Origin of the sequence: Rhizobium sp. CG5, from assembly GCF_023701945.1 — a bacterium.
GTDB lineage: Bacteria > Pseudomonadota > Alphaproteobacteria > Rhizobiales > Rhizobiaceae > Allorhizobium.
Genome location: NZ_JABAEF010000004.1, coordinates 57,672 through 282,123, shown reverse-complemented (window position 1 = coordinate 282,123; position 224,452 = coordinate 57,672). Strand labels below are relative to the sequence as shown.

The window sequence follows — 224,452 nt, the reverse complement described above, 5'->3', positions numbered from 1 at the left end:
GGCGGGTGCCAAGAATTGCATCGAATCGATCAAGAAGAACGCGCCGGATGCCGCGACGGTCGATGTCAGCAAGGACGAGGTTGGGTCGGGCTATCGTTTCGAAATCGTAGAAAGCAAGGACGGTCAGCATTTCGTCCGCTTCAAGGCGTCCAACGGCGAGACCATGGTGCGTTCGGAAACCTATGCGTCGAAGGCCAGCGCCAAGAACTGCATTGAATCGGTTAAGAAGAATGGACCAAGTGCGCCCGTCGATGACGAGACCGCTGTCGCAAGCTGACTGAACTGCGCGGTACCGGCAGGCGCCGTCCGTTCACAGGCGATTTACCAAACCTGCCCCATAAAAAAGCCGCCCGCCTTGATGGCGAGCGGCTGTTCTTATTGTCAAGATCAGCCGTTTACGGCTGCGTCGTGCCGGAGTTTGGCGTGGCCGGAGCCGGGGTCGTCGCGGCTGGTGGCGTTGCCGGAGCCGGAGTGGTCGGCTCTACGGCCGGCGCGGTCTCTGTCGCCGCCGGCGGCGTGGCGGACGTTGCTGCCGGATCAGTCGACGGACCGCTCATCAGGGACCATGCGACGAGACCAACAACCACCACGGCTGCAACAACAAACCACGGGGTCATGTTCTTGCGCGGCGGGGGCGGGGTCGGCGTTTTCAGATCGGGTCGATTGAGATTGGGGTTCGGATTGGAATTCGGATCATAAGCCATGGGTAATTTCCTCCTTGGTATGATGCGAAAACGTGCTGAACGCCGGATTGTTCCATGACCGCGCTGCGGCTCGCTTAGATCAACCCCAGCGAACTGCCCGCCAGCATCGTCGAAAAGCCGAGCAGGATGGTGGCGGCGCAACGATAGACCAATGTTGGATGACTATGGCGGGCGGCGCGCAGCAGGGTGGCGCCCGCCGTCAGCCAGAAGCTGGCGACCAGCACCACGATCGCCGAAAACAGCGCGAGATAGGGCAGCACGATCTGGGGTGCGCCATGGGGCATGAAGACCAGACCGATGATCAGCGCCTTCGGATTGAGCACGGTGGTCACAAACACGCGACGGAAGGTAACGAAGCCCGCAGAGCCCTGCGCCAGCAATCCATCGGCCGGCAAGCCCCAGAGCTGGACCGCCAGAAACAGCACCCAGGCCGCAGAGCCGAGTTTCAAGGCGCTGCCGACCAAAGGCTGATCCGACAAAAGGGTCGCGGCAAACAGCGCCACCGGTGTGATCGTCATGAGATAGCCGCCGATTTCGGCAGCGATCAACGGCGATGATGCCTTGAACCCTCGCGCGCCGCCAGCGATCGCCAGAAGCGTATTGGTCGGTCCGGGGGTGAGCAATAGCAGCAGGGCAGCAAGGGTGAAGCCGGCAATATCCACGCGTAGTCTCCGTTCGTCCGTCGCGGGCCACCATAACGGCTGAGGGGCGGCCCGTCTTGATCTCGGTCAAGCATTCAGCGACAGGATTACCCTTTCAGGGGCCGCCGCTCGGTCAGAAAATAGAGCAGAGCCACGACCGGCAGGGCAAGGCCGAGCGAAGAGGCAAGCCACCAGCCACCTTCGGCAAAGGCCCAGGCACCCACCGCCGAACCAATGGCGCCGCCGAGAAAGAAGGTCGCCATGTAGAGACCGTTCAGTCGGCTGCGCAACTCGGCGCCAAGGCCGTAGATCGCCCGCTGGCCAATCACCAGCGTGGTGGTCACGCCGAAATCCAGCAGGATACCGGCAAAGACCAGCAGGCCGAGCGCCAGCGTCGAGCCATGGTCGGCCAGATGGGTGATCAGGAAGGCGACGGCAACGCTCAGAATGCCCAGCACCGTTGCGGGGCGCGACAGGTTGCGGTCGGCGAGCCGCCCGGCAATCGGCGAAGCGATGGCACCCGCCACGCCGGCAAGCGCAAAAAGCGCAATGCCGCGCTGCGTCAGTTCGTAGCCTGGGCCAGCCAGCAACAATGGCGTGACGGTCCAGAACAGGCTGAAGGCGGCGAACTGACAGGCCTGGTAGGCGGCGCGACGGCGCAGGACCGGCTCCGTGACCACCAGGCGCCCCATGGAGGCGAGCAGGGCGCCATAGCTGAGCCTGGCTGCCGGTCGCCGCTCAGGCAGCGTGCGGGCCAGCAGCAGCCCGAGCAGGACCATGAGGGCGGCGGAGAGGAAGAAGACGAGATGCCAGGAGGACAGACCAGCCAGGAAACTCGCCGCCGGCCGGGCCAGCATGATGCCGAGCATCAGGCCGCTCATGACATTGCCGACCACGCGGCCGCGGGTCACGTCCGGCGCCAGGTTGGCGGCAAACGGGACGATGATCTGCACCGCGACAGAACCGATGCCGATCAGCAGGCAGAAGCCCAGGAATGGCGCCGGAGACCCCGACAGACCGGCACCGATCAGCGCCAGGGTGACGATGCCGATCATCGTCAGGATCAAGCGCCGGTTTTCGAGCAGATCGCCCAGTGGCACCAGCAACAGGAGACCGAGGCCATAGCCGATCTGGGTCAGTGTGACGATCAGGCCCGTCGCCTGAGGCGGCAGACCGATCTCCACCCCGATCGGCCCGGCCAGCGGCTGCGCATAATAAAGGTTGGCGGCAATCAGGCCGCAGGCGGCCGCCATGATGAAGGTCAGGCCGGCTGATATCCCCGCAGGCTTGGCGGACGTCTGGGGTGGGACGGTGGTGTTCGACAATGACATGCAAATCTCCGTATTTTGGAAATAATCATTTCCTATTTTTCAAACTCAATCGACCAGTTTCATGGCAACATCGACGACGGACAGTGTCAGCGCACGGTCGCAGCCGGTCTTGCCGATGATCCGCAGACCCTGCATCAGGCAGAGCAGCGCACGCGCCGTCGCAGCGCTGTCCAGATCGGCCTTAACCGAGCCGTCGACCTGTCCTTCACGGATCATCCCGACAATGCAGGCCTCATTGCGCAAGGTGGCCGCGGAAACCAGCGCTGCCATGTCGGCGTCGAAAATTGCCAGTTCCGTGGCGCTGCCGACCACCAGGCAACCGCGCCGCCCGCTGACGCCATGGGAGGCCTCGGCATAGAAGGATACCATGATGCGCAGCCTGTCGCGGCCGCAGGTGCCGCATTCAAGCTGTTGCGTCAGCAATGCGTCGCGCACCGTCTTGTAGCGATCGAAGGCCGCCAGGAAGATGGCGCGCTTGTCCTTGAAGGCCTTGTAGAGGCTACCCGAGGTGAGTTGCATCGCCGCCTTCAGTTCGGCAATGGAGGCGGCCTGATAGCCGCGCAAGGCAAAAACCTCGATGGCTCTGTCGAGAGCTTCGTCTATGTCGAATTCGCGAGGGCGGCCAGGTCCGCGGACGGACGGATCGGCATCAAGGTGGTGTATTTTCATGCGTACGCTATAGGGAACGATCGTTTCCTAATCAAGCGAAAATTTGACGCCTGAATTCGAACGGCCCACAAACCGTGCCGGATTGCCGACCACCGTCGTGCCCGCCGGTACGTCGCGCGTCACGACTGACCCGGCGCCGACGATCGCACCATCGCCGATCGTCACACCGGCGAGAAGGATGGCAGAGCCGCCGATCCAGACGTCCCTGCCAATCACCACCGGTTTGGCGATTTCCAGGCCCGCCCGACGCAGGGCGCGATCCTTGTGATGTTCGGCACAGTAGATCTGCACGCCGGGACCGAGCATGCTGTGATCGCCGATCGTCACCGCGGCCGAATCGAGAATGATGCAGCCGGCATTCAGATAGACGCAAGCCCCCAGGTTTATGTTGAAGCCATAGCCGCAATGAAACGGTGCTTCCACGAACGCGCCATCGGCGAAATGCGCCAACAGCCCGCGCAGCAGAGGCGCCGCTGCACCGCGCTCGCCTGGTGGCATGGTATTGTGCTGGTGCACCGCGTTGCGCGCCGCGCTCCGCAGACCGTCCAGTTCCGGATCGAGACAGGTATACCAGTGCCCAGCCGCCATTTTTTGCCGCTCGGTTGGCTTCCTATCGGTCATTTTCTAGATCTGCCGGACCCAGGCGCGGGCGATGGCGAGACCCGCCGCATCGGCAAGCGGGCCGTGGACGGCAGCCAGTTCCGGGTGTTTTGCCTGCCAGCCCGGATGTTTGCGTTCGGCATGGGCGGCAAATTGCCGATTCCATTGCTCGATGACGCCACGATGGGCTTCGAAATGGAATTGCGTGCCATAGGCGGCCCGCCCGACGCGAAAGGCCTGGTTGGCCGCGGTGGCATTCTTCGCCAGCCGCACGGCCCCATTGGGCAGGGTGAAGGTATCGTCGTGCCACTGGAAGGACAGGAAACCATCCTCGACGGCGGACAGGACCGGATCACCAGCGCCCTCCTCCGTCACGCCGATCACCTGCCAGCCGAATTCCGGCGCCTGGCCGATCAGGTTCTCGGCGCCATAGCCGCGCGCCAGGATCTGGCTTCCAAGGCAAATGCCGAGCACCGCCTTGTCGGCGTCGCCAAAGGCGCGCATCAACGCCGCCAGCTGCGGCAGATAGGGATGCCTGTCGTCGTCGCGGGCATTCTGTTCGCCACCGAACACCACAAGGGCGTCATGGCCGTCCACGGCCTCCGGCAGCGGCTCGCCGGCAAAAGCCCGGACCACATCAACCTTGGCGCCGACTTCCGCCAGTGCCACGCCCACCTGGCCGTGATGGGTCATGTCCATATTCTCGACGATCGCGACGCGCATGCCTTAATCCCTGCCCCTTCATCGTATCGGAAAATGGCAGATGATCACGATGCAGCGCAGCATTCAAGATGGATCATGACAAGAGCAAAGGCGGCAAACAGCCAAGCCTGCCGCCGCCGGATTTTTTTGTCGGATCAGAAAACCCTGTTCAGTCTGGCGTCTACCGACTGGGCATTGCCGCCCCGAAACGCAAAGAACAGGAAGATCGCCGTCCAGAGGATCGACTTTTCCGCGCCGGCAAGGCCCTGCGCCTGCACGACGCCATGAAAATAGACGGTGACCAGCAGCACGATGGTTGCGGCAAAAGCCGCAGGACGGGTGAACAGGCCGATAGCAACAAGAATGCCGCCGAAGAACTCGGTGGCGGCCAGCAGCGGCGACCAGAAGACGCCGGGATAAAATCCCAGCCCCTCGACCATGCCAACGGCCCCCATCGGATCGAGGATCTTGCCATAGCCATGGGTCACGAGCAGCAGGCCGGCAACGACACGCAGAATGGTCTCGACGGTGACATAGCCGCTGCCATAGACCGGCGCGAGGGCCGGGATGATCAGTCGGCTGCGGTCGGGGGGATTGGACATCGGGCATTCCTTCTGGTGAATTATCGTATGCCCCTGTTTGCGCATCGCCTCGCACGAACTCAAGCTCGACGGCGGTCAATATATGAGTAAAACAGTTGACATTTTCGTGACCAACAACCTGCCGGGAGATTTAGCAATGCACGACAAACCGCGTATCACCATTCTCTATTGCACCCAGTGCAACTGGCTTTTACGGGCCGGCTGGATGGCGCAGGAGCTTTTGCAGACGTTCGGCAGCGATCTGAACGAAGTGGCGCTTATTCCCGGCACCGGCGGCAATTTCGAAATCCGCCTGGATGACGCGCTGATCTGGGAGCGCAAGCGCGACGGCGGCTTTCCCGGGCCAAAGGAGTTGAAGCAGCGGGTGCGCGACGTCCTCGATCCCGAGCGGAATCTCGGCCATACCGACAGGGTTCACACGGAGACCGACCTGCCTTCATGAGCGAGGCTGGCCTCATGAAAAAGGCGGGAACTTGCGTTCCCGCCTTGTCAATTGATGAGAGACTGTCTCAACGATAGGGCGACCGGCAAGCCTTGTAGTAGCCGTCATAGGCCAGATACTGGTTGGTCTGCGGATTGTAGGACCGATACCGCTCAAGGCACCAGCGGACATGGCTGGACCAGCCACCGCTCGGCGGGCGATAGGCGGGGCGATAGACCGGAGGCGGATAATAGATCGGCGGCGGCGGTGGCGGACGGTAGATCGGCGGGGGATAGTAGATCGGTGGCGGCGGCCGATAGATCGGACGCGGCGGCGGCGGGCGGTAACCCGGACGATCGTAGCAGCCACTTCGGTCGCAGACGACCCGCACATCGACTATGTCGGATGCAGCGGACGGCGCAGACACCGAAGGCGCCACCGGCATAGCAGCGAGCACCGACTGCGGCAAAACGCAGGTCAGGCCCATCACCGCGCCGATGAGAGCATTGCGGATCCTAAACATTCACACTCTCCTCAAGAGATCCCGAACGAGGTCCGGGATCATTACGGCTCCTTGTTCGATCGCTCCATCGGGTATGGAAATCCCGTGAAACGACCAGCATGTCGACAGATCGGCCAGCAAGTCTTGCCCCTTGCCGTCCCAAGCAAAGATCCTATGACCAAATCCGTGTCCAGCCAATCACTTTGTCCAATGGGATCATGTCTTTTCGGAGACATGACAAGCCTCTCTATTTGTGAAGACTCACTCTGTCCGAGCACCACAACTTAGTGCTACTTTCCAGGTCGCGTAACGGCGGGGTTGTTGTTGGTGCCGGGGGCGTGACGGACCCGTGCCGGCGTTTGCCGCCATGCGTATGGCGCCGTCCAATGCGGTGGCCCGATACAAGCTTTTTTCACATTCGACACGAAAAGTTCAAAAAGCCAGTTGACAGGCAGAGGCCCCACCCTTACATGCCTGACCGTCGCCCAGATGGCGGAATTGGTAGACGCGCCAGCTTCAGGTGCTGGTACTCGAAAGGGTGTGGAGGTTCGAGTCCTCTTCTGGGCACCATTCCATTCTAAGTCCTTGATCTTAACAAGGATTTTGCTGCATTGCAGAGATGCCCCGGCTGTAACGGTTTTGTTCAGCCGGGGCATTTTTGCATGATAAGCTCCCCGAACGACTGATGGTGCGCAAGGCTAACGGTATTGCGATCAGCCCGGCATCGATCGTGCGCTTTTCGGGCGCTGAGCGCAGATCCAGCACGCATATCATCGAGCACGGCCTGTACTTTCTAGGCCCTTCGGGAACCCAACCCGTCAGGTCAAGGCATTCGCCTATCTGCCGCTGCTCATCTGAATCGGCCGAGGTTCGATTGCGCTAGAGCGTTTCCTGGTTAGATTGAAACATTCTGTTGGCTCAAACGGAGTCGATTGGTCGCCCGGCTGGCGCGTGTCGTAGCCACGCCCTACGGCCAAGCCGGCCGGGCGATCAGGCGGCCCGTTTCAGCCAACCCGAAGGGCCGGGCATCTTTCCGCCAGGATCAAAGGCGATCGGCTCGGACGTACCTTCGGGTATGCCCTTCGCCAATCGCCTTTGCCCTGACGAAAACCTGCACCGGCAGAATGCTTCAATCTAACCAGGAAACGCTCTAGACACTGGCTGGCTGCCCCTGGTCGCCGCCGGGCCCTCGTCCCCTAGGCAACAGCTGACCGCGACCAGCTTTTGCGCGTTTTTCCGCAATACTGTGGCCCTTCAACCGCGCGGCACAAAAAACTGTCGAAAATGACGGTTTTCTGTGCTTGCGTCATTATTTGGTAAAAACTATTTAGTTTGTGGACATATGATTGCGTTTCAATCGAAGCGCGATGGATCGCATTTATGCATCCACACCTGCTTCGACGTCCCACGACACGAGATTTGAAAATGCTAACCAACAAAGGCAAATACGGATTGAAGGCGCTGGTCGATCTCGCGCGGCTCGACAGTGGCGAAACTGCCTTCGTCAACGACATCGCGACCCGCAACAATATTCCGAAGAAATTCCTCGACACGATCCTGCTGGAACTGCGCAATACCGGCATTCTGCGCTCGAAGAAGGGCCCCAATGGCGGCTATTCGCTGTCCAAGCCGGCCTCGGACATCATGATCGGCCAGGTCATCCGGACGCTGGACGGGCCGCTGGCGCCGATTCGCTGCGCAAGCCGCACGGCGTTTGAGGCCTGCGAGGACTGCCGCGATCCCGAGACCTGCCAGGTGCGTCGCTCGATGACAGAGGTGCGCGATGCGATCGCGATGATCCTCGACAACATGACGCTGGCGCAGTTCGTCAAGGACGACACGGCAATAGATGTCGTGAGCAGCGAAAAACAGGCTGGCTGAACGCCGGCCTTCGCGCGCAGAAAATCACCTGTCCACGGTCCCGTCCGTTTCCTGTGACTGGGCAGGGTCAGGCGTGTCCTTGGCCAAATCGGACCCGAGTTCGACAAGTGCATCCTCAGAGGTGCCGTCTGCCGCGTGCAAAAACGTCTGTGTCGCCGCGATGGCAAGCGCCTTGGCCATCTGACTGGCCCGGGTGATGGTACGAGGGCCGGGTGTGACCTGGGCGATGTCGATCTCGGTGCCGCAGCGATTGATGAGCGCTGCGAGGGACTCCATTTTGACATAGGCCCTGGCGATCTCGAGCTTTATCAGCCGCAGATCGCTGTCGGCAGCGTCGTGACGACGGTCGCGCAGTTTCCGGATCGAAGACAGAAACGTTTGCGTGGACTGGCCCAGAGCAAGCGCCCCCTGGAGCAGGTCGCTGGTTGCGCCCGACATGAGGCGCGCATCCGAACTGACCTTTAGCACCGCGTCTGCGGCAACATGGAGCTTTTGGAAAGACAGCCGGTGCTGTCCGGCCCCTCCCTGTGCAAAAGCCGTTTCGCGCGCATGGCGCGGCACGATGACGAAACGCGGCTCGCCGCGCTCATCGGCCAGCAACAATGCCAGCCAGTCGGCCAACAGCGGCTCACTGCTGGAAATCTCACCGTCCAGACAGTATCCGATGCCCTCGGTCGTCAGGCGCAGCGCCCACTCACTGACGGGATCATCGCCACGCACCAGACCGCTGAAACATTCCCCGCAGGCGACACGGGCAAAAATAGCGCGCCGCTGCTCTTGGCTGCCGGTATTGCGGATGGCTTCAAGCGTCGAGAAATGTCCGGCAAGCGCGGTCGCGGATTCGGGCGACGTGGCCGCAATGATCGACACGGCTTCCGCCATCAGGGCGTTGGAGATATCCAATCCCCCAAAATCCACCGGAATGGATATGGCAAACAGGCCGGACTGAACCAGGTCGTCCCAAGACGGAACAGTCCGTACGCCCGCCTGTCCACCATTGGCCAGGCTGCGCGCAATGCCCAGCACTTCGTCCTCGGCGCCAATGCGCGTGGGAACGCTGCGCAGACGCTCATGGAGATGCGTTACTGTTCCCATCGCTTGCTCCTCAGGACCGATATGCAGACTGCGCAGAACCAGCCGTTAACCACAAGCCGTTTACGTCCCGTCTGAACGCCCTCCAGGTGACGCTTCACGCCATGATCTGCCAACTAGAGCAGGAACAAGGTCGCTACGATGAACAAAAATGCTGCGGCAACGCAAGATGCCTGCAGGCAATCGGACAGACTGATCTGCCGTTGTTTTACCAGACGGCGCCTGGGTGCGGAACCACTAAAGGCATAGGACATGATCTGATATCCTCTTGCGGTTCAAAGGACCGGAAACATGCCCCAGAAGACATGTTCGTAGTCTCGGTGCGGTGGCGCGTCCTTTGCTTCGGCGCTTGCTGCGGACTTATTGGCGACCTTGGCCTGTTGCTCGCCCCTGTCCGGCGGCTGTAGTCCTGCACCCGCTTCGCGGCGGGTAAGCCCGAACAGATCGAAGGAAAAACTCGCTATCCCCATGGGCATCATGCATGTCTCCCGTTTTGAACGATCGAAGTTGCGACGTTAACAATTTCGCCGCTACCGGGTTCCAAGTCAATATATTCCATAAAATTGGTATTCTAATTTTCGAGCACTTCGGAGCAGGATTCTCTCCCATGCCGACGCTGTACGAAAAGCGCCACACCATGAGCCGATCCCGCCTTGGCTATTCAATGCCGGAGGCTTGCATGCACGAAAGGTGCGGCCGCCCCATGAAGGCTAGGGCTGGGAAAGGCCGTCGCGACGCCGCCGGCACGAGCCGCATCAGATCTTATACCAAGGCTCGATGATGATGCTCACACGCCGGCCAGATTGCGCAGTTCCCCTTTGTAAAAAGTGCATGGCCTTCACTGTAGCCGCGTAGAACCTCGACAAGTTTGCGTTCGCGGCAACACACCATCTGCATCACTCAGCTCTCGAACAGCTTCCATCTCGTCGGCCGGAAGCGGATCTCGCTGCCAATGTTTGCCACGGCATCGAGCGGGATTTCGATCTCGATATGATGGGATTGACCTGGTGTGCCGACGTCGAGTTCAGCGATGCGGGTGCCGGCCAGCCGTCGGCTTGCGGTCACCGTTCCGGAAAGGCCGACCCCCTCTGAGACGAGGGCCACGTCTTGTGGCCGAAAGAACAGGATCGCCTCGCCAGCTCCGTCCGCGGCAACACCAATCGGCGTGCCCTCGTAGAGTGCCTGACCGCCGGCGAGCGTCACCGGTATATGGGCGCTGTCGCCAATGAACGAAAAGACGAAAGACGAGTTCGGCCGGTCATAGACATCGTCCGAGGACCCGACCTGCTCGATGCGACCCTGGCTCATCACCACGACGCGGTCGGCCAGTTCCAGGGCTTCTTCCTGGTCATGGGTGACGAAGACGGTGGTGTGGCCGGTGCGCTCATGGAAATCGCGCAGCCAGCGGCGCAATTCCTTGCGCACCTTTGCGTCAAGCGCGCCGAAGGGTTCGTCGAGAAGCAGAACTTTCGGCTCGATCGCCATCGCACGGGCAAGGGCCACGCGCTGGCGCTGGCCCCCGGAAAGCTGGTTCGGATAGCGCTTTTCCAGGCCTGAGAGTTGCACCATGTCGAGCAGTTCCAGGGCACGGCGGCGGATCTCCGCCTTTGACGGGCGATCGCCGCGCGGCCGGACCGTCAGTCCGAAGGCGATGTTGTCGGCCACCGTCATATGGCGGAACAGCGCATAGTGCTGGAACACGAAGCCGACATGACGCTCCTGAACGCTTTTCAGCGAGGCGTCCTCGTCGCCGAAGAAGATTTGGCCGCGGGTCGGCTGCTCAAGGCCGGCGATCAGCCGCAGCAGTGTCGTCTTGCCGGAGCCCGAGGGGCCGAGAAGGGCGATCAACTCACCGGAGCGGATGTCGAGCGAGACATCGTGCAGGGCCGGATATCGGTCGAATTCCTTGCGGATGTTGGAAACTCTCACTTCCATGGGAGGCAGTGCCTTTCAATGCTTGCGGCCAGCGGCGATTTCCGCGCCGAACCGCAATTCGAGAACTGTCTTGATGATCAGGGTGACAAGGGCCAGCGCCGCCAGCAGCGAGGCGACCGCGAAGGCACCGACGAAATTATATTCGTTGTAGAGAATCTCGACATGCAGCGGCATGGTGTTGGTCAGACCGCGGATATGGCCTGACACCACCGAGACGGCGCCGAACTCACCCATGGCGCGGGCATTGCACAGCAACACGCCGTAAAGCAGGCCCCATTTGATATTGGGCAAGGTCACATACCAAAAGGCTTGCCAGCCGGATGCCCCGAGCGACAATGCCGCTTCCTCGTCGCCATTGCCCTGCTCCTGCATCAGCGGGATCAGTTCGCGGGCGACGAAGGGGAAGGTGACGAAGATGGTGGCCAGCACGATGCCCGGCACGGCGAAGAGGATTTCGATACCGTAGCTCTTCAGCCAGGGGCCGAGCGCACTGCCCGCACCGAACAGCAGAACATAGACCAGGCCCGAAATGACCGGAGAGACTGAGAAGGGCAGGTCGATCAGCGTGGTCAGGAAGGCCTTGCCCTTGAATTCGAACTTGGCGATCGCCCAGGCGGCGGCCACGCCGAACACCAGATTAAGCGGCACGGCAATGACCGCCACCAGCAAGGTCAGCCGGATCGCCGCCACCGTATCGGGCTCGACAAATGCCTCCAAAAACACGGCGGGTCCCTTGCGGAAGGCCTCGATGAAGACGGCCACAAGCGGAAGCAGCAGGAACAAAGTCAAAAACAGGAAGGCCAGCGCCATCAGCGCGTAGCGAGCCAGCGGTGCCTCGGTGGTTGGTGATCGAAAACGCCGGTGGTCATGCGCCATAACCATACCTCCTGCGGCTCCAGGCCTGGATGAGATTGATGACCAGCAACATTACGAAGGAGAGTGACAGCATAATCGTGGCGACCGCCGTTGCCGCCGCATAGTTGAACTCCTCCAGCCGGATGACGATGAGCAGCGGGGCGATCTCGGAGACATAGGGAATGTTGCCGGCGATGAAGATGACCGAACCATATTCGCCAACGCCGCGCGCGAAAGCCAGGGCAAAACCCGTCAGGATGGCTGGCGCGAGACCGGGCAGCAGCACGCGAAACACCGTCTGGAAGCGGTTGGCCCCCAGCGTGGCGGCAGCCTCTTCCACCTCGCGGTCGATCTCCTCCATCACAGGCTGGACGGTGCGCACCACGAAAGGCAGGCCAATAAAGATCAGCGCGATGACGATGCCGGTCGGATTGAAGGCAGCCTTGATGCCGACCAGTCCCAGAATGCTGCCGACCCAGCCATTATGGGCATAGAGAGCCGCCAGCGCGATACCGGCGACGGCGGTCGGCAAGGCAAAGGGCAGGTCGACCACCGCGTCGATGATCCGGCGGCCAGGGAACTCGTAACGCACGATGACCCAGGCGACAATGACGCCGAAGACGACATTGACGATGGCCGCCACCAGCGCCGTCCCGAAACTGACTTCGAGCGCCTTGACCGTGCGCTCGTCCGTCAGGATCGCCAGGAACTGTGCGCCGCTCAGCGACGCGGTGCGCCAGACAAGGCCCGCCAACGGAATAAGAATGATCAGCGTCAGGTAGGCGAGCGAAAAACCAAGCGTCAAACCGAAACCCGGTATGACGCTTGGCCTTTTGATCCGCCATCCCGCCGAGGCAGCAGGAATGGATGATGTCAACGTTTTAGTTTCCCGGCTTGTAGATCTGGTCGAACACTCCGCCGTCACCGAAATGCTCAGGCTGGGCTTTGGCCCATCCGCCGAAGATCGGGTCGTCGATTGTCACCAGCTTAATGTCGGGAAGCTGCTTGAGCAACTCGGCCTTCACGACTTCAGGCTTGGACGGCCGGTAGAAATGCTTGGCGGCGATATTCTGCCCCTCGTCGGAATAGAGATATTGCAGATAGGCCTCGGCCTGCTTGCGCGTGCCCTTGGCATCGACATTGGCATCGACCACGGCCACCGGCGGTTCCGCCAGGATGGAAATCGGCGGCACGACGATGTCGAAGGAATCAGCACCGAATTCGGTGCCCGCCAGATAGGCCTCGTTTTCCCAGGCCAGCAGCACGTCGCCGATTTGCCGCTGGGCGAATGTGGTCAGCGCGCCGCGCGCACCGGTATCGAGAACCGGAGCCCGCTTGTAGAGGTCACCGATATAGGCCTTGATCTTGTCCTGGTCGCCGGCAAATTCCTGGTTGGCCCAGGCCCAGGCCGCCAGATAGTTCCAGCGCGCCCCGCCTGATGTCTTCGGGTTCGGCGTGACGATCTGCACGTCGCCCTTGACCAGGTCGCCCCAGTTCTGGATGCCCTTGGGATTGCCCTTGCGCACCAGAAAAACGATTGTCGAGGTGTAAGGCGAGGAATTGTTGGGCAGGCGATTGCGCCAGTCCTTGGCGATCTTGCCGCCGTTGTCGACGATCGCGTTGATGTCGCTTTCCAGTGCCAGCGTCACGACGTCGGCTTCCAGCCCGTCGATCACGCCGCGCGCCTGCTTGCCGGAGCCGCCATGCGACTGCTGGATGGTGACATCCTCGCCAGTCTCAGCCTTCCAGTGGGCGGCGAAGGCGTCGTTGTATTCCTTGTAGAGTTCGCGGGTGGGATCATAGGACACGTTGAGCAAAGTCGTCTGTGCCACGGCGCCTGAGACCGATCCGAGCGCAAGGCTAACCCCAAGTGCTGCAACCCCTAACCCCTTGAAAGAAAGAAACATCACCTTCACTCCCACTCTCGTTTCATTGTGCGTCTAGTCTATTAAGTTACTAGAGATAGTCAACAACAGCGGGCGCAGAAGGAAAAATCATTCCCCTGCGTCCCATGCAGCGCAAAACGGTTTTGATCTGGAAGGCTGACGTAAAAAGAACCGGGGCACCTCAAGGCGAATCCTAGTTTTGCCGCCGCGGCTATCCGGGTCCAAAATCAAGCTCAGCATTGCTTGCCGACCGCATGGTATCGGCAAGGGTCGCTAAAGCTTGGCGGACGTCGCATAAGCGCTCATCGCGACGATCGTCGCACTTATGTTCTGAGTATGGATTGTCCCGGTGACATCGCGGCTCACCGCACCGCGCAGAGAATGAACCGGCGGTAGACCAGTGTCCGCAGCCGGTTGCGCAGATTGGTGCTGCGGCGTTGGGCGGCAGCGATCGGCCCGTGCGAGAGGCGCAGCGTATGGGCGAAGCCCGCCTGCTTCAGCAGGGGCTCCAGCCGGTCGTATGTCAGCCCCTCGCCGAACGGCAGTTGCCGCATGATCTCGGCATGCCGGGAGCTGAGCGCACCGTCATAGTGCGTGTCCGGACCGATGAGCCGGTCGATCTGGCGGATCACGAAGGAGGACAGACGGCCAAGGCGGGTGGGCTTGGCCCAATCGCCATCAAAGACCAGCAGCTTGCCGCCGGGCTTCAAGAGCCGGTGCCATTCCCGAAAGGCCGCCTCCGGCGCCGTCAGGGTCCAGACGAGATGGCGGCAGACGATGGCATCGTAGAGACCGTCCGGCTCCCGCGTGTCCTCGGCATCCGCCAGGATGAACCGCAGGCGATCCTTGCCTGCATGCTTGTGGCGGGCGACCGCCAGCATGGCTTCGGGAAAATCGATGGCGGTCACGTCATGGCCGAGCTCGTGGGTCAGCCGCGTCACCTCGCCCGTGCCGCAGGCAAGCTCCAGAACCTTCAGAGGTGCCGTGCCCAATTGCTCGCGGATCGGCTGCTGCCAGGCGTGGAATTCCGGTCCCGGCGGAATGCGATGGCCGAAGGCAAGGTCGAAGGTCTCGGACCGCTTCGACCAGTAGTCGCGGATCTCCTCCTTCAAGTGGAAATTCGGGCGGGAAAGGGAAGCGTCATTCATCGGTATCGGTCTTTCAGGCGATTGCATGCAATGCGGTGGACGGGCGCGCTTCGCCCGGCCGCTGGTATCGGATATGGCAGCGGCCGTCCGCCTCAAGCTCGACACTGGCCGTCACGCCGAACACGGATCTGATGCGCTCCGGCGTCAGCATGTCGCGCGGCGTTCCAAGGCCGACCAGACGGCCGGCCTGCAACACGACAAGACGATCGCAGAAGATTGCCGCGTGATTGAGGTCATGCAGGGCCGCGACCACCGTCAGGGGCTGAGAGCGCACCAGATCGAGAAGGCCGATCTGGTGATGGATGTCGAGATGGTTGGTCGGCTCGTCCAAAAGCAGGATCTGCGGCTCCTGGGCCAGCGCCCGGGCGATGTGCAGCCTTTGTCGCTCGCCGCCCGACAGGGTGTGCCAGTGGCGGGCGGCAAAGCCGGACATGTCGACCTCGTCGAGTGCGGCCGCCACGATCTCCTCGTCGCGGCTCGACCAGGGCGCGAGAGCGCTCAGATGCGGCGTGCGGCCAAGCTCGACGGCCTGGCGGGCGGTGATGCGGTCCGTGGTTTCCGCCTGCTGTTCGACAAAGGCGACCTGCCTTGCGATGTCGCGACGCGACAGCGACGGCAGGGGGTGACCGCCGAGCATGACCGCGCCCGACTGCGGCGACCGGAGGCCGGCCAGCAGCGACATCAGGCTGGTCTTGCCGGAGCCGTTGGGGCCGATGATGCCGAGGAATTCGCCGGCGCGGATGTCGAGCGAGACATCGTCGACGATGCGCCGGCCGCCGGCTGACCAGACGAGATTGCGGGCCGAGAGGATCATGAGGCAGCCCTCCCCCGGGCCAGGATGAGGGCAAAGGCCGGTGCGCCGACCAGCGCGGTGATCACGCCGATCGGCAGGACCTGACCGGGAATGATGATGCGCGACAGGATGTCGGCGACGATCATGAAGATTGCTCCGATAAAGGCCGCCGCCGGCAGCAGCGCGCCATGGCGCACGCCGGCGAAATAGCGCGCCGCATGGGGAATGACCAGGCCGACGAAGCCGATCGAGCCGACGATCGACACCATCACCGCGGTCATCAGCGCGGCCACGGCGATCAGCACGCCGTAGACCCGGCGCACGGGGATGCCGAGCGAGGCGGCGGAATCGGCGCCGAAGGTGAAGGCGTCGAGCGCCCGGGAATGCCAGAGGCAGACCAGCAGGCCGACCAGCGTCACCGGCACCGCCAGAAGGGCGTCGGGCCAGCGAACACCCGACAGGTTGCCCAGCAGCCAGAACATGATGCCGCGGGCCTGCTCGGCGCTCGCCGATTTGGTGACGATGAAGGAGGTCAGCGCGTTGAACAGCTGCGACCCGGCAATGCCGGCCAGGATGATGGCGCCGGTGCCGCGGCCGGCTTTCAGCGCCAGCAGGGAGACCAGGCCAAAGGCGATGAGAGCGCCAAGGAAGGCGCCGACCGACAGGGACAGGGCGCCGGCACCCAGACCCAGGATGGCAACGCTGACGGCGCCGCTGGAGGCGCCGGCCGATATGCCGAGGATATAGGGATCGGCCAGTGCATTGCGCAGCAGCGATTGCAGCACGACGCCGCACAGCGACAGGCCGGCGCCGCAGCAGGCCGCCACCACGGCCCGGCTGAGCCGATAGTTCCAGATGACGCCCTCGTCGATCGCATCGAGCGGATAGCCGGCCGACCAGAGGCGATTGGCGACCGTCTGAAGGACGGTGCTGAAGGGAATGGCGGTCTCGCCGATGGCGGCACCGAGACCGAGTGCCACCATCAGCACCACGAGCGCCGCGATACCGGCGCCCGTGCGATTGACCGTTGCGAGAGATCCCCTCACCGTGCCAGACCGAAACCGGCCACGGCCGTGGCCAAGGCCTCGATGCCGTCAATGGTGCGGATCGTCGGGTTCATCGCCTGGGCATCCATGACGACGATATGGCCCGCCTTGACCGCCGGCATCAGGCTGACCACCGGATCGGACTTCAGATATTCCATCTTCACGGTCCAGTCGTCGGCCGGGTAGCGGCGGCGATCCATCTTTCCGATGACGATGATGGCGGGGTCCGCCTTGGCGACGGTTTCCCAGCCAACCGTCGGCCATTCCTCATCGGATTCGATGATGTTGCGGATACCAAGCGTCGAGAGGATGTAACCCGGCGCGCCGTTGCGGCCGGCGACATAGGGATCGATGGCCAGTTCAGCGCTGGAGAACCAAAAAACGGCAGAAAGCTTGCCATCGCCGGCCCCGACCTTGGCGCGGGCGGCGGCTTCGCGCTGCTTGAGGGTCGCAATCACCTCAGCACCTTTGTCTGCAACGTCGAAGATCTGCGCCATGTCGCGGATCTCCTGGTAGATCAGGTCCATCGAGAAGGCATTGTGGCGCACGCCATCGCCGCCGCCGGAATTGTCCTTGGCCGTGCAATCGGCAGGCGACGTATAGACCGGGATGGAGAGTTCGGCGAACTGTTCCGGCGTTCCGACAATGCCTTCGGGACCGACATGCCACTGGAATTGCGTCGTCACCAGATCGGGCTTCTTCGCCACGACGCTTTCGAAACTCGGGTCGTTGTCGGCCAGGCGTTCGACCTTGGCATTGGCCTCTTCATAGCCCGCGAGGACAGGGCTCAGCCAGACGGCGGTGCCGACCATCCGGTCTGAAAGACCAAGCAGATATAGGATTTCCGTACTGCTCTGGCCGATCGACACGGTGCGCGACGGCGCCTTGTCGAAGGTGATCGAACGCCCGCAATTTTCAAGGGTCAAGGGATAGGTGGTGGATGCGGCAATGGCGGCTGAGTTGCCCAGGGATGAAAAAGCCGCGGCGGTGGCAAGCGCGGCGGCAGCAGCGCCGCGACGGATGGGGCGGAAAATAATGGTCTGCATCGGAGATTCGCTTCTGATTTGATATGGGAGATAGCCCGGCGCACAGGTCTGGCGCGACCGGTCTCGGGACGAGCAACCGTCTGAAGCGCGCACCAGGGCCACGGGCGACGAGCGCCCGCAGCGATCCTTGCGAACCGCAAACGGAACATGCCGATCAGGTCAAAATGCGCCCTGACAGTCCCGGTCGATGAAATGAAAAGCAAAAGAGGCCGATGCCAGCTGGGGCATGTGTCATGTCAACTCCTGTTCAGGGCTCCCCGCCCGTGACGTTGGATCTGTGGCTTGACGGCAGGTCTCCTGGCTTGCGGATTGTCGCTTTCCATCTGCCTTCCCACGTCGGCCCTTCCGGCTTTCGCAGTGGCATGGCACTTTGTCTGTGCCACAAGGATGGTCTGCTCCGCTTACAGTTGCGGGGGCAGCCACGGTCTTGGCCCCTTTCGGGTCGTCCGCACCGTGTTCCCTATTAATCCCCTGGGAGTCATCCTTCAGGGAACCGTCCCCCCTACCATTAGCGCCGGGCGGGCAATCCCGTCAAGATTGCCGCCCGGTCCAAATGTCGAGTCGCGCTACCGTTCGATCCCATTCCATCAAGTAATGTAATATCATTACATTTACCAATGGGCTCCGGTCTTGTCCAGCCCCCTTATTGGATGATTATGGATCGGAACGGGACTCCTCACTGTTGGCGCCGTGATGTAGGGATGCTGCGATATCGGACGATCCGCAGGGGGAAACATGCGCAAACTGCCGGCACTTTCGGCCATGAAGATCTTTGAGGTCGTCGGCCAGACGCGCAGCTTCACCCGCGCTGCCGAACGGCTGAACCTGACCCAGAGCGCCGTCAGCCGGCAGGTGCGCAATCTCGAGGAGCAGCTGGGCGAACCGTTGCTGATCCGCCATCATCATCATCTGGAGCTGACAGCCTCGGGTGCCGAACTGCTGGCAGTGCTGCATCAGGCGTTCCACAACGTGGAACTGGCGGTGCGCGGCATCATGGAGAAGAGCAACCGCCATCGGCTGCGTCTCAACGTACCACCGACCTTTGCCAAGCGCTGGCTGATGCCGCGGCTCGGTCGCCTGCGCCGCGCGCTGCCCGATATGGAGATCAGCATCAGCACCGATCTGCAGGACAGCCTGACCGAGCGCAGCCTGCTCGACTGCGCCATCCGCTTCGGTGACGGCGAATGGCCGATGCTGAAATCCAGCCTGCTGATGACCGAGCGCCATATCGCCGTCTGCGCGCCCGGCCTTCTGAAACGGGACAGTGGCAGCGGCTCGGTGGATCTGGCGGGATTGACCTTCCTGCATGTTCTGTCGTCGGCCGACCAGCGTTACCTGACCTGGCAGCACTGGCTGGATGCAGCAGGCCTGCATGACACGGACACCAGCGGCGGACTGGAATTCGACCTTCTCGACCTTGCCATAGAGGCTGCCTGCAACGGCCTCGGCGTGACCATTGCCGACCGGTTCATGGTGGCCGAGCATTTGCAGGACGGGCGCCTGGTGCAGGTGCTGGATGTCGAGGTCGAGGGCCACGAATCCTATTGGCTGGCGACACGCGCCGATCAGCCGGAAGGCGCCAATGTGACCGCCTTTCGCGCCTGGCTCGACGAAGAGATCGGGGCACAAGAGGCGCAACCCTGAAGCATTCCATTTTGGAATGCTGAACCTCAGAATTACTCGCTTGCGAAGCTCACTCCTCCGCGTTCCAAATTGCCAACCGGCAAGAGCGAGCTGACTCGACAGATGCTCCGCCGCCGGCGCAAGGAGCAGGCCGCGCATCATGACACCTCATCGCAATTTCATTGCCGGCGCCTTTGAGCCGGCGTCAAGCAGCCAGAGCATCGAGGTTCGTAATCCGGCCACTGGCGCGGTGTTTGCGAGCGTGCCGGCTGCCGGCGAAGCCGATGTGCTGCGAGCCGTTGCCGCTGCAAGCGAAGCGCAGAAGACCTGGCGCAAGCTGACCGCCATCGAGCGCGGCAACGCGCTGCGCCGGCTGGCGGATGCGCTGGAAACCCATGCCGGCAGGATCGGTGCGGCGCTGGCGCTGGAATCCGGCAAGAGCCTTGCGGATGCGACAGCCGAGGCGATCTATGGCGTCGAGCTGATGCGCTACCATGCCGAATGGGCGCGGCGCATCGAAGGCGAGGTCATTGAAAGCGATACGCCGAACGAGACGCTGCTGCTGAAGCGCGAGCCGATCGGCGTCGTCGCCTGCCTGATCCCGTTCAACTTCCCGATCTACACGCTGGTGCGCAAGATCGCCCCGGCGTTGATCACCGGCAATGCCGTGGTGGTGCGGCCAAGCAATACCACGCCGACCTCAGCCTTCGCCTTTGCGCAGGCCCTGCTGGATGCCGACCTGCCGGCCGGGTTGATCAATATCATGACCATGACCCACGACGTGGCCCGCGTCATGTGCACGGCGCCGAACGTCGGCATGATCACGCTGACCGGCAGCGTGGCGGCCGGCCAGACGGTCCTCGACTATTGCCGGACCAATATCGCCAAGCCGTCGCTGGAACTCGGTGGCAAGTCGCCTGTGATCATCGAGCCGGATGCCGATCTCGATGCCGTGGCCCGCATGGTCGTGGCCGCCAAAACAGCCCATTGCGGCCAGGTCTGTACATCAGTCGAACGGCTCTATGTGCAGGAAAGCGTGCATGACGCCTTGCTTGAACGGTTGCGCTTGGGCTTTGCGGGCCGCGCTTTTGGCGATCGGTCCGCCAACCCTGACCGGATGGGACCGCTGGCGAGCGAGGCTGCACGCCAACGCATCCATGCCATGGTCGAGCGGGCGAAAGCCGAGGGCGCCGTGGTCGAGGCAGGCGGCATCCTGCCGGATGGTCCGGGCTATTTCTATCCGCCGACCCTGCTGTCGGCCTGCCGCCAGGACATGGAGATCGTGCGCGAAGAGGTGTTCGGGCCGGTGCTGGCCGTCATCCCCTATGGCCAATTCGACGAGGCGCTGGCGCTCGCCAGCGATCACCAGTTCGGCCTTGCCTCTGTGCTGTTTACCGAAAACTACCGCAAGGCCCTGCAGGCGGCCCACGAGATCGAGGCGGGTGAACTCTACATCAACCGTTTCCCGGCCGACCCCTACCAGGGCTACCACGCCGGCTGGAAGAAATCCGGCCTTGGCGGCGACGACGGCAAACACGGCATGCTGGAATTCACCCAGACCCGGCTGGTGGTGATGAATTACTAGAACGCTATCGATCGGAGCAGGATTAGAGCCCCTCATCCGGCCTGCCGGCCACCTTCTCCCCGTGAACGGGAAGAAGGGACAAGCGGCAAACACTGAGCCAAGTCCCCTCTCCCCGCATGCGGGGAGAGGGTTAGGGTGAGGGGCAAGACCCGCGCCACGCCAAAAATATCGACCCACGACCCGCAAACGGAGGCACCCATGAAGATCGCAGAGCTCAAGACCCATGTTGTCGCCGTTCCGCCGCCGCATGTGGGCGGCATGTACTGGGTCTTCGTGCAACTGAAGACAGATTGTGGCATCGAGGGGGTGGGCGAGATCTATGCGACGGCCTTTCATCCCGGCGCCATGGTGCCGCTGATCGAGGATGTCTTCCAGCGTTATCTGGAGGGTCACGATCCGCACAATATCGAGCGCTTCTGGAGGGCCGCCTATTCGAGCGGCTTCACGCAGCGCCCCGACCCGACCATGATGGGCATCGTCTCCGGCCTGGAGATCGCCTGCTGGGATATCATCGGCAAAGCGGCCGGCCGGCCGGTCTCCGATCTGCTCGGCGGCACGGTGCATGAGAAGCTTCGGGCCTATACCTATCTCTACCCGAAGAATTCAGCCGGCGACTACGATTACGGCGATCCGGATCTGGCGGCCGAAGAGGCAATCCGCATGGTCGACATGGGCTTCACGGCGCTGAAGTTCGACCCGGCCGGGCCTTATACCAACTATTCCGGGCACCAGCTGTCACTCGGCGTGATGGATCGCTGCGAAGAGTTCTGCACCAAGATCCGCGCCGCCATCGGCAGCAGCGCCGATATCCTGTTCGGCACCCACGGCCAGATGGTGCCGTCCTCGGCCATCCGGCTTGCCAAGCGGCTGGAGAAATACGATCCGATGTGGTTCGAGGAGCCGGTGCCGCCCGGCCAGGAGGCCGCCATGGCGGAGGTCGCGCGGGCCACCTCGATCCCGATCTCGACGGGCGAGCGGCTGACCACCAAGTATGAATTCCAGCGGGTGCTGCAGCTCGGAGCCGCCTCGATCCTGCAGATGAATGTGGCGCGGGTCGGCGGGCTGCTGGAAGCCAAGAAGATTGCCGGCATGGCAGAAGCCTTCTACGCGCAGATCGCCCCGCATCTCTATAACGGCCCGGTGGGCGCTGCCGCCAGCATCCAGCTGGCCGCGGCAAGCCCCAATTTCCTGATCCATGAGGCGATCATCGATTTCGGCGGGTTCCATGCCGAGGTGCTGAAGACCAAGCTTGGATTCGACGACGGCTATCTGATCCCGTCGCGCGAACCGGGGCTCGGCATCGAACTCAACCTCGACGTGGTGGCCGCCCATTCGCCCTATACCGGCAACCGGCTGCACCTGCAGATGGCGTCCGAGCCTGCCGACATCAAGGAATTCGCACCCGCCCGCGGCTAAGGTCGAGACCCCATGATTTACGATTTCGTCATTGTCGGCGCAGGCTCGGCTGGCTGCATTCTTGCCAGCCGGCTCAGCGAAAGCGGCCGCTACAGCGTGCTTTTGCTGGAGGCCGGCGGCCGGGATAGCTCGTTCTGGTTCAAGATCCCGGTCGGCTATGCCAAGAGCTACTATAATCCGGCGGTCAACTGGATGTATTCCACCGAACCGGAAGCGCAGTTGAACGACCGGCGGATCTATGTGCCGCGCGGCAAGGTGCAGGGCGGTTCCGGCTCGATCAATGCCATGGTGTTCGTGCGGGGCGCCGCCGCCGATTTCGACGACTGGAAGAGCGCCGGCAATCCGGGCTGGGGGGCAAGCGATGTGCTGCCCACTTTCAAGACGCTGGAAACCCATGAGACAGGCGCCTCGCACTGGCATGGCGACAGAGGGCCGATCCATGTGACGCCGATGCGCGGCATGACCCATGCGGTCACAGATGCGTTCCTATCCGCCTGCGGCGAACTGCAATTGCCGCTCAACGCCGATTTCAACGGTGCGGACATCGAAGGAGCCGGGGTCTATGACATCAACGTGCGCCGCGGCATTCGTTCGCATTCGAGCGCCGAATATCTGCGCCCGGCGCTGAATCGGCCGAACCTCTCGATCGAGCATTTTGCCCTGGCGCAGAGGTTGACCTATGCGCCGGACGGTCGCGTCGATGGCGTCGAGGTGCTGCAGCGCGGCAGGCTCCGGACCTTCAAGGCGCGGCGCGAGGTGATCCTTTCAGCTGGCGTCGTAGACACGCCGAAACTGATGCAGCTTTCCGGCCTCGGCGAAGCGATCCATCTCTCCAGTCTCGGCATCGAGGTGAAACGGCATCTGCCCGCGGTCGGCGAGAACCTGCAGGATCATCTCTGCGCCAGCTTCTATTACCGCGCCAACCGGCCGACGCTGAACGGACTGTTCGGCAGCCTCTTCGGCCAGGCTTCGCTCGGCCTGCAATATGTGCTGACCCGCAAGGGACCGTTTGCCATGAGCGTCAACCAGGCAGGCGGCTTCTTTCGCGGTGGACCTGGCGAAGAGCGGCCGAATATCCAGCTCTATTTCAACCCGCTGTCCTACCGCATCCCGGTCAACCGCCGCGCCTCGATGCTGCCGGAGCCCTATCCGGGCTTTCTGATCGCCTTCAATTCCTGCCGGCCGACCAGCCGCGGCCGCATCGCCATCGGCTCCAGTGACGCCCAGGCCGCCGCCCTGATCCAGCCCAACTATCTCTCCACCGAGCGGGATGTCGCCGAAGTGCTGCAGGGCAGCCGGCTGGTGCGACGGATTGCCGGAGCCCCTGCCCTGCAAAGCCTGATCGAGGAAGAGGTTTCGCCCTCGCTGACCGCCACAAGCGACGAGCAGCTGCTCGACTATTTCCGCGCCAATAGCAGCTCGATCTACCACCTTTGCGGCAGCTGCGCGATGGGGCCGGATCCGGCAACGTCGGTGGTCGATGCACGGCTGCGGGTGCATGGGGTGGAGGGGCTGCGCGTGGTCGACGCGTCGATCTTCCCGAACGTGACGGCCGGCAATATCAATGCCCCTGTGATGATGGTGGCGGAAAAGGGTGCTGCAATGATCCTTGAGGACGCGGCCTGACGAGCGAATTTCTAAAGCAGACGGACCAATCCCTGAATGGAGAGAACGGCATGCGCTACGGTTTTATCGGACTTGGACATCTCGGCGGTTTTCTGGCCGGCAGCCTGTTGCGCGAGGGGTTTGCCCTGACGGTTCATGATACGGACCGCTCGAAGGCGGCAGACCTGATAGCGCGCGGTGCGCGCTGGGCCGATGATCCGCACCTGCTGGCCCAGGACGTCGACGCCGTGATCACCTGCCTGCCCTCGCCCGCCATCTCGGAAAAGGTTCTGACGGCGCCGAACGGCATTCTTGCCGGGCTGAAGCCGGGATCGACCTGGATCGAGATGAGCACGCTGGATCACGCCGCCGTCGAACGGCTGGCGGCGGTGACGGCGGAAAAGGGCGTGCGGATGATGGAGGCGCCGGTCACCGGCGGCGTTCACCGGGCGGCGGCCGGCGACATCACCGTGATTGCCGGTGGCGACCGCGATCTCTACGATCAACATCTGCCGGCCCTGCAGGCCATGGGCGGCGAGATCTTTCACGCAGGACCGCTCGGCAAGGCCGCAGTGATCAAGGTCATCACCAACATGCTGGCCTTCATCCACCTGCTGGCGACCGGCGAGGCGCTGATGCTGGCCAAGAAGGGCGGCATCGACCTCACCGATGCCTTCAACATCATCAAGGCCAGTTCCGGCAACAGTTTCGTGCACGAGACCGAGGGCCAGGTGATCCTCAACGGCAGCTACAACATCAATTTCACCATGGATCTGGCGGTCAAGGACCTGGGTTTCGCACTCGGTTTCGGCAGGGAATTCGGCGTGCCACTCGACCTTGCCTCGCAGGCGCTGCAGACCTTCATCCGCGCGCGTTCCACCTATGGCGGCAGCGCCTGGTCGTCGCAGGTCGTCAAGCTGCTTGAGGATGCCGTCGGCACGGATCTGCGCGCGCCAGGCTTTCCCGCAGAGCTCTAGAATGCTTCCTGGCTAGGGACGGTCCGCCGCCGCGGGCTCGACACTGCCGGGCTCGTGCCCCGCTTCAAACGCCTGCCGCGGGCCTGTCAGGCTCCAGCGCAGCCCCTCCGGCTCGAAGGTCACGGTCGCCTTGCCGCGGAACGCTGCGGCGGCGTGGCGCTCGATCACCGTGGAGCCGAAACCGCGCCGGACAGGCGGGATGACCGGCGGTCCGCCGGTCTCCGTCCAGGTGACCGTCAGCATAGGCTGCTCGCCGGCCTCGTCCGTCGCGGTCTGCCACTCCACCACGACCTGCCCCTCAGGCACGGAAAGCGCGCCGTATTTGACCGAGTTGGTGGTCAGCTCATGAAAGACCATGCCGAGATTCTGCACGGCATTGGCATTCAACGTCAGGTCCGCGCCGCGCCGCGCGACGCGTTCGCCGGACCCGAGCACGGTTGCGATCTGCAGGTCGACAACCTCAGACAGCGGAATGCCGCCCCATTGCTGCCGGGCCAGCGCCTCGATGGAGCCGGCAAGGCCGGACAGGCGGCCGCTGACATCCTTCTGGTACTGGTCGACACTGGTTGCTTCACGGGCCAGCTGGCGCATCATCGCCTGGACCAGGGTGAGGATATTCTTGGTGCGGTGAACCAGTTCGTGCAGGATGAAATGCACCCGTTCCTCGGCCTGGCTGCGATCAAAGGAGGCATTGGACAGGGCGATGGCCACCTGGTTTGCCTCGCTCACACGGGTCATCACCGGCGAAACGATCTCGCCTTCACCGATCCGCTCGGCCATGTCGGCGATCTGCCTGATGGATCTGCGCAATTGCTGGGCGGCGGCCCAGGCGACCGCTATTCCCAGCCCCAGCAGCAGCAGGCTGCCGAGAACCAATTGCCGCCATGTGCTGACCAGCGGCGCCTGGGCCGAGGAGGTCGGGCCCCAGACGGCGATAGTCCACGACCAGCCCGGCAGCTTGGCATAGCCCAGCATCAATTCCGGCCCGTCGCCAGGCACCACGGCGCTGTCGTTTGAGCCGGTCATCAGCGACAGCATGTCCGGGGGGAACTCGGCCCCGGAGCTGCGGTTGTCCGGGCCGCTCGACACCACGACATGGCCAAAGGCGTCCAGGACCGCCGCCGACCAGCCGATCGGCAAACCATCGGTTGCCGTCAGGCTGGCAAGATCGCCCGCCCCTTGCGTCAGCACCAGGGCCGCGCCGGCCGAAGACAGCGCCGGCGGCAAAGGCATGGTGACGTTGAAAACCCATTGCTTGCTGGTCGCGCCGAAGAAAATATCCGACACCTCGATATTGCCGGAGGCCAGTGCCGATCGAAGTGCCGGAAGATTGGCCATCGGGCCGAGTGCGGTGCCGAAGGGCACCCGCGTATTCAGGGTCTGCGCGCCGTCCGCCTGGACAAGCAGCATATAGAGCGAGTCCGCTTTCAGCCCCGGCGCAGTGCGGTCATGAAACGCCATCAAATCGCCGGTCTTCAGCTCCGGCGAGGTTGAAAGAAGCCGCAGGGTCGTCGCCATATCCTGTAGCTTGCGTTCCACACTGCGGCCAATGGTCTGCGCGTCCTGGGCGGTCTCGCGCCGCAATGTCTGGTTTTCATTGCTCTCCAGCTCGGCGAGCAGGAAGACGACGAAGCCGAGCAGCGGCAAGGTCGTCAGCACCGCCATGGCCATCAGATAGACGCCGATGGAGGTGGTCGGAAAAAAGCGGATCCACCTAGTCATCGGCCATCATCGAAACTTTGATGCACCACGCCGTCCGACTGCCCTTCACACATGCCATGGAATGCACTCCCGTTCCGCCCCGCCCGGTCCGTCTTTCATATCGAACCTGCCGCGCAATGCAAAGGCTTCGCCTTATTCGCGCCGCTACCGACCACAGCACGGCTATTCCGCAATGATCCGCGGATTGACGCCGGGCATCCATTCCTTCGAGATCGGCGGCCGAGTGCCCTGATAGGTGATGCCGCCCTGGGTACATTGATAGACCTGGACCGGCATTCCATCGGCGAAGAATTCCGAGCCACGGTAGCTGCGGACGAATGCCGTAGTCGTCGTGCATTTATAGCTGGTGTCCGGCAACTGGTCCGGCGGCACGACGCCTGGAAGATCCTTGTAGGCAAAAGTCGGCTGGTCCTTGGCTGCCGATCCGGCATAGGCACTGCCCGTCACAGCCAGCGACAGGGCGATAAGCGTCAATAGTCGTCGTCCCGTCATGACAGGCCCTTTCGTGACAGGTTCATAGGGCAAGCGAAACGTCTTCCGTTTCTACCCGTTGCCCTCGATATAACTCGATATAATAAGGCGGATGGCGGGATTAAAGATCGCGGTCCACCTAGATCGGTCTGCGATACCCCGTTGGCTGCTCGTAGAGCCAGCCGATGCGCTGCACCGCCGCCTCGAAATTCTCACGGGCCACGGTCATGGTATGGCCGTTGGCATGCAGCAGTGTCTGCTCATCCTCCATGATGCCGGCGTGGCCCTTCCAGAACACCAGATCGCCGCGGCGAAGCTCGTCGCGGTCGATCGCGATGCCCAGTCGCTCAGCCTGCATGTCGGAATCGCGCGGTGCGGCCTTGTCCACCATCATCAGTGCCAGTTGTACAAGGCCGGAACAGTCTATGCCGAATCCCGACCGCCCGCCCCATAGATAGGGCGTTTCGAGAAAACGGGCGGCCACCGCCACATAGTCGCCGACAACCGGCTCACCCACCGGCCGGCAATGGCCGGCGATCACCGCTCCGCCGCCGGCCAGCAGATAGTAGCCGGTACCGCGGGTCTCCGCCTCGCCGACAACCGCGACACGGCTGCCCATGGAAAGGGCTGCCGATATGGGAAACCGCAGGTCCGGCCCGGGATAGACGAAGGTTCTGGGCACCGTGACGCGGTGTGTCGGCGTCGGCGCATCTTCTGTCAGCGCGGTTTCGGGGACATAGCCGACATAGCCATCAGCCGCGGCCTGAACCCAGGTCCAGCCGTCGGCCCTGTCGAACACCATGACATCTTCGCCGAGCAGCATCTCGGTATCGATTCCCGCGGTCATATCAGGGCGGCGGCGAAGGCCCGCGACGGGCACGGCGATGCGCGCCGGCGTGCCGCACACATAGCGCTCGGCCGCGATCACGCCTTCAAGGGCAGCATCGGCGAGATCCGGTCTGAAGGCATTCAGCCTGCGGTCGAGGGTCATGGTCATCTCACGTCTTCATCTTGCGGCCTTGATCGATGATCAGATCGCCGAGCTTTTCGAGATAGAGGGCGCCGCCGACCGTGCGCTTGATGATGACATTGCGCCGGTCGCGCTCGTCGCGCACCCGGTCGACCAGACCCATCTCGCCCATCGTATTGAGCGCCCGGGTAATCACCGGCTTGGTGACATCCAGCGTGGCGGCAAGACCGCGCACCGTGTGGGGCGGCGGCACCAGATAGATATGCAACAGGATCGCCAATTGCCGCAGGGTGAGATCGCGGCCGTCCTGCTGCACTTGGCGCAGCGTCACATGATGCCAAAGCCCCAGCGCCGCTGTGGCCGTCAGTTCCACGCTCATCCGAAGCTCCGATGTCGTTACGTCGCCGTTTCATTTACGGCCAACGCCACCCGCTTTGCAAGGCTAGAGGATGCCGCGGATATGGCGATAGAGCGCGCGGATGCCTTGCGCCTCGCCGCCGATCTGGCTGTGCGGACGCTCGGCGGACGCCCAACCGTAGATGTCGAAATGCGCCCAGGTCGGCGTCTTCATCACGAAGCGCTTGAGGAACAGGGCGGCAGTGATGGCGCCCGCCATGCCGCCGGCGGGGGCATTGGTCAGATCGGCAATCTGCGAGCGGATCAGCCTGTCGTAGCCCATGTGGAGCGGCAGGCGCCAAAGCGGATCGTCCACCTCCAGGCTCGCTTCGGCCAGATCGAGCGCGAAATGATCGTCATTGGTGAAGAAGGGCGGCAGATCGGGTCCAAGTGCGACGCGGGCTGCACCGGTCAGGGTCGCCATGTCGATCAGCAGGTCTGGCTGATCCTCATCGGCATAGCTCAGCGCATCGGCCAGGATCAGGCGGCCTTCCGCATCGGTATTGTCGATCTGCACGGTCAGGCCCTTGCGGCTGCGATAGACATCGCCGGGGCGGAAGGCGTTGCCGGCAATGGAATTCTCGACCGCCGGAACGATGACCCGCAGGTCCACCTTCAGCTTGGCATCCATGATCATCAGGGCCAGACCCAGCACGTTGGCAGCGCCCCCCATGTCCTTCTTCATCAGCAGCATGCCAGCACTCGGCTTGATATCGAGGCCGCCGGTATCGAAGCACACGCCCTTGCCGACCAGGGTGATCTTCTTATGGCCCTTCTTGCCCCAGCGCATGTCGAGCAGGCGCGGTGCCTGGGCGCTGGCGCGGCCGACGGTGTGGACGAGCGGAAAGTTCTGCTCGAGCAGATCGTCGCCGGTGATGACCGAGACCTCCGCCTTGTAGTGGGTCGCCAACGCGCGGAATGCCGCTTCGAGTTCGGCCGGTCCCATGTCATTGGTCGGCGTATTGATCAGGTCGCGCGCCAGGAAGACGCCGGCGAGCTGACGCTTGATATCGGCCGCATCGGCATCCTGGGGGATCATCAGTTTCGGCGCGGTCGGCCGCTCCGACCGGTAGCGGTCGAAACTGTAGCTTCCGAGACCGTAGCCGAGAAGCAGGCGATTGGCGGTCAGCGGGGCGGTCTCTATGTGCCAATCGCCGGCCGGCAGTGCTCTCGCCAGCTTGCCGGTGATGAAGGGATTTTCGGACGGATTGGTGCCAAGCCCCAGCAAGGCGCCGCCCAGGTGGCCGTCGTCCGTCGGAATCAGCAGAACCGTGCCGGCTTCGGCCCGAAATCCGGCCTTCTTGGCCCAGTCCAGCGCGATCGGATCGATCGATCCGGTCTCGACATGGGCCGGGGTGACCGCGAAAATCGGAAGCGTTTTTCCGGCCTTGGTGGTGAATGGGGTCTGTCGTTCGATATATTGATAGGGGACCATGTCCTGCCTTCCCGGAATTGCGCTGCGAACGCGGGTATTAACACTCCGTTAGGGTTAACAGATTATTGCTTGAGTGGAGATTGCGCCGCGTCCTTCGACCCCTATTTTTTCCGCGGCCATGAACCGGAACCAGGATGATCTGCATGGCCGCTCGGGAAACCTCACCTCGTTACAGACGCAATCTGCTAACTTGCCTGTGCACGACACTGGTCGCCCTGTCCGTTACCGGCTGCGCGTCGACCCGCAATCACGACAATATCAAGACCGGCTCGGTGCCGAACATGAGTCGCGCTTACGACCAGATGAACGCCACCCAGCTTGCCAGTGCTTCAGCCAGTCTCGGAAAGGCCTACGAGGCCAATCCGAAGGATCGCAGCACCGGCCTTGCCTATGCCAATATCCTGCAAATGACCGGCCGCCAGGCCCAGTCTCTGGCCGTCATGCAACAGGTGGCGATCGCCCATCCCTCCGACCGGGAAGTGCTGGCCGCCTATGGCAAGGCGCAGGCCGCCGCCGGTCAGCTGGAACAGGCACTCGGCACCATCGGCCGCGCCCAGACACCGGACCGGCCGGACTGGCGCCTCTTTTCCGCCGAGGGTGCGGTGCTCGACCAGCTTGGCCGCTCCGCAGACGCCAGAAACCGCTACCGTATGGCGCTCGACCTACAACCGAACGATCCTTCGGTCCTGTCCAATCTCGGCATGTCCTATGTGCTGTCAGGCGACCTCAGGACCGCTGAAACCTATCTGCGCACGGCCTCCGAACAGCCGGCAGCCGACAGCCGGGTCCGCCAGAACCTGGCGCTCGTGGTTGGTCTGCAGGGACGCTTCCCGGAAGCCGAACAGATCGCCCGCCGGGAGCTTGCACCGCAACAGGCGGACGCCAATGTCGCCTACCTGCGCTCCATGCTGGCCCAGCAGAACTCCTGGAAGCAGCTGGCAGCCAAGGACACGGATACCAAGAACACCAACTGAAGGCCCGGACCGCCGGCGCCCTGCGGGAGCGCGCCTGGCTCAGGCCAGCCGGACACGCACACTTTCCAGGATCAGCCTTGCGCCAAGCCCGGCCATCACCAGCGCGGCAGCACGATCGATCCAGGCTTTCGCCTTGCCATAGACCGTGCGGGCCAGGCTTGCTGAAAAGACCAGCGCCACCAGCGCATACCATCCCGCTTCCACGACGAACACGGCTGGCGGAAGGATCGCCAGCACCGACAGATCCGGATCGGCCGGCAGGAACGCCACGAAAATGCTGGCATAGACCACGGCGGTCTTCGGATTGCCGAGCTGGGTCGTCAAGCCGAGCAGGAAGCTGCGCAACAGGGAGGGCTCACGGCCCTGCTCCGGCATGTCCACCGGCAGCGGGTCGGCCGCTCCCCGCCACAAACGGCTGGCGAGATAGAGGAGATAGAGGCCGCCCAGGAGCTTCAGTATCAGATGAAGCCACTCGACCCGCGCTAACAGCGCGCCCAGGCCCGCCAGGGCAAGGGCTGCAAAGATCGCGCCGCCGGCGCCCATGCCGAGAGCCGCGGCAAGGCCAGCGGCGCGTGACCGCCCAAGGGCTGTGTGGGAGACGAGTACGAAGCTCGGGCCGGGGCTCATCGCCCCGATCAATATGGCTGTCAGAATTCCCAGGATGACAATCGACGACGACATGCAGGACCTCCGGTCGGATTTGGCGTTGACAGCCCAGGCGAGCGGCATTTGCTTGCCCGCGCTTCCCGATGGTCGTCCATCTCATTCGCCAGTCACGCGGGCGATGAGCTTAAAACGATTCCTGGCCAGATTGAAGCTGTAGCGTTTCGCGATCTTTCAGATTCGCTCATCGCGCTTTGTCTTTTTGTTTTGTCGCATGTCGTCATGCCGAAACCGGCGCCCACTGTCGGGCAGCATGCTTTAGAAGCGGTCGGAAACCTGGATGCCGGCCGGTCCGAGGATGACGGCCACCAGGACGGGCAGGAAGAACAGGATCATCGGCACGGTCAGCTTCGGCGGCAGGGCGGCCGCCTTCTTCTCGGCCTCGTTCATGCGCTCGTCGCGGCCTTCCTGGGCCAGAACGCGCAGCGCCTGGGCGACCGGCGTGCCGTAGCGCTCGGCCTGGATGAGCGCCTGCGTGACGCTCTTCACCCCTTCGAGCTGGGTGCGGGTTCCGAGATTTTCAAGCGCCGTACGGCGGTCCTGCAGGAAGGAGAGCTCGGCGGTCGTCAGCACCATTTCCTCGGCCAGTTCCGCCGACTGGCTGGCGATTTCCTCGGCCACCCGGCGCATGGCGGCCTCGATGGAAATACCGGATTCGACGCAGATCAGCATCAGGTCGAGCGCGTCGGGCCAGGCCCGCTTGATCGACAGCTGACGCTTGGCCATGCGGTTCGAAATGTAGATATTCGGCATGTAGAAGCCGATATAGGCGGCAACGACGGCGGCCAGGATGCGAATGCCGAATGGTTTTTCGGCAAGATTGCCGAGGACGAAGATCCAGACCACGGCCCCCGCCAGGCACAGGAACGGCAGAAGGAAGCGGGCCACCAGGAAGATGTTCAGGGCGTTCTGGGTCCGGAAACCGGCAGCCCGCAGCTTGTCCATGGTGCCATCATCCACCAACGCCTTGCGCAGGTTGAAGCGCTCGACGATCTGGCGGACCGATCGGTTGTTGTTGGCCCGCAGCGAGGTCTTGCTGTTGGAACTGTCAGCGTTCATGCGAGCCCGCTCCCGCGCGCGGATCAGGTCCCGCTCGGTCGAAACGGCTTTCATGCGTTTGTTGAGGTCGCCTCGCTCGAAATAGGGGATGGCGAAAGTGTAGAGCGTCGCAAACACGGCGATGGCCACAAGAACCGCCAGGATCATGCTGGGATCGGTCAGCCGGGATGCAAGTTCCTGGGACATGGCTTTGTCGCTTCCTCAGATGTCGAAGTTGATCATGTTGCGCATCACCAGAATACCGATGCTCATCCAGACCAGCGATGCGCCGAGGATCATATGACCGCGCGAGTCGGTGAACAGGATCATGATGTAGGAGGGCGAGGTCAGATAGACGAGAAGCGTCACCACGAAAGGCAAGGAACCAATGATGGCCGCCGAAGCCTTGGCCTCCATCGACAGGGCGCTGACCTTGGCCTTCATTTTCTTGCGCTCGCGCAGGACGCGGGACAGATTGGACAGGGCCTCGGAGAGGTTGCCGCCGGCCTGGGACTGGATGGCAATGACGATCGAGAAGAAGTTGACCTCCTGCAGCGGCATGGTGATCATCATGCGGGTGCAGGCCTCGGGCACGCTCAAACCCACCTGCTGGGATTCCACGACGCGGCGAAATTCACCTTTGACCGGCTCCTGGCCATCCACTGCGATCAGGCGCAAAGCATCGTTGAGGGGCAGGCCCGACTTGATCGACCGGACCATGACATCAAGGGCGTTGGGAAATTCCGACAGGAACTTATTCTGGCGGCGCTTGATGAGAAAACCGACCAGCCAGCGCGGCAGGCCGGCCGCGGCGACAAAGGCGAGCCCGACCGTGGCAAGAAGTGGCAATCCGCCGATGAAGGATCCGACGAAGACCAAAACGCCGAAGATCGCGCTGAACACATAGAACTTGGCCGCCGAGATGGAGAGCCCGGCCTGCACGAGGCGCGACTTCAGGCTGAGCGTCGCCGCCGTCTTGGTCTTTTCGGCCTGTTTGCGCTCCATGTCCTTCAGGGTGTCCTGCACCGACTTGCGGCGCTTGGACAGTTCCTGAACCCGATCGCGCGCCGCCTTGACCTTGTTGAGGTCGGTCTCGGCGGCTTTGACCCGGTTCAGGCGGGCCGAGGTCTTCTTGTCGGCTTCTATACTGGAAAACTGGACACCATAGGCAACGGCGCCCGCTGCAATCGCGACAAGGGCGACGATGGCCAAGACAATCGGGTCCATTCCGAACATCGCCGTCATACTCCGCTGGATTTGAGTTCCATGGCGTCAAGCGCCGCCGCCAGCCGCCGCTCTTCGTTGTAGTAGCGGGCGCGATCCCAGAAATGCGGCTTGCCGATGCCTGTCGACATATGCCGGCCGATGATCTTGCCGTTCATGTCTTCGCCTTCCATTTCGTAGCGCATCAGATCCTGGGTGACGATCACATCACCCTCCATGCCGATCACCTCGGTGATATGGGTGATGCGGCGCGAGCCATCGCGCAGGCGGGCGGCCTGGATGATGACGTCGACGGAGCCGGAGATGATTTCGCGCACGGTCTTGGCCGGCAGGGTAAACCCACCCATGGCGATCATCGATTCCATGCGGCTCAGGCATTCGCGCGGCGTGTTGGCATGGATCGTACCCATCGAGCCATCGTGGCCGGTGTTCATCGCCTGCAGCAGGTCGAAGACTTCCGGTCCGCGCACTTCGCCGACGATGATGCGTTCGGGGCGCATACGCAGGCAGTTCTTGACGAGATCGCGCATGGTGATCTCGCCTTCGCCTTCGATATTCGGCGGACGGGTTTCGAGCCGCACCACATGGGGCTGCTGCAGCTGCAGTTCGGCGGTGTCTTCGCAGGTAATGATGCGTTCGTCGCCATCGATATAGCGGGTCAGGCAGTTGAGCAGCGTGGTCTTGCCGGAGCCGGTACCGCCGGAAATAACCACGTTGCAGCGAACGCGCCCGATGATCTGCAGGACATCGGCGCCTTCCGGCGTGATCGCCCCGAATTTCACCAGCTGGTCGAGATTGAGCTTGTCCTTCTTGAACTTACGAATCGTCAGCGCCGGGCCATCGATAGCAAGCGGCGGCGCGATAACGTTGACACGAGAACCATCCGGCAGACGCGCGTCGCAGATCGGGCTCGATTCATCGACGCGACGGCCGACCTGGCTGACGATGCGTTGGCAAATGGAGAGAAGCTGGCTGTTGTCGCGAAAGCGGATATCGGATTCAATCGTCTTGCCGGCGACTTCGATGAAGGTCTGTCCGGAGCCGTTGACCATGATGTCGGAGATATCGTCGCGGGCCAGAAGCGGCTCGAGAGGTCCGTAGCCGAGAACGTCGTTGCAGATGTCTTCGAGCAGTTCCTCCTGCTCGGAGATCGACATGGCGAAGTTCTTGATCGTGATGATGTCGTTGACGATATCACGGATTTCTTCGCGGGCGCTTTCCCCGTCGAGCTTGGCGAGCTGCGACAGGTCGATGGTGTCGATCAGCGCCGAAAACACCTGGCTCTTGGTATCGTAATACTCCTGGGTACGGGCCTGACGTTTGCGGGCCGGCGTCTGCATGGATGGCGGCTGCATCTGCTGGCGCGCCGCTCCCTCCTCGCGAACGATCTCGGAGACACTTTCCGTTCTTTGAGGGGCGGGAGCAACAGGCGCCGACAGGGTCGGCGGGACCGCTGTCCCACCACCCGCTTTGCCGAAACCATCACTTCCACGTTTACCGAACATAACAATCCACTTTGTCTTAAGACCCTCTGGTCTATTTCTTGCTCAAAAGCCCGAGCATCTTTCCAAGTCCGCTTTTCTTGGCCTTCTTGGCCGCCGCCCGGCCGGTCACGATGTGCGCGATCTGGGCAAAGGTCTCGGCGGTCGGTGATTTCGCGTCGATTTCGGAGATCATGCGGCCGCTGTTGGCGGCGTTGCCGAACAGCTGGGTATCGAATGGAATGATGGCGATCGGCTCGATTTCCAACGGCTCGAAGAAATCAGCCGGGGCGATTTCCGGACGCTTGGGCATGCCGACCTGATTGAGAATGAAGTGGGGGGCCTTGTCGTTCGGCCGCAGCTTCTTCAACGCATCCACCAGGTTCTTGGCATTTCGCAGATTGGCCAGATCTGGAACGCAGGTGATGACCACTTCGTCGGCATCCGACAGCACCGCCCTCGTCCAGTCCGACCATAGATGAGGCACGTCGAGCACCGTGACCGGCGCGCTGCGCTGCAGCACGTCGAGCACCGGCTGGAAGGCGCCACGATCGAAATCATAGGCACGGTCGAGCAGGGATGGGGCTGCCAGAAGCGACAGGTGCTGGGAGCAGGTCGTCAGCAGGCGATCCAGAAAGACCTCGTCCAGACGTTCCGGCGCAAACACCGCTTCGGCAATGCCGGTGGCCGGGTCCTGGTCGAAATCGATATTCGCCGTGCCATAGGGCAGGTCGAGATCGGCGAGAATGGTTTCGGAGGCAAACAGGCTGGAGATACCAAACGCGCAATTGTGGGCGATGGTGGACGAGCCGACGCCGCCCTTGGCGCCGATGAAGGCGATGCTGCGGCCCAGCGGCTCTGCATCCGGATCGACGAAGATCGTCGAAACGGCCGCCATGACATCCGCCATGGACACCGGCGCGACCATATATTCGGAAATGCCGCTGCGGATCAGGTCGCGATAGAGAGGGATGTCGTTGTAGCGGCCAAGCACGATGACGCGTGTCGTCGGATCGCAGACTTCGGCAAGCGGCGCGAGTTCCTGCAGCAGGCCTGCCGGTTCGCAATCGGTTTCGAGGATGATCAGATTGGGTGTCGGTGCCGAGGAAAACATATTGGCGGCGGCCGCGGTGCTGCCGGTGGTGATCCTGAGACTGACTTTTGCCATCCGGCGGTCATGGGCGCACTGCTCCATGACGCGGTGCACCGATTCGGAGACACAGAAGGCATGAACGGAAATACGCGGAAGCGGGCGCAGGCTGTCGAGATCGCCGGTTTTCACCGGCTCTTCCGCACGACCGCCCTGGCTGGCCCCGGTCTCTATGTCGTATTCGATCGCACTCATGGTTCCATCCTGACGTCAAAATTCCCGAACAAGCCCGAGTGAATCAACCTAGTCCGTTGATGTATCGGTGCCTTCGCGATAGAGCCCGATTACAGTTGACCGTCGCGTTGCATCGATCGGGGTCATGCCACGGGGCGCCACGAGATCCATCGGGTTGGCAATCTGGGCGGCGAGATTGTTCTGGCTGGCACAGCCGAAGTTGTGCCAGTTGCGGTTCATCATCGTGTCATTGGCGATATCCTCCGGCCACTCGCCGCACTGGCTGGTCACGGCGGTCGTCGCCACATAGCTCAGACGTACGGGAGCCGCGTCGCCGGTGGCGCCCGCGGCATAGCCGGTTTCGACGATCCGGGCGGCAGAGACACCCTTGCCGGCCAGCAGTGTCCTGATTTCGCCGCTTATATGGGTCGCGGCACCGGCATTGGCGGAGCCATGCGGCACCATGATCTGCACATTGCCGGAGGAACTGGCGACATAATCCTGCGCAAAGCCGGCTATCGCGTCGCGCGTGCCGGTTGTCAGCTTGCGGTCGCCGGCTGCCAGGGGAATATCCAGCGTATGCTCGACTTCGGTCAGCACGATGGGATGGCGGGTGCGATAATCGTCCGGGATCGAGTTGGTCGACATGCGGTCCTTGGTTCCGCAGCCGGACAGAACAGCGACGGCCGCAAGCGCCGCGCCGGCCAGAAAGGCCTGCCTGAGGTTCGATGTGCGGAACGTCGCTTTTGTGACACGCATGGAACGATGACCTTCTGCCGGATCGGGCGCGATTTTATGAGTATTCATCTTCGTGCCCCGGCTCATTTGTAGATAAACCCGACGGCGCCGTGATACTCGCCGGCTACCGCTTCCTTGCGGCCATAGACCTTGTTGACGCGGTTGAGGAAGTACATCGCGGCATCGTTTTCCGGATTAAAATTGTCGTCCGGACGGGCCAGCTTGTTGCGCGCGACAGGACGGACCAGATACGGCGTGGCGATGATGACCAGTTCGGTCTCGTTGCGGACGAAATCCTTGCTGCGGAACAGGGTCCCGAGGATCGGAATCTTCGACAGACCCGGCAGACCCGACATGGCCTGGCGAATATTGTCCTGGACCAGGCCGGCGATGACGATGGAGCCGCCGGACGGCAATTCGACGGTTGTCGAGGCTTCGCGCTTGCGGATCGACAAATAGGTCGAGCCGGGGACATCCGATGAGGAGTTGCCGGTGACCACCGATCCTTCATAGGTTGGCTCAGAGACGTTCGTTTCGATCTGCAGGCTGATACGACCCTCCGAGAGCACGACGGGCCGGAAGTTGAGCTCGATCCCATAATCCACGCTATCTATGCTTCTGGACACGGTTTTCTCGCCGGTCTCGTCGTCGATAGTGACCTCCTGTTCGGCAGCCAGCCTGTACTCGCCGCCGACATAGAACTTCGCCTGTTCGCCCGAAATGGCCGTCAGGCTTGGTTCGGCAAGGGTCTTCATGACGCCTGCCTGCTCCATGGCGTTGACATAGGCGCTGATTCCGAAATTTCCGATGGTTTTCGAGATCGTCGCGGTTCCACCGACATCGACGGAATTGCCGAGGTTCGACGGATTGGCGTAACTAATGCCGCTCGTGCCATCGGAGGCGCTGGCACTGACGCCCAATTGCTTCAGAACCTGGCGGCTGACCTCGGCCACGGTGACCTTCAGCGTCACCTGGTCTTCGCCTTGGATGGTCAGCAGATTGACGATCTGCGACGTCTGACGATCTTCGGCGAAGATTGCCACGTCGCTGCCGTCGCTGCCGGATGCCGTCTCGTTACGGGTTGTTGCCTCACCGCCCTGCAGGAAGGCGTTTGCAAGACTTTCGGCGCGGGTGGCATCCTGCGGCGTGCGGACGGTTCCGGTCAGCACGATGTTGTCGGAAATGATCTCGACCTTGATGTCCGACTCAGGCAGAAAGCGGCCCAGATTGGCTTCCAGACCTGCAATGTCCCGCTCGATCTGAATGTCGAGGCTGACAATTTCGCTGCCGTCCGCTCCGAAGATGAAAATATTGGTCTGGCCGACCGTCTTGCCGAAAAGGTAGATGCGGCGCGACGTCCGGGTCACGGCATCGGCCATTTCCGGATCGGCGACCAGGATGTCGTGGGCGTCCTCCGGAAGATCGATCACCAAGGCCTTGTTGAGACCGAGCTTGACGGTGCGGCGCGCACCGGGACCCGACTGGTTGATCCGGATGACGGCCTGCGATTCGGCATTCGCCGAGCGAATGCCTGTGAAGGTTTGAAACCGCTCGCCGGGCAGACCGCAGAACGCCAGGCTGAACGCCAGGGTTCCGGCCACCGACGCGCGAATTTTCCGGCCATGGCCGCTCATCTGTGTCCGCCCGCTCATTGTTGCTCAGCTCCCGAATTCTTCACGATCTCGCCGGATTTGATCACCTGGATCATCGGCGCGCCCGATCCACCGCTCAGCAGGTAATCGGCGGCCGTCGTGTCTTCCTCCTGCGCATCGGCAACCGAGCGCAGCGTCAGCGACAGGCGCTCGGCCATCTGCTGGGCAACCGTGATGACCTTGGCCTGATCCGGCGTGAGCTCGAGTGTCGCTGTCGTCCCGACAACGGTCTTTGAACCGTCATCCTTTTCCTGGATCTGCTGGTCGACAGCCAGGACACGGACATTGGACAGCACCTGCTCGGTCAGAAAATTATTGTCGTCGCCCTTGCGCACCATGATGACATCGACGCGATCGTTGGGCAGGATGAAACCGCCGGCGCCTGTGGCAACCGAGATCTCGGTGGCGACCGCGCGCTTGCCGGATGGCAGGAGCGACGACATGATGCGGCTTGAGGAGTCGGCGATCTTCTCGCGGCGTAGCGGTTCGCCTTCGAACAGCGGCAGGCGCACGACGACGCCACTCAGTTCCTTGACTGCGTCCGGTCGGGTGTTTTCTGTAATGAAGCCTTCGACAAGGCTTCCCTCCGGCCAAGGCATCCAGCGCATGGATTTATCATTCAGGCGCGATCCGACTGGCAGATTGGCAGCCGCCACCAGCACGTTGATCGTCGGCTCTTTCTTGATCACCGCATCGGCCTGCTGCACAATCACCGATGTCGTGCCAGTCAGGCGCATGGCCAGCAGACCGGCAAGTCCTGCCGCCACGATGGCTACTGCGAGAATGATGATACGAGCGGGTTTCATGATCTGTCCTTGCGAGAGACAACGGGTCCTCTGCGCGCAGAATGATCAGGAATTGGTATAATTATAGTTAATAAGGCGCTTACAATTTTGGTTAATGTAAGCTTACCACGCCGCGATCTGGATCAAAGTTGCATGGCCCACAGGACCAGGGGCGATTGGGGATAGGTCAGAAGGCCCGCGATACCGATGGCGATGCCGTATGGGATCTTCTTCGCCTCCAGGATCGAACCCGGCAGCGGCAGGCCGATGGCCATCATCGTGTTGGAACGGGCTCGCAACAGCAGGATCAACAGGGTCAAAGCCCCGCCGATATAGGCGACATGGGTCAGGAACGACACCAAAGATAGGTTGAGGCCGAACCAGACGGCCGCCGCGGTCAACAGTTTGGCGTCGCCGCCGCCCATGACATTGAAGGCAAATAGCGTGAAGCACACCGCGAAAACAGCCAGACCGGCGAGAAGGTGAAGTCCGATATCGGCAAGCCCGAGGCCGGCCAGGGGCGCGGCAAGGGCGAAAGCGCTCAGAAGCACCACAGGGATCCGATTTGGGATCGTCATTTCGAGAAAGTCAGTAAAGGCCGCCAATGTCAGGCAGAGCGGGAAAATCAAGAAAATGATGGCTTCTACCATGGCTAAGCTCCCGACCAAGACCCGCCGACTCTAGTGGGTTTCGCTTAAGGAATTGCAAATCGTCGAGGCTGTCGTCTCAGCTTCATCGCGAAGATGCTTGCAACCCGCACGCTTTTACGCATTGCAGAACGATAAAGACCGCCCCCTTGATGAGAGCGGTCTTGGATTGCCGATGCCGAGCAAATCGGCAGGGACTGTATCAGTTGTCGTCCAGCTTGTCGGCCAGGTCAGCGAACTGGTTGTTCAGCGAGTTGCCGAGCGTCGAAGCGCCGGTGATGAGGGCGACGGAAATCAGGGCGGCGATCAGGCCGTACTCGATTGCAGTTGCACCAGACTCGTCCTTCATGAAACGTGCGAAAATCTTGGTCATGTTACTCTCCTACTCCACAATGTTGTTCAGCACCGCCGTCAACTGTTTCCGTTGATCGGATGACTGCAAATTACCGAACGCCCATTGCCATCGGCTTAAGAAAAAGAGTTACCAAGCTGTTAAGAGCACACTGCTGAAGCTTTTGGTAAATGGCTTGCAAAGGGGGTCATTAAGAAGCGAGCCATTGCCGGTTGCCGGCAGTACTCCAATCATTTTTTGCTTTGCATTCAATATCTTGTAGAGATCCCTGATCGAGGGGCCGACAGATTCTGGGGCCCTGACAACCACCTTGAACGCTCTCCCATCGGTCTGCGGCCTGCGATTTTGGCGGCGCTTAACGGTTCATTCACCAATCCCCATCATCCTCACCTCAGTATTAAGCACAGACATACGCTTCAAAAGGCTGACCTGATGTTGTCTCGCGGCGGCTTCGCACACTTATCCCTCGGCGTCATCATTGCCACGGTAGCTTTTAGCGCGCCTGTGCGGGCCGAGGACGACCTGTTGCGCGTCTATATGGATCACGCACGCGTCCTCAAACTCGACCGCCCGGTCAGCAAGGTGATCGTGGGCAACTCGAAAGTCGCCGATGCGACGGTCGCCGATTCCAAGACGATCGTGCTCACCGGCCGCAGTTTCGGGACGACGAACCTGGTTCTGCTGGACAGCGAAGGCAATGCGATTGTCGACGAACGCATTCTTGTTTCCATCGACGAGGGAAATTCCGTGCGCGTGTTCAAGCAGACCCAACGCACCGTTTTGTCCTGCACGCCGAATTGCGAACAGCATTCCGATACCGGCAGCACCACATCCACGGCTGCATCCACTTCGGAATAACAGGCCCATGCCGAAACGATCGGTGCTGAGGCCTGCTTAGCACGGAGATTGACAGTTTCATTCCGGTAAATTGCGCCTGTCCGTTGAAACGGAAAATAAACACTTGGCACCTAGCATTGGCCAAATTCGACGAAATCGGCCTAATGCGATGACTTCATATCATGACGATACGAAAAACGACGCGCGCAAACCAGGCTCCCGGCGCGGCGCCTGGGCGGCCTTGCTGAGATCCAGGGACGGCGCTGCCGCGATCGAATTCGCAATCCTGTCCCTGCCCTATTTCCTGATCGTGTTCGCCATTCTCGAGACGTTTGCCGCCTTTGCAGCCGAGCAGCTTGTGGCGAACGCGGCAGATACCATGGCCCGGCAGCTTCGGACCGGCACCGTTACGGTGGGGCTCGGGAAAACGACCGATCTGTCCGAGACGGAATTCCGGGAAGCCTTCTGCGACGAGATCTCGATCATGATCACCTGCAGCGCGGAAGAGATTGCAACGCCAACCAAGCTCTATCTCGATGTCCGCGAATTCACGACCTTTGCTCTTATTCCCAGCGACATTCCCGTGGTGTCCGATGTGCTTGACGTTTCGACCTTCGACTATTCGCCAGGTGGCGCCGAAAGCATCAATATGCTTCGCGCCTATTACCACTGGACGGTCATCACCGACCTCGTCCGCCCCTATATCACCAATATTCGCTTGCCCGGCGAATCGGAGAATACCGGCTATCTGATCGTGGCAACCTCTGCATTTCAGAACGAGGACTATCCGTGACGATATCCGCAGAGAAGCAAACTCTTCGCACACCAAGCGACCGTGTTAAATCGCTGGCCGCTGCCGGCTACGCTCTCCTCAAACGGCTGAAGGACAATCGCGACGGGATCGGCGGGGTGGAATTCGCCCTGATCGTGCCGCTGCTGCTGGTGGTCTACATCTGCGCGTTCGAACTGACGCTGGGCTTCAGCGTTGCCAAGCGCGCCACCCGGGCGACCGGGACGATCGCCGATCTGGTGGCGCAGCAGAGTTCCGTGACCACGACCTTTCTCGCCACAATGCCCGACGTCGCCGCCGCGATCTTTACCCCTTATGACACGGCTGCCGATGGCGAGACGATCGACCTGAAGATCACCGGCATCGCCGTCGATAGCTCGGCAAACCCAACGGTTGCCTGGTCCTGGGCCGCCGACGGTACGACACCCTACGTGGCCGGCACCACAGTCAGCGTTCCGTCCGACATGGTGACAGCCGACGTGTTCATGGTCCGTGCCGAGCTAAGCGTTCCGCATACGCTGGTGATGTATCTGCCCGGTGCTGCCGCCAAGGAGACTCGCTCGATCACCATAGAACGCGAATATTTCTTCCAGCAGCGCACCGGCGAGACCATTGACTGCAGCGACTGCTGAAACCTGCCAAGAAAGCTGACGCCGCCACCGGGCAATTTGCCAACCCCGACCTGACGGGATATTCATGCGCCTGAAGGCGGATGATGAACCCGGCCCGCGGATCAGCCGCCGGCCTCGCCTTCCAGGTGAACAATGGCACGTGCATTTCTCTTCGTACTGGATTCCTTTGGCGTCGGCGGCGCTTCCGACGCGCCGCAATATGGCGATGACGGGTCGAATACCTTCGGCCATATCGCGGAATTCTGCGCGGCGGGCGCTGCCGACCGGGCGGGCCTGCGAGCCGGCCCCTTACATCTGCCCAACATGTCGGCACTCGGTCTTGTGCATATTGCCAAGATGGCCAGCGGCGATTTTCCGGCCGGCATGCCGGTGCCGGAGCGCATTTTCGGCCTGCATGGCGCGGCCAGCGAGATATCCCACGGCAAGGACACGCCGTCCGGCCATTGGGAAATCGCCGGCACGCCTGTGATGTTCGACTGGGGGTATTTCTCCAACGAAGAGGAGGCCTTTCCGGCCGACCTCATCGAGGCGATCTGCGAACAGGCCTCCCTGCCCGGCATTCTGGGCAATTGCCATGCCTCTGGAACCGACATCATGGCCCGGCTTGGCGAAGAGCATATCCGCACCGGCAAGCCGATCTGCTACACATCTTCGGATTCGGTCTTCCAGATCGCCGCCCATGAGCGCCATTTTGGGTTAGAGCGGCTGATCGCGCTCTGTCAGATCGCCCGCAAGCTCGTCGATCCGCTGAATATCGGCCGGGTCATCGCCCGTCCGTTCCTCGGCGAGACACCGGCCACATTCGAGCGCACCGGCAACCGCCGCGACTTTTCCGTTCTACCCCCTGAACCGACGCTGCTCGACCGGCTGACCGGGGCCGGCCGAAAGGTGCATGCGGTCGGCAAGATCGGCGACATCTTCGCCCATCAGGGCATCTCCCGCGTGATCAAGGCCAATGGCAACATGGCGCTGATGGATGCCACGCTGAAAACCATGGAAGAGGCGCAGGACGGCGACCTGGTCTTCACCAATTTCGTCGATTTCGACATGCTGTTCGGCCACCGACGCGACGTGCCCGGATATGCGGCAGCTCTTGAGGCTTTCGACCTGCGGCTTCCGGAAGTTCACCGCAAACTGAAGCCGGGCGACATGGTCATCCTGACAGCCGACCATGGCTGTGATCCGACCTGGCGCGGCACCGAACACACCCGCGAACGCGTGCCGATCATCGCCTTCGGTCCGGGCATCCGCTCGCGGTCGATCGGCGTTCGCGACACCTATGCCGATATCGGCGCCACGGTTGCAGCCCATCTGGGCATCGAGCCCGGTCCGCACGGCAGGAGTTTCCTTTGACGGCCCATCTGAAGAAAGCCGAGTTGCATTGCCATGTCGAGGGTGCGGCGCCGCCGGCACTGACCTTGCGGCAGGCGGAGATCTACGGCGTCGATACGTCGACGTTCATCCGCGACGGCGCCTATGTCTGGGAGGATTTTACCAGTTTCATAGCCTGCTATGATGCCGTGGCCTCGGTGTTTCGCACGGCTGAGGACTACGCTGCTCTTGCCGAGGCCTATCTTCTGGAACTGGCGGCGGCCAACACGATCTATAGCGAGCTGTTCATTTCGCCCGATCACGGCGAGGCCGTCGGATTGCCGGCCGAGGACTATATCGCCGGATTGGCCAGCGGTATCCTTTCGGCCCGTGACAAGACTGGCATCGAATGCCGCATGGTGATTATCGGCGAGCGGCATCTGGGACCGGAGAATGTCATTCGCCGGGCGGACTATACCGCGAAACTCGATCATCCGCTGGTCACCGGCTTCAACATGGCCGGCGAGGAGCGCATGGGCCGCGTCGCCGACTATGCCCGCGCCTTCGACATCGTGCGGGAGGCGGGCCTTGGCATCACCATTCATGCCGGCGAACTCTGCGGCGCCTTCAGCGTGGCGGACGCGCTGGACCTGGTCAGACCGTCGCGCATCGGCCACGGTGTGCGGGCCATCGAGGATGCCGACCTGGTCAAGCGGCTGGCCGATCTCGGCACGGTGCTGGAGGTCTGCCCCGGTTCCAACATCGCTCTCAAGGTGTTTGCGAATTACCAGAGCCATCCGCTTCGGGCCTTTGTCGATGCCGGCGTCCGCGTGACGATCAGTTCCGACGATCCGCCTTTCTTTCACACCTCGCTTGCCAACGAATACAGCATCGCCTCGCAGGAGATGGGCTTTTCCGATGCAGAGATCAACGCCATGACGCGGACCGCCATAGAAGCGGCGTTCGTGGACGAACCGACGCGACAATCCCTGCTCTCCAGGCTGTGAAGGGGCCGAGGCTGGGGATGGCATGAGAATAAAGCGGCCGGGTTCTTGCGAGCCTATGCGCTGCAGTGAATAAACAGAGTCAACTCAGAGATTTAACGGAAGGCTTTCTCATGGACGGCGTCACAGTCATCGACCACCCCCTCGTTCAGCACAAGCTGACCATCATGCGCCGCAAGGAAACCTCGACGGCAAGTTTCCGGCGCCTGCTGCGGGAAATTTCGACTTTACTCTGCTATGAAATCACCCGCGATCTCGAACTGACCATGGAGACCATCGAGACACCGCTGATGGAAATGCAGGCGCCGGTTCTCGAAGGCAAGAAGCTGGTATTCGCCTCCATCCTGCGGGCCGGCAACGGCCTGCTGGAAGGCATGCTGGAACTGGTTCCTTCGGCCCGCGTCTCGCATATCGGCGTGTACCGCGACCACGAGACGCTGCAGCCGGTCGAATATTACTTCAAGGCTCCCGAAGACGTCGCCGAACGCCTTATCATCGTCGTCGACCCGATGCTGGCGACCGGCAATTCGTCGATTGCTGCCATCGACAAGCTGAAGGAACGCGGCGCCCACAATATCCGCTTCCTCTGCCTGCTGGCGGCCCCCGAAGGTCTGAAGAACTTCTGCGAGGCCCATCCCGACGTTCCGGTCTATACAGCCTCGATCGACAGCCATTTGAACGAGAAGGGCTATATCGTGCCCGGTCTCGGCGACGCCGGCGACCGGATGTACGGCACAAAATAATCCCGAAGCGGCTCGCGCCCGGATCCGCTGTGTAAGGGCAGACGGTGTGAAGCACTCAAATTGGGCGCAAAACGCTCCGGCTTCCTTAACCAAACCTTCATGAAACGGCCCGCAATTCCACCACTGCGGGCCGTTTTGTTTGCCCCGTTAGCGGTATTTTGAAACTGTCGGCGACAGGATCGGATCTTACCGAACCTTAAGCGAGGGAGTGTCGACACCATGCTGATGCGCAGTCTTGTCATCCTGGCCGTCGTCAGCGTCGTTGCCCTGCAGGTTCCCTCCGTCTTCGATATGATGGAAAGCGGCAGGGGCGGGTCCGATGGCACAGGTGGTGCGGCCGGCGGGTCGTCCGATCAGACGGTTCTGGTCAGCACGCCTTCCGGCGGCAGCGTGGTGCTCGACGCCGATCGACAGGGGCATTATCGCGGCGATTTCCGGATCAATGGCAAAGCCGTCGAGGGCATGATCGATACCGGCGCCTCGCTGGTGGCGCTTAACGAGACGACCGCGCGACGGCTCGGCTACGGCGCCACCGCACTGGACTTCAAATATGCCGTCAACACGGCCAATGGAAAGACGGAAGCCGCCCATGTGACGCTGCGGCGCGTCGAAATCGGTGGCATCAGGGTCGATGAGGTCGATGCCATGGTGCTGCGCGACAAGGCGCTGTCGACAACGCTGATCGGCATGAGCTTCCTGAAGCAGATCGGCAGCTATTCCGTCGAGAACGACGCGCTGCGGCTTAACCGCTGACCTCAGTCATATGCGCTTGAGAATGACGTCCGACACCGGCGGCTGTTGCTGGCCGATCTGGTAGCTCGCCGTCAGGGTCTGCGCGGCGCGTTCGCCGCTGTCCGGATCGACGGCATGCACCAAGCCAATCAGATCTCCCTTCGACACCTCGGTTCCCAGGGGCAACAGCCGGCTGAAGCCGACGCGATGGTCTATGCTGTCCGTCGGCCGGCGACGACCACCGCCCAGATCCACCACCGCCATGCCGATCGCGCGGGTGCTGCAGGCCGAAAGCCAGCCGTCGCGGGCGGCCAGCACGGGGATCTCCACCGGTGGGCTGTCAAGGTAATGGGCGGGGTCCTCGATGAAATCGATCGGGCCGCCGAGACTGTGCACCATGCGTCCGAAAATTTCGGCGGCGCGACCCGACGACAGCGCCTCACGGCAGCGGGCTTCGGCCAGATTCCGGTCGGCCACGACACCGGCATTGACCAGCATCTCGGCGCCGAGCGCCAGGGTTACCGCTTCAAGCCGCGTTCCAGCCTTGCGCCCAGCCAGAAAATCCACGCAGTTGATCACTTCCAGCGCATTGCCTGCAGCATCGGCCAGCGGCTGGTTCATGTCCGTCAGCACGGCCGAGGTCTTCATGCCGGCGCCGTTGGCCACCTCAACGAGCGAGCGAGCCAGCGTTTCGGCCTCCTCCAGACTGGTCATGAAGGCCCCGTTGCCGACCTTGACGTCGAGCACCAGTGTCTGCAGGCCGGCGGCCAGCTTTTTCGACAGGATGGAGGCGGTGATCAGCGGCACAGATTCCACCGTCGCGGTCACATCACGGATGGCATAGAGCTGGCGATCGGCCGGGGCCAGGTCCCCCGTCTGACCGATGATGGCGCAGCCGACCTGCTCGACAGTCCGATGGAAGGTGGCATTGTCCGGCATGACGTCGTAGCCGGGGATCGACTGCAGCTTGTCGAGCGTGCCGCCGGTGTGGCCAAGGCCGCGGCCTGATATCATCGGCACGGCCAGCCCGCAGGCCGCGGCGATCGGCGCCAGCATCAACGATACATTGTCGCCGACGCCGCCGGTCGAATGCTTGTCGGCGATCGGCCGGGCAATATCGGACCAGGACAGCACGGTGCCGGAATCGCGCATGGCCACGGTCAGCGCCACGGTTTCCTCGCGGCTCATGCCGCGGAAGAACACGGCCATGGCGAAAGCGGCGATCTGTCCTTCAGACAGGGTCTCGCTTTTCATTCCACCAATAAACGCGGCAATCTCTGTGGCGCTCAACACGGCGCCGTCGCGTTTCCGCCGGATTATTTCCTGGGGGATCATCATCAATATCCTGTGGCCTTTGCGACGGACGGACCGCCGCTGAGGATCGAGAGAATATCATCGAGCAGCCCGGAGGCCCCGAAGCGGAAGGTGGAGGGCATGACCCAGTCCTCGCCCATGATGGTATCGGCGAGCCGAAGATAGAGGGCGGCATCGGCAACGCTCGAAATGCCGCCGGCCGGCTTGAAGCCAACATTGCGGCGGCTGTCGCGGATCGCCCGCAGCATGATGTCCGTCGCCTCAAGCGTCGCATTGACGGCAACCTTGCCGGTCGAGGTCTTGATGAAATCGGCACCGGCGGCAATGGCGAGTTCCGAGGCGCGGCGCATCAGTGTGCTATCCTTCAACTCACCGGTTTCCAGAATGGTCTTCAGCAGGACCGGTGCCGGGCAGACCTGGCGCACCGCCGTCACCATCGATGTGACCGCCGCCTCGTCGCCGGCCATCAGCGCCCGATAGGGGATGACCAGATCGATCTCGTCGGCACCATCGGCCACGGCACGTTCCGTCTCGTCGACGACCGTTGCCAATTCGAGTTCGCCGGAGGGAAAATTGACGACCGTCGCGATGCGGACCAGGGAATCGCTGCCAAGAATGCCGCGGGCCTGGGCCACAAAACGGGGCCAGATGCAGACGGCCGCCGTGTGACCGAACGGCGTTCTGGCACGGGCGCAGAGTTGCTCGATGGCGGCCGGCGTGCAGTCATCCTTCAGATTGGTGAGGTCGAGAAGCGACAGCGCGACAGACGCGGTCTCGCGCAATTCGTGGTTATCCAAGGTGTTGTCCTCCGCCCGAGATCATCGTTTTCAGGATCGCGGCAAGTCTTTTTCCGCCAATCGGGGCCATGTCCTTGGTTTCGGTGTGGCTAAGTTCGGCGCCCGTCATTCCAGCCCCATAATTGGTGATAACTGAGGCTGCGGCAACCCGGAGGCCGAAAAAACGTGCGAGGATGACTTCCGGCACTGTCGACATGCCGACCGCATCGGCGCCCAGAATGCGCGCCATGCGGATCTCCGCCGGCGTTTCAAAGCTCGGCCCGGAGAACCACATATAGACGCCGGAGGCCAGCGGAATCCCGGCGATCGCTGCGGCCTTGCGCATGGATGCCGACAGATCCGCGTCATAGGCGCTGGTCATGCCGACGAAGCGATTGTCGCTCTCCTCGCCGATCAGCGGATTAAAGCCTGAAAAATTGATGTGGTCGGCAATCTGCATGACAGAGCCCGGCGGCAGATCCTCGCGCAGCGAACCGGCCGAATTGGTGAGGATCAGCGACTGCACGCCAAGGCCCTTCAGCACCTCGATCGGCAGGCGCATGGCATTGGCATCGCCCTTTTCATAGTAATGAACGCGGCCGGACAACATGATCACCGGAACGCCACCGATCGTTCCGGCCACCAGTTCGCCGGCATGGCCGGAGACGCCGCTGACCGGGAAACCCGGCAATTGCTCGTAGGGGATACGAACCGGATCTGCGACCTCCTCGACGAGCGATCCGAGACCAGAGCCCAGCACCACGGCGTGACGCGGCATCAGGCCATTCAGCCTGTCCACCAGTAGGTCGATCACATCCCTCATCCGAGCAGGTCCGTCTTGAAGCTCAAGGGCAGGAGCTCTTCCATGGTCAGGGTCTTTTTGACGCCCGTCTCGTCGCAGAGATAGATGCGGGTATCGGCGGCGGCGAATTCGGCGATCTTCTGCCGGCAGCCGCCGCAGGGCGGGCAGAGCGCCAATTTCTCGGCAATCACCGCCATCTCGACGATCTTCTTGGCACCGCCCATGACCATGCAGCCGATCGCGGTCGGCTCCGCACACCACCCCTGAGGGAAGGACAGGTTCTCGATATTGGCGCCGGTATAGATCTTTCCGTCATCGGCACGGATGGCAGCCCCTACCGGGAATTTCGAATAGGGCGCATGGGCAAAGGCCATGGCATCCCGGGCGGCCTCGAAAAGGTCCTGCGACATCAGTTCAGCGCTCCTTGACATAGGGGACACCGCCGGCCTTCGGCGGGTTGGCGGCACCGATGAAACCGGCCAGCAGGATGCAGGTCAGCACATAGGGCAAAGCCTGGAAGATCTGCACCGGCACTTCGCCGATCAGCGGCACGGACTTGCCCTGCATGAAGTTGGCCAGCGCATCGAGGAAGCCGAACAACAGGCAGGCGAGCATCACCGGCACCGGCTTCCATTTGGCGAAGATCAGCGCGGCGAGCGCGATATAGCCCTTGCCGGCCGACATGTTGTTGATGAAGGCGGCCGACTGGGCGATCGCCAGATAGGTGCCGGAAAAGCCGCAGAGGAAGCCGGCGACGATGACGGCGCGATAGCGCAGCCAGACGACCGATATGCCGGCCGTGTCGACGGCGCCCGGGTTCTCGCCGACGGCGCGCAGGCGAAGGCCGAAACGCGTGCGGTACAGCACCCACCAGGACAGGGGCACAGCGAGGAAGGCCAGATAGGTCAGGAGATTGTTGCCGGAGATGACATTGGCATACAGCGGGCCGATGATCGGCACGTCGCGCATCATCTCGACGCCCGGCAGGGTGATCGGCGAAAAGCGGCCTTCGGGCGGCAATTGCGGTGTGCGGCCGCCCTGGCGGAACCAGGCCTGCCCCAGAACGATGGTGAGCCCGGCGGCGACGAAATTGATGGCGACGCCCGAGACGATCTGGTTGCCGCGATTGGTGATCGAGGCAAAACCATGCACCAGCGACAGGGCGATCGACACGCCGATGCCGGTGGCAAGGCCGATGAAGGCGGAGCCCGTCATATAGGCGGCAACCGCCGAGGCGAAGGCGGCGGCCAGCATCTTGCCTTCCAGGCCGATGTCGAAAATGCCGGCCCGCTCGGAGAATAGACCGGCCAGAGCGGTGAAGATCAGCGGGATCGACAGGCGGATGGTGGAGCCGAGGATGCTGATGAAGATATCGAAATTGTCCATGGTCCTGCCCTCACGCCTTTCCGACGAATTGCTGGTAGACCCGGACGATGGCCGGGCGGAACATGTATTCGAGCGCGCCGGCAAACAGGATGACCAGACCCTGGATGACGACGATCATGTCGCGGGTGATATTCGGCATGTCGAAGGAGAGCTCGGCGCCGCCCTGGTAGAGAATGCCAAACAGGATGGCGGCGAGGATGATGCCGATCGGATGGTTGCGACCCATCAGCGAGACCGCAATGCCGACGAAGCCGGCACCGCCGACGAATTCCACCTGCAGGCGCGCCGAGGCGCCCATCACGGAGTTGAGCGCCATCATGCCGGCAAGGCCGCCGGAGATCAGCATGGTGACGATGACGGTGCGGACATAGGGAATGCCGGCATAGGCCGCAGCCGAGCGGCTGACGCCCATGGTGCGCATTTCATAGCCGAACTTGGTGCGCCAGATCAGGAACCAGATGACGACGCACATGACCAGCGCGATCAGGAAGGAGACGTTGAACGGTGCCGGCCCGAGCTTCATGCCGAACATCGCCATCAGCCAGTCGAGCTTCGGCAATTGGCCGCCGGGCAGGAAGGTCCGGGTTTCCGGCGCCATCTTGCCGGGCACGATCAGCACGTTGACGAGAAGATAGACCATCAGCGCGGCGCCGATGAAATTGAACATGATGGTGGTGATGACGATATGGCTGCCGCGCTTGGCCTGCAGCCAGGCCGGGATCAGCGCCCAGGCAGCGCCGAACAGCGCCGCACCGATCACCGCGAAGGGCATGGTCACATACCAGGGTACGTAATGGTCGAGCGCCAGCGCCACCAGGGCCGCGCCCAGGCCGCCGATATAGGCCTGGCCTTCCGAGCCGATATTAAACAGGCCGGCATGGATGGCGACCGCCACCGACAGGCCGGTGAAGATGAAGTTGGTGGCGTAATAAAGGGTGAATCCAACGCCCTCGCCGCGGCCGAGTGCACCCTGCAGCATCAGCTTGAGTGCCTCATAGGGGCTCTCACCGATGATCCAGACCACCAGGCCGGAGACGAGGAAGGCCAGGATGAGGTTGATGACCGGCAGGAGTGCGTAATTGATCCAGTTTGGAAGCGGTACGGAAGCGGTGCTCATCAAGTCCTCACGCGGCAATGCCGGCCATCATCAGGCCCAGCGTCTGTTCGCCGGCATCCGGCATTTTCTCTCCGACGATCTTTCCGGCGAACATCACCAGGATACGGTCCGAGAGCGAGCGGATCTCGTCCAGTTCGACCGAGACCAGCAGAATGGCCTTGCCGCTGTCGCGCGTCTCGATGATCCGCTTGTGAATGAATTCGATCGCGCCGATATCGACGCCGCGGGTCGGCTGACCGACGATCAACAGTTTCGGATCACGCTCGATCTCGCGGGCGACGACGATCTTCTGCTGGTTGCCGCCCGAAAAATTCGCCGTCTTCAGGCGCGGATTGGGCGGACGGATGTCGTATTTCTCGATCTCTTCGACGGCGGCCTTGCGGATGGCGTCCGGGTCCAGCATCAGGCCCTTGCCGTATTTCTCATCGCGGTGGTAACCGAGAATGGCGTTCTCGCTTTCCTCGAAGCTGAGCACCAGGCCCATATGGTGGCGGTCTTCTGGAATATGGGCAAGTCCGATCGACCGCAGGGCGGCCGGGTCGAGGCCCGCAACGTTGCGGCCACCGATGAAGATCTCCCCGGAGGTCGGCTTGCGGATGCCGGTAATGGCTTCCAGCAATTCGCTCTGGCCGTTGCCGGCGACGCCCGCAATGCCGACGATCTCGCCGTGGCGCACATCGAAGGAGACGTTGTCGACCATGGTGACGCCGCGACTGTCCTTGACTGTCAGATTGTGCACCGACAGGAAAACCTCGCCGGGCTTGGCATCGCCCTTGTCGACATGCAGCAGGACGCGGCGGCCGACCATCAGTTCGGCCAGTTCCTCGACCGTGGTCTCAGACGTTTTGCGGGTCGCGACCATCTCGCCGCGGCGCATGACCGACACCGTATCGGTGATCGCCATGATCTCGCGCAGCTTGTGGGTGATCAGCACGATGGTCTTGCCCTGGTCGCGCAGCACGCCCAGGATCTTGAAGAGGTGATCGGCCTCCGATGGCGTCAGCACGCCGGTCGGCTCGTCGAGGATCAGGATCTCGGCGCCGCGATACATGGCTTTGAGGATCTCGACGCGCTGCTGCAGGCCGACGGCCAGCTCTTCGACCACCGCATCGGGATCGACCTCCAGGCCGTAATCGTCGGCCAGGCGCTTCAGGGAGGCGCGCGCCGCGGCCGTTCCCTTGGCCAGAAAGGCCCCGCCTTCGGCGCCCAGCATCAGGTTTTCGACCACGGTGAAATTTTCGACCAGCATGAAATGCTGGTGGACCATGCCGATGCCGGCAGCGATCGCCGCCTGGCTGTCGCGAATGAGGGTCGGCTTACCGTCGATCTTGATGGTTCCACCATCGGCTTGATAGAAGCCGTAGAGGATCGACATCAGGGTCGACTTGCCCGCACCGTTTTCGCCGATAATGCCATGGATGGAACCCTTGGCGACGGTCAGGTTAATGTTCTTGTTGGCATGAACTGCGCCGAACCGCTTTTCGATGCCGATGAGTTCGATGGCAGGCGCTTGGCTCACGTCGATTAAGCTCCAGATGGCAGACATGAAAAGGGCGCAAAGCGGAATTTATCCCACCTTGCGCCCTCGGATTAAATCACTTCGGGCAGGAATTGTCCGACATATAATCGTGAACCTTGACGGTTCCGGCGATAATGTCGGCCTTGGCCTTTTCGACAGCGGTCTTCATCTCTTCCGTCACGAGCTTGGCATTGTATTCGTCCAGCGCGTAGCCGACGCCGTCTTCCTTGACGCCGAGCGACTGGACACCACCGGTGAACTTGTCAGCCTTGGTATCGGCATAGGCATTGTAGACGGCCAGGTCGACGCGCTTGACCATCGAGGTCAGAACGGAACCCGGATGAACGTAGTTCTGGTTGCTGTCGACGCCGATCGAGAACTTGCCATTGTCGGCCGCCGTCTGGAGAACGCCGAGGCCCGTGGCGCCGGCTGCCGCGTAAACCACATCAGCGCCCTGATCGATCTGGTTCTTGGTGAGTTCGCCGCCGCGGACCGGGTCGTTCCAGGCAGCGCCGGTCGTGCCGGTCATGTTCTGGAACACTTCGATCTTGGCATTGGCAGCGCGGGCGCCCTGCTCGTAACCACAGGCAAACTTGCGGATCAGCGGAATGTCCATGCCGCCGACGAAGCCGACCTTGCCGGACTTCGACGCCATGCCGGCGAGGACGCCGACCAGGAACGAGCCTTCTTCTTCCTTGTAGACGACCGAACGGACGTTCGGCAGTTCCACGACGGAATCGACCAGCACGAACTTGGTTTCGGGGAATTCGGCCGCGACCTTCTCGATGGCCGAGGTCCAGGCGAAGGACACGGCGACGACAGGGTTATACCCCTTGGAGGCGAAGTTGCGGATCGCCTGCTCGCCCTGCGTATCGCCGGTCGGCTCGAAATCGCGATAGTCGGTGCCGGTTTCGGCCTTGAACTTTTCAGCGCCGGCATAGGCTGCTTCGTTGAACGACTTGTCGAATTTACCGCCGGTGCCGTAGACAAGCGCCGGCTTAATGTCTGCGGCGAGCGCCGTTGCCGACATCGCGGCCAAAGCAAAGAGACTCAAGACGGTTTTTTTCATTGTGCAGCCCTGTTGTTGCTATTGATCTTTTTTAAGGTCCTCCCGCACGTCTTGAACAGACATGTCTGCGACCCCGCCCGACAGCCCCTCGGCAGCCGGACTTGGGTCATCCTTGCATGGCTCCAGAAAAAATTCACCAGATTTTTTTCATCCGGTAAAGATTTGTAGAATCGACCGATTTTTCATCAATCCCGCTCGAAATTAGCGCATTTCGAGTGGGTTTTTGATCAAAACCTAGCCAATCGGGCAGGACACGCCGGTGCCGCGCAACCCGCAATAGCCATTGGGATTTTTCGCCAGGTACTGCTGGTGATAGTCCTCGGCATAGAAGAATTCCGGCGCCGGAATGATCTCGGTGGTCACCTTGGAGGTGCGCCCCGCACCGCCCAGCGCCGCCTGGAAAGCATCGCGAACGCGGTTTGCGGTCTGCAGATCCGCATCGTTCTCCACATAGATCGCGGACCGGTAGGTTGTGCCGATATCATTGCCCTGGCGCATGCCCTGGGTCGGATCATGGGCTTCGAAAAACACCTTCAGCAGCGCCTCGAGCGATACGATGGCCGGATCGAAGACGACCTTGACGACTTCAGTATGGCCGGTCAGGCCGGTCACGGTTTCCTGATAGGTCGGGTTCGGCGTATAGCCGCCGGCATAGCCGGCCACCGTCACCCAGACACCCGGGATCTGCCACAGCAGGCGCTCAGCGCCCCAGAAGCAACCCATGCCGAGATAAACCGTCGCCATTCCGTCGGGGTAAGGGCCTTTCAATGGCCGGCCGGACACGAAATGGGTCTCGGCGGTGGCGATCGGCTCGACCCGACCGGGAAGGGCCGTTGCCACGGTCGGCATGGTGGTCTTCTTGTTGAACATATCGATGACATACATCTGCGCCTCCTAAGCGTTTGTCGCACAGCGAAATTTCCAGAACCGGCCCATCGCGCTCAGGCGGCAAAGCGTCCTGCCAGGGACGGCTTTTTGTAGCCGCACATCCAGAGAAGAAGCGCCAAGAGCAGGAACACGGCAAAAGCCGGCTGGCCCAGCACCCATGCGACAGCGTTCCGCCAGATCCAGTCTCCCATATAGTGTTCGACTGCGGCCTGAACCAGAGGAAGCGTCGAGGAACTGACATCCACCCAAGCCGCACCAAGCGAGGTCATGACGACCTCGGAAGAGGCAACAGATTCGATCGAATCGATCGCTCCGGCCAGAACCGCGATGGCGAGGGCGACCAGACTGAGAAGCCGGAAGAAAAATCTGATCACCATCGCTCCGTTTGCTGGCTGCATGAACCGTTCCTACCGCCAATATGAACAGCCCTGGCGGCAGCGCAACACCGAACGGCCACATGTTTTCTCCAGGACCGTCAGAAAACTGTTAGATTCCGGTTGATCCCACGGAATTCATCGGTATATATCGCGGCCGTTCCAACGGTTTGTTTCTCACGCGAAGCAACCGGCTCTACGGACAGGTGGCCGAGTGGTTTAAGGCGCACGCCTGGAACGCGTGTGTGCGTGAAAGCGTACCGTGGGTTCGAATCCCACCCTGTCCGCCAGTCGGCATATGTCCGACCTGACGCTCTCCATTTTGGGATCTTACGGTCTACCGGGCGGCATTGCGCAGCGGTGATTTCACGCGATAGCCCGATATCTCGCTCACTTGACTCTCGCTCGACGAGCAATGGTTCAAACAGACACTGTCCCGACGACAGACTGAAGAATTGCAGTCATGGGGGTGGCTATGGCCGGATCGCCATAGTCGCCAGCGGTGGCAACGACGGCGAGGTCGAGGTCCGGCACCAGGAAAAGGCGCTGTCCGCCGTTGCCGATGGCCGCCGTTACGGGCAGGTCCAGGTCCTTCCAGCGCGTTGTCATCGACCACCACTGAAAGCCATAGCCGCCGACGGGCGCAGTCTGGATGCTCGGCTTGGTCGATCGGGCGATCCAGTCAGCAGGAACGACCCGCCGCCCCTGCCACCGGCCGCCCGCGAGCATCGTTGCTCCGAGCTTCATCAGATCACGAGGCCTCAGCCGCAGCCCTATGGGAGCCAATGGCTTGCCATAGATGTCTCCAATCCATTGCCAGTCGGTGATGCCAAGAGGAACAAACAGGCGTTCTTCGGCGATTTGGCGAAGGGAACGCCTGGTGGAGCGTTCCATGATCTCGGCGAGGACAGCCGTGAGGCCACCGCTGTAGGTGAACAGCGTTCCGGGAGAGGCGAACACGTCGCGCTGGAACACGTAGTTAAAGGCACAGGGACTGAGGGCGAGGCCAATCTCGTCTGTCGACGAGGCGCGGTGAACCGGCGAAGGTTCGGTCCATTCCAACCCCGCCGTCATGGTCAGCAGGTGGCGAACGCGGATGGCGCGGCGGGCGCTGTCTTGCAAGGTGCCGCACTCCGGATAGAGCGCCGATACCGAAGTTTCGATCCCCGGCACCTCACCGCTATCCAGGAGAATACCGTATAGAAGCCCGACGATGCCCTTGCTGACCGAGCGCAGGTCATGAAGGTCCGCTGGAGCAAATTGCCGTCGCGAGGCCCACGGACTGTAGATGGAGCGGTCGACCCCTGAGCGATACAGTTCAGCCGCCAACTGTCCATGCCTTAGAACAAGCACGCTATGGATATTGGTCGTACTTCTCTGAACTCCGGCCAGCATTGCCTGCAGAGCCTTGGCGTCCATGCCCAAGGCTGACGGCGCACCGATGGCGAGGTTGTCGGCGGCAGGTGCGGGCGTAAAATCGCCTTTCGGAAAGGATGAGCCTGCGGCCCGGGCCATGTCGCCTGTGGCAAATCTCGGCGCTGCCACAACGAGTGGCGCGGCCAGCAGGGTTTTCAGCAGGCTGCGGCGTGGTATTTGTCGCTCGCACCGGGTGTCCCGATTTTCATCGCCGTTCATGCTCATTCTCTCCTCTTGTGCAGTTGCGCCTGACCGAAGCGCCGGCGACATGATGCGAGGAAAAGCCGTCTTCTCCTACTCGGCTTGTCCGATGCGGACACAACAGATCTAAGGCGTTGAATCCAATGAAACATTGCCGGTTCTAGAAGACTTCAAACGGAGAGTTGCTCGCATTGCCGGGCTCAGCAAAGCCAAGGAGATAGGCGCGGACGAACCCGACCATTTCGTTTTCCAGTGGTTCAAGCGGCAGGTCGCTCGCTTCTCCCTGTTCGGTCAAGGCACGGGCAACGCCGAAGACCGCCCGCGACACGATGAACAAGCGGATCGGGTCAATCGCCGGCACCTCGGGTCCGAGCAGATGGCCCGATTTTCTGGCAAGCGACCCGACGACATCATCGAGCAACCGGTCGTGCTCGGCGCCGAAACCGGATGAGACATAGAAACTCATGACCGCGCGCCGCACCTCCCGGTCGGTCCGGTGGCGAGCCAACAGCGTATGGATCAGAACGCGTAGCGCATCTTCGCTCCCTGCACCGTCGACAGCCGCCATCAGCGTCCTGCGATCCTCATGAAGGATCTGTCTCGCCAGCGCGATGCAGATCGAATCCTTGTCCGGAAAATATCCATAGAGCGTGCCGATGCTGACGCCTGCGACTTCGGCGACCCTGTTGGTGTTGAAAGCCGCCCGCCCCTCTGTCCGCAAGATGCGAACGGATGCTTCGAGGATTGCAGCCACGGTAGCCTGTGCCCGTGCCTGTGCCGGCTTGCGCCGGGGTTCGAAGCCTGGTCGACGTCTGGAATTCATCATCGTGCTCGTGCGGAAAGCTGGTCTGACACATAATGCCCTGATGCCACGCCTGGAAGAGGCGACGCCAGCAGGGGACAGGGATTGCCATTCGGTTGCGATGGCCCTCTGACCCGAGAGCCATGCCGACACAGCGCCAAAGGTCCGCCGCACCGTATCCGCATGACCCGCGCTCCTCAATTTCAAGCGAGATAGATCATTGTAGACACGAATGCGGCGATGGCCATTGCGAAAGATAGCCGGATTGGACTTAGATCGCGGCCGGTTCGCCTGCGGCAAGGGTGCCTAATTTGGCGAAGAATTCACCGGCCAGTTTCTTGGCGGTGGAATCGATCAGCCGGCTGCCGAGCTGGGCGATCTTACCGCCGACCTCCGCCTTGACCGTGTAAGACAGAATGGTAGCCGAGGGGCCATCTTCGACCAAGGACACTTCGGCGCCGCCCTTGGCAAAGCCGGCCAGGCCACCCTTGCCCTCGCCGACGATGGTATAGGAATGGGGCGGATTGAGATCCTTCAGCTCGACCGAGCCCTCGAACTTCGCCTTGATCGGCCCGACCTTCAGCACGACCTTGGCGGTCATGGCATTGTCGGCGGTCTTTTCCAGGCTCTCGCAGCCGGGGATGGCCTGCCGCAGACATTCGGGATCGTTCAGGGCCCGCCACACGTCCTCGATAGGCGCCTCGATCCGTTCACTGCCATTCATATCCATTGACTGTTCCTCCCTTTGTTCCTCGTCCGGCCACCGCCGCGCTGGCGACGTGCTCTGCGGATCCATGCCGCCGCCCAATAGCTTATCCCGCAAAGCGCCCATTCTGCGACGACTGCCGACAAAGCCGCCGTGGCCGGCTCGGGCCTATGCCGTCGCCGTCAAGGCAGCCTCGTTTCCTCTTCCCTGAAGGAGACTACTATAAATCGCGGTAGCGTTGCATCTTTTTCAGATCCCGAGCCATCCATGGGTCCGCAGCCGTCGGTGTGGAACGATCGGCGGCAGGGCTAGACCCGGACCGCCTGTTCGACACGATCTTCGGAGCCGAAGAATTTCAGGTAGCGCTCGACCTCGGCTGTATCGCCGGTCGCTTTTTTCGGATTGTCGGAGAGCTTCACGGCCGGGCGGCCGTTGGCGTCGTTGACCTTGCAGACGATGGAAATCGGCATCAGGCCGGCGATTTCCTGGGGCGCGCAGCCGGCGAAATCATTGGTGAGGTTTGTGCCCCAGCCAAAGCTCATGCGCACCTTGCCCTCGAAATGGCGATACGTGTCGATGATCGCATCGACATCCAGCCCGTCGGAGAAGATCAGCAGCTTCTGCCGGGGATCACGGCCCATCTTTTTCCACCAGGCAATGATCTTCTCGCCGCCTTCGATCGGCGGCGCGCTGTCGGGGCGAAAGCCTGTCCAGTCGGCCACCCATTCCGGCGCATCGCGCAGGAAGGCCGCCGTGCCGAAGGCATCCGGCAGGACGATCAAGAGGTTGCCGCCATAGAGCCGGTTCCAGTCCCGCAGCACCTTGTAGGGGGCCGCGGCCAGCTCGGCATCGGTCTCGGCCAGGGCTGCCGCCACCATCGGCAGTTCATGGGCATTGGTGCCGACCGCTTCGAGATCGGAATCCATGGCGAGCAGGACGTTGCTGGTGCCGGTGAAGGCCGGGCCGACGCCTTCCTTCAAGGCTTCGACGCACCAGCGCTGCCAGAGGAAACTGTGCCGGCGGCGTGTCCCGAAATCGGAAATGCGCAAGCCTTCCAGCTCGCGCAGGCGCTCGACCTTGGACCACATCTTGGCCTTGGCACGCGCATAGAGCACATCCAGGGTGAAATAACCGAGATTGCGCATGGCGCGGCGGGTGCGAAGCTCGTTGATGATGGCAAGGGCCGGGATTTCCCAAAGCGTCGTTTCCATCCACGAGCCAAAGAACGTCAGCTCGTATTGTCCATCCTTTTTCGACAGCTCGTATTCGGGCAGTTGCAGATTGGCGAGCCAGGTCAGGAACTCCGGCTCGAAGATCTGCGCCCGACCATAAAAGGTATTGCCGGCCAGCCAGATCATCTCCTTCTTGGAGAGTTTCAGGGTCCGGACATGATCGAGCTGAGCCCGCAATTCGCCTTCGTCGATCTCATCGGCGAGACGAACGGATGTGGTGCGATTGATCAGAGTAAAGGTCGCGTTGACGTCCGGATAAAGCTTCCAGATCATCTGCAGCATCAGCAGCTTGTAGAAATCCGTATCGATCAGACTGCGGATGATCGGATCGAGCTTCCAGGCATGGTTGAAGACGCGGGTGGCAATATCGGTTTTCGTCATCGGTCCTCGCCACGCCTTGACCCGGCTCGATTTCGGCCGGCTGCTGTCGGTCATCCCAGGAGGACAACTGCTTCGACAGCAACCTTATCGAAAAATATCCGCCTAAAGTCCAGAGGCAGGACTGCCCTCGCAGGCTTATGGATTGGAGTTCGGCTGACCGCCGTTGTTGCCGTTCGTATTGTCGGCCGGGCTCGGGGCGGGCGTGACCTGCTCGCTGCCCGGCTGTTCGGGCGCCATGCCATTGCCCCACCATTCGACCGGAATCCAGACCACCATGGCCAGCAACAGTCCCGCCAGCAAGACCACCAGAACCGGCCGACCGGGAAAGCCCTGCCGCGCATCCGTCGCTGGCAGGGGCTGCTCATGGACATCCGTGTTTGCGGGGCGACTGGTTTGCTGATCGGAACCATTGGGGGTCGTCATGGGCTTCTCCTTGAGGATTTTGTCGCCGACGGTCGATGCCGGACGGGTATCACTTGGGGAGTGAACGAACGGTACGCCGCAAAGGTTCCGAAATCGGGCTGTTGCGGCGGCATCGCTTATTCAATGGATTGCAAGCTGGCTCGTCGCGCTACTGATGGATGCCGGCGCCATCGACCGACTTCAGGTCGAAGGCGGCGGCCATCAGGGCGCGGGTGTAATCCGCCTTCGGCGCCTTGAAGATGTCGACCGCCGGCCCCTGCTCGACCACCTTGCCCATGCGCATGACGATAACGTCATTGGCAAGCGCCTTCACGACGCGCAGATCGTGGCTGATGAACAGATAGGCCAGATCGTGCTTCTTCTGCAGGTCGCGCAGCAGATCGACCACCTGGGCCTGGACGCTCATGTCGAGGGCCGATGTCGGCTCGTCGAGCATGACGAAACGGGGCTTCAGCACCATGGCGCGGGCAATGGCGATGCGCTGGCGCTGGCCACCGGAAAATTCGTGCGGATAGCGCCAGCGGGTGGCCGTATCGAGGCCTACCTCTTCCAGCGCCCAGCAGACGCGGGCATCGCGCTGATCGGCCGACAATCCGCGCTCATGCACCCGCAGCCCTTCGGCAACGATGTCGCCCACCGACATGCGGGGGCTGAGAGATCCGAACGGATCCTGGAAGACGATCTGCAGGCGATCGCGCAGGGGTAGCATCTGCCGGTAGCTGAATCCCCCGATCTCCGAGCCGATAAAGCTGATGCGGCCGGTCGACGAAATCAGCCGCGCCAGCGCCAGGCCAAGCGTGGTCTTGCCGGAACCGGACTCACCGACAACCCCGAGCGTCTGGCCGGCGCGCAACGTCAGGTCGACGCCATCGACCGCCTTGACGTAGTCGACGACCTTGCGCAGGAAGCCCGCCTTGATCGGGAACCAGACTTTCACATCCTCTCCCTGCATGACCACAGGCTTGTCGAGATTCGACAGCGGCGGCTCGCCGCGCGGCTCCGAGGCCAGGAGATGGCGGGTATAGGCGTGCTGCGGATTGGAGAAGATCTCCTCGACCGGGCCACTCTCGACGATGCGGCCCTTGGTCATCACGCAGACGCGATCGGCAAATTTGCGCACGATGCCGAGATCGTGAGTGATGAACAGCATGGACATGCCGTGATCGTTCTTCAGGCTGCGCAGCAGTTCGAGGATCTGCGCCTGCACGGTGACGTCGAGTGCCGTGGTCGGCTCGTCGGCAATCAGCAGCTTCGGCCGGTTGGCAAGGGCCATGGCGATCATCACGCGCTGGCGCTGGCCGCCGGACAATTCATGGGGATAGGCCGTCAGCCGCTTTTCCGGCTCGCGAATGCCGACCTGGTTCAAGAGTTCAAGCGTCTTGGCGCGGGCCGATGGACCGCCAATCGCCTGGTGCAAAGCGAGAATCTCGCCGATCTGCTTCTCGATCGTGTGCAGCGGATTGAGCGAGGTCATCGGCTCCTGGAAGATCATGGTGATCTCGTTGCCGCGCACGGCACGCAGAGCCTTTTCCGGCAGGGTCATCAGATCCTGGCCATCGAACAGGATCTGGCCGGAAGGGTGGCTGGCCGAAGGATAGGGCAGCAGTTTCAGCACGGAGGCGGCCGAGACCGATTTGCCGGATCCGGATTCGCCGACCAGCGCCACCACCTCGCCGCGCGCGATGTCGAAGGAAATCCGGTCGACGGCAAGGGTTTCCTTGTCACCCTGATGGAAGGCGACGGAGAGATCCCGGACGGAGAGAAGCGGTTCGGTCATGCGGCCAGACTTTGCAGGAGGGAGGTCAGGGTGGGCTCGTCGGGGCGCAACACGACCAGTGCCCTCGCATCCGGCCAAGATCTTGCTACATGCGGTCCGGCAACATATTCGCCTTTGAGACCCCGGTCGTCGGTGAGGATATGAGAACATCCAGCAGCGAAAGCCGTCGAGAGGTGAATGGCGTCCGGCAGTTTCACAGCGGAATTCTCTGTCCGCAGCATCGCGGCTACCACCAACACATCTCTGACAACCTGCCGCACGTCCAGCCAAGCGCTTGATCGAATCAGAGCCCCATACTGAGCAACGGCGCCCTCATCCTTTGCTCGAAGAGGTTTGACGATCAGCTCCGATAAAGTGAGTTCGCTGGTCGCAAATACTTGAGCACTAGACATCGCAACAGCCGCAAAAATATCTGAAATCAGACCGCTCTCGCGCCCGCGATTTTCAAAGGCCATGATAAAGAGGTTGGTATCAAGATAGATCTTTCCAAATGTCTCCATCAGTCCTCCCATTCGTCCCGCAATTCTCGAATTCTGGCCACAGCCTCTTCGGAGGATACGGACGGTCGTCCTTCCGCCTTGAACCGGCGAATCGCTTCGACCACTTCCAGTGCTGTCATAGGCTTGGAACTCTCAACCGACAGGGAGCCGGCTAAGTTTAACTGCCTGTCATCGAATGCTTCCGCCTCGATCACGACGCGGACGGTGCCATCGCGGCTCAAGCCCTCCCGCAAATCGTCGGGCAGATTGGCAACCGGATAATGCTCAAAAACGATCTTGTTCATCGCAGCGGGACCTCAGAAGTTGCAGACGAGGCAAGTTTACCCCCAACCACGAGGATTGGCGAGCCGCCGCTCATCTGAACGTCTTTCTCGGGTCGAAGGCATCGCGCACCGCCTCGCCGACGAAGATCAGCAGCGACAGCATGATCGACATGGTGAAGAAGGCGGTGAGGCCGAGCCAGGGGGCCTGCAGGTTTCGCTTGCCCTGGGCGATCAGTTCACCGAGCGACGGCGAGCCGGGCGGCATGCCGAGGCCGAGGAAATCGAGCGATGTCAGGGTGGTGATCGATCCCGACAGGATGAACGGCAGGAAGGTCAGCGTCGCCACCATGGCATTGGGCAGGAGGTGGCGATACATGATCGTCCAGTTGCCAACGCCGAGGGCGCGGGCCGCATTCACATATTCGAAATTGCGGGCGCGCAGGAATTCGGCACGGACAATGCCGACGAAACTCACCCAGGAAAACAGCAGCATGATGCCGAGCAGGATGAAGAAGCCCGGCGGCAGGATCGAGGAAATGATCAGCAGCACATAGAGCACGGGCATGGACGACCAGATCTCGATGAGCCTTTGCATCAGGAGATCGGTCCAGCCTCCAAAATAGCCCTGGATGGCACCGGTCGTCACGCCGATCAGGGCCGAGACGATCGTCAGCGCCAGGCCGAACAGCACGGAAATTCGGAAGCCATAGATCATCCGCGCCATGACGTCGCGCGCCTGGTCATCGGTGCCGAGCCAGTTGAGATTGCCGAGCACGCAGCCGGGATCCTGCGTGCCGAGCGGATAGGCCGAGCAGCGCTCCTGCTTGTCCATCAGCCAGAACGGCGCGGTTGGAGCCGAATGGGGAATGTTGGAATTAACCGTGCCGTAGGAATAGCGGATCGGCGGCCAGACCACCCAGCCATTGGCCTTGATCTCCTCATCGATGAAGGAGGACCGATAGTCCGTTACCGCCAGGAAGCCGCCGAATTTTTCCTCGGGATAATCGACCAGGACGGGAAACAGGATCTCGCCCTTGTAGGAGGCGACCAGCGGCCGGTCATTGGCAATCAGCTCGGCACAGAGGCTGAGGACGAAGAGCAGCATGAAGATCCAGAAGGACCAGTAACCGCGCTTGTTGGCCTTGAAGTTTTCAAGGCGCCGGCGGTTGGTGGGCGTCAGCCAGGGTCTTTTGACCTCGACGTTTGCAGTGCGCGTGTCAACCATATCGGGCGAGGCCATGTCAGACATCCCTCCGGTCGAAGTCGATGCGCGGGTCGATCCAGGTATAGATAAGGTCGGACAGCAGACCGACGACCAGGCCCATCAGCGAGAAGATGTAGAGCGTGGCAAAGACGATCGGATAGTCGCGGTTGACGATCGAGAGATAGCCAAGCCGGCCGAGGCCATCCAGCGAGAAGATATTCTCGATCAGCAGCGAACCGGTGAAGAAGGCCGAAATGAAGGCGCCGGGAATGCCGGCAATGACGATCAGCATGGCATTGCGGAACACATGGCCGTAGAGAACCTGGCGCTCGCCCAGACCCTTGGCGCGGGCCGTCACCACATATTGCTTCTTGATCTCGTCAATGAAGGAATTCTTGGTGAGCAGCGTCGTGGTGGCAAAGGCCGACAGCAGAAGTGCCGTCAGCGGCAGGGTCAGGTGCCAGAAGTAATCCAGGATCTTCTGCCACCAGGACAGGTCGGCGAAATTGTCGGAGGTCAGCCCGCGCAAGGGGAACCAGTCGAAGAAGGATCCGCCGGCAAACAGAACGATCAACAGGATGCCGAACAGGAAGCTCGGCACCGCATAGCCCACCACGATGACGCCGGAGGTCCAGACATCGAAGGTCGAACCGTCCTGCACGGCCTTGCGGATGCCGAGCGGAATGGAAATGGCATAGGACAGCAACAGCACCCAGACGCCGAGCGAAATGGACACCGGCATCTTCTCGATGATCAGATCGATGACGGAGGTGTTGCGGAAGAAGCTCTCGCCGAAATCGAAACGGATGTAATTCCACATCATTTCGCCGAAGCGGGTCAGTGGCGGCTTGTCGAAGCCGAACTGTTTTTCCAGCTTGGCGATCAGTTCGGGATCCAGCCCCTGCGCACCGCGATAGCGCGAGTTCATCTCGTCGGCGCCGGCCTGGCTCAGCATATCGCCGCCGCCGCCCGACAGGCGCTGGTCTGCGCTGTCGCCCTGGCCGGACAATTGCGCGATGACCTGCTCGACCGGGCCGCCGGGCGCAAACTGGATGACAAGGAAGGAAATGCCCATGATGCCGACAATGGTCGGGATCATCAGCAGGAGGCGGCGCAGGATATAGGCGCCCATCAGCAATGAACTCCGCTCAATAGGCTGCGAATATTGTCCATTACCCTGCTGTCCAAGCCGTTTTCTCCCTGTTTATCTGCACGCGCGGTCCAGATGCGCTGATTCGTGAGGCCCATTGGTAGCGGCTCGATGAGGAGACGCAAGGCCCCTGCTATTTGGCCACAGATTTGGACCACCATATGTTCGGGAAGCCGATACCATAGGTCGGCAGCTCCGCCGGATGGGCGAGCCTGTTCCAGTAGGCAATCTTGGCCTCCCCGGAGTAAAACAGCGGCACGACGAAATGATTGGCCAGGAGAACGCGGTCGAGCGCCTTGACCGCTGCCACCTGCTCTTCGCGGCTGGGCGCCGTGTTGACCATGGCGATCAGCTGATCGATCGCCGGATCGGCAATGCCGGCGTAGTTGCGCGAGCCGGCGACATCCACCGACTGCGATCCCCAGTAGTTGGCCTGTTCATTGCCGGGATTCATCGTCTGGCCCCAAACCACCCAGATGACATCATAGTCGAAGCTGCGGATGCGGTTGATGTACTGGGACGAATCCACCGTGCGGACGCGAGCGTCGATGCCGATCTTCTTGAGACTCGCGACATAGGGAAGGACCGATCGCTCCAAAGACGGACTGTTTAGCAGGATCTCGAAGCTCATCGGCTGGCCGGTCTTGCCATTGACCATGCGATTGCCCTTGAGCTCCCATCCGGCGTCCTTGAACAAGGCAATGGCCTTGCGGAAATTGTCCCGGACCTTCTGGGGATCGCCGCCAACCGGATTGGTATAGGGCGTGGTGAACACGGCCGGCGGCACCTTATCCTTCAAACCTTCGAGGATCTCCAACTCGCGACCCTGAGGCAGGCCGGAGGATGCCAGTTCCGTGCCCCAGAAATAGCTGTCGACCCGCTTCAATCCGCCATAGGCCAGGTTCTTGTTCAAGTCCTCGAAGTCAAAAGCGTAGTTCAAAGCCTCGCGCACTCGGGCATCCTTGAAGATGTCGCGGCGCATGTTCGGCACCATGGCCTGCATGATGCCGGTGGCCCGGAACGGATTGGGCAGGGCCTCGCGGATCACCTGGCCATCCTTGACGGCGGAAAAGTCGTAGCGGGTGGCCCAGCGGCTGGAACTTTGCTCCTGGTAATAGTCGAGCGTGCCGGCGCGGAAGGCTTCGAACTCGACGTCGGAATCGGTGAAATAGGTGTGGGTGATCACCTTGAAATTATTCTGGCCGCGGTTGATCGGCAGATCTTTGCCCCAATAGTCATCCCGCAACTCGTAGCGGACCGTCGAACCGGCCTGGAAGGCGGCGATCTTGTACGGGCCGGAACCCATCAACGGTTCGAGGGTGGTGCGCGAGATGTCGCGCTGATTACCCTGCGCATCCTTGCCCTCCCACCAGTGCTTCGGCAGGATTGAAAAGTCACCGACGATGGATGGCAGTTCGCGATTGTTCTTTTCGTCAAAGCGGAAGGTGACCTCGCGCTCCCCGGTCTTCTCGGCGCTGGTCACGTGGCGGTAATAGCTGGCATAGAGCGTGCTATGCTCTTTCGCACTGTTGAAGCTGAAGATGACGTCTTCCGGCGACACGGGCTGGCCATCGGCCCATTTGGCTTCCGGTCGCAGCCTGAACGTGACCGATGAGAGATCTTCCGGATAGGACAGTGCTTCTGCCAGCAGACCGTATGTAACGGAGACTTCGTCTTCCGACTGCACCATCAGCGTGTCGAAGACGGCGGCGATGCCGGCCACGGGACTGCCCTTGTCGATGATCGGGTTGAAGCTGTCGAACGTGCCTTCATCGGAAAGACGCAATTCGCCACCCTTCGGCGCATCGACGTTGACGTAGGGAAGGTGCTTGAAATCCGGCGGCAGTTCCGGCTCGCCGAGCACCGCGATCGCATGGCGCCATTGCGGTTCGCTGGCCGACAGCTGAAGCGGCGCGGCGACCGAAAGCAATAGAGCGGCAACCCTAAATCCAACACGTGCCAAATTCATCCAAATCACCCTTCTTGTCTTGCTGACAGCAAGAATAGGCAAATGCAGCAAAAAAGACAGGCGCCCGCAAGGCAAAAGCAGATTGCCTGATGTCACGACATCGAGAGTAACTCTCTCGCTGCAAAAACACGGATTCACCAAAATCTCGTTTCACGATATGCTCGACAGCAAATCACCGGCATTACGTCCGGTCTGACAGGGATTGTGAATTTGCCGAGATTCGTGAAGACCATGGCCACCGCGCTTGCCGCCAGCCTTTTGCTGGGAGCAGCCGTGGAGACCAGCGCTGCAGCCGAAGCGGCCAAGCAGTTGTTCGGGGGCGTGACCCTGCCGACCAGGGCCGAGCCCGGCGCCGTCGGATTCTATTCCAAGGGCTGCCTGGCGGGCGGCGTTGCCATTCCGACCGATGGTCCAACATGGCAGGCGATGCGCCTGTCGCGCAACAGGCGCTGGGGCCATCCGCAGATGATCAGCCTGATCGAGCAATTCTCGCAGGATGCCACCAAAATTGGTTGGCCCGGCCTGCTGCTGGGGGATATTTCGCAGCCGCGCGGCGGGCCGATGCTGAACGGCCATGCGTCGCACCAGATCGGGCTTGACGCCGATATCTGGTTCACGCCGATGCCAAACCGGCAGCTATCGGTCAAGGAGCGTGAGGACCAGCCTTTCATCTCCATGCTGCAGGAGGACAAGTTCCTGACGGTCGATCCGAAGCGCTGGACGTCCAAGCATGCTGAGCTGGTGATGCTGGCCGCCAGTTATCCGCAGGTCGAGCGGGTGTTTGTCAATCCCGCCATCAAGAAGAAGCTCTGCGAAACCTGGAAGGGCGATCGCTCGGACCTCGGCAAGGTCCGGCCGATCTACGGGCATGATGCGCATTTCCATATCCGTATCAAATGCCCGAAAGGCGCCACCGACTGCAAGCCACAGGCAGCGGTGACGGCCGGCGACGGCTGCGACAAGTCGCTGGCCTGGTGGTTTACGGACGAGCCGTGGGCCAAGCCGAAGAAGGATCCGAACGCCCCGCCGCCCAAGCCGCCGCGCCAGATGCAGCTCTCCGACATGCCGAAGGCCTGTGCGGCTATTCTGAAGGCGCCCGGCCCGGCCAACGAGCAGGTGGTCACCTATGGCGGCGGTGCAGCATCCGTTTCGGCCTTGCAGCAGACCCCGCAAACACCGGCCAGCGTCGAGGCGATTATTGCCACGCAGCCGGGCGTGATGCCGGACACGATCCCTGTTCCACTCCCCAGGCCCGCCGGCAATTGAAAAGTCGCGGGAGGATAGCGCCGGTGACTTTCCAGCGTCACGGATCCTGGTGTATGAGGAGTTCAAATCGATTTAAATGCCTGGGGATCAGGAATGTCCGAGAGAAAAACCATTGCGCTGATCGCCCACGACCAGATGAAGGACGAGATGGCGGCCTTCGCCCTCCGGCATCAGGCAATTCTGTCTCAGTGGCGGATCGTCGCGACAGGCACGACGGGCGGCCGCGTGCAGGAAGCCTGTCCGTCGCTCGACGTCACGCGACTGAAGAGCGGACCGCTTGGCGGCGACCAGCAGATCGGCGCGATGATCGCCCAGGAAGAGATCGGCATCCTGATCTTCTTCGTCGACCCTTTGACATCCATGCCGCATGATGTCGATGTAAAGGCACTGATGCGCTTGGCGATCGTCTATGACACGCCGATGGCACTCAATCGGGCGACGGCCGAAATCGTGTTGCAGGCCCAATTGCAGTGAATGACAGAACCGCGACACCTCGGCTTACAACGGAAACCGCCATGTCCAAGACCCTCGAAAACGATCAGCTGACCTTTCCGATCCTGATCGGCGACATTGGTGGCACCAATGCGCGGTTCTCGATCCTCACCGATGCCTATGGCGAGCCGAAACAGTTCCCGAATGTGCACACGGCCGATTTCGAGACGATCGACGAGGCGATCCAGAAGGGCGTGCTCGACAAGACGTCGGTGCAGCCGCGCTCCGCGATCCTGGCGGTGGCCGGGCCGATCAAGAGCGACGAGATCCCGCTCACCAATTGCGCCTGGGTGGTGCGACCGAAGACGATGATCGCCGATCTCGGCTTCACAGACGTGCTGGTGGTCAACGACTTCGAAGCGCAGGCGCTGGCCGTGGCGTCGCTGTCGGCGGACAATCGCGAGCCTATCGGCCCCTTAAGCCAGACGACGATCGCGTCACGCGTCGTTCTCGGACCCGGCACCGGGCTCGGGGTTGCGGGCCTGATCCATGCCCAGCATGCCTGGTTTCCGGTGCCCGGCGAAGGGGGGCATGTCGATATCGGGCCGCGCAGCATGCGCGACTTCGAGATTTTTCCGCATCTGACACCCATTGAGGGGCGGATCTCCGCCGAACAGTTGCTGTGCGGGCGCGGCATCGTCAACATCTACCAGGCGGTCTGTACGGCTGACGGCAAAACCCCGGAATGGCACGATCCAGCCGATGTCACCGCCCATGCGCTGGCCGGCACGGATGCGGCGGCGATCGAGACGATATCCTTGTTTTCCACCTATCTCGGCCGGGTGGCTGGCGACCTCGCCTTGATTTTCATGGCGCGCGGCGGGGTTTTCCTGTCGGGCGGCATTTCCCAGAAGATCCTGCCCGCCCTCAAGGCGTCGGATTTCCGGCAGGCATTCGAGGACAAGGCGCCCCATTCGGCGCTGATGCGGACGATCCCGACCTTTGTCGTCACCCATCCGCTGGCAGCCCTTGCCGGTCTTGCCGCCTATGCCCGCACCCCGACCAACTACGGCGTCGCCACCGAGGGGCGCCGCTGGCGGGCTTAGCGCCTGGCAATGGCTCAGGCGTTTGGCTATGGCCAAACCCTGTGCAAATGGCTATAGAGCCGGCATATCGGCGCCCGAAGGCGGGCGCTTTCAGCCGCTTCATCGGGAAATCCGCTTTTGAACGCCAAAAGGACAATAGCACTGCCGGTCAGTTCAGAGAGCATCACCGCAGTCCTCAAACGCATCATCGCGGAAAATGGCCGGGATCATGTGCGGGGCTATGCTTTTGCAATCCTTTGCCTGGTCACCGTGGCACTCACCACGGCGTTCACAGCCTGGATCATGGAAGCCGTCGTCAACGAGGCCTTTGCCAATCGGCGCGCCGACATCGTCTGGCTGATCTGCGGTTCGATCTTCCTGGCCTTCGTGCTGCGCGGGCTTGCCACCTACGGCCAGGCCGTGGCGCTGTCGAAGATCGGCAACAATATCGTGGCGCGCTACCAGCGACGGCTTTTCTCCCATCTGATGTCCCTGTCGCTCGGCTATTTCAACGAGGCGCGTTCCGCGCATCTGGCGGCCCAGATCAGCCAGAACGTCAATGGCGTGCGCGACGTGCTGAACCTCACCGTGACCTCGACGGCACGGGATCTGCTGACGCTCATAGCCTTGATCGGCGTGATGCTGGCAAAGGACTGGCTGCTGACGCTGATCGTCTTCTTCGTCGCGCCGCCCGTGCTGATGGCCCTGCGCTATATTTCGAAGCGGTTGCGCAAGGCGACGACCGAATCCATCGTTCTCAACAGCCGCGTGCTCGGCGCCATGCAGGAAACCGTGCAAGGCATTGCCGTCGTTAAGGCCTTCACGATGGAAGCCGAGTTGAACCGCAAGGTCGACGGCATCATCGGAGCCGCCGAGAACCGCGCCAATCGCATCGCCCGGCTCAGCGAGCGTACCTCGCCAATCACCGAAACCTTTGCAGGCCTGGCGATTTCCAGCGTGATTGCCTATTCGGCATTCCGCAGCATCTACGGCGATGTCCTGCCCGGGGCCTTCTTCTCCTTCGTGGCGGCCCTGCTGATGGCCTACGAGCCGGCCAAGAGGCTGGCCAAGCTGCAGATGCAGATGGAACGCGCCGTGGTCAATGCGCGGATGATCTATGACATCCTCGACAGCAAGCCGAACCAACAGGACACCGACGGCGCCCGCGACCTTGTCGTCAGCGCGGCAAAGATCGAGTTCCGCAACGTCCGCTTCGCCTATAGCAGCAGTGCAGACATCCTGAAGGGCGTCAGCTTTGTGGCCGATGGCGGCAAGACGACAGCCCTCGTCGGGCCGTCGGGGGCCGGCAAATCCACGGTAATCAGCCTGATCCCGCGGTTCTACGATCCGCTCGAAGGCCAGATCCTGATCGACGGTCAAGATATCGCCGAGGTCACCAAATCGTCGCTGCGCAAGCATATCGCCTATGTTTCGCAGCAGCCCTATCTGTTTGAAGGGACGATCCGCGACAATATCCGCTATGGCCGCCCCGATGCGACCGATGAAGAGGTCGAGACCGCGGCCCGGCTGGCGCATGCCCATGATTTCATTCTGGCGCAGCCGGTCGGCTACGAGACGCCGGTCGGCGAAAACGGGCTGACGCTGTCCGGCGGCCAGCGCCAGCGGATTTCGATCGCCCGCGCCCTGGTGCGCAATGCGCCGATCCTGCTGCTCGACGAGGCAACGTCGGCGCTCGATACGGAATCCGAGGCGGCCGTGCAGAAAGCCCTGGAACAGGCCATGAGCGGACGCACCGTCGTGGTCATCGCGCATCGTCTGTCCACCGTCGTCAAAGCCGATAAGATCATCGTGATGCAGGACGGCGCCATTGGCGAGCAAGGCACGCATGAGACGCTTGCACAGCGCGTGGACGGTCTTTACGCTCGACTGAACAATTTGCAGACAACCACGCTAAAAGACTGATTTTCGGCAGGGACCGGGATTTTATGACGGATCGCATGAAGCTTGTTGTTGCCGGAGCCGGCGGTCGGATGGGCCAGGCGCTGATCCGGATCATTGCATCCACCGAAGGCGCCGTGCTGCATGGGGCGATCGTCCGACCCGGTTCGGCCGCACTCGGCAAAGACGCAGGCGAACTGGCCGGCCTGGGTCCGATCGGTGTTACGGTCACCGACGATCCGCTCGCCGCCTTCCTGCACGCCGATGGTGTCATCGACTTTACCTCACCCACAACGTCCGTGGAATTTGCCGGCCTCGCCGCCCAGGCGCGCATCGTGCATGTCATCGGCACGACAGGCTGCTCGCCGGCCGACGAAGCCCGCATCGAGGCGGCAGCGCGCCACGCGCGGATCGTCAAATCGGGCAATATGAGCCTCGGGGTCAATCTGCTCGGCGTCCTGGTCGAGCAGGCGGCGCGGGCGCTTGAAGCCTCCGGCTGGGATATCGAGGTGCTGGAAATGCACCACAGGCACAAGGTGGACGCGCCGTCCGGCACTGCCCTGCTGCTCGGCGATGCCGCCGCCCGTGGACGCGGTATCGATCTCTCCGCCCATTCGGTTCGGGTGCGCGATGGCCATACCGGCCCGCGCGAGCCGGGCTCGATCGGCTTTGCGACGCTGCGCGGTGGCTCGGTGATCGGCGAACATTCCGTGATCCTGGCCGGCGAAGGCGAAATCATCACCCTGTCGCACAGTGCGGGGGATCGCACCATCTTTGCCCGCGGCGCCGTCAAGGCGGCGCTCTGGGCCCGCTCGGCCAAGCCGGGCCTCTATTCCATGCTCGATGTTCTCGGGCTTTCTTCCCATCCTTAACCGACACCCGGAGGATTTACGATGACCGGTACCCTCGTGCTTGTTCGCCATGGCCAGAGCGAATGGAACCTCAAGAACCTGTTCACCGGCTGGCGGGATCCGGGCCTGACGGAGCTCGGCGTTCAGGAGGCCAATGCCGGCGGCAAGGCGCTTGCCGACTACGGAATCAAGTTCGACATCGCCTTTACGTCCGTCCTGTCGCGCGCCCAGCGGACCTGCGAGATCGTGCTGCAGAATGTCGGCCAGCCGACGCTTGAAACCATCCGCGACGAGGCCCTGAACGAGCGTGACTACGGCGACCTTTCCGGCCTGAACAAGGATGACGCCCGCGCCAAATGGGGCGAGGAGCAGGTGCATATCTGGCGCCGTTCCTACGACATCCCGCCACCGGGCGGCGAGAGCCTGCGCGACACCGGCGCCCGCGTCTGGCCCTATTACATGACGGAAATCCTGCCGCGCGTGCTGCGCGGCGAAAAGGTGCTGGTGGCCGCCCACGGCAATTCGCTGCGCGCCCTGGTGATGGTTCTCGACCGGCTCACCAAAGCGGAGATCCTGGAGCTCAACCTGGCGACCGGCGTACCGATGGTCTATAAGCTGAAGGCCGATTCCACCGTCGCCAGCAAGGACGTGCTGGGCGACATGTCGGCCGCCCACTAAGCATGACAGACGAGACGGCGAGCAAGCCTACTCGCCGTCGCCATCGCTGATGGTGAACTGCACCCGGTCGGCCGGAAAGCGCGTCACGGCATATTGCACCGGCGCGCCGTCCGGATCGGCATTCAGTGCCTTGGTGACCAGCACGATGGCGCCCGGAGAAAGCTCCAGCCGTTGCATATCCTCCGGCTCGGCATGGACGGCGCTGACCTCGGTGCGGACCCGCAGGTAATCCGCCAGGCCGCAGGCCGCAAAGGCCCGGGTGATCGACCCGCTTAGCCGATAGGCCTCATCGATGCCGGCGAAGCGATCGGCGGGAAACCAGCTGGTCGATACCGACACGGGACGCTGATCGGCCTTTCGAAGCGCCTCAAGGCGGATAACCTCCGCGCCTGGCGGCAGCCGAAGCTGAGCTGCGATGTCTGTGCTGGCCGTTTCCCGCTTGGACGACAGCAGCAGCCCCTCCACGTCCCGCGCCTGAGCGCCGATGCCGGTCGTGAAGCGGGTGCGCCGCGAGATCGGAAAGTTGAGCCGGTCGCGGCGCTCGATCAGCGTTCCGCGCCCCTGGATGGAGCGCACGATACCCTCCTGCCCCAGTGCCGCCAGGGCACTTCGCACGGTATGGCGATTGACGCCAAACTGCTCGGCCAACAGGGTTTCCGGCGGCACCATGCCGGTGGCATCATAATCGCCCTCGGCAATGGACATGCGGATGCGGTCAGCGATCTGCCGCCATAAAGCCACGCCGTTCTGTCTCTGAACCGCTTTCACCTGCCCCATTTCCTTCAATCGCTTCCCCTGCCATTTCCGCAGCCTGTCGCCGGCCATGTCACACGCTTGTCATGGCCGTTCGATAAATATACAGTAACTTGTATGGTTGTCTATATTATTAGACAAATTTGGATTTGGCAATGGCAACAGCACCTCACATTCCCGACGAAACGATCCCTGCCCGCAAGCGGGTGGCCGATCTGCTTGCGCAGGCGCTGCCGCAGGAACTGGCCGACGCCTGGGAAGCGCTTGAGGACAAGCCGCAAGCGCAGTTCCTGCGAGGCCCGGAAACCGGGCTGGTCATGATCCGCGGCAGGATTGGCGGTGGCGGCGCGCCGTTCAATCTGGGCGAGGCGACCGTCTGCCGGGCCACGGTTCGCCTTGCAAGCGGTGCCATCGGACATGCCCATGCACTCGGGACCCATAAGGAAAAGGCAAGGCTGTCGGCAATCTTCGACGCGCTGTGGCAGGACGAGGCGACACAGCGCTTCGTCGAGACCCAGCTGCTCGTGCAAATCGCGCAGCGTATTGCCGCCGCTGACCACCAGTCGGCAGACGAGACGGCGGCGACGCGGGTGGATTTCTTCACAATGGTGCGGGGAGAGAACTGATGGACCCGAAGACCGACGCCCTGACCGGCGGCTTTGCCGAACCGGTTTTCCACGCCCAGAGCGTGTTCAGGATGCTGATGGATGGCATGGCGAGACCGGGCACGGTCAACGCCATCCTTCCGGAGGTCGAGCCGCCGGCGCCGCTCGGAATGGCGGCGGGCGCCCTGGCACTGACGCTCTGCGACCATGACACGCCGGTCTGGATGACCCAGGGCCTGGCCAAATCGGCCCTCGGCGATTGGCTGCGCTTTCACACCGGCGCACCGCTGACGCGGGAAAAAGCCGAGGCGCGGTTTGCCTTTGCCGAGTCCAATGCGCCGCTTTCGTCCTTTGGCCTGTTTGCCACCGGCACCCAGGAATACCCGGATCGCTCCACGACCCTGATCCTGGAGGTCGCCGCTCTCGACAAGGGGCGGGCGCTGACGCTGACCGGTCCCGGCATCAAGGATCGTGCGACCATCGCGCCGCTCGGGCTTCCCGAGACATTCCTGCGGCAATGGACGGAAAACCGCAGTCTTTTTCCACGCGGCATCGACTTGGTGCTGACCTCGGGCCGGCAGATGCTCTGCCTGCCCAGAACATGCCAGATCATGGCCAGGGAGATTTGAAGAGATGTATGTTGCCGTGAAAGGCGGCGAGGCGGCGATCGACAACGCCCATCGCCTGCTCGCCGATCGACGCCGTGGTGACCGGTCCCTGCCCTCCATCACCATCGAACAGGTCGTGCAGCAGTTGGGGCTGGCCGTCGACCGGGTGATGGCCGAGGCCTCGCTCTATGACCGGGCGCTGGCGGCGCTCGCCGTGCGCCAATCGCGTGGCGACATGATCGAGGCGATCTTCCTGCTGCGCGCCTACCGTACCACCTTGCCGCGCTTTGGCGCTTCCCAGCCGATCGATACCGCGGACATGCGGATCGAGCGGCGCATATCGGCCACCTACAAGGATCTGCCCGGCGGCCAGTTGCTCGGCCCGACCTTCGACTATACCCACCGGCTGCTCGACCCGTCTCTTCTCGAAGAGACCCCCGTCGAGGAACCGGCCCGCAAGGCGAGCAGCGGCGAGCGGGCCATGCGCGTCTCGGAGATCCTGAAAGAAGAAGGCCTGATCGAGGCCGATGGCGAGATGCCGGAGGATCACGTGGCAGGCGACATCACCCGCGAACCGATCGATTATCCGATGACCCGCGACCTCAGGCTGCAGGCCCTTGCCCGCGGCGATGAGGGCTTTCTGCTGGCGCTCGGCTATTCCACGCAACGCGGCTATGGACGAACCCATCCGTTTGCCGGCGAAATCCGGATTGGCGAAGTCGAGGTCGAGTTGGAGGTGGCGGAATTGGGCTTTGCGGTATCGCTGGGCCGGGTGCGGGTGACCGAATGCCAGATGGTCAACCAGTTCAAGGGATCGGCGAAGGCGCCACCGCAGTTTACCCGCGGTTATGGTCTGGTGTTCGGACAGAGCGAGCGCAAGGCCATGGCCATGGCACTGGTCGACCGGGCGCTACGCGCCAGCGAATTCGGTGAGGACGTGGTGGCGCCTGCCCAGGACGAGGAATTCGTGATTTCCCATTGTGATAATGTGCAGGCGACAGGTTTCGTCGAGCACCTGAAACTGCCGCATTACGTCGATTTCCAAGCCGAACTCGATCTGGTGCGGCGCATGCGCGCCGATCATGACAAGGCGCGTGAGAAAGGCTTCGACCTCAACGAGGCGGCCGAATGAACAGCCTTCACTCAGTCGCGTGGCTGCTCGGCATACCAGTAGGCCGACAGCATGGTCATGGTGACCAGGACCGAAACGAAGACAATCAAGACTGTACCGATATCCATATCCGAAATCTCCTATTGAGACGGGATAACGCCTGATGAACGCAGAAGTTTCACCCAAGGCAGATCTGGCCACCTATAACTTTGCCTATCTCGACGAGCAGACCAAGCGGATGATCCGCCGCGCCATCCTCAAGGCCATTGCCATTCCCGGTTACCAGGTGCCGTTCGCATCGCGCGAAATGCCGATGCCCTACGGCTGGGGCACCGGCGGCGTGCAGGTGACGGCGGCCATTCTCGGACCGCAGGACGTGCTGAAGGTGATCGACCAGGGGGCCGACGACACCACCAATGCCGTCTCCATCCGCGCCTTCTTCCAGAAGGTCGCCCATGTGGCGGTGACGACCCATACGAAGGACGCCACCGTTATCCAGACCCGTCACCGCATTCCGGAGGAAAAGCTGCAGGAGGGTCAGGTGCTGGTTTACCAGGTGCCGATCCCCGAACCACTGCGCTTTCTCGAGCCGCGCGAAACCGAGACACGCAAGATGCATGCGCTGGAAGAATACGGCCTGATGCATGTGAAGCTCTACGAGGACATCGCCCGCAACGGCCGCATTGCCACGACCTATGCCTATCCGGTCAAGGTCGCCGGCCGCTATGTCATGGACCCTTCGCCGACCCCGAAATTCGACAATCCGAAAATGCACATGTCGGAGGCGCTGCAGCTGTTTGGCGCCGGACGCGAAAAGCGCATCTATGCCGTGCCGCCTTACACCGAGGTGGTCAGCCTTGACTTCGAGGACCATCCCTTCGAGATCCAGCATTTCGACAAGCCCTGCGCGCTGTGCGGCGCGGAGAACGTCTATCTCGACGAAGTGGTGCTCGACGACAAGGGCGGCCGCATGTTCGTCTGTTCGGACACCGACCATTGCGAAGACCGCCGCGAGCACGGCCATGTCGGAGAGATGCTGGCCCCGAGCAAGGAGGCGGCGGAATGACTGCGGCGCAGAAGTACCCCCCTCTGCCCTGCCGGGCATCTCCCCCTCAAGGGGGGAGATCGACTCGTGGCACCCGCTCGACGCTCACCAAGGTCGAGCCGGTGTCCTCCGACCTGTCAGTCTTGGACCGTGTCGTCCTGGCCCTCAGGCGCGCCCAGCCGATCTCCCCCCTTGAGGGGGAGATGGTCGGCAGACCAGAGGGGGGTATGGCGCGGCGAAACCTTATCTGGAGCATCGCACAATGACCGACCACCCGCTTCTCAAAGTTCGCGATGTCTCGAAATTCTATGGCAGCCGGATCGGCTGTACCAATGTGTCCTTCGATCTCTGGCCCGGCGAAGTGCTGGCCATTGTCGGCGAAAGCGGATCGGGAAAGACGACACTGCTCAACTGCCTGTCGACCCGGCTGATGCCGACGACCGGCAGCGTCGAATATCACATGCGCGACGGCGGCTACCGCGATCTCTATCACATGAGCGAGGCTGAGCGGCGCTTCCTGATGCGCACCGACTGGGGCTTCGTGCACCAGAATCCGGCGGATGGCCTGCGCATGACGGTGTCGGCCGGGGCCAATGTCGGCGAGCGGCTTATGGCGGTCGGCGACCGGCATTATGGCAAGATCCGGGCCGCCGCCAGCGACTGGCTGGAACGGGTGGAAATCAGCACGGACCGCATCGACGACCAGCCGCGCGCCTTTTCCGGCGGCATGCGGCAGCGCCTGCAGATCGCCCGCAATCTGGTGACTGGTCCGCGGCTGGTGTTCATGGACGAACCGACGGGTGGCCTCGACGTCTCCGTGCAGGCCCGCCTGCTCGATCTGGTGCGCGGTCTCGTCAACGATCTGGGTCTCGCAGCCATCGTCGTCACCCACGACCTGGCGGTGGCGCGGCTTCTCTCCCATCGCATGATGGTGATGAAGGATGGGCTAGTGATCGAACACGGCCTGACCGACCGGGTGCTGGACGATCCGCAGCAACCCTATACGCAATTGCTTGTCTCCTCGATCCTGCAGGTTTGAGCCCGCAGGTCCGGCACCAGGAAGGTACCCGATGGCCACGCCCCTCGTCGTTTCCGAAGTTTTCAAGAGCTTCACCATGCATCTGCGCGACGGCCTCAAGCTGCCGGTTGTCGCCAATGTCTCGTTCTCGGTGGCCGGCGGCCAGTGCGTCGTCCTCGGCGGGCCGTCCGGCATCGGCAAGAGCTCGATCCTGAAGATGCTCTACGGCAATTACGCCGTCGACAGCGGCCAGATCCTGGTCGATCACAAGGGCCGTATCATCGATATCGCCAGTGCCGACCCGCGCAGCGTGCTGGAAGTCCGGCGCGATACGATCGGCTATGTGAGCCAGTTCCTGCGCACAGTGCCGCGGGTCGCGGCGATCGACGTGGTGGCAGAACCGTTGGTCGCCCGCGGCACGCCCGCTGATACGGCACGGGCTGCCGCCGCAGACCTGCTGGCCCTCTTGAACCTGCCGAAGGAACTCTGGCAATTGCCGCCGGCGACCTTTTCGGGTGGCGAGCAGCAGCGCGTCAACATTGCCCGCGGCTTCATCACCGACCACCGCATCCTTCTTCTGGATGAGCCGACCGCCTCGCTCGATGCCGTCAATCGCGCCGTGGTGGTCGATCTGATCCGCGCCAAGAAAAAGGCCGGCGTGGCGCTGCTCGGCATTTTCCACGATGCCGAGGTGCGCGAGGCCGTGGCCGACGACATTCTCGACGTGTCACGCTTTTCGCCGCGAAAGATCGCCGCATGAGCCAGAAACTGCGACCCGAGCCGACCATTCACCCGACCGCCACCGTCAACGCATCGACGCTGGGGCGCTATACCGAAGTGGCGGAACGCTGCCGCATCGACGAGGTGGAGTTCGGCGATTATTCCTATATCGAGCGCGACGGCTCGATCTGGTGTGCGACGATCGGCAAGTTTGCCAACATTGCTGCCAGCGTCCGCATCAACGCCACCAACCATCCGATGTGGCGTGCCACCCTGCATCATTTCACGTACCGCGCTCCCAACTATTGGGACGATGCCGATCTCGATGAGGATTTCTTCGCCTGGCGGCGGCAGAACCGCATCCGTATCGGCCACGACGTGTGGATCGGCCATGGCGCCACCGTGCTGCCCGGCGTGACCGTCGGCAATGGCGCGGTGATCGGTGCCGGCGCCGTCGTTTCCAAGGATGTGGCGCCCTATACGATCATCGGCGGCGTTCCGGCCAAGCTCATTCGCGAGCGTTTTGCGCCCACTCTTGGCCAGCGGATGGATGCGCTTGCCTGGTGGGACTGGGACCATGACCGGCTGCATGCGGCGCTTGCCGATTTCCGGCATCTGCCGGCCGAGGATTTCGTCGCGAAATATAGCTGATTGTCGTTTTTTCCCAAATGCTTAGCGATTGTAATCTTCCCGACACAAAACTGACATTCGCACTTCATGAAGAACAGCTAAAGCCAGAGACGATTTTGTCGTCTGATGGGAATAGCGAAAATGAACTTTCAGCTGAAAAACGTGTCGCGGCGCTTTGGACAGACCACGGCCGTCGACAATGTGACGATCGCTATTCCGCAGGGCCAGATGGTCGGCATCATCGGCCGGTCCGGTGCCGGAAAGTCGACCCTGCTGCGCATGATCAACCGGCTGGCGGACCCGACATCCGGCTCCATCCATTTCGGCGATACGGAAGTCTCGTCGCTGCGCGGTTCTGCCCTGCGCAACTGGCAGCGCGACTGCGCGATGATCTTCCAGCAGTTCAACCTGGTGCCGCGTCTCGACGTGCTGACCAATGTGCTGCTCGGCCGGCTCAATCATCGCTCAACAGTGTCGAGCATTCTCAACATGTTCACCCGCGACGAGCGCATCATGGCGATCGCCGCGCTGGAGCGCCTCGGCATCGAGCAGACGGCGCTGCAGCCGGCCGGCACCCTGTCGGGCGGCCAGCAGCAGCGCGTGGCGATTGCCCGCGCCCTGATGCAGGCGCCGAAAATGGTCCTGGCCGACGAGCCGATTGCCTCGCTCGATCCCTTGAATGCCAAGATCGTCATGGATGCGCTGAAGGACATCAACGAGCGTGAAGGCATCACCGTCATCACCAATCTGCATACGCTGGATACGGCGCGCGCCTATTGCGAACGCATTGTCGGCATGGCCAAGGGCCGCGTCGTCTTCGACGGCACCCCGCAGGAGCTGACAGCCGAAGCCGTGCAGGAGATCTACGGTTCCGACAGCCATGGCGCCGGCATCGACGAGAGCATGACCTCCACCAGCATCAATATTCCAGGCGTCAAGGCCAAGGCCACCGCCATGCAATCCGTCGGTCATCCGTCCCTGGCAGCTGCCGAGGCCTGATCGCCCGCATCGATCGTCGCCCGCGTAAAGGGCACCCCATTATCCATGACGCATTCCGGACATCCGGGACAACAGGAGATGAACGCATGTTGAAGAAGATCCTTCTTGCCACCGCCGCCCTCGTATCGCTGGCCGGTGTGGTTCACGCCGAAGACCTCAAGGAATTCCGCATCGGCATTCTGGGCGGCGAAAACGAAGCCGACCGGCTGCGCAACTACCAGTGCATGACCGACAAGCTCAAGACCGTTCTCGGCGTCGAAAAGGTTTCGCTCTTCCCGGCCGCCGACTATGACGGCGTCATCCAGGGCCTGCTCGGCGGCACGCTCGATTACGCCGAACTCGGCGCTTCGGGCTTTGCGAAGATCTATCTGGCCGATGCCAAGGCTGTCGAACCGATCCTGACCACCGTTCAGACCGATGGCTCGATGGGCTATTACTCGATCATGGTCGCCCGCAAGGATAGCGGCATGACCAAGGTCACCGACATCAAGGGCAAGAAGCTCGGCTTCGCCGACCCGGATTCCACGTCCGGCTACCTGATCCCGACCGTCACCCTGCCGGAAGCCATCGGCGGCCCGGTCAAGGGCTATGTGGCAGAAACCGGTTTCGGCGGCGGCCATGAAAACCTCGTCCTCGAAGTTCTCAAGGGCACGTTCGATGCCGGCACGACCTTCGGTTCCGGCGTTGGAGAATTCAAGGACGGCTACACATCGGGCAACCTGAAGAAGATGGTCGACAAGGGCATCCTCAACATGGACGACCTGGTCGAACTGTGGAAGTCGCCGCTGATCCCGAACGGCCCGATCGTTATTCGCACGTCGATGAACGAAGACATGAAGTCCAAGTTCAAGACCTTCATGATGGACCTGCCGAAGACCGATGCGGCCTGCTTCTCGGCCATCCAGGGCGGCGACTTCAAGGGCTTCACGGAAGTCAATGTTGACTTCTACAAGCCGATCATCGACGCCCGCAAGGCCACCATCGGCGGCTGATCCTGCCTGACGACACCCAGAACCGCCGGACGGCAACGTCCGGCGGTTTTTTACGGCGGGTATGAGATGCGCCGCAAACGGATACATCCTGAAAAAGGACTTGGGTCATGACACTCTCGATGGCGCGGCATCCCTTGGGCGACGGGGGAATGCAGGTCGAACGGCACTGGCAGGAACTGGCGGCCAAACGGCGCCTCTATTCAGTCGTCGGGATCGGGCTGCTGCTGATCGTGGTCAGCGGTTCGCTGTGGTTCGCCAACGAGACGAACTCGGGCAAGTTCTTCGATCGCATCCCGCATGTCTTCGATTTCGTCGGCGACTTGGTGCCGCGCGACAGCATGGAAATCGTGCGGGCCATGTTCGATCTTCCCTCGCCCTATTACGATGGCAGCCTGCAGTATGAATATCCGGAAGGCCGCTACTACGTCACCGAGACGTTTTACATTCCCGAGTATTTCTACAAAATGGCGGAGACGGTGAACATCGCCATCCTCTCGACACTGATCGGTTTCATTTTCGGCGGCGTGTTGTCGTTCTTCGCGGCGAAGAACATGACCCGCAATCCGCTGTTGCGCGGTACGGTTCGCCGCTTCATGGAAATTCTGCGCGCCTTTCCGGAAATCGTGCTGGCCGGTTTCTTTCTGGCCATCCTGTCGCTCGGTCCCATCCCGGCCATCATCGCCGTGTCGATCCACACGATCGGCGCGCTCGGAAAGCTCTTCTTCGAGGTCATCGAGAATGCCGACATGAAGCCCGACGAGGGGCTGAAGGCCGTCGGTGCCAGCTGGGTGGAGCGCGCATGGTTCGGCATGGTGCCGCAGGTCCTGCCGAATTTCGTCAGTTACTTCCTGTTGCGGCTGGAGATCAACGTGCGCGCCTCGACCATTATCGGCGCCGTTGGCGGCGGCGGCATCGGCGAGCAATTGCGGCTCTCCATCAGCCGCGGCCACGAGGCGAAGACGCTGGCGATCGTTCTGCTGCTGTTTGCCACCATCATCGCCGTCGACCAATTGTCGGCCTGGCTGAGGCGCAAGCTGGTGGGCGATCAGGCCTTCCAGGCTGTCATGTGAGGGACCCGTTATGAAAACGCTCAGCGCCGCCGACATGGATGCCGTTGCCCACCGAAACGGTCATCTGCTGCAGCCGTCCTTCTGGATGCGCTTCCGCTTCCTCATGATTGGCGGGTCCGTCATTCTCTATTTCCTGTTCTGCTGGTGGTTCTTTGCCATCGGGCAGGTGCTGGGAACAGCCAATTGGGGAATGGCCGGCACCTATCTGGCCGATTGGGTCTCCTATGAAATCCGCCCCGATATCGAAATCGAAGCGGACGGCAGCATGCAGATCGTCTATCCGCGCTTCGACCCGATTGGCCCCAATCCCAACCCGGATTGGCTTGTCTCCGAGCGGAAAACGATCGCGCGCACCATCGAGGTGCCGGCCGGCGGCCAGGGGTCTGCACCGAAGGCCAGCTCCTCCTTTTCCTTCATGGCACCGAACACAGCCGTCGACAGCGCGACCCAGGCCCGCACCGAACAGCGGACCGAGGAGGTCGTGACCCGGGCCACCGTGACGATGAATGGCACTGATCGGATCGTCATCGCGCCGGATCGCGTCGATGTCACGCGGGGAGACGAGACGATTTCCATCGCGATCGGCGTTGGAAGCGAGGTCAATGCCGACAAGCCACTTCCCGCCTGGGCGGAGCAGCGCCGGCCCGGCGACAAGATCGTGCTGTCCTTCGGCTTTTCCGGCTGGGCGGAAATCCGCGACGATGTGGTGAAGATCCACAAGCGCTTCCTTGGCTGGGCCAATTTTGTCTTCGACACCGATTCCCGTTTCTTTGGAAAGTCGGCCTCCGAAGTCGGCGCGCTGGTCTGGAGCGGTGAACGGCTCGATCCGGCGCAGAGCAATCTGTCGCTGGCCTGGAACGATATTCTCTACAATCCGTCCTGGCAGCATCTCGATGTCTGGACCAAGATGCTGCAGACCATCGTCATGGCCTTCATCGGCACGCTGTTTGCCATGATCGTCGCCTTTCCGCTGTCTTTCCTCGCGGCGCGCAACATCCTGCGCAACAAGCCGGTCAACCAGTTGGTCAAGCGCTTCTTCGATTTCCAGCGGTCGGTGGACATGTTCATCTGGGCGCTGTTCTTCACCCGCGCCTTCGGCCCCGGACCGCTGGCCGGCATTTCGGCGATCTTCTTCACCGATACCGGCACGCTCGGCAAGCTCTATGCCGAGGCGCTGGAGAATATCGACGACAAGCAGCGCGAAGGTGTGAAATCGGTTGGCGCCTCGCCGGTCGCGGTGCAGCGCTTCGGTGTCCTGCCGCAGGTCATGCCGTTGTTTGCTTCCCAGGCGCTCTATTTCTGGGAATCCAACACCCGGTCGGCGACGATCATCGGCGCGGTCGGCGCCGGCGGTATAGGCCTGAAACTCTGGGAAGCGATGCGCACCAATTCGGACTGGGAAAATGTCGCCTATATGGTGGTGCTGATCCTGATCGTGGTCTTCATCTTTGACTCGATCTCCAACGCGCTACGCTCGCGGCTGATGGGAAAAAGACCCTGAATCGGCGCCTGATCGGCGCCGATCATCATCATTTTGTTACGAAGCTGCGATAGCGCAGGTCCAGCTTGCCTTTGGGCAGGGATCCGGACCATTGTGGCCGCTTCGATCACCGATTCCAGGACTTTCCTTTGCGTTACGCGCTTTATTTCACGCCGCCCCAACAGGACCCGCTGACCCAAGCGGCCGCCCGCTGGCTCGGCCGCGATGCCTTTTCCGACATGCCGATCGCCCGCGATCCGGTGGAGGGACTGCCGGACGGCGCGTTGCAAGACCTGCTCGCCGACCCCCGCCGCTACGGGTTCCATGCGACGATCAAGGCGCCGTTCGACTTGGCCGAAGGCGCGAGCGAAGCGGACCTTGTCCGGGCCTTCGAGGCCTTTTGCAGCAGGACGGCAGCCTTCGACATTCCCAAGGTTGTGGTCGGCCAGTTGGGGCCGTTCTTCGCGATCATACCCGACCGGATCTATCCGGTCCTCCAGGATTTTGCCGCATCGGTGGTCGAGGAATTCGAACCCTTCCGGGCGCCGCTGAGCGAGGCCGATATTGCCCGGCGCCGGCCAGAGCGGCTGAGCGACAGCCAGCGCGCCAACCTGATGCGCTGGGGCTATCACCATGTCATGGACGATTTCCGCTTCCATATGACCCTGACCGGACCGACCGAACCGGACATCGCGCCGCTTCTCGCCAACGTCCTGAACCAACGCTTTGCCGGGTTTGTCGACCGGCCGCTCACCGTGTCGGGCCTCGGCCTTTTCATCGAGGATAGCCGTGGCGCGCCCTTTACCGTCAAATCCTGGCTGCCGCTCGGCAGTGCCTGAACCAAACCGAAAGCACAAAACCCCATGTCCGCCGAAACCGTCTTTTCCAATGCCCGCATCGTCCTTGAGGACAGCATCGTCTCCGGCTCGCTCATTATCCGCGACGGGCACATTGCCGAGATCCATGAAGGCAGCAGCCAGGCCGGCGAGGATTTCGACGGCGATTATCTGATCGCCGGGCTGGTCGAACTGCACACCGACCATCTCGAATCCCATTACTCGCCGCGGCCGGGCGTGCGCTGGAACAAGACATCGGCCATCCAGGCCCATGACGCCCAGGTAGCCGCATCGGGCATCACGACCGTGTTCGACTGCCTGCGCATGGGCGCCGACGAGGACGATGGCTTCAAGGTCGGCGAAATGCGGGACATGGCCGATGCCATCCAGGCGGCGGAGAAGGATGACCGGTTGCGCGCCGAACATCTGCTGCATCTACGCTGCGAGGTCTCGGCCGGCGACGTGCTGGAGCATTTTGCCGATTTCGAGAATGATCCCTATGTGCGCCTTGTCTCGCTGATGGATCATGCGCCCGGCCAGCGCCAGTTCCAGACCATGGACCAGTACACGCTCTATTACAAAACCAAGCGCGGCCTGTCCGACGAGGCCTTTGCCCATTTCGTCGCCCGCCGGCTGGAGGCTTCGGCAAGCAATTCCGCAAAGCATCGCGATGTGCTGGCCAGGATCTGTGCGGCGCGCAGCATCACGGTGGCAAGCCATGACGACGCGACGCTGGAGCATGTGGAAGAGGCCAAGGGCCACGGCGTCAAGCTCGCCGAATTCCCGACCAGCCTGGACGCCGCCGATGCGTCACACCGGGCCGGCATGAGCGTCTTGATGGGCGCACCAAACGTGGTGCGCGGCGCCTCCCATTCCGGCAATATTGCCGCCAAGGATCTGGCCGAGCGGGGCGTGCTGGACGTTCTCTCGTCGGATTATGTGCCGCTCAGCCTGCTGCATGCGCCCTTCGTGCTGGCCGAGGAGATCGACGGTATGAGCCTGCCCCAGGCGCTGGCCATGGTGACCTCGACGCCGGCCCGCACGGTCGGGCTTGCGGATCGCGGCCGGATTGCGGCCGGCCTTCGCGCCGATCTGGTGCGGGTGCGCCGGCATGATGGTGTGCCGGTGGTGCGCGGTGTGTGGCGGCAGGGCAGAAGGGTGGCCTGATGGAAGCCGAGGCCGATCGCGGGCGGGTCACAGCGCCCGGAACGCTGGTTGCGGTCGTCGGTCCGAGCGGCGCCGGCAAGGACAGCCTGATGGCGATCGCCGCCCGGCATTTTCTCGGTGTGCCGCAGGTGCATTTCGTCCAGCGGGTGATCACCCGGCCGGCCGATGCCGGCGGCGAGGACCACGTCTGCGTCAGCGAGAGTGACTTCGAGGCGCAGAGGCAGGCCGGCGGCTTTGCCGTCGACTGGGATGCCCATGGCCTGCGCTACGGCATTCCGGCGGCGGTCCACGAGAAGCTGGCGCAGGGCCATGTGGTGGTTGCCAATGGCTCGCGCTCGACACTGCCGCGCTTTGCCAAGGCCTTTTCGCCCTTGCTGGTAGTCAATGTGACGGCGAGCCCCGACGTTCTGGCAACCCGGCTGGAGGCGCGTGGGCGCGAGAGCCGCGACGAGATCCTGCGCCGGCTGGCGCGCAGTTCGCTGGAAATCCGCGGCGACTACGACGTGGTAACCATCGACAACAGCGGTGCCTTGGAAGATGCAGGCACGCAATTCATTCAGACGCTTTCCGGGCTCTTGCCCGTCACCGCCGAGATCTAAGCGGGATCGCCGATCCGCTCGACATGATCGAGCAGGAAGATGGCGTGGGTGAGTGCTGCCCCGGTCGCTTCCAGCATCTGCGGCAGGACAAGCCATTCCAGCGTCCAGGCGGCACCGGAGCGCTCCTGCTCATGGACCAGGGACTGATGCAGGGACGACAGCTGCACGGCATTGAAGCGCGCCAGGGCCACCAGCACTTCGGCCCGCACCGGGTTCTGTTTGTGCGGCATGGCCGAGGAGCCGCCACCACCCGACAGCGTGATCGTGCCGATACCGTTCTGCGCCATCAGGGCCACGTCCTGGCCGAGTTTGCCAAGCGCCCCTGTGATGCGCGACAAGGCATTACCGACATCGGCGATACGGCCGCGATCGGCATGGGGCCCATAGGTGGGCACGGCCAGGCCAAGCTCAATTGCCATGCTCTGGCGGATCTCGGCAATCTTGTCGCCGAATTTTTCCGAGGTTCCGACGGCACCGGCAAGACTGAGAATGAGGCTGTGCGGCTTTTGGGCCGCCAGTGCCGCACCGGCATTTACCACGGCATCGCGCCAGACCGCGATGCGGTCTCCGGCGGTCATGGCGATCGCCGCCTGCATGCGCGAGCGGCCCATCAGAGGTGTCGAGCCGAAACGCTGCAAGAGTGCCTCGAACGCCCTGTCGATGATCATTAGCCGGCTTTCGAAGCATTCGAACACCGCCTTGAGCTTCAGCGCCAGCGCCGTATCGACAACATCCTGGCTGGTGGCACCGAGATGCAGCGCCTTGGCCGCCTCGCCGCCGATCGTCTCGCGCAACTGCTGCACGAGGCCCGGAACCGGCACGCCGTCTTTGAGCGTCGAGACGGTCAGCCGCTCCATGTCCGGCTCGAAGGCGTCGAGTGCAGCGCGGATCGCCGCGGCATCCGCCGCCGTGATCATGCCCGCCTCGGCTTGGGCTCGTGCCAGCGCCATCTCAAAACGCAGCAGGGCGGCGACATCGGCCTTTGGGCCGAGCAGCGCCGCGACCTCGGCATCACCGAGCAGGGCATCGAAATAGGGCTGGCCGGTCAACGCCATGGGTCAGACACGCTCCAGCGCGATGGCAATGCCCTGGCCGACGCCGATGCACATGGTGGAGAGCGAATAGCGGCCACCGGAAAGCGACAGCTCCAGCGCCGCGGTGCCGGTGATGCGGGCGCCGGACATGCCCAGCGGATGGCCGAGCGCGATGGCGCCGCCGTTTTTGTTGACGCGCGGATCGTCGTCGGCGATGCCGAGCTGGCGCAGGGTAGCGAGGCCTTGGCTTGCGAAGGCCTCGTTGAGCTCGATCACATCGAACTGGTCCTGGGTCATGCCGAGACGGGCCATCAGCTTCTGCGAGGCCGGTGCCGGGCCGATGCCCATGACGCGCGGCGGCACGCCGGCGGTGGCACCGCCGAGAATGCGGGCGATCGGCGTCAGTCCATATTTTCTGGCAGCAGCTTCAGAGGCGATGATCAGGGCGGCGGCACCGTCATTGACGCCGGACGCATTGCCGGCGGTGACCGTGCCGCCTTCCTTCTTGAAGGGGGTACCGAGTTTGGCCAAGGTCTCGACGGTGGTGGCGCGCGGGTGTTCATCCCTGGAGACGACGATCGGCTCGCCCTTGCGCTGCGGGATCACCACATCGGTGATCTCCTTGCCCAACCGACCATTTTCCTGGGCGGCGGCGGCCTTGGCCTGGGAGCGCACGGCGAAGGCGTCCTGGTCCTCGCGGCTGACCTTATAATCCTCCGCGACATTCTCGCCGGTTTCCGGCATGGAATCGACGCCGTATTGCTTCTTCATCAGCGGATTGACGAAGCGCCATCCGATGGTGGTGTCGTGGATTTCGGCCTGACGCGAAAAGGCGGTCTCCGCCTTGGGCATCACGAAGGGCGCGCGGCTCATGCTCTCGACGCCGCCGGCGATCATCAATTCAGTCTCGCCCGCCTTGATCGAGCGGGCTGCCATGATGACGGCATCCATGCCGGAGCCGCAGAGCCGGTTGATGGTGGTGCCGGTGACGGAGACCGGTAGGCCGGCCAGAAGCAGCGACATGCGAGCAACATTGCGATTGTCCTCGCCGGCCTGGTTGGCACAGCCGAAGACCACATCCTCGACCGCCGTCCAATCGACGCCAGGGTTGCGGGCCATCAGGGCCTTCAGCGGAATGGCGCCGAGATCGTCAGCGCGGACCGAGGACAGGGATCCGCCGAAGCGGCCGATCGGGGTGCGGATATAGTCGCAGATAAAAGCTTCGGTCATGGGACAGTCCTTACAGTTTCGGCACCACGAGATCGGCCACGGGACCATCGGTATGCAGCGGCGCGCCGGTCATCGCCTGGAGTTCCTCCATCGACATGGGGCCAAGCTTTTCGCGCAGCACGAAACGCTTGTCGACGATATCGATGACGGCATGGCTCGTATAGATCCGCGTGATACAACCAACGCCGGTCAGCGGGAAGGTACAAGCCTCCACCAGTTTCGGTTCACCTGTCTTGGTGACGTGTTCCGTGATGACGCAGACCTGCTTGGCGCCATGCACCAGGTCCATCGCGCCGCCAACCGCCGGCACGCCCTTGGTGCCGACGCGCCAGTTGGCGAGATCGCCGTTCTGGGCGACCTGCAGCGCGCCGAGGATGGCGACATCGAGATGGCCGCCGCGCACCATGGCAAAACTGTCGGCGTGGTGGAAGAAGGCAGCCCCCGGCTTCAGCGTCACGGCCTTCTTGCCGGCATTGATGAGGTCCCAGTCCTCTTCGCCAGCGGCGGGAGCTTCACCGAAATTCAGGATGCCGTTTTCCGTGTGGAAAATCGCCTCGCGACCCGGAGGCTGATAGCGGGCGACCATTTCCGGAAAGCCGATGCCGAGGTTCACATAGGCGCCGTCCTTGATGTCCTGGGCGGCGCGCCAGGCGATCTGGGCGTTGGACAGCTTGATGTCGTCGCGGGTGTTGACGGTCATGCCTCTGCTCCTTGTGCGTAGGCCACTCCGGCGCGAATGAGATCTTCTTCCTGTTTCGGATCGGCGATTTCCACGACGCCGTCGACGAAGATGCCGGGCGTCACCACATGTTCTGGATCGATTCCGCCTGCGGGTACAAGTTTCGACACCTGGGCGATGGTGGTGGCCGCCGCCATGCACATCAGCGGGTTGAAGTTCCGGCCGGCCTTGTTGTAGGTCAGGTTGCCATGAACGTCGCCCAGTTGCGCCTTGACGATGGCGAAATCGGCCTTCAGCCAGCGTTCCTGGACGTAAGGCCGCCCATCGAACTCGGCAATCACCTTGCCATCGGCAAGCTCGGTGCCATAGGCGGTCGGCGTATAGAAGGCCGGAATGCCCGCGCCACCGGCGCGGATGCGCTCGGCCAGCGTGCCCTGCGGCACCAGTTCGAGTTCGATTTCGCCCGCCAGATAGCGATCGGTGAAGGCACGCGGATCGGACGATTTGGGGAAGGAGCAGATCATCTTCCTGACCATGCCGGCGTCGATCATCGCGGCGATGCCGATGCGACCGTTACCGGCATTGTTGTTGATGACCGTCAGGTTCTTCGGTCCCTTGTCGATCAGCGCGTGGATCAGTTCGATCGGGGCGCCCGATCCGCCGAAGCCGCCGATCATCACGACGGCGCCATCGCCGATCCCGGCGACGGCTTCGGCCGCGTTCGCGATTGTCTTGTCCATTAAAAATCCTCCATCCCGGCGTTAGCCGATGATCTCTACCCGAAGAGGTAAGCCGATCGCGGCTCGACGGCAACGAATTTGTGCGTTATATGATTTTTGTTCGTATATCGCACATTTTGGAATGATGGAGACGGGCGTGGTCGGAGAGCGCGACATCATGGGCGGCCTGATGAAAGGCCTGACTGTCATCGAAGCCTTCAGCGCGGATCGACCGCGGCTGTCGATCGCCGAGGCGGCCGCCGCGGCCGGCCTTGACCGCGCCACGACGCGGCGCTGTCTGCTGACGCTCTCGGAGATGGGCTATGCCGCCTATGACGGAAAGTTCTTCACGCTGACGCCCCGGGTCCTGCGCCTGGGAACGGGGTGCTTGGCCGCCATGCCTTTGCCGCGCATCGTGCAACCGGTGATCGACAAGCTTTCGCTGGAGATCGGCGAGAGCACGTCCGTGTCGATCCTCGACGAAACGGAAATTGTCTATGTCGCCCGCGCCGCCCAGCGGCGGGTGATGTCGATCTCGCTGATGCCCGGTTCGCGACTGCCGGCCTATTGCACCTCGATGGGCCGTGTCCTGCTGGCGGCGCTGGAGCCGGACCGTGCCCGGCATGTTCTGGAAAGCGCGCCGCGACCGCAGCGCACGGAGCGCACGGTCACCGACATCGATGCACTGATGACGATCCTGACGCAAACGCGCGCCCAGGGCTATTCGCTGATCGACCAGGAGGTGGAAGTCGGGCTGCGATCGATCGCCGTGCCACTGACGACCGCACGCGGACAGACGGTGGCGGCACTGAATGTCGGGCTGGCTGCCAGCGCCGAGACAATGGAAGCGCTGGCAGAACGCTATCTGCCAGCGCTGCGGCGCGTGAAGGCTGAATTGGTGCAGGTGCTAGTGTAGGGGCGCGAATCGGATACGGCAGCCAAGTCCGTCGTCATTGTCGGGCCCGACCCACGCTACCACTGCCGCATACCGCAAGCCCCGCCCCAGACGGGCTGCTGGCAGCAGATCCTCGGGCCAAGCCCGAGGATGACGTCGAGAGCGTTGTGCTCGTCGTGGCCATAACCACCACCAGCCTCAGATGTCGAAGAACACCGTCTCGTTTTCGCCCTGCAGAACGATGTCGAACGTGTAGGTATCGCCATCGCGCTTGGCGATCAGGGTCGGCACGCGCGTCTTGTGTTCGATGCGGGCCAGCACCGGATCTTCGGCATTGGCCTGTTCCTCATCGCCGAAATACATGCGGGTCTGAAGGCCGATGTTGATGCCGCGGGCGACGATCCAGAAGGTGATGTGCGGCGCCATCAGACGGCCGTCAGGATAGGGCACACGGCCCGGCTTGATCGTCTCGAAAACGAATTCGCCGGTCGCCATATCGCCGGGGCAGCGGCCCCAACCGAAGAAGTTCGGATCGGATTTGCCGCGGGTTTCCGAAGGACTGCTATAAAGCCCGTCGGCATCGGCCTGCCAGATCTCAACCAGCGCATCTTTCAGCACCATGCCGCCGCCATCGATCACATGGCCGCGGATGGTGATCCGTTCGCCCTTGGTCTTGTCGTTGGTCAGCGGTCCGGAGCCGAGATCCTGCTCGAAAATGCCGTGAATGCCGGTGAAATTCGGCGTGCAGCCGATATGGACATAGGGCCCTGCCGTCTGAGACGGAGATTCCTTGAGGTAGCCGAGCGATTGCACCATGTCAGTTGCCCTCCTTGCGGTTTTCGAACAGCGTCGAGCGGCGACCGCGCAACACGATGTCGAATTTGTAAGCCCGCATGTCCATGGGGATGCCGGCATTCATGTCGAGCGGCGCGATCAGCTGCTTGATGGCGTCTTCGTCGGGAATCGTCCGGACAATGGGACAAATCCAGATGAGCGGATCGCCCTCGAAATACATCTGAGTGATCAGGCGCTGGGCAAAACCATGACCGAACACCGAGAAATGAATATGGGCCGGTCGCCAGTCATTGACGCCGTTCGGCCAGGGATAGGCGCCGGGCTTGATGGTCTTGAACCAGTAATAGCCGTTCTCGTCGGTGATGGTACGACCCACGCCGCCGAAATTCGGATCGATGGCGGCCAGATAGGTTTCCTTCTTGTGGCGGTAACGGCCACTGGCATTGGCCTGCCAGAATTCCACCAGTGCGCCATCGACGCCACGCCCGCGTTCGTCAAGGACGCGGCCGTGCACGAGAATGCGCTGGCCGATCGGGCTTTCGCCGGGCTTGGCATAGTTGGCGATCAGGTCATTGTCCAAATCGTTCAGCATGCCGTGGCCGAAGACCGGACCGTTGATCTCGCTTCGTGTGCCGTCAAGCGAAATGAGCGCGCGCTGCGGCGAGCGCAGAACGGACGTCTTGTAGCCGGGCGCATAGGCCGGCGGATGGATGCTGCGGTCGCGCGCAAAGAACGCGCCTGTCTCCGGCATGGTATTTTTCATTGGGTCTCCTCCGCTTGGTTCTCTTCCCGATCCTTCAATGCGTCCTTGGCAATCTTGATGGCATGATTTGCCGCCGGCACGCCGGCATAGATCGCCACATGGAGCATTGCCTCCATCAGGTCCTCTTTCGTCGCACCGGTATTGGCCGTCGCACGAACATGCATTGCAACCTCTTCGTCGTGGCCAAGGGCTGCCAGGAGCGCGATGGTCACGATCGACCGCTCGCGCTTCGTCCAGTTCGGCCGCGACCAGACATGCCCCCAGGCCGCTTCGGTGATCAGGTCCTGGAACGGCTCATCAAACGGAGTCTTGGCCAATTCGGCCTGATCGACATAGGAGCCCCCCAGGACGCTGCGCCGCGTGGCCATGCCCTGATGATAACGGGATGATTTGTCCTGGGGTGCGGTCATGTCTGCTCTTTCACGCTTTCTTCAAGAAGGATTGCAGGAGGCTCGCCAACTCTTCCGGCTGCTCGACGCAGGGAATGTGGCCGCAGCCTTCGATCAGTTCGAAGCGGGCTCCGGGGATCATGCCCGCCGCCGCGCGCACCAGTTCGGGTGGGGTCGAGCCGTCCTGATCGCCGCCGACCACCAAGGTCGGCACGGTGACGGTCGGCAGGATGGCGGTGAAATCCGTGTCGCGAATGGCTTCGCAGGTGCGGATATATCCCTCCGCCGACTGGCGCTCCATCATCAGGCGATAGCCGCCCAGTTCTTCGGCGCGCTGCTCGTGGAAATCCGGCGTGAACCAGCGCTCCATGACATTGTCTGATATGCTCGACAGGCCGCCGGCCTTGATCGCATCGATGCGGGCGTTCCAGATCTCCGGCGTGCCGATCTTCGGGGCCGTGTCGCACAGCGCCATCCTGCGGAACAGGTCCGGACGCTTCTTCCACAGGCCCTGGACGACGATGCCGCCGACCGACAGGCCGCAGAACGTGGCCTTCTTGATCTCGAGATGATCGACCAGTGCTTCCAGATCGTCGACCAGCGTGTCCATGCCGAAGTCGCTGTCGGCGCCGCCGGACAGGCCATGTCCGCGCGAATCGTAGAGAAGCACGGAAACGTCTTCGCCGAGTTCGTCGAAGACCGGCAGCCAGATGCGGAAATCGGTTCCAAGCGAATTGGAAAAGACAATCAGGTTGCGCGCGTCGGCATCGCCGAGCAGCTCATGATGGACCGTAATGCCGTTGATGGTGGCAAATGCCATGGGGGTTCTCCTCACCGTGTTGAGAAATTAAGCGATGATTTTCTATGGGTAAAATGATATTTTGGGCATTATTCATAACCATATGAGCATGAATCATGGATGCCCGGATCAAGTTTCGCCATTTGCAGACCTTTCTAGAGGTGGCACGGCAACGCAGCGTCGGCAAGGCGGCCGAGGCGCTTTCGATCACCCAGCCGGCGGTGACCCGCACGATCCGGGAGCTGGAAGAGGTGCTCGAGGTGGCGCTGTTCGAGAAGGACGGACGCGGCATCAAGATCACCCATTTCGGCGAAGTGTTCCTGAAACATGCCGGCGAAAGCCTTGCCGCCGTGCAGCGCGGCATGGCCTCGCTTGCCCAGGCCCGCAAGTCGGAGGGGCCGCCGGTACGCATCGGCACGCTGCCAACCGCATCGGCCACGTTCATGCCGGATGCCGTGGCGCAATTCCTGACCAGTGGAACGGGCAGCGCGGTGACCATCATCTCCGGCGAGAACCGGGCGCTGCTCGATTCGCTGCGGCTCGGCGCGCTCGATCTGGTGGTCGGACGGCTTGGCGCAGCGGACCTGATGACGGGGCTGTTTTTTGAGCCGCTCTACAGCGAGGAAGTGGCGATCGTCGTCAGAGCTTCCCATCCGCTTCTGGCGCGCAAGAGCTTTGCCCTCAACGAACTCGCCCCGCTGACGGTTCTGATGCCGACGCGCGGCTCGGTGATCCGGCCGCTCGTCGACCGGCTGCTTCTGACCAACGGCATCGCCGAATTGCCGAACACCATCGAGACCGTGTCGGACTCGTTCGGACGGGCCTATATCGCCCGGCATGACGCCGTCTGGATCATTTCGCGCGGCATCGTTTCTGACGATATTGCCAGCGGCCGGTTTGTCGAGCTGAAGATCGACATGAGCGAAACACGCGGCGCCGTCGGCCTGACGACGCAGGCGGGCGTCGAGCCGAGCGCGGCGCTATCCCTGATGAAGCAGACGATCCGCGACCATGTAAAGGCCGCGGCCAGACGTTTCTGATCGCGACGAAAACCGCTTTGTCAACAGGATCAGTGCGCTTCGTCCCAGTTGTGGGCGGCGCGGGCATCGACCTTCAGCGGCACGCGCATGGCAATGGCCGGCATCGCGGCATGCTCCATGACATTGACCACCACCGGCAGCACCGCCTCGATCGCCTCGTCTTCCACCTCGAAGATCAGTTCGTCATGCACCTGCAGCAGCATGCGGGCCTTTTCCGACAGGCCGGCTGCCACCAGCGCCGGTTCGATCTTGATCATGGCGCGGCGGATGACGTCGGCGGCCGAGCCCTGGATCGGTGCGTTGATGGCGGCCCGCTCGTTGAAGGCGCGCATCGACGGATTGGATGACTTGATCTCGGGGTAATGGGCACGACGGCCGAAGATGGTTTCGACATAGCCATGCTCGCGGGCAAAGGCCTTGGTTTGCTCCATATAGTCCTTGATGCCCGGGAAGCGCTCGAAATACTTCTTGATGTATTCGCCGGCTTCCGAGCGTTCGATCGACAGCTGGTTGGCCAGCCCGAAGGCGGAGATGCCGTAGATAATCCCGAAATTGATCGCCTTGGCGCGTCTGCGAACCTCGGAGGGCATGCCCTCGACCGGAACGCCGAACATTTCAGACGCGGTCATCGCATGGATGTCGATGCCATCGGCGAAGGCCTGGCGCAGCTGCGGAATGTCGGCGACATGGGCCAGCACACGAAGCTCGATCTGGCTGTAGTCGGCCGAGAGCAGCTTGTGGCCGGGCGTCGAGATGAAGGCCGTACGGATCTTGCGGCCCTCGGCGGTGCGCACCGGAATATTCTGCAGATTGGGTTCGGACGAGGATAGGCGTCCCGTCGTGGTCGAGGCCAGCGAATAGGAGGTGTGCACCCGCTTGGTTTCCGGATGGACATAGCCCGGCAGCGCATCCGTATAAGTGGATTTCAGCTTGGTCAGCTGGCGCCAGTCGACGATCTTGCGCGGCAGCGGCGCCCCTTCGGCGGCGAGATCCTCCAGGACCTGGGCCGAGGTCGACCATTGACCGGTCTTGGTCTTGGAGCCGCCCGGCAGACCCATCCTGCCGAACAGGATATCGCCCAGCTGCTTGGGAGAACCGATGTTGAAGCGTTCGCCGGCCAGTTCGTAGATCTCGTCCTCAAAGGCTGCGGCCTTCTGGGCGAGCTCGCCCGACAGGCGCGACAGGATCTGCCGGTCGACGGTGATGCCGCGCTCTTCCATGCGGGCAAGAACCGGCACCAGGGGCCGCTCCAGCCGCTCATAGACCGTGGTCAGGCGATTGGCGGCAAGCCTCGGCTTCAGCACCATCCACAGCCGCAGCGTGACATCGGCGTCTTCCGCCGCATAGGCCGTGGCTTTTGCGATATCGACACGATCGAAGGTCACCGACGACTTGCCGGAGCCCGCAACATCCTTGTAGGCAATCGGCACATGGCCGAGCCAGCGCTCCGACAGGCCATCCATGCCATGATTGCCGGCGCCGGCATCGAGCGCATAGGACATCAGCATGGTATCGTCGAAATTCTCGATGACGATGCCGTAGCGCTTCATCAGCAGGTAATCGTATTTGAGGTTCTGGGCGATCTTGAGGACGGACGTGTCCTCCAGCAGAACTTTCAGCGCGGCGAGCGCCTCAGCCATCGGGATCTGGTTTTCGGCAAGCTTCAGCCCGTCGCTGAACAGGTCTTCGCCACCGGTTCTATGACCAATCGGCACATAGGCGGCGCGGATCACCGGAGAGCCGGGTTGCTTGGTATTGTCGGCGATTGCCAGCGAGAAGCCGACCAGTTCGGCCTGCATCGGATCCAGCGACGTGGTTTCGGTATCGAATGCAACGGTGCCGGTTTCACGGGCCGCCGCGATCCAGAGCCGCAGGGTGTCGATATCGCCGATGGTCACGTAGCTCGTCGTATCGATCGGCTGGCCATGGAAAGCTTGCGCCCGTGACCTGACCAGGTCTGACGGCGTGAAGTCGTCCGTCACCGCAGGTGTCGCGGCCGTCGATGAACCAGACGAAACCGGCCCGCTGGCGTTCTCACTCCCGGTCTCGGCGATGTCGAGATCCGGTCCGTGAGCGGCAGAACCCCATTCGACCTTGACGAAAGCCGGCTCGATAGCGCCGGCATCGCAATCGCAGATCTCGGCGACGCGGCGGGTCAGCGAGGTGAATTCCATGGTCTTCAAAAAGCCGATCAGCTTCGGCCCGTCCTGAGGCTCCAGGCCCAGCGCATCGAGCGGCATGTCGATCGGTACATCGGTGCGAAGCGTCACCAACTGCCTCGACAGGCGGGCAAGCTCGGCATTGGCGACGATGCTTTCGCGGCGCTTGACCTGCTTGATCTCCTCGGCTCGGGCCAAAAGCGTGTCGAGATCGCCATATTCGGCAAGCAGCTGGGCCGCCGTCTTCGGGCCGATGCCCGGGATGCCCGGAATATTGTCGGTGCTGTCGCCGGTCAGCGACTGCAGGTCGATCATCTTTTCCGGCGGCACGCCCCATTTCTCGATGACATCCGGAATGCCGATCTGCTTGTCCTTCATGGCGTCGTACATGTGGACGTTCGGACTAACCAGCTGCATCAGGTCCTTGTCGGACGAGATGATCGTGACATCGGCACCGATCGCTTCGGCGGCGCGGGCGTATGTTGCGATGATGTCGTCGGCCTCGAAACCTTCCGTCTCGATACAGGGCAGATTGAAGGCACGGGTTGCCTCGCGAATCAGGCCGAACTGCGGCACCAGATCCTCCGGCGGCGCAGACCGGTTGGCCTTGTAGGCGTCGTACAATTCCTTGCGGAAGGTCTTCGACGAATAGTCGAAGATCACCGCGAAATGCGTCGGCGTCACACCGACATCGGTGTTGCGGGCATCGCGCAGCAGCTTCCACAGCATGTTGCAGAAACCGGACACGGCGCCGATCGGCAGGCCGTCCGATTTACGGGTCAGCGCCGGAAGAGCGTGGAAGGCGCGGAAAATGAATCCGGAGCCGTCAACGAGGAAGAGATGATCGCCTTTTTTCATGGCAGCATGGATAGCGCGAGGGATTGGCATCGTCCATAGGAACTTGTCCCGGCCCACCGTTTCCAGATCACGGCAACGTTACGAATTTGTAATCCCGGCTTCCCTTGAAAAACCACATTCCGCCACTCATTTCATTGTCACCGGCGCTTGATCACGCCGCAGTCTGAAAGCCGGCTCGTCCCCCGCCGCTTCGGGCTTGGACAAAGGCCTTATCCCCCCTCTCCGGGCCTTTGTCCCTCATTTGAAAAGCCGCCATGGTCCTGCCTCCACGCCATGGCGGCTTTTTCGTGCCCGGAGACCAATTCGACACCGAAAAAGCCGCGTCTGCCGATGCATCGCCTGCAATTCAATATTGTCGGAGGCCGTAAACAGGCCTAACCATGGGTCATGAAGTTCAACCGAACGGATTCGCCGACCTATCTCGCGAGCCAGTTGGCCCGAGGCTTTTCCCGAGCCCTGCAGCTCCGGGCGGCAAAACTCGGCTTTTCGGCTGGCCAGTTTCCGATCCTCCTGGAACTCTGGGACGAAGAGGGCCTGACCCAGACCCGGCTTCTGGAAAAGATCGACATCGAGCAGGCCACCATGGCCAATACGCTGTCGCGCATGGAGCGCGACGGGCTGATCGAGCGGCGCCCTCACCCGGCCGACAAACGCGCCCAGCTGATATTCCTGACCGACAAGGCGCGCGCCATGAAAGCAGACGCGCTGGCTGCCGCCTCGGCCGCCGATGATGAGCTGTTTGCCGGCTTTCGCCGCTTCGAGAAGGAACTGATGCTCGAATATATCCGCTGGGCGATCGACAATTCCCGCAAGATCTGAGCGGTCCGCCCCCCTGCCGCGGTCCGGCCCCTGTCTCAGACAAAATTTTGCGTGCGACCTCGCAACGGTCATCCTGTTGGTCTATCGTCCGGGCGATTTGAAAAAGCCGCAAGGACAATGCCATGACTGATATCGCCGCCGTGCTCGAGAGCGCCGACAAAACCCTTCCCGAAAGCCTCGACCGATTGTTCGACCTGGTGCGGATCAAGTCGATCTCGACCGATCCGGCCTTCAAGGCGGAGTGCCGCAAGGCCGCAGAATGGCTGGTCAAGGAATTGACGGGCCTTGGGTTTACGGCTTCCGTGCGCGACACGCCCGGTCACCCGATGGTCGTTGCCCATCACGCCGCCGCCAAGGCCGATGCGCCGCATGTGCTGTTCTACGGCCATTACGACGTGCAGCCGGTCGATCCGCTGAACCTTTGGGAAAACGATCCCTTCGAGCCGGCGATCAAGGAGCTGGACGGTGGTCGCAAGGTGATTACCGGACGTGGCACCTCCGACGACAAGGGCCAGTTGCTGACTTTCGTGGAAGCCTGCCGCGCCTACAAGGCCGTGCATGGCGGTCTGCCGGTCAGCATCACCATCCTGTTCGAGGGCGAAGAGGAATCCGGCTCGCCGTCGCTAAAGCCCTTCCTGTCCGCCAATGCGCAAGAGCTGACGGCCGATTACGCGCTGGTCTGCGACACCAGCATGTGGAACACCGAAACGCCGGCGATTGCCGCTGCCCTGCGCGGCCTGGTTGGCGAAGAGATCACCATCACGGCGGCCGACCGCGACCTGCATTCCGGCCTGTTCGGCGGGGCTGCTGCCAATCCGATCCATATCCTGGTCGAGGTCCTGGCCGGCCTGCATGACGAGACCGGCCGCATCACCCTGCCCGGCTTCTACGAAGGCGTTGAAGAAACGCCCGCCAATATCAAGGCGTCCTGGGAGACGCTGGGCCGGACCGCGGAGAGCTTCCTTGGCGAAGTGGGCCTGTCGATTCCCTCGGGCGAGAAAGGCCGCTCCGTGCTGGAACTGACCTGGGCGCGGCCGACTGCCGAAGTGAACGGCATTACCGGCGGCTATACTGGTGAAGGCTTCAAGACGGTGATCGCCGCCCAGGCCTCGGCCAAGGTGTCGTTTCGCCTCGTCGGCGACCAGGATCCGGCAAAGATCCGCGCCAGCTTCCGCGCCTATGTAACTTCGAAAATTCCGGCCGATTGCAAGGTCGATTTCCACGAGCATGGCGGCTCGCCGGCCATCCAGCTTTCCTATGATTCGCCGGTGCTGACCAAGGCCAAGAACGCGCTGTCCGACGAATGGCCGAAGCCGGCCGTGGTGATCGGCATGGGAGGCTCGATCCCGATCGTCGGCGATTTCCAGAAAATGCTCGGCATGGATTCGCTGCTGGTCGGCTTCGGGCTGACGGACGACCGCATCCATTCGCCCAATGAGAAATACGACCTCAACTCGTTCCACAAGGGCATTCGCTCCTGGGTCCGCATTCTCGACGCTCTGGCCGCCTCTTAAAAGGCGGCCACGGCCTGCTCAGGTCGCCATCCTTCAGGTTTTGTCGGAATGATTGACCCAGAAAAGCAAAAAGGCCGGGGTGACCCGACCTTTCCAACCTCGTTTCAACGTCAATGCCAGTACATCCGTGGTCAAAGACGGAAACAAGAATTCCGATTGCTTCAGGCTTGGACAAGTTCTTTTTATCGAGACCGTGTCGTTTGCCGTTTCATCAGGATGTACTTAAGTGTTTAACATAACGTTAATCACAAAGCTCTCCCTCTGACTGCGGCATCTTGCCTTAATCGCGGCAGCGCGGACGCCGCCTTGGTTGATAATGAGATGGGGTGCCAGGTCACTCGGTTCAAGAGCAAGATGTGCGGTTCTCCCGAAAAAAGACGGTTGTCGCCGCATCGTTCCTTGTCCTAGATTGCCGTCATGAGCCTCTTATCCGTCAAAGCCTTTTTCGCCGCCCACGCTGCCGATATCAACGTCATCGAGACCGAAGCCAGTTCCGCGACCGTGCCGCTGGCCGCTGCGGCCCATGGGGTCGAGCCCGATCAGATCGCCAAGACGATTTGCCTTCGCATCGGCGACACGGTCATGCTGGTGGTGACCGCCGGCACCAAACGTTTGGATAACCGCAAGTTCAAGGACCAGTTCGGCGCCAAGCCGCGCATGCTGGCGGCAGAGGAGGTTCTGGAACTGACCAGCCATCCGGTCGGCGGCGTCTGCCCGTTTGGGCTTGCCACCGAGATGCCGGTCTATTGCGACATGTCGCTGAAAGTCTTCGATGAAGTGGTTCCGGCCGCTGGCGCGACCAATGCAGCGGTCAGGATCGCGCCCGATCGCATGGCAGCTTTGGTTTCCGCCAACTGGGTTGACGTCTGCCAGTAGGGACAATCTCAACGAAAAATGGCATCCCGATCAGGATGCCATTATCGTCAGTATCTCAATCGGCCTGAAGACCGATCAGCACTTAGTACCAGCGACGACGCTGCGTCTCGGCCTGGGAAGAGGTCGCCAGGAAATAGCCGACCAATCCGCCGAGCAGACCGATGGTCAAAAGGGCGGTCGACGTGGCGGTCGGATGTTCGCGTACGATACCGGCAACAGAGGCCGCTTCGTTCTTGGCATAATTTGCTGCCTGACCGACACGGCGCGATGCGCCATTCAGCGCGACAGACGTGCCTTCGCGCAACTGGTCGGCAACATCGTGACCCTGCTTGTTCATCAGGTCCTTGAGATTGGCGATCTGGTTCTGAAGTTCTCTAACTTCGGCCTGCATTGAATTCTCAGCCATGACAGCTCCTTTCGGTTTCGTTGAATAGAAAACGGGCGAGCCGCGGAAAAGTTCCCGCCGGGACGCCCAAGGTGGGCCTTAGCGGAAGGCGGGTTTGCGATGCGCGTTCATCAGAAGCTCGTGCTCGCGGGCGAAATCGCCGAGCAGCGTCCGCAATCGGCGCTCCTCTGTCGTATCGAGACGGAAGCGTCGGCAGAAGTCGGCGACAGCCCAGACCCGGACATTCTGTTGCGCTTCGATTTTCTTTTGTTCCACCGTCTGCATGACACGCCTCCACACTTGACCTTGCCTGCAAGAACGGCGGCGGGGCGGAAAGGTTCCGAAGGCGCGGGCGATTTATGGAGCGGCAATACCGGGCGCAAGAGGCCCTTAACGCCCCTCAACTCAAGCCGTCGATTTGGTCTGGACCGGATCAGGTATGATAGTGTCGGGTCTTGTCCGCGAGATCGTCAAGGACATGGCGATAAACGAGAAAAAGCCACTCCGCAAAACGGAATGGCTTTTTATTCGGTTGTCGCAATTCAACGGAGGCCGAAAAAGGACAGGACCGCAATGACGACAACCACCAGTCCCACGATGTAAATAATATTATTCATAGACGGGTTCCTTTCAATCTGAACGCTTTAAAAACGCACAGCAAAGTGATTGGTTCCCCTATGAGGCTCGTCGATCAAGCCGCAATGCGGCGTGCAGCCTTGTCGGCGGATTTGCGATCGTCACCGAATTCCGCAAGGATCTTCTGCGCATCTTCAATTTCGATACGGTGTTTGTTTGCAAAGGATTTCACGTCTTTTGGAGCCGAGACCGGCTTTTCATCTGTCATCTGTATCTCCTGGGTTTCCGGCTGCGCGCGCATCGACGCGCCTTGCCAGCCGGTCTCATATGGGAACCATTAGCCCGAATTACCAGTCATAAGTGGCAACTCCGTCTTCAGGAGGCCGACGGACCCCATACCGGTCGGGGTCGAGAACACACAGATCGGCAAGATATGACCCCGCTCAAAGCCATTCATGGCCCTTAACGCCCCCTTAAATCGCCGCATTTAAACTTAATGTCACCGGCGGATGTTTTGGACCGGACAGCGGCCTTCAGTCTGGCTTGGTTTTTTAGCGTCGGCACGGACCGTCTGGTCGCAGGCGGCCGCATATTGGAAGAGAGTTCGACCGCTCCACGATGGCAGGCAAAGGCAAATCAGGACAGCGGGTCGAGCCGACTTTCGAGACTTCTCGCGGGCATGGCGACCTGCGGCTGGATGCCAGCGACCGGGTCAGCGGCAATGGCAGCAGTGCCAAGCGTACAAAGGCCCAATCGGGCTCGGGAAAGCGTGGCTCTTCGAAATCCCGCAAAAAACAGCGATCCGGCGGGCTGACAGGCATGATCCGCAGTCTGTTCTACTGGTGCCTGGTGTTCAGCTTGTGGGGCGGCATCGCCGTTGCCGGCATCGTGCTCTATTATGGCGCCCGCATGCCGAGCGCCAGCAGCTGGACAATCCCCGAGCGCCCGCCCAACGTCAAGATCACGGCCCTGGACGGCTCGGTCATCGCCAATCGCGGCGCCACGGGTGGCGAGGCCCTGTCGCTGGAGGACATGTCGCCTTTCATTCCCGAGGCTGTGATCGCCATCGAGGATCGGCGCTTCTATTCGCATTTCGGCGTCGACCCCTTTGGACTTGCCCGGGCGGTTCTCAACAATCTCACCGGCCAGGCGCTTCAGGGCGGCTCGACATTGACCCAGCAGCTGGCAAAGAACCTGTTTCTCTCGCCGGACCGCACGCTGGAGCGCAAGGTCCAGGAAGTGCTGCTGGCCTTCTGGCTGGAACACCGCTTCAACAAGGACCAGATCCTCGCCATGTATCTGAACCGGGTCTATTTCGGTTCGAATGCCTATGGCGTCGAGGCAGCGTCGAGGCGCTATTTCAACAAATCGGCCCGCGACGTGAACCTTGGCGAGGCGGCTCTACTGGCGGGACTGCTGAAGGCACCGTCGCGGCTTTCGCCAGCCCGCGATCCCGATGCGGCAGAGGCCCGCGCCCAGGTGGTGCTAACCTCCATGCGCGATGTCGGGTTCATCTCCGACAGCGATATCACCACCGCCATGTCGCAATCGCCGACGCGGGCGCGCAGCTACTGGTCGGGCGCCGGCCAATACGTCGCCGATATGGTGATGGACGATCTGAAGGCCATGCTCGGCACCGTGACCGAGGACCTGGTGGTCGAGACGACCATCGATGCGAAGCTCGAACGGCAAGCCGAAGCCGCGATTGTCGAGGCGCTGGCGACCGACGGCGTCAAGCTGGATGCGACGCAGGCGGCCCTGGTTGCGATAGACGGGACCGGTGCGATCCGCGCGCTGGTGGGCGGCGGCGACTACGCTACCAGCCAGTTCAACCGCGCCGTCAAGGCAAAGCGGCAGCCAGGTTCCGCCTTCAAGCCGTTCGTCTATGCCGCAGCCCTTGAGATCGGCAACCGCCCCTCGTCGATCCGCCATGACGGGCCGGTGCGGATCGGCAAATGGACGCCGGAAAACTACGACCAGAAATATCGTGGCGACGTGACGCTTTCTTCGGCACTCGCCCAGTCGCTCAACACCATCGCTGCGCAACTGGTCATGGAAGTGGGTCCCGACCAGGTGATCAAGGTCGCCCATCGGCTCGGGATCGAATCGGACCTGCAGAGCAATGCCTCGATCGCGCTTGGCACGTCGGAAGTCTCGCTGCTGGAGCTGACATCGGCCTATGCGCCGTTCATGAATGGCGGCTACAAGGCGACCTCCCATGTCATCCGCAGGGTTTCCACGGCCAAGGGCGAACTGCTTTATGAAAATGCCTATGAGAACCCACCGCGGGTGCTCAGCGAGCAGGTTTCCGCGAGCATGAACATGATGATGGAAAAGGTGATCACCGAAGGAACGGGCAAGAAAGCGCAGTTGGCCGGCTGGCCGGCGGCCGGCAAGACCGGAACGACGCAATCCTTCCGCGACGCCCTGTTCGTCGGATACACCAGCAATCTGACGACCGGCGTCTGGTTCGGCAATGACGACGGCCATTCGATGAAGAAGGTGACCGGCGGCGGCCTGCCGGCCAAGACCTGGCAGACTTTTATGTCGTCAGCCCATTCCGGTCTGAAGCCTGCGCCGCTGATCGGCGATGCCATTCTCCCTGAACCGGCAACGCCCTCGATCGGCGACATCATTACCGGCGTGTTCTCCAGCAACCAGGCCTATCCGCCGGCCCCCGAAGCGCCGGGAACGGATGACCAGCAAACCGGCTCTACGGCATCCCTGCCGCCCGCCGACGTGGGCGGTCCGGCACCGCCATCATCGGCTAGACGCGGCACGACCTTGCTCGACATCATCATGGGCAACTGACGCCAGTTTCGACCGGCGTGTTCGGCCCGGCCGCGCTGCGCAAAGAGGCTTGCATTCGCCTTGCATGCCCGGCACAAGGGAGGACTGTTAGGGCGAAACACGAAACAAGGGTTTCGCGTCGTCTGCCGGTCCTGCCATCCCGCTGCAATCTCTTCGTTTTACGGGATTTCGGTGGATTTCATGCCTTGCAGTCGGAAATAGCCCTTCTTATATACGCGACATAACAGCAGCACAGCTGCGCAAACCCGTAAGACCATCTATGTCGAGGGGCTGTCAGTGGAATGCCTGTCAGGGGTTCCGACGGCCTGCTTCAAGGAGAGAATAACATGGCAAAAGTAATCGGCATCGACCTTGGAACGACCAATTCCTGCGTCTCCGTCATGGACGGCAAGGATGCAAAGGTCATAGAGAATTCGGAAGGCGCGCGCACCACGCCGTCGATGGTGGCATTTTCCGATGATGGCGAACGCCTCGTCGGCCAGCCGGCCAAGCGTCAGGCCGTCACCAACCCGACCAACACGCTCTTCGCCGTCAAGCGCCTGATCGGCCGCCGCTACGAAGATCCGACCGTTGAAAAGGACAAGGGCCTGGTGCCGTTCAATATCGTCAAGGGCGATAATGGCGACGCCTGGGTCGAAGCCCAGGGCAAGGGTTATTCTCCTGCACAGATCTCGGCGATGATTCTTCAGAAGATGAAGGAAACTGCCGAAGCCTATCTCGGCGAAAAGGTCGAAAAGGCCGTTATCACCGTTCCGGCCTATTTTAACGACGCCCAGCGTCAGGCTACCAAGGATGCCGGCCGCATCGCCGGTCTCGAAGTGCTGCGCATCATCAACGAGCCGACGGCAGCAGCGCTTGCCTATGGTCTCGACAAGAAGGAAGGCAAGACCATTGCCGTCTACGACTTGGGTGGTGGTACCTTCGATATCTCGATCCTGGAAATCGGCGACGGCGTCTTCGAAGTGAAGTCGACCAACGGCGACACCTTCCTCGGCGGTGAAGACTTCGACATGCGTCTCGTCGAATATCTTGCCAACGAGTTCAAGAAGGACAACGGCATCGACCTGAAGAATGACAAGCTCGCTCTGCAGCGCCTGAAGGAAGCTGCCGAAAAGGCCAAGATCGAACTGTCCTCGTCGCAGCAGACCGAAATCAACCTGCCGTTCATCACCGCCGATGCCTCCGGTCCGAAGCATCTGACGATGAAGCTGACCCGCGCCAAGTTCGAAAGCCTGGTCGATGATCTGGTTCAGCGCACCGTGGCGCCTTGCAAGGCGGCCCTCAAGGATGCCGGCCTGACCGCGTCGGAAATCGAGGAAGTGGTTCTGGTTGGCGGCATGAGCCGCATGCCGAAGGTCCAGGAAATCGTCAAGCAGCTGTTCGGCAAGGAGCCGCACAAGGGCGTCAACCCGGATGAAGTGGTCGCCATGGGCGCTGCCATCCAGGCCGGCGTTCTGCAGGGCGACGTCAAGGACGTTCTGCTGCTCGACGTGACCCCGCTGTCGCTCGGCATCGAAACGCTTGGTGGCGTCTTCACCCGCCTGATCGACCGCAACACGACGATCCCGACCAAGAAGAGCCAGACCTTCTCGACCGCCGAAGACAGCCAGTCGGCCGTAACCATCCGCGTCAGCCAGGGCGAGCGCGAAATGGCCCAGGACAACAAGCTGCTTGGCCAGTTCGACCTCGTCGGCTTGCCGCCAGCACCGCGCGGCATTCCGCAGATCGAAGTGACCTTCGACATCGATGCCAACGGCATTGTCCAGGTTTCGGCCAAGGACAAGGGCACCGGCAAGGAACAGCAGATCCGTATCCAGGCATCTGGTGGTCTGTCCGATGCCGACATCGAGAAGATGGTCAAGGATGCCGAAGCGCATGCCGACGAAGACAAGAAGCGTCGTGCCGGCGTTGAAGCCCGCAACCATGGCGAAAGCCTGATACACTCGACGGAAAAGTCACTGAAGGAATATGGCGATAAGGTTTCCGAGACCGACCGCAAGGCGATCGAAGATGCCATCGCGTCCCTGAAGACCGCCGTCGAAGCATCTGAGCCGGACGCCGACGACATCCAGGCCAAGACCCAGACCCTCATGGAAGTGTCCATGAAGCTCGGCCAGGCGATCTACGAATCCCAGCAGGCCGAGGGCGGTGAAGACGCCGCGTCTGGCAAGGATACGGACGATGATGTCGTTGACGCCGACTATGAAGAGGTCAAGGACGAAGACACGAAGAAGTCGGCTTAATGCGGTTGTCGAACCGTAGCGTCATCGTCAAGGGGCTGGCCTTCGGGCCAGCCGCATTTGTGTTAGCCTTTGGCGCTGCAACCGCCGCATCGGCTGCCAGCGACGTCTACAGGAGCGTCACCACAGCCGAAGCCGGCGTCGTCAAGGCGATTACAGCCAGCGACGGCAAGGCGCTCGGTCGCACGACCGCCTCGCTCGGCAAGCTGATCGAGGACGCGCTCAAGCGGCATCAGGGCGGCCAGGGAGCCACGGCCTGCGATGTCGCAGCGCACTCGCTGGCTTTCGTTGCCGCTTCGGCTGCCGAGGCTCTTGCCAATAGCGGCGAGGCCAAGCGCCTTCTGCTGGATGACGCAAAAGCGGCAGCAGCCGATTTCGCCAAGGATATGCAGGCCTGCGACAAGCAGTCCGGCCAGAAGATGGGTAGCCACACGAGTGTGGAGAAAGCTTTGAGAGCTTTGTAAGACCATGGCAAAAGCAGATTTCTACGAGACCCTTGGGGTCAGCAAGACGGCCGACGAGAAGGAGCTGAAGAGCGCCTTCCGCAAGATGGCCATGAAATTTCATCCTGACAAAAATCCCGGTGATGCCGAGGCCGAAGCGAAGTTCAAGGAACTGAACGAAGCCTACGAGACCCTGAAGGACCCGCAGAAGCGGGCGGCCTACGACCGTTTCGGTCATGCGGCTTTCGAGCAGGGCGGCATGGGCGGCGGCGGTGGCGGCTTCCAGAGCGGTGGCTTCTCCGATATTTTCGAAGATATTTTCGGCGAGATGATGGGCGGCGCCAGGGGTGGCGGCGGCGGTCGAGCCCGTTCGACCAACGGACGCGAACGCGGCGCGGACCTGCGCTACAATATGGAAATCTCGCTGGAGGAATCCTTCTCCGGCAAGACAGCGCAGATCCGGGTTCCGACTTCGATCACCTGCGAAGTCTGCTCCGGCTCCGGCGCCAAGCCCGGCACCAAGCCGACCACCTGCGCGACCTGCCAGGGAAGCGGGCGTATCCGCGCGGCACAGGGTTTCTTTTCGATCGAGCGGACCTGCCCGACCTGTCACGGGCGTGGCCAGACCATTGCCGATCCCTGCGGCAAGTGCCACGGCCAGGGCCGCGTCACCGAAGAGCGCTCGCTGTCGGTCAGCATTCCGTCCGGCATCGAGGATGGCACCCGCATCCGCCTGCAGGGCGAAGGCGAGGCAGGCCTGCGCGGCGGGCCGTCCGGCGACCTCTATATTTTCCTGTCGGTCAAGCCGCATGAGTTCTTCCAGCGGGAGGGCGCCGATCTGTTCTGTTCGGTTCCGATCTCGATGACGACGGCAGCCCTTGGCGGCACGTTCGATGTCGTGACGCTCGACGGCACCAAGTCGCGCGTCACCGTTCCGGAGGGCACCCAGCCGGGCAAGCAGTTCCGGCTGAAGGGCAAGGGCATGCCGGTGCTGCGCTCGGCGCAGACAGGCGATCTCTACATCCAGATCCAGATCGAAACGCCGCAGAAGCTGACCAAGCGCCAGCGCGAGCTTCTGCAGGAGTTCGACCAGCTGTCGTCGAAGGACAACAATCCGGAATCGACGGGCTTCTTTGCGCGGATGAAAGAGTTTTTCGAGGGCTGAGGCGCCGGGATTTTCATCGATTCGGCGTGCAAGGCCTATACAGTTCAATGAAACATAAGCCGGGAACATCTGTTTCCGGCTTTTTTCATGTTCAATAGTGCGGCGGCCGGGTGATGGGCGATGGTTCGCCGGATTGCTCTTCAATCGCCATGAAGCGCTCGGTCAGCCGGTCAAGCTTGGCCCTTGTCTGCTCGACCACCCGCCATTGCTCGGTCAACTGATCGGACAGTTCGTCGATGATGCGCGCCTGATGGGCCACCGTTTCTTCAAGACGGGTGATACGATCGTCATCCTCGGCCATTTCACTCTCCACGACGCCCTGCTGCCTGACTTGCAGTTCCATCGGCCTCCGGCCCAGCCAAGTCAACTGTCGCAATCGCGAAACGAGCCAGGAGGTCTGATTAGCGCTGCTTCTTCTTTTTATAGGGCATGAGCATGATCGCGGATGCGGCAACCGCCGCACCAAAGGTCAGGGAGAGCGGCACAGCGATCAGCACGGCCGGCAGGACGGGATTCTGAGCTCGCCCCAGATGGGTTCCAAGACCGCCGATATCAAGCCAGATCAGCACAACGGTCACCACAAGACCAAGACCAACGCCGAAGCCGGCATTGATGGCCAAGAAGCGCATCATGTCCCAATGATCCTGGCGGGCTTCCTCAGGGGTCAGGTCGTCACGCTGTGGATCCATCGGGCGCACTTCTCTCGGCAAGGTCTGTTCCTTCTCCAGATTACACCTGCTGCCTCCAACCGTCCATGACCGCTGTCCCAGGGTGCAAACCGAACATCCGCATCCAGGATGGAAAAATGCCGCCGCGGCTTGCCTTGGCCCGCCTTCCGGCCTAGGCCTTAACGCAACATTGCCGTTGCGCCGAGGCTGCCGGCGAACCGCAGCTGCTTGGGCAAGGCACTCGATACCGGACGGAAATGACGCACAAGGTTTTTCTCAGCAGGCTGAAGCTCACCGACTTTCGCAACTATGCCACGGCATCCCTCGGCTTAAGCGAGCGGCACATCGTGCTGACGGGCGAGAACGGTGCCGGCAAGACCAATCTGATGGAGGCCGTGTCCTTCCTGTCGCCGGGTCGCGGCCTGCGGCGGGCCGTGCTGGCCGATGTCGTCAGAGCCGGAGCACCCGGCGGCTTTTCGGTTTTTGCTGAGCTTGACGGCATGGAAGGCCCGGTGGAGATCGGCACCGGATCCGAAGCCGTGGAAGACGGGCAGGTTCGGCGGCTGCGAATCAACGGCATGCCGGCGCGCGCTGTCGACGAATTGACCGACCATCTGCGGATCCTCTGGCTGACGCCGGCCATGGACGGGCTTTTCACCGGATCCTCGTCCGACCGGCGTCGTTTTCTCGATCGCCTCGTGCTGTCGCTCGATCCGGAGCATGGCCGACGGGCCAGCGATTTCGAGCGGGCGATGCGCAGCCGCAACCGGCTTTTGAGCGAAGGGCGCTTCGATCCGGCCTGGCTTTCGGGCATCGAGCAGCAGATGGCAGCACTCGGCATTGCCATGGCGCTGGCCCGCCAGGAGATCATGGCCCTGCTGATCAGCCTGATCGAGCAGCAGCGCGACGAATCCGTCTTTCCCGCCGCGTCGCTTGCCCTTTCCGGCTTTCTCGACGACGAGTTGCATCATCCGGCGATCGATCTCGAAGATCGCTATGCCGCCATGCTGGCCCAAAACCGGCCACGGGATGCCGCCGCCGGGCGGACCCTTGACGGACCGCATCGCAGCGACCTGCTGGTGCGCCATGTCGACAAGAACATGGAGGCCGAGCGCTGTTCGACGGGCGAGCAGAAGGCGCTGCTGGTCGGGCTGATCCTTGCCCATGCCCGCCTCGTCGCCAATATGACCGGCCACGCGCCGATCCTGCTGCTCGACGAAATTGCCGCACATCTCGACGAGGGCCGGCGGGCCGCCCTTTTCGACCGGATCGACGCGCTGGGCGGCCAGGCCTTCATGACCGGCACGGACCGATCGATGTTTGAAGCCCTTCAGGATCGCGCCCAGTTCGTTACGGTCGAGGATGGCCGGTTTTCTTTGTAACCGAGGCATGCCAACATGGTGATCATGGACCCGCTTAGCCAAGACGAAATCGCGCGCTACCAGCGCCACATCCTGCTTCCCGAGATCGGGGGCGCCGGCCAGCAAAAGCTGAAGACATCGCGCGTGCTGGTGATCGGCGCCGGCGGCCTTGGATCGCCCGTTCTGCAGTATCTGGCCGCCGCCGGGGTCGGCACGGTGGGGATCGCCGATGATGACCATGTGTCACTGTCCAATCTGCAGCGCCAGGTGATCCACGACAGCGGTACGATCGGCGAGATGAAGACGCAGAGTGCTGCGGATGCGATAGCAAGGCTCAATCCGCATGTGCGGGTGGTGCGTTTCGAGGAGCGTTTTTCGGCTGAGATGGCAGCCCTCCACCTGCCACGCTTCGATCTGCTGATCGACGGCTCGGACAATTTCGACACGCGCTATGCCGCCGCCGATGCGGCCGAACTTGCGCGCCTGCCGCTGGTGACCGGGGCTGTCGGCCGGTTCGACGGATCGCTGACCGTCTTGAAGCCTTACGAGACCGGCGCCGACGGAAACCCTTTGCCGCGCTATCGCGATCTTTTTCCCGCCGCCCCGCCGCCGGGCCTCGTGCCGTCCTGCGCGGAAGCGGGTATTGTCGGGGCGCTGACCGGGGTCATCGGGACGCTGATGGCCATGGAAGCGATCAAGCTGCTGACCGGTATCGGCGAACCGCTTGTCGGACGACTGCTGCTCTATGATTCGCTCTCGGCACGCTTTGACACCGTGAAATATAAACGTCGCGCCACGGAGAAGACGGGCTGATGGTCGATATCCTTCCCATTACCGGCACTTTCGAGCGCTGGGACGATCTTTTGGCGCTGATCACGACAGCCTTCGCACCAATGAACGGCGTTATCGATCCGCCCTCTTCCGCCCTCAGGTTGACGCCGCGGTCGCTGAAGGACAAGGCAGCGGACGAGATCGCCTACATGGCGGTGCAGGATGGCATTCTGCTGGGCTGCCTTTTCTGTCGGCTGGAGCCGCCCGACGGCCTTTACATCGGCAAGCTCGCGGTGGATCCGGCAGCCCAGGGCAAAGGTATCGGCCGCGCCCTGCTGGCGCGTGCCGAGGCGCTGGCCCGCAGCGAAGGTCTCAAAAAGCTGCGGCTCGAAACCCGGATCGAGCTTGCCGGAAATCACCGCACCTTCAAAAGCTGGGGCTTTGAGAAAACCGCCGACCGCTGTCATCCCGGTTACGACCGGGTGACCTTCATCGAAATGGCCAAGTCGCTGTCCTGACCGATCAGGTGCGGCCCGGCAGCACGCGATTGGGCGGCCGATGGCCGTCGAAAAAGGTGCGGATGTTGACGATGACCTTGTCGCCCATGTCGATCCGCCCCTCCATGGTGGCCGAGCCCATATGCGGCAGCAGCACGGCCTTGCCGTCCTTGGCAAGCTTGAGGAGCTTGGGATTGACGGCCGGCTCGTTCTCAAACACATCCAGTCCGGCACCGGCAATCCGGCCATCGCGTAGACACTGGATGAGCGCTGATTCGTCGATAATATCGCCGCGGGCCGTATTGACGATGTAGCTGGTCGGCTGCATCAGCGCCAGGCGGCGGGCGGACAGAAGGTGAAAGGTGGCCGGCGTCGAAGGGCAGTTGACCGAGACGATATCGACGCGGGCCAGCATCTGGTCGAGGCTGTCCCAGTAGGTTGCTTCCAGCTCGTCTTCTGTCGCCGGGTTGACCTTCTTGCGGTTGTGATAATGGATCGACAGGCCGAAGGCCTTGGCGCGGCGCGCCACCGCCGTGCCGATCCGCCCCATGCCGACGATGCCGATGCGCTTGCCCCAGATCCGCCGTCCGAGCATCCAGGTCGGCGACCAGCCAGGCCATTCCCCCGGCTTGTCGGTCAGGACACGCGATCCCTCCGCCAGCCGTCGCGGCACGGCCAGGATCAGCGCCATGGTCATGTCGGCGGTGTCTTCGGTCAAAACATTCGGCGTGTTGGTGACGGTGATGCCCTTTTTGGCAGCGGCATCGACGTCGATATGGTCGAAGCCGTTGGAAAAGCTGGCAATCAGCTTCAGTTGCGGGCCGGCCTGCTCGATCAGGGCCGAATCGATTCGGTCCGTGACGGTGGGCACCAGGACGTCGGCCGACTTGACGGCTGCCACCAGCTCCGGCTGGGTGCGGGGGCTGTCGTCGATGTTCAACTCGGCATCGAAAAGCTCGCGCATGCGCGTTTCCACCGCATCAGGCAGCTTGCGGGTGATATAGACCTTGGGTTTTTTCCTGTTCGTCATGGGGACTTTCGGCGCCTTATTCAGAGGTCCTTAACCAGGACGGGCGATAATTTACCCGTTCAGGGCCTTTTTTCTACCAAACCCGCAGGCGAAGACAAACAAATCTCGCAGCCCGGCGGGCGGATTCATCTCCGCGGAATTGGCCGGTGGCGAGCGATCGGAACAAGCCGCTGAAATCGATCACAAACGGAACAGCCATGCCTAGCATTCTCATTCGCTATTGTCTCGTCTTCTGTCTGGCGTTGGGCGGCCTGTCCGGAACGGAACCGGCCTTGGCACAGGGTGTCTCGAAGGGCTCAAGCGGGCTGCCGCTGCCGCGATTCGTCAGTCTTAAATCCGCCAGGGTCAACCTGCGGATCGGCCCCAGCACGGATTATGCCGTGTCCTGGCTCTATCTGAAATCGGGTCTTCCGGTGGAGATCATCCAGGAATACGAGAACTGGCGCCGCGTTCGCGATGCGGATGGCACGGAGGGCTGGGTCAGCCAGACGCTTCTGTCGGGAGAGCGCACCGCGGTCGCCGCTCCGTGGATGAAGGCCAAGGGCGAAGACGTCTATGTCAACATGCGCCGCGATTCGCAATCGACGGCGGCCATCGTCGCCAAGCTTCAGCCCGGTGTCGTGCTGAAGCTCGATGAGTGCAACGGCAATTGGTGCCGCGCCGAAACGGACGGCACGGAAGGCTGGGTCGCCCAGGCCGAAATCTGGGGCGCCTACCCCGGCGAAGCGTTCAAATAAGGCCGGCCTTCCTTGCTGCCTTTTCTAGCGAGCCCGACGGGCGCGGGCCGATCTGCTGGATGACGATGCCGGCTGCAAGGCAGCCGAGCTGTCCGCAATCAAACAGCGACCGGCCTTGCGTGTAGCCAAACAGGAAGCCGGCGGCAAAAAGGTCGCCTGCCCCTGTCGTGTCGACGAGATTGTCCACCCGGGTCGCCTGAACGCGGACGCGTTCATCGCCGCGCAGGATAATGGCACCCTCTTCGCTCATCGTCACGGCCGCAAGCTTGCAATCCTTGGCGATCAGCGTCAGCGCCTCTTCGAAATCGTCGGTCTGGTAGAGCGCCAGCGCTTCCTGCCGATTGGCGAAGACGATGTCGACCGTGCCGGAGCGCATCAGATCGAGAAACTCATCACGGTAGCGATCGACGCAGAAACTGTCGGACAGGGTCATCGACGTCTCCCGGCCATTGTCATGGGCGATGCGGGCGCAATCGAGAATGGCCTGTTTGGCCAGCGGCGGATCCCACAGATAGCCCTCGAAATAGGTGACCTTGGACTGGGCGACGACCTCCGCCTCGACATCGTCCGGACCCAGTTCGACGCAGGCGCCGAGATAGGTGTTCATCGAGCGCTCGCCGTCTTCGGTGACGAAGATCATGCTGCGCGCCGTCGGAGGCTGCTTGCCCTTCGGCTTGGTCTCGTAATGTACGCCCTGGGCGCGGATGTCGTGAATAAAAATCTCGCCGAGCTGGTCGTCGGCAACCTTGCCGAAATAGGCGGCCTTGCCACCCAGATTGGCGATGCCGGCCGCGGTATTGCCGGCGCTGCCGCCCGAGGCCTCAACCGCCGGGCCCATCAGGGCATAGAGTTTTTCGGCCCGTTCCGCGTCGATGAGGTTCATCGCGCCTTTGGTAATGGCATTGTCGATCAGGAACTGGTCCTCACAACGGGAAATGATATCGACAATAGCATTGCCAATGGTGAGCACGTCGAATTTCGTCATAAAGGCCGGATCCTTGTCGTTAGAAGTCCGTGTTCGGTCATACTGGTTTTTCACCAGTTGGAAAGAACAAACCGTCAGTAAAACCCTACAGCAAAGCGATAAACGGACTGGTAACGACAGGCCGCACGCCGTCCCGTGACAAACCGTCGGCACGCACCGCCATGGCAGCGCGCCTTCGTCATGCCCTTGTCACCTTCCCTGGCTATGAAAGCTCTCATTAGATGCCGCGGTTGGGACAAGCGATTGTCCCGGTGGCGCAGGAAGCCATGATCGGCTTTCGACATTGCGGGATGTGCGCCGACCACGGATGGACTGGCGGCGGCGTCTCAAGTCCCGGTTTTGCCGGGCACAGGAAAGCGGGCATGGCCCGCTTTTTTTGTTGGTCATCGTCGATCGGATCGTACCGAACAGCCTGGTATAGCAATTGCCAGGCCTCTCGATAGGCTGTTAAACGGACGGGCGCGCCGCGATTGATGAAAGCCAGCCCTCCATGTCCGCCATTGCCCTGAACGTCTTTCCGATCTTCATTCTGATTCTGCTGGGGTGGATCATCGTCAAGACCGGCGTGCTGAACGCGGATGTCGGCGATGCGCTGGGTGATTTCGTCTTCAAGATCGCCGTGCCCTTCCTGCTGTTCAACACCATCTACCAGGCCGATTTTCATGGCGCCTCGCCCTTTCGGCTGTGGATCGCCTATTTCTCCGGTGTTGCCATCACCTGGACCCTTGGCCACCTGATCGCCACGACCTTTTTCGGCCGCGACGCGCGCGTCGGGGTGCTGGCCGGGGTTTCGTCCGCCTTTGCCAACAACGTGTTCATCGGCCTGCCTCTGGTCGGCCGCACGGTCGGCGACGAAGGCATCGTCGCGCTTTCCATCCTGTTGGCCGTGCATCTGCCATTGATGATGGTGATCGGCACAGTGTTGATGGAGAATGCCGAGCGAAAGGTCGGCGGCGGTCCGTCGCGTGGGCTCGGCACCATACTGCGCCAGATTGCGGCCAATCTCGTCAAGAACCCTTTGATCATCGGTCTTGCCGCGGGGCTGCTCGTGCATGTGTCCGGCGTGCCGCTGCCGCAGGTGGTCTCCGGTGTCGTTGAGCAGATCGCCGGCATTGCCGCGCCTGCCGCTCTGATCTCGCTCGGCATGGCGCTCAACAAATATGGAATTTCCGGCAATCTGGGGATTGCGAGCGCGACATCCTTCCTGAAGCTGTTCGTGCTTCCGGCCTGTGTCTGGGCGGCCTGCCAATTGCTCGAGCTCAGCCCGTCATGGACCAGCGCCCTGGTTTTGACATCGGCCGTGCCGACCGGCATCAACGCCTGGCTGATCGCCAACCGCTTCGGCGTCGGTCACGGACTGGCGGCTTCGACCATTACGCTGACGACAGCGGCCGGGGTGTTTTCGGTGACCTTCTGGGCCTGGCTGCTCGGCTGACAGCGACGACGGTCAGGAGACCTGGGTCAGGACCAGCCGGCCATGCGCCAATAGAGGTCGTTGGCGCGGTCGGCATCCGCATTTTCCTGGACTGCAACCTCGATCCTTGCCTCGTCATCGGCTGTTTCGCCGGAAGCGCTCAGAATCTCTTCCTCGTCGGCATCGCCACCCTCGTCGGACATGGTGCCATCGTCGGCCATCTGCTGGTCAGCGGCTTCCTCTTCGGCACTCTCGTCATCCTGATCGGACTTCTGCTTGGACCCGGTCGGCTCGGTGGGCTCTTCGAATTCCTGCATGGCCAGATAATTGACGATCGGCAAGGGAATGCCTTCGCGCGGCATGGCAGTGCGCAAGGCGGCCAGTTCCTCGTCGCGGGATGTCGGCTCAACGGACCCCTGGTGGTCCGCGTGCTCATCCTCGGCGGCAGCGGCCTCATCCTCCTCCGCCTCTACTGTTGCGTCGGAGGGCGCTGCGGTCTGGTTCGCGGGGCGGCTCTCGATGTTCTCTGGCCCATCGGCAGAGGGCATATCGGCCGACATGTCTGCGATTTCGGTAGCGGTCGACTGGGAAGGCTCGGTCTTTCTATCCACTGCTTCGGCATGCGAGGCAGCATGATCGCTGAGCGCCGCCTCGATCGCCGCTGCGGTGGAACTGATCACTTCCTTCCAGCCCTTGAGAACGAACATTGTCTGTACCGGATCCGAGGTGCGCGACGAGCGGTCGGCCCGTTCGGTCAGCGTGGCGGTGGCCCCCCGCTTTTCGGCCTCGGTCGCCGACACGTCGGTCTGGCGAGCCGTGGCCGCGCTGTCTTCCCCGCCATCTCCAGGCGCAGAGGATGGAAGCGCCGCTCCCCGAGCAGCCGCCATAGCGCCGTCCCCAGCCACACGGACCTGGTCTGGAGCAACGGAACGCGCTCCTGCCTCGAAGGTCTGGCGCAATCGCTCCTGCAGGGCACGGGCACCCTTTTCAAGCGGCAGCGGATCAGCACTCTTGCGGGCCACGGCATCGATAAGATCAGCTCCGGCTTCCATATTGGCGCCATGGGCCTGTTCAGGCGGACCGGGTAGCGCGGTATCCGGCGCCGTACCGTCGTCAGAGGACGCGGATATTGCGTCCGGCATCGCACGGAATGGCTTGGCGTCGTCTGCCCTATCCTGACCGCCGACAGCCTGCTCGACATTCGATCCGCCGGCGTTCGGCGCCAGGTCCAGCGCTTCGTCGGCTGCCGGCAGCCCATCGCCAGAGCGGGGCGCAGTGCTGGCGCGAACTTCCCAGGTTGACGCGGAGCCTGCGGACAGACCGGGCTGCTCGGACAGACTGGCCGACGTCATCTGAGCGGACGGCTGGGGTTGGGCAGGTTGGGGCCGGCTCGACGGCATCTGCTGGCCTGGTGCGACGGACTTCGGATCGCCGCCATTCTGCCGATAGGAGGTCACCACCGAGCGCGTGGCCAGGTCCCGTTCCTTGTGGCGGGCGATTTCGAGGTAGACGGCAAGCTTTGCCGCCTCGGGGCCGGCCGGATTGCGGAACGCGTCGGTCAGCAGGCGCAGTTTGACGCCGGTCATGGTCTGGGTCAGCAGACGCTCAAGGACGACCCGCTCCTGCGGCGTCAGCTTTGCCAAAGCCTCGACGAATCGCTGCGCAAAGGCGCCATTGGTCTCACCGCTTTTGCGGACCACCCCAATCGCCTGACCGACCATGTCGGCAAGGACGGCGACGTTCTCAGCCATCTGCTCGTGGCCGCTGAGCATTAGAATGTTGAGCCTTGCGGCGATTGCCGGATTGAGGTCCTGGCCGCTTCTGACAACCGGATTGACGGCAGGCACTTGCGCGTCGGCGCCTTTCGCCGGCAGGATATCGGACCGATGGTCCTGAAAGGCGATCGAGGTACTCGAGACTGTTTGAACCGGAGGCAGCATCGCGCACCCCTTTTCGTTGATGGCTAAACAGGCAGGGTCATGAAACAGGCCGCTCATGCGACTGGCGCGCTCCCTTCGGGAAATCTGCGCAAACGGCCGACAGACTGGTGTCGGCTTACCGATATCAAGCCCGATTATGAATCAAATGCGTTAACAAATCGCTAACCATAATCCCAAGGCTGCAGCTTGCCGGCCATGGAAGGCTCGCCTACATAGATCGATGTCTCCGTGAAGAATCACTCGAACTCAGCCGTCTGTATCGGTCCGGTGGATGCGCCCCATGAATATCCTGAATCCAATCTTGAATACGGACAGCTACAAGCTCGGGCATTTTCTGCAATATCCGCCGGGAACCGGCGCGATCAGCAGCTACATCACCACCCGCGGCGCTTCGCATAAACCAGAAGTGGTGTTTTTCGGCCTGCAGATGTTCCTGAAGGAATATCTTTCCCGCGCCGTCACCGCTGCCGATATCGATGAGGCCGAGGAGATTGCAACGCTGCATGGCCAGCCTTTCGATCGCGCCGGTTGGGAACATATCTTGACCGTCCATGGCGGCCTGCTGCCGCTGCGGATCGAAGCACTTGCCGAAGGCAGCATCATCAGGCGTGACCTGCCCATGGTTCAGGTGGTCAATACGGATCCACGGGTTGCATGGTTGACTTCCTATATGGAAACGGCGCTGCTGCGGGCCGTCTGGTATCCCTCGACCGTGGCCAGCATGGTGCGCCGCATTCGCGAGACGCTGGCGCCGTTCCTGGAGCGCAGCTGCGATCAGCCTGATCAGGTGATGCCGACCCGGCTTAGCGATTTCGGCGCACGCGGCACGACCAGCCTTGAGCAATCCGGCATTGGCGGCGCGGCGCATCTGCTGCAGTTCCGCAATACCGACACACTGCCGGCCGTTCTCTATGCCCGCAAATATTACGGCGCCAGGATGGCCGGACTGTCCGTGCCGGCGTCCGAGCACACCACAATGGTTGCCTGGGGACAGCCGGGCGAAGCAGAGGCCTATTCCAACATGGTGGGTCGGTTCGGACACTATCCGGCCTATTCGGTGGTGTCCGACAGCTACGATATCCAGAATGCGGTCTCAGAAATCTGGGGCAAGCAATTGCAGGCCAAGGTGCGAGCGGCGGGCGGCACGCTGATTGTCCGTCCCGACAGCGGCGATCCGATCGATACCTCGGTGCAGGTCGTCGCGCAGCTGGCATATGCATTCGGCACCCGGTTGAACGGCAAGGGCTACAAGGTGCTCGACGATGCCGTGCGGGTCCTGCAGGCGGATGGGCTCTCCCTCCAGGATATGACGATGATTCTCGGCCGGCTTGAAAGCATGGGTTTCTCGGCGGAGAACATCGCCTTTGGCATCGGCGCATCGCAGCTCCAAAAGGTCAGCCGCGACACGTACTCCTTCACGGTAAAATGCAGCGCCCGGCAGGATACGGACGGATCCTGGCACGACATGTCGCGCCGCCCGATCAATAGGCATGACAAACTGCCGCGACCCGGCCGCCAATCGGTGATTGTCGAGGATGGCGAGTTGCTGGCCATTCGCCGGGAGGAACTGGGCGGACGCCCGGATCAATTGGCGCCCGTCTGGGAAAACGGCAAGCTGCTCAAGGACTGGTCATTCGAAGAGATCCGCGAGCGGGCCCGCGGCTGAACAGGCCCAAGCGTCATGGCGACAGGCTGCGAAACATCCGGTAAAGGCCGTTATCATCGGAATTGACGGCAGAGATCTCGCCTTTGGCAGGCGTGGCGCGATCGTATTTGTCCGCAGGCATGGCATCGAGCCATGTGGCGGCGACGCGGCGAACGGATCCTGAGCCATCGCCGTGAGAGGCCGGATCCGGCTGTTCCCAGACAGCAGCACCGGTGCCGACCAGACCTGGCGCCTCCGGCAGAAACATGTCGAACAGATCGGCCTCGTCGCTTTGGCTGGAATCACGATTGGCGCGATTTCCAGTCGGAGATACGCCATTCATCGGCTTGGTCGCTGCATCCATCATGGTCGCATTCGGTCTGTCATCGACGGCACGCAGCAGAAAGCTCCGCCTTCCGTCGCCGGTTACATTTTGTCAAATGCTAATGTAACCGATAGCCGTTAATGAACCTTCACCGATTTACCGAGAATTCTACCGGCCCACCCCTTAGCTATGGGCAAAGATATCCGTCTCATCCCAGCCGAGCAGATCGAGCTTGGCCCGGGTCGGCAGGAATTGGAAGCAGGCATTGGCGTGCTCCAGGCGACCATCGCGGACAAGACGGTCGGTCAGCCGGTCGCGCAATGCATGCAGGTAAAGCACATCGGACGCCGCATATTCGAGTTGGGCCGGGGAAAGCTTTTCTGCCGCCCAGTCAGACGATTGCTGCGCCTTGGAGATATCCACCTCCAACATTTCCTTGAGGTTGTCCTTCAATCCATGGCGATCGGTATAGGTCCGGCAGAGGCGCGAAGCGATCTTGGTGCAGAATACAGGACCGCAGGTCACGCCGAAGGTATGGAACAGAACAGCAATGTCAAAACGGCCGAAATGGAAGATCTTCTGGCGTGCCGGATCGGCGAGCATGGCGACGAGATTGGGAGCCTGCTTCTGGCCGGCGGCAATGCGGATGACATCTGCCGTGCCGTCGCCGGGCGACAATTGTACCAGGCACAGGCGATCACGCCTCGGGACAAGACCCAGCGTCTCGGTATCGATGGCGATCGCGTCGGTGTAGCGCGCCGCATCAACCGCCGAGATATCCCCTTCGTGGTAGCGAATCTTAGAAGCCATCGTCGTCTCCTGGTCAGCACGTTGCCGATCTTGGGCGGGGCTATAGCCCAAAGCAGAACGTGGCGATACCGGTTTTGCGGTAAGGCGGCTCTGTTGGCCTGCCGCGCAACACAGCCAGCGGCCCGCGGCGAGCGGAAGCACGATCCGAGCTATGCGCAGAAACGCGCGTCAAATACGGTTAATGCCGCGAATTTGACCACTTTCGCGCTGGTCGCCCGATAGTCAAGCCATGTCCATTGGGCTTTCCGACGCCTTCATGCGGAGCCGATCCAAAGCTATGCATAAATTGCATTACTGCGTTGCAGCAATGATGCTGTTCATTTCAATCGATAAGGATATATTCATAATTATCGAAGCGGTGCACTCCTCCTCCCAGTACCGTTAGATGGGATCGGCATACTCCTCCTCCCAATTGCCGATCAAGTTTAAGAGCCTGGCGCACCTCCTCCCGCGCCGGGCTCTTTCCATTTTTGGCCTCCCCTTTTTGTCGCAGAGTTCCGTTTGTGGTGGCGACCGACCCGTAAGGTCCCTGCCGCTCCTGAGAGCGCCACGGGCTTGTCCGGCAAATCGGTCCTGCCCGGCCGATTTCTTGAGGCCGGTGCCGAATTGGCTATATAACTCTCCGCAAACACTGAGATTTTCATCGCTTCAAGGAGAACGTCGCCATGGCACCCAAATTCGGAACGAGCGGTTTACGCGGATTGTCCATAGAACTGGTCGGCAGCGTTTCCGCTCTTTACGCTACGGCCTTTGCCCATGTCCTGCTGTCGAAAGGCATGGCGAAACCGGGCAGTCCGGTTCTGGTCGGCCGGGATTTTCGCCCGTCCAGCCCGGAGATTTCGACGACCGCGATGGCCGCTTTGCGCCGGGCCGGGCTGGAGCCGATCGATTGCGGCGAGTTGCCGACGCCGGCGCTTGCCCTTTACGGCATGAAACTCAATGCCGGGTCGCTGATGATTACCGGGTCGCATATTCCAGCCGACCGCAACGGCATCAAGTTCTATCGGCCCGACGGGGAAATCGACAAGGATGACGAGACCGCGATCACCGGCAAGGCCACCGAGCTTGCCGGCGACCGCTCAGCCAATCTGGTGGAGGTCGGCAGCGGCCCGGACCATGCTGAGCGCGCGGCACAACTGTTCATGGAGCGCAACCAGCAGATCCTGCCGGCCGGCAGCCTCAGGGGCCTGAAGATCGGCGTCTATCAGCACAGCAGCGTGGCGCGCGACATGATGGTGACGCTGCTTGAGGGCTATGGCGCCGATGTAATGCCGCTCGGCCGTTCCGACATCTTCATCCCCGTCGATACCGAAGCGGTCTCCGAGGAGACATTGGAAAAACTCGCAGCCTGGGCGAGCGAGCACCAGCTGGATGCCATCGTCTCGACCGATGGCGATGCCGACCGGCCGCTGGTGGCCGACGAGCATGGATCGCCCTTGCGTGGCGACCTGCTCGGCCTCATTGCCGCGCGCTTCCTGAAGGCCGGTGTTCTGGTGACGCCGGTTACCTCCAATTCGGGGATCGAGGCGGCCTGCGGCGGCATTGTGAAGCGGACACGGGTCGGCTCTCCCTATGTGATCGCCGCGATGAACGAAGCGCTTGTCCAGGGCGAAACGGGCGTGATGGGCTTCGAAGCCAATGGCGGGTTGATGCTTGGCTCGGACTTTACGGTCGAGGGCCGAACCCTTGCCGCGCTGCCAACCCGCGACTGCATCCTGCCGCTGCTGGCGACGCTCTATGCTTCCGCCAGCGCCAAGGCGCCACTGTCAGGGGTTGCCGCGGGCTTTTCCCTGCCGATCGCGCTCAGCGACCGGATCGAGAACTATCCGCTGGACAAGAGCGGCGCGCTGATGGCCTTCCTGCGGGCAGCACCTGCCAACCTCGCCACCTTCCTGGCGCCGATCGGCACGGTCAAGTCGACCACCGATATCGACGGCCTGCGGGTCACGCTCGATGACGACAGCGTCATCCATTTCCGTCCCTCCGGCAATGCGCCGGAAATGCGCTGCTATGTCGAGGCCAGCTCTCACGATGCGGCCGATACCCTGATGGGCAAGGGGCTGGCACTGCTGGACGGCTGGCAGCCGGCCTGACCCGGTCCCATCTCTTCGACTGAACATACCCCTGAAACGAAAGAACCCGCCGGACGATCTGTCCGGCGGGTTCTCGATTCATGCCTTGCGGCGGTGAATTAGTCGTTGTTGCGGTTCTTCAGAGCCGCACCCAGGATGTCGCCGAGCGAAGCGCCGCTGTCGGACGAACCGAACTGAGCAACAGCTTCCTTCTCTTCGGCGATTTCCAGCGCCTTGATCGACAGCATGACCTTGCGATCCTTCTTGGAGAAGTTCAGCACGCGGGCATCAACGATCTGGCCAACCGAGAAACGCTCGGGGCGCTGCTCGTCACGGTCACGCGACAGGTCGTTGCGACGGATGAACGATGTGATGTCCTCGTGGTTGACGAGCTTCACTTCGATGCCACCGTCGTTGACGGCCAGAACTTCGCAGGAAACGACAGCGTTCTTGCGCAGGTCGCCGGACGACGCGGCTTCGCCGACGGCGTCCTTGCCGAGCTGCTTGATGCCGAGCGAGATGCGTTCCTTGTCGACGTCTACATCGAGAACGACGGCCTTGACCATGTCGCCCTTGTTGTATTCCTCGATGACCTGCTCGCCCGGACGGTTCCAGTCGAGGTCGGACAGGTGCACCATGCCGTCAACATCGCCGTCGAGGCCGATGAACAGGCCGAATTCGGTCTTGTTCTTGACTTCGCCTTCGACTTCAGTGCCAGCCGGATGACCGAAGGCAAATGCCTGCCACGGATTTTCGAGCGTCTGCTTGAGGCCGAGCGAAATACGACGCTTGGACGGATCGACTTCGAGAACGACGACGTCAACATCCTGCGTAGTGGACAGGATCTTGCCGGGATGCACGTTCTTCTTGGTCCAGGACATTTCCGAGATGTGGATCAGGCCTTCGATGCCCGGCTCCAGCTCGACGAATGCACCGTAGTCGGTGATGTTGGTCACGGTACCGGAGATCTTCTTGCCAACCGGGTACTTGGCAGCGATGCCATCCCACGGATCCGACTCGAGCTGCTTCATGCCGAGCGAGATGCGGTGGGTTTCCTGGTTGATGCGGATGATCTGAACCTTGACCTGCTGACCGATCGTCAGGATCTCGGACGGATGGTTGACGCGACGCCATGCCATGTCGGTGACATGCAGCAGGCCGTCGATGCCGCCGAGGTCAACGAACGCACCGTAATCGGTGATGTTCTTGACGACGCCGTCAACAACCTGGCCTTCTTCGAGGTTCTGGACGATTTCCGAACGCTGTTCAGCGCGGGATTCTTCAAGAACGGTACGACGCGAAACGACGATGTTGCCGCGACGCTTGTCCATCTTGAGGATTTCGAAGGGCTGCGGGTTGTGCATCAGCGGGGTCACGTCGCGGATCGGACGGATGTCGACCTGCGAACGCGGAAGGAAGGCAACGGCACCATCCAGATCGACGGTGAAACCACCCTTGACCTGGTTGAAGATGACGCCTTCGACGCGCTCGCCGGCTTCGAACTTGGCTTCGAGCTTGATCCAGCTTTCTTCGCGGCGAGCCTTTTCGCGCGACAGAACAGCTTCGCCGAGAGCATTTTCGATGCGCTCGACATAGACTTCGACTTCGTCGCCGACCTTCAGCGAACCGTCCTTGGCACGGGCGCCGAATTCCTTCAGCGCGATGCGGCCTTCGACCTTGAGGCCGACGTCAACGATTGCGACGTCCTTTTCGATGGCCGTTACGATGCCCTTGGCAACATAGCCTTCGGCCAGGTCGTTGGTGGCAAAGGATTCTTCGAGGAGGGCCGCAAAGTCCTCCCGGGTTGGGGTAGCTACTGACATTAAGACTCCTAATCGCGTCCCATGGAACGCGGGTCTGCGCCGGTGGTTCGAGTTGCACAGGCCATACACTCATCCGCCTCTTTGATCCAAGAGACTATCCGGCGCGGGGATGATTGTGTCGGCGATTTTATCGAAACAGAAAGCCGGCGAACCGGCATCCTGTCCTTCATTCTTTTTTCAAGGCAGCATCGATGATATCGCGCGCTGCCCGAAACGCCGCCTCTATACTCATTTCCGACGTGTCAAGCAAGTGCGCATCGTCCGCAGGTTTCAAAGGGCTGTCGTCGCGGCCCATATCGCGCTCGTCGCGCTTCTTCACGTCGGCAAAGATCGCATCATACTCGGCCGATGCGCCGCCTGCGACGATCTCCTCGTACCGCCGCCTGGCGCGCACCTCGGTGGAGGCCGTCACATAGAATTTCACCGGGGCCTTGGGGCAGACCACCGTGCCGATGTCGCGCCCGTCCAGCACCGTTCCGGGCGCGCGTTTCGAAAAGGATCGCTGCGCCTCGACCAGCGCGCGGCGAACCGCCGGCATCACGGCGATTTTCGAGGCTGCCTCGCCGATCTCGTGTTTCGACAGGACCGTGCGGTCGAGCCCGGCCAGTTCGACCTCGCTTGCAACCTTCTGTGCAACGTCCTCGTCGTCCAGCGGCAGACCGGCGTCGATCAGCGCCTTGGCCGCGGCGCGATAGGTCAGTCCGGTATCCAGGTGGTGAAAGCCGTAATGCTCGGCGATCAACCGAGAAAGGGTTCCCTTGCCGGCCGCGGCTGGCCCGTCAATGGCGATGATCATCAATTGTCCTGCCGTCTCTTCAACTTCATGCTGCGGCACTGTTAGCGGAAAACAACACAGGCTGCAAAGTGCCGCCAGGCCGACATCCTTCGGCAGGCGGGCCGGTTCCGTCCGCAATGGGCCGGCGGAAGCGGCGATTCGATCCGCTGGACACGCCTCCAATCGTGCAGGCGGCAGGGCCTCTTTGCAAGTTTGCCTTTGACAGGAGAGATGGCAACGATTAAGGGGACCGGCTATCCATTCAACCGGCCTGTGCCGGATCAACGGCAAATCCCGATATTACTCGGCACTTCAAGAGGCTTTGACTGTGGCAAAAGCAGGACTTGGAACCAAACGTACCTGCCCGGATACGGGCAAGAAATTCTACGATCTGAACAAGGATCCGATCGTCTCTCCCTATACCAACAAATCTTGGCCGCTCTCCTATTTCGAGGAGTCCTCCGTGGCTGCGATCATGGAAAAGGCTGAGGAAGAAGATGTAGCGGAAGTCGATACCGAAAACACGGAAGTCGAACTCGTCTCGCTCGAAGATGCGGATGACAACGGCGGTGCTGACGATATTCCGGATATCGGCGACGACGATGTCGAGATCGACGATGAAGAAGACGACACCTTCCTCGAAGCCGACGAAGACGATGAGGACGACGACATGTCGGGCATCATCGGCGTGACCGGCGACGACGACGACGTTTAAGCGACCATTGCGGCCCGGAGAGCGAAAAGTTTTCCGGGCCTGCACTTTTCGGCTTGTAATCTTCTAAACAGGGAAGTAATAAGCCGCCACCCGACGAGCTGAAACGCTCCGACGGCTTCCCGGAACCGGCACTGCCGGACCCATGGTTTGGGGCTATAGCTCAGCTGGGAGAGCGCTTGCATGGCATGCAAGAGGTCAGCGGTTCGATCCCGCTTAGCTCCACCAAAACTCTTTTCCTTTGAACCCATTGAGATAAATTGCCGGCTGTCTGGCTGTTCAGTCTTGTGTCCTTGGTGATGGCGGGCGATCTACAGCGATGCGGCGATTCGCTGTCGCGACCTGGAGATCGACCAGCCTATGTTCACCCTGTCCAAACTGTTCTGGATCGTCGCGCAGCCGTTGTCGCTGGCCTTCTTTGCCATCGTGATCAGCTTCGTTGCCACCCTGCTCGGCTGGCGCCGAATCGGGTTGGTGTTCTCCAGCCTTGGCGCCGCCGTTCTGTTCGTCACGCTCTTCACCACCGCTGGTTCGTTCTTTCTGCAGGTGCTGGAGGAGCGGTTTCCCAGGCCGCAGGCCGATCCCTCGTCGGTTTCCTGCCTGATCGTGCTCGGCGGCGCCTTCGAAACCGAGGTGACGACGGCACGCGGCGGCATCGAGCTGAACCAGTCCGCCGACCGGTTCGTCGAGGCTCTCAGGCTGGCGCGGGCATTTCCCGACGCGCAGATCCTGGTATCGGGCGGCGACGGCTCGTTGAGCGGCACCTATGAGGGCGATGCGGCGGCCTCGCAGCGGTTCTTTTCAACCTTCGGCATTCCGGTCGAGCGCCTGGTGCGCGAGACGACCTCCCGCACGACGTTCGAGAATGTGCAGAACAGCAAGAGCCTGCTGGAGAGTGCCGGTCTCGACAATTGCCTGCTGATCACCTCGGCCTTCCATATGCCGCGATCCGTGGGGCTGATGCGCAAGGCCGGCATTGCCGTCGTTCCCTGGCCGACGGATTACCGCACCAGCGGCGAAGTTCGCCTCGGGCTTGATTTCACCCAGCCGACGCTGAACGCCCAGCAGACGGCGACAGCGGTGCGCGAATGGATAGGCCTGGCATCCTACTTTGCAAGCGGACGCACAAGCGCGCTCTTTCCAGCGCCGTAACGGGCAGCCGGTCAGATCAGAGCTATTTCCTTGAGATGGTCGTGAACTTGGCGCCACGCACCCGCACGGTCATTTCGCAGGGAGCCTCGTCGGTACGATCACAGAAACGCGGGTGCATCTTCAAAACGAACACCATGTTGCCGAAACGCTGGATGAAATCGTAGCTGTAGATCTGCGCGGTGGCGATCATGAAATAGCCGCCTTCCTTGACCTGCAGGTAAAAATTGTGCGGACAGCCATCCTCGGTGCAATCGGGACCGCGCTTGCCGTCGCAGGCCAGGGCGCCTTCGTTGACCACTGCGTCGATGATGCCATCATTGTTGATGTCGAGGCGATTGACGAACTCCGCGTCGAATTCGACGGCTTTGCAGCGCTCGCGAAAATGATCCTTCTCGTAGATTTCCGGGTCGCTCAGCAATTGCTGCTGGGCAAGCGCCATGGGCGCTGCGAGCAAAAGCAGGATATTGCACACCAGGACGAGCACGGTTCTCAAGACATAAATCTCCATCAGCCGGCGTGTGAAACACCGGTTGTCGGAGCATAGCGCAACCGTGTTGCGCGTCCCTTAACGACATCTGGACGTTTGGTGCAATCGCCGTCTATTCGACGGCGGGCCTCAGGCGGATGACCACGTCGACATGGGAGATGACCATGCCTTCGGGTGGTTCCGGCAGATTGCCGATCTCGATATTGCTGACCGGAATGTCGAGCACCTCGTTGCGACCTTCGACAAAGAAATGGTGATGGTCGGAAACATTGGTGTCGAAATAGGTCCGGGCGCTTTCCACGGCGAGAACCCGGATCAGGCCGGCCTCGGTGAACTGGTGCAGCGTGTTGTACACAGTCGCAAGCGATACCGGTACACGAGCTGCGACAGCTTCCTCGTGAAGCTCCTCGACCGTCAGATGGCGATCTCCCTTGGCGAAGAGCAGGGCTGCAAGCGCGATACGTTGTCGCGTCGGGCGCAGGCCGAACCTGCGCAATTTCGCTTCCGTATCCCTGTTGGCTTCAGCCATCATCGTGACGACCTCCGGTTCGCCTTCTGGAAATTCCATATCATTGTTCAGCCATATATCTTTTAAGCGCCTGGCTTTCAATAGTATCCACAGAACCATCGGTCACAAAGGGCCTGAAGATGCTGATTTTCGTGCATTTACCTCTGGTCGTTGCGGATCGGTTCCTGTATGCGACGGCGACCAACAGCAGACAAAGCTGGCAGGAAACGTGCGCCCGCAAGTTAGGGGTCTTATATGGGCTTCATTTTATCCCTATCTTGCTCTAAATCTCCGGCGACTGAAAAAGCCTGAAGGGGGGAAGAAGAATTACAATGGAAACGCGACAGTCCAGTTACAACTACGATGAAATCCTCACCTGCGGCCGCGGCGAGATGTTCGGGCCGGGCAATGCGCAATTGCCGCTGCCGCCCATGCTGATGTTCAACCGCATCACGGAAATTTCCGAGACCGGCGGCCCGAACGATAAGGGTTTCGTGCGCGCCGAATTCGACATCACGCCCGATCTGTGGTTCTTTCCCTGCCATTTCCAGGGTGATCCCGTCATGCCGGGTTGCCTGGGGCTGGATGCGATGTGGCAGTTGACCGGATTTTTCCTCGGCTGGCTGGGCGAGCCCGGCAAGGGCCGGGCGATCTCCACCGGCGAAGTCAAATTCACCGGCATGGTGACCCCCGAGACGAAGCTCGTGGAATACGGAATCGATTTCAAACGGGTGATGCGCGGCCGTCTCGTGCTGGGGATCGCCGATGGATGGATGAAGGCCGATGGCGAAGTCATCTACAAGGCGACGGATCTGAAGGTCGGCCTTTTCCAGCAAAAGGCGGCCTGAGAGGCCGTGCCCCTATTCAAAGCTAAAAAAGGTCTGATCATATGAGACGGGTAGTTGTTACGGGTCTGGGCATCGTGTCCTCCATCGGAAGCGATGCGGCCGAGGTCACCTCCTCGCTGCGCGATGCGAAGTCCGGAATTTCCTTCTCCCCCGATTTCGCCGAATATGGCTTTCGTTGCCAGGTCTGGGGCAAGCCAACGCTTGATCCCACCGACCTGGTCGATCGCCGTGCCATGCGCTTCCTGTCGCAGGGCGGGGCGTGGAACCATGTGGCGATGAAGCAGGCGATCGCCGATTCGGGCCTTGAAGACAAGGACATCGGCGAGAACGAGCGCACCGGCATCATCATGGGCTCCGGCGGCCCCTCGACCCGCACACTGATCGAGGCCGCCGATATCACCCGCAAGAACATGAGCCCGAAGCGCATCGGTCCGTTCGCCGTGCCGAAGGCGATGTCTTCGACGGCGTCGGCGACCCTTGCGACCTGGTTCAAGATCCACGGCGTCAACTATTCGATCTCGTCGGCCTGCTCGACCTCGGCCCATTGCATCGGCAATGCGGCGGAGATGATCCAGTGGGGCAAGCAGGACGTGATGTTTGCCGGCGGCCATGAGGATCTCGACTGGACCATGTCGAACCTGTTCGACGCCATGGGCGCCATGTCCTCGAAGTTCAACGACACGCCGGAGACCGCCTCGCGCGCCTACGATGCGAGCCGCGACGGTTTCGTGATTGCGGGCGGTGCCGGCGTTCTGGTTCTCGAAGAACTGGAGCATGCCAAGGCACGCGGCGCCAAGATCTATGCCGAAATCACCGGCTATGGCGCCACTTCGGATGGCTACGACATGGTTGCTCCGTCCGGCGAAGGCGCCATCCGCTGCATGCGACAGGCCCTGTCGACCGTTCGCGGCGAGGTCGACTATATCAACACGCACGGCACCTCGACGCCGGTTGGCGACAGCAAGGAAATCGGTGCCATCCGCGAGGTGTTCGGCGCCAAGATCCCGCCGATCCAGTCGACGAAGTCGCTGACCGGCCATTCGCTCGGCGCTGCCGGTGTCCAGGAATCGATCTACGCTCTGCTGATGATGCAGGAACGCTTTATCGGCGAGAGCGCGCATATCACCGAACTCGATCCCGAATTCGCTGGCGTCCCGATCGTGCGCAGCCGCATCGACAATGCCAAGATGGATACCGTGCTCTCCAATTCCTTCGGCTTTGGCGGAACGAACGCGACCCTGGTGTTCCAGCGCCACAATGGTTGAGGTCATCGGGGGTCATCACATGGGCGGTATCATGCAGGGCAAGCGCGGCCTGATCATGGGCGTTGCCAACAGTCATTCGATCGCCTGGGGCATTGCCAAGGCCCTGGCCGGCGCCGGTGCTGAGCTTGCCTTCACCTACCAGGGCGAAGCGCTGGGCAAGCGCGTCAAGCCGCTGGCCGCCGAAGTCGGATCGGATATCGTGCTGGCCTGCGACGTCGAGGACATTGCCTCGGTCGACGCAACCGTGGAGGCCCTGAAGGACCGCTGGGGCGGATTGGACTTCATCGTTCACGCCATCGGCTTTTCCGACAAGAACGAGCTGAAGGGCCTCTATGCCGACACCACGCGGGACAATTTCACCCGTACCATGGTGATCTCCTGCTTCTCCTTCACCGAGATCGCCAAGCGGGCAGCATCGCTGATGAACGACGGCGGCTCCATGCTGACGCTGACCTATGGCGGTTCCATGCGCATCATGCCGAACTACAATGTCATGGGCGTGGCCAAGGCGGCGCTGGAGGCGTCGGTGCGTTATCTGGCCTCCGACTACGGCCCGCGCGGCATTCGGGTGAATGCGATCTCGGCCGGTCCGATCCGCACATTGGCCGGCGCCGGCATCTCGGATGCCAGGGCCATGCTGTCGTGGCAGCAGAAAAACTCGCCGCTGCGGCGCACGGTGTCGATCGAGGATGTCGGCAATTCTGCCCTCTATCTTCTCTCCGACATGTCGCGCGGCGTGACCGGCGAGATCCATTATGTGGATTCCGGCTACAACATCACCTCGATGCCGGTGCTCGACGTGCTGGCCAAAGCCGATTCGGAATAAAGAAAGGCCTGGCGCGACGATCATGTCGCGCCAGGCATAAACTCGGAGTGGTCCGCCAACCGGGGGTCGAGACCCCGCTTACTCCGGTTTAAGGATTGCTCCGATATCAAGGATTCCGTAGAGCATCGCGAGACTGACCGCGTGCAGCCTGTTGTTGGCGCCAAGCTTTTCTTCGGCACGCAACAGGATGACCTCGGCATGGGGTACAGGAACGCCCAGCGCCGCAGCAATATCCAGCAAACCCTTGCCATTGGCCGTCATGCTCAAACATATCGTCTCGGACACATCGAGCGTTGGCGGACTGGCGCCCGCCGCCGCTTTTCTAAATCTGCTCTGCATGTAAACTCTCAAATCGTTCGGGAAGCATAATCCCCTGAATGCAGGGGGCATCGGCCGGTCGCACGCGAACAGTGCCGGACCGCTTCCGTCAACAGGTGGCGGACGTATACGACGCATCCTGTGAAAGGTATTTTACGGGCGGCGCCAATTAGTTTACCGACAGCTCATAATTGCCGCCGCGCCATCCGATTCAATTGTGTGATGAAACCTATTCATTGGCAATTCGAAAGGTGTTGTCAAGCCATGGAGATCGCCCGTCGGGATAGACCCGGACCGCGACGGCCGGCGATCACCTCAATCAGGCGCTCCTGCGATCACGCAGATTGCGCGGCGTATCGCCGAACCAGCGCGTCACAGAGCGGGTAAAGGCGCTCGGCGCCGAATAACCCAGGCGATAGCAAATCTCCGATATGGACAGATCGCTTTCGGTCAGGAGACTGAGGCTCAAATCACGCCGGACATCGTCGCGAAGCGTGTTCAGGCTGGTGTCGTGTTCGGCCAGACGTCGCTGGAAGGTGCGCTCCGAGACACCGAAATACGGCGCGATCTCGGCCAATGCGAAATTTGGCTCGGCAATCCGCAGGGTGAGATATCGACGAACCTGATCGACGAAATCCACGTCCGGTGAGGCCGTGGAGGGCCGCATCGTGCGGCATTGCATGTCCATCAGGTCAAACAGCCTGGCATCGCCCTTCGGATTGGCCAATTCCAACAAAAACGCCGGGACGCGGATCGAATTCATCCTGCAGCCGAATGCGACCCGTCTGGAGAGCAGATCCCGGAAGACCACCGGCTGCCGGGGCTTTGGCCGTTCCAGTTCGATCTCGATCTGATCCGCCTGCGGACCGACGATGTCCCGGAGCCGCTGCACCACCAGCGCAACCGACATATCCACATACTGGTCGCGCTTGACGATGATCGGCGCAAATGTCCAGGTCAGCCTGGCACCGCGGGCATCGACCTCATGGCTGAAGTAGCTGGTATAGGTGGCATACTGGACGTGCGCCTCCAGAAACTGCAGGAAGTCGCGGACGGTCGGGGCCGCCATCAGGCCGTAGCCGAACGGGCCGGTCGAACCGGCGACAAAGCGCCCGGCACATTTCAGGCCGAAGGCGTCGTCATTGGACAGCAGCGCACAGGCCTCCAGCAGCCTGCACAGTCGGTCAATGCTGATGCGGCCGGTGAGGGACTGGAAAATTCCAGGATCGATCCCCAGCGACTTGCAGATCGGCTCAATATCAATGCCGTAGGTCATCGCATGCTGCGCAACAGCCGATGCAATTCCCGCGACAGTGGTGAGTTCGTCAGTTACACTCTTATTAGACATTGATCACATGGCGCCTAATGTAAATTAACTGTCGCCAGAAGATAAGCCTGCCCAAGGCCAATGTCGAGTGAGTTGCGTCACATGCCAGGTCATACGCGCAAAGATCCAGCCTGCCGGGGCAGATATCCCGGCAGGCTGGCTATAGCGGTCTTTTGCATCCAAGAATTACGAAGGACGTGTGATTACTTCTTGGCCCACAGCACCTTGAAACGGGAATTCCGGCACGTTTCGCCATGGGTCTTGAAGTGGGCGCCGAGCGCTGGCTCATAGGACAGGCCGCGATTGGCCACCATAAGCAGTTCGCCGCCACTGCGAATAGCATCGGCTGCCGCCTTGATCATCGCTTCGCCAAGGCCGGGCTCCGTGGCATGGCCTTCGTGAAAGGGCGGGTTCATGATCACCAGATCGTATTTTTCCTTGGCCGGCTCCTGGGCCAGATCCTGCCAGAAGAAGCGTGCCGTCAGATCTGGGCAATTGCGGGCAAGGTTCTTTTTCGCGGATTCCAGGGCCTCGAAATCGGCTTCGAACAGATCGATGCGGTTCACGCGCGGCGCCTTTTCTGCCAGCATGACCGAGAGATAACCCCAGCCGGCGCCGAAATCGGCGGCATTGCCGTTGAAATCGGCCGGCAGGCGCGAGGCCAGCAGCTCCGAGCCCGGATCGACATGATTGTGAGAAAACTGACCCGGCGCCGTCTCGAAGCGGGCGTCGATCACCACGCGCTGGGCTTCCAGCTTGGCAACCAGAGCCTCGATATCGTCGGGGCGGCGGAACCATAGGGCGACGCCGTGATATTTCGGCATGGATTCTGTCTCCAGACCGAGCTTTCCAAGCGCCTTGCGCAGCGACTGGATGCCGTCTTCCTTGCCGCCGGCGATCACCACCAGGCCGCCGGCCTTGACGCGCTTCAGGGCTTCGGCGACGCGGTTCTCGTTGACGCCGCGATGCTTGCCGCAGAGGATCAGGGCGCCGTCGAAATCGTCGCCCTCGACCACCGATTGAGGCTCTAGACCGGCCGCTTGCAGGCGGCGGTATTCCGGGCGAAAGCCCTGGACCGGCACCAGCGAGGCCGCGAACTCTTCCGGACGCGCCGATCCCGCTTCAGCTCCCAGAAACAGATAACGCTCGCCGGCTTCGGTGGCGGGCACCGTTGCGGATGCGAAGGGATGAAAGAGGGTCTTCAGGGTGTCGCGGCTCATGGGCCTCAGCCTTTCCAAGGGGAACAAAAAAGGCGCGGAAAACCATCCGCGCCTCTATATCAGACGGGGAAGCGCTTATTCAGCGGCTTCGCCACCTTCGCTCTTCTTCTCGACGATTTCCTTGCCGGTCGCCTGGTCGACGGCCTTCATGGAGAGGCGAACCTTGCCGCGTTCGTCAAAGCCCATCAGCTTGACCCAGACCTTGTCGCCTTCCTTGACGACGTCCGAGGTCTTGGCAACACGCTCGGAAGCAAGCTGCGAGATGTGCACGAGACCGTCACGCGAACCGAAGAAGTTGACGAAGGCGCCGAAATCGGCGGTCTTCACAACGGTACCTTCGTAGACGACGCCGATTTCCGGCTCAGCAACGATCGAATGGATCCACTTGCGGGCCGCTTCGATTTCCTTGCCGGAGGACGAGGCGATCTTGACGGTACCATCGTCTTCGATGTTGATCTTGGCGCCGGTCTTTTCAACGATTTCGCGGATGACCTTGCCGCCCGAACCGATGACTTCACGGATCTTGTCGACCGGGATGTTCATCACTTCGATGCGCGGTGCGAATTCGCCGAGCTGCGAGCGGCCCTCGGTGATGGCATTGGCCATCTCGCCGAGGATGTGCTTGCGGCCGCCCTGAGCCTGCTCCAGAGCAACCTTCATGATCTCTTCGGTGATACCAGCGATCTTGATGTCCATCTGCAGCGAGGTGATGCCGTCGGCAGTACCTGCAACCTTGAAGTCCATGTCGCCGAGATGGTCTTCGTCGCCAAGGATGTCGGAGAGAACGGCGAATCGTTCACCTTCGAGGATCAGGCCCATGGCGATACCGGCCACCGGCTTTGCCAGCGGTACGCCGGCATCCATCAGAGCAAGCGAAGTGCCGCAGACCGTTGCCATCGAGGACGAGCCGTTCGACTCGGTGATCTCGGAGACGACGCGCAGCGTGTAGGGGAACTGGTCAGCCGACGGCAGCATCGGACGGATGGCGCGCCAAGCGAGCTTGCCATGGCCGATTTCGCGACGGCCCGGGGAGCCCATGCGACCGGTTTCGCCAACCGAGTAGGGAGGGAAGTTGTAATGCAGAAGGAAGCGCTCCTTGTACATGCCGGTCAGGCTGTCGACATACTGCTCGTCTTCGCCGGTGCCGAGCGTGGCGACAACGATCGCCTGGGTCTCGCCGCGGGTGAAGAGGGCCGAACCGTGGGTGCGCGGCAGGATGCCGACTTCCGAGACGATCGGGCGAACGGTCGACAGGTCGCGACCGTCGATACGGCTCTTGGTGTCGAGGATGTTCCAGCGGACGATCTTGGCCTGCAGGTGCTTGAAGACGGCGCCGATGACTTCGGCTGTGTACTTCGGCTCAACACCTTCCGGGAGGAAATGGGCCTTCACCTTCGCCTTGACGGCGTCGACGGCTGCGTAACGTTCAGCCTTCTGGGTGTTCTTGTAGGCGACGCGCAGTTCAGCTTCGGCGATCGACAGCATTTCGGCTTCGAGCGCGGAGTGATCGTCCGGCGTGAAATCGCGCGGTTCCTTGGCGGCCACTTCGGCGAGCTTGATGATCGCGTCGATGACCGGCTGGAAGCCCTTGTGGCCGAACATCACGGCGCCGAGCATGACGTCTTCGTTCAGTTCCTTGGCTTCGGATTCGACCATCAGGACGGCGTCCTGGGTGCCGGCAACGACGAGGTCGAGAGTTGACTCGTCCATCTCGTCGAGATGCGGGTTCAAAACGTATTCGCCGTTGATGTAGCCAACGCGGGCACCACCGACCGGGCCCATGAAGGGAACGCCGGAGAGCGTGAGGGCTGCGGACGCTGCGACCATCGACAGGACGTCCGGATCGTTTTCAAGGTCGTGCTGGACGACGGTGACGACGACCTGCGTCTCGTTCTTGTAGCCGTCCGGGAAGAGCGGGCGGATCGGCCGGTCGATCAGGCGGGAAACCAGCGTTTCCTTTTCCGACGGGCGACCTTCGCGCTTGAAATAGCCACCCGGGATCTTGCCGGCGGCATAGGTCTTTTCCTGGTAGTTGACGGTCAGTGGGAAGAAATCCTGGCCCGGCTTGGCCGACTTGGCCGAAACGACGGTGGCCAGAACAACGGTTTCGCCGTAGGTGGCGAGAACGGCGCCGTCAGCCTGACGGGCGATCTTGCCGGTTTCAAGCTTAAGCGGGCGGCCTGCCCACTCGATTTCAACGCTATGGGTATCAAACATATATCTTGTCCTTCGTCGGCGGCCTGCAGGCGCTATCCCTTGTGCAGGGAGCTTCCCATCGGCTGCGACATTGCTGACGCATCACGGGCAAGACAGCGGGAGGCTTTGTTGAGGTGGCTCTCGGCGTCCGTTCTGGCGCCGCGGCAACGATCTTTCGCAAACCAAGCGGCCATCCGGCCATCCTTGTGTCTGCGCGCCAAATCTCTTCGGCTAAAGCATCCGGCAATCCTGCCCCATGACAGGTCATCGGTTGTCTTTGGCAGCTCCGGCCCATCCGGTCTGCCTTTCCTTAAATTCTCTAGGGCTCTTGTGCCCTGGCAGTCTATCCGGGATCAGCGACCCCGAAAGCAAACCGGCGGACTTTCCGAAACGAAAAGCCCGCCGAATTTCTATTAGCGGCGGATGCCGAGGCTGGTGATCAGCTTGGTGTAACGATCGACATTCTTCTTCTTGACGTAGTCGAGAAGCGAACGACGGGTCGAAACCATCGTCAAGAGTCCACGGCGGGAATGGGTATCCTTCTTGTGGCCCTTGAAATGTTCGGTCAGGTTGTTGATCCGCTCGGTCAGGATTGCGACCTGAACTTCCGGCGAACCGGTGTCGCCTTCAACCGTTGCGTATTCCTTGATCAGCGCAGCCTTGCGCTCTGCAGTAATCGACATCGGGTAACCTTTCTGTAAACAGGAAAAACAAGTCGCCATATGCCGGGATGTCGTCCAGCATCGGCCGTGAAAGCAAACGGAAAACCGCTATGCTGGCGAGCCTATAGCTTATCCGGCCTTGAATTGGAAGAGCCGAATGGAATCCGGTCCGGATCAGTTAAAGACACGCTTCGGACGAAACTCGCCAGCCGCGATCTCGCCGATCGCCACCAGCTTGCCGCCTGCGGTGGCAAAGGCATCTTCTTCTGCAACCGGCGCATCGCGGCCGCGCAGCAGGATCGGATTGCCCATGCGCAGGCGATGAGCCTGGTCATCGCTGATCTTGATCTGCGGCAGAGCCGACAGAGCCTCCCCTGTATCGACCAGGAAGGCATCCAGAGCCGCCAGGCGTTCGTCCCGGTTTTCGATGGCTTCCAGCGCCACCAGATCGGCCAGCGGCACCATGGCGTCTTCCGGGAAGGGCGCCACATAGGTGCGCCGCAGCGACGACACATGGCCGAAGCAGCCAAGGTCGCGGCCGAAATCCCGGGCCAGCGAGCGCACATAGGTGCCCTTGCCGCATTCGACCTCGAAGCAGGCGGTGTCGGCGGTCGGGCAGCCGAGCAGGGTCAGCCGGAAAATCTCGACCTCGCGGGACGGGATATCGACGATCTCGCCCTCGCGCGCCAGGTCATAGGCACGCTCACCGGCAATCTTGATGGCGGAGAACTGCGGCGGCACCTGGTTGATGACGCCGGTATAGTTCGGCAGCAATGCCTGGATCGCCTCCTGGCTCGGACGGGTCGGCGAGGTCTGCGTCGCTTCGCCTTCCAGGTCGTCGGTGGCGCGTTCTTCGCCCCAGGTCACGGTGAATTCGTAGATCTTGCGACCATCCATGACATAGGGAACGGTCTTGGTGGCATCGCCCAGCGCGATCGGCAGCATGCCGGAGGCCAGCGGATCGAGCGTACCTGCATGGCCGGCCTTCTGGGCATTCAGCAGCCACTTGATCTTGGAGACGGCCTCGGTCGAGCCGAAATCCACCGGCTTGTCGAGGATCAGCCAGCCGGAAATGGCGCGGCCCTTGGGTTTTCTCGGTTTGGACATAATGGTCTATTCTTGCTTGTCGTCTTCAACCGGCCCGAGATCGCGGGCCACTTCGGGTGACCGCAGAAGCGCATCGATTTTCTGGTAGTTGTCGAAACTGGTGTCGTCGCGGAAGCGCACTTCCGGCATGTATTTCATCTGCCGCAACTGCGGCCCGATACGGCCGCGGATATAGCGGGCGTTGCGGTTCAGCGCTTCGATGATGTCTGTATGGTCGCTGACGCCGAGCGGCGCCACATAGGCGGTGGCGACTTTCAAGTCGGTCGACATGCGCACTTCGGAAATCGAGATCACCGTCTTCTCGATCAACTCGTCGCGCACTTCGCCGCGCTGCAGGACCTGGGTGATCGCAGCACGCACCTGTTCGCCAACGCGCAGCATGCGCTGGTTCGGCGCAGAGGATGATGGTTTGGTCATGGTCGTTCAGCCTTAAAAAAAGCGAGCGCCGGATATCCGGCGCCCGCAGCAATTTCGATGCGAAGAAACGCCAGCCTTAGAGCGTACGCGTGATGTGTTCGACGCGGAAGCACTCGATCGTGTCGCCGGCGCGGATGTCTTCGTAGTTCTCGAAGGCCATACCGCATTCCTGACCCATCGGCACTTCGGCCACTTCGTCCTTGAAGCGCTTGAGTGTCTTGAGCTTGCCTTCGTGAATGACGACATTGTCGCGCACCAGGCGGACGCCGGCACCCCGTTCGACCTTGCCTTCGATGACGCGGCAACCCGCGACCTTGCCGGTCTTGGTAATGTTGAACACTTCCAGGATTTCGGCATTGCCGAGGAAGGTTTCGCGACGCTCCGGAGAGAGCAGACCCGACATGGCCGCCTTCACGTCATCCACCAGATCGTAGATGATGTTGTAGTAGCGGATCTCGGTGCCGGCCCGTTCGGCCGCCGTGCGTGCCTGGGAATTGGCACGAACGTTGAAGCCGATGATGGCAGCGTCCGATGCTTCGGCAAGCGCGATATCGGACTCGGTGATACCACCGGCACCCGAATGCACGATGCGGGCGCGCACTTCGTCGGTGCCGAGCTTGTCGAGAGCACCGATGATGGCTTCGATCGAGCCCTGCACGTCGCCCTTGATGACCAGCGGGAATTCCTTGAACCCGGTATTCTGCAGCTGGGTCATCATCTGTTCCAGCGAACCGCGCTGACCGGACTGACGGGCAGCAGCCTTGTCGCGGGCCAGACGCTGGCGATATTCGGAAATCTCGCGCGCACGGGCTTCGTTTTCGACGACGGCAAACCGGTCACCGGCAGCCGGCGTGCCCGACAGGCCGAGGATCTCGACCGGCATTGCAGGCCCTGCTTCCTTGACATGGGCGCCCTGGTCATTGACCAGCGCGCGAACACGGCCCCACTGGTCGCCGGCGACGATGATCTGGCCCGGGCGAAGCGTGCCCTTCTGGACGAGAACCGTTGCCACCGAACCGCGACCGCGGTCGAGCTGGGCTTCGATGACGATGCCTTCGGCCGTCCGGCTCGGATCGGCCTTCAGGTCGAGGATTTCGGCCTGCAGAAGGACTGCTTCCAGGAGCTTGTCGAGGTTCAGCTTGTTCTTGGCCGAGACTTCGACGTCGAGCACTTCACCGCCCATAGATTCCACGAAGACTTCATGCTGCAGCAGCTGCTGGCGCACCTTGTCCGGATTGGCTTCATGCTTGTCGATCTTGTTGATCGCCACGATGATCGGCACGCCGGCCGCCTTGGCATGATTGATCGATTCGATCGTCTGCGGCATGACCGCGTCGTCGGCGGCCACCACCAGGATGGCGATGTCGGTGGCCTGCGCACCACGGGCACGCATGGCCGTGAAGGCGGCGTGGCCGGGGGTGTCGATGAAGGTGATCTTGTGACCGTTCTGCTCGACCTGGTAGGCGCCGATATGCTGGGTGATGCCACCAGCTTCGCCTGAGACGACGCTGGTCTTGCGGATGGCGTCGAGCAGCGAGGTCTTGCCGTGGTCGACGTGACCCATGATGGTGACCACAGGCGGACGCGATACCATTTCGCCCGCATCGTCGGCCACATTGAAGATACCTTCTTCCACGTCGGACTCGGAGACACGCTTGACGGTATGGCCGAATTCGCCGGCAATGATTTCCGCAAGGTCGGCGTCGATGACGTCACCCGGCTTCATCATCTGGCCTTCCTTCATCAGGTACTTGATGACATCGACAGCCCGTTCGGACATACGCTGCGACAGTTCCTGAATGGTGATGGTTTCCGGCAGGACCACTTCGCGCATGACCTTTTCGCGGGTTTCCTGCATCTGACTGCGGCGGAATTTTTCCTGACGGCGACGCATGGCCGACAGCGAACGGCCACGGGCATTGCCGTCGTCGTCGACATTGGCGGTGCTGATGGTCAGCTTGCCGCGACGACGTTCCTCTTCGGTCTTCGGACGGGCCGGAGCCTTGGCAGGCTCGGGACGGACAACCTTGCCACGGGCAGGCGCACCGCGGGGTGCATTGCGCGCTTCCTCTTCTTCGGCCGCCGTCTTGCGACCGCGCACGAAGCCGGGAGCCGCCGGCGTGCCGAGCTTGGCAGTGGTCGGCGCAGCGGCAGCCGCAGCCGGGGCTGCGGCAGTGACGATTTCGGCAGGCTCCGGCTCGGGTTCTGCAACCGGCTCGACAGGCGCTGGTTCGGCCGCCTTGCGGATCGCTTCTTCCTCGGCAAGCCGCTGACGCTCGGCGTCTTCGACCTTGCGCCGCGCATCGTCGATGACGCGCTGCTTGGCTTCCTCGATGTCGCGAGCCTGGGCTTCCTGCAGCGCCCTGCGGCGTGCTTCCATTTCACCGGCAGACAGATCGTGCAGGACGGCGCCACGGGGACGCTCCTGGCGAACCGGCTGCTGGGGCTGCGGCGGACGCTGCGTATGCTGATTGTGGGTCGTCTGCTGGACGCGCGGCGGTGGCGGCGCGGCCGGACGCGGCGGCTGCGGTTGTGGGGCAGCCGCGACCGGAGCGACCGGCTCAGGCGCACGAACGGGTGTGATGGGTGGTTTCTCGTCCTGCGGACGCGTCGGGCGCCGCTTGACTGTCTCGACGACGACCGACTTCGTGCGGCCGCGCCCCATGTCCTGGCGTACGGTGCCCTGGCTCATCCCTGATGGCTTCAGAGTGAGCGTCTTCTTCACGCCGATGGTCTTATCGTCTTTGTTGTCGGTCATTCCGTTCCCGTTCCTTCGAGCGGGGCCAGATGACATCCATCAGACCACGCCGTTCAATTCCTGTTCCAAACCGCAGCGGCCGGCAGATGCCGGTGACCGCGTCATAGTGTTTTCGGGCCCGAGCCGGCCTTCGGCCGCAGCTCACCGCCACGATACGTCTCGAGCAGGTTTGCGCGTTTCACTACACCTTCACCCGCCTGCCCTGCAAGCGCTGCGGCATGGATAAACGCATTCTGCCCCATCAGCTCGTCCATTTCGCTTCCCGAGAGCAGATGGAAGGCGGGAATCTCCGCCTCCGTTTCCATTCCCAGGTGCCAGGCCTTGCGAGCCTGGTCGATTTTTCGCACTCCATCCGCCGCCGCTTCCTTCGAATGGAAGACGGCGATCGCGTCGCCGCTGCGGATGGCGAGATCGACCTTGGCCGATCCCGTAACCAGCTGACCCGCCTTGCGCGCCAGGTTCATCATTCCGGCCAGCTGCGTGAGCAGCAACCGATCGACGACGACGCCGAGCTCCGGGTCCGCCTTGACGTCCGCCTTCAGGGCGCGGGCAAAGAGCTTCTTTGCCACCGCCTTGTCGACCGCCTCGCGGCTCACCGACACCCAGCATCCCCGGCCCGGAAGTTGCCGCTTGATATCCGGCACGATGCTTCCGTCCGGCGCCGCCACGAAACGGATCAACGTTTCCGGCGTGCCGCTCTGCCGCGTCACAATGCACATCCGACCGTTCACGTCGTCACCGCTGATATCGGCGTCGTCCGAGATCTCGTCAGCCGCACCGGCGGTCATCATTCGCTCCGTTCGACTTCTTCGCCTTCGGCCGCGACCGGTTCTTCAACCACCAGGTCTTCTTGCGTGATCCAGCCGGCCGCCAGACGGGCCTGAACGATCATGTTCTCGGCTTCGGCACGCGACACTTCGAACTTGCCGAACAGACCTTCAAACTTCTTGGTCTCGCCATCCTTGCGTTCGCTCCAGCCGACGAGATCGTCGGCGGCGCAGCCGGCAAAGTCCTCGATCGTCTTGATGCCGTCCTGACCGAGCGCGACCATCATCTGCGAGGTCATGCCGTCGATCGACCGCAGTTCATCGGCCACGCCGAGTTCCTTGCGCTTGGCATCCATTTCCGCCTCGATCTTCTCGAGATATTCGCGGGCGCGGGTCTGGATTTCTTCCGCCGTATCGTCGTCGAAACCGTCGATCGAGGCAATTTCGTCCAGCGCGACATAGGCCAGCTCTTCGACGGCCGCAAAGCCTTCGGAGGCCAGAACCTGGCCGACCATTTCGTCGACGTCGAGAGCGTCCATGAACAGGTTGGTGCGCTCGTTGAATTCCTTCTGGCGGCGCTCCGATTCCTCGGCTTCCGTCATGATGTCGATGTCCCAGCCGGTCAGCTGCGAGGCGAGCCGCACGTTCTGGCCGCGGCGGCCGATGGCCAGCGACAGCTGCTCATCCGGAACCACGACCTCGATGCGCTCAGCATCCTCGTCCAGAACCACCTTGGCGACTTCGGCCGGCTGCAGGGCGTTGACGATGAAAGACGCCGGATCCTGGCTCCACGGAATGATGTCGATCTTCTCGCCCTGAAGTTCGCCGACGACGGCCTGGACGCGGCTACCGCGCATACCGACGCAGGCACCGACCGGATCGATCGAGCTATCGTTCGAGATGACGGCGATCTTGGCGCGCGAACCCGGATCGCGGGCCACCGACTTGATCTGGATGATGCCGTCGTAGATTTCCGGCACTTCCATGGTGAAGAGCTTGACCATAAACTGCGGATGGGTGCGCGACAGGAAGATCTGCGGACCGCGCTGTTCGCGACGTACGTCATAGACATAGGCGCGCACACGGTCGCCGTAGCGGAAAGCTTCGCGCGGGATCATCTCGTCGCGACGGATAATGCCTTCGCCGCGGCCGAGATCGACAATCACATTGCCGTATTCGACGCGCTTGACGGTGCCGTTGACGATTTCGCCGACACGATCCTTGAATTCGTCGAACTGGCGGTCCCGCTCGGCTTCGCGCACCTTCTGCACGATGACCTGCTTGGCCGACTGGGCCGCGATACGGCCGAAATCCATCGGCGGCAGCGGATCGGCGATGAAGTCGCCGAGCTTGGCGTCGACATTGCGGTCGCGCGCCAGTTCCAGGGCGATCTGGGTGGAATAGTCTTCAACCTTCTCGACGACTTCGAGCAGGCGCTGCAGACGGATTTCACCGGTCTTGGAATTGATGTCGGCGCGAATGTTGGTTTCGGTACCATACCGCGACCGAGCCGCCTTCTGGATCGCGTCGGCCATTGCGGCGAGCACGATTTCGCGGTCGATGACCTTTTCGCGTGCGACCGCATCCGCGATCTGCAAAAGCTCAAGCCGGTTAGCACTGACTGCCATTGTCTTAAGTCTCCGTCTTCCTGCCGGGGCGCCGTGCCCGCGAGGCGATTAGTCTATCGATTGTTCTTCGTCTTCTTCGCCGTTCTGATTGGCGGCTTCAGCCCTTGCCAGCTTATCGGCCTTCAAAGCGTCGCGGATCAGATCGTCCGTCAGAATGAGCTTGGCTTCGGCCAGGGCCGTGAACGGAATGACCGTCACCGGCTCTTCGCCGTAGGCGACCTGGTCGCGCTCAAGCGTGAAACCCTCGGCGTCGACATGCACGATCTTGCCGCGGAAGCGCTTGCGGTTGTCGACCAGAATGGACGTCTCGCACTTGACGATATGGCCCTGCCAGCGGACGAAATCCGATACGCGAACCATCGGCCGGTCGATACCGGGCGACGACACTTCCAGATGATACGCCTTGTCGACCGGATCCTCAACGTCAAGCGCGGGCGAAATCGCCATCGACACTTCTTCGCAGTCGACGACGGTCATGGTGCCGTCAAGACGCTCCGCCATGACCTGAAGGGTCAGGCCGTTCTGGTTCATCAACCGGACACGAACGAGCTTGAAACCCATCGAGACCAGAACCGGCTCGATGATGTCAGCAAGGCGGCGATCAAGGCCTGTTTCAACGACAAGGCGCGGCTCGAGGTCTGGCTGCGTCGGAATATTTTCGGACAATCCTGTTCCTCCTGGAACATCCAGTGCTGATCTCGATCCAACAAAAAAGAGCGGGTCCTTGCGGGCCCACTCTTCATCTGCCGATCAAGAATTTACGGGTCATATACGCGTGCCCTGGCGAAATTGCAAGCTTTTCGCGACCCTTTGACAATTGCCGGGCATTTTGTCGGTTTGGGTGTTTCTCCGTAGGCAAGGCGCCTCCCTTCCGCCTATAGTCTAACCATTGAGAATCGCGGAATGGGTGTCAGGACGTGCCGGATCGCAGATCGCCTTTGGCGCCGCTGAAGAATGAATTTTATCGGACCATATGGTTTGCCAGCATTTCGTCCAATCTTGGCGGATTGATCCAGGGTGTCGGAGCTGCCTGGATGATGGCCTCCATTTCGACCTCCGAGAATATGGTGGCGCTGGTGCAGGCCTCCAACACCCTGCCGGTCATGCTGTTCTCCCTGCTTTCGGGCGCCATCGCCGACGGCTTTGACCGCCGCCGGGTCATGCTGACCTCGCAATTCTTCATGCTCACGGTTTCGGCAACGCTGGCCATCTGTGCCTATCTCGGCCTGATGACGCCGTGGCTGCTGCTGACCTTCACCTTCCTGATCGGCTGCGGCACGGCGCTCAACAATCCCTCCTGGCAGGCATCGGTCGGCGACATGGTGCCGCGCGAGGACCTGCCGGCGGCCGTGTCGCTCAACAGCATGGGCTTTAACATCACCCGCAGCGTCGGCCCGGCCATCGGGGGGGCGATCGTCGCTGCCGCTGGCGCAGCGTCGGCCTTTGCGGTCAACACGTTAAGCTATCTGGCCTTGATCTATGCCCTGCTGCGCTGGAAGCCGGACTATCCCAAGGCCGGCCTGCCGCGCGAAGAGCTTGGTCAGGCGATTTCCGCAGGACTGCGCTATGTCGCGATGTCGCCGAATATCGGCAAGGTGCTGTTCCGGGGTTTCGTTTTCGGCTTGACCGCAACGGCCGTGCTAGCCCTGCTGCCGATCGTGGCACGCGACGTGATCGGTGGCGGCCCTTTGACCTATGGCGTGCTGCTCGGCGCCTTCGGCGCGGGTGCGATCGGCGGGGCGCTGATGAGCGCCAGGCTTCGCGAACGGCTGTCGAGCGAAGACATCGTGCGCTGTGCCTTTGCCGGGTTTGCGGTCGGATCCGCGATCACCGGGGTCAGTTCGTCGACTCTGCTGACCAGCGCCGCCCTGTTTATCGCCGGTGCCTGCTGGGTTCTGGCGCTGTCGCTGTTCAACACCGTGGTGCAACTATCTGCGCCGCGCTGGGTGCTCGGGCGGGCATTGTCGCTCTACCAGACAGCCACCTTCGGCGGCATGGCGACCGGCAGCTGGTTTTGGGGTCTGATTGCCGAGAACTACGGGGTCGGCAATGCCCTTTTGTCCTCCAGCGTGTTGATGATCGTCGGCGTTGCCATCGGCTTCTGGCTTGCGATGCCGGCCTTCGCCACGCTGGATCTCGATCCACTCAACCATTTCAACGAACCGTCGCTCGGGCTGGATATCCGGCCACGCAGCGGTCCGATCGTCATCCAGATCGACTATGAGATCGCCGATGAAGACCTGGCCGAGTTTCTCGCCGCGATGGTCGAACGACGGCGTATCCGCATTCGCGATGGGGCGCGCAATTGGGCGCTGATGCGGGACCTCGAAATACCTGAGATCTGGACCGAGACCTATCACACGCCGACCTGGGTGGAATATGTCCGCCATAACCAGCGCCGCACCAAAGCCGATGCGGAGACGACCGACCGGCTGCTGGCGCTGCATCGCGGAGATGCCAAGCCGCGGGTGCACAGGATGATCGAACGGCAGGCCATCCCGCCGGCCGGCGATGTCTTTCACAAAGGGCATATCGATCCGCATTGACACCGCATCAGCGGCCCATCGGGGACCTTGACGAGCGCAGCAGCACTGACCCGCTGATCAAGCGACCGCTCAGCTATCTGAGCTTAGCCTTCAGGGATGAATCGGGATAACAGGTCGGCGCCATGCCGCTTTTCTGCTGCCAGTCGCCGAGCGAGCGCCGGGTCTTGAAGCCCGGCAGGCCATCGACCGTGCCGACATCGTAGCCCTTGGCGACCAGCGCCTTCTGCATGGCCAGCACGTCGGAGCGCAGCATCTTGCCGACATCGCCCCAGGCTCCGGCAAAGGCGCCGCTGCCATGGGCGATGCGGTCGGCCAGATTGCCGATGAACAGAGCGTAGAGGTCGGAATTGTTATATTCCTTGATCACATAGAAATTCGGGCTGACGAGAAATTCCGGGCCATGGGTGCCGGCCGGCATGAGCATCATGGTGCGCTCGCCAAGTTCCGCCTTCGGGAAGGCCTTGCCGGAGATGCGCTTGATGCCGGTCGCGGCCCATTTCGACAGGGGCTGGGCCTTGTCCGGCCCTTCCTGCGCGCAGCTGACGCCGGCTGGAATGCTCACCTCGAAACCCCAGTCGCGGCCCCTCTGCCAGCCGCTCTTGGCCAGATAGTTGGCGATCGAGGCAAGGCTGTCGGGCACGGAATTCCAGATGTCGCGATGGCCGTCGCCATCGAAATCGACGGCATATTTCAGATAGCTGGTCGGCAGGAATTGCGGCTGGCCGAGCGCACCGGCCCAGGACCCCATCATCCGGGAGGCGGCAATATCGCCGCCTTCGACGATATGCAAAGCCGAGATCAGTTCACGGGTGAAAAGATCCTTGCGGGTCGACATGAAGGCCTTGGTGGCCAGCACCTCGATGGCCGGATGCGGCAGTTTCGCCTGGCCGAAGCCGGATTCGCGACCCCAGATGGCGACGATCACCGATCCCGGCACGCCATAAGTCGCCTCGATGCGGCGCAGGGTGCCGGCATGTTTGGCGGCCAGGCTGCGGCCGGTGCCGGCCAGGCCCTGCAGACGCTTCTCGCTGAAATAGGCGCCGGGCGACGAAAATTCGGCCTGGCTCTGGCTGCGATCCTTCGGCGGGGCCGATCCCGGCGGCACCAGATCCGGCAGGTCCCAGTCGAGTTTAAGGTCGGCCGTTGCCGCATCGAACACCTTGCGGGAGACGCCGGATTTTTCTGCCTGCGGCCAGAGGTCTGCCTTCAGCCAGGACTGGAACTGCTCTTCGACCTCGGCCTTGGAGGCGGCTTGGACCGGAGCGGATGGTATGGCCAGCAAAAGGCTCAGAACCGAGAAAACCGCTCCATGGATATAGCTCTTCATGCCGCATCTCCCTTAGGTCGGCCAAAAATCAGATCACGGTGCGGGCCCGGATAGCGGCCGACAGCGTGCCCTCGTCCAGATAATCGAGTTCGCCGCCGACCGGCACGCCATGGGCGAGCCGGGTGATGCGCACGTCCAGCCCGGTCAGGTGATCCGTTATATAGTGGGCTGTGGTTTGCCCCTCGACGGTCGCGTTGACCGCGATGATGATCTCGCGAATGCCGCCCTTGGCGACGCGGTCGATCAGCCCCTTGATGTTGAGGTCATCCGGCCCGACACCGTCGAGCGGCGACAGGGTGCCGCCGAGAACATGGTAGGCAGCGTTCAGCACGCCGGCCCGCTCCAGCGCCCAGAGATCGGAAACGTCTTCGACGACGATGATCACCGACTGGTCGCGACGGTCGTCGGTGCAGACCGTGCAGGGGTCGATCGTATCGACATTGCCGCAATGGGAGCAGATCTTGACCTTGTCATAGGCCTCGCCCATGGCGTGGCCGAGAGGCCCCAGCAGCTGGTCCTTCTTCTTGATCAGATGCAGCGCAGCGCGGCGCGCCGATCGCGGCCCAAGGCCCGGCACTTTCGCCAGGAGCTGGATCAGTTTTTCGATTTCGGGACCGGTGACTCGCTTTGCCATTGGCCGCTTCTAGCGCATATCTAGGCAAAGCGGAATCGTCTAATGGAGTGCCTCCGATGAAAATCCTTGCCGTCTGCATAGGTTCGGCAGAGACCCTGACGGGCAAGTCGTACAAGACAGGCATCTTCAAAATACCGGTTTCAGGGCCGGTCCAGGTCGATGGGGAAGGCCTGCTCGGCGATAGGATCTGCAATCGCAAGCACCATGGCGGTCCGGATCAGGCCGTCTATATCGAGGGTGGCACGACGCTCGACTGGTGGGCCGAGCAACTCGGCCAACCCATTGCTCCCGGCACGTTCGGCGAAAACCTGGTGATATCCGATCTCGACAATCGCGATGTAGCCGTCGGCGACCGGTTCGTGATCGGCCCTTTGATCCTGGAGGCGACCGCACCCCGCACCCCTTGCGCCACGTTCGCCGCCCGGATGAACGATCCGATGCTCGTCAAACGCTACACGGCGGCGGGCCGGCCGGGGATCTATTGCCGGGTCCTGGCGCCGGGCTTGGTGGAGGCCGGCCAGGCAGTACGGCACGAACTTTTTGCCGGCGACCGTGTGACCATGCCCGAGCTCTTGGCGGCCTATGGCAGCAAGCGGGACAATCCCGATATCGCCCGCTATCTGGCAGCGCCGCTGGCGATCCGGATCCGAGCTTATTTTACGCAGAAACTGTAGCCCCGGCCAACGACTGCGCATGACGGATGAGCGATTTGGCGGCAAGACCTGCCGAGTTCATGTAGCTCGGGTCGCGATGCAGCATCGCCACCGAAAAGCAGCCGTCCAGCAGCAGCATGATTTGCCGGGCAAGATCGCCGGAACCGGCAATTCCTGCCGCCTCGATCTTCTGCATCAGCCAGCATTCGAAGGCCTTCTTGTGCGCTCGTCCGATCTGCAACGCCGGATGGCCCGGCAGGTTGGCAAGCTCGGCCGAGGTTCTGAGGAAACCGCAACCCTTCCAGTCCGCACGCGCAGCCGCAATCGCGAGATGGTCGAAAATCGCCGAGACGCGATCGCCGACATCGCCTTCGGCCGCGTCGAACCAGCGGCGATAGGCGGCCAGGTTCGGTTGGTCGCGATGGGACAGATAGGCCGCGATCAGGTCGTCCTTGCTCTTGAAGTGGCAGTAAAGCGACTTCTTGGTGATACCGGCCTCGTGCGCCACCGCGTCCACGCTGACAGCCCGGATGCCTTCGCGGTAGAACAGCCGGTTGGCGGCGGAAATGATCCGCTCTCGGGTCGATATTTCTTCCATAATGAAAAGGTATACTGACCAGTGAGTATACACAAGCGCGGCAATGGGGAATGCTCCAATCGTCTGGTCTGGAGGGACGGCGATGGAGCGGGAAGCGGTTCGGATCATCTGCAGCGACGCCATCCCGCTGCGCGGTCATTGGTGGTCACCTCGGTCCAAGGCCGGTCAGATTGTCGTCATCAATCCGGCGACCGGGGTCGCCGCCCGCTACTACCACCGCTATGCCGCATTTCTCGCCGACCACGGTTTCGAGGTCCTGACATATGACTACCGCGGCATAGGCCTGTCACGGCCCGAACGATTGTCGGGCTCCGGCTTCGATTGGACCCAGTGGGGCGAGCGGGACGTGGAGGCCGCGCTGACATTCGCCATGGACCGTTCCGGACGAGACAGCGTTACGGTCGTCGGCCACAGCATCGGCGGCGTGCTGCCCGGTTACGCCGCGAGCGCCTTTACCATAGACCGGATGCTGACGGTCGGCGCTCAATATGCCTATTGGCCTGATTACAAAGCCGGCGATCGTCTTCAGCTATTTTTGAAATGGCATCTGGCGATGCCGTTGCTCACCGTGCTGTTCGGCTATTTTCCAGGCCGTCGTCTGGGTTGGCTGGAAGACCTGCCGGCAGGGGTCGCCTACGAGTGGGGCTTTCGCGGCAAGCGCCTCGAAGCGCGTCTCGACCCGGCAAGAACCGAGCGGATACTGTCCAGCTTTGCCGCCGTCACGGCGCCGATCCTGGCGATCAGCACGTCGGATGATCCCTTCGCCACGGCCGAAGCCGTGTCCCGCGGACTGGACTATTACAGCGGTGCGGAGCCGCAAAAGGTCATGCTTGAGCCGCAGGATCTCGGGCAGGAGCAGGTCGGCCATTTCGGCCTGTTCCACGATCGCCACGCATCCGGCTTCTGGCTGGATACGATCTTATGGCTGCGGGACGGGATCAATCCCTGGCCGCAGCGGCTGTATCCCTGATCAGAACGGCAGCTTCATGCCGGGCGGGATGGGAAGGCCGGCGGTCATTTCCTTGGTCTTTTCGGCCATCACCGCTTCGGCTTTGTCCTTGGCATCCTTGTGGGCCGCGACAATCAGGTCCTCGAGGATCTCGACATCGTCTTCCTTGAACAGCGACGGGTCGATCTTCAGACCCTTCAGATCGCCCTTGCCGGTCATGGTGACCACGACAAGACCGCCGCCCGACTGACCCTGGACTTCGAGCGCGGCGATTTCCGCCTGCATCTGTTCCATCTTGGCCTGCATTTCCTTGACCTTGCCCATCATGCCCATGATGTCGCGCATCGTCATATCTCCTTGGGTTTATCGTCGAGCTTAAAATTCGATGTCGTCGCCCGGAAGGATGTCGCCTTCGACCGATTCGGCGGCGGCCGGCAGGCTTGGCATCTCGTCCTCGACGGCTGCGGCACGGATGCGAACGTCGGTGACCTTGGCGCCTGGAAAGCGGGCGAGGATGGCCGCCACATCGGGATCCTGCATGGCATCGGTCAGGCGCGCCTGGCGCTGCGAGGTCTCGGTTTCGGCAAGGGTGGCATCGCCTTCTTCGCGGCTGAGGATGACCATCCAGCGGATCTCGGTCCATTCCTCGAGCCGCTTCTGCAGATCGCTGACGATGGCGCGCGGCGCGTCTGCCGGCAGGTTGATCTCCAGCCGTCCGGGCTCCAGCTTGACCAGCCGCACGAAACTCCTGAGCAGTGCGCGCAGGCGCGGATCGCGGTTTTTCGAGCAAAGCTCGGCGATATCATCGAGCGAATTGACCGGCACCTTCGGCACAGGGGCTTCGGCCGGCTGAATGTCGCGCCTTTCGGCTGGCTGTGGCGCGTTCTGGCTGGTCGGCACGGCCTGCAGATGCGCAACAGGCGCGTGACTTGCAGGCCGCGGCGCCATGTCGGGCGCGGCCTGATGGGCAACGGCCTGGGTGCGATAGGACGCTTGTGGTGCTGCCCCGCCGCCGCGCGGCGGCGATGGTGCGCGGTCGACGGCGCCACCCTCCTGGCTCATCTCGAGAAGCCGGCGGGCCGCATCTTCCGGCGACGGGAGATGGGCGGCATGGGTCAGGCGGATCAGCACCATTTCGGCAGCGCCGGCCGGCCGCGACGAGTTCTCGGCCTCGGGAATGCCCTTCAGCAGCATCTGCCAGATGCGCGACAGGGCCGTGACCGCCACGCTTTCGGCAAATTCGCCGCCGCGCAACCGTTCGACTTCGCTCAGCGACGGATCGTTCAGCGCACCGGGAATATATTTGAGGCGGGTGACCAGATGGGTGAAATCGGCAAGATCGGTCAGCACCACGGTCGGGTTGGCGCCGGCCTCGTACTGGCTGCCGAATTCGTCGAGGGCGGCGGCCACTTCGCCGTTGACGATATGGGCGAAGAGATCGACGATGCGGGCGCGATCGGCAAGGCCGAGCATGGCCCGCACGGCATCCGCCTTCACTTCGCCGACACCATGGGCGATCGCCTGGTCGAGCAGCGACAGACCGTCGCGCGCCGACCCTTCGGCAGCGCGGGCGATCATCGCCAGGGCATCCTCTTCGGCGACGATCCCCTCTTTCGAGGCAATGGTCGAAAACAGGCCGACCAGATCGCCGGCGCTGATGCGCCTCAGATCGAAACGCTGGCAGCGCGACAGGACGGTGATCGGAACCTTGCGGATTTCCGTGGTGGCAAAGATGAATTTCACATGTTCCGGCGGCTCTTCGAGCGTCTTCAACAGGCCGTTGAAGGCCTGGGTCGAGAGCATGTGCACTTCGTCGATGATATAGACCTTGTAGCGCGCCGAAACCGGCCGGTAGCGCACCTGCTCGATGATCTCGCGGATATCGTCGATGCCGGTATGGGAGGCGGCGTCCATCTCGATGACGTCGACATGCCGGCCTTCCATGATCGCCTGGCAGTGTTCGCCGGGCACGCGCAGGTCGATGGTCGGCCGGTCGATCTCGGATGTCTTGTAGTTCAGCGCCCGCGCCAGGATGCGCGCCGTCGTGGTCTTGCCCACCCCGCGCACGCCGGTCAGCATATAGGCCTGCGCAATGCGACCCGTCTCGAAGGCGTTGGTGAGGGTGCGGACCATCGGCTCCTGGCCGACCATGAGGTCCGTGAAATCTTTCGGCCGGTATTTGCGGGCGAGAACCCGGTAGCCGGCGCCGGCGTTTTTCTCACCTGCTGCTGTCGGCTCCAAATCGCTCATCGCCCTGCCAGCCTTTATACTCCGCCCGGTGGGTGGGCATGGTCCGGCCCCGCTTTGATCGCCGGCCGGAAAGAACGAAAGGTGGGAGGCTGGCGCGATGACCCGCGCCGTGCTCGTTAGGGCTGCTTCCTTCCGGACCTGACCCGGTTGGCGAGTGGCTCGTCCACCACCAACCTCCCAAGCGCACATATCGGCAATAACGACAGCAAATGCAAGCCAAGGCTCCAAAAAACTGTTATGGGAAAGAAAAATCAGGGAGGACTGCCGTGGGAACATTCACGCTGGATGAAAGATTGGCGCGTGACAGCGAGCTGTTGATGCGCATGGGCCTGTGTGAATTGCGGCTCATGGGCGATAGTCGCTGGCCCTGGCTGCTGCTGGTGCCGCAGCGGCCTGGGATCACCGAGCTGTTCGAACTGACGCCTCTCGACCAGGCCATGCTGACCTTCGAGCAGATCACCGTGGCCGCCGCGCTGAAAACCGCAACGGGAGCGACCAAGATCAATGTCGGCGCCCTTGGCAATATCGTTCGCCAGCTCCATGTTCATGTGATCGCCCGCAGCGAAGGCGATGCCAACTGGCCCGGTCCGGTCTGGGGCCACGGCACGGCCATCGCTTACGACGACGGCGACAGACAAGCATTCAAAACGAGACTTCTCGAAGCCCTGCAATGATCAAGACATCCATTTTCGACATTTCCGCCCCCCATCCCGAACCCAGCGCATTGACCGCCTTCGCCCAGAACGGTCTCGATCGGGATGCCGAGCACCGCGACGAGACCTGTCTGGAAAAGGCCCTTTCGGTGGAAGGTGCCCATATTCTCGCCTTTGCCGGCAATGCGCTGGTGCTGAAACATGACGGCCAGGTGCTCGATCCGCTGTTTGCGCCTTACGAGCTGCCGGGGCTTGACCCCGACCTCGAGAACGCCGTTCTTCTCGGCTATCAGCCCAGCGGCGAACCGCGGATCGCGCTGCCGGTCAGGTCAAGCGCCGAGGCGCTTGCCAACGACTACAAGATCGCCGACGGGCGGGCGCTGTTTCGCGATGCACTGATCGGCGAAGAGCTTTTGGGCGAAGTGGCGCAGGCCCTGAGCTTGCTGCACTGGAACGCCGACAATCGCTTCTGCGGCAAATGCGGAAGCCGCACCGAAAGCCGTGTCGGCGGCTACAAGCGCGTCTGCAGCGCCTGCGAACACACGAGTTTTCCCCGCACCGATCCGGTGGTCATCATGATGGCGATCGACGAAGCGCGTGACCTCTGCCTGCTTGGCCGCAGCCATCGCTTCCCAGCGGGCATGTACTCCTGCCTTGCCGGTTTCGTCGAGCCCGGGGAAACCATTGAAAATGCCGTGCGCCGCGAGACCCAGGAGGAATCCGGCATCGATATCGGCCGGGTTCGCTACCACGCCTCGCAGCCATGGCCGATGCCGCATCAGTTGATGATCGGCTGCTATGCCGAAGCCTTGAGCACCGAGATCATCCGCGACGAAACCGAGCTTGAGGATTGCCGCTGGTTCACCCGCGACGAGGTTGCGGCCATGCTGGAGGAGCGCTCGACCGACGGCCGCGCGGCTCCCATCGATGGCACAATCGCCAACCGGCTGATGGCCGATTGGCTGGAATGGCCGGCCTGACCGGTCACGATCAAGCCCCGATCCGTCGTTGATCAGAGCCTGGCGCGCATGGGATGGCCCTTGTAGACGCCAAGGATGCGGACCTTTTCGGAGAAGAAGCGCAGCTCTTCCAGGGCCTGGCGGACCGGCACATCGTCGGGATGGCCTTCGATATCGGCGTAGAACTGGGTCGCCACGAAGGTGCCGCCGATCTGGTAGCTTTCGAGCTTCGTCATGTTGATGCCGTTTGTCGCAAAGCCACCCATGGCCTTGTAGAGGGCTGCCGGAATATTGCGAACGTTGAACACGAAGGTGGTCACGAACAGTTCGTCGGGGCTGACGCGCTCTGCCAGCTTTTCCTCGCCGGACAGCACCACGAAACGGGTGACGTTGTTTTCCGTGTCCTCGACATTCTCCGCAATGATCTCAAGGCCATAGAGGTCGGCCGCCAATCGAGGCGCAAGGGCTGCCATCGACCGGTCACCGGTTTCCGATACCAGCTTGGCGGCTCCGGCCGTATCGCCGGCCACGACCGGCTTCCAGCCGCTGCCGCGGATGATCTTGCGGCACTGGCCCAGCGCATGGATATGGCTGTGAACGGTCTTGATCTCGTCGCGCTTGACACCCGGCAGCACCATCAGCTGGAAGCGGATCGGCATGAAATATTCGCCGATGATATGCAGGCGCGATTCGGGCAGGAGATAATGGATATCCGCGACGCGGCCGGCGATGGTGTTTTCGATCGGGATCATCGCCAGATCCGCATCGCCGTTTTCGACCGCCACGAAGGCATCCTCGAAGGTCGGGCACGGAAGCGGCGCCATATCGGGGAACATGTCACGGCAGGCCATGTCCGAATTGGCGCCATAATCGCCCTGGAAGGCGATGTTATTTGTTACGCTCGTCATCATTGTCATCCGTTACTGGGATTTCCGGCCAAGGATCTGGCGGGCTTTCTCAAGATCCTCCGGTGTATCGACACCGAGCGGCACGGAGTTGACGATTTCCACGTCGATCCGCAGCCCCGCCTCCAGCGCCCGCAACTGCTCCAGCGATTCGCGCCGTTCCAGAACGGAAGGCGAGAGGCTGACAAACTTCTCCAGGGCTGCGCGACGATAGGCATAGAGGCCGATGTGGTGATAAAGCGGGCCAGCGCCGTAAGGGGCGGTGGCGCGGGTGAAATAGAGTGCGCGCAAGCGGCTGTCGGACAGCGGCGAGCCGACCACCTTCACCACATTGGGATTGGTCTTTTCGTGCTCGTCGGTGATCTCGACGGTCAGCGTGGCAATATCGGTTGAGGGATTGTCCAGGGGCCTAAGGGCAGCGCGGATCGTCTCCGGCTCGACCGTCGGCAAATCGCCCTGGACATTGATGATCGTCTCGAAACGACCGTCCGGATCGGCCTTCGTCAGGGCTTCGTATATGCGGTCCGAACCGGACTGGTGGTCGGCACGGGTCATGACGACCTCGAAGCCGGCGGCCGATACGGCCTCGACGATCCTCTGATCATCGACGGCCACAATGATTCGTCCGACATCGGCTTCACGGGCTCGCATGGCGACCTGAACGATCATCGGCAGGCCGCCAATTTCCGCAAGTGGCTTGCCCGGAAGGCGGGTGGAAGACATTCTGGCCGGGATCAGCACCAGCACTTTGTCAAATCGGCTATTATTCATTGTCGGCCCTTCTATTCCCACACGAAAAGTGTCAAAAAGTCTCAGTCTCGGGATCACAATCGTATTGCAACTGTCAAGCAAAAGTCATAGGTTCCGCGCGATTTCAAGGTCTACCGGTCCGTGATCCGCCGGTTGCAAGGGGAGCGTCTGTAGATGAATTCATATGTGAACATGGGCGTCGGTGCTTTGCTCGGCACAGTTTTCGTCCTGATGTCCGTGTCCATAGCCTCCGAAGGGATTTTCCATGCGGAAGTTCCCGAGAAGGAAGGCTACGCCATCGTGGCGGAGGTTTCGAGTGAAGCTGGAGCGGGCGCCGAAACGGCAGCCGCAGCAACGCCGATCGCGGTGCTGCTGGCCAGCGCTGATGCCACGGCTGGCGAAGCGGTTTTCAAGAAATGTGTCAGCTGTCACACCGGCGAAAAGGGTGGAGCCAACAAGGTCGGCCCCAATCTTTTCGGCCTGGTCGAGCGCCCGATCGCAACCCATGAAGGCTTCGGCTATTCGGCTGCCATCAAGGATTTTTCGAAGGGCGGCACGGTCACCTGGACCTATGACAACCTCAACCACTTCCTGACGGCCCCGAAGAAGTTCATTGCCGGTACGGCCATGGGTTTTGCCGGCCTCAAGAAGGACGACGAGCGCGCCAACCTGATCGCCTATCTGCGCACGCTGTCGGATGCGCCGGTTGCCCTGCCCGATCCGGCCGCAGCCCCGGCGCCGGCCACGAACTGAGTTCAGGCAAACCATTTTCGCTATGACGATGCCCGGCCAAAAGCCGGGCATTTTTTGTTGGCATGGATCAATGGATCTGCCGGGTGGCCCTTGGAGCGCTGCTGACTCGACCCGTCGACCGCATGAAAAAGGCGCCCGGGTTGCCCCGGGCGCCTCCTTGTCATTCAGCCCGTGGCAATTACTGCCAGCTCTTGACGAGCTCGTCGTAATTGACCGTGACCGGCTTTTCCTTCTCGTTCTCGACCTTCAGCTGCGGTGCCAGATTGCCAGCCTTGACGGCGTCAGCATTCCAGTAGGCCAGGTCATGCTCTTCGGCGAGCTTCGGACCGATATCGCCCTGAACGCCAGCGCGTTCCAGGCGCTGCATCACCTTTTCCTGTTCGGCGCACAGCGAATCCATCGCTTCCTGGGCGGATTTTGCCCCGGACGATGCATCGCCGATCGCCTGCCACCACAACTGGGCCAGCTTCGGATAGTCAGGAACATTGGTGCCGGTCGGCGACCACTGCACGCGGGCCGGCGAGCGGTAGAACTCGATCAGACCGCCGAGTTCCGGCGCCCGCTTGGTGAAGCTTTCATGCCGGATCGACGATTCGCGGATCAGCGTCAGGCCGACATGGCTCTTCTTCACATCCACGGTCTTCGAGGTGACGAACTGAGCATAGAGCCAGGCCGCCTTGGCGCGATCGTCCGGTGTCGACTTCATCAGCGTCCAAGACCCGACGTCCTGATAGCCGAGCTTCATGCCGTCCTTCCAGTAAACGCCGTGCGGCGACGGGGCGAAACGCCATTTCGGCGTGCCGTCTTCGTTGACCACCGGCAGGCCGGGCTTGACCATGTCGGCGGTAAACGCCGTGTACATGAACATCTGCTGGGCGACTTCACCCTGGGCCGGAACCGGGCCGGATTCCGAGAAGGTCATGCCCTGGGCGGAGGCCGGTGCATAGGCCTTCATCCAGTCCAGATATTTCTGGATGGCATAGACCGAGGCCGGGCCGTTGGTATCGCCGCCGCGGGCAACGCAAGAGCCGACAGGCTGCGACTTGTCATTGACCTTGATGCCCCATTCGTCGACCGGCAGGCCGTTGGGCAGGCCCTTGTCGCCATTGCCGGCCATGGAGAGCCAGGCATCGGTGAAGCGCCAGCCGAGCGACGGGTCCTTCTTGCCATAGTCCATGTGACCATAGACCTTCTTGCCGTCGATCTCCCGTCCGGTGAAGAATTCGGCGATATCCTCATAGGCCGACCAGTTGACCGGAACACCAAGATCATAGCCGTATTTCGCCTTGAAATCGGCCTTGTTCTTCTCGTCGTTGAACCAATCGTAGCGGAACCAGTAGAGGTTGGCGAACTGCTGGTCGGGCAGCTGATACAAATCGCCATCCGGTGCCGTGGTGAATTTCAGGCCGATGAAATCGTTCAGGTCCAGGCCGGGATTGGTAACGTCCTTGCCTTCGTTGGCCATCCAGTCGGTCAAGGAGCGAGCCTGCTGATAGCGCCAATGGGTGCCGATCAGGTCGCTGTCGTTGACAAAGGCGTCGTAGATATTCTCGCCGGACTGCATCTGCGTCTGCAGCTTTTCGACCACGTCGCCTTCGCCGATCAGGTCATGGGTGATCTTGATGCCGGTGATGTCGGTAAACGCCTTGGCGAGCGTCTTCGATTCATATTCGTGCGTGGTGATGGTTTCCGAGACCACCTTGATGTCCATGCCGACAAAAGGCTTGGCCGCATCGATGAACCACTGCATTTCCTTTTCCTGCTCGGCCCGGGACAGCGATGACATGTCGCCGATTTCCGCGTCGAGGAATGACTTGGCTTCATCCATGCCGGCATAGGCTACGCCGGTGAATGCCAGCAGAATGCCTGCTGTTGTCGTCAGAAGTTGCCGTCGCATGATAATCCTCCCAAAGGTTTGCGATTGCATTTCAAACAGTCCGGACGGCCGTTTACTTCCGGCCAACCGTCTTGGCTTGCCCTAGACGAAGCGGAAAACGCCGATCGCGTAGACCACCGACAGGGCGAGAGCCCACCACAGGCTGGGGCCTCCCAGGCCCAACCATGCGAGATGAATAAAGGCCGAGCCGAGCAGCGACACGAAGAGCCGGTCGCCGCGAGTCGTCTCAAAGCGCAGCACGCCGACCCGCGGATTTCCGCCGGGCGACAGATATTCCCAAACCGCCATGCCGATCAGCAGAGCGAGAATGGTGACGAAAAACAGGGCCGTCGGCAGCGTCCAGGCCATCCAGGAAAAATTCATGACCGTCCTCCCTTAGACGCGACCCAGGGCAAAGCCCTTGGCGATGTAGTTGCGGACGAAATAGATGACGAGGGCGCCCGGGATGATGGTCAGCACGCCGGCCGCCGCCAGCACGCCCCAATCCATGCCCGAGGCCGACACCGTGCGGGTCATGGTGGCGGCGATCGGCTTGGCGTCCGTGGTCGTCAGCGTGCGGGCAATCAGCAGCTCCACCCAGGAAAACATGAAGCAGAAGAAGGCCGCCACCCCGATGCCGCTGGCGATCAGCGGTATGAAGATCTTCACGAAGAAGCGTGGGAACGAATAGCCGTCGATATAGGCAGTTTCGTCGATTTCCTTCGGCACGCCGGACATGAAGCCTTCGAGGATCCACACCGCCAGCGGCACATTGAACAGGCAATGGGCGATGGCGACCGCGATATGGGTGTCGATCAGCCCGAAGGCCGAATAAAGCTGGAAGAACGGCAATGCAAAGACGGCCGGCGGCGCCATACGGTTGGTCAGCAGCCAGAAGAACAGGTGCTTGTCGCCGAGGAAGCGGTAGCGCGAGAAGGCATAGGCTGCCGGCAGGGCCGCCGACACCGAGATCACCATGTTCATCACGACATAGATGATCGAGTTGATATAGCCGTTATACCAGGACGGATCGGAAAAGATCACCCCGTAATTCCTGAGCGTCGGGTTCTGCGGCCAGAGCGAGAAGGCGCCGAGGATTTCGGCATTCTCCTTGAAGCTCATGTTGACCAGCCAGTAGATCGGCAGCAGCAGCAGCGCGATGTAGATCGTCGGGATCAGAAAGGCATAAGAGAAGCCTTGGGAACGGGTGTTCATCAGTCTTTCCTCCCCGCATTGCTATCGGCAGCGTCGCTGCTGGTCATGACGGTGTAGAAGATCCACGACAGGGCCAGGATGATCAGGAAGTAGATGATCGACATGGCGGCTGCCGGACCCAGGTCGAACTGGCCGACCGCCATCTTGACCAGGTCGATCGACAGAAAGGTCGTGGAATTGCCGGGACCGCCGCCGGTGACGACGAAGGGTTCGGTATAGATCATGAAACTATCCATGAAGCGCAGCAGCACGGCGATCAGCAGCACGCGCTTCATCTTCGGCAGCTGGATATAGCGGAAGACGGAGAAGCGGGATGCCCCGTCGATCTTGGCGGCCTGATAATAGGCATCCGGGATCGACACGAGGCCGGCATAGCAGAGCAGCACGACAAGGCTGGTCCAGTGCCAGACATCCATGACGATGACCGTGACCCAGGCATCGACCGGATCCTGCGTATAGTTGTAGTCGATGCCGAGCGCTGTCAGGTAGTGACCGAGGAAGCCGATATCGACGCGGCCGAAGACCTGCCAGATGGTGCCGACGACATTCCAGGGGATCAGCAGCGGCAGCGCCATCAGCACCAGGCAGACCGGCACGCCGGGGCCGGTTTTCGGCATGTTGAGCGCAATGAAGATACCAAGCGGGATCTCGATGGCCAGGATAACGACCGAGAAGATCAGGTTGCGGGTCAGCGCATTCCAGAACCGGTCGGAGGACAGCATTTCGACATACCAGTCGGTGCCGGCCCAGAAGAACTCGTTGTTGCCAAAGGTATCCTGCACCGAATAGTTCACCACCGTCATCAAGGGAATGACGGCGGAGAAGGCGACCAGCACCAGCACGGGCAGCACCAGAAACCAGGCCTTGTTGTTCCAGGTCTTTTCCATCGGTTCAGCTCCCCATGTCCACGCGCCAGCTGTCGGCATAGATGCTGACGGCGGACAGATCGAAACTCAGGCGCGGATCGGCCGGGATCTCGTCATCCTCACGGGCGACGATGGCCACGGGATAACCGGCAAACGAGGCGCGGATGATCTTCTGCCGGCCGATATCCTCGATCTTGTCGATGGTCACCGGCATGCCCTCCCGGCCGAGTCGCACGAATTCCGGCCGGATGCCGAATTCGATCTTGGCCCCGGTAGCCAACACCGGCGCACCGGCCAGCGCAATCTGCTGATCACCGATCCGGGCGACCGCGCCGCTGATTGCGACCGGCATGAAATTCATGCCCGGAGAGCCGATGAAATAGCCGACGAAGGTATGCTTGGGTCGTTCGAAAAGTTCGGCGGGCGTGCCGATCTGGACGATTTGGCCGTCATACATGACGACCACCTTGTCGGCGAAGGTCAGCGCTTCGGTCTGGTCGTGGGTGACATAGACCATGGTGAAGCCGAACTGGCGGTGCAACTGCTTCAGCTGCGTGCGCAGCACCCATTTCATGTGGGGATCGATGACCGTCAGGGGCTCGTCGAACAGGATGGCGTTGACGTCGGAGCGCACCAGGCCGCGGCCAAGCGAGATCTTTTGCTTCTGGTCGGCCGTCAGCCCCTGCGCCTTGCGCTTGGCCCAGGCTTCGAGGTCAATCATCTTGAGGATTTCGCGGACGCGGCGATCGACATCGGCTTCCGGAACGCGGCGATTGCGCAAGGGAAAGGCCAGATTGTCATAAACCGACATGGTGTCGTAGACGACCGGGAACTGGAAAACCTGGGCGATGTTGCGCGCTTCGGTCGACAGCTGCGTCACATCGGCGCCATCGAACAGGATCCGCCCCTCCGACGGATGGATGAGGCCGGAAATGATGTTGAGCAGCGTGGTCTTGCCGCAACCGGACGGTCCCAGCAGCGCATAGGCGCCGCCATCGGCCCATTCGTGATGCACTTCCTTGAGCGCGTAACTGCCGGCGGCAGCGGCCTTCGGGCTATAAGCATGGCGGATATGATCGAGAGAAATGCGCGCCATGATCGTTACTCCCCTGCCCCGGTCAGCGCCCGGCCGGACGGATCGAATGCCATGAGATGGCGGGTATCGAGATAGACATCGACCATGCGGTCGGGCTCGATATCGTGAATGCCATGGGCGAGCATCACCCAGCGGGCGCCGGCATAATCCAGATGCACATAGCTTTCAGAGCCGGAAATCTCCGAGATCAGTGAGCGGGCAGACAGGCGCTGGGCCGTCGCATGCTCGGAGGCCAGCGACAGATGATGCGGATGGAAGGCCACCGTCAGCGGTCCGTCGGCAATGGCGGCCAAATGGGCCGGCACCACCAGCGACGGCTCGCCGGCCACCAGGAATTGCGATCCCGACTTGGTGACGTCGATCGTATTGAGTGGGGGATCGGCGAAGGTGCGGGCCGTCACCAGATGGGCGGGTTTGCGATAGACTTCGATGGTCGGTCCGAACTGGGTGATGCGCCCTTCGCTGAGGGTAGCGGTATTGCCGCCCAGCAGCAGCGCTTCCGAAGGCTCGGTGGTCGCATAGACGAAGATCGCGCCCGATTCGGCAAAAATCTTCGGCAGTTCCAGGCGCAGTTCTTCGCGCAGCTTATAGTCGAGATTGGCCAGCGGCTCGTCGAGCAGCACAAGGCTGGCATTCTTGACGATGGCCCGGGCGAGCGCCGTGCGCTGCTGCTGGCCGCCGGAGAGATTGAGTGGCGTGCGGTCGAGATAGGGTGTCAGCTTCAGAAGTTCCGCCGCCTTGCGCACCTCGCGGTCGATGGTGGCCTTGTCTGCCTTCTTGAGGCGCATCGGCGAGGCGATGTTTTCGTATACCGTCAGGCCAGGATAGTTGATGAACTGCTGGTAGACCATGGCGATGCTGCGATCCTGCACGCGCAGGCCGGTCACATCCTTGCCGTCGAAATGGATCGAGCCGCTGGCAGGCTTGTCGAGCCCAGCCATCAGCCGCATCAGCGAGGTCTTGCCCGACAGGGTCGGCCCCAGCAGGACATTCAGCGTGCCCCGCTCAAGCACGAGATCGGTCGGGTGAATGTGGGTTTCCCCGCCCGCCGTCTTAGATATGTTACGCAATTCCAGCATCGAGTCCTCGGGCCTCCCACCCTCGGGTCTAGTCTTGCCAGCGGCAGCCTGCTTCTTTAAGCGGCTGCGGCTTCCAGCATGTAATTCTCCAGTTCCGACGCTTCCTCAAGCGACAGGAACAGGCCTTGTTTGGTCCGGCGCCAGAGCACGTCCTCTGCACTCAGCGCCCATTCGCGCGACATCAGCCAGCGAATTTCGATAGCATACAATGTTCCGCCGAAATGGCGGCCGAGATCCTCGGTCCGGGCGGCCCCGCCCAGCATGTCGAAGGCGCAGGTGCCATAGTTGCGCACCAGCCGTCGGGCATGACGATCGGTCAGGAAAGCATAGCGGGCTTTCAATCCTGCGACCTCGGCCTCGTAACCGGTCACGGCAAAATCGCCGCCCGGCAGATGACTTGTACCTGTCCAGCCCTTGCCCTTTTCGCCGATCGCCTCGCCAATCTTCTCCAGCGCCGATTCGGCAAGCCGGCGATAGGTGGTCAGCTTGCCGCCGAACACGTTGAGCAGGGGTGCTGCACCCTCCGGCGTCTCCAGCTTCAGCACGTAGTCGCGCGTCGCCTCCTGGGCCATCGAGGCGCCGTCGTCATAGAGCGGCCGAACGGCCGAATAGGTCCAGACGATATCGGACGCCAGAACCGGCTCGGCGAAATATTCGCTGGCCGCGCTGCAGAGGTAGTCGATTTCCTGATCGCTGATCTTCACGTCCTTCGGATCGCCCAAATAATCCTGGTCGGTGGTGCCGATCAGGGTGAAATCCGTCTCGTAAGGAATAGCAAAAATGATGCGGTTGTCGGGGTTCTGGAAGAAGAAGGCGCGCGATCCCTCGAACTTCTTGCGAATGACGATATGGCTGCCCTGCACGAGGCGAACATTGTGGACATCGTTCTTGCCGACCGCATTGGCCAGTACCTTGTCCACCCAGGGACCGCCGGCGTTGACGATCATGCGCGCCTTGACGGTGCGCCGCGCGCCGCTGCGGCGGTCATCGACCTCGATCGTCCAGAGATCAGCGTCGCGCTTGGCCGATATGACCTTGGCGCGGCTCATGATTTCAGCACCGCGATCGGCGGCATCGCGCGCGTTGAGGACGACCATGCGCGCATCGTCAACCCAGCCATCCGAATATTCGAAGGCCTTGGCGAAGAGCGGCTTCAGGGGCTTGCCTGCCGGATCATGGCGCAGATCGAGCGTCTTGGTCGCCGGCAGCAGCTTGCGGCCGCCCAGGTGATCATAAAGGAACAGGCCGAGCCGGATCAGCCAGGCCGGGCGCACGCCGCCCTTTTGAAACGGCAGCACGAAGCGCATCGGCCAGATGATATGCGGCGCCATGGCCCACAGCACTTCGCGCTCCATCAGAGCTTCGCGCACCAGCCGGAATTCGTAATGTTCGAGATAGCGCAGGCCGCCGTGGATCAGCTTGGTGGCGCCGGAAGAGGTACCCGATGCGAAATCATTCATTTCGGCCAGCGCGACCGAATAACCACGACCCACAGCGTCACGGGCGATGCCGCAGCCATTGATGCCGCCGCCAATCACAAAGATATCGTAGACCTGCTGATCGGACACCCGTCTCTCCATTTTCGCATTGCAGCATTTTATTGCAGTTGCGAAACCCACTATAGCTAAAACGAAAATTAAACGAATGTCAAACGAAAGAGAAAATCCTATCTCTTTTATTCGGTACCGCCTTGTTTTGACGCGGTTTCCAGCAGCCGGACATCATTGTTAAGACAGATGGTGCGGATCGCTGCACTGTCGCATCGGTCGGTGATGAAGGTGTGAACCTGGGAGAGGTGGCCGATGCGCACCGGTGCGGCGCGCTCGAATTTGCTGGAATCAGCGACCAGGATGACATGGCGGGCATTGGCCATGATCGCCTGGGCAACCTTCACCTCTCGATAGTCATAGTCGAGAAGTGCGCCGTCCTGGTCAATCGCCGAGACACCGATCACCGCGTAATCGACCTTGAACTGGCGGATGAAATCGACCGCTGCCTCGCCGACGATACCACCATCCGAGCCGCGCACCACGCCGCCGGCAATCACCACTTCCATCGAGGGGAAGACGCGCAAGCGGTTGGCAACATTGATATTATTGGTGATGACCATCAATTCGCGGTGATCGAGCAGCGCATCGCCAACGGCCTCAGTCGTCGTGCCGATATTGATGAAGAGCGAGGCATTGTTGGGTATGAGGTCGGCCGCGGCCTTGCCGATCGCCTGCTTTTCCGGTGCTGCGATCGAGCGTCGCGCCTCGTAGCGGACGTTTTCGGCGCCGCTCGGGAAGATCGCCCCGCCATGGATGCGGGTCAGCGCGTGGGATTCGCAGAGGTCGTTCAGGTCCTTGCGGATGGTCTGCGGCGTGACCGCAAAGCGGATCGCCAGCTCTTCGACCAGCACCCGGCCTTCCGCTTTTGCAATGTCGAATATTTCCGTCTGGCGGCCCGTCAGAAACATTGGCCCCTCCCCGCTTTCGTTTTTCCTTCATCATAGAGAAAAACGAAAGCGGCGCAACGGCCCATGGAACTGAGGCACTCGGCGGAATGAACGGCGCCGTCTTGCCCAGGCTTTACGAAAATCATGCGTTGCGCAAGCGGCCCTGCATCAGATCGATCACGGCGCGGGCGGCTTCCAACACATTGGTGCCGGGGCCGAATACGGCGGCGACGCCGTTGTCGATGAGATATTGGTAATCCTGGCGTGGGATGACCCCGCCGACCACGACGATGATGTTTTCCGCACCCCTCTCCTTCAAGGCTGCAACCAGTTGCGGTGCCAGCGTGCGATGGCCGGCGGCCAGCGACGACATGCCGACCACATGCACCTTGCTCTTGATGGCCAGATCGGCCGCCTCTTCCGGGGTCTGGAACAGCGGGCCGGCCAGCACTTCAAAGCCGATATCGCCAAAGGCCGAGGCGATGATCTTGGCACCGCGATCGTGGCCATCCTGGCCGAGCTTGGCGACCATGATCTTCGGCTGGGCGCCGAGCGCCTTGGCAAAGTCGGCGAGCCGGGTGACGATTGTTTGATATTCCGGGTCGCCCTCGTAAGCCGCACCATAGACATCGCTGACGACTTCGGGCAAGGCGGCATGATCGCCAAACACGGCGCGCATGGCGTCGGAAATCTCGCCGACGGTGGCGCGGGCGCGGGCCGCCTCGACGGCTGCCTCCAGCAGGTTTCCGACACCGGACCGGGCGATGTCGCCGAGCCGGGCCAGCGTTTCCTCGACCTTTTTTTGATCGCGCTGGCGCTTGGTCTGCTCGATGCGTTTGACCTGCGCCAGGCGCACCGCCGTATTGTCGATCTGCAGGATATCGATCGGCTCTTCGTTTTCCAGACGATACTTGTTGACCCCGACGATGACCTCCTCGCCGCGGTCGACGGCGGCCTGGCGGCGGGTCGCCGCCTCCTCGATCATGCGCTTCGGCAGGCCTGTCGCCACCGCCTTGGTCATGCCACCCATGGCCTCGACCTCCTCGATCAGGGCCCAGGCCTTTTCGACAAGCTCGCTGGTCAGGCTTTCGACATAGTAGGAGCCGGCCAAGGGATCGACGACCTTGGTGACGCCGGTCTCGTGCTGCAGGATCAGCTGGGTGTTGCGGGCAATGCGGGCCGAGAATTCGGTGGGAAGCGCAATCGCCTCGTCCAGCGCATTGGTGTGCAGCGACTGGGTGCCGCCGAGGGCGGCCGACAGGGCCTCGTAAGCCGTGCGGATGACGTTGTTATAGGGATCCTGCTCCTGCAGCGACACGCCCGAGGTCTGGCAATGGGTGCGCAGCATCAAGGACGAGGCCTTTTTCGGCTCGAACTCCGTCATGATGCGCGACCAGAGCAGGCGCGCGGCCCGCAGCTTGGCGGCTTCCATGAAGAAATTCATGCCAATGGCGAAGAAGAACGACAGCCGACCGGCGAACTCGTCGACATTGAGCCCCTTGGCGAGGGCTGCCCGCACATATTCGCGGCCATCGGCCAGGGTGAAGGCCAGTTCCTGCACCAAAGTCGAGCCGGCTTCCTGCATGTGGTAGCCGGAAATCGAGATGGAATTGAACTTCGGCATCTCCCTGGCCGTATACTCGATGATATCGGCAATGATGCGCATCGAGGGTTCCGGCGGGTAGATATAGGTGTTGCGGACCATGAACTCCTTGAGGATGTCGTTCTGGATGGTGCCGGAGAGCTCGGCGCGCGCGCAGCCCTGTTCCTCGCCGGCGACGATGAAACTGGCCAGGATCGGAATGACCGCGCCGTTCATGGTCATCGATACCGACATGTCCTTCAGCGGAATGCTGTCGAACAGGATCTTCATGTCCTCGACGCTGTCGATCGCCACGCCCGCCTTGCCGACATCGCCGACGACGCGCGGATGATCGCTGTCATAACCACGATGGGTGGCCAGATCGAAGGCGACGGACAGTCCCTTCTGGCCGGCCGCCAGGTTGCGGCGGTAGAAGGCGTTCGATTCTTCGGCGGTGGAAAAGCCCGCATATTGGCGGATCGTCCAGGGCCGGCCGGCATACATGGTGGCACGGGGCCCACGCACATAGGGCGCAAAGCCCGGCAGCGAATCGAGGTGATCGATACCGGCTAAGTCCTCGACCGTATAGAGCGGCTTGACATCGATGCCTTCCGGCGTGTGCCAGGTCAGCGTCTCGGGCGCGGCCTTGATTTCTTTGGTTGCCAGGGATTCCCAGTCGGCGATCGTCTTATTGGTCATTGTTCCATCCCCCAACTCGATTGGTCTCGTTTGGTCGATTACGGCTGTTGCCTCAATGCTCAGCCGTCTCGCGGCGGTCGTTAAAATTGACCGAATTGCCGCTCGGTAGTATGCTGGGCCACTCAACCGGAGCGCCTTGCCATGTCCGTGAAAGCTTCTGTTTCCCTCTCTCCCCAGCAGGAGGAATTGGCCCGCAAGCTGGTCGAGGAAGGCCATTACTCCAGCCTCGCGGCCGTCGTGCAGCGGGGGCTCGAGCTCGTTCGCGAGGAAACGGAGATGCGGGAAGAGGACGTTGAGGCATTGCAAGCGCTGATTGAAGAGCGAAGGAAGGGTAAGTTTCTGACGGCCGAGGAAAGCAGTGCGCAGATCGAAGCGATGATCGCCCGGGTGAAGGCCTCTTATGGCCTTTAGGATCATTCGTTCCGAAGCGAGTATCCTTGACCTTGAGGTCATCTTTCGTCATCTCATCAGCAGCTATGTAACGCTCGGTGACGACCTGGGCGACGCGATACAGCGCGCAACGACCAGAATGCAGGCCGTTGATCGCGACATGAACAGCATTGCCCGGCTCCCTTATCAAGGAACGCTTTTTTCCGCAAAACGAGCGAGTGGCCTCAGGCATATCACCAAGAACAAGGTCATATTCTACTTCGAGGTCAGCGAGGAGCAGCAAGCCGTGCGCATCCTTGCCGTCTTTTTCGGCGGACAGGATCACCAGCGGCATATTCTGGCGCGGCTGGGCTCGGGGCACTGACTGTCTGGGCGAACATTTCGCCGCGGCGGCGCCTGTGCACTTACCGTCTCCTCGACAATGAGGAGAAAAGGATAGTTGTGGCATAGTGTGCCGTACGCCCGTCATCACCCCTCAAACTCCATAATCAACTCGTCCACCGCAAGGCTCTGTCCGGCCTTTACCGCCACCCTCTTCACCACGCCGCGCTTTTCCGCCTTGAGGATATTTTCCATCTTCATGGCCTCGACAGTGGCCAGCGCCTGGCCCGCCTCGACCTGTTCGCCTTCTGAGACCGCCACCGAGGTGATCACGCCGGGCATCGGGCAGAGCAGCATTTTCGACGTGTCGGGGGGGAGTTTTTCCGGCATCAGCCGCGCCAGTTCGGCAACGCGCTTGGAGCGGATGCGGGCCACCACTTCCATGCCGCGCCAGCGCAGCCGGACGGCTGCGCCGATCTGGTTGATCTTGATGCCCATGGCCTCGCCGCCGACGTGGAAGATCGTGTGTAACTGCCCCGGCACCCAACCGCCGGTCACCGAGAGTTTTTCGCCATCCGCAAAGCCGACGGCAACGCCATCGATACCGGTCGAGACCGTGACGGGAAACTCGAAGCCGCCGAGCGCCACCGACCAGTCATGGCCGACCTTGCGGCGGTGATTGTCGATCGTGCCGGAAATCAGCACGGCACGGTCCTGCAAGGTCTGATTGATGACGGCAGCGATGGCTGCGAGCTTGCGCGCATCGGCCTCGCTTGGCGCCACGCCGGTAAAGCCTCCGGCAAATTCCTCGGCGATGAAGGCGGTGGTGATCTTGCCGGAGCGGAAACGCGGATGCTGCATGACGGCCGAGAGGAAGGGCAGGTTATGGCCGATGCCCTCGACCTCGAAATTGTCGAGTGCGGCGCTCATGGCGTCGATGGCGGTCAGGCGATCCTTGCCCCAGGTGCAGAGCTTGGCGATCATCGGGTCGTAATACATCGAGATTTCGCCGCCCTCGAAGACGCCGGTATCGTTGCGCACGATCGTGCCGTCGTCCTGCTTGCCTTCAAGCGGCGGATGGTAGCGCGTCAGCCGGCCGATCGACGGCAGGAAGTTGCGGAAGGGATCCTCGGCATAAAGCCGGCTTTCCATCGCCCAGCCATTGAGTTTTACATCGTCCTGGCCAAAGGACAGTTTTTCGCCCGCGGCAACGCGGATCATCTGTTCGACGAGATCGAGACCGGTGATCAGTTCGGTGACGGGATGCTCGACCTGCAGGCGGGTGTTCATTTCGAGAAAATAGAAATTGCGATTGCCATCGACGATGAATTCGACCGTGCCGGCCGAATGATAGCCAACGGCCTTGGAGAGAGCCACGGCCTGCTCGCCCATGGCGCGGCGCGTCGCTTCATCGAGGAAAGGCGACGGGGCTTCCTCGATGACCTTCTGGTTGCGGCGCTGGATCGAGCATTCGCGCTCGCCAAGATAGAGCACGGTGCCATGCTTGTCGCCCAGCACCTGGATCTCGATATGGCGCGGCTCAGTGACGAACTTCTCGATGAAGATGCGGTCGTCGCCGAACGAGTTCTTCGCCTCGTTCTTGGAGGACTGGAAACCTTCGCGCGCCTCGGCCTCGTTCCAGGCGATACGCATGCCCTTGCCGCCACCGCCGGCCGAGGCCTTGATCATCACGGGATAGCCGATGCTATTCGATATCTTCACCGCCTCGTCGGCATCGGCAATCAGGCCCATATGGCCCGGCACGGTGGAGACGCCGGCTTCGGCCGCCAGCTTCTTCGAGGTGATCTTGTCGCCCATGGCCTTGATGGCGCCGACCGGCGGGCCGATGAAAATGACGCCGGACTTGTCAAGCGCCTCCGCGAAAGCGGCATTTTCCGACAGGAAGCCGTAGCCGGGATGCACCGCATCGGCGCCGGTCTGGCGGATCGCATCCATGATCCTGTCGATGACGATATAGGACTGGTTGGACGGCGCCGGACCGATATGCACGGCCTCGTCGGCCATGCTGACATGCAGCGCCTGCGCATCCGCATCGGAATAGACGGCGACCGTCTTGATGCCCATCTTCTTCGCCGTCTTGATGACCCGGCAGGCAATTTCGCCACGGTTGGCGATGAGGATTTTGGAGATCATGGTCTTTTGACTTCCGTTGCGTCTTCGAAGGCTTGCGGGAAATTCTTGCGCGCCAGGCTGGCATTGAGTTTCAGCAGGGCGAAATACGATGTCGGGTCGAAGGCCCGTTCGGCCGGCAGCAGTTCGCGGCCGAACAGGCGGCACAGGCGTTCGCCGTCGAGATTGCCGCGCTGGAATGGTTCAGTGCCGAAATGGCGCCAAAGGGCCTGCACGAACTCGATATCGGCAAGGGCCACCGTCTTGTCCATGGTGCGCTGGCGCGGCCAGGCGGTCAAAGGCGTAACCTTGGAATTGGCCCGGCGAATGGTGAATTGCCATTGGGTTCCGAGCAATCCAGCCGGAAAGCCCGTATGCTTGGGCATCAGCGTTTCCTTGGCCATCAGCGACCCCGCCTGCGGATTTTATCGAGCCTCATGTCAGATTTCCATCACGTCTTCGAAGGCTTCGGGAAAGTTCTTGCGCCCGACCCTCTCATCGATCTTCAGCAGAGCTTCATAGGAGGTCGGATCGAACGGGTTTTCGGCCGGCACCACCTCGCGGCCAAACAGCAGGTTCAACCGTCCGGCATCGAGATTGCCACGCTCAAAGGGCTCTGCGCCAAAATGGTGCCAGAGCGCATGCAGGAAGGCGGCGTCGACCTTCTGCTCGATGGTGTTGGGACGGGCGAGCCGCTGCAGGACTTTTAGCGGCGTCGCCCCTTTTTCGTTTGCCCGGCGAATGGTGAAATGATGGCCATGGCCCGGCAGGCCGGAGGGAAACCCCCTGTGTTTTGTCATCTCGGGATATTTGGCCATCATAGTCTCCTCAAGCCTTGGCTTGCTGGGTAATCTTGTCCTGCGTCTTCAAATCGAAGTCGGAGGCGTCGTGACGCTCATGCAGTTGCTCGGACAATGCGCCCGATGTCTTGTTGACCATGACACCGCGCTTAACGGCGGGACGGGCGGCCACCTGTTTTGTCCAGCGCTGGACATGCTCGTATTCGTCGACCGACAGGAAGGTGCCTGCATCATCATAGGCACCGTGCAGCGCCAACCGGCCATACCAGGGCCAGATCGCCATATCCGCGATGGTGTAGGCACTGCCGGCCATGAACTCGTTGTCGGCGAGATGGCGGTTGAGCACGTCCATCTGACGCTTGGCTTCCATGGCGTAGCGGTCAATGGCATATTGGATCTTCATCGGCGCATAGCTGTAGAAATGGCCGAAGCCGCCGCCGAGGAAGGGGGCCGACCCCATCTGCCAGAACAGCCAATTCAGGGTTTCGGCACGGGCGCGGATTTCGGTCGGCAGGAAAGCATCGAATTTTTCGGCGAGATAGGTCATGATCGACGCGGATTCGAACAACCGGATCGGCTGGCCGCCATCGCTCGGCGCATGGTCCATCAGCGCCGGGATCTTGGAATTCGGGTTGACCTCGACGAAGCCCGAACCGAACTGGTCGCCCTTGCCGATATTGATCAGCCAGGCGTCGTATTCCGCACCTTCGTGACCCGCGGCCAGCAGTTCTTCCAGCAGGATTGTCACTTTCTGGCCATTGGGCGTGGCCAGCGAATAGAGCTGCAGCGGATGCTTGCCGACCGGACGTTCCTTCTCGGTCTGGGCTCCGGCGGTCGGGCGGTTGATGCTGGCAAAGGCGCCGCCATTGCCAGGCTCCCAGGTCCAGACCTTGGGGGGCACATAGCCGGCGGGAAGATTTTTCTCAGGCGGAAATTTTTCGTCGGTCATGAAAACTGTCCTCTTCTCGTGCTGACGCCTTGGGCGCGCCGAGACCTATATAGGCTTTTGCCGTCGTTTTTGCCCAGTCACAACGGGATCGTGTCGTGTTTCTTCCAGTGGGTCGCCACCTGCTTGTTGCGCAGCGACGCAAAGGCCCGGGCGATGCGGCGACGCGACGAGTGCGGCATGATCACCTCGTCAATGAAGCCGCGCTCAGCCGCCTTGAAGGGATTGGCGAAGTTGATCTCGTATTCCTTCGTGCGCGCCGCGATTTTGTCCGGGTCGCCCAGTTCCGAGCGATAGAGGATTTCGGTGGCGCCTTTGGCCCCCATCACGGCGATTTCGGCCGTCGGCCAAGCATAGTTGATATCGGCGCCGATATGTTTCGAGGCCATGACGTCATAGGCGCCGCCATAGGCTTTGCGGGTGATCAGCGTGACCATGGGGACGGTCGCCTGGCTATAGGCAAACAGCAGTTTCGCGCCATGCTTGATGACGCCGCCATATTCCTGGGCGGTGCCCGGCAGGAAGCCCGGCACGTCGACCAGCGTCAGGATCGGGATGTTGAAGGCATCGCAGAAGCGCACGAACCGGGCCGCTTTGCGGGACGAGTCGATGTCGAGGCAGCCGGCCAGCACCATCGGCTGATTGGCGACGACGCCGACCGTCTGGCCTTCCATGCGAATGAAGCCGGTGATGATGTTGCGGGCAAAGGCCTCCTGGATCTCGAAGAAATCGCCCTCGTCGGCCAATGCCAGGATCAGTTCCTTCATGTCATAGGGCTTGTTGGAACTGTCGGGGATCAGCGTGTCGAGACGGGCCTCGACGCGGGCCGGATCGTCGTGGAACGGGCGGACCGGCGGCTTTTCGCGGTTGTTCAAGGGCAGGAAATCGAACAGCAGGCGGACCTGCTCCAGGGTTTCGATGTCGTTTTCATAGGCGCCATCGGCGACCGACGACTTCTTCGTATGGGTACCGGCACCGCCGAGCTCTTCGGCCGTGACAATCTCGTTGGTGACGGTCTTCACCACGTCGGGACCGGTCACGAACATGTAGGAGGAATCACGCACCATGAAGATGAAATCGGTCATGGCGGGCGAATAGACGGCGCCGCCGGCGCAGGGGCCCATGATGACGGAGATCTGCGGCACAACGCCCGAGGCATCGACATTGCGCTTGAAGACATCGGCATAGCCGGCCAGCGAAGCGACGCCTTCCTGGATGCGCGCGCCGCCCGAATCATTGAGGCCAATCACCGGGGCGCCGTTCTTCATCGCCATGTCCATGATCTTGCAGATCTTCTGGGCATGGGTTTCCGACAGGGAACCGCCGAGCACGGTGAAATCCTGGGAAAAGACATAGACCTGGCGGCCATTGATCGTGCCCCAGCCGGTAACGACGCCATCGCCGGCGATCTTCTGCTCGGCCATGCCGAAATCGACGGCGCGATGGGTGACATACATGTCGTATTCTTCAAACGAGCCTTCATCCAGCAGCACGTCGATGCGTTCGCGCGCCGTCAGCTTGCCCTTGGCGTGCTGGGCCGCGATGCGCTTTTCGCCGCCACCCAGATGCGCCTCGGCCCGACGTGTCTCGAGCTGATCTAGAATTGTCCGCATGGAACCTCCCGCTTGTCTTGTCCTTTTGGGGACCGACGTTGCCTTTAAACCGGTCTGGTTGCAAAGAAAATGATTGAACGGGTGCGTTTGTGGATTAATGTAATTGCAAATAGCGAAATGCGAAATTGCGAATGGCAATCGGGAAACTCTTCATCGGACGAAAAGTGCGCGAATTGCGGGTGGCGAGCCTTGCGACGCAGGCGCAATTTGCCGAGAAGATCGGCATTTCGACCAGCTACCTCAACCAGATCGAGAACAACCAGCGGCCGGTCTCGGCCGCCGTGCTTTTGGCGCTGGCGGAAAAATTCCAGATCGACATAGGGGCGCTGTCGTCAGGGCAGAACGACCGCCTGCTGTCGGCACTGACCGAAGCGCTTTCGGATCCGCTGTTCGAGACCTATTCGCCCAATCTGCAGGAATTGAAGCTGGTAGCCCAGAATGCTCCAGGCCTTGCCCATGCGCTGATCACCTGTCACCAGGCCTATCGGCGCAATAGCGAGCAATTGGCGAGTTATGACGACCGGATCGGCAATCCGGTTGGACCGGTCGAGGTCACGCCCTATGAAGAGGTGCGGGATTTCTTCCATTTCGTCGACAATTACATCCATGACCTGGACCTGTCCGCTGAGACCCTGGCAACCAGCCTCGGGCTTGGCGACGATGACAATCATGGGCTGCTGGTCCGCTATCTGGAAGAGCGGCACGGCGTGCGCTGCGCCCGCGCCGATATCGGCGACGGCGTGATCCGTCGTTTCGATGCCAAGGCGCGCATCCTGCGGCTCAACCCCTATGCGCCGCCGGCAACCCGCAACTTCCAGATCGCCGTTCAGATCGCACAATTGCATGCGGCCGATATCATCGAGACCGTGTTGCGCGGCGCCAATCTGCGCAGCGAGGAAGCCGCCGATATCTGTCGGATCGGGCTGCAGAACTATTTCGCCGGCGCGCTGCTTCTGCCCTATCGCGGCTTCCTGACGGCAGCGCGCGAATTGCGCCATGATATCGAACTGCTCGCCGTGCGCTTCGGCACGTCGCTCGAGCAGATCTGTCACCGGCTGAGCACGTTGCAGCGACCCGGGATGAAGGGCATACCGATCTTTTTTGCGCGGCTCGACCGGGCCGGCAACATCACCAAGCGGCACAGCGCCGCCAAGCTGCAATTTGCCCGCTTCGGGGCGGCCTGTCCGCTGTGGAATGCCCATGAAGCTTTTGAAGCGCCGGGCCGCATCATCCGGCAATTGGCGGAAACACCGGATGGCGTGCGCTATCTCTGCCTGGCGACCCTGGTCAGCAAAGGCTGGGGCGGGTTCAAGGCGGCACAGCCGCGCTTTGCCCTGTCGTTCGGCTGCGAGATCACCTATGCGGAAAACTTCGTCTATGCCGACAATCTCGATATCACCAGCAAGCCTGCCTTCGATCCGATCGGCATTTCCTGCCGGATCTGCGAGCGCGAGGATTGCGCCAGCCGCGCCGTGCCGCCATTCAAGCGCCGGTTGCTGATCAATCCAGATCTGCGCGAGACGACGCCTTATCGCCTCGGCTGACCCCTTGAGGTCACGCCATCAGCCGCGACGTCACGAGATAGCCGGCGGCCGCCGCAAGACCGGTCAGCACCGTTCCCCAGGCCATATCGACGACGCTCACCGACAGCGACCAGTTCTTCAAGGTCGAGAGATTGGTCATGTCATAGGTGCCATAGGCGATGAAGCCGAGAATGGCGCCGGAGACCAGCGCATTCACCCAGTTGCTCCCATTCAGCGCCGGTGCCACCGCGAAATAGACGATGCCGGCGATGTAGAAGAGATAGAACAGACCCGCCGCCATAAAATTCGGCTGGGCCAGCATCAGATCGCCGATGCGGGACTTGTAGAAACCTGTGGCGACGCGCGACAGCCAGAGGAAATCCAGACCGAAGAACACGACGGCTGTCGAGATATAGGCCAGAAGATAGGTCGTCATGGATGTCGCTCCTGCTGATGTTGCCGGCCGGACCTCATATCCCCAGAACGGGTTGAACGAGCCGCAGCAGCCAGCTGCGGAATTTCAATGGCGCATCGGTGACCGCCAGGCAGATGCAATCCTCGCCTTCGTTGGCGATCGGCTGATGCATCAGCGTTTCATCGGCATCCTCGATATCGCCGCGATGGAATTCGCCCTCTTCGTCATGGAAGCTGCCGGCCAGAACCAGCGTCAGTTCGCGTCCGCCATGGCTATGCTCGGGCACTGGCTTGCCGGCTGGAATGCGCAGCAGCCGCACGCTGGTCTCGCCATCCTTGGTGCGGATGGGGATATGATAGGCGCCGCGGCCGAGCGGCCGCCATTTCAGGTCCGCCCCATCGCCACCAAGATAGGACCGCAAGGGTTCCGGCAACAGTGGCGCCTGTGAGGTCGCGGGCGGATTTGGCTTCGCGGCGACAGCGGCCACGGTTACACCCGGACCGTCGCCCTGCATTCTGGCTTTCATCTTTTCCCAGGATGCGGCGTCGCTGCCGGCAACCGTTGCCGTCGTGTTCGGCAGGGCTTCAAGCAACATGCCGGCTGCCGCTTCCATGCCCTTGAGGCGGCGGCGGCAGGCCGGGCACAGTGCCAGATGGGTGGCAACGGCCAGGCTCCAGCCTTCTGCCAAGGTGCCGGAGGCATAGTCGAGCAGCAATTCGTCGCTGATATGATGGTGGATCGTCATGGGCGATCCTCCAGGGCGGCGCGAAGCTTGGCAAAAGCCATGCGAATTCGCGACTTCACCGTTCCCAGCGGAATGTCGAGTTCCTTGGCGATGGCGCTATGGGAGGCATCGTTGAAAAAGGAGCGCTTCAACAGATCGAGCTGCTCCTGCGGCAGGCTCAGCATGGCGCGGTGCAGGCGCTCGGCTTCCTGTCGGTCTTCCAGCTGCACATCGGCTGCCGCCTCATCATCGGGCACAAAAGCCGGGTCGTTCGGATCGAAGTCCGGCCGGCGATCCTTGCGATAGGCGGATACCCTTAGGTTTCGCGCGATCGTGAAGATCCAGGCCGAAACGTTGCCGCGCTGCGGATCAAACAGGTTGGCCTTGTTCCAGACCATCATCATGGTTTCCTGCATCAATTCCTCTGCCGCCTGCCCGTCGCGCGATTGCCGCGCCATGTAGGAGCGCACCCGCGGGGCGTAATAACGGAACAATTTTTCAAATGCCTCGACGCTTCTGTCCCGACCAACGGCGGCCAGCAACGCGGACATATCCTCTGTTTCCAAATCCATGACCATTCCGTTCGAGCGGGTCCGACAGCCCGCATTCTTGCCTGGCGACCGGGTGAGAGGTCGGGCCATCGCTTTGTATCCATTGTGGCATTCTACAGCCGGTAGGGAAACGGTCATTGTCATGCAGCCTATTACGCGGCACCGTGCAGGCTGGATCATGGCCAGATCAAAAATGAACAATCCAGCAATCCGCTTCTCCGGAAGTTGCGTACTCAATTCGAGTGACAGCAAAATGATCGTGTGGAGAACAGGCTTGGACAACGACATCTTCGCCCAAAGAGGGAGCCGCAAAGTGGCCGTGATCGGATCGGGAGTTTCCGGCCTTTCAGCTGCCTGGCTGCTGTCCAGGCATTGCGACGTCACGCTCTATGAAGCCGACAACCGACTGGGTGGCCATGCCAATACCGTCGAAATTCGCTTCGGTCTGGATGTGATATCGGTGGATACCGGTTTCATCGTCTACAACGACCGCAACTATCCCAATCTGGTGGCGCTGTTTAAGCACCTTGGCGTGCCGACCGACGGCTCGAACATGTCCTTTGCTGCGTCGCTGGACGATGGCCGGTTTGAATATTCCGGCTGCGGCCTGTCCGGACTGCTCGGCCAGCGCAGCAATGCCTTTCGCCCAAGATTCTGGCGCATGGTGTCGGATCTGCTGCGCTTTTACAAAGAGGCCCCCGGACTTCTGGAGCGCAAGGAGCTGCAAAGCGCAACGATCGGCGATTATCTCGACGCCAATCGCTATAGCCAGGCCTTTGTCGAGGATCACCTCATGCCGATGGGAGCGGCGATCTGGTCGTCCTCGGCTAACGACATGCGCGGCTATCCGCTGCATGCCTTCATCCGCTTCTTCGTCAACCACGGTCTCGTGGTGTTGAAAGACCGCCCGCAATGGCGGACTGTCAAGGGCGGGAGCCGCGCCTATGTCAGCCGACTGCTGGCGGATTTCAAAGGTACGATCCGACAGAATACGCCGGTTGCCAATATTATCCGGAACGGCGGAAAGGTGACGGTCACCGATATCCATGGCCATAGCGACCAGTTCAGCGACATCGTGATCGCCACCCATGCGGACCAGGCGCTTTCCATGCTCGGCGATGCCGATCAGCGCGAACGCGCTCTTCTGGGTGCCTTCGACTACACCCCCAATACGGCCGTGCTGCATTCCGACATCCGCCTGATGCCGAAGCGCAAACAGGTCTGGGCCAGCTGGAACTATATCGCTACCCGTCAACAGTCCGGCGACAGCCCGCTTTGCGTGACCTACTGGATGAACCAGTTGCAAAATCTCGACCCGTCGGTGCCGCTGTTCGTTACCCTCAACCCGTCGCGCGCCATCGATCCGGCCAAGATCCACGGGACGTTCCACTATGCCCATCCGCTGTTCGACCAGAAGGCGATGGCGGCGCAGAAAGAGCTTTGGCAATTGCAGGGCCGGCACAATACCTGGTTCTGCGGCGCGCATTTCGGCGCCGGCTTTCACGAAGACGGGCTGCAATCCGGCCTGGCTGCGGCGGAAGACCTGGCCGGGATCCGCCGGCCTTGGTCCGTCAAGGACGAGTCGGCACGCATTCATCTTGGGCCACGCAGCCTGAACCTGATGGCAGCGCAATGACCCTGAACTCGGCACTCTACAGGGGAGAGGTGGTGCATGCCCGGCACAAGCCGCGGCGGCACAGGCTTCGCTACAATGTCTTTTGCCTGCTGCTCGATCTCGACGAATTGCCGGGGCTCGACGGCTCGCTGCGCCTATTCGCTCATAACCGCTGGGGTATTTTCAGCTTTCGCGACAGCGACCACGGGCTGGGCGAGACGGGGCGCCTGAAACAGTGGGTGGCCGGCCACCTCAAGGAGGCCGGGCTCGCTGTCGATAAATTGCAGGTCGAGGTGCTCTGCTATCCCCGCATCTTCGGCTATGTGTTCAATCCGCTGACGGTCTATTTCTGCCATGGACCGGACAGAGTGTTGCGAGCGATCCTCTACGAGGTCTGCAATACCTTTGGCGAGCGACATACCTATGTGATTCCGGCCACGGCGGAAGCCGATGGCAGCGTTAAGCATACCTGCGCCAAGGAAATGTATGTTTCGCCCTTCATCCCGATGGAGTGCAGCTACCAGTTCAAAATCGCGCCGCCCTCCGAGCGCGTACAGGTGAGCATCAACGAGGCCGATGGCGAAGGACCGCTGCTCTATGCGTCCTTTGCCGGCAAAAGGCGGGAAATGACCGACCGCGAGCTGCTGCAAGCGTTTATCACCTATCCGCTGATGACCCTCAAGGTCATGGGCGCCATTCACTGGGAAGCCCTGCGCCTCTGGTTCAAGGGCGTGCCGCTCTACCGCCACAAGGCGGCAAACCAGCGCATTGCCAGTTCCATCATTGCCCCGAAAACCGAAAGCGGGAGTACGCCGACATGAGCCATGCCGAACAACAGACCTCGCCGCTGATCGTGGGGGCCGCACCGCTCTGGCAAAGGCTGATGTGCCGCTGGGCGGCGCGCCTTGGCCATGGCCGGCTGACCATTATCTTTCCTGGTGGCCGCGAACACACGGTCCAGGGCAGACATGCAGGCCCGACGGCCGTCCTGCGGCTCAACAATGCCCGGCCGGTTCGCCGCATGGTGTCCGGCGGCAGCCTCGGGTTCGCGCGATCCTACATGGATGGCGATTGGGATAGTCCCGATGTCAGCGCCTTCCTGCAACTGGTCATCACCAACGAAAACCATTGGCGCTCGCTGATGGCACCATCGGCGCTGCTGGGCCGCTTTGCACTGCTGCGCCACAAGCTGCGACGCAATTCCAAAGCCGGCAGCCGGCGCAACATCGCCTTTCACTACGATCTGGGCAACCAGTTCTACCGCCACTGGCTGGACGAGACGATGACCTATTCATCGGCGCTCTATGCCCATGACAACCAGCCGCTGGCCAATGCGCAGAATGCCAAATATGCCAGGATCGTCGAGGCCCTGAAGATCGGCCCGGACGACCATGTGCTGGAGATCGGCTGCGGCTGGGGTGGTTTTGCCGACTATGCGATCCGCACCACCGGCTGCCGGGTCACCGGGCTGACGCTCTCCAAGCAGCAGGCGACTTATGCCCGCGACCGGCTGCAGAAGGCCGGGCTCGCGGACAAGGCCGATATCCGGCTGGAGGACTATCGCGACTGCCAGGGGCAATTTTCCAAGATCGTGTCGATCGAGATGTTCGAGGCGGTCGGCGAGGAGAATTGGCCGGTCTATTTCGACCGCGTCCATACGCTGCTGGAGCCGAACGGCCGGGCGATGATCCAGGTCATTACCATCGATGATAACAGGTTCGACCACTATCGTCGCAATGCCGATTTCATCCAGACCTATATCTTCCCCGGCGGCATGCTGCCGTCTGTGTCACGGTTCGAGACAGCGGCTGCGGCCGGCGGGGTCGGCGTGACGTCGGCCTTCCGCTTCGGGCTCGACTACGAGCGGACGCTGCTTGCCTGGGACCGCGCCTTTATCGCCAATTGGGCGAAGATCGCGCCGCTCGGTTTTGACGAACGCTTCTTCCGCATGTGGCGCTATTACCTCCACTATTGCGCGGCGGGCTTCCGCAGCGGGCGGCTTGATGTGGTGCAGTTCGAACTCGCCAAGGCTTGAACGCATAAGAGGCGGGACACGTCCCGCCTCTCGATCCTATGATTTCAGAGCCTACCCTCAATCCTTGCGCAGCATGCGGCGGGTCAGCGCAAAGCGCAGGCGATGCGGCAGGATCCGCAGGATCTTCAGCGACAGCACCATTTTCCATGGGAAAGCGATTTCGAAGCGCTCGGCGGCAAGGCCTCGGGCGATGTAATCGGCCGCCTCGTCCGCCGTGATCAGAAACGGCATCGGAAAATCGTTTTTGGCCGTCAGCGGCGTCTCCACGAAGCCGGGATTGACCAGGCTGAGGCGAACGCCCTTGGCCTCCAATTCCGGATAAAGCGCCTCGCACATATTGATCAGCGCCGCCTTGGTCGCGCCATAGTGGGCGGCACCCGGCAGACCGACATAACCGGAGACAGAGGACACCACGGCAATATGACCGGAACCGCGGCCGACCATGTCGGCGATCATGGCCTCCAGGCAATAGGCCGTGCCCATGATGTTGAGCTCGACCATGCCGGCCAATTGCCGGCTATCGAAATGGCTGGCGCTGTCGCGCGCATAGGTGCCCGCACACAAGACCGCCAGATCGATCGGCCCCATCGCAACTGTGATCGCCTGTGTCAAAGCCTTCACGGCGTCCGGGTCGGTGATATCAAGCGGATAGCTGGCGATCCTGTCGGGCGCTTCGCGCACCAGATCGTCCAGCGCCTCGACGCTACGGGCGCTGGCGGCAACCCGCCAGCCATCGCGAACCAGCCTCAAAGCCAGCGCCCGGCCGATGCCTGAGCTGGCACCGGTGATCCAGGCCAGTTTGCCGGTTTGCCTATTCGGCTGGGATTGCGCTTCGGCACTCATGATTTGCCAACCCGGCGGAATTCCACCTTGGTCAGCGCGACCGGCAGGCCGAACTTGGTCACCAGCGCGGTGTTCACCACCGTGCCGTCCGGTTTCAGCGTCATGGTGTCATGGAAGCGCACCTTGTTGGCCTTCTTCGCCGGATCGAGATAGACCAGATAGGTAAAGCGCGCCTTGTTGCCGCGGAGCGTCACCTTCGTTTCTCCGACCACGTCTTCGCGGGTGCCGGTATAGGTCGTCGGACTGGTCTTGGTGAAGCGCCAGGTCTTGCGGTCGCGCGTGCCGTCGTCGAACTGGAAGTCTTCACGCAAGGTCAACGTCCGGCCATCCCACTGCCCCGTGAGATCCACTTCGAATTTCCGGCTGATGCCATTGATGGCCTTGAAGCTGCCGGTCGCTTCCGTCTTGCCGCGAAAATAGTCCTCGAAGCGGAAATCCGCTGCTTCGGCCGAATGGGTGAAGGATAAGAGGCTCATGGTCATTCCCGTCAGAGCGATTGCCAGACTGCGCATCGTCGATCTCCTTGTGTGGTTAAGCCCAATACGCCGGAACCGACCTTGCGGATTTGCAGACACCGGTGATAGCGCTCACCAATCGATCGGTGCGCCGTCATAGGCGAAGAAGCCGCCGGATTCCTCTGCTCCCAGCCCGTCCAGAACAGAAAGCAGCCGTGCCGCGCTGTCTTGCGGCGCCAGCCGCTCATGGCCGCCTGAGAATTTTTCCGACAGCGTCGTGGCGACCGTGCCGGGATGCAGCGCCACGACGAGGGATTGCGGATTGCCGCGGGTGATCTCGATGGCGGAGGTGCGGATGATCTGGTTGAGTGCCGCCTTGGCGGCACGATAGGATATCCAGCCGCCCAGCCGGTTGTCGCCGATCGAACCGACGCGGGCCGACAGCGCTGCAAACACGGCACGGCGGTTCTTCGATAGCAGCGGCGCGAAATGCTTCAGCACCAGCGCCGGGCCAATGGCGTTCAGCGCAAACTGCCTTGCCATGACCTCGGCATCGAGGGCGCGGATGGTCTTTTCCGGGCCGCGCCCCTCGATGGTTAGGGCACCCGTGGCGCAGACAATCACATCGAAGGACTGGCCAGCGGACGCGAAAGCCTCGGCCGCATTTTTGATGCTGGTCTCGTCCGTGACATCGAACCCGTCGTCACGCCGCGACAGACGGGAAAGACCGCGGCAGGCCGGGTCCGCAGCGAGCACCTGGCAGAAGGCCGAGCCAATGCCGCCGGAGGCGCCGATGATCAGGGCGTTGTAGCTGTCGCCCAGGGATGTCATGCCTTGAAATGCCTGCACGGCGCGTTCCTCAATGGTGAAAACACCCAAAACGACACCGCCCCAAGATCCGGAACATAAAGGCGTGCGTATTGTTCTTTGTATTACGCAAACGTCGCCGTCACCGGATCATCAAAGGAGCCAGAATGATGAATTATCGTCTCCTGACAATTTGTATCGCCCTCCTGGCCTTGACTGCCGCCGATAGCGCGTCGGCCGCACAAGAGCGCTATAGCGCGGACGATATCCGGCAAGGCATTGTCGGTCGCCGGATCTATCTCGCGGCGCCAATGGGCGGCGAGTTTCCGCTCAACTATCGGCTCGATGGCAAGGTCGACGGCACCGGCGAAGCGCTCGGCCTCGGCCGGCTCGCCAAGCCGAAGGATACCGGCACCTGGTGGGTGGAGGGCGACCAGCTCTGCCAAAAGTTCCAGACCTGGTACAAAGGCCAGCCGATGTGTTTCGAGCTCTACAAGACGGGCGAAAACACGCTGAAATGGATCCGCAACAACGGCCAGACCGGCACGGCGCGCATCGGCAACAGCCTGTGACCGGGCCGTTTGTGCTGACGGGCCGTGTCAACGGCCCCTGCCCCGCTTAGCGATCTTCACGTGATGATGAAAACAATACCCTTCGCGCTTGATGGCGCGAAGGGTTTTGCTGTTGACGGCGACTGGGTCGCCTGTTTGCGAGCATTTCTCGCCAGTGCGGGTTACATGCCCAGCAGTCTCGGCAGGAAGAGCGAGATTTCCGGGATGTAGGTGACCGCCACCAGGAAGGCGAGCATGGTCATCAGCCACGGCATGACGGCGACCGTCAGCTCGGTGATGCCCATCTTGGTGATGCCCGCAGCCACGTAGAGATTGAGGCCGACGGGCGGATGGCACATGCCGACCTCCATGTTGACGACGATCATGATGCCGAAATGGACCGGATCGATACCGAGGCGCACCGCCACGGGAAAGAGGATCGGCGCCATGATCAGCACGATCGAGGAGGGCTCCATGAAATTGCCGGCGGCCAGCAGCAGGATGTTGACGGCAATCAGGAACATCCACCAGTTCAGGCCGGAACTGACCATCCATTCGCCCAATGCCTGCGGGATGTTCTCATGGGTCATCAGGAAAGAGAACAGCACCGCATTGGTGATGATGTAGAGCAGCATGGCCGACATATTGGCCGACGACAGAAGCACGCGCGGCAGATCCGAGAACTTGAGATCCTTGTAGACGAAGACGGCGATGATGAAGGCATAGACCGCGCTCATGGCCGCCGCTTCGGTCGGGGTGAAGAGGCCCGAATAAATGCCGCCGATGACGATGACGATCAGCAGAAGGCCCCAGGCCGCCTTGCGGAAGGCCTGCCAGCGCTGGACCCAGTTGGCCCGGGCAAGGCGCGGATAGCCGAACTTGTAGGCACGCCACCAGGTGGTCGCGGCCAGCAGCGAGGCGAGGATCAGTCCGGGGATGACGCCGGCCATGAACAGTTCGCCGACCGAGGCCGAGGAGACGATCTGGCCGTCCGGCCCGGTTGCCTGCATGCCAGACGTGGCAACCGAATACATAACCATGACGATCGACGGCGGGATCAGGATGCCGAGTGCCCCCGACGTGGTGATGACGCCGGCACCGAATTGCTTGGGAAAACCCTGGCGCTGCATGGCCGGCAGGATGACGGCACCGATGGCAACGACGGTTGCCGGCGACGAGCCGGAGACCGCAGCAAACAGGGCGCAGGCAATCACGCCCGCCAGACCGAGGCCACCATGCCAATGGCCGACCATGGAGGTGGCAAAATTGATCATCCGTCGGGCGACGCCGCCATGGGTCAGGAAGTTGCCGGCGAGAATGAAGAACGGGATCGCCATGATCTCGAATTTCTCGATGCCGGTGAAGAGTTTCAACGCCACGGTATCGATCGGCACGGCGGTCATGGTGAAGAGGAAGACGAGAACCGTCAGGCCAAGCGCGATCGAAATCGGCATGCCGGTCAGCATCAGGGCGATCAGTCCGCTAAAGATAAGGGCAGCGCTCATGGCTCAACGGTCCTTCGCAGTCAGCGGGCTGGCGATAATGGCCTCGGCCTCTTCATCCATGCCATCGACATGGCCGTGATCGTGATGGGGCAATTCGCCGGTGTGCCAGAAATTCCAGGCAACCTGCAGGAAGCGGAAACACATCAGCCCCGAACCGAGCGGAATGGCCAGGTAGACAAGCCACATCGGCAGCTCGAGATCCGGGGAAATGGCCGAGGTGTGGTACATGTGGAAAACGAAATTGCCGCCGAGCGACGCGATGATGCCGGTAAACAGCGCGCCGGCCAAGAGGCCGAACAGAACCATTCTGGCCCTGCTCTTGGGCTCCAGCATGTTGATGATCACGTCGATGCCGACATGGATGCCGGTCCGAACGCCATAGGCCGCTCCGAATTTCGCCATCCACACGAAGAGGATGATGCAGAGTTCCTGAGCCCAGACCAGATTGACCGATCGCAACCCGAAATAGAGCGTTCGCGAAAAGCCCATCAGCCAGGTCAGCTCGTGGGCGCGCGAGTAGTTGACCATGTCGGCGAAAATGCCAAGCGTGTAGCGGTGGGCAACGGCGGCAAAGATGATCAAGGTCGCCGCCGCGATCAGCGAGGCGATCAGGATCTCTTCGAGCCTGTCGAGAATTCGAAGCATGGGAGCCAATCCCTTAATTGTGACGGTTGAGCCTCGCCACGCATGGAGGCGAGCGACGGCACGGTGCTGTATTGAAAAAGGCGGAGGCCTTAGGCCCGGCATTCGGGTCGGCGATGGGTCTCCGCAGAGCGAAAACGCCAGACATCCGACGGGTGCTGCCCCCTTGGGCGCAGCACCCGGATCAGAGCGCCTTAGTTGACGGCGCCGGTTTCCTGCTGAACGCGCTTGACGAGTTCGGCACCGATGCGTTCGCCCATTTCGTCGTGGACGGGCAACAGGGCCTTGCGCCAGGACTCGCGCTCGTCAGCGGTCATCTCATGGAACTCGGTCTTGCCGACAGCCTTCATGGCGTCCAGCGCCTTCTCGTTTTCCTGCTTGGCAATGCCGTTGGCGTATTCGGTCGCTTCGGTCATCGCCTTTTCGAGATTGCCGCGCACGTCGGCCGGCAGTTCGTCCCAGAATTTCTTGTTCACGATCACCGCATAGCCGAGATAGCCATGGTTGGAGATCGTGGCGTGCTTCTGCACCTCATGCATCTTCTGGGTGTACATGTTGGACGGCGGGTTTTCCGTGCCGTCGACAACGCCGGTCTGCAGGGCCTGATAGACTTCGGAGAAGGCCAGAACCTGCGGCACGGCGCCGAGCGCGTTCATCTCGGCTTCGAGAACCTTTGACGACTGGATGCGCATTTTCAGACCGAGGAAATCGTCCGCGGTGTGAAGCGGGCTATTGGCGCTCATGATCTTGAAGCCGTTGTCCCAGAAGGCCAGTCCCTGGATGCCCTTTTCACCGAGCTTGTCGAGCAGTTCCTTGCCGATCGGCCCATAGGTGATCTTGTGCAGGCCTTCATAGTCCGGGAAAATATAGGGAAGGTCGAAGACTTCGAAATCCTTCAGACCCAGCGGTCCGAACTTGGCCAGCGACGGCGCCAGCATCTGCACGGCGCCGAGCTGCAGGGCTTCCAGTTCTTCCTTGTCCTTGTAGAGCTGCGAATTCGGATAGACCTCGATCTTGACCGCGCCGCTTGTGTATTTCTCCGCGAGTTCCTTGAACTTGTCGGCGCCCTTGCCCTTCGGCGTATCGGGTGCCACGACATGGCTGAACTTGATGATGATCGGATCGGCAGCGCTGGCCGCCGAGGCCAGGAATGACGCCGAAACGGCCACGGCTGCTGCCGTGCGCATGAGTACGCGACGAGTGAACATGGTTTTCTCCTCCAGTTGTCTTCCGGGCCTTGACAGATGATACCATCCGCTTCTCCACCACCCGGAACTGGCAAGCGTCATAGGCTCTCGCGAAATGCGGCGCTATTGTGGATTTCCACATTCCTGCCATAGGTGTCTGTGAACGGAGTTTCAGAGGAAACGTCGACCGTTTCTTCGAATTTGCGAGGGAGGCGCAAATCCAGTCGTGACCATCAACGTGCAAGGTCCTGAACGTCCGGAGCCGATGGCCGGCGGTGCGCGCCGGTATGACCTTCTCCAGGTCATACCGCTGGTGGCGATCGTCGTGCTGACAGCGATGATCACCGTGCTGCTCTGGGTTCTCGACCGCAATGAGGGCGAACGCATCCGCACCACGATGATTTCCGATGCGCTGTGGGTCGAGCAGACCTTGCGCTTCCAGCTGTCGATCGACGAGGATGCGGTTGCCCGGCTGGCGCTCGACCACGGCCATCATCAGATCAGCCTGCAGCAGTTGAAGGACCGGGCTCGCATCCATCTGCAGAACAATCCGGAAGTGCTGCGCATCGCGGTCTTCGACGCCTCGGGCGAGGCGGTGTTTTCCGTACCGGAAAGCGTGGAGGCGATGTCGGCCGCCCCTCAACCCGCGACCGGAGCGCGGCCCCAGACAACCACAGCCCGGCCGATCTATGGCCCACTCTACGAGGCCGGCGGCGACCTTCGCGCCGACATTTCCATGGCGATGGACGACGGCGGCGGACGGATCTCAGCCACCGTCTCGATCAAGTCGCTCATTGCCCGGCAGATCCCCTGGTGGATCACCGAAAAATATGCGGTTCAGCTTGTCGATCTCGACAACAGGGTGCTGACCGAAAAGGCGCGCGTCGAGCCCGCCGGGGCTGACCTTACCCACAAGATCAGCTTTGACCCGCCGCTGGCCGGAGCCTGGCTGGCGATCTCGCCCTATCGCGTCAGCGGCAATTTCTCCAACAACCTGCTGATCTCGGCCATCCTCGGCCTGGCGCTATTCGCCGTGTTCTCGCTCGTCGTGCTCTATGGCAATACGCTGAAACGCCGATCGGCCGAAATGCGCCTGCGCTCCGAAATGGCGTTCCGGCGGGCGATGGAGGAAAGCCTCACCGTCGGCCTCAGGGCGCGCGACCACGACGGCACGATCCTCTATGTCAACAATGCCTTTTGCCAGATGACCGGGTTTACCTCCGAGGAGCTGACCGGACATCGCCCGCCGATGCCCTATTGGCGGGAAGACCGGATCAACGAGACGCTGGCCCGCCACGATGCCCTGAAGCGCGGTGGCCTCCGGATCCAGAGTTTCGAGACCTGCTTCCGCCGCAAGGACGGGCAGGAACTGGAGGTGCAGGTCTTCGAGGCGCCGCTGATCGACGCGAATGGCCAGCATCGCGGCTGGATGGGGTCGATCATCGACATATCGGACCAGAAGAAGGCCGCCGAACTGGCCAGGGTGCAGGCCGAAAACCTGCAGCGCACCGGCCGGCTGGTGACGCTGGGCGAAATGGCCTCTTCCCTGGCCCATGAGTTGAACCAGCCGCTGGCGGCCGTTGCCAGCTATGCGGCAGGATCGCTCAATCTGCTGCGCTCGCCCGACACGCCTAAGGAAGCGGTGATCCCGGCCATCGAGAAGCTGTCGCTGCAGACGGCGCGGGCTGGACAGATCATCCGGCGCATCCAGGACTTCGTGCGCAAGCGCGATCCGAATTTCGAGGATATTTGCCTTGCCTCGGTCATCGACGATACGGCCTCCTTCCTGCAGGCGGACGCCCGCAACCACAATGCCGTCATCACTATCGTCGCGCAGAAGGGCCTGTCGCCGGTTCGCGCCGACCGCATTCTCATGGAACAGGTGATGATCAACCTGATGCGCAACGGCATGGAGGCCATGGCCGGCCTTTCGACGCGACGCATCAAGCTCGAGGTGGAGCTGAGCGAAAGTGGGGCAAACCAGGTGATCGAAATCCGCGACCGTGGTCCCGGCATCGCGCCGACGGTCGCCGGCCGGCTGTTCGAGCCCTTCGTCACCAGCAAGGCCGACGGCATGGGCATGGGGCTCAATATATGCCGCACCATCATCGAACTGCATCACGGTCGGCTGACCCATCGACCCAATCCTGGCGGCGGTACGATTTTCTCCATCCTGCTGCCCGTGCCGGTAGAACAGGAGGCAGCCGCGCAATGACCAATTCCCTGCCCTTCCTGAAAGATGCCGTCGTCTATCTGGTCGACGACGATCCGGCCATCCGCGATTCGCTTACCTTCCTGTTCATGTCCCGGCAGATGCGGGCCGTGTCCTTTGAGAGCGGCGAAGACCTGCTCGCCGCTCTGCCGCTGGACGGTTTCGGCTGCATCATTCTGGACATGCGCATGGGCGGCCTGTCTGGCCTGGAAACCTTTAGCCGGCTTAAAGAAGCCGGCAGCAAGGCACCGGTCATTTTCCTGACCGGACATGGCGACGTGCCGGTCGCGGTGGAGGCGCTGAAGACCGGGGCTGCGGATTTCATCGAGAAACCGTTCAACGACAATCTGCTGGTCGACACGGTTGTCGACTGCCTGAAGAGCCATTTCGGGCTGATGTCGGAAGATCGCGAGCGGGCGATCTTTGAGAGCCGGCTGCAACTGCTGTCGACCCGCGAGGTGGATGTGCTGCGTCTGCTGATGGAAGGGCTGCTCAACAAGCAGATTGCCGATGCGCTGTCGATCTCGATGCGCACGGTCGAGGTGCATCGCGCCCGCGTGCTGTCGAAGATGCAGGCCCGCAACGCGGTCGAGCTGGCGGCCACGCTTGCCTCGCACGGCATCGAACTGCCGGGCTGAGCGAGCACTTCGTAATCAGCGGACCGGCAGGGGCGACACGGCGAAATGGTCGGGGGCAAGGCCGGCGCGTTCCCGTTCGACCATGATTTCGAATGCCTGTTCCAAATGGCGCGTGAAGCGCGTCGTGTCGAACAGCGGGCAGGTGTCACGCCCGGCGCGCAGCTTTTCGCGGACTGCTCGAAGACGCGGGGCATCCTCGATGAGAGAAACGCAGAGCTCGACATAGGACCTTGGATCGGCGGCGACCAGTTCCGGGATACCGGCAGCGTTGAGAAGGCTCTCGGTCACACGCGATGCGAAATGGCTGCCCTTGTAGGTGGGCACCGGCAGGCCTGCCCAGAGCTGGTCCGACGTGGTCGTATGGCCGTTATAGGGAAAGGTGTCCAGGCCGATATCGGCCGCCGGGAGACGGGCAATGTGCTCGGCATAGTCGGCGCGGTCGGCAAAGATCACCCGTTCGCGGGCGATGCCTTCTTCGGATATCCATTTCAGGAAATTGTCGCGGGCAAAACGATCGGAGCACAGGATCCACAGCAGGCTTGCCGGCGTCCTACGCAGGATCTCGGCCCAAAGGCTCGCCGTCTGCGGCGTGATCTTGCGCGTCACGTTGAAGGCGGCCAGGATCGGGCGATCCTCGGGAAGGCCGAGTGCCGCGCGGGTGGCTGCCTGTGGGCGCGGCCGATGGATATTGTCGTTGGCCTGGTAGCTGTCTGGCAGAAGGCAGAATTTCTCGTGATAGAACGGTCGGCTCTCCGTCGGCAGAACGATCCGGTCGCCGATGACATAATCGCAGTCGATGCCTGTGCCGGAACCGGGATAGCCGAGATAGGCGACCTGGATGGGCGCCCCGCCGATATTGATGACGCCGATGCGCGCGCCTTTCGTGTGGCCCTTCAGGTCGACCAGGATGTCGATCCCGCGGCTGCGAATCAGCTGTGCCGCCGCCATGTCCGAGAGATGACCGATCTGCACGAGATTGGGATAGGTTTGCCGAAGGCCGCGATCGTTCCTGATCATCTCCTCGTTCGTATTGCAGAACAGGGTCACGTCGAACCTCTGCCGATCGTGGCCAAAGATCACGCTCTGGAATAGGCGCATGGTGGCGTGCTGATCGCTGAAATCCGACGAGAGATAGCCGATACGGATCTTATTGTCGAAAGCGTGGGGAAATGTCCGCCGGGCCTGCTTGGTGTCTGCGGTATAGGCGCTGGCATTGTGCACATAGGTCATGCGCGCGTTGAGGCTTTCGTCCGCACACCAGGAAATATTGTTGAAGGGTTGCTCGACCGAAAAATACCGCTCGTCGCCGGCCCGCAGCAGATCGAGGAACCGCTGGTTCTCCATGAGCGTCTCATCGAGGCAAAGTGACTTGTGCAGGCAGCGCCGGAAGGATGCTTCGGCTTCACGATCGAATTCCACCGACTTTGCCGCCTGTCTTGCCGCGGTGAGCGCCGCCAGCGATTCGTCCAGTTGCTGCAACAGTTCTGCGGCAAGCGCCCGCAGCATGGCCTGCTTGGGGCCCGGCACTTCGGACGCCTTGAGATACCATTTCGCGGCCTCGGCATTCTGCTTGGTCTTGCTGTAGCATTGCGCCGCCAGCAGCATCATCTCCAGCACAGGCGTCGATGCCTTCTTCAGCATCGGCAGCAAGGCGGCCAAGGCGTCGTCATAACGCCCGGCCCTGTAGCTCAGAAGCACTTTGTCGATGGGTCTTGCCATACAGGTCGTCGTCCTGAAACACATGAATTGAAGGCCATTTCTCCCTCGTTAGACGGAGAGACTGGTTCAGGGCTGGATAAATCAGGACCATCACGCAAGCTCGGGTCAACCGCGCCGCGCTATCACATGCGACGACGTCCTCTCGGCAAGCCGGAACTCCATGACGCAACTGTCCATTTTCATGCCCAGCAACCGCAGTTTCAAAGCCTCGCGCAGCGCCATCGAAAGTGCGCTTCGCTATGCGGAAAAAGCCGATTGCCGGTTCATCTTGTCGGACAATTCCGGCGACCCGGAAAAGCGCCGGCAGTTTGAGCATTGCTCGGCGCGGATGACCTATGTGGTTCCGCCGAACGACGATGCCCTGCTCAATCATATGACGGCCCTGGCGCAGGTCGAGACACCGTTCCTGATGCCGATGGGCGACGATGACGAGATCTACCTGCTGGACGGAGAGCCGCGAACCGATCTTGCGGAACTTGCCCCCGACGTGATTGCACTGCGTCCGCGAACCCATATCTGGACAGTCGAGAAGGGCGTCCTCCAGACGGAGCGCTTCGCCATCCTGTCCGCGGATGCCGGGGATCGGCTGCTGGAATATAACGATAAGACCCAGGGCAACAATTCGATCTATTACAGCCTTTACCGGACCGAACCGTTTCGCGATCTCTCCCGACTGTTCGTCGACCATCATCCGACGCGGGGCGGCTACTGCGACTGGTCCCTTTCCTTTGCGCTGATTGCCTCCGGCCGGGTGCTCTACGATCCCGCCACGCTCTATCGCTACGATCTGGGGCGCTGGGCCAAAGGACAGAGCCTGACCGATACCAAGGCATTGCTGTATCGACAGGTCGGCCTTCGCGACGAAGCCGAACACTACGCCGCTCTGCTCCGTTACATTGATGTCGACTGTTTCCTGGAAGCCAATTTCCTGCCGCTCACCCCGGCCATGCGGCAGAGCGCAAAGGCGATGAATGCCCGGATCGCCCTTGGCACGTTCCTGCGCAAGGTCATGGCCGAGCCGCAGAGATACGATGCCGACGTGCCGGGGATTGCCGAGGCCATCGGCCGAACGACGGATCTGTCGGCTGTCTTCGCGCAATGCCTGCCGCTGGTCGATCGCCTGTCGCCGGGGCTCGGCGACCGATATGTCCGGTTCCGCCGGGCCGCTTCCAACTAACCGTTCGTCAGGCGGAAACCTCGACCCAGCGCTGCTCTGTAAAGGAGCGGGCCATAGCATGGACGCTGCGCTCGATGCGCAGGCCCTGCTCGAAATCGATCAGGTGCGCTCTGTCGCCGGCGATCGCGCCGATCAGTTCGCGGCACTCGATGATCTTCAGGTCGTTGAAACCCAGGCCATGGCCGGGCGCCGGGATGAAGCGGTCATAGGGCCTGTGCGCGGGGGCGGCCAGCACCCTGGCAAAACCCTGCTCGCTGCCGGCCTCGCCGGTGCGATAAATCTCGAATTCGTTCATCCGCTCCTGGTCGAACAGGATGGAGCCGGCCGCGCCGAAGATCTGCAGGGCGATGCGGCCCTTGCGGCCCCAGGCGGAGCGATTGGCCATCAGCACCGCCGATATGTTGCCCTCAAGCCGCAGCAGCACGCTGGCGATATCGTGGTTTTCAACCTCTCGCGTGCCGCCGTCCTTCAACGGGCGGGTCGCATAGGGTTTGCCCATATCCGCAACCACCGCCTCGACATGGCCGAACAGCGTGAACAGCAGCGACAGGGGATGCACGGCGAAATCGTCGAGGGCGCCATAGCCGGAAGACGCCTCGCTCTTCCAGTAGAACAGCGCCGAAGGATCGGCCATAAAATCCTCGTCCATCTCGACGCGGACGTGATTGACCGCGCCGATCGCGCCGTCATCGATCAGCTGCTTCATGCGGCGGATCATCGGGTTCTGGATATAGTTGTAGCCCATGGCCGCCACCTTGCCGGAGCCTGCGGCAGCGTCGCGCATGACGACCGCATCGGCGAGTGCCGGCGCCATCGGCTTTTCGCACCAGACATGCTTGCCGGCTTCGAGAGCGGCAATGGCCATCTCGGCATGAAAGGCATTGGGCGTGGTCACGGAGATCACATCGATAGCCGGATTCTCCAGCAGGTCCTGCCAGTGACCCGTCGATGTCGAGAAGCCAAGCTCCTGCGCTTTCGTCGCCGCCAGATCGGCATTGACCTCGGCCAGCGTGATCAACCGCGGCCGCTCCACATCACCGAAGACGCTTGAGACCGAATTCCATGCCAGCGCATGGCACTTGCCCATATAACCGGTGCCGATCAGCCCGATGCCCAAACCTGCCATGAACCCCTCCCAGAGTCATTCTATCTTAAATTGCGTCCCGGACCGCTATCGGCCTTAGGGATTGTCGCGTTTGAAAATCCAGTCGTGATCTGGATGGTTCTGGAACCGCCATTTGCGCAAAGGACCGGCCATGACGTTCAGGTAATACATGTCATAGCCATAGGGCGCACCGCAGGGATGATGGCCCTTGGGCACCAGCACGACATCGCCGCTCGACACCGCCATGGTCTCATCCAGCGATCCGTCTTCGGTAAAGACACGCTGGAAACCGAAACCCTGATCCGGGTTGAGGCGGTGATAATAGCTTTCCTCGAGATAGGTCATGTCGGGAAAGTTATCCTCGTCATGACGATGGGGCGGATAGGACGACCAATTGCCGGATGGCGTGAACACTTCGGTCACCAGCAGGCTGTCGGCGACGTCGCGCTCTTCCATGGCAATCGGGAAAATGTAGCGCGTATTGGCGCCCTTGCCGCGCTCGGTGAGCGTGATGCCGGCCGGCCCGATGATCGCAGCTTCACGACCGGGCATGGCCGGTGCGGTGCAGACGGCCAGCGTGCAGTCGGTGGTGGCGGTTGCCGTCCAGTCGGCACCGGCGGGGATATAGACGCAATGCGGCGGCTTGCGCTCGAAGACGTTCATGCGATCGCCGAGTTCGCCGAAGCGCTTGTCCCCACCTGAAAGCTCGGCCTTGCCCTCGACCAGCACGAGGATGACCTCGGTCTCGCCGGTTGCTTCCGCTGCCGTTTCACCGGCTTTCAACTTGTAAAGACCAAAGCCGACATAACCCCAGCCGGCGCTTTGCGGCGTGATGTCGTGCACCTTGCCGCTTGTAGCCGTCGGTTTCCTCAACAGATCCGTCATTCGTCTGCGCCTCCCGTCGTATCGTCCTGCTTCGGCCGCGACACCACGAAGAAGTGCAGGCCGCAGTAAAGGGCGGCGGCCAGGAACACGAAGCCCCAGCCGATCGCGCCGTTCATGAACTCGACCCCCGCCCAGGCCAAAGTGGCCACGACGATAACGATGCGGCGCCAGAGCGGCCGCAGGAAGGGGTGGTCCGGATCGAAGAATTTCATGGTCCTGTCTTGTCCAGTCCTGCGGCGCGCGCCATCGCCTTGAGGGATTTCAGGCCGAGACTCTGATAGTCGAACGGATTGCGCACATCCGGGTCCTGCTCGGCCTCGATCACCAGCCAACCCTGGTAACCTTGTTCGGCGGCAACTTTAAGCACGGACGGAAAATCGACGCCACCCTCGGTATCGCCGGGCACGGTAAAGACGCCGCGGCGCACGCCCTCAAGAAAGGACAGGCCTTCGCTGCGAACTTCAGCGGCAATCGCCGGGCGGATGTTCTTGGCATGGATATGGCCGACGCGGCCCATGTGGTTGCGGGCGGCGCGTTCCGGATTGCCGCCACCGAACAGGCAATGGCCGGTGTCGAGCAGCAGTTTTGCGTGCGGTCCCGTATGGGCCATCAATTTGTCGATCTCGTCTTCGCTCTCGACCACCGTGCCCATGTGGTGGTGATAGACGAGCGAGATGCCCTGCGACGCGGAGAATTCGGCCAGGGCCTCGACGCCGGCACCGAAGCTTGCCCATTGGTCATCGGCGAGGCGCGGCCGGTCGTTGACGGCCCTATCGTCATTGCCGTGGATGGCATTGGAGGTTTCGCAGACGATGATGACCTTGCAGCCCATGGCCTTCAGAAGGTCGAGCGCCGGCTGCATGGCGGCCTTTTCGGCCTCGATCGACTGGGTCAGCAGGTTGAGCGAATGCCAGCCGGAGACGAACCGCAGGCCACGGGGCTCGAGCACGGCCTTGAGACCGGCGGGATCGGTCGGAAACTTGTGGCCCTTCTCGATGCCGTCGAAGCCGATCCGGGCGGTTTCGTCCAGGCATTGCTCAAGGCTGATATGGGCGCCGAGCGTGCGGTCGTCGTCATTGGACCAGGCAATGGGGTTTGTGCCGTAGAGGATCATGCTAGCGTCTTTCCTTGCGTGCCGCCTCGTAGCGCGTACGGGCTTCGTTGACTTGGGCGCGGGCCGAGACCTCCGGCACCGGGACATCCCACCAGTGGCCACCGGCATCGGGAACCGGATAGGGATCGGTATCGATGACCACGACGGTGGTAGCGGTGGCCTCGCGGGCCGCCTCCAACGCCTTTTCAAGCTCGGCGATCGAGCCGACTTTCACGGCATTGGCGCCCATCGACGCGGCATGGGCGGCAAAGTCGATCGGCGGCGGGCTATCGAGATTGGTATGGGCGTAGAGATTGTTGAACTCGGCACCGCCGGTTGCCATCTGCAGCCGGTTGATGCAGCCGTAGCCGCGATTGTCGGTGATGACGACGGTGATCTTCAGACCCATGGCGACGGATGTCGCCAGTTCCGAGTTCATCATCATGTAGGAGCCATCGCCGACCATGACGATCACGTCGCGATGCGGTTCCGCCATCTTGATGCCAAGGCCGCCGGCGATCTCGTAGCCCATGCAGGAGAAACCGTATTCCATGTGATAGGAGAGCGGCAGCTTGGCCTTCCACAGCTGGTGCAATTCGCCGGGCATGGTGCCGGCCGCGCACATGACGACGGTGTTGTCGCGCGAGGCGCGTTGCACCGCGCCAATGACCTGCATGTCGGTCGGCAGGCTGTTGCCATCCCCAGGCGGGGCGGTGACGGCATCGGCCTTCTCGAACCAGCCCGCCTTGAGGCTGGCGTCGGCAGCGGCAAACCGAAAATCGCCGAGTGCGGCGCTGATGAGTTCAAGGCCCACCTTGGCATCGCAGACCAGCGGGATCGCCTCATGCTTGGCGCTGTCATAGGCCTGGACATTGAGCGCCAGGATGCGGCGCTCGGGATTGCGGAACAGCGACCAGGAGCCGGTGGTGAAATCCTGGAACCGCGTGCCGACGCCGATCACCAGATCGGCGTTTTCGCAGACCGCATTGGCGCTCGACGCACCGGTCACGCCGACCGGGCCGAAATTGGCCTTGTGGTCCCAGGCGAGCGCCGATTTGCCGGCCTGGGTCTCGACAACAGGAATATCGTGTTTTTCGACAAAGGCTTTCAGCGTGTCGCAGGCGCCGGCGAAATGCACGCCGCCGCCGGCGACGATGACCGGATGTCTGGCAGCCTTCAGGGCCTCGACGGCCGCTGCCAGTTCGCGCTCATCGGGGCGGGGCTGGCGGCGATGCCAGATCTTTCTGGCAAAGAAGCTCTCGGGATAGTCGTAGGCCTCGGCCTGGACATCCTGGCAGAAGGCCAGCGTCACCGGGCCGCAATCAGCCGGATCAGTCAGGGTCCGCAAAGCCCGCGGCAGTGCGGTCAGCAGATGTTCGGGCCGCATGATGCGATCGAAATAGCGGCTGACGGGGCGGAAGCAGTCGTTGACCGTCATGGCGCCGTCGTTGAAATCCTCGAGCTGTTGCAGGACCGGATCCGGGCCGCGGTCGGCAAAGACGTCGCCGGGCACCAGCAGCACGGGCAAGCGATTGACATGGGCAAGCGCGGCCGCGGTGATCATATTGGCGGCACCCGGACCGATGGACGAGGTCACCGCCATGGCGCGCTTGCGGCCGAGCTGCTTGGTATAGGCGATCGCCGCATGGGCCATCGACTGTTCGTTCTGGCCGCGAAAGGTCTGGAATTCGTCCCGTACGCCGTAGAGCGCCTCGCCGATGCCGGCAACATTGCCGTGGCCGAAGATCGCCCACATGCCGGCGATGAAGGGTTCGCCCTCTTCGTTGAACTGGTTCATCAGATAGCGCATCATGGCCTGCGCGGCCGTCAATCGGACCGTTTTCATGCGTCTTTTCCTTGTGCGGCACCGGCGCGGGCACGATCCCAGACGGTGCATAGATCCTGATATTTGCGGGCCATGTCGGCGACAGCCTGATCGTCGGAGATGTCGCCTGACAGCCAGCGCCGAGCAGCCTCACCGAAAATGGTGCGACCGACCGCGAACCCCTTGACCAGATCGAAGCGGGCCGCCGTTGCAAAGCTCTCTTCCAGGTCGGCCGCCGGCGCATCGAGGCCTAGGACGACGATGCCGCGCGTATAGGGATCGTTCCTGGAAATCGCCGCACAGGCATTGGCCCAGGAGGCCTCGGTTTTCATCGGCTCGAGTTTCCACCAATCGGGATAGATGCCGATCTCGTAGAAACGCTCGATGATCTGCGCCACCGTGTCGTCGTCGGTCGGTCCCACCTTGGAGGGGATGACCTCCAACAGCATTTCCAGCCGATTGCGTCGGGCCGCCGCATAGAGCCGGCTCACGGTTGCTTCCTGGTCGGCCCGCATCGCGACGTCATCGTCCGGATGATAAAAACAGAGCACCTTGACGACATTGTCGACCGGCCATTCGCTGAGGCCGCCGAAATCCGGGCCAATCTCCGGCTCCAGCGCCAGCGGGCGCGAACCCGGCCATTCGACGGGACGGCCGATCCACAGGCCCGTGCCGGTTGCCTTGTAGAGCGTGTCGCGCCCCAGCCGGCCATCGCACAGGATGCCATAGCCGGGGCGATTGGCCGAGACCTGGAGGGTCGCTTTCAGGCAGAGGCTCTTGAACCGGTCGATGCGGCCGAGATCGGCGCCGGCCTCTTCGGCCATGGCTTCCAGCTGCATGCGGTGATCGAAGGCAAAGACCCGCATCTCGGGCCAGTCGCCGGTGCGGTTGGTCGACCAGTGCACCTGTTCCAGCGCCTTGTCCTTGCGCAGCGCCTTGTCGCGAATGCCGGTGCGGAAGAAATATTGCAGCTCCTCCCAGCTTGGATAGGCGGGTGTGCAGCCGTGGCGGGAGACGGCGAATGCGCCGCAGGCATTGGCGAATTTCAGGCTGGTCGGCCAGTCCTCACCCGTCAGCCAGCCCTTGAGCAGGCCGGACATGAATCCGTCGCCGGCACCCAGCACGTTGAAAACCTCGATGGGGAAACCCTGACCGGTCTGTCCATCATCGAGACTTGCCGGAATATCGCCCTCGAACACCACGGCGCCCATCGGGCCGCGCTTGCACACCAGCGTGGCGGCCGACACGCCGCGCACCGCTTTCAGCGCCTCGATGGTATTGGTCGAACCGCCGGCAATATGGAATTCCTCTTCCGTTCCGACGATCAGATCGAACCGGTGCAGGGTCGATTGCAGCTTTGCCGTCACCTGCTGCGATTCGATGAAACGGCTTTCGCCATCGCCATGGCCGGCCAGGCCCCAGAGGTTGGGACGGTAGTCGATGTCGAGCGCGGTGCGGGCGCCGTTGGCACGGGCAAGCTTCAGCGCCTTCAGGACGGCGGCTTCGGTGCGGGGATGGGACAGATGGGTGCCGGTGACGCAGATGCAGCGGGCCTCCGCCACGAAATCCGGATCGATATCGTCTTCGCACAGCGCCATGTCGGCACAGTTTTCGCGGTAGAAGATCAGCGGAAACTGGCTCTGGTCGCGGATGCCGAGCAGCACCAAAGCGGTCAGACGCTCGTTGTCGGTGACCACGCCGCGCATATCGACGCCTTCGCGTACCAACTGCTCGCGGATGAAGCGGCCCATATGTTCGTTGCCGACCCGGGTGATGAGTGCCGATTTGAGGCCGAGCCGGGCCGTGCCGGCGGCGATATTGGTGGGCGAGCCGCCAATGTATTTGTTGAAGGAGGCCATATCCTCCAGACGCCCGCCTACCTGGGCCCCGTACAGGTCCACGGACGATCGGCCGATCGTGATCAGATCGAGTTGCGTCAAGATGTCCTCCCTGGCGGCGATAGCGTTTTTTACCCGCAATCCCCTTGTCACAAACGGCCCACCTCTCCCGCTGGCCGTTCTACACGTTCTGAATATGGACTATAAATTCTATTTTTATCTCTTTCAATACAAATATTCAATCTTCTTGACGCGCCGTTCCCACCGCCACCGACAGGGCGATGGCCAGACAGAGAGTGGCTGACAGCGACCGGAAGGCGCCGAAATCGACCTCGGAAACGGAGAGCGTGATCGCGCCGAACTTGCGCATCGGGCTGACGATCGTATCGGTCACGGCGACCACGGGAATGCCGCGGGCCGAGACGGTTTCCACCAGGTCGATCGTCTCGCTGGAATAGGGCGAGAAGGTAATGGCCAGAAGCACGTCGCCGGGCCGGATCGCGTGATGGTTTTCGAGCTTGCCGACGGCACTGTGCAGCATGGCCGGGACATTCATCTTTTCAAAGGCATAGGCCATGTAGCTGGCGACCGGGAACGAGCGCCGCAGGCCGATAATATGGATCATCTGGGCACCGGACAGCAGCTGCACCGCCTGTTCCAGCACCGGCGGATCGATGGTCTTGAGCAGGCCCTCCAGCGAGGTCCGGCCGGCCTCGACGAATTCGGCGAGCAGCGCGGACGGACTGCCTTCCGCCTTTTCACGCAGGTGATGCAGGCGCGTCGTATAGTCCGGCCAGCCGCCGACATAGGATTCGCGAAACAGGCGCTGCATCTCCGAAAAGCCGGAAAAGCCAAGGATCTGGCAGAAGCGCATGAAGGCGGAGGGCTGTACGCCCGCCCCGTCGGCCATCTCCGCCACCGTCGACACGGCAATGCGATCCTTGTTGGCGGCAACGTAATCGGCGCATTGCCGCAGCCGTTTCGGCAGGTTTTCCGACACGTCCATAAGCCGTTCTTCGAATGCCTTGAGGGTGGCGGGGCTGTCGGTCTCTGCCATATCTGTCCTTCTGGCCCTATGCACTTGACATAAACAATATCGCAATCTAGCAAAATGGAACGTATATTCCAAACGAAGATTTCGGCGGCGCGAGGAGCAGCCGCTGCGATTTTCTGGTGCGTTCCCTGGCCTTCGAAGGCAAAGGTCGGCGCGCCGGAATGGAGCGCATGGGTGCGTTGGTTTTCAAGCGCCGTCAGTCCGGATGGAGGGCGGCCAGGGAGGAGAATGACATGGTAACGAAACTGGCGCTTCTGGGAGCCGGCCGCATCGGCAAGGTCCATGCGAAGGCGATTGCCGAAGACAAGCGGGCCAGGCTCGTGGCCGTGGCGGATGCCTTTGCGGAGGCTGCCAATGCCATTGCGGCGGCCACGGGCTGTGCGGTGAAGACGATCGACGAGATCGAGGCAGACCCGGAAATCGATGCCGTCATCATCTGCACGCCGACCAATACCCATGCCGACCTGATCGAGCGTTTTGCCAAAGCCGGCAAGGCGATCTTCTGCGAAAAGCCGATCGACCTCGATGTCGCCCGCGCCAGAGCCTGCCTCGAGACGGTTCGCAAGACCGGCGCCAAAGTGATGCTCGGCTTCAACCGCCGCTTCGATCCGCATTTCCAGGCGGTCCGCAAGGCGATCGACGACGGCAAGATCGGCACGGTCGAGATGGTGACAATCACCAGCCGCGACCCCGGCGCCCCGCCGCCGGAGTATATCAAGGTCTCGGGCGGCATTTTCCGCGACATGACCATTCATGACTTCGACATGGCGCGCTTCCTGCTCGGCGAGGAAATCGTCACTGTGATGGCGGTCGGCGCTGTGCTGGTCGATCCGAAGATCGGCGAACTCGGCGACTACGACAGCGCCAGCCTGATGATGACCACCGCCAGTGGCCGGCAATGCGTGATCTCCAACTCCCGCCGCGCCACCTATGGCTACGACCAGCGCATCGAGGTGCATGGATCGCTCGGCTCGGTTTCGGCGGAAAACCAGCGGCCGGTGTCGATCGAAATCGCCAACAAGGACGGTTATACGCGCCCACCGCTGCATGACTTCTTCATGACCCGCTACACGGCCGCCTATGCCGCTGAAATCGCGGCCTTCATCGACTGCGTCGAGACCGGGTCTGCGCCCTCGCCCTCTGCGGAAGACGGGCTGATCGCCCTGACGCTTGCCGATGCAGCACTGAAGGCCGCCCGCGAGGGCATTGCGGTGTCCGTCAAGCCGTAAGACTGGCACCCAGTTCAAACAAGCCGGCGCACGCTTTGGGGCGCCGGCCTTTTCATGCGATCTTTTCGGATGCCGGGTGTTTTCGCGGGACCTGAAGCCAGTGCACCTGCAGAGTTTGAGGAGGCCCGCAGCTTCTGGATACCGGAGAGGCGTCTCAGGAAGCAGCCTCTATCTGGCCGGCGGGCTCAAAGGCCGCGATGTCACGCTGCGGAATGGTCGGCGGTACGAAAACTGCGAATTCCGCCTTGGATTGGCGCAGCGTCAGTTTGCCGGCGGTGAAATAGAGAAGGAACGATCCGACGTGATAGGGCGTCATCGTGTCGATTTCGACAAAGGCCCGGATCACCAGCAGCATGGCGACACCGAACATGACAACGGCGTCCGGATCGCGCGCATGGCTGAGCAGCCGACCGAGATGGCCGAGAAGGGCGACGACGAGAATCAGGCACAGCAGGAAGAGGCCGATCAACCCGGTCTCGACGGCGGCCTCGATGAAGGTGTTGTGAAAATGAAAGCCGGAGCGCGAGCCGATGAAAAACTCTTCCCACAATCGCTCCGGCTCGGAAAATCCCTGGACCCAATAGGCCTGGTAGCCGATTCCGAATAAGGGACTGGTGCCGGCCGCCTCGATGCCTTGCTGCCAGAGATAGGTGCGCCCGGTCAGCGTCGAATCCTTGCCGAAGGCGCCCAGCACCAGATCGATGCCGCCGCCGTAGATGAGCCCGACAGACGCCACGATGCTGAACACCGTGCCGGCCAGAAAGAGAATCTTGCGCTTGTCCGGCGAGAGTATCTGCAACACACGCAGCCCGAGCGATATGGCGATGACGACGGCGACGGTCAGAACCGATGTGGCCGATTGCGATGCAAAGAGGCAATAGGCGGCAAGCAGACCGACCACTCCGCAAGGTGCCAGCCAGAGGACGCGCTCGCCGAGAACGAAAGCTGCCGCAAAGGCAAAATAGATGCCGAGCGAAGCGTAGAAACCGAGCTGGTTCTTCGAGGCGAAGGATCCGACAAAACTGAAACCGCCGTCGATCGGATCAAAGTGATAGACCCCGAAAAGCAGCGAGTAGGTGAGGACCAGGCCAATGCCGGCAATCACGCCGCGGGTCAGGGTGCGGATGTCGATGGTGCGCATGGCGATCAGTGCGCAGACCACATGGGTCATGTACTGGATGGCGGTGCGCGTGGTGACGGAGGGGGCGGCAGACCAGAAAATCGACAGACCGCAAAAGACTGCGAAGCCAAAGATCCAGACATATCTGGTGTAGTTGCCGAGAACCGTGCGGTAATTGACCAGGATCAGCGGAAACCACAGACCGTAATAGGCCAGGATCGACACCTGACCGAAGCGGGTCGAATAGGCGAAGATGAACACCGACAGCGCGATGGCGACCGTGCCATAGAGCTGGTTTTCTCCCGGTTCGATCAGGCTGGATTTGGCGATCCGCATCAAAGCCTCATTGCATGGCGATGGCGGCATTGACCTTGATCACGTCACCGGGCACGATCTTGGTGTTTTCATCGGCCGGCATCTCGGAAATCTTGCCGTCCTTGTCACGAACGATGGTATAGGTGATGGCAGCGGCCGACGCATTGGCCTTAAGGGCCGCTGCTTCCGTCGACTGCATCATGGCTTCGGCCATCAGATCGCGGCTGGTGCCGAGCTTCAGGTCGATCTTGTCGAGTTCGCTCTCGGTGTTTTGCAACTCCTGCGCCACTTGAGCGTCCCAGTCGTTTCGAAGCTTGATCTCGTCCTGATTGGCTTCGCTGACATCCTGCCGGGCCCGCAGCTTGGAGGTGTCTATATCCAGCAGAGTTGCCTGCAGGTCAGTGACCTGCCTCTCGATTTCCAGCTTTCGCGAACTGACGGACAGGCCTTTCTCCGTCAGGTTATAGATCTTCTGCCGATCCACCTCGACCAGACCCAGTTGCCGATTCTGGGTTTCCGATTTCTTATCGAGCGACACGATCTCATTTTGCAGCAGCGTCTTCAAATCGCTCAGCGCCGTCAGTTGCAAGCTGAGCTTCTTGTCGCGCGACACCATGAGGGCCCGCTCGCTTTCCAGAAAGTCTTCAGCAGCGGGCACTTCCTTCAAGGCTGCCGGCATTTCGATCGTATCCTTGCCCGCCATCTCCGACATCAAGCGGGCGCGGCGCACCAGCAGGCGGTTTCGATCGGCGATCAGCAGAGACGAATCGCCTTCCGACTGGATCATATCTCGGGTGAAGCGCTGGCCCATCTCGGCGCGCCGCAATCCACCGCCGAGACTGACGGCTTTCAGCACCGTCATGCCCGGGGCATAGGGATATTCACCAGGCGTCTGCACTTCGCCGGCAATATAAACCGGCCGATATTCGGCAACTTCCACGGAGGCGGAGGGCCGGTCGCGAAGGCCGAAAATCTGCTGCATCTTCTCGCCGATGTCGGCGGCCATTTGCGCGGTTGTCTTTCCGGAGGCGGCCAGTTCACCGATGAAGGGCAGCGACAGGGTGCCGGAGGCGCCGACCGCATAGTCACCGCTGACCGCGGTCCAGTCGCGAACCGTGCCTTCGGCGGTCTGCCATTCGGAAACCCGCACACGCAGCTTGTCCATGACACCGAGATGATAATCTTCCGCCGTCGCCGGGCCCGCCAGGCAGACAAGCAGAGACAGCCCAAGAAGCGTCGCTCTGGACTGTGGAAAACGACGGAAGGCCGGGTTTGACCCGGTCGATGCGGTTTTGTGCATATGAATGCCTCGTTTTCTGTTCGAGGATCCCAGCCGCACGATCTTGCGGATGGGATCCGTTTTCAGTAGCTGCCGCGAGACAGGCAGACAGCTGGAACGGTCCGGGCGACAATGACAAAATCGCTGAGCAGGGACCAGTTCTTCACATATTGGGTGTCCATGGCCACGCGGGACGCATAGGACACATCGTTGCGGCCGCTCACCTGCCAGAGGCCGGTCAAGCCGGGCCTGGTCTGCAGGTAGAAAACGGCGGCCGCTTCGTACATTTCGAGCTCATCTTCCACGACCGGGCGAGGCCCGACGACACTCATCTCTCCCCGGATGATGTTGATGAGCTGCGGCAGTTCATCAAGGCTGAGCTTACGCAGGACACCGCCGACCAAAGTGATGCGGGGATCGTCCTGAAGTTTGCGTGTCTGCCGCCATTCCTCGTAAGCGGCAGGATTCTGCAGGAAGTATTCCTGCAGAAGGCGGTCACCATCCTGTCGCATCGTGCGGAATTTCAGGCAATGAAAGCTCTGCCCGTTATGCCCGATGCGGCGATGACCATAGAAGACCTTGCCGCCGTCGGAGAATTTGACGAGGGCCATAAGAAGCAGAAACAAAGGGCTGAAGAAAACCAGCGCCAGGCTGGCTGCCAGAATATCAAAACCCCTTTTGGATATCCCTCCCACCGGCGGGGTGCCGGCATTAAGCGTGCTAAACAACGGCGTGCTTGCCGATCGAGTCGCGGACTTCATAGAGATGACTCCATTTACGTTGGCGATTGGTCGGGTCCCGGAGGACGGAGCCCTATCCAAGAGCAAGCCTGTGGTAAGAATTTGTCCTTCGCAACAGTCTTTTAAAAGCCCATTTGTGATGCTCGATACATAGTATTTTATGAATTCATCGATGCTAAGGATAATTCCGGTCATCGGCCAATCCGGAATCACATCCAAGCTCATCCGCGCAATGAAACACCGGGCTGTTACCACTTCACGAAACATTGACAGGCAAGTTTGTTGGATCCGGCTTGGCTATTTGCAGATCTAATCGTTTCGTTCCTTAGCATTCCGCAATTAATAGACGTCTTGGCGACTGCTGCGGGAAAAATTTTGCGCCGCATCATTATATTGCACTGCACATTTTTCCATTCTAAATCGCTAATCTTGTAACAATTCGTGATGTCGCACTGCAGTATGAGCGCCGCGTTTGGCGTCTTCGCGCCCCGTCGCGGAGCTTTCTGCCTCAATTCATCGGGCTAATGGCCAAAATGGGGCCGAAACTGCCGTACTTTGAAATGTGATTCTCCGAGAGCGGCGATTCGAGCCTTCTCTTATGGTTAACAATTTACCTCAGCCGAGCTGCAATTTGAACCTTCAATGTAACTGAACGGAAAGAAGCAGCATGCTATTACCAGAAATAGTCGTGCCACACGCGTTTGCGCATACGCTCAATCATTGAAATCCAGGCTCCAGTTCAATATATCTCGGATAGCCTAGAGGAGAAGGCAGGGTTTAGAATGAGGAATTTTGCCAAATATTGGGATGGGAGGTAGTCCGATGTATGCACCTCGTGTCTTCGTCAGCATGATCGGCGCGTTGATTGTCTTCGCGGTCGCCACTTATGCTTTGACAGGGTCCCTGTTTGGCACATTCATCCAGACCGTAATATGCGCCATTCTGCTCCAGGTCGGATATTTCGCGGCTACTCTTTATCTTGTCTGGCGCGCAGCCAGAGACCGCAAGCCAAGCCCGATGGCGGCAAAAAATATCAGTGATGACAAGCATTTAGCCAATACGACCGTCTCTAGCCTCAACAAGACAGGCCATTCCAACCTTTAAAATGGCACAGCCGCATATCGCGGCTTTCTCCGGTCGTTGCCGCTTTTGCGACATGATCGGCTCCCATCCTTGCTGAAACCGTGCTGTCATGGGTTCCGTGACACGGGTGATCACAGGAGCAGGGAATGCCGGGAACTTCCGACGTATGCGTCATCATTGCCGCCAAGAATGCCTCGGCGACGATTGGCCGGGCGGTCTCATCGGCCTTGGCGGAGCCAGAAACCGCGGAGATCGTTGTTCTCGACGACGGATCCACGGATGCAACGGCGGAGGCCGCAGAGGCCGTCGATGACGGCAGCGGACGACTGAAGATCATCCGTTTTCCGGTAAACCGTGGACCGGCCGCTGCCCGCAACCATGCGATTGCCCATTCCCGAGCGCCGCTGCTGGCGGTCCTCGATGCAGACGATTTTTTCCTGCCCGGCCGCTTCCAGCGGCTTTTTCATGAAAGCGACTGGGATTTCATCGCCGACAATATCGTTTTCGTCGATGAAGCCGGCGCCTCGCGGGCATCGGCGGCGGTGCCGCGCTTTCAGTCGCAGGCACGACTGCTCGATCTCAAAGATTTCATCGAGGGCAATATCTCGGAGCGGGGCAAGCAGCGGGGCGAGATCGGCTTTCTAAAACCGGTCATGCGGCGCAGCTTTCTGGATGCCCATGACCTGCGCTACCAGGACAGTCTTCGGCTTGGCGAGGACTATGACCTCTATGCGCGGGCGCTGGCACGCGGGGCGCGCTACAAGATCGTTCACGGTTGCGGCTATGGTGCTGTGGTGCGGCACGATTCCTTGAGCGGCAGCCACCGAACCGACGATCTGAAACGGCTGTTCGAGGCCGATCGGGCCATGCTGGCCGATCCGAGTTTCCCCGCGGAGGCCGCCGCGCTGATCCGTCGCCACGAGCGGCATATCCGCGGGCGCTACGAGCTACGCCATTTTCTCGATCTGAAGAAGGCCGGCGGACCTCGCGCCGCACTTGGCTACATGATGGCGAGGCCCGGAGCGATCCCGGCCATCGTCAGCGGCATTGTGGCCGACAAGACCGAGCGTTTCCGGCCGCAACAGGCAGCGGCACCGGTCGACGCCGGCGCCCCTGCCTTTCGCTATCTTTTGCCCACCATCCCGGAGCCGGATCAGCAATAATCCCGGCGCACGCCTTCGATGACCTCGAGGAAACGGTCCTTGCGGCCCTGCAGAACAGCATCGGTGCTCAACTGCGGCGCGGCGCGGCTTGCCTGCCAGAGGGCAAGGGCGGATGGCGCCGCCAGCGCCTGTTTTGCCGCCCGGCGCAATGGCGTCTGGCGGGGACCGCGGGTCTCTACGAGAACGTCACCGTCGATCTTTTTGCTGTTCGGATCCTCAAGCGGCGGCGCGCCGGTCTCGAAATCAACGCCCCAGAACCGCGCGCCCTTGACCATCGCCTCGGCGCGGCTTGAAATGGGAACCTGACGGGGCTTGTAGCTGACGCCGACGGTCTGGGCCCAATCGCTCCATTTGAAGCTGTTGATACTGTGCGATGTGGTCACCGCCACCCATGGCACGCGGAACGCATCGGCAAGGATGGCGCCATGCATCGATTCGGCCACGATCAGTTCCGATTGGGCAATGGCGCGGATGACCTCCTTGGCCTCGCCGCGCGGATCGATGTAATTCAGGCCGACCATTTCGCAAACCGCGGGCCACATTCCGGCAATCGCCGATTCCCAGTGGGGCACGAAGCTCTTCTTGAACTTCTTCGGCAGATTCTGAAATTCCGGCATGTCGGCAACCATCACAGCGGGATCGATGATGCCTTGTTCGGCGGGAACGCCGACCTTCCCGGCCGTCAGCGGACCGCGGACCGAGCGAATGTCCCATTCGGACGGATCGCTCATATCGGGCAAGGCGCCGTAACCGAAACCGCTGCCCAGAACCAGTTTGTGGCCACCCTTCGGCAGAAGGACACGATTGAGCACCGTGCCGACACCGACGAGCAAGGTGTCGGGGCTCGCGTTGCGAAATCCGGGAAGCAGAAAATCCCAGAGCCATAGATTGAGATCGTCGCCGAAGTTTCCGTGCTCGGATTCCCAGTAATAGGGTTGCATGACTGTCTCCTTTGGAAGACTGAAGAGAAAAGGCTGGCAGGACACGATGCCCGAGTGCGGCTTTGGGACGCGCAGACCGGCACCGCCGAATTCATTTCGACAGCTTGCCGACGGCCAATGCCATGGCGCTTTGCAGGATGCGCGGATCGCGCCAGAACCAGCGGGCGAGCAGATCGAACTGCGGCAGTTTGCGCCGCTTGAGCAGGCGCGCCTGACTCCACAGCGCCTGCCGCCTTGCCGTCTGCTTGTAGCCACGGATCGAGGCGATTTCTGCGGGCCGGCGCGAGAAACGGCCCTCGATCGTGTCGAGCGCCACCCAGGTATTGAACTGCTGCTTCAGGAATTCCGGCGAGTCGGAATCGATGCTGTGGAAGATGTTGATCCCCTCGCCACGCTCGGCACCGGCCGCATCGCAGAGGATGACGCGCTTGGCCGCCAGGACGCAATCGCAGAAGAACAGCACGTCTTCGGCCGCCAGGCGCAGCTCTGCCTCGAACCGGATGGTGCGGAAAAGGCTGGGGCCGATCACCATGCAGGACAGGTGCAGGAAGCTCCAGTTTTTCAGCATGACGCTCGAGAGTTCCGGCAGCTCGACGACCAGCGGGCTCTCGGCAAGACGGGTGACCTGCTCGGTCTTTTCCAGATGGGCGATCCCGAAATGGTAGTAGAAGGCGTCGCCACCGGTGATGGAGGCCCAATAGCAGTCAGCCCCGAATTGGCTCATGCTTTCATAGGCATTCTTCAGGTGATCGGCGGTCCAAAGATCGTCCGAATCCAGAAAAGCCACGAATTCCGTGTCCGCCGGAACATGATCAAGGCCAGTGTTGCGCGCACCGCCTGGTCCGCCATTCTCTTGACTGATGACTTTTATGCGCGTTCTCTGCTCGCGAGCAAGCGGCGCCAATTCGTCGGAAATCGGATACGGCGACTGGTCATCGACAATGATGACATTAAAATCGGTGAAGGTCTGTGCGAAGACGGACGCCAGCGCACGCCGGAGAATGCCCGGCTCCTTCTGGTAGTAAGGAATGATAACTGTCAGCTTCGCCATCTTTTCGCCCCTGCGGTTTTTCTAAAAGAGGTCTAGTGGTCTCCTCCCACAAGGCTGCTGCCCTTATCCGGCTCAAGTCTTTCGTCGTCTCCCTCTCCTGCTCCCCCCATAGGATGTCGCCATGCCCCCAGAAGTCAACGCGAAATCGGTTACGCGCAATGTCGGCTGGAGTGTCCTATCCAAGACAGGCACATTCGGGCTTAAATTTGTCACTGTGCCGATTTTGGCGCGCATCCTGTCGCCGGACGAATTCGGTGCGGTCGCCGTGGCACTGGCTGTTGTGCAGTTTCTGGCCATGATCGGCGGGGCCGGCTTTGCCTCGGCGCTGATCATCCAGCACGAAGAGGAAATGGAAACCATACATTCGGTTTTCTGGGTAAATCTTGTGATCTCCTGCCTGATGGCAGCCGGCCTCTATGTTTATTCCGATCCGATCGCCACGCTGCTCGGCGCCAAAGATGCAGCTTATCTTCTTGAAATCATGAGCTTTCTTATTCCGCTGCAGCTTTGCGGCGATGTGGCCTATGCACTGCTCGCCCGCCGCATGCAATTCAGCAAGGATGCCCTGTGGAGCATGATCTCCGAATCCCTTGGCGCCATTCTCGCGGTGGCGATGGCGATCTTCGGCTTCGGCGTCTACGCCCTCCTGGCGCAGCTGTTCTCTTCTGCCCTCATCCGTCTGGTCGGACTTTATGCCGTGTCGCGCTATGCCCCGCGCCTGGTCTTCCATCCGCGCCGGGTCTGGGCGCTCGGCCGATTCAGCCTCGGCATGATGGGCTCGGAGATCGCCAATTTCATTACCTTCCAGTCGCCGATGGTCGTCATATCGCGCTATCTGGGACTCGCCGATGCCGGTGCCTATTCCGCCGCAAACCGCTTTTCCAGCATTCCGAACCAGGTCGTGCTGTCGGCGGTCATGGGTGTGCTGTTCCCGGCCTTCAGCACCATGATGCATGACCGGGACCGTCGATCGCAGGCCCTGATGCTCAGCACCCAGGTGACCACCGTGCTGCTGGCGCCGATGATGTTCGGGCTCTGGGCGATCGCCGAGCCGGCCATGCTGGTGCTGTTCGGCAAACAATGGGCCTATGCCTGGCCGGTGCTGAGCCTTCTGGCGCTCTCGAAGGGCATCCTCACGCCATGCAGCACCTATATCCCCTATCTCAAGGGGGTGGGCCATGGCGGAACGTTGTTCTGGTGGGCCGTCATCCGGGCTGTGGTGACGACCGGGGCGGTTGCCTATGCGGCAGCGAACGGCACTTTGGTGGATGCGATGATTGCGCTTTGCGTCATCAACGCGCTGGTGCTGTGCGGCTATAGCTGGGTGGTGTTCCGGGCCGACGGGACCGCGTTTCTCAAAGGATTCTTTATCACGACCCGGCCGATGTTCACGGCTCTGGTCATGGCGGTCGCGGTTCGTCTGGCTCTGGATCATTATGGAAACCTGATGCCCAATGCGGTCCTGCAGCTGATCGCCGGCTCCCTGCTCGGCGGCGTCCTCTATACGGTCCTCGTTGTCCTGACCGAACGACCGCTTCTCAAAAAGCTGAAGGAGATGGTGCGCAACCGGAGGTCCGCTTCACCGGCTTGAGCAGGTGCGTGCCGGTTGATTCAGGGGTGCCGCAAAATGGAAGGCTTGCCTCATTCCTGCACGCATTTCGCTTAAAATGGCACATTCCGTCGGTCTGCGAACACTTAATCCTAGGGAATTTCGAAGTCAGTTCGGGTCGGGCCATTTCGTCTGGATCTCTGCATTTCAGTACATGCGGAATTTCCGCAACGGCTTGCCGTGGCGTTGTTTTCACGACCCCTGCCGCCGAAAGACGGGCTCGCCGCGAAGCCGCTCCCGGGCGCCGCTTGGGTGCACTGCAACCAAATTGCGCAATGATTTTTGCTGCACTGCCATATTTTTTCGCGTTCAATGGCCTAGCTTAGGGATGCGGGCTGAAGTCTGCTCTGGTTGAAACGGCCGTCCGGGGGGAACGGCCCGATAGGGGTGACTGACATCGTGACTGTGGACGCGGACATTTCTTCGCGGATCAATTTGATGCGCCTCCTGCTCATCTCGGGGATTGTGTTCGTACATATTCCCCACGATCCGCAGACCAGCCCCTTCCTGGGCACCTATGGCCTGTTTGATTGGTTGCGGATCTTTCTCGGCGACAGTCTGTTCCGGGTCGGCGTGCCATGCCTTAGCGCAATCTCGGGCTTTTTGCTGTTCCGGCGCGGTCTTGAGGGTTTCGACTATGCAAGGACCATGCGCAGCAAGGCGATGACCGTGCTGGTGCCGTTCCTGATCTGGAACCTGTCGTTTCTGCTGCTTGCCTATATCGCGCAGCGCAACGCCATCGGCTTCGGCTATCTGCCCGATGTCCTCGGCGCCTCGTGGCGGGACCTCGCCAGCCTGTCTTTTGCGCTCGAGTCCTGGCCGATCAACGTGCCGCTCTACTTCCTGCGCGATCTTCTGCTCTGCCTTTTGCTGTCACCGGTGCTCGGCTTCCTGATCATGCGCTTTCCGGTCGCAACACTTGCCGTGCTTCTGGCCTATGCCGTGCTGCCGGTCCCGAGCGGCATCTTCCTCAAGCGGTCCATTCTGTTTGGCTTCAGCGTCGGGATTTATGCCGCCCTTCACAAGGTGGATATCAAGCGCTTCGACCGGCAGGCCGGTCCTATCCTCGCCACCGTGCTGGCGATATCCGTGGCTCTGGCCGTAGCACTCTACCAATACGGCCCGGAATTTCCGGCCTGGCTGGAAACGGCGCGAAGCCTCGCGGCCCTGACCGGCATTCTCGGCGCCTGGTGCCTGTCGGCCCTTTTGATCGGCTCGCGCTATGCAGCGCCTCTGTCCAAAGGCGGCGGCCTGAGCTTCTGGATCTTCTGCGCCCATTACCCCCTGCTGGTGACCGCATGGATGGTGTGGAACCGGACGGGCCTTGGCTTCTATCCGCTGTTCTACATCGTGGCTCCGGTCGTCGTGCTGGCCGCCACCGTTCTCTCCAACGCTGTCGTGAAGCGCACCATGCCCCAGCTTTACGGCCTTCTGACCGGCAGCCGGTCGAAATCGGGAAATGTGCCGCCTCGCCGCGATGCCTCCGGCAAGCAGGCGGGCTACAGCCCCCAGGAAAGGTAACAGACGATGCGATCGAATTTTACAAAACGAGCCCACCGCCTCGCTATCCTCGGCCTCTGCGTCGCAGGGACCGCACCCATGTCCCGTGCCCAGGAGGGCGCAACCGGCACGTCCTTCATTGAGACCTTCGACAGGCTCGACACCAAGGCCTGGTATATTTCCGACGGTTGGAACAATGGCGCCCACCAGAACTGCACCTGGTCGAAGCGGCAGGTGAAGGTTGAGGAGGGCGTCCTCAACCTGACCTTTGAAAAACGTCAGTCGGGCGAGCGGGAGTTTACCTGCGGCGAGATCCAGACCCGCAAGCGTTACGGCTACGGCACCTACGAAGCGCGGATGAAGACGGCTGACGGATCCGGGCTCAATTCGGCCTTCTTCACCTTTATCGGCCCGACCGACAAGAAACCGCATGACGAGATCGATTTCGAAGTGCTCGGCAAGGATCCGGGCAAGGTCCAGCTCAACCAGTATATCTCCGCCAAGGGCGGTAACGAGAAACTGGTGGATGTTCCAGGCGGCGCCAATCGCGCCTTCAACGACTATGCCTTCGTCTGGGAAAAGGACCGGCTGCGCTACTATCTTAACGGCCAGATGGTGCACGAGGTCACCGATCCCGCCAAGCTGCCCGTCAATGCCCAGAAGATTTTCCTCAGCCTCTGGGGCACCGATACGCTGAGCGACTGGATGGGCAAATTTTCCGTGGAGGGCCCAACCACGATGCAGGTCGACCGTGTTGCCTTTACCGCCGCGGGCGACCCCTGCCAATTCCCTGAATCCATTGCCTGCACGTTGAACTGAGGTTTGACCGACACCCCACGGACACGGATGTTTTGATGCTTCATATCCTCTATCTGGCCCACGACCTGGCCGACCCGGCCGTCCGGCGGCGCGTGCTGATGCTGCGCGAGGGCGGGGCCGATGTGTCGCTGGCCGGATTTCGCCGGGACGCCAATGTGCTTGCCTCCGTCGAGGGCATCGTCCCGATCGAGCTTGGCACGACGGCGGACGGGCGGTTCGGGCAGCGGATCGCCGCTGTCGCCAAGGCCTGCCTTGGCCTTAGCGAACGGCTCGGCCACCTGCGTCGGCCCGATGTGATCATTGCCCGCAATCTCGAAATGCTGGCCGTCGCCAATCGCGCCGCGCCCCTGTTCGGGGCGAAAGTGCCGATCGTTTATGAATGCCTCGACATCCACCGCCTGCTGTTGCGCAAGGATACGGCCGGCAAGGCCATTCGAGCAGCGGAAGCCTATCTGGGCCGCGATATCAGTGCCCTGATCACCAGTTCACCTGCCTTCGTGGACAATTATTTCAAGCCGCTCTCCGGTCTCACTGCGCCGATCATACTGCTCGAAAACAAAGTTCTCGAGCTTTCGGAGCAGGGCGCGCCGATCGCGCCCGGGCCGCGCTTGCCGCGAGATGGCGAGCCTTGGCGAATCGGCTGGTTCGGCGCGCTGCGCTGCTCCAAGTCGCTGAAACTGCTCTCGGATTTTTCCCGCGCCATGCAGGGCCGTGTGAAAGTAGAACTCCGGGGCCGGCCAGCCTATTCGGAATTCGACGATTTCGACGGCTTTGTGGGCAATGAGCCCTTCATGACCTATCACGGACCCTACAAGAACCCGGAGGACCTGTCGCGCATCTATGGCGAGGTTCAGTTTTCCTGGGCGATCGATTTCTTCGAGGAAGGGCTCAATTCCAGCTGGCTCCTGCCCAACCGGCTTTATGAGGGCTGCCGCTATGGCGCCGTGCCGATCACCCTTTCCGGCACGGAAACGGCCCGCTTCGTCGAGCGCAGGATGATCGGATTTCGTCTCGCGCAGGCCAATGTCGAGCAGCTTGCCGATCTGTTCGAGACCATGACGGCGGACCGTTATCTCGCTGCGTCAAGCGCCATCATGGCACAGGATCCGAAGGTCTGGATCTGCGACCGCGCCGATTGCCAGGCTCTGGTTCAGGCTCTTGCCCCGCTTACCTCCCTGCCTCGCACCGTTCAGCCGGTGTCCGTTGTTTCCCAACCCGTTGCCCAGAAGGTGGATGTTCATGAAGGATGATAACTTGAAATCCGTGCGCTGCCTGATCGTCATTCCCTGCCTCAACGAGGAAAGACATATCGAGGGTGTCATCGACCGGCTGGCCGGGGCGCTCCATGATCTCGACGCCCGTATCGTGGTGGCCGACGGCGGAAGCCGGGACGCCACCCGGCAGATCGTCGGCCGGATCATCGAGAGCAACGACAAGGTGACCCTGCTGGACAATCCCGGACGGATCCAGAGCGCGGCGGTCAACCTCGCGGTCGCCACCTTCGGCGGGGATTGCGACTACCTGATCCGCATCGACGCGCATGGCGACTATCCCGATGACTATTGCCAAAACCTGGTGCGCGAAGCGCTGGAAACGGGTGCTGATTCGGTGGTGGTCGGCATGCGGACGATCGGTCTCGGCACATTTCAGAAGGCGACGGCGCTGGCGCAGAATTCGAAGCTCGGCAATGGCGGCTCGAAGCATCGCACCGGCGCTCCAAGCCATTGGACCAACCATGGTCACCATGCCCTGATGCGCATTGCCGCCTTCCGCGCCATCGGCGGCTATGACGAAAACTTCAACCATAACGAAGATGCCGAATGCGACTATCGCCTCGACAAGGCCGGCTATCGCATCTGGATGACGGATAAAACCAGCATGATCTATTATCCACGCGCCAGCGTTGGACCGCTGTTCCGGCAATATTTCGGCTATGGCCGGGGTCGGGCCCGCAATTTCCTAAAACATCGTGCCCTACCGAGCCTTCGGCAGATGATCCCGCTCGCCGTCGCTCCGGTGGCTGTCGGCGCCCTTCTGGCTTTCGTCAGCTGGCTGGCCGTCGTTCCGGTCGGATTGTGGGCCTTGGCATGCCTGGCTTATGGCGCCTGGCTGGCCCTTGGAAAGGGCGATCCCTATGGTCCGCTGGCCGCGGTGTCGGCAATGGTCATGCACTTTGCCTGGTCGGCCGGGTTCTGGCGCGAACTTCTCGATTTTCGCCGCCGCCGGGTGCCCGCCTATCCGCAGAGCCTGGGATTGACCCCATGAACGAGGCCGGACCGTCCATCACACCCGCCTTGCGCATCGATATCGGTGTGTGCACCTTCCGGCGCGCAGCACTTGAGCAGACCCTGCTATCGCTGGCGATGATCGCCGTTCCCGACGGCGCCTCGGTCCGCATCATCGTCGCCGACAACGACATCACGCCGACAGCCGCACCGCTGGTCGACACCCTGCGGCCGACGGTCCCCTTCGACATCGCCTATGTGCATTGCCCGGCCGGCAACATTTCCATCGCCCGCAACGCCTGCCTCGATGCCAGCACGGCCGATTATCTCGCCTTCATCGACGATGACGAAACCGCCTCGGAAGACTGGCTGGCAAACCTGCTGGCCTCTGCCCGATCGGCCGGCGCTGCCGCCGTTCTCGGACCGGTCAGGGCCGGCTACGACAAAGCGGCGCCCGACTGGATGCGCCGCGGCGACTTTCACTCCACCCTGCCGGTCTGGGTCGGTGGCGAAATCCGCACCGGCTATACCTGCAATACGCTTCTCGACCTGTCGGCACCATCGGTGCGGGGACGCCGCTTCAGCCTCGCCCTTGGCAAGAGCGGCGGCGAGGATACGGAGTTCTTCACCCATGTGCATCGCTCGGGCGGCCTGATCGCCTATGCGCCTGAGGCACTGGTGCACGAACCCGTGCCGGCAAACCGGGCGACGCTTGCCTGGCTTGCCAAGCGCCGCTACCGGATGGGGCAGACCCATGGACGATTGCTTTGCGAGAATGCCGGCATGATGGCGCGGCTGCGCCAGGCTGCGGTCGCCACTTCGAAATTTGCAGTCTGCGCTCTTGCCAGCATCGCCTGCGTCGCCCTGCCGGTGCACCGGACCCGCTATGCGCTTCGCGCCACGCTGCATATCGGCGCCGTGGCCGGCATTCTCGGCTTTCGCGAAATCCCGCAATACGGTGCGCTGGGAGCGACGACCCCATGACCGACGCATCTCCGGACGTCACCTTCGTCATTGCCGCCTACAACTCCGCCGATACCATCGTGCGCGCCGTCGAAAGCGCCTTGGGGCAGGAGGGCGTGACGCTTGAGGTGATCGTCATCGACGACTGCTCGTCGGACGACACGACCGCGACCGTTCTGGCAATGGCCGATCCCCGCATCCGCCTGATCGCGCTTGAGACCAATCGCGGCCCCGGCGGCGCCCGCAATGCCGGCCTATCGCAGGCGCGGGGCCGCTGGATCGCCGTGCTGGATGCGGATGACACGATCAAGCCGGACCGCCTCGCCCGCATGCTCACCCGCGCCGAGATGGTAGGGGCGCAGATCGTCGTCGACAATCTTGACGTGGTTTCGGGCGATGGGCGCTGCCACCGCATGTTTGAGGAGCGGCGGCTGGCCGACCAGCCGATCCTTGGCCTGCCGGCTTTCATCGAATCAAACATCCTGTTCCGGTCCGGGCACAATTTCGGCTATATGAAGCCGGTCTTCGAGCGGGTGTTTCTGGAAGCACACGATCTCAGCTTCGATGAAAGCCTGCGGATCGGCGAGGACTATCTCCTGCTTGCCTCGGCACTTGCCGTCGGCGGCATCTGCGCCATCGAGCCGGTTGCCGGCTACATCTATCACATCCGCGAGGGCTCGATCTCGCGCGTGCTGAAACAGCACCATGTCGAGGCGATGCTCGCTTCGGACAAGACCTTTCTTGAGACATACCGGCTCGACGGGCCGGCCATGGCGGCCCAGCGCCGGCGCACGCGCAGCCTGAAGACGGCAAGCGCCTTCGTGGCCCTCATCGACCTTCTCAAACAACGGTCCTTGGTCGGCGCCCTTGGCGTCGCCGTCGCCCGCCCTTCAGCCCTCTGGCATCTTCGCATGCCGATCGCCGTCCGGCTGCAGCGCATGGTTGCTTCGCTCCTCGGCACCAACCGCTCCGCCAAGGCGGCGCCCTCTTCCCCTTCGGGCAAAAGCCCTTCTACGCGCAAAGGATAATGCCATGGATCCGAACAGGACCGTCAGGAAAGCCGTCATTCCGGTGGCAGGGAACGGAACGCGTTTTCTGCCCGCCACCAAGGCCATGCCCAAGGAAATGCTGACCATCGTCGATCGGCCGGTGGTGCAATATGCCGTCGACGAAGCACGCCAAGCCGGCATCGAGCAGATCATCTTCGTGACCAGCCGCAACAAACATTCCATCGAAGATCATTTCGACGATGCTCCCGAACTGATCTCGTCGCTGTCGCGGTCCGGCAAGACGGCACAGATCTCGGAGCTGGAGGCCATGTTGCCGACGGCCGGTTCGGTGAGCTTTACCCGCCAGCAGGCGCCGCTCGGTCTTGGCCATGCGGTGTGGTGCGCACGCGACCTGATCGGCGACGAACCGTTCGCCCTGCTGCTGCCGGACATGATCTCGTTCGGCGCCCGCGGTTGCATGGCCGGTCTCATGGATCTCTACAGCACGGTTGGCGGCAATGTGCTGGGCGTCGAGCAATGCGCACCGGAAGATACATCGAGCTATGGCATTGTCGGCAAGGGCCCAGATGTGCCGCACGGCTTTTCCGTGACCCATATGGTCGAGAAGCCACCGGCCGGTCAGGCGCCCTCCAATTTCTATCTGAACGGACGTTACATTCTGCAGCCGGACATATTTTCCATTCTGGCCCGCCAGCAGCGCGGTGCCGGCAATGAGATCCAGTTGACCGATGCCATGCTGACCCTATCGTCGCAGCAGCCATTCCATGCCCATCCCTATGACGGACGCACCTTCGACTGCGGCTCCAAGCAGGGCTTCATCGAAGCCAATGTGGCCTTTGCTCTGGCGCGCGACGATATTGGCGGCGCGGTGCTGGCCTCGGTCAAGGCGCTTGTCCTGTCGCACGAAGGCCGGACGCGGGTCGCCTGAAGCGGCGCAACCGGGTTCTGGCGATCGAGCGGAGATCTGTTCGGGCAAGCATGCCCGGACAGGAACACATTATCGAGATAGAGCGGCGATCATGAACGAAAGAAGTCTGCCCTTGAACAGTCTATTGCACCGCCAGAAGGACAATTCCGACTCCTTCATCGATCTGGAACGACTGCTCACCGCCGTGATGCGGCGCACCCGGATCGTGGCGCTTTCGGTCGCCCTTATGGTGACGCTCGGCATCGCCTATCTGGTTTTTGCCACGCCCATCTATACGTCGCAGACCCAGATTTTGCTGGACGATAGCCTGTCGCGCTACGCCGAGGAGGAAGAGACTTCGGCCCAGAGCCGGCAACAGGCCGACACTCAGATTTCGAGCACGGTCGAAATCCTCAAATCCGGCAAGATGGCACTGCGTGTGGTAGACGAGGCAGGTCTTGCGGAAAACGAGACCATCCTCGATCCGCCGCAGTCGCCGGTCGCCACCGCAAAATCCTGGCTAAGGTCGATGATCGGACTGTTCGACATGTCGACGCCTGCCTCCGATGCAGCCATTCTGAGCGGCAAACGCCAGAAGGCCGCCGCACTCATTCAGCAATCGATCACCGTCGAGCGCGTATCGCGCAGTGCCGTCGTGGCGCTTTCCTACAAGTCGCCCGACCCGCAATTGGCGGCGAAAGTCACCAATGCCTATGCCGAGGCCTTTCTGACGGACCAGTTGAACGCCAATTTCGATGCCACCGAAAAAGCTTCCGTCTGGCTGCAGCAACGTCTTGCCGATCTCGGTCAGCGTGCCCAGGCCGCCTCCCTCGACGTCGAGCGGTACAAGACGGAAAACGGCCTGACGTCGACGCGCGGCCAGTTGATGTCCGAGCAGCAATTGGCCGATCTCAGCAGCCAGCTGATCATCGCCCAGGCCGATGCCGCAACGGCCGGCGCCCGTTATCGCCAGTTCAAGTCGATCATCGACCAGGGACCGGAGGGCGCGGTCAAGAATGCCGTCGTCTCGTCCCAGCAGACGGACAATTCCGTAATCCAGGAGTTGCGCGGCCGTTATCTGGCCATCGAGAAGCGGGAGCAGGAAATCACGCAGAATTTCGGCGCAGATCATCCACAGGCCGTGGCGCTCAGGACCGAGAAGACCGATGTCGCCGGCCGGATTTTCCGCGAACTGGAACAGTTGACGGCAAGCTACGGCAACGAATTCGACGTGGCGCGGTCGCGCGAACAGTCGCTGCGCGACAGTATCGACGGCGTCGCCGGCCGCAATTCCGAGGCGAACCGTTCGCTGGTGCGGTTGGGCGAACTGGAACAAAAGGCGACAGCGCTGAAATCGCTCTATGAATCCTACCTGAGCCGTTACGAGTTGGCGACACAGCAACAATCGTTCCCGATCGCCAAGGCGCGCGTCATCTCCGAAGCAGGCGTGCCCGTTTCGCCCTCCGCACCGAAGCGGACCATGGTTCTGGCCCTTTCGGTGGTGCTGGGCCTGATGCTGGGCGGTGCTCTCGGATTTTTCCAGGAGATGCAGGAACGCTTTTTCCGGTTGGAAAACGATGTTCGCAAAGTGCTTGGCCAGAAGTCGCTCGGCTATCTGCCGCTGATCGGCGCCAAGCCGAAGAAGGTTTACTCGTTTCCGGCCCTGCCCTTCCTGAAACGTCGCGTCGAACCGGAACCCAAGCCAGACCGCGAGGCACTGAACCGGGTGATGCGGACCGTGCTCGACGCGCCGCGCTCGGCCTTTACCGAAACGCTGCGCAATACGAAACTCGCCGCAGATATCATCCTGCAGGGTCGTGCCAGCCGCGTCATCGGGGTCGTCTCGTCGATACCCGGCGAAGGAAAATCCACGGTGGCTGCCAATTTTGCCGTGCTGCTGGCAGCGAGCGGCAAGAGGACGCTGCTGATCGACGGAGACTTGCGCAACCCGAGCCTGAGCCGCCTGCTAAAGCCGAGCCCGACGATCGGCCTGGTCGAAGTCGTGCTGGGCGAGGTGCCCTGGACCAATGCCGTGAAGATCGACCAGGAAACCAAACTGCATATCCTGCCGGTCGCAGGGCGGGCGTCCCCGCATCTCCATCATACCAACGAACTTCTGGCCTCGCCCGGCATGACAACGCTGATCGACAACGTCCGCCAGTCCTTCGACTATGTGATCGTCGATCTTGCGCCGCTCGGCCCGGTCGTCGATGCCAAGGCGTTTTCCCCCCATGCCGACGGCTTCATCTTCGTGGTGGAATGGGGCAAGACACCGACCCGGCTGGTTTCCGATATTCTCGATGCGGAGACGCAGATCAGCGCGAAGATCCTCGGCGTCATCCTCAACAAGACCGACATGACCGAACTGGGCCGCTATGGCGACTTCGGCGGTTCGGAAACCATGCGGCACAATTATGCCAAATATTACGTCGAGCAGACGGGCGTCAGCCCATGACATCGGATCCGGCAGCGCAAGCCGGAGACCGCGGCGGGAAGAGCGCCGGTCCGCTGCCGAATTCAACCGGCGACGGCGATTGGCGCTTCGCCTGAAAGCAGCTTGGCCATGACGTCTGTGATCGTGTGTTCATCATAGGGCTTTGAGAAGAACCTGCTGCCGACCGGCAGCATGCTCTCCTCGAGAATTGCCGCGCCGGATGCAATGATCAGCTTTACCGGGGGCCAGCGATCGCGAATGTAGTGAGACAGCTTTATGCCGTCCATCGTCCCTGGCATCTGAACGTCGGTGAAAACGAGATCGATGTCATCTCTCGACTCCAGAATGCGAATTGCCTCGTCCGCATCATGGGCCTCAAGCGCTTCGTAGCCGGCCGCCAGCACCAGATCGATGGCGCCCATTCGAATGATCGTACTGTCTTCGACAACCAGGACGACTGCTTTGCCATTTTTCATCATTTACTCAGTGTATTGGAGACTTGAGTGGGGCTCTGTTCGCATCGTGCTTTGACACCGTTTGGTTCTTATGCGGCCGTTGAAAAGCGCGGGTTGGAACAGCGCTTTCCAGATGGCGGATTTGTCACCATTGTGCCGGGGGTGCATGGCTCACGTCAGGCATGACAGATGCCGGCGTTATGATCCATGTCGCCGTCATCAAGCCGCTCTCAAGGGCCGGAAACTTAAGGGGCACGTCAAACTCGGCAGGTCAGGCGAGCAGGCACGACGGACACGTCGACAAACAACCTATAGCACAGCTGACGGGTAAACCCTTCATCCTAAAATGCCAGGTTTGATCAACGGGCCCGTTTGCTCTCGTGTCTTCCGGCCGCGCATGTTTGGCCGCTTGCTCGCACACGTTCTTTGTGGAACCATGGTGTTCAAAACAAACCGGGGATCTAAAATGTTGGAAACGCTCGTCTCTCAACTCATGGATCCATTCCGCATCGGCCTCATCCTGTTCTTGCTGCTGACAGCGTTGCGGACACGCCCAACAATGGGACTGGCAATGCCTCTGGGTCTTGGCGTTGTGTTCGTGGCGATCCTGTTGCCGCTGACAACGGCGGCAAATGCCGCAACCGGCAACGAAGCCCGCCTCGTTGCGATTGCCTGCGGTCTTGTCTCGAACGCGATTATACTCGCCTGCTTCGTTTCTGTCTGGGCGATTTGGACAAAAGCCCGTCAGAAGCCATGACCGGCTCGCACACGATGCGGCCCGACAAGTGCATGATCGTCAGCATTGTGAAGATTGTCCCGTGTTCTTTCGAGGAACGTTCCGCTCGGCTCTAGGCCTGGCAGCGGCACCACCTGTACGAACGGGGTGGTGGAAGTCTCCGGCAACAGCCTCTCTGCGGCCGAAGGGCTCCGAGGCGGCCGTAAAGGCCCCATGGCGCAGACCCGGACGAGTCTCAATTCTTGGCAGGCACGAAGTTAAAAAATACAGGCCGGCCCGAAGGCCGGCCTGCTTTTGTTTGGTCTTACTTCGCGTCGTCGGCGAAGATGTCTTTCTTGTGCGTATTGCCCGGCACGAAGATCGCGCCGATCACGACGGTCGCCGCGGCAATGATGATCGGGTACCAGAGACCGCCATAGACGTTGCCGGTCTGAGCCGAGATGGCAAAGGCGGTTGCGGGCATCAGTCCACCGAACCAGCCGTTGCCGATGTGGTAGGGCAGCGACAGGCCGGAGTAGCGGATACGGGTCGGGAACAGTTCGACCAGCATGGCGGCGATCGGGCCGTAGACCATCGTCACGAGCAGGATCAGATAGGTCAGGATCAGGATGACCGTGATTTTCTGGCCGGTGAAGATATCGAAGAAGTTGGCGGCTTTGGCCACGGTGGTGTTCGCTGCTGCCGACAGCGGATAACCGGCTGCGGTCAATGCGTCGTTTACACTCTTGTTGAAGGCTGCCGTGGTGTTCTTGAGATCGTCGCCGGTCAGGGCAGCGGAGTCGTAGGACGGGATGACCGTATCGCCGACCTTGATCTGAGCCACTGTCGCTGCCGGGTCTTCGACGGTGGCATAATTCACCGACGTCCGGGCAAGCGTCGCTTTTGCGATGTCGCAGGACGAGGTGAACTTTGCCGTTCCGGTCGGGTTGAACTGGAACGAGCAGTCATCCGGCGACGCGGTGACGGTAACCGGGGTCTGGTGCGCCGCATAAAGGGCCGGGTTCGCCGTCTGGGTAAGCAGCGGGAAGACGATATTATAGGTCAGCGCTGCGATCAGGCAACCGGCGAGAATGACCGGTTTGCGGCCGATACGGTCCGAAAGCGCTCCGAAGA

220 protein-coding genes, 3 tRNA genes, 1 other RNA gene and 2 riboswitches (2 of these 226 only partly in view) are annotated in these 224,452 nt (G+C 61.7%); of the genes, 89 read left to right on the top strand and 135 right to left on the bottom strand.

The annotated features are described in order from the left end of the window. Positions 1-277, top strand: the 3' portion of a protein-coding gene (locus HGO38_RS31250; protein WP_502941525.1) for a YegP family protein. Its footprint begins 101 nt before the window's first position; the window shows 277 of its 378 coding nt (coding positions 102-378); its start codon lies off the left edge, out of view; its stop codon occupies positions 275-277. Positions 278-395: 118 nt separating this feature from the next. On the opposite strand, the gene HGO38_RS09390 is transcribed toward HGO38_RS31250, so the two are convergent. From HGO38_RS09390 to HGO38_RS09360, 7 genes are all read right to left on the bottom strand, one after another. Further along, entirely contained in the window at positions 396-704 is a 309-nt protein-coding gene (locus HGO38_RS09390) for a hypothetical protein (RefSeq protein WP_250955618.1), read from the bottom strand. A gap of 74 nt (positions 705-778) precedes the next feature. Then, entirely contained in the window at positions 779-1,366 is a 588-nt protein-coding gene (locus HGO38_RS09385) for a LysE family translocator (RefSeq protein WP_250955617.1), read from the bottom strand. A gap of 86 nt (positions 1,367-1,452) precedes the next feature. Continuing rightward, on the bottom strand, positions 1,453-2,676 hold the full coding sequence (locus HGO38_RS09380) for an MFS transporter (protein ID WP_250955616.1): 1,224 nt from the start codon (positions 2,674-2,676) through the stop codon (positions 1,453-1,455). Positions 2,677-2,721: 45 nt separating this feature from the next. Continuing rightward, positions 2,722-3,345, bottom strand: a complete 624-nt coding sequence (locus tag HGO38_RS09375; RefSeq protein ID WP_250955615.1) for a TetR/AcrR family transcriptional regulator — start codon at positions 3,343-3,345, stop codon at positions 2,722-2,724. A 27-nt stretch (positions 3,346-3,372) separates the two neighbouring features. After that, positions 3,373-3,966 (bottom strand): sugar O-acetyltransferase, encoded by a 594-nt coding sequence (locus HGO38_RS09370; protein WP_250955614.1) that lies wholly within the window; start codon positions 3,964-3,966, stop codon positions 3,373-3,375. 3 nt (positions 3,967-3,969) lie between these two features. Then, a complete protein-coding gene (locus HGO38_RS09365) occupies positions 3,970-4,668 on the bottom strand; it encodes a type 1 glutamine amidotransferase (RefSeq protein WP_250955613.1) in 699 nt (232 codons plus the stop codon). Between the two features lie 134 nt (positions 4,669-4,802). Beyond that, the gene (locus HGO38_RS09360; RefSeq protein ID WP_250955612.1) at positions 4,803-5,249 is read right to left on the bottom strand and encodes a DoxX family protein; all 447 of its coding nucleotides are present in this window, start codon (positions 5,247-5,249) and stop codon (positions 4,803-4,805) included. Between the two features lie 136 nt (positions 5,250-5,385). Here HGO38_RS09360 and HGO38_RS09355 point away from each other — a divergent pair, with 136 nt between their 5' ends. After that, positions 5,386-5,691 (top strand): Rdx family protein, encoded by a 306-nt coding sequence (locus HGO38_RS09355; protein WP_250955611.1) that lies wholly within the window; start codon positions 5,386-5,388, stop codon positions 5,689-5,691. Positions 5,692-5,758: 67 nt separating this feature from the next. Here the strand turns inward: HGO38_RS09355 and HGO38_RS09350 are convergent, their stop codons facing one another. Further along, a complete protein-coding gene (locus HGO38_RS09350) occupies positions 5,759-6,193 on the bottom strand; it encodes a BA14K family protein (protein ID WP_250955610.1) in 435 nt (144 codons plus the stop codon). A 462-nt stretch (positions 6,194-6,655) separates the two neighbouring features. Between HGO38_RS09350 and HGO38_RS09345 the strand changes: the two genes are divergently transcribed. Continuing rightward, positions 6,656-6,742: transfer RNA gene (locus HGO38_RS09345), tRNA-Leu, on the top strand. An 855-nt stretch (positions 6,743-7,597) separates the two neighbouring features. Continuing rightward, positions 7,598-8,053: an RrF2 family transcriptional regulator gene (locus HGO38_RS09340; protein WP_250955609.1), complete on the top strand. Its 456-nt coding sequence runs from the start codon at positions 7,598-7,600 to the stop codon at positions 8,051-8,053. A gap of 24 nt (positions 8,054-8,077) precedes the next feature. Here the strand turns inward: HGO38_RS09340 and HGO38_RS09335 are convergent, their stop codons facing one another. The 10 genes from HGO38_RS09335 to HGO38_RS09290 form a co-directional block, all read right to left on the bottom strand. Then, positions 8,078-9,079 (bottom strand): acyl-CoA dehydrogenase family protein, encoded by a 1,002-nt coding sequence (locus HGO38_RS09335; protein WP_250955608.1) that lies wholly within the window; start codon positions 9,077-9,079, stop codon positions 8,078-8,080. A 341-nt stretch (positions 9,080-9,420) separates the two neighbouring features. Next, a complete protein-coding gene (locus HGO38_RS09330; RefSeq protein WP_250955607.1) occupies positions 9,421-9,624 on the bottom strand; it encodes a hypothetical protein in 204 nt (67 codons plus the stop codon). Between the two features lie 421 nt (positions 9,625-10,045). Continuing rightward, entirely contained in the window at positions 10,046-11,080 is a 1,035-nt protein-coding gene (locus tag HGO38_RS09325) for a sulfate/molybdate ABC transporter ATP-binding protein (RefSeq protein ID WP_250955606.1), read from the bottom strand. 15 nt (positions 11,081-11,095) lie between these two features. Beyond that, positions 11,096-11,956, bottom strand: coding sequence for a sulfate ABC transporter permease subunit CysW (gene cysW, locus HGO38_RS09320; protein WP_250955605.1), 861 nt, complete (start codon positions 11,954-11,956; stop codon positions 11,096-11,098). Continuing rightward, positions 11,946-12,812, bottom strand: coding sequence for a sulfate ABC transporter permease subunit CysT (gene cysT, locus HGO38_RS09315; protein ID WP_250955604.1), 867 nt, complete (start codon positions 12,810-12,812; stop codon positions 11,946-11,948). Before cysT ends, cysW begins: the two co-directional genes overlap by 11 nt. 4 nt (positions 12,813-12,816) lie before the next feature. Next, positions 12,817-13,842, bottom strand: coding sequence for a sulfate ABC transporter substrate-binding protein (locus tag HGO38_RS09310; protein WP_250955603.1), 1,026 nt, complete (start codon positions 13,840-13,842; stop codon positions 12,817-12,819). A gap of 341 nt (positions 13,843-14,183) precedes the next feature. Then, positions 14,184-14,969 carry a class I SAM-dependent methyltransferase gene (locus HGO38_RS09305; protein ID WP_250955602.1) on the bottom strand — a complete coding sequence of 262 codons (786 nt, stop codon included), beginning with the start codon at positions 14,967-14,969 and terminating at the stop codon, positions 14,184-14,186. A 13-nt stretch (positions 14,970-14,982) separates the two neighbouring features. Beyond that, the gene (locus tag HGO38_RS09300; protein WP_250955601.1) at positions 14,983-15,783 is read right to left on the bottom strand and encodes an ABC transporter ATP-binding protein; all 801 of its coding nucleotides are present in this window, start codon (positions 15,781-15,783) and stop codon (positions 14,983-14,985) included. Then, positions 15,780-16,745: a FecCD family ABC transporter permease gene (locus HGO38_RS09295; protein WP_250955689.1), complete on the bottom strand. Its 966-nt coding sequence runs from the start codon at positions 16,743-16,745 to the stop codon at positions 15,780-15,782. Before HGO38_RS09295 ends, HGO38_RS09300 begins: the two co-directional genes overlap by 4 nt. A 59-nt stretch (positions 16,746-16,804) precedes the next feature. Next, positions 16,805-17,854 (bottom strand): ABC transporter substrate-binding protein, encoded by a 1,050-nt coding sequence (locus HGO38_RS09290; RefSeq protein WP_250955600.1) that lies wholly within the window; start codon positions 17,852-17,854, stop codon positions 16,805-16,807. A gap of 270 nt (positions 17,855-18,124) precedes the next feature. Continuing rightward, positions 18,125-18,367, bottom strand: a riboswitch (cobalamin riboswitch). 222 nt (positions 18,368-18,589) lie between these two features. Between HGO38_RS09290 and HGO38_RS09285 the strand changes: the two genes are divergently transcribed. From HGO38_RS09285 to HGO38_RS09265, 5 genes are all read left to right on the top strand, one after another. Beyond that, positions 18,590-19,498, top strand: coding sequence for a LysR substrate-binding domain-containing protein (locus tag HGO38_RS09285; protein WP_250955599.1), 909 nt, complete (start codon positions 18,590-18,592; stop codon positions 19,496-19,498). Between the two features lie 139 nt (positions 19,499-19,637). Further along, positions 19,638-21,062: an aldehyde dehydrogenase family protein gene (locus HGO38_RS09280; RefSeq protein ID WP_250955598.1), complete on the top strand. Its 1,425-nt coding sequence runs from the start codon at positions 19,638-19,640 to the stop codon at positions 21,060-21,062. Between the two features lie 198 nt (positions 21,063-21,260). Beyond that, on the top strand, positions 21,261-22,478 hold the full coding sequence (locus HGO38_RS09275; RefSeq protein WP_250955597.1) for a mandelate racemase/muconate lactonizing enzyme family protein: 1,218 nt from the start codon (positions 21,261-21,263) through the stop codon (positions 22,476-22,478). Between the two features lie 12 nt (positions 22,479-22,490). Further along, entirely contained in the window at positions 22,491-24,104 is a 1,614-nt protein-coding gene (locus HGO38_RS09270) for a GMC family oxidoreductase (protein ID WP_250955596.1), read from the top strand. Positions 24,105-24,154: 50 nt separating this feature from the next. After that, entirely contained in the window at positions 24,155-25,060 is a 906-nt protein-coding gene (locus HGO38_RS09265) for an NAD(P)-dependent oxidoreductase (RefSeq protein ID WP_250955595.1), read from the top strand. 12 nt (positions 25,061-25,072) lie between these two features. On the opposite strand, the gene HGO38_RS09260 is transcribed toward HGO38_RS09265, so the two are convergent. The 5 genes from HGO38_RS09260 to HGO38_RS09240 all read right to left on the bottom strand — a co-directional run bounded on the left by HGO38_RS09260 (position 25,073) and on the right by HGO38_RS09240 (position 30,054). Continuing rightward, the gene (locus HGO38_RS09260; protein ID WP_250955594.1) at positions 25,073-26,782 is read right to left on the bottom strand and encodes a sensor histidine kinase; all 1,710 of its coding nucleotides are present in this window, start codon (positions 26,780-26,782) and stop codon (positions 25,073-25,075) included. Between the two features lie 162 nt (positions 26,783-26,944). Further along, positions 26,945-27,274: a hypothetical protein gene (locus HGO38_RS09255; RefSeq protein WP_250955593.1), complete on the bottom strand. Its 330-nt coding sequence runs from the start codon at positions 27,272-27,274 to the stop codon at positions 26,945-26,947. 118 nt (positions 27,275-27,392) lie between these two features. Next, complete coding sequence (locus HGO38_RS09250; protein ID WP_250955592.1) at positions 27,393-28,250, bottom strand: C40 family peptidase; 858 nt, start codon at positions 28,248-28,250, stop codon at positions 27,393-27,395. A gap of 1 nt (position 28,251) precedes the next feature. After that, positions 28,252-28,602, bottom strand: a complete 351-nt coding sequence (locus HGO38_RS09245; protein WP_168471696.1) for a MarR family transcriptional regulator — start codon at positions 28,600-28,602, stop codon at positions 28,252-28,254. Positions 28,603-28,665: 63 nt separating this feature from the next. Continuing rightward, positions 28,666-30,054 carry a leucyl aminopeptidase family protein gene (locus HGO38_RS09240; protein ID WP_250955591.1) on the bottom strand — a complete coding sequence of 463 codons (1,389 nt, stop codon included), beginning with the start codon at positions 30,052-30,054 and terminating at the stop codon, positions 28,666-28,668. Positions 30,055-30,197: 143 nt separating this feature from the next. Between HGO38_RS09240 and HGO38_RS09235 the strand changes: the two genes are divergently transcribed. Next, the gene (locus tag HGO38_RS09235) at positions 30,198-31,028 is read left to right on the top strand and encodes a tetratricopeptide repeat protein (protein WP_250955590.1); all 831 of its coding nucleotides are present in this window, start codon (positions 30,198-30,200) and stop codon (positions 31,026-31,028) included. Positions 31,029-31,067: 39 nt separating this feature from the next. Here the strand turns inward: HGO38_RS09235 and HGO38_RS09230 are convergent, their stop codons facing one another. From HGO38_RS09230 to HGO38_RS09185, 10 genes are all read right to left on the bottom strand, one after another. Further along, the gene (locus tag HGO38_RS09230; RefSeq protein ID WP_250955589.1) at positions 31,068-31,709 is read right to left on the bottom strand and encodes a LysE family translocator; all 642 of its coding nucleotides are present in this window, start codon (positions 31,707-31,709) and stop codon (positions 31,068-31,070) included. Between the two features lie 24 nt (positions 31,710-31,733). Beyond that, positions 31,734-31,815: riboswitch (ZMP/ZTP riboswitch) on the bottom strand. A gap of 134 nt (positions 31,816-31,949) precedes the next feature. After that, positions 31,950-32,936, bottom strand: a complete 987-nt coding sequence (locus HGO38_RS09225) for a type II secretion system F family protein (RefSeq protein ID WP_250955588.1) — start codon at positions 32,934-32,936, stop codon at positions 31,950-31,952. A gap of 15 nt (positions 32,937-32,951) precedes the next feature. Then, on the bottom strand, positions 32,952-33,965 hold the full coding sequence (locus HGO38_RS09220) for a type II secretion system F family protein (RefSeq protein WP_250955587.1): 1,014 nt from the start codon (positions 33,963-33,965) through the stop codon (positions 32,952-32,954). Between the two features lie 5 nt (positions 33,966-33,970). After that, complete coding sequence (locus HGO38_RS09215) at positions 33,971-35,458, bottom strand: TadA family conjugal transfer-associated ATPase (RefSeq protein ID WP_250955586.1); 1,488 nt, start codon at positions 35,456-35,458, stop codon at positions 33,971-33,973. Between the two features lie 31 nt (positions 35,459-35,489). Beyond that, positions 35,490-36,779 (bottom strand): CpaE/TadZ family protein, encoded by a 1,290-nt coding sequence (locus tag HGO38_RS09210; RefSeq protein ID WP_250955585.1) that lies wholly within the window; start codon positions 36,777-36,779, stop codon positions 35,490-35,492. A 48-nt stretch (positions 36,780-36,827) separates the two neighbouring features. After that, positions 36,828-37,517, bottom strand: coding sequence for a CpaD family pilus assembly protein (locus HGO38_RS09205; protein ID WP_250955584.1), 690 nt, complete (start codon positions 37,515-37,517; stop codon positions 36,828-36,830). A gap of 62 nt (positions 37,518-37,579) precedes the next feature. Then, the gene (locus tag HGO38_RS09200) at positions 37,580-39,148 is read right to left on the bottom strand and encodes a type II and III secretion system protein family protein (RefSeq protein WP_250955583.1); all 1,569 of its coding nucleotides are present in this window, start codon (positions 39,146-39,148) and stop codon (positions 37,580-37,582) included. Continuing rightward, on the bottom strand, positions 39,145-39,954 hold the full coding sequence (cpaB, locus tag HGO38_RS09195; RefSeq protein WP_250955582.1) for a Flp pilus assembly protein CpaB: 810 nt from the start codon (positions 39,952-39,954) through the stop codon (positions 39,145-39,147). The genes HGO38_RS09200 and cpaB overlap by 4 nt, the downstream gene beginning before the upstream one ends. A 122-nt stretch (positions 39,955-40,076) precedes the next feature. Continuing rightward, complete coding sequence (locus HGO38_RS09190) at positions 40,077-40,583, bottom strand: A24 family peptidase (protein ID WP_250955581.1); 507 nt, start codon at positions 40,581-40,583, stop codon at positions 40,077-40,079. A gap of 199 nt (positions 40,584-40,782) precedes the next feature. Continuing rightward, positions 40,783-40,953, bottom strand: a complete 171-nt coding sequence (locus HGO38_RS09185) for a Flp family type IVb pilin (RefSeq protein WP_250955580.1) — start codon at positions 40,951-40,953, stop codon at positions 40,783-40,785. 414 nt (positions 40,954-41,367) lie between these two features. On the opposite strand from HGO38_RS09185, the gene HGO38_RS09180 reads away from it, so the two are divergent. From HGO38_RS09180 to HGO38_RS09150, 7 genes are all read left to right on the top strand, one after another. Next, entirely contained in the window at positions 41,368-41,790 is a 423-nt protein-coding gene (locus HGO38_RS09180; RefSeq protein WP_250955688.1) for a pilus assembly protein N-terminal domain-containing protein, read from the top strand. Positions 41,791-41,938: 148 nt separating this feature from the next. Further along, positions 41,939-42,562 (top strand): TadE/TadG family type IV pilus assembly protein, encoded by a 624-nt coding sequence (locus HGO38_RS09175; protein WP_250955579.1) that lies wholly within the window; start codon positions 41,939-41,941, stop codon positions 42,560-42,562. Between the two features lie 53 nt (positions 42,563-42,615). Further along, positions 42,616-43,191 (top strand): TadE/TadG family type IV pilus assembly protein, encoded by a 576-nt coding sequence (locus tag HGO38_RS09170; RefSeq protein ID WP_250955687.1) that lies wholly within the window; start codon positions 42,616-42,618, stop codon positions 43,189-43,191. 132 nt (positions 43,192-43,323) lie between these two features. Next, complete coding sequence (locus tag HGO38_RS09165) at positions 43,324-44,544, top strand: phosphopentomutase (protein WP_250955578.1); 1,221 nt, start codon at positions 43,324-43,326, stop codon at positions 44,542-44,544. Then, complete coding sequence (locus HGO38_RS09160) at positions 44,541-45,509, top strand: adenosine deaminase (RefSeq protein WP_250955577.1); 969 nt, start codon at positions 44,541-44,543, stop codon at positions 45,507-45,509. Before HGO38_RS09165 ends, HGO38_RS09160 begins: the two co-directional genes overlap by 4 nt. A gap of 110 nt (positions 45,510-45,619) precedes the next feature. Then, a complete protein-coding gene (gene upp, locus HGO38_RS09155) occupies positions 45,620-46,249 on the top strand; it encodes a uracil phosphoribosyltransferase (RefSeq protein ID WP_250955576.1) in 630 nt (209 codons plus the stop codon). 219 nt (positions 46,250-46,468) lie between these two features. Next, positions 46,469-47,002: a TIGR02281 family clan AA aspartic protease gene (locus tag HGO38_RS09150; RefSeq protein WP_250955575.1), complete on the top strand. Its 534-nt coding sequence runs from the start codon at positions 46,469-46,471 to the stop codon at positions 47,000-47,002. Positions 47,003-47,008: 6 nt separating this feature from the next. Here HGO38_RS09150 and deoA read toward each other — a convergent pair whose 3' ends face one another. The 10 genes from deoA to HGO38_RS09100 form a co-directional block, all read right to left on the bottom strand. Beyond that, a complete protein-coding gene (gene deoA, locus HGO38_RS09145; RefSeq protein ID WP_250955574.1) occupies positions 47,009-48,316 on the bottom strand; it encodes a thymidine phosphorylase in 1,308 nt (435 codons plus the stop codon). Positions 48,317-48,318: 2 nt separating this feature from the next. After that, positions 48,319-49,092 (bottom strand): deoxyribose-phosphate aldolase, encoded by a 774-nt coding sequence (deoC, locus tag HGO38_RS09140; protein WP_250955573.1) that lies wholly within the window; start codon positions 49,090-49,092, stop codon positions 48,319-48,321. Then, the gene (locus HGO38_RS09135) at positions 49,085-49,894 is read right to left on the bottom strand and encodes a purine-nucleoside phosphorylase (RefSeq protein ID WP_250955572.1); all 810 of its coding nucleotides are present in this window, start codon (positions 49,892-49,894) and stop codon (positions 49,085-49,087) included. Before HGO38_RS09135 ends, deoC begins: the two co-directional genes overlap by 8 nt. Further along, positions 49,891-50,283 carry a cytidine deaminase gene (locus HGO38_RS09130; RefSeq protein ID WP_250955571.1) on the bottom strand — a complete coding sequence of 131 codons (393 nt, stop codon included), beginning with the start codon at positions 50,281-50,283 and terminating at the stop codon, positions 49,891-49,893. The genes HGO38_RS09135 and HGO38_RS09130 overlap by 4 nt, the downstream gene beginning before the upstream one ends. 4 nt (positions 50,284-50,287) lie before the next feature. Further along, positions 50,288-51,259, bottom strand: a complete 972-nt coding sequence (locus HGO38_RS09125) for an ABC transporter permease (protein WP_250955570.1) — start codon at positions 51,257-51,259, stop codon at positions 50,288-50,290. Positions 51,260-51,269: 10 nt separating this feature from the next. Then, positions 51,270-52,376, bottom strand: coding sequence for an ABC transporter permease (locus HGO38_RS09120; RefSeq protein WP_250955569.1), 1,107 nt, complete (start codon positions 52,374-52,376; stop codon positions 51,270-51,272). Positions 52,377-52,383: 7 nt separating this feature from the next. Beyond that, positions 52,384-53,922, bottom strand: a complete 1,539-nt coding sequence (locus tag HGO38_RS09115) for an ABC transporter ATP-binding protein (RefSeq protein ID WP_250955568.1) — start codon at positions 53,920-53,922, stop codon at positions 52,384-52,386. A gap of 49 nt (positions 53,923-53,971) precedes the next feature. Next, positions 53,972-54,964 (bottom strand): BMP family lipoprotein, encoded by a 993-nt coding sequence (locus HGO38_RS09110; protein ID WP_250955567.1) that lies wholly within the window; start codon positions 54,962-54,964, stop codon positions 53,972-53,974. Positions 54,965-55,198: 234 nt separating this feature from the next. Further along, on the bottom strand, positions 55,199-55,849 hold the full coding sequence (gene msrA, locus HGO38_RS09105; protein WP_250955566.1) for a peptide-methionine (S)-S-oxide reductase MsrA: 651 nt from the start codon (positions 55,847-55,849) through the stop codon (positions 55,199-55,201). Positions 55,850-55,905: 56 nt separating this feature from the next. Then, positions 55,906-56,223 carry a hypothetical protein gene (locus HGO38_RS09100; protein ID WP_250955686.1) on the bottom strand — a complete coding sequence of 106 codons (318 nt, stop codon included), beginning with the start codon at positions 56,221-56,223 and terminating at the stop codon, positions 55,906-55,908. 203 nt (positions 56,224-56,426) lie between these two features. Here HGO38_RS09100 and HGO38_RS09095 point away from each other — a divergent pair. Beyond that, positions 56,427-56,516 (top strand) — tRNA-Ser (locus HGO38_RS09095). A gap of 130 nt (positions 56,517-56,646) precedes the next feature. On the opposite strand, the gene HGO38_RS09090 is transcribed toward HGO38_RS09095, so the two are convergent. The 11 genes from HGO38_RS09090 to HGO38_RS09040 form a co-directional block, all read right to left on the bottom strand. Beyond that, on the bottom strand, positions 56,647-57,861 hold the full coding sequence (locus HGO38_RS09090; protein ID WP_250955565.1) for a serine hydrolase domain-containing protein: 1,215 nt from the start codon (positions 57,859-57,861) through the stop codon (positions 56,647-56,649). A gap of 142 nt (positions 57,862-58,003) precedes the next feature. Then, complete coding sequence (locus HGO38_RS09085; protein WP_250955564.1) at positions 58,004-58,666, bottom strand: TetR/AcrR family transcriptional regulator; 663 nt, start codon at positions 58,664-58,666, stop codon at positions 58,004-58,006. 250 nt (positions 58,667-58,916) lie between these two features. Then, positions 58,917-59,375 (bottom strand): SRPBCC family protein, encoded by a 459-nt coding sequence (locus HGO38_RS09080; RefSeq protein WP_250955563.1) that lies wholly within the window; start codon positions 59,373-59,375, stop codon positions 58,917-58,919. A gap of 284 nt (positions 59,376-59,659) precedes the next feature. Next, positions 59,660-60,964 (bottom strand): nicotinate phosphoribosyltransferase, encoded by a 1,305-nt coding sequence (pncB, locus tag HGO38_RS09075; RefSeq protein WP_250955562.1) that lies wholly within the window; start codon positions 60,962-60,964, stop codon positions 59,660-59,662. 135 nt (positions 60,965-61,099) lie between these two features. Continuing rightward, entirely contained in the window at positions 61,100-61,387 is a 288-nt protein-coding gene (locus HGO38_RS09070; protein WP_250955561.1) for a hypothetical protein, read from the bottom strand. A 148-nt stretch (positions 61,388-61,535) separates the two neighbouring features. Continuing rightward, the gene (locus tag HGO38_RS09065) at positions 61,536-63,164 is read right to left on the bottom strand and encodes an ABC transporter ATP-binding protein (RefSeq protein ID WP_250955560.1); all 1,629 of its coding nucleotides are present in this window, start codon (positions 63,162-63,164) and stop codon (positions 61,536-61,538) included. Next, positions 63,161-63,664: a type II toxin-antitoxin system VapC family toxin gene (locus HGO38_RS09060; protein ID WP_250955559.1), complete on the bottom strand. Its 504-nt coding sequence runs from the start codon at positions 63,662-63,664 to the stop codon at positions 63,161-63,163. The genes HGO38_RS09065 and HGO38_RS09060 overlap by 4 nt, the downstream gene beginning before the upstream one ends. Beyond that, the gene (locus tag HGO38_RS09055) at positions 63,664-63,948 is read right to left on the bottom strand and encodes a hypothetical protein (protein ID WP_250955558.1); all 285 of its coding nucleotides are present in this window, start codon (positions 63,946-63,948) and stop codon (positions 63,664-63,666) included. The genes HGO38_RS09060 and HGO38_RS09055 overlap by 1 nt, the downstream gene beginning before the upstream one ends. 70 nt (positions 63,949-64,018) lie before the next feature. Beyond that, positions 64,019-65,152: an ABC transporter permease gene (locus HGO38_RS09050; protein ID WP_250955685.1), complete on the bottom strand. Its 1,134-nt coding sequence runs from the start codon at positions 65,150-65,152 to the stop codon at positions 64,019-64,021. A 16-nt stretch (positions 65,153-65,168) separates the two neighbouring features. After that, positions 65,169-66,263: a microcin C ABC transporter permease YejB gene (locus tag HGO38_RS09045; protein WP_250955557.1), complete on the bottom strand. Its 1,095-nt coding sequence runs from the start codon at positions 66,261-66,263 to the stop codon at positions 65,169-65,171. Positions 66,264-66,414: 151 nt separating this feature from the next. After that, positions 66,415-68,250, bottom strand: coding sequence for an extracellular solute-binding protein (locus tag HGO38_RS09040; protein WP_250955556.1), 1,836 nt, complete (start codon positions 68,248-68,250; stop codon positions 66,415-66,417). Positions 68,251-68,481: 231 nt separating this feature from the next. Between HGO38_RS09040 and mepA the strand changes: the two genes are divergently transcribed. The 6 genes from mepA (at position 68,482) to HGO38_RS09010 (ending at position 74,461) form a co-directional block, all read left to right on the top strand. Then, the gene (gene mepA / locus HGO38_RS09035; protein ID WP_250955684.1) at positions 68,482-69,516 is read left to right on the top strand and encodes a penicillin-insensitive murein endopeptidase; all 1,035 of its coding nucleotides are present in this window, start codon (positions 68,482-68,484) and stop codon (positions 69,514-69,516) included. 93 nt (positions 69,517-69,609) lie between these two features. Then, complete coding sequence (locus HGO38_RS09030; protein WP_250955555.1) at positions 69,610-69,990, top strand: methylglyoxal synthase; 381 nt, start codon at positions 69,610-69,612, stop codon at positions 69,988-69,990. Positions 69,991-70,031: 41 nt separating this feature from the next. Then, the gene (locus HGO38_RS09025) at positions 70,032-71,054 is read left to right on the top strand and encodes a glucokinase (RefSeq protein ID WP_250955554.1); all 1,023 of its coding nucleotides are present in this window, start codon (positions 70,032-70,034) and stop codon (positions 71,052-71,054) included. A 117-nt stretch (positions 71,055-71,171) separates the two neighbouring features. Further along, the gene (locus tag HGO38_RS09020) at positions 71,172-72,956 is read left to right on the top strand and encodes an ABC transporter ATP-binding protein (protein ID WP_250955553.1); all 1,785 of its coding nucleotides are present in this window, start codon (positions 71,172-71,174) and stop codon (positions 72,954-72,956) included. A gap of 35 nt (positions 72,957-72,991) precedes the next feature. After that, positions 72,992-73,804 carry a 4-hydroxy-tetrahydrodipicolinate reductase gene (gene dapB, locus HGO38_RS09015; protein WP_502941523.1) on the top strand — a complete coding sequence of 271 codons (813 nt, stop codon included), beginning with the start codon at positions 72,992-72,994 and terminating at the stop codon, positions 73,802-73,804. A gap of 21 nt (positions 73,805-73,825) precedes the next feature. After that, positions 73,826-74,461 carry a 2,3-bisphosphoglycerate-dependent phosphoglycerate mutase gene (locus HGO38_RS09010; protein WP_250955551.1) on the top strand — a complete coding sequence of 212 codons (636 nt, stop codon included), beginning with the start codon at positions 73,826-73,828 and terminating at the stop codon, positions 74,459-74,461. A 27-nt stretch (positions 74,462-74,488) separates the two neighbouring features. Here the strand turns inward: HGO38_RS09010 and phnF are convergent, their stop codons facing one another. Then, positions 74,489-75,238: a phosphonate metabolism transcriptional regulator PhnF gene (phnF, locus tag HGO38_RS09005; RefSeq protein ID WP_250955683.1), complete on the bottom strand. Its 750-nt coding sequence runs from the start codon at positions 75,236-75,238 to the stop codon at positions 74,489-74,491. A 131-nt stretch (positions 75,239-75,369) separates the two neighbouring features. Between phnF and phnG the strand changes: the two genes are divergently transcribed. The 14 genes from phnG (at position 75,370) to phnN (ending at position 88,094) form a co-directional block, all read left to right on the top strand. After that, entirely contained in the window at positions 75,370-75,840 is a 471-nt protein-coding gene (gene phnG / locus HGO38_RS09000) for a phosphonate C-P lyase system protein PhnG (protein WP_250955550.1), read from the top strand. Further along, positions 75,840-76,448: a phosphonate C-P lyase system protein PhnH gene (gene phnH, locus HGO38_RS08995; protein ID WP_250955549.1), complete on the top strand. Its 609-nt coding sequence runs from the start codon at positions 75,840-75,842 to the stop codon at positions 76,446-76,448. Before phnG ends, phnH begins: the two co-directional genes overlap by 1 nt. A gap of 4 nt (positions 76,449-76,452) precedes the next feature. Continuing rightward, positions 76,453-77,559 (top strand): carbon-phosphorus lyase complex subunit, encoded by a 1,107-nt coding sequence (locus tag HGO38_RS08990; RefSeq protein WP_250955548.1) that lies wholly within the window; start codon positions 76,453-76,455, stop codon positions 77,557-77,559. 142 nt (positions 77,560-77,701) lie between these two features. Continuing rightward, the gene (locus HGO38_RS08985; protein ID WP_250955547.1) at positions 77,702-78,604 is read left to right on the top strand and encodes an alpha-D-ribose 1-methylphosphonate 5-phosphate C-P-lyase PhnJ; all 903 of its coding nucleotides are present in this window, start codon (positions 77,702-77,704) and stop codon (positions 78,602-78,604) included. A gap of 241 nt (positions 78,605-78,845) precedes the next feature. Further along, complete coding sequence (phnK, locus tag HGO38_RS08980; protein ID WP_250955546.1) at positions 78,846-79,622, top strand: phosphonate C-P lyase system protein PhnK; 777 nt, start codon at positions 78,846-78,848, stop codon at positions 79,620-79,622. A 31-nt stretch (positions 79,623-79,653) separates the two neighbouring features. Continuing rightward, positions 79,654-80,361: a phosphonate C-P lyase system protein PhnL gene (gene phnL, locus HGO38_RS08975; protein WP_250955545.1), complete on the top strand. Its 708-nt coding sequence runs from the start codon at positions 79,654-79,656 to the stop codon at positions 80,359-80,361. Beyond that, positions 80,358-80,972: a DapH/DapD/GlmU-related protein gene (locus tag HGO38_RS08970; protein WP_250955544.1), complete on the top strand. Its 615-nt coding sequence runs from the start codon at positions 80,358-80,360 to the stop codon at positions 80,970-80,972. Before phnL ends, HGO38_RS08970 begins: the two co-directional genes overlap by 4 nt. 120 nt (positions 80,973-81,092) lie before the next feature. After that, positions 81,093-81,950 carry a phosphonate ABC transporter ATP-binding protein gene (gene phnC / locus HGO38_RS08965; RefSeq protein WP_250955543.1) on the top strand — a complete coding sequence of 286 codons (858 nt, stop codon included), beginning with the start codon at positions 81,093-81,095 and terminating at the stop codon, positions 81,948-81,950. Between the two features lie 86 nt (positions 81,951-82,036). Further along, complete coding sequence (gene phnD, locus HGO38_RS08960; RefSeq protein WP_250955542.1) at positions 82,037-82,942, top strand: phosphonate ABC transporter substrate-binding protein; 906 nt, start codon at positions 82,037-82,039, stop codon at positions 82,940-82,942. A gap of 107 nt (positions 82,943-83,049) precedes the next feature. Then, entirely contained in the window at positions 83,050-84,012 is a 963-nt protein-coding gene (gene phnE / locus HGO38_RS08955; RefSeq protein ID WP_250955541.1) for a phosphonate ABC transporter, permease protein PhnE, read from the top strand. 10 nt (positions 84,013-84,022) lie between these two features. Beyond that, positions 84,023-85,513 carry a phosphonate ABC transporter, permease protein PhnE gene (gene phnE, locus HGO38_RS08950; RefSeq protein WP_250955540.1) on the top strand — a complete coding sequence of 497 codons (1,491 nt, stop codon included), beginning with the start codon at positions 84,023-84,025 and terminating at the stop codon, positions 85,511-85,513. 128 nt (positions 85,514-85,641) lie between these two features. Then, positions 85,642-86,331 carry a DUF1045 domain-containing protein gene (locus HGO38_RS08945; RefSeq protein ID WP_250955539.1) on the top strand — a complete coding sequence of 230 codons (690 nt, stop codon included), beginning with the start codon at positions 85,642-85,644 and terminating at the stop codon, positions 86,329-86,331. Positions 86,332-86,355: 24 nt separating this feature from the next. Further along, a complete protein-coding gene (locus tag HGO38_RS08940; protein WP_250955538.1) occupies positions 86,356-87,495 on the top strand; it encodes an alpha-D-ribose 1-methylphosphonate 5-triphosphate diphosphatase in 1,140 nt (379 codons plus the stop codon). Then, a complete protein-coding gene (gene phnN / locus HGO38_RS08935; RefSeq protein ID WP_502941528.1) occupies positions 87,492-88,094 on the top strand; it encodes a phosphonate metabolism protein/1,5-bisphosphokinase (PRPP-forming) PhnN in 603 nt (200 codons plus the stop codon). The genes HGO38_RS08940 and phnN overlap by 4 nt, the downstream gene beginning before the upstream one ends. Here phnN and HGO38_RS08930 read toward each other — a convergent pair. Genes HGO38_RS08930 through HGO38_RS08915 form a run of 4 tightly spaced genes read right to left on the bottom strand, consistent with a single transcriptional unit; the run spans position 88,091 to position 91,777 of the window. Continuing rightward, entirely contained in the window at positions 88,091-89,149 is a 1,059-nt protein-coding gene (locus HGO38_RS08930) for a 3-carboxy-cis,cis-muconate cycloisomerase (protein WP_250955536.1), read from the bottom strand. The genes phnN and HGO38_RS08930 overlap by 4 nt on opposite strands. Before the next feature lie 3 nt (positions 89,150-89,152). Beyond that, on the bottom strand, positions 89,153-90,358 hold the full coding sequence (gene pcaF / locus HGO38_RS08925; protein WP_250955535.1) for a 3-oxoadipyl-CoA thiolase: 1,206 nt from the start codon (positions 90,356-90,358) through the stop codon (positions 89,153-89,155). Positions 90,359-90,368: 10 nt separating this feature from the next. Further along, a complete protein-coding gene (locus tag HGO38_RS08920; RefSeq protein ID WP_250955534.1) occupies positions 90,369-91,058 on the bottom strand; it encodes a CoA transferase subunit B in 690 nt (229 codons plus the stop codon). Continuing rightward, positions 91,055-91,777, bottom strand: a complete 723-nt coding sequence (locus tag HGO38_RS08915) for a 3-oxoacid CoA-transferase subunit A (RefSeq protein WP_250955533.1) — start codon at positions 91,775-91,777, stop codon at positions 91,055-91,057. The genes HGO38_RS08920 and HGO38_RS08915 overlap by 4 nt, the downstream gene beginning before the upstream one ends. Positions 91,778-91,898: 121 nt before the next feature. On the opposite strand from HGO38_RS08915, the gene HGO38_RS08910 reads away from it, so the two are divergent. Further along, positions 91,899-92,672 carry an IclR family transcriptional regulator domain-containing protein gene (locus HGO38_RS08910; RefSeq protein ID WP_502941521.1) on the top strand — a complete coding sequence of 258 codons (774 nt, stop codon included), beginning with the start codon at positions 91,899-91,901 and terminating at the stop codon, positions 92,670-92,672. A gap of 177 nt (positions 92,673-92,849) precedes the next feature. Here the strand turns inward: HGO38_RS08910 and pcaG are convergent, their stop codons facing one another. From pcaG to pcaD, 4 genes are read right to left on the bottom strand one after another with little or no spacing between them, the layout of a single operon-like run. Continuing rightward, positions 92,850-93,467: a protocatechuate 3,4-dioxygenase subunit alpha gene (gene pcaG / locus HGO38_RS08905; protein WP_250955532.1), complete on the bottom strand. Its 618-nt coding sequence runs from the start codon at positions 93,465-93,467 to the stop codon at positions 92,850-92,852. A gap of 1 nt (position 93,468) precedes the next feature. Next, positions 93,469-94,209, bottom strand: a complete 741-nt coding sequence (pcaH, locus tag HGO38_RS08900) for a protocatechuate 3,4-dioxygenase subunit beta (RefSeq protein WP_250955531.1) — start codon at positions 94,207-94,209, stop codon at positions 93,469-93,471. After that, on the bottom strand, positions 94,206-94,619 hold the full coding sequence (gene pcaC, locus HGO38_RS08895) for a 4-carboxymuconolactone decarboxylase (RefSeq protein WP_250955530.1): 414 nt from the start codon (positions 94,617-94,619) through the stop codon (positions 94,206-94,208). The genes pcaH and pcaC overlap by 4 nt, the downstream gene beginning before the upstream one ends. A 10-nt stretch (positions 94,620-94,629) precedes the next feature. Continuing rightward, the gene (gene pcaD, locus HGO38_RS08890) at positions 94,630-95,418 is read right to left on the bottom strand and encodes a 3-oxoadipate enol-lactonase (protein WP_250955529.1); all 789 of its coding nucleotides are present in this window, start codon (positions 95,416-95,418) and stop codon (positions 94,630-94,632) included. Positions 95,419-95,510: 92 nt separating this feature from the next. On the opposite strand from pcaD, the gene pcaQ reads away from it, so the two are divergent. Further along, complete coding sequence (pcaQ, locus tag HGO38_RS08885) at positions 95,511-96,437, top strand: pca operon transcription factor PcaQ (protein ID WP_250955681.1); 927 nt, start codon at positions 95,511-95,513, stop codon at positions 96,435-96,437. A gap of 29 nt (positions 96,438-96,466) precedes the next feature. Here pcaQ and polA read toward each other — a convergent pair whose 3' ends face one another. Further along, on the bottom strand, positions 96,467-99,454 hold the full coding sequence (polA, locus tag HGO38_RS08880; protein ID WP_250955528.1) for a DNA polymerase I: 2,988 nt from the start codon (positions 99,452-99,454) through the stop codon (positions 96,467-96,469). Positions 99,455-99,841: 387 nt separating this feature from the next. Here polA and HGO38_RS08875 point away from each other — a divergent pair, with 387 nt between their 5' ends. The 3 genes from HGO38_RS08875 (at position 99,842) to HGO38_RS08865 (ending at position 102,663) form a co-directional block, all read left to right on the top strand. After that, a complete protein-coding gene (locus HGO38_RS08875) occupies positions 99,842-100,273 on the top strand; it encodes a MarR family winged helix-turn-helix transcriptional regulator (RefSeq protein WP_250955527.1) in 432 nt (143 codons plus the stop codon). Between the two features lie 122 nt (positions 100,274-100,395). Further along, positions 100,396-101,787: a dipeptidase gene (locus HGO38_RS08870; protein WP_250955526.1), complete on the top strand. Its 1,392-nt coding sequence runs from the start codon at positions 100,396-100,398 to the stop codon at positions 101,785-101,787. 417 nt (positions 101,788-102,204) lie between these two features. Then, on the top strand, positions 102,205-102,663 hold the full coding sequence (locus tag HGO38_RS08865; RefSeq protein ID WP_250955525.1) for a YbaK/EbsC family protein: 459 nt from the start codon (positions 102,205-102,207) through the stop codon (positions 102,661-102,663). 82 nt (positions 102,664-102,745) lie between these two features. Here HGO38_RS08865 and HGO38_RS08860 read toward each other — a convergent pair whose 3' ends face one another. From HGO38_RS08860 to HGO38_RS08850, 3 genes are all read right to left on the bottom strand, one after another. Then, positions 102,746-103,069, bottom strand: a complete 324-nt coding sequence (locus HGO38_RS08860) for a hypothetical protein (protein WP_250955524.1) — start codon at positions 103,067-103,069, stop codon at positions 102,746-102,748. A gap of 78 nt (positions 103,070-103,147) precedes the next feature. After that, positions 103,148-103,333 (bottom strand): hypothetical protein, encoded by a 186-nt coding sequence (locus HGO38_RS08855; protein ID WP_250955523.1) that lies wholly within the window; start codon positions 103,331-103,333, stop codon positions 103,148-103,150. 406 nt (positions 103,334-103,739) lie between these two features. Further along, a complete protein-coding gene (locus HGO38_RS08850) occupies positions 103,740-103,892 on the bottom strand; it encodes a hypothetical protein (protein WP_250955522.1) in 153 nt (50 codons plus the stop codon). Between the two features lie 350 nt (positions 103,893-104,242). Here HGO38_RS08850 and HGO38_RS08845 point away from each other — a divergent pair, with 350 nt between their 5' ends. The 4 genes from HGO38_RS08845 to dnaJ all read left to right on the top strand — a co-directional run bounded on the left by HGO38_RS08845 (position 104,243) and on the right by dnaJ (position 110,283). Continuing rightward, a complete protein-coding gene (locus HGO38_RS08845) occupies positions 104,243-106,435 on the top strand; it encodes a transglycosylase domain-containing protein (protein ID WP_250955521.1) in 2,193 nt (730 codons plus the stop codon). Between the two features lie 326 nt (positions 106,436-106,761). Then, the gene (dnaK, locus tag HGO38_RS08840; RefSeq protein WP_250955520.1) at positions 106,762-108,678 is read left to right on the top strand and encodes a molecular chaperone DnaK; all 1,917 of its coding nucleotides are present in this window, start codon (positions 106,762-106,764) and stop codon (positions 108,676-108,678) included. Further along, positions 108,678-109,139: a hypothetical protein gene (locus HGO38_RS08835; protein WP_250955519.1), complete on the top strand. Its 462-nt coding sequence runs from the start codon at positions 108,678-108,680 to the stop codon at positions 109,137-109,139. Before dnaK ends, HGO38_RS08835 begins: the two co-directional genes overlap by 1 nt. A 4-nt stretch (positions 109,140-109,143) precedes the next feature. Further along, complete coding sequence (gene dnaJ / locus HGO38_RS08830; RefSeq protein WP_250955518.1) at positions 109,144-110,283, top strand: molecular chaperone DnaJ; 1,140 nt, start codon at positions 109,144-109,146, stop codon at positions 110,281-110,283. A 91-nt stretch (positions 110,284-110,374) separates the two neighbouring features. On the opposite strand, the gene HGO38_RS08825 is transcribed toward dnaJ, so the two are convergent. Both HGO38_RS08825 and HGO38_RS08820 read right to left on the bottom strand, forming a co-directional pair. Further along, positions 110,375-110,584 (bottom strand): SlyX family protein, encoded by a 210-nt coding sequence (locus tag HGO38_RS08825; protein WP_250955680.1) that lies wholly within the window; start codon positions 110,582-110,584, stop codon positions 110,375-110,377. A gap of 100 nt (positions 110,585-110,684) precedes the next feature. Then, entirely contained in the window at positions 110,685-110,972 is a 288-nt protein-coding gene (locus HGO38_RS08820) for a hypothetical protein (RefSeq protein ID WP_250955517.1), read from the bottom strand. Positions 110,973-111,208: 236 nt separating this feature from the next. On the opposite strand from HGO38_RS08820, the gene recF reads away from it, so the two are divergent. From recF to HGO38_RS08805, 3 genes are read left to right on the top strand one after another with little or no spacing between them, the layout of a single operon-like run. After that, a complete protein-coding gene (gene recF, locus HGO38_RS08815) occupies positions 111,209-112,333 on the top strand; it encodes a DNA replication/repair protein RecF (protein WP_250955516.1) in 1,125 nt (374 codons plus the stop codon). Positions 112,334-112,357: 24 nt separating this feature from the next. Beyond that, the gene (locus tag HGO38_RS08810; RefSeq protein WP_250955679.1) at positions 112,358-113,125 is read left to right on the top strand and encodes a molybdopterin-synthase adenylyltransferase MoeB; all 768 of its coding nucleotides are present in this window, start codon (positions 112,358-112,360) and stop codon (positions 113,123-113,125) included. Continuing rightward, entirely contained in the window at positions 113,125-113,601 is a 477-nt protein-coding gene (locus HGO38_RS08805; protein ID WP_250955515.1) for a GNAT family N-acetyltransferase, read from the top strand. The genes HGO38_RS08810 and HGO38_RS08805 overlap by 1 nt, the downstream gene beginning before the upstream one ends. Before the next feature lie 4 nt (positions 113,602-113,605). On the opposite strand, the gene HGO38_RS08800 is transcribed toward HGO38_RS08805, so the two are convergent. Further along, a complete protein-coding gene (locus HGO38_RS08800; protein ID WP_250955514.1) occupies positions 113,606-114,610 on the bottom strand; it encodes a 2-hydroxyacid dehydrogenase in 1,005 nt (334 codons plus the stop codon). A 197-nt stretch (positions 114,611-114,807) separates the two neighbouring features. On the opposite strand from HGO38_RS08800, the gene HGO38_RS08795 reads away from it, so the two are divergent. Next, positions 114,808-115,347 (top strand): SH3 domain-containing protein, encoded by a 540-nt coding sequence (locus HGO38_RS08795; protein WP_250955513.1) that lies wholly within the window; start codon positions 114,808-114,810, stop codon positions 115,345-115,347. On the opposite strand, the gene HGO38_RS08790 is transcribed toward HGO38_RS08795, so the two are convergent. Beyond that, a complete protein-coding gene (locus HGO38_RS08790) occupies positions 115,340-116,332 on the bottom strand; it encodes an adenosine kinase (protein WP_250955512.1) in 993 nt (330 codons plus the stop codon). The genes HGO38_RS08795 and HGO38_RS08790 overlap by 8 nt on opposite strands. 490 nt (positions 116,333-116,822) lie before the next feature. Here HGO38_RS08790 and HGO38_RS08785 point away from each other — a divergent pair, with 490 nt between their 5' ends. After that, positions 116,823-117,767, top strand: coding sequence for an AEC family transporter (locus HGO38_RS08785; protein WP_250955511.1), 945 nt, complete (start codon positions 116,823-116,825; stop codon positions 117,765-117,767). Between the two features lie 26 nt (positions 117,768-117,793). Here the strand turns inward: HGO38_RS08785 and HGO38_RS08780 are convergent, their stop codons facing one another. Beyond that, positions 117,794-119,686 carry a hypothetical protein gene (locus HGO38_RS08780; RefSeq protein ID WP_250955510.1) on the bottom strand — a complete coding sequence of 631 codons (1,893 nt, stop codon included), beginning with the start codon at positions 119,684-119,686 and terminating at the stop codon, positions 117,794-117,796. Between the two features lie 280 nt (positions 119,687-119,966). Here HGO38_RS08780 and HGO38_RS08775 point away from each other — a divergent pair, with 280 nt between their 5' ends. Continuing rightward, the gene (locus HGO38_RS08775; RefSeq protein ID WP_250955509.1) at positions 119,967-121,352 is read left to right on the top strand and encodes a nicotinate phosphoribosyltransferase; all 1,386 of its coding nucleotides are present in this window, start codon (positions 119,967-119,969) and stop codon (positions 121,350-121,352) included. A 13-nt stretch (positions 121,353-121,365) separates the two neighbouring features. Here HGO38_RS08775 and HGO38_RS08770 read toward each other — a convergent pair whose 3' ends face one another. Together HGO38_RS08770 and HGO38_RS08765 are read right to left on the bottom strand one after the other, a co-directional pair. Beyond that, the gene (locus HGO38_RS08770; RefSeq protein ID WP_250955508.1) at positions 121,366-121,698 is read right to left on the bottom strand and encodes a hypothetical protein; all 333 of its coding nucleotides are present in this window, start codon (positions 121,696-121,698) and stop codon (positions 121,366-121,368) included. A gap of 141 nt (positions 121,699-121,839) precedes the next feature. After that, positions 121,840-122,466 (bottom strand): ribonuclease D, encoded by a 627-nt coding sequence (locus tag HGO38_RS08765; protein ID WP_250955507.1) that lies wholly within the window; start codon positions 122,464-122,466, stop codon positions 121,840-121,842. Positions 122,467-123,131: 665 nt separating this feature from the next. Between HGO38_RS08765 and HGO38_RS08760 the strand changes: the two genes are divergently transcribed. Next, positions 123,132-124,559, top strand: a complete 1,428-nt coding sequence (locus tag HGO38_RS08760; RefSeq protein WP_250955506.1) for a phosphomannomutase — start codon at positions 123,132-123,134, stop codon at positions 124,557-124,559. 98 nt (positions 124,560-124,657) lie between these two features. On the opposite strand, the gene rpsA is transcribed toward HGO38_RS08760, so the two are convergent. Both rpsA and cmk read right to left on the bottom strand, forming a co-directional pair. Further along, on the bottom strand, positions 124,658-126,361 hold the full coding sequence (gene rpsA / locus HGO38_RS08755) for a 30S ribosomal protein S1 (RefSeq protein ID WP_250955505.1): 1,704 nt from the start codon (positions 126,359-126,361) through the stop codon (positions 124,658-124,660). A gap of 166 nt (positions 126,362-126,527) precedes the next feature. Further along, positions 126,528-127,157, bottom strand: a complete 630-nt coding sequence (gene cmk, locus HGO38_RS08750) for a (d)CMP kinase (protein ID WP_250955504.1) — start codon at positions 127,155-127,157, stop codon at positions 126,528-126,530. A gap of 307 nt (positions 127,158-127,464) precedes the next feature. Here cmk and HGO38_RS08745 point away from each other — a divergent pair, with 307 nt between their 5' ends. From HGO38_RS08745 to HGO38_RS08735, 3 genes are all read left to right on the top strand, one after another. Next, positions 127,465-127,851: a TIGR02300 family protein gene (locus tag HGO38_RS08745; protein WP_250955503.1), complete on the top strand. Its 387-nt coding sequence runs from the start codon at positions 127,465-127,467 to the stop codon at positions 127,849-127,851. 149 nt (positions 127,852-128,000) lie between these two features. After that, positions 128,001-128,076, top strand: a tRNA-Ala gene (locus HGO38_RS08740). Between the two features lie 132 nt (positions 128,077-128,208). Then, positions 128,209-129,000 (top strand): YdcF family protein, encoded by a 792-nt coding sequence (locus tag HGO38_RS08735; protein WP_250955502.1) that lies wholly within the window; start codon positions 128,209-128,211, stop codon positions 128,998-129,000. A gap of 22 nt (positions 129,001-129,022) precedes the next feature. Here HGO38_RS08735 and HGO38_RS08730 read toward each other — a convergent pair whose 3' ends face one another. Both HGO38_RS08730 and irrA read right to left on the bottom strand, forming a co-directional pair. Next, on the bottom strand, positions 129,023-129,508 hold the full coding sequence (locus HGO38_RS08730) for a hypothetical protein (RefSeq protein ID WP_502941520.1): 486 nt from the start codon (positions 129,506-129,508) through the stop codon (positions 129,023-129,025). Between the two features lie 91 nt (positions 129,509-129,599). Further along, positions 129,600-130,019 carry an iron response transcriptional regulator IrrA gene (gene irrA / locus HGO38_RS08725; protein WP_250955678.1) on the bottom strand — a complete coding sequence of 140 codons (420 nt, stop codon included), beginning with the start codon at positions 130,017-130,019 and terminating at the stop codon, positions 129,600-129,602. A gap of 308 nt (positions 130,020-130,327) precedes the next feature. Between irrA and fabA the strand changes: the two genes are divergently transcribed. Genes fabA through fabI form a run of 3 tightly spaced genes read left to right on the top strand, consistent with a single transcriptional unit; the run spans position 130,328 to position 132,934 of the window. Beyond that, positions 130,328-130,843 carry a 3-hydroxyacyl-[acyl-carrier-protein] dehydratase FabA gene (gene fabA, locus HGO38_RS08720; RefSeq protein ID WP_168473604.1) on the top strand — a complete coding sequence of 172 codons (516 nt, stop codon included), beginning with the start codon at positions 130,328-130,330 and terminating at the stop codon, positions 130,841-130,843. A gap of 41 nt (positions 130,844-130,884) precedes the next feature. Then, positions 130,885-132,108 (top strand): beta-ketoacyl-ACP synthase I, encoded by a 1,224-nt coding sequence (fabB, locus tag HGO38_RS08715; RefSeq protein WP_250955500.1) that lies wholly within the window; start codon positions 130,885-130,887, stop codon positions 132,106-132,108. Between the two features lie 19 nt (positions 132,109-132,127). Then, complete coding sequence (fabI, locus tag HGO38_RS08710; RefSeq protein ID WP_250955499.1) at positions 132,128-132,934, top strand: enoyl-ACP reductase FabI; 807 nt, start codon at positions 132,128-132,130, stop codon at positions 132,932-132,934. A 78-nt stretch (positions 132,935-133,012) separates the two neighbouring features. Here fabI and HGO38_RS08705 read toward each other — a convergent pair whose 3' ends face one another. The 11 genes from HGO38_RS08705 to rimP all read right to left on the bottom strand — a co-directional run bounded on the left by HGO38_RS08705 (position 133,013) and on the right by rimP (position 146,000). After that, positions 133,013-133,273, bottom strand: coding sequence for a helix-turn-helix domain-containing protein (locus HGO38_RS08705; RefSeq protein ID WP_250955498.1), 261 nt, complete (start codon positions 133,271-133,273; stop codon positions 133,013-133,015). Positions 133,274-133,571: 298 nt separating this feature from the next. Further along, positions 133,572-134,600: an AraC family transcriptional regulator gene (locus HGO38_RS08700; protein ID WP_250955497.1), complete on the bottom strand. Its 1,029-nt coding sequence runs from the start codon at positions 134,598-134,600 to the stop codon at positions 133,572-133,574. A 182-nt stretch (positions 134,601-134,782) separates the two neighbouring features. Then, positions 134,783-135,799 (bottom strand): class I SAM-dependent methyltransferase, encoded by a 1,017-nt coding sequence (locus tag HGO38_RS08695; RefSeq protein ID WP_250955496.1) that lies wholly within the window; start codon positions 135,797-135,799, stop codon positions 134,783-134,785. Positions 135,800-135,874: 75 nt separating this feature from the next. Continuing rightward, entirely contained in the window at positions 135,875-138,016 is a 2,142-nt protein-coding gene (pnp, locus tag HGO38_RS08690) for a polyribonucleotide nucleotidyltransferase (RefSeq protein WP_250955495.1), read from the bottom strand. 392 nt (positions 138,017-138,408) lie between these two features. Continuing rightward, the gene (gene rpsO, locus HGO38_RS08685; RefSeq protein ID WP_250955494.1) at positions 138,409-138,678 is read right to left on the bottom strand and encodes a 30S ribosomal protein S15; all 270 of its coding nucleotides are present in this window, start codon (positions 138,676-138,678) and stop codon (positions 138,409-138,411) included. Positions 138,679-138,831: 153 nt separating this feature from the next. After that, positions 138,832-139,764: a tRNA pseudouridine(55) synthase TruB gene (gene truB / locus HGO38_RS08680; RefSeq protein ID WP_250955493.1), complete on the bottom strand. Its 933-nt coding sequence runs from the start codon at positions 139,762-139,764 to the stop codon at positions 138,832-138,834. Between the two features lie 6 nt (positions 139,765-139,770). Beyond that, positions 139,771-140,181 (bottom strand): 30S ribosome-binding factor RbfA, encoded by a 411-nt coding sequence (gene rbfA, locus HGO38_RS08675; protein WP_250955492.1) that lies wholly within the window; start codon positions 140,179-140,181, stop codon positions 139,771-139,773. 76 nt (positions 140,182-140,257) lie between these two features. After that, positions 140,258-142,939, bottom strand: a complete 2,682-nt coding sequence (gene infB, locus HGO38_RS08670) for a translation initiation factor IF-2 (RefSeq protein ID WP_250955491.1) — start codon at positions 142,937-142,939, stop codon at positions 140,258-140,260. 101 nt (positions 142,940-143,040) lie between these two features. Then, entirely contained in the window at positions 143,041-143,730 is a 690-nt protein-coding gene (locus HGO38_RS08665; RefSeq protein WP_250955490.1) for an RNA-binding protein, read from the bottom strand. Further along, positions 143,727-145,334 carry a transcription termination factor NusA gene (gene nusA / locus HGO38_RS08660; RefSeq protein WP_250955489.1) on the bottom strand — a complete coding sequence of 536 codons (1,608 nt, stop codon included), beginning with the start codon at positions 145,332-145,334 and terminating at the stop codon, positions 143,727-143,729. Before nusA ends, HGO38_RS08665 begins: the two co-directional genes overlap by 4 nt. A 48-nt stretch (positions 145,335-145,382) precedes the next feature. Then, positions 145,383-146,000, bottom strand: coding sequence for a ribosome maturation factor RimP (gene rimP / locus HGO38_RS08655; protein ID WP_250955488.1), 618 nt, complete (start codon positions 145,998-146,000; stop codon positions 145,383-145,385). A gap of 251 nt (positions 146,001-146,251) precedes the next feature. Here rimP and HGO38_RS08650 point away from each other — a divergent pair, with 251 nt between their 5' ends. Next, positions 146,252-147,880 carry an MFS transporter gene (locus tag HGO38_RS08650; RefSeq protein WP_250955487.1) on the top strand — a complete coding sequence of 543 codons (1,629 nt, stop codon included), beginning with the start codon at positions 146,252-146,254 and terminating at the stop codon, positions 147,878-147,880. 73 nt (positions 147,881-147,953) lie between these two features. Here HGO38_RS08650 and HGO38_RS08645 read toward each other — a convergent pair whose 3' ends face one another. Both HGO38_RS08645 and recR read right to left on the bottom strand, forming a co-directional pair. After that, a complete protein-coding gene (locus HGO38_RS08645) occupies positions 147,954-149,207 on the bottom strand; it encodes a lytic murein transglycosylase (RefSeq protein ID WP_250955486.1) in 1,254 nt (417 codons plus the stop codon). Between the two features lie 28 nt (positions 149,208-149,235). Further along, positions 149,236-149,841, bottom strand: coding sequence for a recombination mediator RecR (gene recR, locus HGO38_RS08640; protein ID WP_250955485.1), 606 nt, complete (start codon positions 149,839-149,841; stop codon positions 149,236-149,238). A 56-nt stretch (positions 149,842-149,897) separates the two neighbouring features. Between recR and HGO38_RS08635 the strand changes: the two genes are divergently transcribed. After that, a complete protein-coding gene (locus tag HGO38_RS08635) occupies positions 149,898-150,515 on the top strand; it encodes an MOSC domain-containing protein (RefSeq protein ID WP_250955484.1) in 618 nt (205 codons plus the stop codon). On the opposite strand, the gene HGO38_RS08630 is transcribed toward HGO38_RS08635, so the two are convergent. Then, positions 150,499-151,092, bottom strand: a complete 594-nt coding sequence (locus HGO38_RS08630) for a TetR/AcrR family transcriptional regulator (protein ID WP_250955483.1) — start codon at positions 151,090-151,092, stop codon at positions 150,499-150,501. The two genes, HGO38_RS08635 and HGO38_RS08630, sit on opposite strands and share 17 nt — an antisense overlap. Positions 151,093-151,174: 82 nt before the next feature. Here HGO38_RS08630 and HGO38_RS08625 point away from each other — a divergent pair, with 82 nt between their 5' ends. Then, the gene (locus tag HGO38_RS08625; RefSeq protein ID WP_250955482.1) at positions 151,175-152,062 is read left to right on the top strand and encodes an alpha/beta hydrolase family protein; all 888 of its coding nucleotides are present in this window, start codon (positions 151,175-151,177) and stop codon (positions 152,060-152,062) included. Here HGO38_RS08625 and HGO38_RS08620 read toward each other — a convergent pair whose 3' ends face one another. The 3 genes from HGO38_RS08620 to ffs all read right to left on the bottom strand — a co-directional run bounded on the left by HGO38_RS08620 (position 152,063) and on the right by ffs (position 154,469). Beyond that, the gene (locus tag HGO38_RS08620; protein ID WP_168473623.1) at positions 152,063-152,386 is read right to left on the bottom strand and encodes a YbaB/EbfC family nucleoid-associated protein; all 324 of its coding nucleotides are present in this window, start codon (positions 152,384-152,386) and stop codon (positions 152,063-152,065) included. A gap of 30 nt (positions 152,387-152,416) precedes the next feature. Then, positions 152,417-154,291 (bottom strand): DNA polymerase III subunit gamma/tau, encoded by a 1,875-nt coding sequence (locus tag HGO38_RS08615; RefSeq protein ID WP_250955481.1) that lies wholly within the window; start codon positions 154,289-154,291, stop codon positions 152,417-152,419. Between the two features lie 81 nt (positions 154,292-154,372). Further along, an RNA gene (gene ffs, locus HGO38_RS08610) (signal recognition particle sRNA small type) lies at positions 154,373-154,469 on the bottom strand. A 31-nt stretch (positions 154,470-154,500) separates the two neighbouring features. On the opposite strand from ffs, the gene HGO38_RS08605 reads away from it, so the two are divergent. Beyond that, positions 154,501-154,965 (top strand): HIT domain-containing protein, encoded by a 465-nt coding sequence (locus tag HGO38_RS08605; RefSeq protein WP_250955480.1) that lies wholly within the window; start codon positions 154,501-154,503, stop codon positions 154,963-154,965. Then, on the top strand, positions 154,965-155,924 hold the full coding sequence (nudC, locus tag HGO38_RS08600; protein WP_250955677.1) for an NAD(+) diphosphatase: 960 nt from the start codon (positions 154,965-154,967) through the stop codon (positions 155,922-155,924). The genes HGO38_RS08605 and nudC overlap by 1 nt, the downstream gene beginning before the upstream one ends. 32 nt (positions 155,925-155,956) lie before the next feature. Here nudC and HGO38_RS08595 read toward each other — a convergent pair whose 3' ends face one another. Together HGO38_RS08595 and HGO38_RS08590 are read right to left on the bottom strand one after the other, a co-directional pair. Then, positions 155,957-156,811 carry a prephenate dehydratase gene (locus HGO38_RS08595; RefSeq protein WP_250955479.1) on the bottom strand — a complete coding sequence of 285 codons (855 nt, stop codon included), beginning with the start codon at positions 156,809-156,811 and terminating at the stop codon, positions 155,957-155,959. 12 nt (positions 156,812-156,823) lie between these two features. After that, a complete protein-coding gene (locus HGO38_RS08590; RefSeq protein ID WP_250955478.1) occupies positions 156,824-157,579 on the bottom strand; it encodes a 3-deoxy-manno-octulosonate cytidylyltransferase in 756 nt (251 codons plus the stop codon). A 153-nt stretch (positions 157,580-157,732) separates the two neighbouring features. Between HGO38_RS08590 and HGO38_RS08585 the strand changes: the two genes are divergently transcribed. Continuing rightward, complete coding sequence (locus HGO38_RS08585) at positions 157,733-158,311, top strand: c-type cytochrome (protein WP_250955477.1); 579 nt, start codon at positions 157,733-157,735, stop codon at positions 158,309-158,311. Positions 158,312-158,489: 178 nt separating this feature from the next. On the opposite strand, the gene HGO38_RS08580 is transcribed toward HGO38_RS08585, so the two are convergent. The 9 genes from HGO38_RS08580 to scpA all read right to left on the bottom strand — a co-directional run bounded on the left by HGO38_RS08580 (position 158,490) and on the right by scpA (position 169,161). Continuing rightward, positions 158,490-160,208, bottom strand: coding sequence for an ABC transporter substrate-binding protein (locus HGO38_RS08580; RefSeq protein ID WP_250955476.1), 1,719 nt, complete (start codon positions 160,206-160,208; stop codon positions 158,490-158,492). A gap of 81 nt (positions 160,209-160,289) precedes the next feature. After that, complete coding sequence (locus HGO38_RS08575) at positions 160,290-160,571, bottom strand: DUF2160 domain-containing protein (protein ID WP_250955475.1); 282 nt, start codon at positions 160,569-160,571, stop codon at positions 160,290-160,292. A 12-nt stretch (positions 160,572-160,583) separates the two neighbouring features. After that, positions 160,584-161,402 (bottom strand): carbohydrate ABC transporter permease, encoded by an 819-nt coding sequence (locus HGO38_RS08570; RefSeq protein ID WP_250955474.1) that lies wholly within the window; start codon positions 161,400-161,402, stop codon positions 160,584-160,586. Then, complete coding sequence (locus HGO38_RS08565) at positions 161,402-162,289, bottom strand: carbohydrate ABC transporter permease (RefSeq protein WP_250955473.1); 888 nt, start codon at positions 162,287-162,289, stop codon at positions 161,402-161,404. The genes HGO38_RS08570 and HGO38_RS08565 overlap by 1 nt, the downstream gene beginning before the upstream one ends. A gap of 4 nt (positions 162,290-162,293) precedes the next feature. After that, positions 162,294-163,364, bottom strand: a complete 1,071-nt coding sequence (locus HGO38_RS08560; RefSeq protein ID WP_250955472.1) for an ABC transporter ATP-binding protein — start codon at positions 163,362-163,364, stop codon at positions 162,294-162,296. 5 nt (positions 163,365-163,369) lie between these two features. Then, on the bottom strand, positions 163,370-164,443 hold the full coding sequence (locus HGO38_RS08555) for an ABC transporter ATP-binding protein (RefSeq protein ID WP_250955471.1): 1,074 nt from the start codon (positions 164,441-164,443) through the stop codon (positions 163,370-163,372). 56 nt (positions 164,444-164,499) lie between these two features. Continuing rightward, positions 164,500-166,023, bottom strand: a complete 1,524-nt coding sequence (glpD, locus tag HGO38_RS08550; RefSeq protein WP_284739357.1) for a glycerol-3-phosphate dehydrogenase — start codon at positions 166,021-166,023, stop codon at positions 164,500-164,502. A 95-nt stretch (positions 166,024-166,118) separates the two neighbouring features. Continuing rightward, positions 166,119-166,901, bottom strand: coding sequence for a DeoR/GlpR family DNA-binding transcription regulator (locus HGO38_RS08545; protein WP_250955469.1), 783 nt, complete (start codon positions 166,899-166,901; stop codon positions 166,119-166,121). Between the two features lie 121 nt (positions 166,902-167,022). Next, entirely contained in the window at positions 167,023-169,161 is a 2,139-nt protein-coding gene (gene scpA / locus HGO38_RS08540; protein ID WP_250955468.1) for a methylmalonyl-CoA mutase, read from the bottom strand. A gap of 141 nt (positions 169,162-169,302) precedes the next feature. Between scpA and HGO38_RS08535 the strand changes: the two genes are divergently transcribed. Both HGO38_RS08535 and HGO38_RS08530 read left to right on the top strand, forming a co-directional pair. Continuing rightward, positions 169,303-169,572: a ribbon-helix-helix domain-containing protein gene (locus tag HGO38_RS08535; RefSeq protein WP_250955467.1), complete on the top strand. Its 270-nt coding sequence runs from the start codon at positions 169,303-169,305 to the stop codon at positions 169,570-169,572. After that, positions 169,562-169,915: a type II toxin-antitoxin system RelE/ParE family toxin gene (locus HGO38_RS08530; RefSeq protein ID WP_250955466.1), complete on the top strand. Its 354-nt coding sequence runs from the start codon at positions 169,562-169,564 to the stop codon at positions 169,913-169,915. Before HGO38_RS08535 ends, HGO38_RS08530 begins: the two co-directional genes overlap by 11 nt. Before the next feature lie 104 nt (positions 169,916-170,019). On the opposite strand, the gene HGO38_RS08525 is transcribed toward HGO38_RS08530, so the two are convergent. From HGO38_RS08525 to HGO38_RS08505, 5 genes are all read right to left on the bottom strand, one after another. Next, the gene (locus HGO38_RS08525; RefSeq protein WP_250955465.1) at positions 170,020-172,026 is read right to left on the bottom strand and encodes an acetyl-CoA carboxylase biotin carboxylase subunit; all 2,007 of its coding nucleotides are present in this window, start codon (positions 172,024-172,026) and stop codon (positions 170,020-170,022) included. Then, on the bottom strand, positions 172,023-172,388 hold the full coding sequence (locus tag HGO38_RS08520; RefSeq protein WP_502941519.1) for a hypothetical protein: 366 nt from the start codon (positions 172,386-172,388) through the stop codon (positions 172,023-172,025). Before HGO38_RS08520 ends, HGO38_RS08525 begins: the two co-directional genes overlap by 4 nt. A gap of 54 nt (positions 172,389-172,442) precedes the next feature. After that, positions 172,443-172,820, bottom strand: coding sequence for a hypothetical protein (locus HGO38_RS08515; RefSeq protein ID WP_250955463.1), 378 nt, complete (start codon positions 172,818-172,820; stop codon positions 172,443-172,445). A 10-nt stretch (positions 172,821-172,830) separates the two neighbouring features. After that, positions 172,831-173,751 carry a glutathione-dependent disulfide-bond oxidoreductase gene (gene yghU / locus HGO38_RS08510; protein WP_250955462.1) on the bottom strand — a complete coding sequence of 307 codons (921 nt, stop codon included), beginning with the start codon at positions 173,749-173,751 and terminating at the stop codon, positions 172,831-172,833. A 77-nt stretch (positions 173,752-173,828) separates the two neighbouring features. Beyond that, complete coding sequence (locus HGO38_RS08505) at positions 173,829-175,361, bottom strand: acyl-CoA carboxylase subunit beta (RefSeq protein ID WP_250955461.1); 1,533 nt, start codon at positions 175,359-175,361, stop codon at positions 173,829-173,831. A 131-nt stretch (positions 175,362-175,492) separates the two neighbouring features. Between HGO38_RS08505 and HGO38_RS08500 the strand changes: the two genes are divergently transcribed. Then, a complete protein-coding gene (locus tag HGO38_RS08500; protein WP_250955460.1) occupies positions 175,493-176,905 on the top strand; it encodes a helix-turn-helix domain-containing protein in 1,413 nt (470 codons plus the stop codon). 10 nt (positions 176,906-176,915) lie between these two features. Here HGO38_RS08500 and HGO38_RS08495 read toward each other — a convergent pair whose 3' ends face one another. The 3 genes from HGO38_RS08495 to HGO38_RS08485 are packed head-to-tail and all read right to left on the bottom strand — an operon-like array spanning position 176,916 to position 178,856. Then, on the bottom strand, positions 176,916-177,320 hold the full coding sequence (locus HGO38_RS08495) for a DUF2177 family protein (protein WP_250955459.1): 405 nt from the start codon (positions 177,318-177,320) through the stop codon (positions 176,916-176,918). Between the two features lie 34 nt (positions 177,321-177,354). Then, positions 177,355-178,044, bottom strand: coding sequence for a ChrR family anti-sigma-E factor (locus HGO38_RS08490; protein ID WP_250955458.1), 690 nt, complete (start codon positions 178,042-178,044; stop codon positions 177,355-177,357). Next, on the bottom strand, positions 178,041-178,856 hold the full coding sequence (locus tag HGO38_RS08485; RefSeq protein ID WP_352230466.1) for a sigma-70 family RNA polymerase sigma factor: 816 nt from the start codon (positions 178,854-178,856) through the stop codon (positions 178,041-178,043). Before HGO38_RS08485 ends, HGO38_RS08490 begins: the two co-directional genes overlap by 4 nt. Between HGO38_RS08485 and HGO38_RS08480 the strand changes: the two genes are divergently transcribed. Genes HGO38_RS08480 through HGO38_RS08470 form a run of 3 tightly spaced genes read left to right on the top strand, consistent with a single transcriptional unit; the run spans position 178,849 to position 182,224 of the window. After that, positions 178,849-180,210 carry an NAD(P)/FAD-dependent oxidoreductase gene (locus HGO38_RS08480; protein WP_250955457.1) on the top strand — a complete coding sequence of 454 codons (1,362 nt, stop codon included), beginning with the start codon at positions 178,849-178,851 and terminating at the stop codon, positions 180,208-180,210. The genes HGO38_RS08485 and HGO38_RS08480 overlap by 8 nt on opposite strands. Further along, positions 180,207-181,010 (top strand): DUF1365 domain-containing protein, encoded by an 804-nt coding sequence (locus HGO38_RS08475; RefSeq protein WP_250955456.1) that lies wholly within the window; start codon positions 180,207-180,209, stop codon positions 181,008-181,010. Before HGO38_RS08480 ends, HGO38_RS08475 begins: the two co-directional genes overlap by 4 nt. Beyond that, positions 181,007-182,224 (top strand): SAM-dependent methyltransferase, encoded by a 1,218-nt coding sequence (locus tag HGO38_RS08470; RefSeq protein ID WP_250955455.1) that lies wholly within the window; start codon positions 181,007-181,009, stop codon positions 182,222-182,224. Before HGO38_RS08475 ends, HGO38_RS08470 begins: the two co-directional genes overlap by 4 nt. A 57-nt stretch (positions 182,225-182,281) precedes the next feature. On the opposite strand, the gene HGO38_RS08465 is transcribed toward HGO38_RS08470, so the two are convergent. The 3 genes from HGO38_RS08465 to HGO38_RS08455 form a co-directional block, all read right to left on the bottom strand. Then, complete coding sequence (locus HGO38_RS08465; protein ID WP_250955454.1) at positions 182,282-183,067, bottom strand: SDR family NAD(P)-dependent oxidoreductase; 786 nt, start codon at positions 183,065-183,067, stop codon at positions 182,282-182,284. After that, positions 183,064-183,579 (bottom strand): DUF3833 family protein, encoded by a 516-nt coding sequence (locus tag HGO38_RS08460; RefSeq protein ID WP_250955453.1) that lies wholly within the window; start codon positions 183,577-183,579, stop codon positions 183,064-183,066. The genes HGO38_RS08465 and HGO38_RS08460 overlap by 4 nt, the downstream gene beginning before the upstream one ends. 75 nt (positions 183,580-183,654) lie before the next feature. Further along, positions 183,655-184,353: an SDR family NAD(P)-dependent oxidoreductase gene (locus tag HGO38_RS08455; RefSeq protein ID WP_250955675.1), complete on the bottom strand. Its 699-nt coding sequence runs from the start codon at positions 184,351-184,353 to the stop codon at positions 183,655-183,657. A gap of 146 nt (positions 184,354-184,499) precedes the next feature. Between HGO38_RS08455 and HGO38_RS08450 the strand changes: the two genes are divergently transcribed. Further along, positions 184,500-184,901, top strand: a complete 402-nt coding sequence (locus HGO38_RS08450; RefSeq protein ID WP_250955452.1) for a hypothetical protein — start codon at positions 184,500-184,502, stop codon at positions 184,899-184,901. Between the two features lie 161 nt (positions 184,902-185,062). Here HGO38_RS08450 and HGO38_RS08445 read toward each other — a convergent pair whose 3' ends face one another. The 3 genes from HGO38_RS08445 to HGO38_RS08435 form a co-directional block, all read right to left on the bottom strand. Beyond that, entirely contained in the window at positions 185,063-186,385 is a 1,323-nt protein-coding gene (locus tag HGO38_RS08445; RefSeq protein WP_250955451.1) for a TRAP transporter large permease, read from the bottom strand. A 3-nt stretch (positions 186,386-186,388) separates the two neighbouring features. Next, complete coding sequence (locus HGO38_RS08440; protein WP_250955450.1) at positions 186,389-187,030, bottom strand: TRAP transporter small permease; 642 nt, start codon at positions 187,028-187,030, stop codon at positions 186,389-186,391. A gap of 191 nt (positions 187,031-187,221) precedes the next feature. Next, positions 187,222-188,235, bottom strand: coding sequence for a TRAP transporter substrate-binding protein (locus HGO38_RS08435; RefSeq protein ID WP_502941518.1), 1,014 nt, complete (start codon positions 188,233-188,235; stop codon positions 187,222-187,224). Between the two features lie 205 nt (positions 188,236-188,440). Here HGO38_RS08435 and HGO38_RS31120 point away from each other — a divergent pair, with 205 nt between their 5' ends. Continuing rightward, the gene (locus tag HGO38_RS31120; RefSeq protein ID WP_250955449.1) at positions 188,441-190,429 is read left to right on the top strand and encodes a two-component system sensor histidine kinase NtrB; all 1,989 of its coding nucleotides are present in this window, start codon (positions 188,441-188,443) and stop codon (positions 190,427-190,429) included. Next, positions 190,426-191,064, top strand: a complete 639-nt coding sequence (locus HGO38_RS08425; protein WP_250955448.1) for a response regulator transcription factor — start codon at positions 190,426-190,428, stop codon at positions 191,062-191,064. Before HGO38_RS31120 ends, HGO38_RS08425 begins: the two co-directional genes overlap by 4 nt. A 15-nt stretch (positions 191,065-191,079) precedes the next feature. Here the strand turns inward: HGO38_RS08425 and HGO38_RS08420 are convergent, their stop codons facing one another. Further along, positions 191,080-192,783 carry an O-linked N-acetylglucosamine transferase, SPINDLY family protein gene (locus tag HGO38_RS08420; RefSeq protein WP_250955447.1) on the bottom strand — a complete coding sequence of 568 codons (1,704 nt, stop codon included), beginning with the start codon at positions 192,781-192,783 and terminating at the stop codon, positions 191,080-191,082. 160 nt (positions 192,784-192,943) lie between these two features. On the opposite strand from HGO38_RS08420, the gene HGO38_RS08415 reads away from it, so the two are divergent. Further along, positions 192,944-193,960: a glycosyltransferase family protein gene (locus HGO38_RS08415; RefSeq protein ID WP_250955446.1), complete on the top strand. Its 1,017-nt coding sequence runs from the start codon at positions 192,944-192,946 to the stop codon at positions 193,958-193,960. 7 nt (positions 193,961-193,967) lie between these two features. Here HGO38_RS08415 and HGO38_RS08410 read toward each other — a convergent pair whose 3' ends face one another. The 7 genes from HGO38_RS08410 to HGO38_RS08380 all read right to left on the bottom strand — a co-directional run bounded on the left by HGO38_RS08410 (position 193,968) and on the right by HGO38_RS08380 (position 201,763). Continuing rightward, positions 193,968-195,086 (bottom strand): Gfo/Idh/MocA family protein, encoded by a 1,119-nt coding sequence (locus HGO38_RS08410; protein ID WP_250955445.1) that lies wholly within the window; start codon positions 195,084-195,086, stop codon positions 193,968-193,970. A 54-nt stretch (positions 195,087-195,140) separates the two neighbouring features. Further along, positions 195,141-195,950: a 5-deoxy-glucuronate isomerase gene (gene iolB / locus HGO38_RS08405; protein WP_250955444.1), complete on the bottom strand. Its 810-nt coding sequence runs from the start codon at positions 195,948-195,950 to the stop codon at positions 195,141-195,143. Next, the gene (locus HGO38_RS08400; protein WP_250955443.1) at positions 195,947-196,162 is read right to left on the bottom strand and encodes a hypothetical protein; all 216 of its coding nucleotides are present in this window, start codon (positions 196,160-196,162) and stop codon (positions 195,947-195,949) included. The genes iolB and HGO38_RS08400 overlap by 4 nt, the downstream gene beginning before the upstream one ends. Next, positions 196,159-197,064 carry a myo-inosose-2 dehydratase gene (gene iolE, locus HGO38_RS08395; RefSeq protein WP_250955442.1) on the bottom strand — a complete coding sequence of 302 codons (906 nt, stop codon included), beginning with the start codon at positions 197,062-197,064 and terminating at the stop codon, positions 196,159-196,161. The genes HGO38_RS08400 and iolE overlap by 4 nt, the downstream gene beginning before the upstream one ends. Position 197,065: 1 nt before the next feature. Next, positions 197,066-198,889, bottom strand: coding sequence for a 3D-(3,5/4)-trihydroxycyclohexane-1,2-dione acylhydrolase (decyclizing) (gene iolD, locus HGO38_RS08390; RefSeq protein WP_250955441.1), 1,824 nt, complete (start codon positions 198,887-198,889; stop codon positions 197,066-197,068). Further along, positions 198,886-200,808, bottom strand: a complete 1,923-nt coding sequence (locus tag HGO38_RS08385; protein WP_284739356.1) for a bifunctional 5-dehydro-2-deoxygluconokinase/5-dehydro-2-deoxyphosphogluconate aldolase — start codon at positions 200,806-200,808, stop codon at positions 198,886-198,888. The genes iolD and HGO38_RS08385 overlap by 4 nt, the downstream gene beginning before the upstream one ends. A gap of 136 nt (positions 200,809-200,944) precedes the next feature. Next, entirely contained in the window at positions 200,945-201,763 is an 819-nt protein-coding gene (locus HGO38_RS08380; protein WP_250955440.1) for a MurR/RpiR family transcriptional regulator, read from the bottom strand. A gap of 230 nt (positions 201,764-201,993) precedes the next feature. Between HGO38_RS08380 and iolG the strand changes: the two genes are divergently transcribed. After that, the gene (gene iolG / locus HGO38_RS08375) at positions 201,994-202,989 is read left to right on the top strand and encodes an inositol 2-dehydrogenase (RefSeq protein ID WP_250955439.1); all 996 of its coding nucleotides are present in this window, start codon (positions 201,994-201,996) and stop codon (positions 202,987-202,989) included. A gap of 154 nt (positions 202,990-203,143) precedes the next feature. On the opposite strand, the gene HGO38_RS08370 is transcribed toward iolG, so the two are convergent. The 3 genes from HGO38_RS08370 to HGO38_RS08360 form a co-directional block, all read right to left on the bottom strand. Beyond that, positions 203,144-204,445 carry an O-antigen ligase family protein gene (locus HGO38_RS08370; RefSeq protein ID WP_250955438.1) on the bottom strand — a complete coding sequence of 434 codons (1,302 nt, stop codon included), beginning with the start codon at positions 204,443-204,445 and terminating at the stop codon, positions 203,144-203,146. Positions 204,446-204,452: 7 nt separating this feature from the next. Then, positions 204,453-205,724: a polysaccharide biosynthesis/export family protein gene (locus HGO38_RS08365; protein WP_284739355.1), complete on the bottom strand. Its 1,272-nt coding sequence runs from the start codon at positions 205,722-205,724 to the stop codon at positions 204,453-204,455. 62 nt (positions 205,725-205,786) lie between these two features. Continuing rightward, entirely contained in the window at positions 205,787-206,464 is a 678-nt protein-coding gene (locus tag HGO38_RS08360; RefSeq protein WP_250955437.1) for a sugar transferase, read from the bottom strand. An 801-nt stretch (positions 206,465-207,265) separates the two neighbouring features. Between HGO38_RS08360 and HGO38_RS08355 the strand changes: the two genes are divergently transcribed. Beyond that, positions 207,266-207,547, top strand: coding sequence for an exopolysaccharide production repressor protein (locus tag HGO38_RS08355; RefSeq protein ID WP_250955436.1), 282 nt, complete (start codon positions 207,266-207,268; stop codon positions 207,545-207,547). Positions 207,548-207,672: 125 nt separating this feature from the next. Beyond that, entirely contained in the window at positions 207,673-208,689 is a 1,017-nt protein-coding gene (locus tag HGO38_RS08350) for a glycosyltransferase family 2 protein (RefSeq protein WP_250955435.1), read from the top strand. Here the strand turns inward: HGO38_RS08350 and HGO38_RS08345 are convergent. Both HGO38_RS08345 and HGO38_RS08340 read right to left on the bottom strand, forming a co-directional pair. Further along, positions 208,680-209,630, bottom strand: a complete 951-nt coding sequence (locus tag HGO38_RS08345) for a polysaccharide pyruvyl transferase family protein (protein ID WP_250955434.1) — start codon at positions 209,628-209,630, stop codon at positions 208,680-208,682. The two genes, HGO38_RS08350 and HGO38_RS08345, sit on opposite strands and share 10 nt — an antisense overlap. A gap of 91 nt (positions 209,631-209,721) precedes the next feature. Then, positions 209,722-210,681 carry a glycosyltransferase family 2 protein gene (locus tag HGO38_RS08340; protein WP_250955433.1) on the bottom strand — a complete coding sequence of 320 codons (960 nt, stop codon included), beginning with the start codon at positions 210,679-210,681 and terminating at the stop codon, positions 209,722-209,724. Positions 210,682-210,802: 121 nt separating this feature from the next. Here HGO38_RS08340 and HGO38_RS08335 point away from each other — a divergent pair, with 121 nt between their 5' ends. The 9 genes from HGO38_RS08335 (at position 210,803) to HGO38_RS08295 (ending at position 222,169) form a co-directional block, all read left to right on the top strand. After that, on the top strand, positions 210,803-212,272 hold the full coding sequence (locus tag HGO38_RS08335; protein ID WP_250955432.1) for a lipopolysaccharide biosynthesis protein: 1,470 nt from the start codon (positions 210,803-210,805) through the stop codon (positions 212,270-212,272). A gap of 456 nt (positions 212,273-212,728) precedes the next feature. Continuing rightward, positions 212,729-213,811: an acyltransferase family protein gene (locus HGO38_RS08330; protein ID WP_284739354.1), complete on the top strand. Its 1,083-nt coding sequence runs from the start codon at positions 212,729-212,731 to the stop codon at positions 213,809-213,811. Positions 213,812-213,817: 6 nt separating this feature from the next. Beyond that, entirely contained in the window at positions 213,818-214,609 is a 792-nt protein-coding gene (gene exoK / locus HGO38_RS08325; RefSeq protein ID WP_250955431.1) for an endo-1,3-1,4-beta-glycanase ExoK, read from the top strand. Positions 214,610-214,644: 35 nt separating this feature from the next. Beyond that, a complete protein-coding gene (locus tag HGO38_RS08320) occupies positions 214,645-215,859 on the top strand; it encodes a glycosyltransferase (RefSeq protein WP_250955430.1) in 1,215 nt (404 codons plus the stop codon). Beyond that, complete coding sequence (locus HGO38_RS08315) at positions 215,849-216,874, top strand: glycosyltransferase family 2 protein (RefSeq protein WP_250955429.1); 1,026 nt, start codon at positions 215,849-215,851, stop codon at positions 216,872-216,874. Before HGO38_RS08320 ends, HGO38_RS08315 begins: the two co-directional genes overlap by 11 nt. Further along, entirely contained in the window at positions 216,871-217,818 is a 948-nt protein-coding gene (locus HGO38_RS08310) for a glycosyltransferase family 2 protein (protein WP_250955428.1), read from the top strand. Before HGO38_RS08315 ends, HGO38_RS08310 begins: the two co-directional genes overlap by 4 nt. Further along, a complete protein-coding gene (locus HGO38_RS08305) occupies positions 217,815-218,825 on the top strand; it encodes a glycosyltransferase family 2 protein (RefSeq protein ID WP_250955427.1) in 1,011 nt (336 codons plus the stop codon). The genes HGO38_RS08310 and HGO38_RS08305 overlap by 4 nt, the downstream gene beginning before the upstream one ends. A 4-nt stretch (positions 218,826-218,829) precedes the next feature. After that, complete coding sequence (locus HGO38_RS08300) at positions 218,830-219,735, top strand: UTP--glucose-1-phosphate uridylyltransferase (RefSeq protein WP_250955426.1); 906 nt, start codon at positions 218,830-218,832, stop codon at positions 219,733-219,735. A 91-nt stretch (positions 219,736-219,826) separates the two neighbouring features. Then, the gene (locus HGO38_RS08295; protein ID WP_250955425.1) at positions 219,827-222,169 is read left to right on the top strand and encodes a polysaccharide biosynthesis tyrosine autokinase; all 2,343 of its coding nucleotides are present in this window, start codon (positions 219,827-219,829) and stop codon (positions 222,167-222,169) included. Positions 222,170-222,231: 62 nt separating this feature from the next. Here HGO38_RS08295 and HGO38_RS08290 read toward each other — a convergent pair whose 3' ends face one another. Continuing rightward, positions 222,232-222,624, bottom strand: coding sequence for a response regulator (locus tag HGO38_RS08290; RefSeq protein WP_250955424.1), 393 nt, complete (start codon positions 222,622-222,624; stop codon positions 222,232-222,234). A gap of 445 nt (positions 222,625-223,069) precedes the next feature. Between HGO38_RS08290 and HGO38_RS08285 the strand changes: the two genes are divergently transcribed. Then, positions 223,070-223,360, top strand: coding sequence for a hypothetical protein (locus HGO38_RS08285; protein ID WP_250955423.1), 291 nt, complete (start codon positions 223,070-223,072; stop codon positions 223,358-223,360). A gap of 283 nt (positions 223,361-223,643) precedes the next feature. On the opposite strand, the gene HGO38_RS08280 is transcribed toward HGO38_RS08285, so the two are convergent. After that, a protein-coding gene (locus tag HGO38_RS08280) for an MFS transporter (protein WP_250955422.1) crosses the window boundary here: on the bottom strand, positions 223,644-224,452 show its 3' end. The gene runs 985 nt beyond the window's last position; 809 of the gene's 1,794 nt are visible here — the last part of the coding sequence; the start codon falls outside the window, past its right edge; the stop codon is at positions 223,644-223,646.

What these genes read in the sequence shown, in the direction of transcription:
- HGO38_RS09390 (WP_250955618.1), bottom strand. Translation starts at nt 704, where the DNA reads ATGGCTTATGATCCGAATTCCAATCCGAACCCCAATCTCAATCGACCC.
- HGO38_RS09380 (WP_250955616.1), bottom strand. Translation starts at nt 2,676, where the DNA reads ATGTCATTGTCGAACACCACCGTCCCACCCCAGACGTCCGCCAAGCCT.
- HGO38_RS09375 (WP_250955615.1), bottom strand. Translation starts at nt 3,345, where the DNA reads ATGAAAATACACCACCTTGATGCCGATCCGTCCGTCCGCGGACCTGGC.
- HGO38_RS09370 (WP_250955614.1), bottom strand. Translation starts at nt 3,966, where the DNA reads ATGACCGATAGGAAGCCAACCGAGCGGCAAAAAATGGCGGCTGGGCAC.
- HGO38_RS09365 (WP_250955613.1), bottom strand. Translation starts at nt 4,668, where the DNA reads ATGCGCGTCGCGATCGTCGAGAATATGGACATGACCCATCACGGCCAG.
- HGO38_RS09360 (WP_250955612.1), bottom strand. Translation starts at nt 5,249, where the DNA reads ATGTCCAATCCCCCCGACCGCAGCCGACTGATCATCCCGGCCCTCGCG.
- HGO38_RS09355 (WP_250955611.1), top strand. Translation starts at nt 5,386, where the DNA reads ATGCACGACAAACCGCGTATCACCATTCTCTATTGCACCCAGTGCAAC.
- HGO38_RS09350 (WP_250955610.1), bottom strand. Translation starts at nt 6,193, where the DNA reads ATGTTTAGGATCCGCAATGCTCTCATCGGCGCGGTGATGGGCCTGACC.
- HGO38_RS09340 (WP_250955609.1), top strand. Translation starts at nt 7,598, where the DNA reads ATGCTAACCAACAAAGGCAAATACGGATTGAAGGCGCTGGTCGATCTC.
- HGO38_RS09330 (WP_250955607.1), bottom strand. Translation starts at nt 9,624, where the DNA reads ATGATGCCCATGGGGATAGCGAGTTTTTCCTTCGATCTGTTCGGGCTT.
- HGO38_RS09325 (WP_250955606.1), bottom strand. Translation starts at nt 11,080, where the DNA reads ATGGAAGTGAGAGTTTCCAACATCCGCAAGGAATTCGACCGATATCCG.
- cysW (WP_250955605.1), bottom strand. Translation starts at nt 11,956, where the DNA reads ATGGCGCATGACCACCGGCGTTTTCGATCACCAACCACCGAGGCACCG.
- HGO38_RS09310 (WP_250955603.1), bottom strand. Translation starts at nt 13,842, where the DNA reads ATGTTTCTTTCTTTCAAGGGGTTAGGGGTTGCAGCACTTGGGGTTAGC.
- HGO38_RS09305 (WP_250955602.1), bottom strand. Translation starts at nt 14,969, where the DNA reads ATGAATGACGCTTCCCTTTCCCGCCCGAATTTCCACTTGAAGGAGGAG.
- HGO38_RS09300 (WP_250955601.1), bottom strand. Translation starts at nt 15,783, where the DNA reads ATGATCCTCTCGGCCCGCAATCTCGTCTGGTCAGCCGGCGGCCGGCGC.
- HGO38_RS09295 (WP_250955689.1), bottom strand. Translation starts at nt 16,745, where the DNA reads ATGGTGGCACTCGGTCTCGGTGCCGCCATCGGCGAGACCGCCATTCCC.
- HGO38_RS09290 (WP_250955600.1), bottom strand. Translation starts at nt 17,854, where the DNA reads ATGCAGACCATTATTTTCCGCCCCATCCGTCGCGGCGCTGCTGCCGCC.
- HGO38_RS09285 (WP_250955599.1), top strand. Translation starts at nt 18,590, where the DNA reads ATGCGCAAACTGCCGGCACTTTCGGCCATGAAGATCTTTGAGGTCGTC.
- HGO38_RS09280 (WP_250955598.1), top strand. Translation starts at nt 19,638, where the DNA reads ATGACACCTCATCGCAATTTCATTGCCGGCGCCTTTGAGCCGGCGTCA.
- HGO38_RS09275 (WP_250955597.1), top strand. Translation starts at nt 21,261, where the DNA reads ATGAAGATCGCAGAGCTCAAGACCCATGTTGTCGCCGTTCCGCCGCCG.
- HGO38_RS09270 (WP_250955596.1), top strand. Translation starts at nt 22,491, where the DNA reads ATGATTTACGATTTCGTCATTGTCGGCGCAGGCTCGGCTGGCTGCATT.
- HGO38_RS09265 (WP_250955595.1), top strand. Translation starts at nt 24,155, where the DNA reads ATGCGCTACGGTTTTATCGGACTTGGACATCTCGGCGGTTTTCTGGCC.
- HGO38_RS09260 (WP_250955594.1), bottom strand. Translation starts at nt 26,782, where the DNA reads ATGACTAGGTGGATCCGCTTTTTTCCGACCACCTCCATCGGCGTCTAT.
- HGO38_RS09255 (WP_250955593.1), bottom strand. Translation starts at nt 27,274, where the DNA reads ATGACGGGACGACGACTATTGACGCTTATCGCCCTGTCGCTGGCTGTG.
- HGO38_RS09250 (WP_250955592.1), bottom strand. Translation starts at nt 28,250, where the DNA reads ATGACCATGACCCTCGACCGCAGGCTGAATGCCTTCAGACCGGATCTC.
- HGO38_RS09245 (WP_168471696.1), bottom strand. Translation starts at nt 28,602, where the DNA reads ATGAGCGTGGAACTGACGGCCACAGCGGCGCTGGGGCTTTGGCATCAT.
- HGO38_RS09240 (WP_250955591.1), bottom strand. Translation starts at nt 30,054, where the DNA reads ATGGTCCCCTATCAATATATCGAACGACAGACCCCATTCACCACCAAG.
- HGO38_RS09235 (WP_250955590.1), top strand. Translation starts at nt 30,198, where the DNA reads ATGGCCGCTCGGGAAACCTCACCTCGTTACAGACGCAATCTGCTAACT.
- HGO38_RS09230 (WP_250955589.1), bottom strand. Translation starts at nt 31,709, where the DNA reads ATGTCGTCGTCGATTGTCATCCTGGGAATTCTGACAGCCATATTGATC.
- HGO38_RS09225 (WP_250955588.1), bottom strand. Translation starts at nt 32,936, where the DNA reads ATGTCCCAGGAACTTGCATCCCGGCTGACCGATCCCAGCATGATCCTG.
- HGO38_RS09220 (WP_250955587.1), bottom strand. Translation starts at nt 33,965, where the DNA reads ATGTTCGGAATGGACCCGATTGTCTTGGCCATCGTCGCCCTTGTCGCG.
- HGO38_RS09215 (WP_250955586.1), bottom strand. Translation starts at nt 35,458, where the DNA reads ATGTTCGGTAAACGTGGAAGTGATGGTTTCGGCAAAGCGGGTGGTGGG.
- HGO38_RS09210 (WP_250955585.1), bottom strand. Translation starts at nt 36,779, where the DNA reads ATGAGTGCGATCGAATACGACATAGAGACCGGGGCCAGCCAGGGCGGT.
- HGO38_RS09205 (WP_250955584.1), bottom strand. Translation starts at nt 37,517, where the DNA reads ATGCGTGTCACAAAAGCGACGTTCCGCACATCGAACCTCAGGCAGGCC.
- HGO38_RS09200 (WP_250955583.1), bottom strand. Translation starts at nt 39,148, where the DNA reads ATGAGCGGGCGGACACAGATGAGCGGCCATGGCCGGAAAATTCGCGCG.
- cpaB (WP_250955582.1), bottom strand. Translation starts at nt 39,954, where the DNA reads ATGAAACCCGCTCGTATCATCATTCTCGCAGTAGCCATCGTGGCGGCA.
- HGO38_RS09190 (WP_250955581.1), bottom strand. Translation starts at nt 40,583, where the DNA reads ATGGTAGAAGCCATCATTTTCTTGATTTTCCCGCTCTGCCTGACATTG.
- HGO38_RS09185 (WP_250955580.1), bottom strand. Translation starts at nt 40,953, where the DNA reads ATGACCAAGATTTTCGCACGTTTCATGAAGGACGAGTCTGGTGCAACT.
- HGO38_RS09175 (WP_250955579.1), top strand. Translation starts at nt 41,939, where the DNA reads ATGACTTCATATCATGACGATACGAAAAACGACGCGCGCAAACCAGGC.
- HGO38_RS09165 (WP_250955578.1), top strand. Translation starts at nt 43,324, where the DNA reads ATGGCACGTGCATTTCTCTTCGTACTGGATTCCTTTGGCGTCGGCGGC.
- upp (WP_250955576.1), top strand. Translation starts at nt 45,620, where the DNA reads ATGGACGGCGTCACAGTCATCGACCACCCCCTCGTTCAGCACAAGCTG.
- HGO38_RS09150 (WP_250955575.1), top strand. Translation starts at nt 46,469, where the DNA reads ATGCTGATGCGCAGTCTTGTCATCCTGGCCGTCGTCAGCGTCGTTGCC.
- deoA (WP_250955574.1), bottom strand. Translation starts at nt 48,316, where the DNA reads ATGATCCCCCAGGAAATAATCCGGCGGAAACGCGACGGCGCCGTGTTG.
- HGO38_RS09135 (WP_250955572.1), bottom strand. Translation starts at nt 49,894, where the DNA reads ATGAGGGATGTGATCGACCTACTGGTGGACAGGCTGAATGGCCTGATG.
- HGO38_RS09130 (WP_250955571.1), bottom strand. Translation starts at nt 50,283, where the DNA reads ATGTCGCAGGACCTTTTCGAGGCCGCCCGGGATGCCATGGCCTTTGCC.
- HGO38_RS09125 (WP_250955570.1), bottom strand. Translation starts at nt 51,259, where the DNA reads ATGGACAATTTCGATATCTTCATCAGCATCCTCGGCTCCACCATCCGC.
- HGO38_RS09120 (WP_250955569.1), bottom strand. Translation starts at nt 52,376, where the DNA reads ATGAGCACCGCTTCCGTACCGCTTCCAAACTGGATCAATTACGCACTC.
- HGO38_RS09115 (WP_250955568.1), bottom strand. Translation starts at nt 53,922, where the DNA reads ATGTCTGCCATCTGGAGCTTAATCGACGTGAGCCAAGCGCCTGCCATC.
- HGO38_RS09110 (WP_250955567.1), bottom strand. Translation starts at nt 54,964, where the DNA reads ATGAAAAAAACCGTCTTGAGTCTCTTTGCTTTGGCCGCGATGTCGGCA.
- msrA (WP_250955566.1), bottom strand. Translation starts at nt 55,849, where the DNA reads ATGTATGTCATCGATATGTTCAACAAGAAGACCACCATGCCGACCGTG.
- HGO38_RS09090 (WP_250955565.1), bottom strand. Translation starts at nt 57,861, where the DNA reads ATGAACGGCGATGAAAATCGGGACACCCGGTGCGAGCGACAAATACCA.
- HGO38_RS09085 (WP_250955564.1), bottom strand. Translation starts at nt 58,666, where the DNA reads ATGAATTCCAGACGTCGACCAGGCTTCGAACCCCGGCGCAAGCCGGCA.
- HGO38_RS09080 (WP_250955563.1), bottom strand. Translation starts at nt 59,375, where the DNA reads ATGGATATGAATGGCAGTGAACGGATCGAGGCGCCTATCGAGGACGTG.
- pncB (WP_250955562.1), bottom strand. Translation starts at nt 60,964, where the DNA reads ATGACGAAAACCGATATTGCCACCCGCGTCTTCAACCATGCCTGGAAG.
- HGO38_RS09070 (WP_250955561.1), bottom strand. Translation starts at nt 61,387, where the DNA reads ATGACGACCCCCAATGGTTCCGATCAGCAAACCAGTCGCCCCGCAAAC.
- HGO38_RS09065 (WP_250955560.1), bottom strand. Translation starts at nt 63,164, where the DNA reads ATGACCGAACCGCTTCTCTCCGTCCGGGATCTCTCCGTCGCCTTCCAT.
- HGO38_RS09060 (WP_250955559.1), bottom strand. Translation starts at nt 63,664, where the DNA reads ATGGAGACATTTGGAAAGATCTATCTTGATACCAACCTCTTTATCATG.
- HGO38_RS09055 (WP_250955558.1), bottom strand. Translation starts at nt 63,948, where the DNA reads ATGAACAAGATCGTTTTTGAGCATTATCCGGTTGCCAATCTGCCCGAC.
- HGO38_RS09050 (WP_250955685.1), bottom strand. Translation starts at nt 65,152, where the DNA reads ATGGTTGACACGCGCACTGCAAACGTCGAGGTCAAAAGACCCTGGCTG.
- HGO38_RS09045 (WP_250955557.1), bottom strand. Translation starts at nt 66,263, where the DNA reads ATGGGCGCCTATATCCTGCGCCGCCTCCTGCTGATGATCCCGACCATT.
- HGO38_RS09040 (WP_250955556.1), bottom strand. Translation starts at nt 68,250, where the DNA reads ATGAATTTGGCACGTGTTGGATTTAGGGTTGCCGCTCTATTGCTTTCG.
- mepA (WP_250955684.1), top strand. Translation starts at nt 68,482, where the DNA reads ATGGCCACCGCGCTTGCCGCCAGCCTTTTGCTGGGAGCAGCCGTGGAG.
- HGO38_RS09030 (WP_250955555.1), top strand. Translation starts at nt 69,610, where the DNA reads ATGTCCGAGAGAAAAACCATTGCGCTGATCGCCCACGACCAGATGAAG.
- HGO38_RS09025 (WP_250955554.1), top strand. Translation starts at nt 70,032, where the DNA reads ATGTCCAAGACCCTCGAAAACGATCAGCTGACCTTTCCGATCCTGATC.
- dapB (WP_502941523.1), top strand. Translation starts at nt 72,992, where the DNA reads ATGAAGCTTGTTGTTGCCGGAGCCGGCGGTCGGATGGGCCAGGCGCTG.
- HGO38_RS09010 (WP_250955551.1), top strand. Translation starts at nt 73,826, where the DNA reads ATGACCGGTACCCTCGTGCTTGTTCGCCATGGCCAGAGCGAATGGAAC.
- phnF (WP_250955683.1), bottom strand. Translation starts at nt 75,238, where the DNA reads ATGGGGCAGGTGAAAGCGGTTCAGAGACAGAACGGCGTGGCTTTATGG.
- phnG (WP_250955550.1), top strand. Translation starts at nt 75,370, where the DNA reads ATGGCAACAGCACCTCACATTCCCGACGAAACGATCCCTGCCCGCAAG.
- phnH (WP_250955549.1), top strand. Translation starts at nt 75,840, where the DNA reads ATGGACCCGAAGACCGACGCCCTGACCGGCGGCTTTGCCGAACCGGTT.
- HGO38_RS08990 (WP_250955548.1), top strand. Translation starts at nt 76,453, where the DNA reads ATGTATGTTGCCGTGAAAGGCGGCGAGGCGGCGATCGACAACGCCCAT.
- HGO38_RS08985 (WP_250955547.1), top strand. Translation starts at nt 77,702, where the DNA reads ATGAACGCAGAAGTTTCACCCAAGGCAGATCTGGCCACCTATAACTTT.
- phnK (WP_250955546.1), top strand. Translation starts at nt 78,846, where the DNA reads ATGACCGACCACCCGCTTCTCAAAGTTCGCGATGTCTCGAAATTCTAT.
- phnL (WP_250955545.1), top strand. Translation starts at nt 79,654, where the DNA reads ATGGCCACGCCCCTCGTCGTTTCCGAAGTTTTCAAGAGCTTCACCATG.
- HGO38_RS08970 (WP_250955544.1), top strand. Translation starts at nt 80,358, where the DNA reads ATGAGCCAGAAACTGCGACCCGAGCCGACCATTCACCCGACCGCCACC.
- phnC (WP_250955543.1), top strand. Translation starts at nt 81,093, where the DNA reads ATGAACTTTCAGCTGAAAAACGTGTCGCGGCGCTTTGGACAGACCACG.
- phnD (WP_250955542.1), top strand. Translation starts at nt 82,037, where the DNA reads ATGTTGAAGAAGATCCTTCTTGCCACCGCCGCCCTCGTATCGCTGGCC.
- phnE (WP_250955541.1), top strand. Translation starts at nt 83,050, where the DNA reads ATGACACTCTCGATGGCGCGGCATCCCTTGGGCGACGGGGGAATGCAG.
- phnE (WP_250955540.1), top strand. Translation starts at nt 84,023, where the DNA reads ATGAAAACGCTCAGCGCCGCCGACATGGATGCCGTTGCCCACCGAAAC.
- HGO38_RS08940 (WP_250955538.1), top strand. Translation starts at nt 86,356, where the DNA reads ATGTCCGCCGAAACCGTCTTTTCCAATGCCCGCATCGTCCTTGAGGAC.
- HGO38_RS08930 (WP_250955536.1), bottom strand. Translation starts at nt 89,149, where the DNA reads ATGGCGTTGACCGGCCAGCCCTATTTCGATGCCCTGCTCGGTGATGCC.
- pcaF (WP_250955535.1), bottom strand. Translation starts at nt 90,358, where the DNA reads ATGACCGAAGCTTTTATCTGCGACTATATCCGCACCCCGATCGGCCGC.
- HGO38_RS08920 (WP_250955534.1), bottom strand. Translation starts at nt 91,058, where the DNA reads ATGACCGTCAACACCCGCGACGACATCAAGCTGTCCAACGCCCAGATC.
- HGO38_RS08915 (WP_250955533.1), bottom strand. Translation starts at nt 91,777, where the DNA reads ATGGACAAGACAATCGCGAACGCGGCCGAAGCCGTCGCCGGGATCGGC.
- HGO38_RS08910 (WP_502941521.1), top strand. Translation starts at nt 91,899, where the DNA reads ATGATGGAGACGGGCGTGGTCGGAGAGCGCGACATCATGGGCGGCCTG.
- pcaG (WP_250955532.1), bottom strand. Translation starts at nt 93,467, where the DNA reads ATGGTGCAATCGCTCGGCTACCTCAAGGAATCTCCGTCTCAGACGGCA.
- pcaH (WP_250955531.1), bottom strand. Translation starts at nt 94,209, where the DNA reads ATGAAAAATACCATGCCGGAGACAGGCGCGTTCTTTGCGCGCGACCGC.
- pcaC (WP_250955530.1), bottom strand. Translation starts at nt 94,619, where the DNA reads ATGACCGCACCCCAGGACAAATCATCCCGTTATCATCAGGGCATGGCC.
- pcaD (WP_250955529.1), bottom strand. Translation starts at nt 95,418, where the DNA reads ATGGCATTTGCCACCATCAACGGCATTACGGTCCATCATGAGCTGCTC.
- polA (WP_250955528.1), bottom strand. Translation starts at nt 99,454, where the DNA reads ATGAAAAAAGGCGATCATCTCTTCCTCGTTGACGGCTCCGGATTCATT.
- HGO38_RS08875 (WP_250955527.1), top strand. Translation starts at nt 99,842, where the DNA reads ATGAAGTTCAACCGAACGGATTCGCCGACCTATCTCGCGAGCCAGTTG.
- HGO38_RS08870 (WP_250955526.1), top strand. Translation starts at nt 100,396, where the DNA reads ATGACTGATATCGCCGCCGTGCTCGAGAGCGCCGACAAAACCCTTCCC.
- HGO38_RS08865 (WP_250955525.1), top strand. Translation starts at nt 102,205, where the DNA reads ATGAGCCTCTTATCCGTCAAAGCCTTTTTCGCCGCCCACGCTGCCGAT.
- HGO38_RS08860 (WP_250955524.1), bottom strand. Translation starts at nt 103,069, where the DNA reads ATGGCTGAGAATTCAATGCAGGCCGAAGTTAGAGAACTTCAGAACCAG.
- HGO38_RS08855 (WP_250955523.1), bottom strand. Translation starts at nt 103,333, where the DNA reads ATGCAGACGGTGGAACAAAAGAAAATCGAAGCGCAACAGAATGTCCGG.
- HGO38_RS08850 (WP_250955522.1), bottom strand. Translation starts at nt 103,892, where the DNA reads ATGACAGATGAAAAGCCGGTCTCGGCTCCAAAAGACGTGAAATCCTTT.
- HGO38_RS08845 (WP_250955521.1), top strand. Translation starts at nt 104,243, where the DNA reads ATGGCAGGCAAAGGCAAATCAGGACAGCGGGTCGAGCCGACTTTCGAG.
- dnaK (WP_250955520.1), top strand. Translation starts at nt 106,762, where the DNA reads ATGGCAAAAGTAATCGGCATCGACCTTGGAACGACCAATTCCTGCGTC.
- HGO38_RS08835 (WP_250955519.1), top strand. Translation starts at nt 108,678, where the DNA reads ATGCGGTTGTCGAACCGTAGCGTCATCGTCAAGGGGCTGGCCTTCGGG.
- dnaJ (WP_250955518.1), top strand. Translation starts at nt 109,144, where the DNA reads ATGGCAAAAGCAGATTTCTACGAGACCCTTGGGGTCAGCAAGACGGCC.
- HGO38_RS08825 (WP_250955680.1), bottom strand. Translation starts at nt 110,584, where the DNA reads ATGGCCGAGGATGACGATCGTATCACCCGTCTTGAAGAAACGGTGGCC.
- HGO38_RS08820 (WP_250955517.1), bottom strand. Translation starts at nt 110,972, where the DNA reads ATGGATCCACAGCGTGACGACCTGACCCCTGAGGAAGCCCGCCAGGAT.
- recF (WP_250955516.1), top strand. Translation starts at nt 111,209, where the DNA reads ATGACGCACAAGGTTTTTCTCAGCAGGCTGAAGCTCACCGACTTTCGC.
- HGO38_RS08810 (WP_250955679.1), top strand. Translation starts at nt 112,358, where the DNA reads ATGGACCCGCTTAGCCAAGACGAAATCGCGCGCTACCAGCGCCACATC.
- HGO38_RS08805 (WP_250955515.1), top strand. Translation starts at nt 113,125, where the DNA reads ATGGTCGATATCCTTCCCATTACCGGCACTTTCGAGCGCTGGGACGAT.
- HGO38_RS08800 (WP_250955514.1), bottom strand. Translation starts at nt 114,610, where the DNA reads ATGACGAACAGGAAAAAACCCAAGGTCTATATCACCCGCAAGCTGCCT.
- HGO38_RS08795 (WP_250955513.1), top strand. Translation starts at nt 114,808, where the DNA reads ATGCCTAGCATTCTCATTCGCTATTGTCTCGTCTTCTGTCTGGCGTTG.
- HGO38_RS08790 (WP_250955512.1), bottom strand. Translation starts at nt 116,332, where the DNA reads ATGACGAAATTCGACGTGCTCACCATTGGCAATGCTATTGTCGATATC.
- HGO38_RS08785 (WP_250955511.1), top strand. Translation starts at nt 116,823, where the DNA reads ATGTCCGCCATTGCCCTGAACGTCTTTCCGATCTTCATTCTGATTCTG.
- HGO38_RS08780 (WP_250955510.1), bottom strand. Translation starts at nt 119,686, where the DNA reads ATGCTGCCTCCGGTTCAAACAGTCTCGAGTACCTCGATCGCCTTTCAG.
- HGO38_RS08775 (WP_250955509.1), top strand. Translation starts at nt 119,967, where the DNA reads ATGAATATCCTGAATCCAATCTTGAATACGGACAGCTACAAGCTCGGG.
- HGO38_RS08770 (WP_250955508.1), bottom strand. Translation starts at nt 121,698, where the DNA reads ATGATGGATGCAGCGACCAAGCCGATGAATGGCGTATCTCCGACTGGA.
- HGO38_RS08765 (WP_250955507.1), bottom strand. Translation starts at nt 122,466, where the DNA reads ATGGCTTCTAAGATTCGCTACCACGAAGGGGATATCTCGGCGGTTGAT.
- HGO38_RS08760 (WP_250955506.1), top strand. Translation starts at nt 123,132, where the DNA reads ATGGCACCCAAATTCGGAACGAGCGGTTTACGCGGATTGTCCATAGAA.
- rpsA (WP_250955505.1), bottom strand. Translation starts at nt 126,361, where the DNA reads ATGTCAGTAGCTACCCCAACCCGGGAGGACTTTGCGGCCCTCCTCGAA.
- cmk (WP_250955504.1), bottom strand. Translation starts at nt 127,157, where the DNA reads ATGATCATCGCCATTGACGGGCCAGCCGCGGCCGGCAAGGGAACCCTT.
- HGO38_RS08735 (WP_250955502.1), top strand. Translation starts at nt 128,209, where the DNA reads ATGTTCACCCTGTCCAAACTGTTCTGGATCGTCGCGCAGCCGTTGTCG.
- HGO38_RS08730 (WP_502941520.1), bottom strand. Translation starts at nt 129,508, where the DNA reads ATGGAGATTTATGTCTTGAGAACCGTGCTCGTCCTGGTGTGCAATATC.
- irrA (WP_250955678.1), bottom strand. Translation starts at nt 130,019, where the DNA reads ATGATGGCTGAAGCCAACAGGGATACGGAAGCGAAATTGCGCAGGTTC.
- fabA (WP_168473604.1), top strand. Translation starts at nt 130,328, where the DNA reads ATGGAAACGCGACAGTCCAGTTACAACTACGATGAAATCCTCACCTGC.
- fabB (WP_250955500.1), top strand. Translation starts at nt 130,885, where the DNA reads ATGAGACGGGTAGTTGTTACGGGTCTGGGCATCGTGTCCTCCATCGGA.
- fabI (WP_250955499.1), top strand. Translation starts at nt 132,128, where the DNA reads ATGGGCGGTATCATGCAGGGCAAGCGCGGCCTGATCATGGGCGTTGCC.
- HGO38_RS08705 (WP_250955498.1), bottom strand. Translation starts at nt 133,273, where the DNA reads ATGCAGAGCAGATTTAGAAAAGCGGCGGCGGGCGCCAGTCCGCCAACG.
- HGO38_RS08700 (WP_250955497.1), bottom strand. Translation starts at nt 134,600, where the DNA reads ATGTCTAATAAGAGTGTAACTGACGAACTCACCACTGTCGCGGGAATT.
- HGO38_RS08695 (WP_250955496.1), bottom strand. Translation starts at nt 135,799, where the DNA reads ATGAGCCGCGACACCCTGAAGACCCTCTTTCATCCCTTCGCATCCGCA.
- pnp (WP_250955495.1), bottom strand. Translation starts at nt 138,016, where the DNA reads ATGTTTGATACCCATAGCGTTGAAATCGAGTGGGCAGGCCGCCCGCTT.
- rpsO (WP_250955494.1), bottom strand. Translation starts at nt 138,678, where the DNA reads ATGTCGATTACTGCAGAGCGCAAGGCTGCGCTGATCAAGGAATACGCA.
- truB (WP_250955493.1), bottom strand. Translation starts at nt 139,764, where the DNA reads ATGTCCAAACCGAGAAAACCCAAGGGCCGCGCCATTTCCGGCTGGCTG.
- rbfA (WP_250955492.1), bottom strand. Translation starts at nt 140,181, where the DNA reads ATGACCAAACCATCATCCTCTGCGCCGAACCAGCGCATGCTGCGCGTT.
- infB (WP_250955491.1), bottom strand. Translation starts at nt 142,939, where the DNA reads ATGACCGACAACAAAGACGATAAGACCATCGGCGTGAAGAAGACGCTC.
- HGO38_RS08665 (WP_250955490.1), bottom strand. Translation starts at nt 143,730, where the DNA reads ATGATGACCGCCGGTGCGGCTGACGAGATCTCGGACGACGCCGATATC.
- nusA (WP_250955489.1), bottom strand. Translation starts at nt 145,334, where the DNA reads ATGGCAGTCAGTGCTAACCGGCTTGAGCTTTTGCAGATCGCGGATGCG.
- HGO38_RS08645 (WP_250955486.1), bottom strand. Translation starts at nt 149,207, where the DNA reads ATGAAGAGCTATATCCATGGAGCGGTTTTCTCGGTTCTGAGCCTTTTG.
- recR (WP_250955485.1), bottom strand. Translation starts at nt 149,841, where the DNA reads ATGGCAAAGCGAGTCACCGGTCCCGAAATCGAAAAACTGATCCAGCTC.
- HGO38_RS08635 (WP_250955484.1), top strand. Translation starts at nt 149,898, where the DNA reads ATGAAAATCCTTGCCGTCTGCATAGGTTCGGCAGAGACCCTGACGGGC.
- HGO38_RS08630 (WP_250955483.1), bottom strand. Translation starts at nt 151,092, where the DNA reads ATGGAAGAAATATCGACCCGAGAGCGGATCATTTCCGCCGCCAACCGG.
- HGO38_RS08625 (WP_250955482.1), top strand. Translation starts at nt 151,175, where the DNA reads ATGGAGCGGGAAGCGGTTCGGATCATCTGCAGCGACGCCATCCCGCTG.
- HGO38_RS08620 (WP_168473623.1), bottom strand. Translation starts at nt 152,386, where the DNA reads ATGCGCGACATCATGGGCATGATGGGCAAGGTCAAGGAAATGCAGGCC.
- HGO38_RS08615 (WP_250955481.1), bottom strand. Translation starts at nt 154,291, where the DNA reads ATGAGCGATTTGGAGCCGACAGCAGCAGGTGAGAAAAACGCCGGCGCC.
- HGO38_RS08605 (WP_250955480.1), top strand. Translation starts at nt 154,501, where the DNA reads ATGCAAGCCAAGGCTCCAAAAAACTGTTATGGGAAAGAAAAATCAGGG.
- HGO38_RS08595 (WP_250955479.1), bottom strand. Translation starts at nt 156,811, where the DNA reads ATGACGAGCGTAACAAATAACATCGCCTTCCAGGGCGATTATGGCGCC.
- HGO38_RS08590 (WP_250955478.1), bottom strand. Translation starts at nt 157,579, where the DNA reads ATGAATAATAGCCGATTTGACAAAGTGCTGGTGCTGATCCCGGCCAGA.
- HGO38_RS08585 (WP_250955477.1), top strand. Translation starts at nt 157,733, where the DNA reads ATGAATTCATATGTGAACATGGGCGTCGGTGCTTTGCTCGGCACAGTT.
- HGO38_RS08580 (WP_250955476.1), bottom strand. Translation starts at nt 160,208, where the DNA reads ATGCGACGGCAACTTCTGACGACAACAGCAGGCATTCTGCTGGCATTC.
- HGO38_RS08575 (WP_250955475.1), bottom strand. Translation starts at nt 160,571, where the DNA reads ATGAATTTTTCCTGGATGGCCTGGACGCTGCCGACGGCCCTGTTTTTC.
- HGO38_RS08570 (WP_250955474.1), bottom strand. Translation starts at nt 161,402, where the DNA reads ATGAACACCCGTTCCCAAGGCTTCTCTTATGCCTTTCTGATCCCGACG.
- HGO38_RS08565 (WP_250955473.1), bottom strand. Translation starts at nt 162,289, where the DNA reads ATGGAAAAGACCTGGAACAACAAGGCCTGGTTTCTGGTGCTGCCCGTG.
- HGO38_RS08560 (WP_250955472.1), bottom strand. Translation starts at nt 163,364, where the DNA reads ATGGCGCGCATTTCTCTCGATCATATCCGCCATGCTTATAGCCCGAAG.
- HGO38_RS08555 (WP_250955471.1), bottom strand. Translation starts at nt 164,443, where the DNA reads ATGCTGGAATTGCGTAACATATCTAAGACGGCGGGCGGGGAAACCCAC.
- glpD (WP_284739357.1), bottom strand. Translation starts at nt 166,023, where the DNA reads ATGGAGAGACGGGTGTCCGATCAGCAGGTCTACGATATCTTTGTGATT.
- HGO38_RS08545 (WP_250955469.1), bottom strand. Translation starts at nt 166,901, where the DNA reads ATGTTTCTGACGGGCCGCCAGACGGAAATATTCGACATTGCAAAAGCG.
- scpA (WP_250955468.1), bottom strand. Translation starts at nt 169,161, where the DNA reads ATGACCAATAAGACGATCGCCGACTGGGAATCCCTGGCAACCAAAGAA.
- HGO38_RS08535 (WP_250955467.1), top strand. Translation starts at nt 169,303, where the DNA reads ATGTCCGTGAAAGCTTCTGTTTCCCTCTCTCCCCAGCAGGAGGAATTG.
- HGO38_RS08530 (WP_250955466.1), top strand. Translation starts at nt 169,562, where the DNA reads ATGGCCTTTAGGATCATTCGTTCCGAAGCGAGTATCCTTGACCTTGAG.
- HGO38_RS08525 (WP_250955465.1), bottom strand. Translation starts at nt 172,026, where the DNA reads ATGATCTCCAAAATCCTCATCGCCAACCGTGGCGAAATTGCCTGCCGG.
- HGO38_RS08520 (WP_502941519.1), bottom strand. Translation starts at nt 172,388, where the DNA reads ATGCCCAAGCATACGGGCTTTCCGGCTGGATTGCTCGGAACCCAATGG.
- HGO38_RS08515 (WP_250955463.1), bottom strand. Translation starts at nt 172,820, where the DNA reads ATGGCCAAATATCCCGAGATGACAAAACACAGGGGGTTTCCCTCCGGC.
- yghU (WP_250955462.1), bottom strand. Translation starts at nt 173,751, where the DNA reads ATGACCGACGAAAAATTTCCGCCTGAGAAAAATCTTCCCGCCGGCTAT.
- HGO38_RS08505 (WP_250955461.1), bottom strand. Translation starts at nt 175,361, where the DNA reads ATGCGGACAATTCTAGATCAGCTCGAGACACGTCGGGCCGAGGCGCAT.
- HGO38_RS08500 (WP_250955460.1), top strand. Translation starts at nt 175,493, where the DNA reads ATGGCAATCGGGAAACTCTTCATCGGACGAAAAGTGCGCGAATTGCGG.
- HGO38_RS08495 (WP_250955459.1), bottom strand. Translation starts at nt 177,320, where the DNA reads ATGACGACCTATCTTCTGGCCTATATCTCGACAGCCGTCGTGTTCTTC.
- HGO38_RS08490 (WP_250955458.1), bottom strand. Translation starts at nt 178,044, where the DNA reads ATGACGATCCACCATCATATCAGCGACGAATTGCTGCTCGACTATGCC.
- HGO38_RS08475 (WP_250955456.1), top strand. Translation starts at nt 180,207, where the DNA reads ATGACCCTGAACTCGGCACTCTACAGGGGAGAGGTGGTGCATGCCCGG.
- HGO38_RS08470 (WP_250955455.1), top strand. Translation starts at nt 181,007, where the DNA reads ATGAGCCATGCCGAACAACAGACCTCGCCGCTGATCGTGGGGGCCGCA.
- HGO38_RS08465 (WP_250955454.1), bottom strand. Translation starts at nt 183,067, where the DNA reads ATGAGTGCCGAAGCGCAATCCCAGCCGAATAGGCAAACCGGCAAACTG.
- HGO38_RS08460 (WP_250955453.1), bottom strand. Translation starts at nt 183,579, where the DNA reads ATGCGCAGTCTGGCAATCGCTCTGACGGGAATGACCATGAGCCTCTTA.
- HGO38_RS08455 (WP_250955675.1), bottom strand. Translation starts at nt 184,353, where the DNA reads ATGACATCCCTGGGCGACAGCTACAACGCCCTGATCATCGGCGCCTCC.
- HGO38_RS08450 (WP_250955452.1), top strand. Translation starts at nt 184,500, where the DNA reads ATGAATTATCGTCTCCTGACAATTTGTATCGCCCTCCTGGCCTTGACT.
- HGO38_RS08445 (WP_250955451.1), bottom strand. Translation starts at nt 186,385, where the DNA reads ATGAGCGCTGCCCTTATCTTTAGCGGACTGATCGCCCTGATGCTGACC.
- HGO38_RS08440 (WP_250955450.1), bottom strand. Translation starts at nt 187,030, where the DNA reads ATGCTTCGAATTCTCGACAGGCTCGAAGAGATCCTGATCGCCTCGCTG.
- HGO38_RS08435 (WP_502941518.1), bottom strand. Translation starts at nt 188,235, where the DNA reads ATGTTCACTCGTCGCGTACTCATGCGCACGGCAGCAGCCGTGGCCGTT.
- HGO38_RS08425 (WP_250955448.1), top strand. Translation starts at nt 190,426, where the DNA reads ATGACCAATTCCCTGCCCTTCCTGAAAGATGCCGTCGTCTATCTGGTC.
- HGO38_RS08420 (WP_250955447.1), bottom strand. Translation starts at nt 192,783, where the DNA reads ATGGCAAGACCCATCGACAAAGTGCTTCTGAGCTACAGGGCCGGGCGT.
- HGO38_RS08415 (WP_250955446.1), top strand. Translation starts at nt 192,944, where the DNA reads ATGACGCAACTGTCCATTTTCATGCCCAGCAACCGCAGTTTCAAAGCC.
- HGO38_RS08410 (WP_250955445.1), bottom strand. Translation starts at nt 195,086, where the DNA reads ATGGCAGGTTTGGGCATCGGGCTGATCGGCACCGGTTATATGGGCAAG.
- iolB (WP_250955444.1), bottom strand. Translation starts at nt 195,950, where the DNA reads ATGACGGATCTGTTGAGGAAACCGACGGCTACAAGCGGCAAGGTGCAC.
- HGO38_RS08400 (WP_250955443.1), bottom strand. Translation starts at nt 196,162, where the DNA reads ATGAAATTCTTCGATCCGGACCACCCCTTCCTGCGGCCGCTCTGGCGC.
- iolE (WP_250955442.1), bottom strand. Translation starts at nt 197,064, where the DNA reads ATGATCCTCTACGGCACAAACCCCATTGCCTGGTCCAATGACGACGAC.
- iolD (WP_250955441.1), bottom strand. Translation starts at nt 198,889, where the DNA reads ATGAAAACGGTCCGATTGACGGCCGCGCAGGCCATGATGCGCTATCTG.
- HGO38_RS08380 (WP_250955440.1), bottom strand. Translation starts at nt 201,763, where the DNA reads ATGGCAGAGACCGACAGCCCCGCCACCCTCAAGGCATTCGAAGAACGG.
- iolG (WP_250955439.1), top strand. Translation starts at nt 201,994, where the DNA reads ATGGTAACGAAACTGGCGCTTCTGGGAGCCGGCCGCATCGGCAAGGTC.
- HGO38_RS08370 (WP_250955438.1), bottom strand. Translation starts at nt 204,445, where the DNA reads ATGCGGATCGCCAAATCCAGCCTGATCGAACCGGGAGAAAACCAGCTC.
- HGO38_RS08365 (WP_284739355.1), bottom strand. Translation starts at nt 205,724, where the DNA reads ATGCACAAAACCGCATCGACCGGGTCAAACCCGGCCTTCCGTCGTTTT.
- HGO38_RS08360 (WP_250955437.1), bottom strand. Translation starts at nt 206,464, where the DNA reads ATGAAGTCCGCGACTCGATCGGCAAGCACGCCGTTGTTTAGCACGCTT.
- HGO38_RS08355 (WP_250955436.1), top strand. Translation starts at nt 207,266, where the DNA reads ATGTATGCACCTCGTGTCTTCGTCAGCATGATCGGCGCGTTGATTGTC.
- HGO38_RS08350 (WP_250955435.1), top strand. Translation starts at nt 207,673, where the DNA reads ATGCCGGGAACTTCCGACGTATGCGTCATCATTGCCGCCAAGAATGCC.
- HGO38_RS08345 (WP_250955434.1), bottom strand. Translation starts at nt 209,630, where the DNA reads ATGCAACCCTATTACTGGGAATCCGAGCACGGAAACTTCGGCGACGAT.
- HGO38_RS08340 (WP_250955433.1), bottom strand. Translation starts at nt 210,681, where the DNA reads ATGGCGAAGCTGACAGTTATCATTCCTTACTACCAGAAGGAGCCGGGC.
- HGO38_RS08335 (WP_250955432.1), top strand. Translation starts at nt 210,803, where the DNA reads ATGCCCCCAGAAGTCAACGCGAAATCGGTTACGCGCAATGTCGGCTGG.
- HGO38_RS08330 (WP_284739354.1), top strand. Translation starts at nt 212,729, where the DNA reads ATGCGCCTCCTGCTCATCTCGGGGATTGTGTTCGTACATATTCCCCAC.
- exoK (WP_250955431.1), top strand. Translation starts at nt 213,818, where the DNA reads ATGCGATCGAATTTTACAAAACGAGCCCACCGCCTCGCTATCCTCGGC.
- HGO38_RS08320 (WP_250955430.1), top strand. Translation starts at nt 214,645, where the DNA reads ATGCTTCATATCCTCTATCTGGCCCACGACCTGGCCGACCCGGCCGTC.
- HGO38_RS08315 (WP_250955429.1), top strand. Translation starts at nt 215,849, where the DNA reads ATGAAGGATGATAACTTGAAATCCGTGCGCTGCCTGATCGTCATTCCC.
- HGO38_RS08310 (WP_250955428.1), top strand. Translation starts at nt 216,871, where the DNA reads ATGAACGAGGCCGGACCGTCCATCACACCCGCCTTGCGCATCGATATC.
- HGO38_RS08305 (WP_250955427.1), top strand. Translation starts at nt 217,815, where the DNA reads ATGACCGACGCATCTCCGGACGTCACCTTCGTCATTGCCGCCTACAAC.
- HGO38_RS08300 (WP_250955426.1), top strand. Translation starts at nt 218,830, where the DNA reads ATGGATCCGAACAGGACCGTCAGGAAAGCCGTCATTCCGGTGGCAGGG.
- HGO38_RS08295 (WP_250955425.1), top strand. Translation starts at nt 219,827, where the DNA reads ATGAACGAAAGAAGTCTGCCCTTGAACAGTCTATTGCACCGCCAGAAG.
- HGO38_RS08290 (WP_250955424.1), bottom strand. Translation starts at nt 222,624, where the DNA reads ATGAAAAATGGCAAAGCAGTCGTCCTGGTTGTCGAAGACAGTACGATC.
- HGO38_RS08285 (WP_250955423.1), top strand. Translation starts at nt 223,070, where the DNA reads ATGTTGGAAACGCTCGTCTCTCAACTCATGGATCCATTCCGCATCGGC.